The sequence below is a fragment of the Atopobium minutum 10063974 genome (assembly GCF_000364325.1).
Lineage (GTDB): Bacteria > Actinomycetota > Coriobacteriia > Coriobacteriales > Atopobiaceae > Atopobium > Atopobium minutum.
In genome coordinates, this window is sequence record NZ_KB822533.1 from 1,220,614 (window position 1) to 1,451,299 (window position 230,686).

Consider the following 230,686-nt stretch of genomic DNA (forward strand, 5'->3'; position numbering starts at 1 on the left):
GGGTCTTATAAGCTGCTCTTTACTCACTTTGAAACGAGTAAACCGTCCATTGCGATAAGAGCAGCGCGCACAACAGTCGTGCTTATCACACGAGTCGTGTTAATCAATGCCCAAAACTTTCTTACCCATTGCATCGGTGGCGACAATAGCGTCGTAGAGTGCATCGGGGGTTACGTCACCAGCAAGATTGTGAATGGTCTCACCAGGAACACAGGCAGCCTCGGCAATCTGCTTGATTTGCTCGGGAGTGCTTACGCCAAGCTCTGCCAAGGTAACAGGAAGACCAACCTCAAGACAATAGCCTTGAACATCAGAGAACTCATCCTGGTCCACACCCTCAAGTACCAGCTGTACCAAGGTGCCAAAGGCTACGCAGCAGCCGTGAGGAGCACTGTGACCACCCAAGGAAGTAAGACCATTGTAGAAGGAGTGAGCAGCAGCACAGTTAACATTATCGGCACCCACGCCAGACAGATATACACAAGCCTCTATGATGTTCTCGAGAGCAGGCGTTACCACGTTGTTCTCGCAAGCAGTGATTGCCTGTGAGCTGTAATCACGAAGGGTCTCATAGCAAAGCTCGGCCAAGGCCATACCTGCGCGCGTAATGCCAGTGCCCTCAAGGCTGGGAGATTCAGTACGAAGAGAGGCACGACCCTCAAAGTAGGTACCCAAAGCATCTCCCATACCCGCCACCAAGAAACGAACGGGAGCATCTGCTATGACCTGCGTATCCACCATAACTGCTGCGGGATTCTCTGGATAAAACAGGTACTTATCAAAGCTACCATCATCGTTGTAAATGACCGAGAGGCCCGTACAAGGAGCATCTGTTGCAGCAACCGTTGGAATAATAACAACCTTTTTACCAGCGTAATAAGCCGTTGCCTTAGCAGTATCTACCGCAGAGCCACCACCGATTGCCACAACAGCATCAATGTTGTCCTCTTCCACAATGGCCTGCATTTTTGCAATCTCGCCCTTGCTAGAAATGCCGCCAAAGATCTCATAGCGACGATAGCTATCGGAATCACCAAAGCTCTGCTCAATCTGATCATGACAAGCCTTGTAGCCGCTGTTAGAACACACAAACAAAAAGCGTGTTCCCATATAACCCATCTCTTCTTCAAAGTGAAGAAGAGCATTCTTACCTTGAACATACTTAAGGGGCTCACGCATAGCACGCAACAGTTTCATAGCATCCTCTATTCTTCCTTTTTTGCTTTTACTCTCCCTTTTTATGGCAACCAATGCCACTAGGTATAGCTTAGTACACTTAGCTATATAACGTGTATATTTTTATCAAAAAAATGAATAGAATGTAGAAGTTAGCCATGGTTTATACATTAAAGTAAGAGTTATTTACTGCTTTAAGCCTTCAGCTACAATCAAACATTCTGCGGTTTTTTCTCGGTATTTAAACTAAGGTAAAAAACAGCACTCAGTAAATGTAACTTGTTTATAAAATTAGATGATTTGATAGTTACATCGATCTAACTATTTGATAACTTAATAATAAAATAGTTATCTCAAGCTAACTATTTAGTTGTAAAGCTTTTTGATACAAGGTCAAGCTCTATCAAGCTAGGAGGAGACGTTATATCAGAACGAAAGACCTTTAAGATTGCAACATCGGGCGCATTAGCTCTCATGCTTGTTGCAGGTTCTGTTACCCCTGCGCTCGCGCACACCCCCATCGCCCCAGCTGCCTACGCAACAGCGGCAACCCCTGTTGCGGCTCCTAATAGGGATAAGAAATACGAGGGATATACCGTAACTGTTGGAGTCTTTGATGAAGACGGTAAGCAGGTAGGCACTCCTCAAAAATTGCCCTTTAATCAGTTGCAGACACAGGTCACAGGCCTTGAAAGCAATAAGAAGTATACGGTTAAAGTCCTTAGCATCATGGACGATAAGGGCAAGGATGTTACTGCTCAATTTACCCACGATGTCTCTTTTACAGAAGAGGTTATTCCTGGAAAAACGCGTGATGTGTGGGTAAAGAGCCCTAATGGTATCCAGGCAGGACAACAAAAATTGCCCTTGTCTATGAATCTGAAGGCAAAACCTACCTCGTAGGCGTTAACGACGCCAATGGTCTTGTCGGCACACAAACAACCATCGATCAGAACCAAGAGATTGCAACCGTAGATGCAAACAACCTTTGGGACATCAAGAAGGATGACCAAGGAAACCTTAACGTTGGCATCTCCGGTAAAAACTTGTTTATGCACATGAGCTATAACGGACCAAGTATGCGTGCGCTCGACACCTGGATGAATCCAGGCTTTATCTATGAAAATGGTAAACTGCGCGGAAACAATTCTTACAAATACTTTATTGATGCCAAGGCTGGCGCTGTAAGCTTTGGTTACACCGACGGTATTCAGCTCAGCGCTTGGGTACCTACAACGCTTAAAGATACCGACACTAAAACGCTGAATATAACAGCTAAGGTTACTGCAATTCCCGATAAGCCCGTCACGCCTCCTGCAGGCAATAATGACCCTGCCAATAAACCTGGAGCAAACAAGCCTGGTACCACTAATAAACCTGGAGCCAATAAACCAGGGGCTTCTCAGAACAAAAAGCAGGCACTACCACAAACGGGTGACTCTCAACTGGCGGTACTACCCCTTACAGCCGGCACAATCGCAGCAGTAGCAGGTGCTGTTTTAACTGGTAAGTCTCGTGTAAAGGACTTCCTTAACAACAAGTAGTACGTATTGCCATGCCAAAGATGGCTAACGGCAACGATGTTGTGTAGCAGTAACGTAAAGAGCGACAAGGTTATGCGGCCCTGTCGCTCTTGTTGTTGTATCCGCTATGCTTTGCGCAGGACGTGACAAAAGAATCCAAGTAGGTTATATAACGTTTGCCCTAAACCTTACATGAAGGTGTCGCGGCCAAAAGCCTCACGCCAAGCAGCAGAAAACTCATCTACAGCAATTTGAGTACCAGGATGGTCAATCATAGACCAGGCAACTGCAGGAGGAATAGTAACAGCCTGAATACCAGCAACAATCAACTCATGAACCTGATGAGGGTTCTTGAAAGACGCAGCAATAACCTTGGTGCTCATATTGTTAATGGAAAGCATCTCCAGCAAGTCCATAACCTGACCAATGCCGTCCCCATAGCTTTCCATACGGTTTACGTAAGGAGCAAGGTAATCTGCACCATTCATAGCAGCCATAAATGCAGCGTCAGCATTATAAATAGCAGTAGCTAAAACACCAAGACCTTCTGCTTTAGCCGCCTTAATTGCACGCAAACCTGTATGCGTAACAGGAATCTTTACATACATATTCTTAGAGCGAAGAGAACAAATTTTGCGAGCATCTGCCATCATACCCTCAAAATCAGTGGCAACCGTCTGCATAAAGAAAGATTGATCGTCGGAAAGTACATTGAGCATCTCATCTGCAACCTGCTCGGGAGTCTTACCGCTCTTGGTAATAATAGTTGGATTAGTGGTAACGCCCGAGACAGTAAGAACCTCAGAAACTTCCTTAACGGCTTGTGCATCGGCTGTATCGAGTACTAGCTCCATTCCTACTCCATTCATTTAGTACCTTACTATGAAACTTTAACTTATAAACGTAAGTATTCTTACTTCCTTACGTAAGTATACCTACACCGGCCAACTTATTCACCATCAATTACAACAGATAAGCCTACCTTCTCTAAAATTGCTACAATTCCCGCAATTTGTTCAGCGCTTGGTGGCTGTACCTCATGCATGGTATAGGGACGTCCTACGTAACTGTACTTATTTTCTCCCAATTGATGAAACGGAAGTACGTCCGCACGAACAATTCCCAACTCACACAATTTTGCTGCATTGGCACGCACATTATCCAGCCCGTCTGTATAACCAGGTACAATGGGCATACGTGCCACCACAGACGCCCTTCTCGATAAAATCGTCCTAAGATTGGCATCTCTTACGTCAGGGTCAAGCCCCAAAAGGGTTTTACTCGTAGCACGATCCGCAATTTTGAAGTCAACCAAAAAGCTATCCACCACCGCTACCAGCGCTTGAGCATCCTGCAGGGGCAACGCAAGGGTAGTTTCCAAAGCCGTATGTAAGCCCTGTGCCTTTGCTGCAGCAAAAAACGATCGCACAAAGGGTTCGCGCGCAAGGGCTTCTCCACCAGAAAGCGTTACTCCACCGCCACTCTCTTCAAAAAAGATACGATCGCGCAGCACTTCTTCCAACAGATCATCCACGCTACGCTTAGTGCCCATGATAGTCTTGGCACGGGTGGGACATAGGGCAGGTGGAATAGCACACAAAGCACCATCAGGGCGCGGCGAGCAATGGATGCACAGGTTTTCTTTGAGGGATACTTCCGGCTCAAAGGAAAGATTTTCTGGATTACAGCACCAAGGACAGCTAAAAGGACATCCCTTCAGGAAGGCCACGGTGCGGATGCCGCCACCATCATGAAGGGAGTAGCGCTGTACATTGGTAATTATTGCTGACGTAGCCGCCTGCCTAGGGGCTGTAGCAGCGTGCCCGCAGGCTGTAACGTCTTGCCCACAGGATGTGACGTCGTGCCCACAGGATGGAGCAGTATGCCTAGAGGACATGCTCGGTCCTGCTAATGATGTCATCTTGAACAGCCTTTGACAGCTCAACAAACATGGCAGAATACCCCGCCACGCGCACAATCAAATCCTTGTGATTCTCTGGATGGATTTGAGCATCAAGCAGTGTTTTCTTATCGACCACATTAAACTGCACATGTTGAATTCCCAAACGAGAAAAAGCCTTGAGAAATGCCTCAAGCTTAGTCAGCCCACTCTCGCCCGCCAAGGCTGCTGGCGAGAATTTTACATTGAGCAAGCTACCGTTGGAATCCAAAACATTCTTGAGCTTGGACACGCTCTTGAGGCTTGCGGTAGGTCCGTTAGTATCACGACCTGCCATAGGACTCAGGCCACCATCTGCCAGCTGCTCATGTGCAAAACGACCATCGGGCGTGGCACCGCACTTCTCGCCAAGCGGAATATGAGCAGACACGGTATAGCTACCCGGCTGAAAATGGCCGCCACGAGGATTGGTGTACTTTTCCACCTCATGTCCATAGTGCTCCAAGAAATGACGACCCAGCATATCCACTTCATCAATATCATTGCCGTACTTGGGATAGGCGTTAATCAGGCGCTGACGCCATACCTCATCCCCCTCTCCTGCCCAGTTGCGCTCAAGCAGACCCACCAGCTCTTGCCAGCTCAGGAGCTTCTCTTCAAATACGGCGTACTTAATTGCAATGAGGGAATCGGCCAGGTTTGCGGTGCCTACGCCTTGCACGCCAGAGGGATTATACCGCGCTCCACCTGCGGTAATATCCTTGCCATTTGTCATGCAATCCGCTACCAGCGCACTGAGCAAGGGCGTGGGACTGGTTTTTTGATGAGCCACATCGCACGCATTGCAGCCTTCCGCCATAAGGGCAACATAGCTATCGATAACAGCGTCCACCGCATCGAGAAGCTCTTGGAAGCTGCGGTATCCCTCAGGACGGGCCCGCATGGCAATCTCCAGACAGCGCACCATATTGAACATAGAGATGTCATGCAAACCGTACATGCGACCCGGGATGGACAGCTCCACGCAGCCCACAACAGCGTAATCGCGGGCATCCTCAAGACTCACACCACGGTTAACAAATGCTGGAATGTTTACCTCATCGTTGAAGCACTGAGGAATACCATCACCCAAACGAATAACCTCTCCAGCCTTGTGATACAGCGACTCAGGTGTACCAGAAAACACGCGCAAAGACAGGTTGGGCTGAGGCAAGCGCGTGTCCTTCTGAATATCGAGCAAAAGCTCGGACAGCTCATTGGAAGCATCGTTGCCCGCTTCATCAACTCCACCTACCACCAGATTAAAGCCCGAGGGAAAGCCGGCAAATGATTTGGCGCTATCCGTAGATCGCACAAACACAATGGTATTAGTTTTGAGGTAGAAGCACTGTATGAGCTCACGAATATCCTGCTCACACACGCCCGCTGCACGTGTTGCCTGATAGTACGGCCATAAATACTGGTCCATACGACCCAAAGAAATGGAGCTTGCATTGGACTCATGCTCCAACACCAGTTCTGTCAACCACACCAGCTGCAGAGCATCCCGCAAATCACGCGCCGGATTGGTGGCAATATGCGCCAGCACCTCTGCCATATCCAGCAGCTCTTGCGCGCGCTTCTCGCCTGCCGTGGTCGCCATCGTGCGACATACCTGCTCATAGCGCTGTATGTACACAATTGTTGCATCCAAGCACACGGCTGCTGCCGCATAAAACTCGTTGCTCGGATCTTGTGCAGCACGCTGGTGGGCATCCGCAGCAAGAGCTGCAAACCCGCGCGACAGCACAGCGGGAATGTCGGCAATAATGTGCCCCTGGCCCTTATCGGTCTGGGCTACCGAGAAAATCTTGGTCTTTTGCGCATCTGCTGCCTGCTGAGACAGATGTGCCTGATACCAGTCATTGAGCGACTTGCCGCTCCAATAGCTGAGCAGCTCATCCTTAAACCTGCATTTGTCCTGCTCACTCATCTCAAACCTGTCTTGCGGACGAGTGGGAAAAGCATCCAGCTCATCCACAATCCAATACGGAGACATTTCTGGAGACAGCACACCGGCGCGGGGCGTGCGGGTACGATTACCAACAAGCAAGTCATACTCGTCAATCACAATTTCGTGCTGCTCAAGAATGTGACGCAAAGCAAGCGCGCGACTCATTACAACAGGCTGCCCTTTTGTCTGCTTCCAGCTTTGGGTGTATAACAGAGCACGCTCAAGATCAATTTGACGAGGTTGTGCGAACAAAGAATCCTTGATTGCTTGAGTCCGAGCACTGAGCATACGTATCTCCCAACACAGTTTTGAGTGCGAACCATCTGATGAGACCAGTTTATATTGCTATATATTGGTTTACAATTGTTTTTTATTGTTAGTTATTGTTTTATTTCAATACAATACCGATTTTTAACCGCTAATCGATAATCTTGCACATATTTGAATATCTTTGCAAATGTATTGTTTAGTATTGGTGTACTAAAAACAATCCAACTTTAGAGGAGAGTCTATGTTCCTCAAAGAACGACAAAACGCTATTGCCACCATGGTAAAAAATAACGGACGTGTAGCTGTGGCAGATCTTGCCAAACAATTCAATGTAACGGTTGACTGTATCCGCAAGGATTTACGCCAGCTGGAATCGCAAGGCATCCTTAAGCGAGTATACGGTGGCGCAATTAGCATTGCTGAGACCCCCGAACGTACGGTCTACAAGCGCTTAAATACCTATACTGCCGAGAAATACCTTGTGGCAACTAAAGCGTATGATCTTATCGCTGCTGGAGACAGTATCTTTTTGGATATCTCTACCACTAATTTAGAACTGGCTCGCTTGCTTGCTGCAGGTCAAAAGCGTTGTGTGGTTGTCTCTAACATGATGGACAGCCTGCAAATTATGGCAGAAAATCCAGCGCTTTCTGTTATGTGCCCTGGTGGTACGGTAAGCTTGGACCTTAATGGTTTTGTTGGCACGCTCACCATTGCTAACCTTGAGCACTTTACTTTTGACAAAGCTTTTATTGGTGCCATTGGCATCGACCTTCTCACCGGAGCTGTAAGCACCTTTGAGATGGACGATGGTATGGTTAAGCATGCTGTTTTAGAAAATACAAATCAGGCGTATTTGATGGCTGACTCCCATAAATTTGATTCTCGCGGTAATTACAACTTTGCCACCCTCAACGAGTTTAAAGGTCTTATTACTGATTCCCTATCTTCTAAGCAGAGAAAAGCGCTGGATAAGTTTACTGTTGGGCTCGTCTAGCACATCTAACTACATACCACGCTTATTGGCAGAGCTAGCTTAGCCAAGCTCTTTTTGAACCTTAGCTACAATTGCGTCAGAAGACTTGATTACCTGCCCGGCGGTCAGTCTAATCTTAGGAAGCTTCTCAAAACGCTCAGCACCCTTAATAGGCATATCAGTGGTAAGAACAACAGCGGTTGCCTGAGCAATATCTGCTTCAGATAGAGCATCTTCAATACCAATAGAGCCTTGCGTTTCTACACTGCACTTAACACCAGCCTTGGCGCAAGCCTTCTTTAAAGCCTCAGCAGCCATATAGGTATGTGCAACACCAGAGGGACAAGCAGTAACAGCAATGATTTTCATCGATACAATCTCCTTTATTAGATGTCGTTGCGACATATGATTAAGCGTATACAACAGGTGAACGGAGCCTTAGAACTCAATCTGAATATCCAGATCATCTTCTTCTATAGAGCTGACTTCTTCCTCTACGTAATCCTTCTTAAAGAAGAAAATAAGCGCTAGATACAAACCAATGCCTGCAGCTAAAGAAATCAGATACGTGGCGATTGAGGTAACAGGAAGAACTACCAGGCCACCCCATGCAGCATTGCAGTACGTACCCAAAGCACCTGCTACACCGCCGGCAAAGGCACAAGAAACTACATTGATAGGAATCATACGACCGGGATCGGTAGTGGTATAAGAAATTGCACCCTCGGTGATGCCACAAGCACCCATAACAATAGCGCCAATACCAGCATCACGCTCCTCTTGGGAGAACTTATTCTTAAAGATAAAGGAAGCAAGACCAACTGCAATGGGAGGTACACAAATTGCCAAAGCAATGGGGCCAAAGAATGCACAGTTGTTACCAGCCATAACCTCGGTACCCACCACAGCTGCACCTGTAGAATATGCAACCTTGTTTACCGGTCCACCCAGATCAAAACCAATCATAGCGCCGCAGATAATACCTACGATAATTGCACTTGCACCGCTCATTGAGGTGAGCCACTTGGTGAGCGTATCCAACAGCCAAGCACAGGGTGCACCAACAATACAAATCATGATGGTACCCACCACGAGAGAGGTGACAAGAGGAATGATCATAATGGACTTAAGGGAGAGCATGGACTTAGGTAGTTGCACTTTCTTAAGTTGCTCTGCAAGAAGACCGCAAAGAATACCAGAAATAATGCCACCAATAAAACCAGAACCAACAGTTACGGCAAGCTGACCGCAAATAAGACCAGGCGCAATACCAGGGCGATCTGCAAAAGAAGCAGCAATATAAGCGGACAGAACAGGAACCATAAGACCAAGACCTGTTCCGCCAATTTTGCTCAACACATCAATAACAATATTGCTTGCCTGCACAGAACCTGCGGTAGTTACCGAGTTAAGAGAGAGCATTGTTGCGATTGCAAACAGAATACCGCCGGTTACAACGACAGGAATCATGTGCGAAACGCCGTTCATAAGATGCTGCTGAAGTTTTTGTGCCGAAGAAGTAGACTTGCCCATTTTCATCTCCTTTTAAACTTGTTTACTATTTATTTATATTGTTTCTTATTGCTGTGTCCTCAATATATGGAGGTACCTTATTGTTGTCAACATGATTTCTGCTAAAAGGTGGTTAAAAAACTGCTAAGCAGCCGTACTTTAGCAACAACTTTAAGCTGGGCTGTGGTAGCGTATAAGTGCCCAAAGGTTCTATACACAACCATGGGAAACGTCATCCCTAGGAGAAAGGGTCTATATGTCAGAAGAGAAGAACATGCAGCTGGTTGTTGTGCGTCATGGTGAGAGTGAGTGGAATAAGCTCAATCTTTTCACCGGCTGGACCGACGTAGATCTTACCGATACTGGTCGAGCTGAGGCTGCTGCTGGCGGAAAGGCACTCAAGGAGGCAGGTTATGACTTTGACGTCTGCCATACCTCCCTTCTCAAGCGCGCTATCCACACGCTCAATATTATTCTTGACGAGATGGACCGCGCCTGGCTGCCCGTACACAAGACCTATAAACTCAATGAGCGTCATTACGGTGAACTTCAGGGTAAAAACAAGGCCGAAACTCTTGAGCAGTACGGCGAAGAGAAGTTCATGCAGTGGCGTCGTAGCTATGATATTCAACCCCCTGCACTAACCCCTGGTGATCCTAGGGATCCCCACGTACTTGAGCTCTTCCGTGATGTACCTGCCGATGAGCTTCCCTTTACTGAGTGCCTGAAGGACACCGTTGCCCGTGCATGGCCGTACTTTGAGCAGGAGATTAAGCCTGAGCTCGAAGCCGGTAAGCGTGTACTGATTGCCGCTCATGGCAACAGCCTTCGTGCTCTTGTTATGCAGCTTGAAGGTCTTAGTGAAGAAGAAATCATTAAGGTCAACATCCCTACCGGTGTGCCTCTGTCCTATACCTTTGACAAGGACTGGAACATTGTAGATAAGCACTACATCGGTGACGCCGCAACCATTGAGGCAAAGATTAACGCGGTAGCTAACCAGGGTAAGAAGTAAGTTGCTCGAGTAAAGCTAAGATGCACTCATAATCAAAAGCTTGTTGGCTTGCAAAACAGTCAACAAGCTTTTCTTCTTTGCTTACAACAGACCCATCACTATCCAATGCAATTCATATAAAGAAGAGTAACCATGGAAGAAAACGTAAACACACCAACAACTACGCCTACAGAAGAACCGCTATCGCCAATTAAAAAGTATGCCGCAACAGCAAAAAAGGCACTTATGGGATCAATAGTCGCGCTTCTTCTTTGCTCGTTCGGGTTAGCAATGGCTGGTAGCGCTGTAGAAAAAGCACAGCAAGACGTGGTTCAAGCAGAATCTATTTCGTATAAAGGCTATGACGATATGTCTTCCCAAAAAGCAGCGAACGCCGCTAATCTTAAAGTCTTTATGGACGGGCTAGCTAATTTGGCTATCATTTCTACAGGAATTAGTGCAATGGCCTAGATTGGCTCTTCTATGTTAGTAGCATACAAAGAATCATAGTCCAGCTTTTCAAATAAAGGTTCATTGAACGTCACCTATAAAGGGTGGCGTTTTTTGTTGCTCGTGTTGTTCGTAACACGCACAAACAAACCGCAAAGCACTAACTAACCACTTCTCCAGAGTTCTTTTTATGGAAAATTTTTCGCTACCAAATTCGCAACCAATTCGCTACCAAACAAAAAAGGCCAGACGAAAACACCGTCTGACCTGCTATTTTTGGTGGGCGATACAAGATTTGAACTTGTGGCCTCTTCCGTGTCAGGGAAGCGCTCTCCCCCTGAGCTAATCGCCCGAATGCACTACAAAATGTAGCGGAGGTAACTATACGACAATAACAGCTGTCGTGCAAGGTATATTTTGTAATCCTCCACCCATCTTACTTATCTCACAACACCGTGACGCGCTGCAAATTGTTTTATGGCCATCATATACGCTTTACGCTGCTCAGAAGTCCACGTACTAATAGCACCTGAAATAATAAGCGCTTGGGTATTGCCCGTAAACGCATCTATCACTTGGTTACGACGACCCTCTTTTAAAACCGAAGGGTCATTACACACCAGCACACCAGGATCTACACCAAATGCATGCCCGTTGAGGCTTTGACGAGCAGCAATGGTACGAAGAGCATGTTTGGTACTCTTGCGCTCTCGGGTGTTAAGGCGGCCAAACATGCGGCCATCCCAATCACTGCTGGTACCACAAGAAATCTCACAAAACTGTGCACGACCAATCGCACAACAAAGCTGCGCAGCACCCAACGAGATACTGCATTTCTCGCCAGCTGCTGCACGAATGATATCCAAAGCAGCGCAGGTAAGTTGAGCACGATTATGACCGGCATGATCGATAAGGGCGGCGGCATAGGTATAGTCAATCTTAAGATACTCAAACCCCCACTCATGCACTGCCGTATGTACTACTGTGCGGATATAAGCCTGGACTTCCTTATTACACACATCAAGTGCGTACAGACCACCATTGTTGGCACTCACTTTTTGGGGCTTACCCTCAATATCAGTGAGAAGCCAATCCGGATGTTCACGCACTACCACGGACTGCTTCTGGGCAACAAAGGGAGCCAACCATAAAGCTGGACGCAGGCCTGTGTCACGAATTGCTTGTGCAATTTCTGCCATGCCATGAGGGAAGCGTTCAGAATGAGGATTAAGCCAGTCTCCCACCGTGCAATAACCCTCTCCTATCTGAAATACCTTATCAATACCGGCGAAGTGTAACTTTGATTCCGCCAACAGATCGGTAAAAGCAGTAAGACTTTTGTGTACACCAGACTCGTTGACATCTGCCACACGAGCCTGTTCAGAAGCAGCGGTAGGATGCGTTATACCATCGTAGCTCGTAGTATATCCAATAGTAGGTCGGGCATCCAGCGAGTGGATTGCATAGCGACCAAGCCAATGGCGCGTAACGTTTTCCATCGTGCCAGAAAGGATGCACACCGCCAAAATATCATAGTCTACCTTGGGCTCTAAAGCTGCAGCGGAAGGCTCCTTCTCAAATGAAAGCAATTCTTTTGATGCACTCTGACGGATAAGCGTAAGACCGTCATGCTCGTCCAAAGAGCCAAACAGGGTAACGTTAGAACCACGCCGCATATACCCATAGGTGAAGCCATGTTGATGGCCAGCCTGGGAATCCTGTTTTACAAAGCGGTAATCACCAATAACGTCTGCCGCAGTAGCGTTGATAAGAGAACGGGGATAAAACGGTAGCGCTTTAGTCTTACCAGAGACAGATTGTTCATAGCAATCGGTATCCGATTGATAGCCATTAAAAAAGATGGTCTGAGCATCCTTTTGGGGTACCTTGAGCACCATCGTAAGTTGGTCAATAACTATCCATTTGGTTGGCACAACATGTATATGCCACTCGTCCTTCTCGGCCTGGACGTAAAAGCCAATCTCACGAGCATAGGCAACGGGTCTTGCCACGCGGTCGCTACCCAAAAAAAGCTCATAGCGAGCACGTTCTCCTGGAATATGATATGTAAGCTTTACTGATTGCAGCGGATTCATCTATGGCTCCTTTGCTTGCTTTACTTATTTTACGTGTTGCGGCTTTACGGGTGCAAGATGTGCTTTGTTGGTGCTAAGCTTTTTTATGTGACCGTTCAGTTTTTGTAAGTAGACGTCACATAATCCGTGTATGAGACGCATACATTCCATACACAGCACGGTATTGTCTTATTTTGCTTTGGAGGTAGCTGTGGACAGGATTGCAGATTCCCAAAACCTTATTTCGTTTATTCAAAACTCTCCCAGTATGTTTCATACTGCAGCAACTATTTGCAAGACGTTAGACCAAAATGGCTTTATCTATTTGCCTGAGGGTTCGGATTGGTCGGGTTGCATTACAGCAGGTAAAAACTATTACACTACACGCAACGGCTCCAGTGTTATTGCGTGTAAGGTAGGTGCCCACGCGCTAGATGGACTTGCCAGCAAGAGTGCCTCAGATAAGGCCAACCCATCAGATCAGTCTAATCAAACGGCACCGTTCCATTTTCAGATTGTTGCTTCCCACGCTGACTCCCCCAGCTTTAAACTCAAAGCACAGCCCACACTGCAGGGTCCGCACAGCTATGTACGCCTCAGCGTTGAAGGCTACGGCGGCATGATCAACTCAACTTGGCTGGATCGCCCTCTAGGATTAGCTGGTCGTGTGCTGGTACGCACCAAAAGCGGTATTCAAAGCCGCCTATACAATTCCAATGCAGACGTTGCACTGATTCCTCATGTTGCTATCCATCTTAACCGTGAGGCCAATAAGGGCTTTGAATACAATCATGCTGTGGATCTTTGCCCGCTCTTCTCGGCAGGAGAGCTAGAAGAAGCAGATGTCATGCGTATGGTTGCTCGCGGGCTAGAAGTGGATGCGGCCGATATTGTGGCCCATGACCTCTATCTGGTTAATCGTCAACGCGCTTGCGTATGGGGTGCAGCCAACGAGTTTGTATCCTCACCTAAACTGGATGACCTACAGTGCACCTTTGCCAGTCTTAAAGCATTCACTCAATCCAACAACGAGCATACCATTAGTGTGATGAGCTGTTTTGATAACGAGGAAGTGGGATCGTGTACCAAACAGGGCGCGCTCTCCACCCTGCTGCACGACAGCTTGCTGCGCCTATCTTTGAGTATGGGTGCGGATGAACAGGACTATTTACGTGCACTTTCCGCCAGCTTTATGGTGAGCTTTGATAATGCCCATGCCCTGCATCCCAATCATCCCGAACTCTACGATGCCACCAATCAGTGCTTCCTTAACAAGGGTCCCGTTATTAAAGAGTGCGCTAACCAAAGCTATACAACGGATGCCTTTAGTCGTGCCGTTTTTGTTGCGGTATGCGAGAAGGCCGGTGTACCTACACAGCTCTTTTCCAACCGCTCTGACAGAAGAGGCGGCTCTACCTTGGGTAACTTATCAAACATCCAGGTAAGCATCCATGCTGTAGACGTAGGCCTGCCGCAGCTTGCTATGCATTCCAGCTATGAAACGGCTGGTAGTGCCGATACAAGCTATGCTATTGCAGCATTGCAGGAGTTTTACAATACCAACGTCATTATCGACGGTGCCTCTACCATTGAGCTGCGCTGAGAGTCCAGCGCTTACCGCCCGTTATGCAAGTGCTTGGCTGGATCTTCCTGCCAAGCTTGCTTGCTTGTTTCTTTAATCAAATAGACGGGACGGTCTTTTACTTCCAGGTAAATTTTGGATAGGTAAAAGCCAATGATGCCCAAACCGAAGGTGATAAAACCGGTCGCCAGCAAAATCATTGCCATCAAAGAAGGCCAGCCAGAAACAGGATCGCCAAACAGCAGCGCACGAACCACAACAAAAATAAGGGCAAGAAGCGCCAATACGGACATCACAGCACCAATAGCCATAAGCATTTCCAGCGGCTTTACGGTATACGCAACAATACCGTCAAAAGCATAGCGAACCAAAGACCAAAACGACCAGTTAGTCTCCCCTGCCGCACGTTCTACATTAGAGTACTCAATCCAGGTAGTGGGATACCCTACCCAGCCAAACAAGCCCTTGGTAAAGCGGTTGTACTCACCGCAAGAAAGCACTGCCTCAACAAAGCGCTTAGACATAACAGAAAAGTCACGCGCACCATCGCGTAAATCTAAATCTGTCACATGAGACATGAGTCCGTAAAAACGGCGAGCAAACCAAGAACGAATAGGCGGTTCACCCTCGCGAGAAGTGCGACGCACCGCAATGCGGTCATACTCACCGCCAAGCGCTAAGTCGCACATCTGAGGCAATAAGCTGGGAGGATCTTGCAGATCAACATCTATAACCGCAATCAAATCGCCACATTGAACAGCCGCTTGCAAGCCCGCTAATAACGCTGCTTCTTTCCCAAAATTGCGTGAGAAGGATAGGTATGACACTTCTTCATGAGCTGCTGCCAGCTTGCGCAACTTTTCCAAAGTATGGTCCTGAGAGCCATCATCTACAAACACAAAGCGCAATGCCACCCCACGTTGAGCCAGTTCCTTTATCTCGATCGAATGCGCAGTGGCATAGAACAGCTCTACAGTTTGCTCCTCATTGTGGCAAGGAACAACAAGGGATAAACGAGTCATATATGATCTACGGCCTCTCCAAAATAGAAATGGTCCACATATTGGACTTATAAGGACGCCAAAACGTCTTTGATTCTACAACGGATGCACCTATCTTGCGGGCAAACTCTTGTGCTGCTTGATCATCTGAGCCATTGCCTATGTATATCATGCGTCCATGCTGCTCCTTAGCGTGGGCAGCTACATCATCTACCAGTTCAATGGAAGGCGTATAGGCTTCATACGCACGCATTTTGGTGGGAATGAGGATGGTGGACTCAGGTACATAGATAGACAGCGGCGCTGCGGCAACAATATTGCTGCCAATGTTGCCTTCTGAATATACCGGGAGCAAGGACCCACCATCTGTATGCACGACATCGCGATAGTAATCCACCACAGCCCAGTTGCGCCAGTCATAACTTGCTTTGCAAATCTGCAGCTGATTAGCACCACCTAAAATGGCATAACTGAGTATCGCAACACCTAACAATACCTTTTTAGTAAAAAGCCCTTTGCCTAATGGTGCCTTATCCCATGCTGCAGCTGCATCATTAGACACAGCAGTATCTTGAGTAGACCCTGCATGAGCACTAGAAGCGCCATCTTCTATAAGCTTTGCAAATAACACCGCTAGTGCCAAACAGGCAGCGCCTGCGATGCACGATAAATACCGTGCCTGCATGATGGACTGATGAATCGCAAGAGACAAACCTGCAGATAGCAAAATAGTGCCGTACAGCAACAATAAGGGCATGCTCAACGCACCAGAAAGGCTGACGATAGAGCAGCTCCGTTGCAGCTGGGTACTCAGCATATGATGGGTTTTCTTTGCCCTTACTAGGTCTTTAATGTATACAGCTAAGGCGATCACGATAAGAATCATCAAGACAAAAAACGCGATACGTGGAATAAGCACCTCAAGATCAAGGTTTTGACTTTTGATGATGCCATCAATTGCTACCGAACGTATGGGAAACTCTATAAATTCAAGGAGGGTTTGAGGAAAATAAAACTCTATCCAATACTCCTGAGAAACCCCTTTAACCTGCGACATCATAGCATGGATCCAAGGAGCGTAGGCAAGCAAGCACACTACTGCACCAAGCATGAAACTACGCAATGCCTTGCGGGCACCCTGCGATTTTATCGCCAGCTCATACTCAATGGTAATGAGCAACACAGCCATGCAGACAAAGGCACCAATAGCAGAATAGTAGTGCGTATAAGCAGATGCCAAAGCAAACCCAAAAGCAAACAGCCACCAAGAAGTAGGAATACCCTTAAAGCCCTCTTGAGTAAGCAGGCCTAAACAAATTCGCCGGGTATAGATGAGCACAAGCATAGTAAATACTGCAGCCCAAGAATACATGCGCACATCAACGGATTCTTGCATGCCCCAAGGGCTCATCAAGACAAAAAAGGTAAACAGGATGGCGGTGACGTTGTCATAATCCTTACGAATATGTGTCCAGCCCAACAAGCCTAACACCGCAGTTCCCACAAGCGAGAAAAGCCGCATAGCAAGAATGCTTTTACCAAAGATCAAATACACTACATGAAGCATGCAATAATACAAAACAGGATGTACGTCTGCTGCACCAATGCGCCAAATGTCCGGAAAGGATTTGGTAGCAAGCGCCACAGAATAGCTCTCATCAAACCAAATTTGACCATGAGCTACATCAAGTGCATTGATAGCTATGCCAACAACAAACACCGCTACAAAAAGCACTGCAGCACGATGTTGCTTTATCCAAGCAATAAGCTGTTTCATTACAACACCTCGGCGCCAAAGGGAGCAAGGGACAGACGCGCCATTTTAAAAAGCTGCATACCAAAAGGAATGCCAATGATGGTCAAACAGTACACCAGACCAATGAGTGTGTAATATGCGGCCATCAAAATCCCTGCACAGACGCACCAAACAATATTAGCAACGATACTTACACTAGAACCATTCCAAACAATCTGTGCACCAAAGGGCATAAGCGTGAGACGTGCCATCTTAAACGCTTGCAATCCCAGGGGGATACCAATAACGGTACAGCAAAAAAAGATACCGACCACAAGCCACGCGAGAGCCGTCGTAATACCACCTAAAATGATCCAAACAATATTACCCAGCAATTGACCAAAACTCACAGCATTTTCCTTATCTTTACTCGCTCGTTATACGCACGTTATCCATGCTTGCTCGCTACATGCACTCATTGGGTGCACGTACCTACAAGCCCTCACTCTTAATTAAATTTGACAATCTTGCCTGCAATACGATAGCCACCCATGGTGATCTTGGTGCCCAACTTGGTAGGCAGATTAGTGCTCACACCAACAACCCCCCAGCGACAACGACGATACAAGCGGTGGTCATATTCATTCAAATCATTCCACAGTTTTTCCAGCTCATCCATCGCATCTTCGTGGTCAGACAACTTGGAAAAGACAGAACAGATTGCCATCATAATGATGAAGTAATTAACCATATAGCTGCGCAGTTTTATGGATTCAATGTCTTTATACAGGTGATATGACTTCATCATAATGCGTGTTATGCGCACCTGCTGATCAATGCGGCCAGCCATGACGGTCTCATTAACCGACTGATCTTCTCGGCCAATAAAATAGCGGTAGAGATCCACATCCAAATAGTACAAACGCTTGCAGCGAGGCAACGGTACAAAAGCATAGATGTTATCAACGTAAAACGTATGAGGAGGCAACGGCGTACCACCATCCGCTCGCAAAATATCTGAGCGATAACACAGGGAATGCATGAGGAGGTTTTGCCACATGTGGAAATGACCCACCTCGTCCCAGGTAAACACCTTATTGGAAGGCAAGATACTACGATACGAAACATAGTTGCGCGTGTTGTCCGCAGTATGCTCGTATACATAATTAGTAATGACCAGATCAAGCTGCTTGTTGTCCGCCTCAGACTGGCGCAGGGTATCCAACAATGCAGCTAAGGCATCTGCATTCAGCCAGTCATCCGAGTCCACAACTTTATAAAATACGCCCTCTGCTGCTTGCAAACCAGCGAGCACGGCACTACCATGGCCGCCATTAGGCTGATGGATTGCCTTAATAAGCTCAGGATACTTCTGTTCCCACTCATCTGCCTTCTGAGCAGTGTTATCACGCGTAGAACCATCGTCCACAATGATGATCTGAATATCATCCGCATACTGAGCACCCTCTAAAATAGAAGTGATGCAGTGGTCCATATACTCAGCTGAATTAAAGCAAGGAATGCCAAAACTCAAAATCTTTTGTGCCATTGTCTCCCTTTACCGCCGGTTACAGAATGTGACTTTCTTCATTGACTTTCTCGTTAACTTTCTTGCCACCGTGCTTATCGAGAAAATCTTTTGTACTTCATTGTACCTGAAGAGTTTTGCTACGAAATATTTTCATGTGCTGGAACCACCTAGCTATATGACGGATAATAAACAGCACAGAAGTTTCTACCTAAGGCTGGTTAGCATGATTTATACCGTCACATTTAACCCTGCGCTTGACTACGTTGTTCGCCTTGACAAGCTTGTTCCTGGTGAGATTAATCGCATTAACTATGAAAACGTTATGCCTGGTGGCAAGGGTATTAATGTCTCTATTGTGCTGGGTAATCTTGGTCACGCTTCCTGCGCTTTAGGCTTTACTGCTGGGTTTACGGGTAGCGCATTAGAACAGCTTGTTGCCGCCCATGGCTGTAAGACGGACTTTATCCACACACAAACCGGTATGACGCGTATCAATGTTAAGGTTAAAGCGGATGAAGAAACCGAGATAAACGGCATAGGTCCTCGCATCACCACCAATGAGCTGCAACGCTTGTTTGCACAGCTTGATCAGCTAACCGCAAAAGACATGCTTATTATCTCTGGCAGTGTTCCTTCTGTATTACCTTCTGATATGTATGAGCAAATCATGGCTCACCTCTCTGGTCGCGGTATAGAGATTGTGGTGGATGCAGAGCTTGACCTGCTGCTTAACGTCTTGCAGTATCACCCCTTCCTTATCAAGCCCAACAATCATGAGCTGGGTGCTATTTTTAATACCACCCTTACAACCCGCGATGAAGTCATCCCGTATGCCAAAAAGTTGCAGGAAAAGGGTGCACGTAACGTGCTTATTTCTATGGCCGGGGAAGGAGCGGTATTTGTCTCCGAGAAGGGCGAGGTGTTGCAATCCCCTGCTCCCAAAGGCGTGGTAGTCAACTCTGTTGGTGCAGGCGACTCTATGGTTGCTGGTTTTGTCGCCGGTTGGCTCGAGAGCAATAACGATGCGCTTACGGCATTTCGCATGGGTGTCTGCACGGGTTCCGCAAGTGCTTTCTCTGCAGACTTTGCTACCCGTGATGAAGTCAATGCACTACTTGCAACGCTTTAGCCACACACCATGCTACTCAAGCATTCTCTTATATCCACATCCCTATAAGCAAACAACAAGCAATTTTCAGGTGAGTAAGCGGCCGGGTTTTCCTAGCCGCTTTTTCGTGTTTCTCGAGAACTTATATTTGTATCATTGGTACAGAATGTACTTTTTGCATATATTGTATACACGCAATTCACACGCACTTTTTTAAACTTTTGGAAAAGATCGAAGTTACATTGACCGCTCGTGCTACAAAACAACCGCTCAACAATTTAATTGAGCTTAAAATAAACACGTTAAAAATTCTTTTTTATGCACAAACTGGGGTGCTGTAAAATAATTATTCAGATAAACGAATATTTAGCTGATATTCAGCCATAATCGTTCGCAAAAATGCAAAGTTTTTGCTGTGGTATTCATGCTACATATCAATAGTCCGTGTTTTTATCTAATCCTTTTTGAGGAGGTACGATGAACGACCGTTATCGTCTTAAAGTTCTCAACGCTAAAGCCAGCATTCGCGCCTGGTCAAAGCGCCGCACCTTGCATGCCATTGCTGCTGCCGCCTTGGCCATCTTGCTTTCCTCGCCTATGGCTGCTCACGCTTTAGAGTCAGTCTCTACTGAGTCTGTAGCGAGCCATACCGACGCTGTAGCAGTCGAGCGCACCGATGCTGTAGCAGTCGAGCGCACTGACGCTACCGTTGAGGATGAAGATGACAATGAGGCACTCGTAAACGCAGAGGCTGTTGCAGATCCAACACCTGCCACCCCTGCCGCAGATCCCACACCTGCAGCTCCTACCACAGATCCTGCAGCTCCTACCACAGATGAGGTAAGCGATACTTCTGCAGCTGCAGATCCTGCGCCCGCACAGCCTGAACCCGGCGCAAATACCAATGCTGCAACTGCACCCACCGCTCCCCTAACCGCTCCCGTAGTGGACAACACCAACTCCTACGGCACTAAGGTCATTTTTGACTTCAACGGTGACGGCAAGACCGATGCTGAGGACTGGAAGGCATACCTTAAGTGGATGCACGAGTATAAGCCTTTTGACTTTGATCTGGCCACCAGCGATTTGGGCGATTCTCACAACGGTGGCCTTCAGATTACTGGCGCAACCCAGCTGTTGGTTAACGGCCAAGTTCGCAGGCTTGATTCCATTGATACCAACCTCAATATCGAGCAAATCACTCAGTACTACCTGAACAACCTTAAGCAGACTACCCCAGTAAAGAACCAGTCTCCCTTTGGTACCTGCTGGGCATTTGCCTCCATCTCAGCTCTTGAGTCTGCCATCCTTAAGGCACAGGGTGGCGCTGCAGCTCAGGCATACAATCCACAGGATCATATGCACCCCATTCTGTCCAACCTTGAGGACAATGGCGTAGACCTTTCTGAGCTCTACCTTGCTTGGATGGCATACGATCTGCAAAAGGCCGGCAGCCAAAAGGGCGAAGGCCAGGTAGACGTACTTCCTATTGACGAGGAACCCGACCGCATGGATTGCGGCGGCTGGGCAACCATGGCAGAAACGCTCTTTACCGCTTGGAAGGGTGTAGCCACCGAGAAGGCTCAACCTTACTGGCCCAAGGGCGTCGAGATGACCTTTGAGAACTTCCTCAAGATGCGCAATTGGCACGACAACTGGGGTCTTCGTACCGATAAGGACGGCAAGCCAGAAGAGGGTAAGCCCGGCGTACACGTAGATGGTGTGTACTACTTGCCTAACCCCAACAACCTGGTGCCCGATAAGAATGACCACCTTATTTACAAGGGCCATAATGACTATGCCGATAAGCTCATCAAGCAGGCATTGGTAAAGTATGGTGCTGTACAAATTGGTTATGGCGCTGACTCTTACAGGCCTGGACAGCCCTCAAAGAGCGATTACTTCAACGGCGACCACTGGGCACAGTACTGCGACGCTACTGAGGTAGAGATTACCCATGCCGTAACCATCGTTGGCTGGGATGACAACTTTGATCCATCCAAGTTCCAGGCTGGCAAGAACAACGTTACTGGCCTTAAGAAGGGTGCTTGGCTGGTAAAGAACAGCTGGAACTCCGCTGACTGGTTTAAGAAGAACTTCGGTGTGGACGATGCCACTGCAGCCAAGATGGCAAAGTGGGGCATTGTTAACGACAAGGGCGAGCACACTGGTTACTTCTGGCTGTCCTACTATGATCACTCCATTAACACGCCTTCGTACTTCACCGTAGACCTGGAGAAGGACGGCTTTGATTACGACAATAACTACTCCTATGACTTCCTTATCAACCAGTCCCAGTCTCCCTTTGTACTGCGCACTGCCGATAAGGGCACTCAGGTAGCAAACGTCTTCAAGGCCAACGGCGATGAGACCCTGCGCGCTGTTTCTGTACACACCGGTGAGCCTAACTCTAAGGCAACCATACAGGTTTACGTCTACAAGAGCATGGACGCCTTTAAGGACAATGACCCCACCAATGACGGCATGCCCGTTATGGAGTTTACCTACGATGCAACCGTTCCTGGTATGCACACCGTTAAGCTTCCAAGGGCTTTGCAGCTCAAGGCTGGCCAGATCTTTGCTATTGTCCAAAACATTACCGGCGTCAATGATGACGGCACCACCAATTCGTACCTCAATCTCGAAACCGGTATGTCTCAGAACGCTCAGTTCCCCGATAAGACCAACGATGAGACCAAGGGTCGCGCTATGGGCTACGTATGGTCTACGGTTGTTGCCAACGATGGTGAGACCTATGTCAAGCTCTTTACCGAGAATGGCTACAAGTGGGTAACTCCTAAGGAAATCGGCAAGATTCTTGGCAATGACGAGTTCTTTGAGTTTGGTAACGCTCTCATTAAGGCCTTTACCACAAACGGCCATGATGACGCAGACCGCATGGACTACAAGATGGAGAAGGAAACCCCTAAGGTAATCAAGGGTAAAAACGCCATCTTTGTATCCAGCGCACCCTTTACCCTGTTCAAGGAGGTTCGTGTAGATGGTAAGACCGTCGATCCATCCAACTACACCGCTATCGAGGGCTCTACTGATGTTACCCTGTCTGCAGCCTTCATCAAGACTTTAGCTCTGGGTGAGCACACCATCGATATTATCTCTGAAGATGGTATGGCAAGCGCTAAATTTAGTGTTGCCGATCCTGAGTCTGATGAGCCCAAGGTAACTCAGGCTAAGGCAAGCGTTCGGAATAACGCAGCTGCTCTTCCTGCAACAGGCGATGCTTCTACCGTTATTCCTCTCATGCTCATGGGCTTGGGTGTAGCAATTGCCGGTAGTGGTGTTCTTGCTCGTCGTAAGGATCAGTAAGTCCACGCAGCTTTAACAAAAAGCAGTAGTGCGTGTAAGAGCTACGCAGACGTAAGAGCTACGCAGCTTAGTGAGTAAAACGAGGTACGCCCCTTATGGGAAACGGCCTCGATTTTTTATAGAGACTGGCGTAGCTTAAAAGTGCTTACACTAAACATGAACGTAATGCAACCGCCAAATCGGTTTTTGTTACTCACGGAGAACTAGCGGCCGTTCACATATATGCCCCGTTTTTATCAGTCAATACTAGTATTATTTCTAAATTGTTACGGCATATATTTTGTTGACACTTGGGCTGTCAAACAACATGCAACTTTCCTATGAAGAAAGGAACAACTATGGCCGATGAAGCCACGCTTTCAGAGCAAAGTTCTCCACAAGACTCTAAGCGCAAAAAGTTTAAGCTCCATTTCCCCACCGCAATTACGGTGCTGTTTATCGTCATGATTTTTGCGCAGGTTTTAACGTTTTTAGTACCAGCTGGTAGCTATTCTAAACTTCAGTACAATGCAGATGACGATGCATTGATAATTACGCACCCTGACGAGACAACCGAGAAGGTGGAAGCCACCCAAGAGACCCTCACTAAACTGGGTATTTCTGGCAAGATTGAGGATTACACCAGCGGTGCAATCTCCAAACCCGTGGCTATCCCTAACACCTACGAGAAGCTCGATGCTAAGCCTCAGGGCGTTATTGAGTTTCTGCTCGCTCCTATCTCAGGCGTATACGACACCATTGACATCATCTTGTTCGTCTTTATTCTTGGCGGTTGCATTGGTGTTCTCAATAAGATTGGCGCACTTAACTCAGCCGTTTTTGCCCTATCCCGTATTACCAAGGGTAAGGAATTCATTTTAATTATCGTTTTGTCGCTTCTCATGATTGTGGGCGGCACTACCTTTGGTCTGGGTGAGGAAACCATCGCGTTGTATCCCATCCTGATGCCCGTCTTTTTGGTAGCTGGCTACGACGCTATGACCTGCATTGCCGTCATCTTTGTTGGCTCATCCGTCGGTACCATGTACTCTACACTCAACCCCTTTGCCATTGGCGTTGCAACCAAAGCCGCTGGTATTAACATGGCTGACCAGATGAATTGGCGCTTTATTGCTCTGGTTGTTGGCTCTATCATGGCTATTGCTTATGTATTGTGGTATGCACACCAGGTACGTAAAGATCCTTCTAAATCTGTTTGCTATGACATGAAGGAAAGGATCGAAGAGCGTTGGGGTGGCCAGGGTGAATCCTTGGAGTTTACTGGTAGGATGAAGCTTTCCCTTCTGGTGTTCCTCGGTGCCTTCATTGTTTTGGTCTGGGGCATTGTTGCTCAGCAGTGGTGGTTTGATAACATGACTGCGGTCTTTTTGGCTGCTGCTGCCGTTTTGGCCTTTACCTGTGGTCTTACCGAAGAAGACTTTATGGACACCTTCATTGATGGTGCTGCAGACCTTATGAGCGTTGCTCTGGTTTGCGGTGTTGCACGCGCCGTTAATATCCTGCTAGAAAACGGCCTTATCTCCGACTCCATTCTTAATTACTTCTCTGGTGTCGTAAATGGCATGAGCCCCTTCGTCTTTATCGTAGTTATGCTGCTCGTTTATTGCATTCTGGGCTTCTTTATTAACTCTTCTTCTGGCTTGGCAGTTCTGTCCATTCCTATTATGGCTCCCTTGGGCGACGCTGTTGGCGTATCTCGCGCTGCCATCATTGCCGCATATAACTATGGTCAGGGCCTTATTTCCTACATCACGCCTACCGGCTTGATTTTGGCCTCGCTCGCCATGGTTGATGTTCCCTTTAGCCGTTGGCTTAAGTTTGTTAACCCACTGCTCATTGCAACAATCGTGCTTAACGCATTGCTGCTTATCGCACAGGTTGCAATCGGATAAGCATGATTAATGGTTAATACATACGCTCGCTCTTCTAAAAGAGCGCAGGCGTTTTAAAAAAAATCGGCGGCAGAAAACCTGTCGCCGATTTTTATTACGTATGAAACTCATATGCTCGTATTCTCGTTATGGAAGCATATCTTCTCTTGAGGGAAGCTTGCACTCTCTTAAAAGCTTTTCCATGTGTACAACGGTACCGCTGCCGCTTTGCTTTTTTTGAATAGACACCACGTCAACCAACATGCGCATAAGCTTAATGCCGCGCCCACGCTCTTCACTGCCTGTCTCTGATACCGCTTCTTCGCTGTCAGACAGAGCATATCCACAACCACAATCACTCACTTCAACAACAACACGATCTGGATAGGTTGCTAACGTAAGGTAGATACAGCCATCACTACAATGAGCGTGATCCACCGCATTGCCCAAGGCCTCCCCCGCCGCCAGTGTCATATCAAAAATATCATCATGAGAAAGGCTTACGCGCTCCAGCATATGCACAGCCCACCTACGGGCCTCAGCGAGCTTATCGGGATAGACAATCATGGAGCTTTGCCACAGCGGATGCACAGAAGCATCCAGTAGGGGCACTGCAAGCTTTTTGCCTGCTAACGACACGGGAATAACATCCACCACACAGGCAATGCACAGCATGCGATACACTCTGTCGGACACTGACTCCAGCGAAAGTAATCCGCCCGATTTTCTCATCCGACGCATTTCGCAAAATAAGAGGGCCATACCAGCAGAGTCCACATAGCTCACATCTGACATATTGATAATGATGCGCTTACAGCCATCCTCAATCAGATCATCAATGGTTGCACGTACCCGAGGCGTAGATACTACGTCTAAATCTCCAGAAAGGGGCAAAACTACAATGTCGGCTTTGTGTGTCATACTCGTTTTGTTCCCCAACACAAGCAGCTACATACAGTTATTAAGCGCCGATTTGTGTAAACGTAAGCTCTACCATGGCAACGTCATCCTCAAGGCTTCGCGCCGTATAGCGATCAAGCGTTTCCAGCAAGCGACCAAGCATACCCTCACTACCCTGTGCCGCCTCACGAAGCGCGGCCTCACGTAGGTTGCGCTCGCCAAAGAAAACACCCTGAGGATTGCGTGCCTCTGTTACGCCATCGGTGTATAAAAGCAGCGTATCGCCTTGGGTAATAGTCACCTGACCATCCCTATAGCTCATCTCCTCAAAGGCGCCTACCACACCCGATTGCACATCCAGCACATCCAAGGTTTGCTTGTCTGAGCGTACCAACAAAGCAGGTGGATGCCCAGCAGAACAGTACGTCAACTTGCCATGCGCTAAATCAATGACTCCTACAAAGAGGGTTGCAAAGGTCTCCAATCGCGAGAAACCCAGTAAGAAACGATTAAGCGTACGTACCATACGTGCTGGATTAAGCCCTTGCCAGGCATAAGCACCCAATGCTGTTTTTACCGCCGCAGAAACCGATGCGGCCTCTACCCCGTGGCCTGAGACATCACCCAAAATGACACAGGCGCGACGCCCCGGTAGACGAATCAGATCGTAAAAATCGCCGCCCACAAAAGCATCAGCTGTAGCGGACGAGTAGATGCCATCCGCCGCAATACCCTCTACTTGCTGAAGCTCATTGCGCATACCCAACTGGAGTGCCTGAGCAATGCGTTTATCGTTAGTACGAGCTTTTGCGCTGACTAATCCATCCTTAAGCGTCGTGCTCACGGTACGTAAAAACGCAAGCTCAATATCATCCAACGGCTCGGACTCATGGGGGCGCAGAGCCAGATACGCCCAGGTCTTTTGCGCGAGGGTGCCCAAATACACAAAGGCACCTTGGCTTTCTACACCACAAGCTTCCAACCATGCAGACAGCTCACGTCCTGCCACCGTGTTTGCAAGCAGACGCACCAGTACTTCATCCGTGGTACCCAGATCACAAAGCTGCGCCGCATCTACAGGTATATCCTTGCTATGCCTAGAGACGTCACCTGCATGGTAGAACTGTAGCGTTCCATCTTCTGCAACCTTAAGAGGAACAAAACGCGCTTCTAGCTGCTCACAGGCATTTTTGAGCATATCTTCTACATCGGTGGCAGTAAAGTTATCCTGGTTGGATATACGATCATGGAGCTGGGCGACAAAACCATCCAGCTGTGCACGCCGCTGCGTACGAAGGTCTGTAAGCGCTCCCATGAGCTGCACAGACAAGTACTGTGCAACAGAGTCCAAAAGGCGCGCATCGTCACGTCTAAGCGACCGAGAGCGCTCCCAGCCCACAACAATCAAGGCAATAACGCGCTCTGCAAACCATACGGGCACCAAAATGCTACTGGTAAAAGGAAACAGCGCTTTTGCGGGGATGCTAAAGGTCTCATTGGTTTCCTCGTTAAGAACCCGGCGCGTATCAAAACGCTGGGCACGCAAATCCTCTTTTTCTGGAGACAGCAACTGCACGCGGATTGCCTTCCCAGCAGCGATGGCGTGAACTTCCATCCCTTCGCCGAGCGATAAGTACTTGGGGACGCGTGAAATTTCCATAGAAGCAGTAGTGCCACGCAGCACAAGACCGTCAGACTCTGCCAGATACAACAAGGTGCCTGTGGCCTCCATGGTGTCGCGCAGCTGCTCTAGCACGTTGGTAAACAGCGTTGCAACGTCACTCCAGTCCAGTGTCTCAAGCACAATGTTAAGGACGCCAGAAAGTCTCCTGTTGGCTCCGCGCAGCTCACTGACAAGCTCATCGCTTTGCTCGTTAAGAGAGCCGGCAAGCAATGAGGCTGGTTCCATAATGAGCACGTAATTCTCACCAGGAGCGCTAATTTCATCACAGCGAACGCTGAGAAAAACGTCGGTGCCGTTACTGTGACTTGCTACCACAGCACAGGTGGAACCATCGGTAGCAAAGGGCGGCACAAAAGCCGTAGTGGCCACCTGAGACCCCAAAGACTGAGCAGGATAGATAAACTCGTCTATTCTGTGACCAATGAGTGAGCGCACACCCAGCATATGAACCGCACGTTCATTAGAAAAAAGCACAATGCCCGTACTTGAGAAAACAATGACTCCATTGGAGGTAATGTCCAGCAAGCGCGCCAGAGTGGCGGGCGCCGTAATACCCGAACCAACAGAATAGGCGCGTTCAATGCTTGTGGAGGGATAGGAATCGGTCTGGAAATCTTCTGACATACGACCACACCTTCGTATCTTACGCCTAAAGCGATACAAAAAAAGCCCCTGCGGGGCCCTTGTTTGCGTTAACGCTGGTGTCGGAGGCGGGACTTGAACCCGCACGACCGTTGAGTAGTCACTAGCACCTCAAGCTAGCGCGTCTGCCAATTCCGCCACTCCGACGTGCGCTACAGCAAGAAGTAATATAGCACATGCGCTTGCTTATGCAAACAATAATTTTGATAATTTCTGTGATTAACAGCTTTGAATACCCCGACAAAAACACAGCCGCCTATTAAGCAAGGGTGCCAAGCAGGGATGTTAAGAGAGTGCTAGGGTGCCAAGCAGGGACGTTAAGAGAGCACTAGGCTAAAGCACGGATTTCTATATCCAGCTTGTTGATAATTCCAATAATTGATGCTCTCAACGCTCTGAGCTTGCGTAGAGACTCTTTAATTTCTCCCTGCACGCGCAGATCTGTAAAAATGTTGTCAAACCAAACATCAAGCATGTCGTCTGTGAGCGTATCACTAATCTGCTGAGGCATAGACATGTTCACGTCTGTAAGCTCCTTGTTGAGAATACGCAACAGAGCAGATAGACCTCTAATGCTACGATTGGCTTCTTTAATCTTATTGCGCTTTATGAGGCTCGTAAAGGCTTCTCCGCCCATCAGGTCAAACAGGCCCCAAGAAGAAGCGCTGTCCAGTGAAGAAATAGCGCAATCTATTTTTGCAACCACGTTATGTGCTGCCGTACGTGCTTCTTTGAGTTCTTGTAATCTGTCCATGTCTCTTCCCGATGCATCAAGCCTATCGCCGATATATTTATACCAATGATAGCTTATTAGGTCTACGGAGTAAGTGCACGCGGGTGCAGGGATATACACAAGCTAGCCTGCTTTAGTAAAAACCTCGTCGTAGCGTTATTAATAACGCTACGACGCAATACGAGCGCAATTAAAGCCTTTCTTAACGGTATTCAGACTCTCCATACAACAGTAGAGGGACTACGGCAGTTCATATACGCCCGTAGTCCCTCTTTATCTGGCAATTAATGCGGTAACTTCTCTGTGCTAGCTATCAGAATTAGCTAGATGCACTAAGCTTCCTTACGCATTTTTATTGCTGCAACAGCACATACAACTGCTGCAAAACCTACTCCAACAGCATACAATGCACTATTTGAGTCGCTGGTTTTTGGCAGTATTTCCTTCTTGTTATCTACCGTCTTTGGCTTTGGGTTTGGATTTGGAGTTGGATCTGGAATCTTTGCATTTGGAATTGCATCCAAATTTACCATGGTCTTATCGCGAGAAATCTCAAACTCATAAACCTTGTTCTGCAGCTCATAGCCTTGAGGTGCCTTTGTTTCAGTTAAAGAATACTTTGACCAAGCAAGATTGGTTACCTTAAGCTTGCCAACTTCTGGGTCCTCATCATGCTCGCCATTGTCGACAACCTTGGTAGTAGTGCCATCCTGGTCTGTCAACGTCCACTCAGAACCACCAAGCAACTCGCCTGTCTTCTCGTCAGTCTTAGACCAGCTAAGTGTGCCAGGAATAGAGGTATTGGTAAACGTGCCCGCATTGACCGGAGCGGTTGTATCAGCAAAATTGTAGTTTTCATCAATCGTAAAGGTATAGAGCTTACTGCTTATGGTATAGCCTTGAGGTGCCTTGGTCTCTGTAAGTGTGTACGTTCCCCAGGTGTTTCCAGTCTCTATGTTTTGACCCCAATAGAGGTTTGAAACCTTGAACGAACCTACTTCTGGGTCCTCATCAAACTCTCCGTTATCCACAATAGTGCGCTCAAAGCCATCCGCTCCTGTAAGTTTCCATTCAGAGCCAGCCAGAGCTTCACCGGTGGCCTCATCAGTCTTTTTCCAGGTCAAAACGCCAAGCTTACGAACATTGCTAAACGTTACAACAGGATCGCCATCACTATCAGTGATTTGTTTGGTTTTGGTCGACTTAAACCCAGCCATAGGAGCTTCTTCAATGCTATATTCCATTGCATTGCCGCTACCACCGGGCTCATATTTTGGCAGTGAGAAGGAAAACTGCCAAAAATCTCTACTCGAATTTGGATTAACATACGCAACAAATTGCTTACGAACAGAAGCGCCTAGGTGCGCATAAGCAAACATCTCTTTACCGTCTGCATCCGTTGCAAAAACACCTGAGCCAACACGTTTGCCATTGACTTCCTGAACACTGATTTTATAACGGGCCACTAAAGATGTGTATTTTGGTTTGGAGGTATCAGGCTTTGGATTTGTATGATTTGGGCCAGCAGGGCTTGTATCTGACAACAAAGGATACCTGGTTGCATAAATATCAACCAAAATATAATCTGGATGGACAAAATCCGTGCCAACTGGGTTTTGTGTATCTGCTAATGCCGTCTGAAATGGCGTGACAATAAGCGCCAAAGACGTAAGCAGCGTCATAAACCCTTTAGCAAGATAGCCTAGTACGTTTGTTTTTCGTAACATAGACTAAACTTTCTATACAATACGCCTAACTTTATAAAGCTAAAAGTTAGCTTAACATATCTTTAGTCATACGCAGCAGCTAAAGCGCTAACATTTCTGCAAGCGAAAAGTAGAAACGGCAAACAGCAAGCACCTAATAAGCCAGTGCCATCTTAGGCTTGTCCTCAAAAAAGCGAGGTAGCAAAACTACCTCGCTTACGTACAGCTGTAAGAATCTTGAGGACGAGAGTGCAGAGACCCTCTACAATTCAATTGATTTACAGCTCAATCGACGCATCCTTAATGGGATTAACGGATGCAAAGTGGCAGGCACAAAAGTGCTTCTCGCCCACCTCAGAAAACTCAGGCATGGGCTCTTGAGAACAGGCATCCTGAGCAATGGGGCAACGCGTATGGAAGCGACAACCCAAAGGTGGCTCAATAGGAGAAGGTACATCGCCACGCAAAATAATGCGCTCGCGTGTGCGTTGAATATCGGGGTCAGGAATGGGCACTGCCGACAACAGCGACTGTGTATAGGGATGCTGGGGGGCATCATAGAGGGTTTGCCAATCCGCAGTCTCCATCATATTGCCCAGATACATAACAGCAACGCGATCGGAAATATGCTGAACAACCGAAAGGTCGTGGGCAATAAACAGATACGCCGTACCGTATTCCTTTTGCAAGTCCGTAAGCAGATTGAGCACCTGTGCCTGGATGGAAACGTCCAACGCGGAAACAGGCTCATCGCAGATAATAAGCTTAGGCTTAAGGGCAAACGCACGAGCAATACCAATGCGCTGGCGCTGACCACCAGAGAACTCATGAGGGTAGCGATTGATGTGCTCGGGGTTAAGACCTACCACATCAAGCAGGCTACGGACGTAATCAATACGCTCTTCTCGCGATGGCATAGTCCCATGAATAAGCAAAGGCTCAGAAATAAGCTCGCCAATGGTCATACGAGGGTTGAGCGATGCATACGGATCCTGGAAAATGAACTGCATATTGCGGCGCATTTCCTTAAGACCAGCCTTGTTAAGCTTACTTACATCCTTGCCATCAAACACAACTTTACCGCTGGTAGGCTGGATCAAGCGCATGATGCAACGACCGGTGGTTGACTTACCGCAGCCAGACTCGCCGACAAGACCGAAGGTCTCGCCAGGCCAGATATCAAAAGAAACGTCATTGACCGCATGGACGCGTTTTTTGTTCATACGGCTTGCAAGCACACCGGACTCTACAGGGAACTCCTTGGTGAGGTGCTCTACATGCAGGAGAGGCTCGCCAACGTGTTTATCTACAAGGGCCATTACTTCTCCCCTCCTGTCTTGACGCTCCGAGAAGTCTCGGGCGCATTCTTGGCAACAAACGCAGCGTCACCAGCAAAATGACAACGAGAATAGTGCCCAGTCTTAGTTACATGCAGCTCAGGCTTTGTTGTACGGCACACATCCGTTGCATACGGACAACGTGGTGAGAAGGCACAACCTTCTGGCACATGAACCAATGAAGGAGGATTGCCACTAATAGGCGTAAGCTCGCTCTTCTCGTCAATTGCAGGCTTGGGAATGGAACGAACAAGACCCCAGGTATAGGGATGCATTGCCTCGTAGAAAATCTCATCCGCCGTACCAAACTCTACCGGAGAGCCGGCATACATGACCATGATCTTATCAGCCACATCTGCTACAACGCCCAAATCATGCGTAATCATGATGATGGCATTGCCGTTTTCTTCCTGCATACGCTTCATGAGCTCAACAATCTGAGCCTGAATGGTTACGTCCAATGCCGTGGTAGGCTCGTCCGCAATCAAAATATCAGGGTCACATGCCAGCGCCATGGCGATCATAACACGCTGACGCATGCCACCAGAAAACTCGTGGGGATAGCTCTTAATACGCTCACGAGCATTAGGAATACCAACAAGCTCCAAAAGCTCAATAGCACGCTCATTGGCCTGCTGCTTTGTGTATCCACGATGCAAGCGAAGACCCTCACCCAGCTGGCGACCAATCGTATACACCGGATTAAGCGAGGTCATAGGATCCTGGAAAATCATTGCAATGTCGTTGCCACGAATATGCTCCATTTCGTGCTCAGACATCTTAAGCAAGGACTTACCACGATAGCGAACGTCTCCCCCTTCAATCTTTCCCGGGGGCATATCGATGAGACCCATGATGGTAAGACTGGTAACCGACTTACCAGAACCAGACTCTCCTACTACACCCAGGGTCTCTCCACGATCAAGCGTGTAACTCACCCCATTAACAGCCTTTACAACGCCATCTTGGGTATGAAAGTACATCTTTAGGTCATCTACCTCAAGAAGGTGATGTCCTTCGGGTACCGGCTGCGTTTTAAGATCAACCCAGTTATCATTTCTTTTTGCCATCTTATGCATCCTTCATCTTGACATCAAGTGCATCACGCAGACCATCACCAAGCAAGGTGAAGGACAGCACGGTGGTAAGAATTGCAATACCAGGCATAATCATAAGCCAAGGCTGCGTTGCCAAATAAACCTGACCATCCTGAATCATAATGCCCCAGGAAGGATCTGGTGGAACAACACCCATGCCCAAGAAGGACAGCGCGGCTTCGGTAAGGATGGCGCCACCGATATTCATGGTTGCATACACAACAATGGTTGCTACCGAATTAGGGAAAATGTGGCGTGCAACAATACGAAAATCAGAAGCTCCCATAGCACGAGCTGCGTCTACGTAGTCGTTTTCTTTAACCGTGAGAATTGCCGAGCGGAATACACGAGCAATGGACGGCCAACCCAAAACACCAATTGCAACAAAGACGTTTTGAATACCCGGTCCAATAACCGCAAGCAAGGTAATAACAAACAAAATATAAGGGAAGGCGAGAAACACGTCCGCAAGACGCATGATAATCGTGTCCCAAATACCGCCATAGTATGCAGCCATGGCACCCATAAACAAACCGATGATGGTTGAAATAGCGGTTGCCAATAGTCCAACGGAAAGTGAAATACGAGCACCATAAATAACGCGGCTTAATACATCACGACCCAAGGTATCCGTACCAAACGGATGCTCTAAAGAAGGCGCAAGCCTAGAAACTGCAGCCATGTTAGAAGAGTCAGATTGTGTTGGACTACCCAATACCTGAGGAACCCATAAGTCTGCACTCAGGGTGATAACAACCATGAGGATAATCCAGATAAGACCACCCATTGCCAGCTTATTCCTACGAAGACGCTTCCAAGCATCACCCCAAAGCGTACGAGTAGGTGCTGCAGCGGACGCAGTAGATGCCGTATCAGTAGTTGCTGTAGTGGTTTGATTTTTTTCTTCTGCCATCTAAAACACCTCCTACCCTTGGTCCTTAGGTGCGCCATACCTAATGCGAGGATCAAGGAAGGCGTAGCTCACATCTACCAGCAAGTTAATAACCATTACTAACACAACAATGATCGTTACCGAACCCAAAACAATGGGCCAGTCACGCTGCGTAATGGCGCGATAGGTTTCAAAACCAACACCAGGCCAGTTAAAAACGGTCTCGGTAAGAATAGCGCCAGCCATCATGCCACCAAAATCCATACCAATATAGGTAATAACAGGAATAAGCGCATTCTTAAGCGCATGGTGCCAAATGACATTACGCCGAGAAAGACCTTTAGCACGTGCCGTACGAATATAATCCTGATTCATAACCTCAAGAAGCTGAGAGCGCATGATACGTGCGGTATAAGCCGTAGATACTGCTGCCAAGGTAAGTGCGGGAAGAATATAGTAGACCCAACCCTGGAAATCAGCACCAGGGCCACCTGTACCAGAGATGGGCAGATATACTGCTCCACCGGTCAGGTTCTTGAGCGCAACACCAAAGGTAAGCTGCAATAACATACCAAACCAGAATGCTGGCATAGCAACCAAAATGGAAGTGACCAAGGTCACTAAAATATCCCAAAATGAATATCGTTTAATTGCGGAAATCATACCGGCACCAATACCAATTGCTGCCTCTAACAAGATGGCCACAATAGATAAACGGATGGTATAGGGATATTTAGCAAGCAAAATATTTGCCACACTCTGACCACTGCGCTGATAAGAGGTACCCAAATCACCGTGGAGCAAATTATTTAAGTACGTTACATAACGCTTCCACATAGGCGTAGGAATTGCATTGCCAGCCTCGTCTTTAAGGGCCTGACCATTTGCATCAGTTTCTACCAACCCATATGAAACGCGTAAGTTTAATTCGGTGACAGGATCAAGCTTTTTTTCTCCAGCCATAAGCTTGATGGGATCACCGGGGACGATATTCTCCATCGCAAATAAAATAAGCGTCACACCAAGAAATACTGGTATGAATTGGAGAATTCGCTTAAGAATGTACTTCCCCATACTTAGAATCCTTTTTTTCATTATTGGGACACTTACGAACACAGACCAATAAGTATAGATGCTTATCTATGCAAAATTATAGACATATCTATGACAAAACATCATACATTAGAAAGGAGGCAGGATACCTGCTCTATGGTACCCTGCCTTACACAATAAAAGCAGTCTAAATACTAGGCCTGCATCTCCGCGTTAGCGAAGTCACCCTTATTAGTAGGATCAAAGTAGAAGTTCGCAAGCTTAGAAGAACCAACGTGCATGTGAGAATAGAACATAATAGGAACAATGGGAACAGATTCACCAATCTTCTTATTGATCTCACGATAGGCTTGACGACGCTTTTCCTCATCAGTCTCTTGACGAGCAGCAAGAATGGCAGCATCAATCTCTGGATCATTGAACTTGGAGTAGTTATTCTCTGCCGTAGAGTAGAAGTTAGGATAGATGAAGTTATCCATGGTTGGATAGTCAGCATTCCAACCAAGACGACCAAACTGAATATTACCGCTGGACAAAGAGCTCAAGTATGTTGCCCACTCCATACCATCCTGAACTACCTTAAAGCCGACCTTCTCAAGATCACTCTGGACAATAGTCATGAGATCCTCATGACCGGCGCCCGTATTATAAGAGAGCTTAATCTCGGTGCCAGCAAGGTTATTATCATCCACAATCTTCTTAGCAGCATCAGGATCATACTTGGAATAGGCCCACTTATTCTCATCACTCTCGTCAATCAGAGCGGGGAACAGGCTGTCTGCAGGAGTACGAGTACCCTCATACAAGGTATCGATAATGTTTTGACGGTTAATTGCCAAAGAAATAGCACGACGTACATTTATATCCGCCATGGTCTTGTCTTCAAGGTTCATGACCAAATAATACAGAGAAGCATTGGTGCCTGTAAGTGCCTGCTTACCAGGAGTTACGGTATAGCCATCGTCAGACTTACCATACTGACTCTCTACATCCTTGACACGACCGGAAGGAATCTGGCAGAAGTCCATATTACCAGCAGTAAACTCATTAAATGCGGTATTAAGATCCTTTTGGATAGAGAAATTAACGCCATCAAGCTTGGCCTTCTCGCCATAGTAATCATCAAAACGCTTAAGATTGATGTACTGGCCGGACTCCCACTTACCGTCCATCATTAAAGGACCATTACCAATAGGTGCCAGCAAGAAGGCATCAGGATCATCTAGGGCTGCCTGAGGAACAGGTGCCAGACCTGGGTGAGATACGATATAGGGGAAGTCTGCCGTAGAAGAAACAAGCTTAACAACCAGAGTGTTCTCATCGGGGCACGTTACGCCAGAAAGCTCAGTTGCAGTACCAGCCTTCATCTCTGCTGCACCAACAACAGGATCAAGGTGATAGGCAATCTCAGAAGGAGTCTTCATCTTGGTGTTGCAGATACGCTCCCAACCACGCTTAAAGGATTGCGCATCCACCTTGTCTCCATTGTGGAACTTGGCACCCTTTACCAAGTGGAAGGTAAACTCGGTAGCGTCATCATTGGCTTCCCAAGACTCTGCGGCCTTAGGTACCAGCTCTTTTTTCTTCCAATCAAAATAAGTAAGGGAATCAAACAAATTGTGCTCGACATGGGTACCCTCAGTCTCTTGGACATTATAAGGGTCAATCGCAACAGGCTCGTTAATGTAGAACTTCATGGTTCCACCAGTCTTGCCGGATGCACCACCACTGTTCGAGTTATTCTTGCATGCTGCGAGTGCTGCAAGAGCACTAGCTGCAAGGCCGCCCTTAACAAAGGTACGACGCCCAATCATGAGGTTGTCAGCCATGTGTCCTCCTTATAGCCCAGTATAAGCGGGGCAACCGGTTTGCCCTCAGAAACATATAGTGGGTGCTTTTACACTATACGGAATATCCGGCTATTTATGAAGTATTTGGAGTCTCCTGTAGCAAAATAGTAACAAACCGCCCTCTTTCGAGAGCGGTTTAGGGGGCTACAAAGATCATAGAGATAGCTCATATGACTAGCATGAACCTATGAAGGTAGAGGTTTTATCGGAAATAAAAAACCTTAAAACGTGCCGTGAGGGAACGTGATTACAAAAATAAGGATGGTTGCTACAAACACAATCGAAGCAATAACCGTTAAACGATCCAGGTTTTTCTCCCACACACCGGAAGCAGCAGAAGAGTTATACAAAGAACTTGCGATCATGTCAGAAACGCCCGTTCCTTTACCAGAGTGCATGAGCACCAGAATAACTACTGCAAGAGCGGAAATTGCCCAAATTACCAGCAACACAATGTTTAATGGACTCACGACTTGTTCTCCTCAAATACCAATTTCATTAAAAAGCCGGCACTGCGTGAGCGGCACCGACTTTATAAAGTTTTGCTCAACAAGTGAGTAGCATAGCACAGGAACTGTGGAAAGACCACTCTTTCACAAGCACTCTACCTGTTATTTTTACAGGACAGTACCTTTGCAAAGCTCTCTTACATAACTGCCTTAACCATCGAGGCAAAGGAATCTGCCTTGAGAGAAGCGCCACCAACCAAAGCGCCGTCTACGTCATCCTTCTCCAAGAACCCGGCAACGTTTTCAGGCTTTGCGGAGCCACCATACAAAATGCGGATACCATCTGCAATTGTTTGACCAAAAATATCGACAAGAGCTGCACGAATAGCACCGCATACTTCCTGTGCGTCATCTGCAGTGGCAGTCTTGCCCGTACCAATGGCCCAGATAGGCTCGTATGCAATAACATACTTGGAAGGATCAGTAATGGTAAGACCCTTGGTATCCTTCTTGATTTGATCAACGACAAACTCTACCTGCTTGCCAGCCTCACGGACCTCAAGAGACTCGCCACAACAACTGATGGGAACAATATCATGCTCCATCAAAGCCTGAGCCTTCTTATTGACATCTTCATCAGTCTCGCCAAAGTACTCGCGACGCTCGGAGTGACCAATGATGCAGTACTGTGCGCCAATAGTTGTAAGCATGGTGGGAGCGGTCTCACCGGTATAGGCTCCAGATTCTTCCCAATACACGTTTTGCGCGCCGAGGCCAAAATGAGCACTTTGCTGGTTAATAACTGTTGAAACACCCTTAAGGTCTACGGTTGGAGGACACACAACAACGTCTACCTCGCCCGTGCCATCCTTTAGTTCTTCGGAAAGTTCAGAAGCAAGAACAACGGCCTCGGTATAGGTCTTATTCATTTTCCAGTTGCCTGCAATCATACGTTTACGCATCAAGCAGCGCCTCCACTCCAGGAAGAGCCTTGCCCTCTACGAGCTCCATGGATGCGCCACCACCGGTGGAGATCCAGCTCATCTTATCTGCAAGGTTAAATTTATTAATAGCAGCTACAGAATCACCGCCACCAATAATGGAGGTGCAATCAGAGTCTGCAATAGCACGTGCAACTGCCTCGGTACCACCGGCAAATTGGTCAAACTCAAATACGCCCATAGGACCATTCCAAAATACGGTCTTTGCACCCTTAACGGCATCGGTATACAGTGCAATGGTCTTAGGACCAATGTCCATACCCATACGATCCTCAGGGATGGCGTCAGAAGCAACTACCTCGCCAACAGCATCCTCACCAAAGTGGTCGGTCACTACGTTGTCGATAGGAAGCAAAATCTTGCAACCCTTTTCCTGCGCCTTAGCAAGCATCTTGGCAGCAGGCTCAATCCAGTCGGGTTCTTTCAAAGACGTACCAACGGTCTTATATCCCATAGCCAAGAAGAAGGTGTAGGCCATGCCGCCACCAATAATCAAGGTATCAGCAGAATCGATCAGATGGTCAAGAACGCCAATTTTGCTGGAAACCTTAGAGCCGCCGACAATAGCAACAAAGGGACGCTCGGGCTCAGCAAAAATAGACGTCAGTGTGTCTACTTCCTTCTCCAACAAAAGGCCTGCAACAGCAGGGATATATTGAGCCGGTCCAACTACGGAACCCTGAGCACGGTGAGCAGTGCCAAACGCATCAAGTACAAAGACGTCACCATAAGAAGCAAGCTTCTTAGCAACCTCAGGATCATTCTTCTTCTCTGCCTTAAGGAAGCGAACATTTTCCAAAACCAGAATATCACCAGGCTTGACTGCAGCTACAGCAGCGGCGGCCTTATCGCCATAGGTATCATCACAAAACGTTACTTCATAGCCGGTGAGCTCAGCGAGTTTATCGGCAGCAGGCTTGAGAGAAAGCTCGGGCTCAAAGCCAGTGCCTGCGGGACGACCAAGATGGCTCATCAAAACAATACCAGCACCATGCTCTTTGAGGTAGCTAATGGTAGGGATGGCTGCACGAACACGCGTGTCATCGGTCACAACGCCATCCTTCAAAGGCACGTTGAAGTCCACACGCATCAAAACGCGCTTACCATCCACATCAATATCGCGGACGGTCTTTTTTGTAAAGGCCATAGTTCCTCCTTATGGGAAAGAAAAACGCGGTCGCGGCTAAAAAGCTGCAACCGCGTCCAACTGAATTACCTAGTAGCGAGAAAACCGGTGCACTTAAGCAACAAACTTCTCAAAGTACTTAATGGTGCGGACCATCTGAGAGGTGTAAGAATTCTCATTGTCATACCAAGAAGTAACCTGTACAAGGCTCTGACCATTACCAAGGTCCTGAGCCATGGTCTGAGTAGCATCAAAGATAGAACCGTGGGTCTCACCAATGATGTCACGAGATACGATGTCATCCTCGGTGTAGCCGAAGGTCTCAGGAATGGTCTGGGCATATGCCTTCATAGCTGCATTGACCTCATCTACAGTAACCTTTTTGTCTACTACTGCGTAGAGGTTGGTAAGGGAGCCAGTGGGCGTAGGAACGCGCTGAGCAGCACCGATAAGCTTGCCGTTAAGCTCAGGAAGTACCAGACCAATAGCCTTAGCAGCACCCGTAGAATTAGGAACAATGTTTTCTGCTGCAGCACGAGAGCGACGGAAGTTGCCCTTACGCTGAGGACCATCAAGGGTCATCTGATCACCAGTGTAAGCATGAATGGTGGTCATAATACCAGATACGATAGGTGCAAAGTCATTGAGACCCTTTGCCATAGGAGCAAGGCAGTTGGTAGTGCAGGAAGCTGCAGAGATGATGTTGTCATCTGCAGTAAGCTGCTCATGGTTAACGTTAAATACAACGGTGGGAAGATCATTGCCTGCAGGAGCAGAGATAACGACCTTCTTGGCACCAGCATTGATGTGAGCCTGTGCCTTGTCCTTAGAGGTGTAAAATCCGGTGCACTCAAGAACTACGTCTACGCCGAGCTCACCCCAAGGCAGGTTGTTAGCGTCAGCCTCCTTGTAAATGGTGATTTCCTTACCATCTACAATGATGGAATTCTCGGTTGCCTCAATCTTGTGATCGCGGGAGTAATTGCCCTGAGTAGAGTCATACTTAAGAAGATATGCGAGCATCTCAGGGGATGTGAGGTCATTGATTGCAACAATCTCAGAACCCTCGTGACCAAACATCTGACGAAATGCCAAACGACCAATACGGCCAAAACCGTTAATAGCAACCTTAACTGCCATGCTTTCTCCTTTCGAGGGACCTCAGCACGCTCCATTTGCGGCCGACCGGTCTCAACAATGGACTGTCTTAATAGTACCCTTATTGGGCGAGCGCTTTCTCCACAACGCATAAATTTATGCAAAAATATGCTATCTACCTGCAACTTGACTAGCATATTATGGTCAAATTTACTAACACAGCCTATTGTTTTGTCGTAAGCTGTCGCTCAAGCTCCTGCAGACGCAGCAAGCGATGATACAGCGCAGACTTAGACAAGGGTGGTGTGCACTGCTGCCCCAAATCGCGCAAAGAAAGCTCGGGGAAATCACGACGCAGCTCACAAAACAGGCGAAGTGAGGCTGGCAGATTTTGAATACCGCACTTTTTATCAATGGAGTCGATAAGGGCTAACTGAGCCGCTGCGGCATCAGTTGAGCGCGCTTGGTTAGCAATTTCTGCATTAACCCGACGGTTCACATCATTTTTGAGGGATTTCATTTGCCGCACCTTAATAAGGGTACGACTCATACGCCGTGCGCCCAACATAAGCAACAGGGCCACGATGTCATCGTAACTCTTAAGGTACAGGGCATAGGCACCGCGACGATGGTTAAGTCTGGCGTGTACTCCCCTCTTATTTACCAGTTCTACCAGCTGATTTGCAAACTGATCACCCATAACAGCAATTTCTAGATGAAAATCCCCACGAGGATCTGCAATAAAGCCACCTGCTAAAAATGTGCCTCGGATAAAGGCATCGCAGCAGGTGGTATTGACCAACAGCTCCTGGTTAATGCCTTGCGCAAGACTGCCTGTCGGCGTAAGAATCCCCATCTTAACCAGTGCATCCTGTAAATTGTTTTGCTCGGGGATCTCTATAAGGTAGTTACGGGTCTTATGCAAGATAGACTGACGAAACGTAAGCTTGGTCTTGAGGTTAAACACGTCGTGCGTAAGCCCCAAAACCATGCGCGCCACCGCGCCCGTCTCGGTAGAAACACGAATGGAATACCGACCCGGTCCCCTAAAGGACAGGGTACCGCAAATGCGAATAAGCGCCGCAAGCTCAGCCATATCGGCTGCAGTGGATTTGCGCTTTACGCGAGAAAGCTCATCTTTAACTTCGGCAGTAAATGACACGTGTCACCTTTTTTCTAGGGGGATGGGGCACACACCACAAAGAGCATCCGCCAGTTTATCTGGATCATGCACGCAAGGCATGCCGGGCATATCAAAATCACGCACAACAACCGTAGGCACCTGTGCTTCTATTCGTTCTACAATGGCTGCATCAACACAAACGGGCTTGTAATCCATGGAAGAAGCCACTCTATATGCGCTATCCTCCTGTAAGTGCTGTGCCGATAAGCCCACTGCGTGAGCTGTGATTTGTTCCTGTGTCAGGGCCCTAAAACTAACGGTAGCCGCACCAACGCGCTCCTTGGTTTTATGCAAAAGTACCGCATCTATACAACCGGCCAGCCCATGAGAAGCCAGCGCTTGTACGTATTCATCCGCAGCAAGACCCCAGGATTCATACTGCTCATCTGCCTTAGGACAAACAAACAGCTTAAATGCAGTTGTGGTGCGCAGAGCCTCCAAAATACCCGGTACTAATAGGTTTGGAATAATAGATGTAAACAAAGACCCTGGTCCCAACACCACAAGATCAGCCTGCTTAATAGCTTTAATCGCCTCAAAACACGCCATCGGAGCTGCCGGTTCTAGCCACACGCGTCCCAGGGTACAGGGTCCATGGCCGATAAGATCTTCTCCGCAAATAATGCGTCCGTCGAGTGTCTTACCACGAAGCACCACTTTATCCAAGGTAGAAGGCACTACCCTACCCACACACGCAAGGATGCGCTCACAAACCTCAATGGCCTCCATAAAGGAGCCTGCCTCATCCGCCAAACTTGTTAAAAACAAATTGCCAAGCGCATGGTTGGAGGCAAAGGGCAAGCGTTTTTGAAAGGTGCGTGCTACAGCACCGGTAGGATCTTGTGCCAGAGCAACCAAGCAATTGCGCACGTCCCCAGGAGGAACGGACCCCATTTGCTGACGAAGCAAGCCCGTGGAACCGCCATCATCTGCCATAGCCACAACAGCAGTAAGCTCACAGTTTAAGCGTCTGAGTGCACGGATAACTTGGGTTTGACCACTACCTCCGCCTAAACTTACAACGCGGGGGACCCGCACCGGATGTATAGAAGATACAGTGTTCATTGTCATGCACTCATCGTAGTGGTTTTTCGCTAGTTTGAGCACGCGATAAATCACGATGTGAAAGATTTACCTGGTAGCCATGCTCCTTGAGGTATTGAGCGGTCTGCGTTGCCAAGGTAACGGAGCGATGCTGGCCACCCGTGCAGCCCACCGCAATAGAAAGCTGGGGTTTGCCCTCCGACACATATCCAGGCATAACCGAATCTAACAAGTTTTCCCACGCTGCTAAAAACTTCTTTGTCTCTGGGCGCTCCAGTACAAAGTCGGACACCATTTTGTCCTGACCGGTAAGCGTACGCATGATTGGATCATAGTAAGGATTGGGCAAAAAGCGCACATCAATAAGGATGTCTGCCTCTATTGGCATGCCGTATTTAAAGCCAAACGAGAAAACATGCACTTCCATCAGTTGGGTATCCGTAAGCTCAGAATAACGAGCACGAATCCTATTACGCAAAGTAGACGTACGCATCTTAGAAGTATCTAGCACCATATCTGCACGATTGCGCACCTGCGCCAGCTGTTCTCGCTCGCGCCTAATAGCATGTATGGTATCCTCACCCTCATTGGCAATGGGATGTCTGCGGCGACGCTCAGAAAAACGCCGGCGTAAGACTTCGTCAGAAGAGTCTAAAAACATGAGACTGTAGCTCATCTCATGATCTGCCAAGCTATCCAACTCATCCAAAAGCTCATCAAATAGACCTTGACTGCGCAGATCACACACTATGGCCAAGTGACGACCAACGCCGCTGTTGATGCCTACAATTTTGGCGAGTGTACGTATGAGTTTAGGCGGCAGGTTATCAATGACGTAATAGCCAAGATCTTCAAAAATATGCATGGCTTCCGTGCGACCTGCACCGCTCATGCCGGTAATAACAACGATATCGGGGACTTCGGTTTTACTTACATGAGCCATATGCCCTCCAACTATGTCCTCCAACCACGCCCTCATATGCGGGTACGTATACCGTCCAGTATAGGCTACTCAGTGCCCGCTGCACGGGTACGTGTTTGCGCCAGCTCTGCATCCCAAGCACGTAAGGTGTCATAGACGTTTTGCGCTACTGCTTTTGGAATGCCTGGAACAGCAGCGATGTCTTCTGGCGAGGCGGCTCGCAGTTTTTTGAGGCTGCCAAATGCTTTTTTGAGTGCGGCTTTACGCGTAGGCCCAACGCCTTCAATCTCATCCAAGATAGAGATGGTCATGGCCTTACCGCGCAGCTCACGATGGAAGGTAATAGCAAAACGGTGAGCCTCATCACGTAGCTGCTTAACCAGATACAAGGATGCAGAACCCGAGGGCAACACCACGGGTGCATCATCCCACAAAACAAATAATTCCTCATCAGACTTGGCAAGGCCAGCCATGGGGATATCCACACCCAACTCCGTGAGCTGCTTGTATGCAGCATTGAGCTGGGGCTTACCACCATCCAAGATGAGAAGATCGGGTTTTTTGCCAAAGCGCTCGTCTTCCATACGCTGTGGCCCATAGCGACGATCCATAACCTCTGCCATAGACAGCACATCATTTGCCTCGGTAAGAGGCGTTTTGATCTTAAATCGGCGATACTGAGACGTATCTGGCTTACCTGCAGTAAAGACCACCATAGAAGCAACCGTATGCTTACCATGAATGGTTGAGATGTCAAAGCACTCAATACGCAGGGGTGGACCGTCCAGTGCCAAGGCACTTTCCAGCTGTATAAGAGCATCGTTGGTGCGCTTATCGTCATAACCACTGCGCAGCTCATAACGCATAAGCGCATGACGGGCATTTGTGGAAGCCATCGCTGCAAGATGGGCCTTCTCGCCACGCCGAGGAACATGCAGCACAACCTTACGGGTGCGCTTGGCGCTCAGCCACTGCTCTATGGCAGTGGTGTCCAGCAGCTCAACAGGGATGTTTACCTCCAGCGGTATATCTGCCGTCTGCTCGTAGTAGCGCTTTATAAAACCGGAAACAAGCTCTTGTTCGGGCACATCATTGCCCTTGTCCAAAATAAACTCACAGCTGCGAATAACGCGCCCTTCTCGGACGAGAAAAACACAGACACCGGCGATGGTCTCTTCACGCCAAAAGCCGATAAAATCCGCGTCTATGGGTGTGGGAAATACCACACGCTGCTTATCATCCAAGCCCTTAATAACGTCTAGACGACGCTTGATACGACCAGCTTTTTCAAAATCCAGCTCTGCAGCAGCATCTTGCATCTGCTCCGTGAGCTGGGCGATGAAACCACCACGATGTCCTGATAAAAAATCCTCTACCAGACGCGTGTTTTGTGCATACTCTTCTGGCGTAATTTCTCCTGCACACACGCCAGGACCCTTACCCACATGAAAGTCAAAACACGGACGTCCCTGTTGCGCACAGATAAGCTGGATGATGTCCTTGTCATCTGGATGTGCTTGAATCAAACGCATCACGCGACGCCACTGGGCGCAGCTGCCCACACAAAAAGGAGTGACTTTGCGCACAATGTCTATCATTTCACGCGCAGATTTTGCATCTGTATAGGGACCAAAGTAACGCGTACCAGGCTTATGCTTCTCGCGCGTGTATTTAAGCGCCGGAAACACATCACCTTTGGTAAGGGCAATGTAGGGGTAGCTTTTATCGTCCCTCAGATCTACGTTATACGGCGGATGATACTGCTGGATAAGATTGATTTCCAGCACTAACGCCTCATGCTCAGAGCCAACCACCACGTAGTCAAAACTGGCAGTCTCCTCCATGAGGAAGGGGATTTTGATGCGCTCATCCGTACCATGTACATACTGACGCATGCGAGCACGCAAGTTTTTTGCCTTGCCAACGTAGAGCACCTTACCCGCAGCATTCTTCCACATATAGCAGCCAGGTTCTGTGGGCACCTGATTTACCAACTCTATGAGCGTATGGTCCACCAAATCGTGAGACGTCTGCGATATGTTATGAAAATCTGACATAGCCTCATACTACCCAACTTTGAGCACCTCGCGCGCTTGCCAAAGCACCCGTATCCATCTTTTTACCAAATCCCACATGATATAATTCATACATTTGCTGCTCAGATGCGCAAGGCGTCCCTTTTATACGACAGCTTGGCATGCTTGCTACGCTTGGTGTGCTTGGCATGCTTGCTGCCAGCGCTTGCGCTTATCACAAGGAGATTTTATGGTTGCTTCTACGCACCGTACCGATATCTTGCCCGTTGTTATTGGTGGCGACATTGGAGCCTATGCCTTGGCTCGCGAGTTTCACGAAGCTCTAGGCACAAAGCCTATGCTTATCAACACGGGTTTTATCGGTGCAATCTCTCACTCCAAAATACTTGACACCCATGCCGTCAAAGCGCTGGATGACAAACAGCTGTTAGAAGCAATAACTCAGATATGTGCCACTGCTGGCGAGAAAACCATCCTCTTGGTAGCAAACACAGATCAGCTCATTGAACTGCTCGAACGCGTACATGACCAGCTGCCTTGTGGTGTAGTGTGCCCTATTCCATCCTTAGAGGCTTTCAATGCCGTTTGCGATAAAGCCAGCTTTGCAAAGCTCTGCGAGGCACATGGCTTAGCGGTCCCCCAAACTGAAGTGGTTCACCTTGCAGGTACCGACCCCATCGCCCCCACTGCTTTAAGCTTTCCTGTTATTGCCAAGCCTGCAGAATCTGCTGGGTATTACACCACACTTATCAAGGGATTTAAAAAGGTCTACTGCATGCACCAGCAGTCCGAACTGGATGCACTCTGGGCTAAGCTGCGCGCCAGTGGCTTTAGTGGAGACTTCCTTGTCCAGCATCTCATTGCGGGCGATGATAGCTACATGGACTCCATCACAATATACATGGGAGCAGATGGCAAGGCGCGCATGCTGGGAGCGGCGCAGGTGTTGCTAGAAGACCATGCCCCCACCATGCTGGGTAACCCTGTTGCTATGGTTATTCGCGAGAAACCCGAACAGTGGACAAAGGTAGAGCATATGCTGCAAAGCATTCAGTATCGTGGCTTTGCTAACTTTGACATCAAGCGAGATCCCTTGGACGGTACAGAATACTTCCTTGACTGCAATCCGCGCATTGGACGTAACTCCTACTATAATTGCGCGGGCGGTGTTAATCCCATGCAGGTTTTAATTAACGAGGCCATTGATCAGACATCTGAAGAGGTCCACATTGCCAACAGCCCCGCTTTATACACGCTGGTACCCCTCTCGCTCATGCGCAAATACATCCAAGATCCCCAGCTTATGGACGAGGTTAACCATTTGATCTCCACAAATAGAGTGGTTAATCCTCAGCATAATCCTGCCGATAAGGGCATAAAAAGGCTGCTGGATGTCTTTTTGACCGAGAGCAACCAAATCCGCAAATTTGCAAAGCACTATCCCAGGGCTACGGATACCTCGTTCTAGCTTTGCATTGCTGTTGACCTTACAGTGCCGTTAGCTTTGCGGTGTTGTTGATCCTGCAGTGCGGTTAGCTTTGCGGCGTTGTTGATCCTGCAGTACTGTTAGCTTTGCATTGCTGCAACAAACCAGCTGGTAAGAGAGGTTGGATGGGTAATGCCCGTGCCTACCACCACAGACCACGCACCGGCCTCAAGAGCTGCCTTGGCATCTGCAGGGGTATGTACGTGACCTTCACATACTACGGGGAAGTCAGGAAATTCTTTTGTTGCTTGGGCAAGCAAGGCAATATCTGGTCCTTCATCCATCGTGGTATCAATTGCAGCCTTGTTGTGAGACAACGTGGTAGACACAAGGTCACAGCCACAGGCAACACCACGACGAATATCCTCTATCGTCATGCAATCAGCCATGATAAGGACGTCGGACTGGCTTTTAAGCGCAGCTACGGTTTGCTCAAAGCTTCGGCCATCAGGACGAGGACGATCAGTGGCATCAAGTGCAACAATATCACAGCCTGCATGCACACACGCCAGCGCATGACGCAGGGTAGGTGTGATATACACGCCTTCATGACCTTCTTTCCAAAGCCCAATCACAGGAACTTCTACCTGACCTTTAATGGCAGATATATCAGCCAAACCCTGGCATCTGATTGCTGCAGCGCCGCCTTTCTCGACAGCTAAAGACATAGCAGCCATGATGTCTGGCCTGCGCAAAGGCTCACCGGGATATGCTTGGACGCTTACGATCAGTTTGCCACGAAGTACCTCTAACATGGGATTCATACCTATCTCCAAAACTATAGAACGTAGCCAAAGCTTAGGAAGTTTTCCGCCGCGCCAATCAGTGGCGCATCTCCGCCGAGCTCGCCTGCCAAGATGGGCGTCTGCACCACAGGATCCATGGCTTGAGATGCAAAGCCCTCCGCCAAAGCATCATGCCAATAGTTGGTGCATTGAGCAACCGAACCAGAAAGCACAATGGACTGAGGATCAAGCATGTTGCACATGCTGCCCAACACCATACCAAGGGCATAGCCCGACTGTGCTTCTGCACGCTGTGCCGCTGTATCTCCAGCCTGCGCGCGTTTATCGATAAGAGCGCCGTTGATGGGCGTGCCATCTTCTAAAGTAGCTGAACCACCGAATTCGATATACGCATTGATAATCCCAGGACCAGCCGCTATGGTTTCCAGATGAGAGCCGCGGCCACAGGCACAGGGCTTATCGGCAGCCTGAATGCATAATACGTGACCAATATTACCTGCCACATCATGGGCGCCACGCAAAATGTGATTATCACAAATGAACGCACCGCCAATACCGGTTCCAACCGCTACAACCAAACAACTACTGCTCCCCTTGCCCGCACCATGGCGAGTTTCACCCAGTGCGTGGGCGTGAACATCATTCAGTGCTTTTGTAGGAAGGCCGCACTGCGTCTGCACGTCACGCGCAAGCTGCGTGCCTATCCAACCAGGCATAATATCATTGGCAAAGGTAACCTCACCCGTAAGAGGGTTGATAACACCAGCACTAGAAATGCCGATGCCGCTCAGCACAATGCCGTGCTCCTGAGCTGCTTTCTGGACACGCTCTACCTGCTGTATAACGGTGGACAAAACCTGAGAACCACCAGCAGCTGCATTGGTCGGCACCTTGTTTGTGTGCACTACTTGAGGTACACCTTCACCAAACAGCACGATGCCGGATGCAATTTTTGTTCCACCAATATCTACTGCTACAACAGCACTTTTTTCTGCCATGGTTTATCCTTCGTACCGTGTATTTCTTACAGAGCTGCTACGGCTACGCTCTTCACAGCCCTGTAAGAAATAGTTGCTTGATCCAACGTGTAGCAAGCCGCTGGCTTTACAGCAAGCCGCTGACCCTACAGCAGACCGCTGGCTGTAAGCACCGCGCGGATTTTCTCGACATTCTCGCCTGTCATGGCCTTAACGGGACGAGGCATCTGATTGGTAGAAAAGATGCCCATCAGCCACAAAGCGGTCTTGAAAGAACCCACACCGCCAGCATACCCCTGCAAGCCAGAAGTGACATCAAAGATGTGAGAAAGCTCGTTGAGCTTGTCCTGCTCGGCCTTGACGGCAGTCCAGTCCCCAGCCTGAAACGCCTTCCACATACGAACATAGCCGTCAGGATCCACATTTGCCAAGCCTGGAACAGAGCCGTCTGCACCGGACAAATAGGCACCATCTACAACAATTTCATGACCGGTAAGTAAGCTCATGGGGTGTCCGGCCTTCTCGTTTTCCTGACACAGATAACGGAAGTTAACGTCGTCACCGGACGAGTCCTTAACTCCGGCAAGCACTCCTTCTTTGCCCAGTTCAAGAGCAAGCTTCCAAGGAATTTTGCTATGAACACAAACGGGAATATTATATGCAAACACGGGCAAAGAAAGCTCACGTGCCAAAATGCGGAAGTGCTCTGCCATCTCGGTCAAGCCACCCAAAGCATAAAATGGTGCCGTGGCAACAACTGCATCGGCACCCAAGCGCTCGGCCTGGCGACCATGCTCAAGCACCCGCTCGGTTTCTGTGTCGATAATACCCACCAAGACAGGAACGCGATGATCCACAATGCGGACAGCCTCACGAATGACCTGCTCACGCACGGCATCAGTAGAAAAAACTACTTCGCCAGAGGAGCCCAGGAAGAACAAGCCATCGACACCAGCCGTAATCATCTTATTGATGAGTTTCTCAAAAGAAGCAACATCCAAAGAGTGATCCTCAAGTTCAGGAACAACTACGGGAGGTACTACGCCAGAAATCTTAAAATCACTCATGAATGTGTCCTTTCAAAGTGCATGAATTGCAAAATCTCATCCTCAAAATCATTGATGCGCTCGTAGCCCCATTTTGGATACGAGACAAGTTGCTTATGAGTAGAGCCTACCAGGTTATAGAGCTTTTCAAGAGAAGAAACTTGATCTTCTTGACCAAGCTGACCAATACCAAACAATGTTTCTGCTGTAACCTGTGGCGCATAGGTCATACAATCAAGCGGTGCCAGCTGCTTAAAGAGGGTATCTGCCTGTGTTGCCTGTGGATCTGTGTACCTAAAATGCCTATGAATACCTGCATACACAGGAATAGTGGCACAGGTTTGCCACGCTGTTTGTAGGTCAGTTGGACAAGGATTAAGCACGGCAAGCTTGGCTACTCGGCTGCCCATAATTCCCGCAAGATCAAGTGCCAGCCCTGCCCCGGTACCTTCACCTACCAAAGCAAGCTGCGTTGTTTTGGTTTGAGGCAAACGACACACAAGCTCAAAGGTCAATATCGCATCTTGGATAAGGGTCCAAAACTGCGCTCCCCCATCAAAGGCAATATCGTGTGACCACAGGCGCTGCTCCAACATAACAACACGATACCCCAGCGCTATCCAGCGAGTAAGATGGGTCCAACCTCGAGGACCCTGGTTCATGTCATGAAAATACAGGACGGTCGGGTAATTGGTATGAAGCGAATCTGCTTGAGGAGAACCTGCATGCAGGGCAGTCTTTGGTGTAAGCATACGTACCACCAGCTCAACACCATCCAAAGCCTTGAACCTAAGCTGCTCGTAGTGTGCCAAGGGTGACTGAGAGCCAACAGAAACAGTGCAACAACTGTAATCACACTTGGCTGCATAGTCTGCCAGTTCTTGTAAGCTCTGCTCGCGCACTTTGCCCTGATCAGGCATCCTATGCGCGCTCTTCTCGTCTACTGACCGCATATGTCCAAACCCCCTTTGCAAAAGAAGTTGATAACCATGTCATCAAAAGCAGGGATTTCCTCGTGCCCAAACTCAGGAAAGAGCACATGCTGTTTAGGACAGGTCATAGTGTTATACACCGCATACTGTGTAGGAAGCGGGCATACCTCATCGGCAAGACCGGTACCAAAAAGCACTTCTGCTTTAACTAAATGGGCAAAGGACAGCGAATCAATATATCCGAGCCGAGTAAATTTCTCTTGAACATGGGTTGCGGTAGCATCGAACCAACGAGCATAATAGCGCAAGCCCTCATAGGCAATTTGGTCTGCTCCGAGCTCGCACACTTTTTGGAAATCAGACAAAAATGGATAGAGAATGGCCGCTCGCTTAATGAGATCCGCATTGAGTGCACAGGTTGCAATCCCTACGCCTCCCCCCTGTGAATCACCATATACCTGCACATTGCTGGCATCCAAGCCCTCAAGCTCTTTGACAATGCGACAAAGGATGCGAATGTTTTGATGTAGGCGTACGTAATACATATCTTTTGCAGGGCCATCAAGCCCAGCCACTAAATGGCCAGCAACCGTTGTACCTGTGTAGCCGCCCAAATCTTGACTGCGGCCACCCTGACCAGGATTGTCCATAGTAATGGTTGCAAAACCCATTCCTGCAAATGAGCAGTTTTCTAACCAACTGCGCGTACGCCCCGGATAGCCATGAAAACGCAGTACCACGGGCAGAGGGTTCTGAGAGTGCGGCCGCAAAAAACGCGCATACAGGCGCGCGCCACCCATGCCCTCAAACCACAAGTTATAAAACTCACAGCTTGGATAGGAATCTACCTCGGCGGGGTCAAGCGTATAGTGCAAGCTCACAGCATCTGCCTCATCCATACGCTTTGCCCAAAACTCATCAAAATCTGCTGGAATGGGATTAGTCCCTGTATATGCTTCAAGAGCATGTTGTTGTTCTAAAAAGGTAGGCATTACCAAAACTTCCATATGATGTTCTAGAAAGATGCCCCGCATATACACGGGGCATCAAAGGTATTATCGCTTGCTGTAACTACTGACCAAGTTTGGGATGAAGCAGTGAAGGAGCAGCACCCAACAAAAGCTTGGTGTAATCATCTTGCGGTTTCTCAAAGATGTCCTTTGCAGGACCGTGCTCTACAACCTTGCCGCCATTCATAACCATGATCTCATCAGAGATATACCGAACGGTCTGGATGTCATGGCTGATAAAGACCATGGCAAGACCCAGGTCACGCTTAAGATCCGTAAGCAGATTCAAAATCTGAGCACGAACAGAAACGTCCAGTGCAGACGTAGGCTCATCTGCAATGATAGCGTCAGGACCAATGGCCAAAGCACGAGCAATAGCAACGCGCTGGCGCTGTCCACCAGACAGCTGACCTGGCAAAGCTTCCAAAGAGCTGGAAGGCAAACCAACCATGCCGATAAGATCTCTAATACGACGCTCACGCTCAACCGGTGTGAGCACACTGTGCACCAGCATAGGATCGAGCAGCTGATCATGCACGGACATGCGTGCATTGAGCGCCGTTGCTGGGTCTTGGAACACAACCGAGATAACGCGACCAATCTTAAGACGATCCGCAGCAGTGCGCTTGGTTACATCGTTTCCTTTAAAGAAAACATGACCAGAGGTAGGTGCTTGCAAACCGCACATAACGTTTGCAGTCGTAGACTTACCGCAGCCAGACTCACCTACAATTCCCAAGGTCTTGCCAGGCATAAGGCGCAAGGTTACGCCCTGCACTGCATGAACCAGATTGGGATGCAAAAGAGAGCCCGTACGGGTACGGAACGTAACGTGTACATCATCCAAGTAAATGATGGGGGTCACACCGTTAATGGTGCCGTCATCAATAGTTACTGGCATGTTTTTCTGGACAGTTGTACCACTCATGCCGCACCTCCTGCAAGAAACGAAGTAAGTCCTGCCTCTGCAAGAGCCTCGTCAGGCAGCTCGGCAACTACGTGATGCGTACCAGGAATCTCTTTCAGAACTGGATGGGTATCAATACCAACCTCAGGATGGCTTGAACGGGGAGCAAAGCGATCGCCCGGAGCAAAATCTTGAGGACTGGGTACGGTACCAGGAACCTGGTGCAAACGACCGGCACCGCCTTCGATAGAAATAACCGAACCCAAAAGACCGCGCGTATACTCGTGAATGGGGTTGGTGAGAAGTTCCTTAGTGGGAGCCTGCTCAATCACCTGTCCGGCATACATAACGGTAATATCGCATGCCACCTCAGCTACCAGCGCTAAATCGTGCGATACAAAGATCATGGCAAAGCCAAGTTTAGCCTGCAGCTCATTGAGGAGCTTAATAACCTGCTTTTGAACGGTTACATCCAAAGCGGTAGTGGGCTCGTCGCAGATAACCAACTTAGGATCGCGCGTTAGTGCCATAGCAATCAAAACACGCTGACGCTGACCACCGGATAGCTCATGAGGATAGCTTTCCAAGACACGCTTAGGATCCAGACCTACCAACGTAAGCAGTTCCTCAGCAGAGCGCGTACCACCACGATCGGTAAGCTGCTTCATCTGAGACTTAATGAGCATGGAGGGGTTAAGGGAGCTCAAAGCATCCTGATATACCATTGCAATCTCATGCCCACGAAGGTCATTGCGCTGCTTATCGGACATCTTGAGCAAGTCCTTGCCCTCATACAGCACCTCACCCGAAAGTTGGGCACGGCTGTCGATAAGCCCCATGATGGTAAGAGAGGTAATAGACTTACCGCAGCCAGACTCGCCTACCAAACCCATGGTCTGACCAGGACGTACGTTAAAGCTTACATGGTCCACGACGTTAACATCACCATGACGTGGGAACTTAATGCACAAATCCTTTACTTGCAGCAAGGGTGCAACCGTATAGTCAGGTACATGACGATCCGTACGTGCCCCTTCTACTGCAGCAAGCGCTGTGAGGGATTTGTTGAGAGACTCAGCTTGGGCAGCATAGGCCGCTACTGGATCTGCAACCAGACGGTCTGCCTCACGTACTGCCTCGGGATCATGATCCTCCACTGGCGCAGAAGGAGCGGCTACTAAGGCATCCGTAATACCCTCAGACAGGATATTGAGGCACAGGCAGGTAATCATGATTGCCAGGCCAGGATACATTGCCTGCCACCAGCGACCGGCCAAAACACCAGCACGAGCATCTGCAATGATATTACCCCAGGTGGGAGTAGGCTCCTGGATACCAGCAGAAATGAAGGTAAGAGAAGCCTCAAAGATAATGGCATCCGCAACCAGGGTTACGGCATATACCATAATGGGAGCAATGCAATTACGCATAACGTGGCGCCACAAAATCCAAGGTGCACGCGCACCGGATACCACAACGGCACGAACGTAATCTTCACCATACTCGCTCACGATATTTGCACGCACCAAGCGAGCAATCTGAGGAATATACATAAAGCCAATAGAAAAAATGATGCCAGGCATGCTGTTGCCCAAAATGGATACAAAAACGGCTGCCAATGCAATACCGGGGAACGACATAACGACGTCCAAGATACGCATGATGAACTCAGAGATCCACTTACGAGAAACAGCTGCAAGAGAACCAAGGATGGAACCAATTATCAGAGCAACACCGGTTGCACTAAAGCCAATAACCAACGAGAAACGACCGCCGTACAAAATACGAGACAAAACATCACGGCCCTTATCGTCAGTACCAAACAAGAAGCTTGGAGAAGGAGCTTGGCGTGCTATAAAGATCTCAAAGGGATCATGAGGTGCAATGACCGAAGCAAAGATCGCGCTCAGAGCAACCAGAACAAGTACTGCCAAAGAAATCTTAGAGGCGGTACTCATACGCTTAAAGCCAGCAAACTTTGCTTTCTTATGGACTGCCTCTTCCACTGCAGCGGCTTGATTTTTACGCATGATTACACCGTCCTTATCCTGGGGTTGATAAGGATGTAGAGCATGTCAACCACAATGTTAATGATGATAAACGACAGGGCAACAACAATAACAACACCCTGTACCAAATTGGGCTCGTTACCCTGAATACCTGTAGTAATTGCCGTACCCATGCCAGGAAGGGCAAAAATAACCTCAATGACTACGGCGCCACCAAGCAGATAACCAATCTTCATGCCAAGGGTGGTTACCGGAGTGATAAGGGCATTGCGCAAAACATTTTTTGCAACAACAACGCGTTTAGGAATACCGGCACCAATAGCGGTACGTACATAATCTTTATCCAGCTCTTCTACCATTGCCGTACGAATAACACGCGTGAGCTGACCAGATAAAGGAGTGCCCAGAGCAAGAGCGGGCATAATCATGCGACGCCACCAACCAAAGCTAAACAGCGCGGGCAAAGGACCAGATGCAGGCAATGTATGCAGATTGGCAGAGAACAGCAAAATGAGCAGGACGGCAAGCCAGAACGAAGGTGTAGCCAGTGACAGAATCGAAATGACACGAATGAGTTGATCCGGCCAACGATCTCTATACAAAGCAGCAATAATGCCCAAAATAAATGCCCAAACAGCACCAATGGTAAGACCCAAAAACGTGAGCTGCATGGTAATGGGCAAGGCATCGGAAATCTTAGCATTAACCGAAGCATTGTTTATGCCATAGGTACCAAGATCTCCCTGTAAAAAACCTCCCATATAGCGAACGTACCGAATGGGCAGCGGATCATCGAGACCATGCACTGCATGATACTGGGCCACCGCGTCAGGTGTAACGTTTTCTCCTAACTGCGAATACGCAGGATCTATTGGAGAGAACGACATGAGAACAAACACCAGAAACGTTGCCCCGAGAACCATAAAGGGCAAAGCTACAATCCTTCGCCCAATGAGTCTCAGAAGATTACTCACTGTGCTGCTCCTCTCTCTTTTCGTGCCTTTCATAAAAAGGTCTCGAGTACCTCGTGGTTCTCGAGACCTCCTTTTATCAAAAAACTTTACGACAAGCTAGGCGCCTGTAACCATATACCTTTGGTTGACTATTTAGCCTTGGCACCAACTGCATAGACACCCGTGGTACCAATACCCTTGAAGTCCGCGATCTTATCCTCGTAGTATGCAGTATTAACCTGCTTGTGTACCACAGGATACAAAGGAGCGTACTCAGCGATAAGGTCAAAGCACTGGTTCCAAATATCTTGCTGCTCAGAGCCTTCCTTGGTAACAGCCTGAGCCATAAGCTCCTGAAGCTCCTTGCACTTAGGATCGCCAGCCCACTCGGTGCGCTTCTGGGTCCAGGTGTTGTCGCCATAGAACCAGTTCATAAGCAGGTCTGGGTCATTACCGAAGCAGGAAGGATCGCCAGGGGCAAGAACAACGTCGTAGCTCTTAGGATCCTGGTCGATTGCAGAGTACATAGCAGCAGACTGGTTCTTCTGGATCTCTACGGTAAAGCCAATGGCCTCAAGATCCTGCTGTACCTGTGCAGACATGGAAACTACGAAGTCTGCATCCGTGGTGGAAAGGGTAATCTTGCCAGGAGTATAACCAGCCTCGGAAAGCAATGCCTTTGCCTTGTCCACATCATGCGTATAGACCGTAGCTGACTTGTGATAGTTAGCGTGATTCTCGGGCAAATAGCTGGTTACTGCTGCTGCTTGACCAGAGAAGGTATTGGCAATCATCTTGTCTACGTCAAGAGCATAGCGGCAAGCCTGACGTACCTTTACGTTGTCAAAGGGAGCCTTGGTTGCATTAAGCATCATAAATACCAGACCGAAGCCCTGTACGGTATCAATCTTAGCGCCAGCGGATTTAAGGCTGTCTACGTCCTCTGCAGGTACGGACTCCATGATCATGTCGGTACCCTCATTAAAGGCGGTCTTACGAGCAGTAGCGTCTACCTGGACATCCCACTGCATCATACCAGCGCCAGCCTTGAGGTCACCGTTGTAATACTCATTGGGCTTAGCGGTAACCTGTACCTCACCGTCGACCTTATCGTATGCCCAAGGACCAGAACCAATGGGCTTGTTGGTAAGGGTGTCATCATCCATAGAAGCAGGAACGATACGAATAATGGTCAGGCGCTGCTTAAGCAAAGAGAAGGGATAGGCCGTCTTTACGGTTACGGTCGTATCATCCTTTTTCTCAATAGAAGCAATGGGAGACAGCATGGGGATATAGATGTTGCCCTCAGCAGTGCAACGCTCAAAGGACTTCACAACATCATCTGCGGTTACAGCGGTGCCATCGGAGAATTTAGCATCCTTACGAAGAGAAATCTCAAAGGTGGTATCGTCTACCTTGGTAGGCTCATCCTCGGCAGCAAGCTCCTTATGAACAGAGTAATCACTGTAATCAAAGCCATACAGGCCCTCTACAACATGCCAGTTAGTACCACAGGCCAATGCAGAAGAGGTATTGGATGGATGGAAGTTCTTGGTCTTGTAAGCGTTAGCAATAGCAATAGTGGCATCGGTATTTGCCTTGACCTCTTCCGAGGACTTCTTCTCGCCACCGCAACCTACCAAGCCCAAGCCCAAGAAGGCAGCAGCCGTAGAAGTTGCGCCAATAAACGAACGACGAGTCATACCAGCGTTGTGAAGCATCTCTCGATCTCCAATCTCGAGTACGACGCGCGAGGCGTTGTGCCACGCGCATAGGTAAACCTTGCAACGTGCCATACACTTTCTTACTAGCATCTTTACTAGTACTTGCGTTAATAGTATTGAGAAATGCCAACTGATACACCAACTGTTAGATGAATAATCGCTGAACGGGCTAAATCATTCGATACATGGCATAAAAAATAAAAATTCTTGACTAAACGGCGAAAATATCGTTCTTTTTTCCGGTCAAACTGGCATATCACTTTATCTCAAATTTATTGCTTATAAAAAAGTTGTCTACAAACTAGTGCTCATTGTTTGCAATAATTCTTACAAATAGATAATTTTTTTGCACATATCTCCTGAGTTTGCTCAAAACAAACGATAACTGGTATATCGCTAGCACAATAGCACATTGTTATAGTGGCATATCACTGCTCTTGTCACTACTACAACAAAGCGGTGTTTCAATACTGCATTACACTATACCTTGGTTACCAAATAGATAAAGGATACTTTATGCCCACAGATATAGCCCCTGTTGTTTATTATGATGTTGTAGTTATTGGGTCAGGCATTGCCGGCTGTACCGCTGCTGTACGTGCCGCCCAAACAGGTGCGCAGGTAGCACTTGCCTGCTGCGGACCCCTTTTTTCTGGCTCCAGCTTTTACCGGGGCACCTGGGGCCTAGGCTTAATTGGTCCGACCGATGAGGCTGACGAGAAAGACTTAGAGCACACCATCCGTTCCGTTGGCTGTGGGGTTGTCAACCACAAACTGGTACACCGCTTTGTACATGCCATTAACCCCACTCTTGACTGGTTAGAGCATGACTGTCACACCTCTGTGCGTCGCGCAAGCGCTGCTGCCGCACAGCAACGCGATTACCTGCCATGCTTTGACCATAAGCATCGCAACTGGCAAGGTCTTGAACATGAGGCGCTTATACAATCCTTTAGCAAGCTGTTTGACCAGCTACACATTACAACTCTTCCCTACCACAGCTTACTCGACCTCATAGAGGTCCAAAACCACATTACCGGAGCTCTACTCTACGATCAGGCCTCCCACAAGCCTGTGGTTATCCATGCACCTTCCGTCCTGCTTGCAACAGGCGGCTTTGGCGGACTGTTTAACCCCACGCTTACCCAGCCAGAAGTACTATCTTCTGCTCATGCAATTGCACTGAACCATGGTTGTTCGCTCGTAAACGCCGAGTTTATCCAGCTTATGCCCACCATCGTATCCCCCATCCGCGGTGCAATCTTTAACGAGAAAAGCTTTAAGTATGCACGGGTGTACAGCAAAGAAGGACGCGCTCTTGTACACGCAACCCCTACCTGTCTGGATGCCCGATCCGAACATGGACCTTTTTCCAGCAGACTTGCCGATGCCGCATTGGATTTAGAAATTGCAGCCCAGCCCTCAGGAACTGTGAAGGTGCAGTATGACCTCCCTGAACAAATCCCCGAATTTATGAAAACCTATTTTGACTGGCTTGCGGCTGCAGCTGCTGTTACACCCCAAGATACGTTGGAGATAGCCCTCTGGCCCCATGCTTCTAATGGCGGCCTCTATATAGATGAAAATGGTAGCTGTATTGGTGGTCCAGCAGGGTTATACGCTGCAGGAGAAAGCTGTGGTGGGATGCATGGGGCTGATCGCTTAGGAGGCCTCTCGAGTGCAAACGCACTGGTATTTGGTCATATCGCAGGCAGCAATGCAGGCTTATACGCACAAAACAACAAACACACCGGCAGGTCCTCTGCAGTATATATAAATGCGATAAGAGCGTGTCAAAACGCCTATACACAATTTACAGAGGGCACTGCCTGCGCACGGGCGCAAGAGTTTATCGATAGTATACGGGAGCACATGCAACAATCATGCGTGCTTAATCGTAGCGAAGAGACCCTTGCTGCTACGGCACAAAAACTCGCCTGGCTCCAAGAAACCGCGAACAGTAAATCTTGCAGCTACGCCGAACTCAGCGACTATGAACAAGCACGGCTGAGTCCTCAGAAGTGGAATGATCGCCGAGCACTGAGCGCTTTACAGCAAAATCTTTTGCTGGAAGCTCAAGCGCTCGTGGCTGCCATGCGCATACGCACAGAAAGTCGTGGCAGCCATTATCGAACAGATTTTCCGCAGCAATCAAAGGACCACGATATCATGTATCGTGTCTTTTTGGACAAAGATGGCTTACCGAGAGCAGCGCCGCTTAATGAAGGCGCCAGCCACGTCAGATAACAACATCCGTGCCATATACCTGCAGATTACAACAAACTACTTATCCACTGTATGCACGGCGATAAATATTGATTAAGTCCTGCTGCGATACATACCTCAGATTAGTGGGCGTGCAACGATCGTGCTGAGCAGCTTCGGCCATTGCAACCAGCTCATTCTCAAATGCCGTCGCATCAATACAACTGAGCTGAGAAAGCGATGTTTCAACATCCAGCTCACGAAGGAACAGCATGATTTTTTCTAAGAGCGCATGCGCATCTACCAGCCCAAGTTCATGAGCAAGCTGATTGTAGGACTCAGCATATTTTGAATCGCTCATATGAAAGGCTATAACATAGGGCATGAGAATAGCAATCAACCTACCATGTGCTACATGAAAGCGCCCACCCAAGGCATGTGCTAAGGAATGATTGATGCCCAGGCCCGCATTGGTAAAGGCAATACCGGCTGCGCAAGCTGCTTCCATCATGCGTTCACGACTGCGCATAGCCATACCATCGCGATACACAACAGGCAAATCCTCAAATATGATACGCAATACCTTTACCGAAAATGCTTGCGAGAAAGTCGTTGCCTCAAGGCTCACATAGGATTCCAGAGCATGAGATAGCGCATCAAGGCCGGTATCGACGGTTATGCGCGCTGGAACAGAGCGGGTAAACTCTGCTTCGAGCAAAGCTCCGTCAGGGGCTAAGAAATCATCGATAAGCGCCACTTTATTAGGACCACGGGTAATAACCGCAAAATTAGTAACCTCTGAACCCGTGCCTGCAGTAGTAGGAATGGCCAAGAAGTACGGCTTTTGTAGTCCACGCTCATGCGCAAAATACAAAATGGCTTTTGTGGCATCAATGCAGGAACCACCACCAAAGGAAATAACCAGATCAGGCTTGATGTCGCAAATCATATCTACGCCTTCATCCACCAATTCCTGGCTCGGATCTGGTTTAACATTTGAATAGATGTGGCATGATGCTTTTTGCGGTAGGTGCTGAATCATCTTATTTACCATGCCAGACTTTGCTAAAAAGTCATCGGTAATGACAAGCACTTGGGAGCAGTCATAGGTTCCAAGGTGCTGTATGGCCTGCATACCAAAGAAGAGCTCTGTTTTAAGTTTAAATTCTTTCATCACGTATCTTCTTTCCAGAGAGTATCACCGTATGTGCAAGACGCTTAGTTCTCATCAGTCTTAATGGGCACAAGGATTTCTGCTACAAATAGGTTTGGATCATAGGTAGTCCAATAATCGGTTACAAAGCGCATATAGCACCCATCTTGCAGGCAATATCCAGCACGTTTGGCAAAAGCAATGATGCGATTGTATGACTCATAAAACTTATTAAATGAACCGATATGATAGACGGATAAGTACATACCACTATGTATGTGATAGGTATTTTCAGGATCAATGGGACGCATAGCTTTTTGGAGCAGCTGCACATCACAAGGGACCGCATTACATGACGCGTCCCGTGCTTGGCTTAACGAATTAAAGCGAATTATCACAGGACCCGTGATAACGTTATCGCATTTCTCAACAAACGCTGCAAAGTCCAAGCTTACAATTGCTTCTGCATAATTGCCGTTAAAGCGAGAGGGCATGCCGATAAGATCTGCGGAGTTTACATATTTCACGCCAACACTAACGGACCTTACACTGAGTACAAAATTTGCCTCACTTACCAGGCGATTCCAATCATCCAGTACTTCTCGCTGCTCAGCAAGCCTACGAGCCTCTTGATCATAGGTGTCAAGACGCTTTTCAAAGCTGCGCATAACTTGATTGAGATTTTTGCTTCTGAGCATGGGAGCGATCTCCTTAAGAGAAAAGCCCAGCATCCTCAGATAACGAATAACCGGCAGTTTGAGCATGGTTTGCAGCGAATAATACCGATAGTTATTATCGTCCACAAGGTCTGGCTCTAATAACTTTAGCTTATTATAGTGACGTAGGGTCCGCTGAGAAATACCTCCCATCCGACTAACCTCACCAATTTGATATAGCTTTTCTTTCTTTGTAGTATCACGACTCATTGCTCAACCTCCCCCTTCACTGCCTGCATTACACGCAACGTAAAAACATAGGTTCTAACAATGGGGTTGTGACCTTGCTTAGTCATGTCAGTAAGCGCTGCTACCAAATCAAATAACGCAGCTAGACGAAATGGAACAAGCTCGGCGACAAAATAATCTAAAGAAGAAATGTGATCGGTAAGGGTGGTATCAGGGCGGGCATGCTGATGTGTGACGGGAAGGACTTGTCCCGCAAGAATCAGCTGGTCAGCCAAAATCTGATATATCTCATCTAAAACTTGTTGTTTTACTGGTGAGGGCTGCTCGAGATTGTTTTTTACAAGATGCCTATATTCTTCTGGATTGCTCAGACGCATCATACGTGCATATTTTTCTGCAATCAGATTTTTACCCTCTTGCTGCGCATGCTCAAGCGCATAAACAGCACCGTTAAGTAAGGCTTCTGGAAATGCTAAATACTGTGCTGTCCTGTGTACAAAAAATGAGCGAGCATCATCCTGGCATGCAGCTCTGCCATCAATATGCTTTACCAGATCAAACTGTTCCCATTCCAGCAAAACGGCTTTTTTGAGCAGTACATAAAATGACCCACTCTTACCAAGTTCATCCAATAAAGCAATAACTTCTGGTAATGCGAAATAATCATGCATGCCACAGCGGCACACAGAACAAGCCTCGTTGTGCTTATCGCTGTTTTGCATAACAGCTGCTGTCATAGTCGATACGCCCCCTCACCAAGTGGGCGTAAACGCAAGTCCTCAGTATCAAGCGTTTGCCATATGTCATATGCCGCATCGAGCAAAAAATCTCCTGGTATGGAAGTCCAGCCTAATTTTTGTACCGAACCAAGTACAACAGCACACACAGAAGAAATCTCCTGTGTGTTAAGGCTATCTATGGGAAGCTGTGCCATGCGTTGCAATGACATACACAGTGAGTTTGGAACCTGTGCACGCTCCACCAATGAACGGAAAGCCCACTTATAATAAGGCATATAACAACGATATAAAAGATGTAGCACCGCCATAGTAGACCAGATAAATTCTGTACGCGCCGCATTTGCCGCAACAAAATCAGATCGCTTAAGACAACGTGAAAGATTGTATTGGCCTGTCTGAGCCATCAAAGCCATATTGGCAGCAACCTTTTTACGAAGCACCATCTCTGGATAAAAGCATAAGAGTCCCTGACGAATGGAGCTAAATTCTTCTGAGGGGTCAAAAAATACTTCCCCATTAACCGCCATAGCCAAGAGCTGTTCAGGAATTGCTAACCATTCAAGCTCGGTTTGAGGAGCTCGGTCAAGACCGGTATATGAGCGATAAAAAGCCTGTATCTCAAAGACGCCTACACGCTGCTCTGCATACGGGCTTTCCTTGCGCTGCATACCCATAAACGTAGACGGAAGGGCCACATAGCGACGCATAAATTCATCTTTCCAAGCAGCATACATGCTGTGAGGAAGCCATATGCAAAACCCTGGACCAAAATCATGATCGTGAGAAATCTCGTCATCAAAACCTAAACATTCAGAACCAGCGCCCACAAGACCGACAGCAACACGATTAGTAATCTCATGAGGAAGCCCGTTGAAAAGAGTGGATTTATACGCAGAAAAATACTGCCTTGAAAGATCAAGTCCTTTCATATCACACTCCTCTCACTATCAACACCATGCCGTTCTTGCGGTATTTCTCGCTATCTATACGTGTATTCAAGTTCTTTCATACGCTGTGCTTCACGCACAAGTGCATCAACCGCTGGTGAATCACCCAGTTTTTCCTTTAAGAGCTGGGCGGCCCATTGATAACAGGCCCACGCATGTTTATAACGTTTTTGCAAACCAGCAATTTGGCCTGCTACCGCCAGAGCATAGGGGCGGTGAATGTCTCTTCCTTGCTGTAAGGTTTCAAACGCAATCAGTGCTGGTGCAAGCACTTGGCCTGCTTCAACAAGACGCCCCTCATCGACAAGAGCTTGAGCCAGATTGATAGCATTCACTGCACGTTTACCCTCAGAATTGGGCACGGACTCTAAAAGTTGGGCAGCGCGTTTAAGCTCTTGACGTGCTTGATCCAACTGTCCGAGCCCTCGATACGCAGCGCTGCGATTATTACAAAGAGCACTCAGCTCATATGCCGCATCTGGTCCATGAACAAGGTGCTGTTCTGCCTTATCAAAAACCTGAAGTGCCTGGCTATACTTTCCCCATGCGACGTAAACATCTCCCAAATTTATGAGCACACGAGCATAGGAAAGATCATCTGCATCTTTTGCATCAAGAAGCAACAAGGCCTTTTTATAGAGCTGCTCTGCCTCTGCAAATTCTCCTCGAACACGTAAAAGACTGCCAAGTTCATTTTCCGCGGCTATCTCCAGAGCAGTGTAGCCCCCAAGCTGAGCCAGGTGCAAGTGATTGCGCAAATACCCAACCACATCTGCACCCGGCTCGCCAAAAAGACGAGTAAGTTCTTGATAGAAATGTCCCGTTTCCATACATAACCCCGTACGTCTTAGTGAGGAACGCTTTACTTACTGCCTCTAAATGCCGCTACTAATTCATCAACCATATTCTTAAGATCGTCTACGCCAATCTCACCATCGGATGAGGCTGTGCTCGTTACTGGTTGGCTCGTAGAAGAGCAGCTATTGCAGCCGAGCGAATAGCTAATGGGAGACTGATGTCCCACAGGCATCTCAATACCAAGATCATGATGTGTGCCATCAACGGCTGAGGTATGAGAAACCTGTGCCTGAGATGCTTGGTAGCTTGAGTGATCCCCAGAATTCTTTATAAGCTCAGGGTGATACTTAGCAAAAATCTTATCATGTGCGATAAGCTCATCAGGCTCTATAAGCCCATTTACTACACGCTTTACATTAATAAGATGCTGTGGCCCAACGTTTTCAGAGATGGAACTTCCACCCCAGGTTCCACAACCTAGAGTAAGAGCTACTTCAAGACCAGTGGAAAGGCCTGTACCACCTTGGGTGCCACCCGTATTGATAAGAATGCGTGAGGCAGGCTTAACAGAGAACTTACGCACAATCGTTTTGTCCTCTGTATGGATGCTCATGGTGTGACCAATACCATTTTGCAACAGGGCAATTGAAAGATCACACGCTTCTTCCCAATTTTCCACCGTATAAAATGCCAATACACAGGTGAGCTTCTCAAAGGAAAGCGGCCATTTATCACCAACACCGCCCTGCTCGCCAATGAGTACCTTGGTATCTTTAGGAACCTCAATACCTGCAGCGTGTGCAATGGCTTGAGCATCCCTACCCACAAACTTTGGACACATAGCGTGGCCATTACGGAAGAGTAAGGAGCACACGCGCGCGCACTCTTCTTCGGTCAAGAAATATCCGCCCTGGCTCTTGAACTCAGCAACAACGGCATCACGGTTGCAGCTTTCGCAGATAATACTTTGCTCAGAAGCGCAAATCGTACCATTATCAAACGTTTTAGAGGCAATTATGCGCTTTACCGCTGCATGAACGTCAGCCGAACGCTCAATGTACGCAGGAGAATTTCCAGCGCCTACACCCAATGCTGGCTTACCAGAGCTATAGGCAGCCTTCACCATGGCGGGACCACCTGTAGCAATAATCATGTCTATCTCTGGTGCATGCATCAGTGTTTCTGCAGCCGCCATGCTGGAAAGCGTAATGCCCTGAATGCAGTTTTGAGGAGCACCAGCGCTCACGGCCGCATCGCTCATAATTTGGATGGCCAAATTGGTGCATTTAGCAGCCTGAGGATGAGGAGAAAAGACAATTGCATTACGGGACTTAAGTGCAATTATTGACTTATACAGTACCGTTGAGGTGGGGTTGGTAGACGGAGTAATGCCCATAAGCAAACCGACTGGCTCTGCAATGGTAATAACTTCGTTTTTCTCGTCTACGTCGATAACACCAATGGTCTTCTTATCTTTGATTTGCTCGTAAAGCAAACCAGAGGCCATATGATTTTTATAAATTTTATCGTGAACGTTACCAAAGCCCGTTTCGTCTACAGCCATTTGCGCAAGTGCCTCGGCATTTTGCTCTGCAGCCTCAACCATGGCACGCAAAATAGCATCGATCTGCTCGCAGGTATATGATGCAAGCTGAGTTGCTGCAACTTTACCTTTTCGAGCCAGGTCACGCGCTGCCTGGATGCTTTGGAGATCGTAATCGAATTCTTGCATCATAACTCTTTTCATGTTGACGTCCTACGCAAAAGAAAGTCGAATGCAATCTGATGTGCAGACTTCTTACGCTGTCTTTTTACTTTGCCGCAGGCAAAATGGACTCAACCATGCCATCAGGACGTGGGATAACATGTACGGAGAGAAGCTCGCCTACACGCTGAGCTGCTGCAGCACCAGCATCGGTAGCTGCCTTAACAGCACCCACATCACCGCGTACAAAAACGGTTACCAAACCGCCGCCTACAAGCTCTTTGCCTACCAGGCTTACGTTCACCAGCATCGGTAGCTGCCTTAACAGCACCCACATCACCGCGTACAAAAACGGTTACCAAACCGCCGCCTACAAGCTCTTTGCCTACCAGGCTTACGTTGGCAGCCTTAACCATGGCATCTGCTGCTTCTACAGCTCCAACCAAACCCTTAGTCTCTACCATGCCGAGTGCCTGTGTAATGTTGGACATCTTATCCTCCTGTTATCTGCGTACCTTTGTACGTTGTTGCACTACTTAATAATCTGCACCACAGAACCATTAGCTATATGCAAGGCATTTGCTTCTTCGGTGTCGATATGACAATCCAATGCCGAGTTCTCTGTGGCACGTATAACCACGTTGTCAAGTTGCCCCGCACGCTCGCCACCAAAGCGTATGGAAACTATTTGGCCATCGCTCAAGCCACGCTCAGCCGCTTCGGCAGGAGACATATGAATATGGCGTGCGGCAACAATAACGCCTTCAGAAAGAACTACTGTTCCTTGAGGGCCAACTATCGTAATACCGGGGGTGCCCTTAAGATGACCGGAGAGACGAACCACCTGCGGTATGCCAAGCTTAAACGTGTCCCCCGCAAGCACTTCAACCTGTGTCTGTTTACGGGTGGGACCCAAAACACGAACCTTTTGAATAACACCCTTAGGGCCTACAAGTGTTACGCACTCTTTAGCTGCATATTGTCCCGGCTGAGAGAGCTCTTTTATGGCGTTTAACTCGTATCCTTTACCAAACAATCTATCGAGATGCTCACGGGATAGATGAATATGGCGACCGGATACTCCCACGGTCACGCTGTTCAAATCTGCCTGAGGCTTTTTATCCAAAAGCTGATGCAGGGTCTCCTCATTCCAAATACCCCGATCAAAGGCAGCTGTTATGATGCGCTCTATTTCCGCAGGAGATATTGCAGCCTCATGGTTTGTATCGCCCGACACAGTCTGCGTATCATCATGACCAGCACAGCCAGCTTGGCAAGCAGCTACCAAAGCTACGCCACACTCTTTAGCAACATCTGCAGCCTGAGGTGTGACTATCGTGTTTGAATCCACCACGAGACTCTCGTGCCGTTGAGCGGCAGCAAGTACATCCTGAGCGCAAATCAACTTCCTCATCTCACTCTCCTTTCTACAGAGTCACATCTTCGTCAATAATGCCGACAATAACCGCATCTACCGGTGCGTTTTTATCAAAAGCCTTGTTTATAAAGTGGTAAGCGGCGCTACCCGTGGTTACTAAAACCCTGTCCCCGCATCCCGCACTTATGGTGTCTACGCAGATAAGCTGCTGACCTTTTTTGTTTTCGTCCAGGATTTCTACACGCATGAGCTTCATACCATCAAGCTCGTCATACTTGCGCGTGGCCCAAATGGAGCCAATGAGCTTACCTACAATCATGAGTGTCGTCACCACCATTCTTAATGCTTGCAAGACAAGCCATAACCTCTGCAGTGTTACCAGCAATAGCAAGCATCACCATGTTTTGAGGACAAGAGCCACGAATATCAGTGACCACCACACCCGCTGTTTTTTCAGCAATATCACTAGCCACTATCATTTCTATAAGTTTTCCCTGAACAAGACCGAGTGCAGCAGGCTTAAAATCCTCAGTCCAGCGTGCGCCACTTCTTTGACGGACGATTGCCATAGTTCCAGCGGAGGGAGCTTTGATTATCTTGACATCAAGCATGCTGACCCTCCTCAAGCATGTGCAAACGACACCCTAAGGCAATGCCCAGAGGTGTTACGAACATGGGATTATTGGGCTTATGTACGGGTATATGCAGGATTTTCTCGATACGATCCTCAATACCCTCAAGCTCACAGGTGCCGCCAACTAAGATAATTTCAGAAACCGTATGGCCAAGGCAGGCGTTTTGGATAATGGAGCTTATCTTGTCGATAGTAGGGGCAACAATGGGCAAAAGCTCTCGGGCGTGAGCAGCATCTCTTTTATAGAGTTCGGCGTCATCAAACGAGATATTCTTAGCACCTGCAAGAACAAGCGAAAGGTGGGTGCCTCCCGTAGACTCATCCTCACATGCAACAACCTTGCCCTTCTCAAAGAGCGCTATGCCGGTTGTGCCACCACCGATATCTACCACAGCACCTTCTTGAACGTTCATAACAAGATTGGCAGCTGTAGGCTCATCAAACACGGCTACAACGTTCATGCCCGTGCTTTCGGCAACGTTTTTAACGGCACCTCCATCCAGCTGTTCAGTTTTTGGAGGAATGGCAACTGCACAGTGAATAAGCTCACAACCCAGCGTTTTTTCTAGCTTTTCCTTTAACGTAGCTGCAATATCACACGCACCTACGTAATCAACAACCAGACCATCGCGCACAACATTGGCAAACTGGTAGGCACATGCCACCGGCTCACCCTGGGCATTTATCACACTGAGCACGATAAAGGCAGTACCCAAATCCAAACCACAGTACAGCTCACCGTCAGTATTGGTACGAGGGGTATCCACCGTTTTGATGAGGGCATCCAGCAAGGTATTTGCTTGCGTAGTATCAATCACGGGATGTCTCCTCCTTTGCCTGCTCCATATAGCTTGTAAGTGCAGATAAAACGGTGCGCATTTGAGCTATCCAAGAATCATCGGAGCTTTTATGCTCATCACAACACGCGCTGTTCCAAAAGCAGATAAACCGTAGCAACTCACCACACATAACAGCCATCTCAAAGTACAGCGGATGAACGCAGGCGCTCAGAGGAAGCGAGGGAATAGTTTCACAAGCAGATTTTGTCTGTGGTTCTCCAGAGCAGTCCTGCTCAGCAGGGCAACACGCTGTGTCTGCAAGCTTACCCTCCTGCCAAGCGCTGCCCACACGCTCTAAAAGCTGTGCCGCTTCATTATTAACACCCAAGGCCTTACGTGCTAAAAGCCTCAGACGAGCTCCCAAGATGCGCATATCATCAATACGCGCCTGCGTTTGCGCAGAAACCTCGTCTGCAGAGCACGGTTTTGTATTCGTTTTTGTACTCATAGGTGCAGCACTCTTTTTGTGATACAGCGATTCAAACTCAATCCTAAAATCAATAAGAAATTGACGAGCGCTCGGCGTAAGACGTGCACCAGCAGGAAGTTGAAACGTATCAAATTGTTTTTGCGCATACTGCCTGCGCAGCTCCCCTTCTGTTATATAGTGCATGGTTGCCTCCTCTCGTTTTCTCTCTGTTCCATGGGTAGATGCAAAGCTCGTTTTTGTTTTGCCACCCATTGCTTAAATTCACGTACGCCTTCCCCGGTTTTAGTAGAAAGGAAGAGCAGTTCATGACAACCAACATCGGCCAAGCGCATCCGTGCTTCTTCTCGCTGAGCCTCATCCAACACATCGCACTTTGTAACCACAGCCAGGCCAGGTTTTCTCGTTGCCTTAGCAAAACCGCTCGAATAGTATGAGAGTCGTGTGGTTCCATCCAAAAGTAAGACAAAAGCACAGGCCTGATTGTGTAAGAGCATGAGAATGACGTTGTGCATCCAGTGGTTCTCTACGTAATGCCCCGGGATCTCCAGGGTCTGTGGACGGTAATAGCAATCTTCTCTATGCCGGTGATCAGATGAACAACCCTCCACCATATCGGCAAGCGTACTTTTACCTGATCCATCAAGACCTATAAAAACAAAGCGGTCAGACATTAGGATTTTGTCACCTCCACAACACAGAAACCAAGCTGGTCATGGAGCATGTCACACACAACATGCAGTGATTCCTCAACGCTTTGGACATCACCCATAATGACAACTGAACCGGTAAAACGATCCAAAAAACCGATTTCAACGGGAGCTGCCTTAGCAGCAGCATCCGCTGCAATAATGGCTGTCTCGGACGGGCTAAGCGTAAGAATGCCAATGGCGTCGCCTGCGGCAACACCGATTCGCTCATTAACACTCGGTCCCGGCGAAGCAATAACATGAGCAAGCGTTACTTGCTTTCCTGGAACAGACTCCTGAATTATGCGGTCGAGTTTTTCCATAGCGTTAGTGCCTCACAAGATTGACTTTGAAATCCGCGCTTTCAATCCACGTTTCAATGCGATTTAAATCGTCATTTGTAAGCGATGGATCTCCCTCAATCTCATAATCTCGACCAAGGGACTTATACTTACCGACTCCCAATTTGTGGTAGGGCAGCAAATCAACGCCATCAAAGTTTTTTTGATAGCGATAAGGATGAAAGAAGGCAATAACGGCGTCTATCTCTTCTTTGGAATCATTGACTCCCTTTAAAAGCGGCATACGCACGCGCACGTTATATCCGTTTTCAAGCAGCCACTTGATGTTAGAAAGAATGAGCTCATTGTTTACGCCTGTCCAAAACTTATGTTTGACAGGATCCATCTGTTTGATGTCGTACAAAAACAAGTTAACGTATGGAGCCACCTTCATAAGGGTCTTGAGCGGCGTATATCCACAAGTCTCAACCGCCGTGTGGTATCCCTTTGCTTGGCTTGCCATGCATATGGCCAATACAGCTTCACTTTGTGCCAGGGCTTCTCCGCCAGAAAGCGTAATGCCGCCATCAGACATCCGATAAAAGTCTTCATCCTGCTCAAAGAAGCAGACAAGATCATCAACCGAATAATCTTCTCCCATAATTTGCAGGGCATTATACAGGCATGCTTCTTCACACTGACGACAGCCCGTGCAGCGAACACTACGGTCTACCACATGCTTGCCATCCACCATCTTATGAAGAGCTACGGGACACACCGCAGCACAGGCACCACAATTTACGCAGTTATCAGCCTTGAACATAACTTCATGTTCCCGCAGCTGACTTTCTGGATTAGAGCACCACTTACAACGCAGGGGGCAACCTTTGAGAAAAGCCATAGAGCGAACGCCCGGTCCATCATACATGTTGTACTTCTGTAGATTGAAAATACGTGCGGTACGCTCAATCTTTCCCTGCTGAGATTCCATCTGTCCGTTGCCCCCTTCCTTTTACCTCATCGTTTACCAAGTTACTGACAACTATTAAATCCTGGTAAGCATGGTGCGGCTAATAATCTCGTCCTGAACGTCCTTGCACAGCTCGTTGAAGAATGCGCTGTAGCCAGCAACGCGTACCACGAGGTCACGATGCTTTTCTGGATGGGCCTGTGCATCAATAAGCGTTTCATTGTCGAGATAGTTAAACTGCATCTCGCCATTGCCGAACATCGAAGCCGTGCGCAAAAGGGTAATAAGGCCACGCTCTCCTTCTGGCGTATCGAGAATACCGCTCATAAGCTTAAAGTTATGAACCATACCGATGTTCATAGAGTCATTAGGCAACTTACCAACCGATTTAATAATGGCGGTAGGACCATTGTGGTCGGCACCCTGGCTGGGGCTAATGCCGTCTGACAAGGGCGTCCAGGCCTTACGACCATTTGCAGAAGCACCGGTCATCTCGCCAAAAGGCGTATTGTTAGAGATGGAAAGCGTACCCATGGACATGTGAGAGTACAGCGTCTTATATTTCACATGGATGTGCTCGGTGTAATGCAGAATATCCGCTGCGATATTGTCCGCATAATCGTCATCATTGCCATACTTAGGCGCATTGATGCAATCCTGCTGGATTTTCTCGTAGCCCACAAAGTCTGCCTTCAGAGCCTCATTAAGCTCATCGAGCGTATATTTGTGATCATCAAAAACAAGCTTTTTGATAGCTGCCATAGAGTCGGTATAGGTGCCCAAACCAGTCCATACAACACCTGGACCATAGTTGTACATGGCGCCACCAGAAGAAACATCCCTGCCGCTTTCCATGCAGCCTTCAAACATGATGGACATCAAAGGCTTAGGCGCAACCTCGCGAGCAACACGCTGAGAGATAACAGTGGCAACATCGGTCCACTTCGTGACGTATTGAATGGTCTTTTTAACCGCTGCATCAAACTCTTCGAAGGTCTTGTATTGAGAAAGATCGCCAAGGTCTGGAGTAACCTGCTTGCCATACCACAGGTCAACGCCGTGGTTAAGGGTAAGCTCAATGCACACAGGCCATTGCGTATAAGAGGTGGAGGTCCACTGATACAGGCGGCCAGACTTCTGAGGCTCAACGCAACCCATCATGCAGTAGTCACGAGAGTCTTCAACAGAAATACCCTTAGCAAGCATCATCTTGATGTGGGTGTCATCAAAGTGGCAAGCGGGGAAGCCCATGCCCGAACGAACAAGATCAACGATCTTGCGCATGTAGCGCTCGGGTGACTTGTTGTGAATACGGCACGCAATGGTAGGCTGATAAATCTTTACATGACGGGCAGCATCCATAAGCAGGTAGGTCAAATCGTTGGTAGCGTCAGTGCCCCTGCGAGTCACACCACCTAAAGTCATGTTAATAAAGGGCTGGTATCCTGCAAAGAATTCAGACTGTCCGCGCGAGGTAACCCACATGACCTCACTCAGTTTGATGAGCATACAACCGGCGATATCAAAAGCCTCATACGGAGTGATACGGCCAGCCTTAATGTCTGCCTCATAGAAGGGATACATGTACTGGTCAACACGACCGATAGACATACCGGTTTGGTTTTCCTCTACAGGCAAGAGGGACTCAATCGTAAAGACTGCCTGCATAGCCTCATGGAACGTCCTTGGCTTGTGTGCAGGTACATAGGCAAGAATTTCTGCGATCTTCTCGAGCTCGCTCTTGCGCTTGGGATCATGCTCAGCAGCAGCCTTTTGCAAAGCATACTCACTGAGGCGCTTTGAATAAATCATGACGCCTTCAGTGGTATCAATGACGGACTTGTAGAAGTAGATCTTATCCAAGTCCTCTGGATTGGCGTAATCAAGTTGGGCAAGGTGCTCTTTTGCCTCAGCCTGGATATCGAGCATACCCTTGCGCATGAGGATAACGTCATAACCAGGGTTAGAATCGCCGCCACCACTCATAGCATGGTAGGAGCAGTCAGATACATAGGACTCACCGGAAAGCTCCCAGACACCAGCCTCACGATACTGGTCCTCACAGATCTCATCCTGTGACTTGCCCTCCCAAAATGGGAACAGTACCTCACGACAATAGCGCTTATCCTCATCAGAGATGTAAAAAGGATCCTGAGGACGATCCCCAATGGTATCAAGCTCTTCTTTAAGCCAACGCCACGCAAGATCGGGAGAAAATGCACCAGCACGGGGAGCACCACAGGGAGCACCTACGATAAGCTCGTCATCTTGGATGACCAAGGGAGCCGTTTCGCAGCAGTGACGGAACGCCTTAGCACGCAACTCAATCTTAGGCATGCCTGGGTTTTCCTTCATAATCTCGGTAACCGCACGAGCACGAAACGTAGTAATACTAGGAACTTGCTTGAGGTAGTTATCCTTCAGACGAACATGGCGCTGAGTAGGACCTTCGGGGATCTCGGTAGGTCCGTCTGCTACACAGGGTGTACTGTGCAGTGGTGCGTCCAGCTGATCGGAAACTTTCGCAAACATCTCTCGCACAGCATGCTTTTCCTCAGCACTCATGGTTTTGGTTGCCTCGGAAAGTTCCTTTGCAAACTCCTTAATATCCATCCTTTACTCCTTTTTACTTATCTCTCATGGACTCTAGAAGACCAGAGAACCAATCGATCGATTCCGTGCACTGTTCTTGTGTCACATCAGCCGTGTTACTCAGTGGCTGTACTTCTGTTTTTGTGTTTGGCGTTGTCAGAGTAGGGTGAGTATGTGAACTGATTTGCTTCACCAAGTCCTGCTGGTGCGTATTGCCAGCAACACCTACCTGGCGCTTTCTTACAAAATCACTGTAAGTAACACCCAAACTCGAGGTAGTAGCGTGGTCCCAGCCGGTAATAGTGAGCGTCTTAGGAAGCTCTGTATGACTGCCTATACTGCCCAGAGCAGTACTAACATTTACCAGCACACGGCCAACGGGCTTCTTGAGAATAAATTGCTGAATCACTTCGGGACTATTAGAGAAAATCGACAAGGCATTCCCGTGTCCGCTGTTCAAAATGAGCTCTATGCACTTCTCGCAAGCATCGCGCCAGCTTTCTTCCACATAGTAAGAAAGCACAGGACCATACTTAGCTTTAGAGAAAAAGCTCCGCTCACTCACGTACGGCTTGCGGACGATAAGCACCTTTGTCTGTGCTGGTACCGCAATATTTGCCCTACGAGCAAGGTCTTCGGCAGACTTGGCGATAAGCTCTGGATAGGTCTTACCGTCTGACATAAAAAGCAAGTCACCAAGACGATCGGTTTCACTTTCGTCCAAAAAGTAACAACCCATTTGCCTGAGCGCAGCTTGGAGTTGGCTATCTACCGCCGCTTCTACCACAATAGATTGCTCGACTCCTGGAAGCATGCCATGGCAAAATGATTTACCCCGTACTATCTCTTGAGCACAAGCTGCTATATCAGCCGTTGATTCAACAAAAACAGGATTGTTGCCCAGCGACGCATAATAGACATCCTTGCCATAGGCAGCATAAGGGTGTTCATTGGCATTCTCACGGGAATCTATAATGACACTCACGCAGGGTTGCGAGCACATCCACTGCTCGCCTTCGGGACAACAGACCCGCAAAAATCCCAACGCCTCTTCTGGATAATGGCATGAGCGGGCAATGGAAAGTACATCTTCCATTACACGACAGCAGCTCTCATGTACACGAGCACCAGCCGAAAAAACAATGGGGCTTTTTGAGCGGAGTGCATAAAACAGCTGCGATAGCAGAGTTGGTACGGCAAGCCAATCTGGAAGCAGTGATACAACCACTCCTTTAGACAGATACACCGCCGCAGACTTTGTATCCCAAACAATTTCTTGCACGGGGGTTTGAGCACATACATCATCGAGTACATCCGTAAGGACCCACTCTATGAGCTGAGCTTCTTCTTGGGGATTACCATAGTCGCTCTCATCAAAAGCAAGGTCAGCATACGTACGAGCATTCTGATAAAGACCTTCACGCAAGTGCGTAAGAAAGTCTTCAACCAAAGACAGCGGCAAGCTCTCTAAAGCCTCAACAGACCCGGCAGCATGCTCAAGGAGGATACGCGCCTCCTGAACGGATAGAAGATCATTATCGATAAGAGACACGTGACACCTCCTTTAATACGGCAAGAGCTTCTCGACGGTGTATTTATCAGTGATTTTCTTAAGGCTTGGATGAGGACGAGGGATGACAACAGAGCTGTAAACCTCTGCGCCCAAAGCCTCTACGGCTTTAACGCCTGCAGCTACCGCTGCTTTACAAGCGGCAACATCTCCCTCTACCAAAATGGAGATGTAGCCTGAAGCAGTGTTTTCATAGCCGATGAGCACAACGTCGCCCGCTTTGCACATGGCATCGCCTGCTTCAAGAACCCAAACCAAACCAAAGGTCTCTATAGCGCCCAGTGCATTCATGCCTTCGTTAGCCATAGCTGCCTCCTAGTTGTAATCCACGTCATGAACAGAAACAACGTCACCAACAGGCGGAACAGGACGGCGCATAACGTTATGTGCCGTAAGCGTGCCAATGCTCGATGCGGCTTCACAGCCTGCTTTCACTGCTGCTTCACAGGCAGCTACATCACCTTTAACAATGATGGTTACCAGCGTTGAGCCAATATTCTCGTAGCTGACAAGCTCTGTATTACCTGCTTTAAGCATTGCATCTGCTGCATACAGTGCAGGCACCATACCCGTGGTCTCTATGAGGCCTATGGCCTCTTCTCCCTTATAGCGCATACGTACTCCTCACTACTTGATGTAGGAATTAATGGTGTCTCGCTGCTCGGAGTCTGCAGCATAAAAGACATGCAACTCGCCCTTATCGTCAAGGTCAACACGCGACTCAGCAATCAAGCCGTTTTTCTCGGCAGTCATCAGCGCTTCCTGGACCTTTGTATGCGTGAAGGCAGAAAAACCCGAGTAATCATCTTTGAGTGCCATAAGTACATCGTCGGCACTTGCTTCTGGTACCTCAGTAAAATATTTGAGAATTGCATAGTTAAGTGGACGCATTATGCCTCCTCCTTCTTTCCTAGATACTCAAGAGGATTGATAGCAATAATGACAATGCCAATGATCATGACCAGCGCCGCCGCCCACGCAATTGGCGCCAAGGCATAGCCATCAATGTGCATGATGACGCCTACAATAATCCATGTGGTAAGCGGAGCTACAAAGGTATAGGTACCGTTGCACGCCATACCAAGCGCAGTACCGCACATAGAATTGCCGCGATACCAGCTAGCAAAAGACTTATATGCTGCAAAGCCGGCAACAACAAAGCACAAAATTGTGGGCAAATCGCTCAGGACGCTTCCGATATAGGTAATAGCCTCGGCTATGGGTACGCCACCGATAAGTGCCAACGCTGGAAGCAATACAAACAGCTCTACAAAACCTGATACACACTGGCGAATCGTGATACCAATTTGCGTATCAATCATGCAGCTTGCATATCCCGCAATGCAGCCCTCGGCACCCCAGCCCAAGGCAGCAATAAATGCCAACATAAGGCCAAATCCCAAGTTGTTGGATGCATCGCCCGTAAGACTTGTGGAACCAATCATAAGGCCCGCAAAGACGCAGATAGCAATACCTATGATCTTGCGGGGACCCAGCTCCTGCTTAAAAAGAATGCGAGAAAGAATTGATCCAATTGCAGGGTTAAGCGCCGCAATAGGAACCACAATGGTTCCTGCCTGAGACAGCGCAATGATATAAGCAACCGTTGCAATAGGGCCGCCGACAAGGGCACTTACCACCATAATAATGCCGGGCTTGGTGCGGATGGTACGACCAAAATCCGCAAGCTTGCCCTGCTTTGCCGTGATACCAAGGGCCCAAAGAGCGCTACAGCAATCGTTTATGGCACTTGCCACCGTAGGAAGTATAAAAACCGCCAAAAACCCTGTTGGGTTGACAGTATCTAACCATCCAAGCCATAAACTTGTACTTTCACCTGCTGTAATGAAAGCAGTATAGATGCCATACATAAGGCTTGAGAACAGAGCGATTAAAATACCTTTTCGAAAAAATTCTTGATCAAGACTGCGTTTCTTTTGCTCAGCAGTGCTACTCGCCACCGCAGCTGTAGTTGATGCCATGTGCTACCTCCTACGTGTGATACGACAAATACATGAGCTATTAGCAATGAATAATGACTAGGAAAATTGTCGAGATTAACGCGACGTGAAAGTAAATGAATTCCTCAATTTTGTTTTGTAAATGGCTTTTTTAGAACGGCGAGCGGATAAATTACGCCATTTGCCGATTTATTACTACCATATAACCGCTCTTACGCGAGTAGTACTGTACGAAAGCGGGTGAAATGTTATCTCCACACTATTATTTCCTATACAAATTTTTGAATAAATATCCTAAATATATGTATATAGGAAATCTGGGTATTTTAGAAAAAAAGAATTTTGTTCTGCAAACCCTAAGGTATTACATCTGCTGTATAGTATTTGAAATTTAGCTTAGAAAAAACAGTTGTATAAGCCAAACATTCACGTAATGTCACAGTCATGTATGGGCACCCACATACTAAAAGATGCAGGAAAATAGCCTTCTGGCTCATTTCCCTGCATCTTTTTAGATTCTTTAGTACGTAGCTTTTTGAGCTTTTTGGACTCTTTGACTTTTTTTAGGATCTTTGCTTACATAAGCGTTTATAGCCTTATTCCCATCCATAGCGAGAACAGACAGGCATGAATTCCCCGTATCCTTCTGCTTCCATACGCTCATAAGGGATAAACTTTAGCGCCAAGCTGTCAATACAATACCTCAGACCACCCTGCTCTTGAGGACCATCGGTAAATACATGCCCAAGGTGAGAATCCCCTACACGACTGCGCACTTCTGTTCTTATCATGCCATGGCTGCTGTCCTTATATTCCTTGATAACATCCGGGTCGATCGGACGAACAAAGCTTGGCCAACCACAGCCTGAATTAAATTTGTCTTTGGAGGAGAACAAGGGCTCACCTGTAACCACGTCCACGTAAATACCAGCCTGATGATTATCGTGATACGCTCCAGAAAATGCGGGCTCTGTGCCAGCTTTTTGTGTAACGTCATATTGCTCAGACGTAAGCATGCGCTTGATCTCATCGTCAGAAGGTTTGTAATACCGTGACGCGTCCACCTTAGGTGCAGAAGATGTCTTATCGCCCTTCTCGAGCTTTACATCTTTAAGCGAACTAAAGTCTATGTGGCAGTAACCACGAGGGTTTTTCTTGAGGTAATCCTGATGGTATTCCTCAGCTTGATAAAAGCTCGTAAGCTTTGTAAGCTCTACCGCTAGTTTTGTGCCGTACTTCTTTTCCTCCTCATCAAACACCGGGCGCAGCACAGACTCATCTGCTGCATCCACAAAGTACACGCCTGTTCTATACTGGCTTCCTCTATCATTGCCCTGCTGATTAACACTGAGCGGATTGATAATCTTAAAATACTGTTTAGCAAGGCTTTCCAAACTTACTATCGAAGGGTCATAGCGCACCTTTACGGTCTCAGCATGCCCTGTTTTACCAGTACACACTTCCTCATACGTGGGATTTTCAGTGGTGCCGTTTGCGTATCCTGACACAGCATCATACACGCCTGGAATGCGAGAAAAATACTCTTCCACTCCCCAAAAGCATCCCCCTGCAAAATAAATCTCATGCAAATTATTGGTATCAATGTTTGCCATTGCAGCCTCCTGCTTCTTCTCCAACTCATCATCCTGTGTCTGAGGTGGTTTATGCATCTTGTATAGCACAACACCAAGTACAACCATCGCAGTCACGAGCGCCACCATTATGGAAGCATGTTTGTTCATACCCATACCCCTTATGTCAAGCTACTAAGGATTTTTTCCAGCTCATCCGTAGGGACATCGCCAATGCGTTTATCGACAACCTCGCCCTGAGAGTTAATAAAGACAGAGGTTGGATACGCTTGTATGTCAAAGGCCTTGAGTAAGGTGCCAGAGCTATCCATCAAAATAGGAGCCGTAAGCTTTTGCTTGGTAGCCCAGTTCACAATTTGATCTTCAGAAAGTTCCGATCCAATTTCTGGCGAAAGCACCGAGGTAACCGTTACATCACCTTTCTTTTCATGCTCGGCAGCCAGGCGAGAAAACTCATCAAGACCGTTGAGACAAGCGGGACACCAGGTGGCCCACATCTTTACATACGCCGGCTTTCCCTTAAGGGACGCAAGCGTAAGAGTCTTGTTATCCAAGGTTTTAAGCGCCGTTTGCTTCCAGCTGTCCGTAGCTGGCATGGTTGTATCGTCATTCATAGCATCACCTTGCTGGTTTGTAGCATCACTGCGCTGCTCAGTTTGAGAACTCTGAGTAGAGCTTGCAGAGCTGTTCGTATTTTTTAGAGACATACCAAGACCGGTTGCTTGTGAAACCAGCAGCCATGCACCGACAAGGGCAATGCACACGCCGCCAATCTTTTTGAGAAGCTCACTGTACTTGTTAAGCTGACGCACTTTTTCCATAAGCACAGAAGAACCCAATGCAAGCAGAGCAAAAGGTAGTGATAGGCCCAAAGCGTACACCACCAAAAGCAGACCTCCCCACACCGCATTACCCTGTTGAGCTGCAAAGGCCAGCACCGATGCAAGGATAGGACCAATGCACGGCGTCCAACCAAATGAAAACGCAAGACCCAGCAAAAAGGCGCCACCCGCATGCCTGGCATCAATGTGCTGCATATCCATGCGCTTCTCGGTATCAAGCGCTGGAATAACGAGAACCCCTGCAAGATGCAGGCCAAACAAGCAAATAACAAAGCCCAAGCTCAGTGAAAAAAGTGGATTTGCCAGTATGCCACCTAAAAACCCTGCTCCAAAGCCCAGGGCAAAAAAGCTTATCGAGATACCCATGATAAAAGCAAGGGTATTTGCAATACGTCGCTGAACCACCAAGGCGGTTTTGCCATCCTCAGTAAGCAACAGCCCAATATATACGGGGAGCACGGGCAGGATGCAGGGTGAAAAAAATGAAAGTACTCCCGCTATCAATGTTGATGCAATCATTCCAATGTCAGCCATACAAGCCCTTTCTCAATACCCTTCTTGCAGACGATCGTTTGCGGTGCCTGTGAAACTAGGCTTTATTGTGCCGTTTTAATCCAGCAAGTCTGCGCTCATAAAAGACTCTTCAGGATTCTTCAGAAATAGCTGGGTAGAAAACGGACCTCTTTTAGAAAGGGCGCTTTTAGGAAGCACTACTTGTAGAAAAACTACTTGGAACAAAAAGCTCTAAAAAGGGATAGTAATCGTGGCACGGTAGTGTTGGGTATCCTGGGTAGTAGCAAGCTTCCAACCACAGGACGAGAAAAGCTGGGCAGTACTCGCGACACCCAAGCCGGTTCCTGCTGTTGTTTCAATCTCAGGTGCAGGGGTATTGACTATGGACACCACTGCAGAGGCATCCGAGCACGAACAGCGTATATATACGGGTTCTGTCCTCAGCGCATGCTGTACCACATTTGAGAAAAGATTAGAAAATGCCCGCTGCAGCACACTTTGATTTACCGTAACCTGTTTTGTACAATTTGCAGGCAGACCCTCATACACAACATTAAACTGTGCACTCTCAAGTTCAAGGATGCCTTCATTCAAAATCTCGGTAAGCACCGCTTGGCAGGACTGCAGGGTTTTTTGACTTTTCTCGGCAGGCATGGTATCAGGAGCGCAAGTATCCGCATCACCCGCATGCTGTTTTAAGACATAGTCAAACAAATCGTCGGAGAGTTCCTTAAGTTGGTAGGCCTTCTCACGGCTGCTTTGCAAATAGCGCTGAGCATCCTGTTTGTGAGCATACTTTCCCAGCACCAAGATATCGAGATACCCAATGAGTGCGGTAAGCGGTGAGCGCAAGTCGTGGGACATTTCGGTTACCAACTTATACTCCCGATTGCGCATACGCTGCTCTTCTAAAAGGCGCTGACGTATTGCCAGCCGCATGTCATCGATGCTTTGCGCTAAACTTCCCAGCTCATCATTGCCTTTAACACTGATTGCGTGGTCAAGCTCTCCCCCTTCAAGAAGGCTGAGCTCATGATCGAGTAGTCGAATGTAGTTGACAATGCGGCGCATGAGCAAAAGCAAGCTAAGGATACACACCACAAAGCCCAGCACTATCGCAAGAATCGTAGCAATAAAGCGCCCCTGCGCACTGGCGTTGTAATAAAACACTGCCGATGCTTCCCCATCAGAAAAAGTGATGGGATAGGTCTTTTGCCACTTTTCCATATCTCCACCCGAAACCTTGAGTGACGATATATCCGTGCTCATGTTTGAGTCGTATACGGTCATGCCTTCTCGATAGATCTGCAAAGCCACATACCCCGCATTTTTAACCCATGTGTCCAAGGCCTGCTTATCAGAGATGGAAATGTTTTTCTCGGTTACGTAGCTTTGGAGTGCCTGGGCATCTTGCTCAAGCCGCTGGCAATAGACGCACTCACGTGAAAAATAGTCATTAAGCACAGAGGAAGCACCAACGTACACCGCAAAAGAGGAACAGATGCCACAGAGCAGCGCTATGGTTACATATCCCACCAAACGCCAGCCCAGTTTACTGCCGGTGTGGGGCACAAAGCGCTTAGACTGTTTGGCAAAAGGGTGACGGTGCGACGTTGTGTTTGTATCGTTAGCCAATGGTATAACCTCTTCCCCAAACCGTACGGATATAGCGAGGATTCTGAGGGTTATCGCCCAACTTTCGCCGCAGATTTCTAATGTGCACCATAACGGTATTAGCAGATTGCTCTAAAAATGGCTCGTCCCACACTGCCTCATAGATCTCGCGTGCCGAGAAAATCGTGCCTCTATGTTGTGCCAGCAACAACAAAACGGAAAACTCAAAATCCGTCAGCGCAATGGCGCCCGCAGGACCAAAAACATGACGACCACTTACATCAATCGTTATATCTCCTACCGTAAGTTTTGTTCGCTGCGTCTGCGCCGGAGAGCCACCGTAGCGATGGTAGCGACGCAACAGCGCATTAACGCGTGCCAGCATCTCAATTGCCGAGAAGGGCTTTGGCAGGTAATCATCCCCACCTGCAACAAATCCACGTACTTTATCGGCATCCTGCGAGCGAGCGGTGAGAAAAAGCACCGGAGTATTTGACTGTTCTCGTATACGCTTACACACGTCAAGGCCGGACAAACCCGGCATAAGAACGTCAAGAATAATGAGGTCAAAGCCCATATTTGTCTCAAAGAGCTGCAGTGCTTCCACACCATCTACCGCCGTATGCACGGCATAGCCTTCACTCTCAAGCAAAACACACACAACCTCGCGTATGTGCGCGTCATCATCGGCTAATAAGATATGTGCTTGCATGGCTAAACCTTCAGTGAGCAAATAACGAGCAAACAGGATGAGAAAACCATCTTGGTAAACAACTGTTCATAGTATAGCGTGCCTTATAGCACAAACCTCGCCTTCAGTTGAGCAAACAAGACTCACATGAAGACGAGGTTGACGGTAACAAAAGTAAAGATTGGTATAACGTATAAGACGGCTAGGAGACGCAGCGTATTAAGCGCCCAGATATGCCTGTTGAACGCGCTTGTCATGCAAAAGCTCATCCGCATCGCCGCTCATAGAAACACGACCGGTCTCCAAGACATAGGCGCGATTGGCAATAGACAGCGCCATTTGAGCATTTTGTTCTACCAGCAAGATGGTTGTACCTTGCTCGTTGAGACTCTTAATAATGTCAAAGATCTCCTTAACCAACAGTGGTGCCAGACCCATGGAGGGCTCATCGAGCATAAGCAATTTAGGCTTTGACATGAGTGCACGACCCATAGCCAGCATCTGTTGCTCACCACCAGAAAGTGTACCTGCAGATTGATGCAAGCGCTCGCGCAAGCGAGGAAAACGTTCGTAAATCATGGTAAGGGTATCGTGCGTTTCTGCTTCATCACGCGTAAAGGCGCCCATCTCGAGGTTTTCTTTCACACTCATCTGTGTAAATACATGACGACCTTCTGGGCATAAGGCCATGCCCCGCGACGTAAGTTTATGGGTAGGGATACCAACTAAAGACTCGCCCTCAAATTCAATAGAACCACAGCGAGGATGGAGCAGGCCTGCCACCGTATTAAGGGTAGTGGATTTACCTGCGCCATTAGCGCCAATAAGGGTTACGGTCTCCCCTTCTTGGACTTCAAATGAGATACCTTTTACCGCATGGATGGAGCCATAATACACGTGCAAATCGTTTACCGTAAGCATTGCCATAGTGCTTACACCTCCTCCTGCTTGCCCAAATAGGCCTCAATAACCTGAGGATTATTTTGGATCTCTTCCGGCGTTCCCTTAGCAATAACCTTGCCGTAGCTCAAGACCACAATGCCTTCGCAAATGCCCATGACCAGATCCATGTCATGCTCAATGAGCATAACGGCAATCTGAAAACGCTCACGAATAGCCAAAATATTATCCATGAGTTCAGAGGTCTCAGAAGGGTTCATACCAGCGGCAGGTTCATCTAGCAGCAGCACTTTAGGGTTGGTTGCTAAAGCGCGTACAATCTCTAAGCGTCGCTGAGCACCGTAGGGCAAAGAGCCTGCGGGAGTATCCGACAGAGCCTGCATATCAAAAATCCCCAGCAGCTCCTGAGCCTTGGTGTGAAAATCACGCTCAGACAACCAGTGTCGCGGAAGACGAAAAATACCAGAAAACATGCCGCTCTTAACCTGATTATGCAGACCAACCATAACGTTTTCCTCAACCGTCATGGTTGAGAACAAGCGGATATTCTGAAACGTACGAGCAATGCCCAGCTGAGAAGCCTTTGCGGGACCCATACCAGCCGTATCGGTACCATCCAGCATAACGGTGCCGCGCGTAGGCTGATACACCTTGGTAAGCAGATTAAAAACTGTGGTTTTACCAGCACCATTAGGACCAATTAAACCAGCAATCTCTGTCTTGCCAACGGTAAGATTAAAGTCATCTACCGCATGCAGGCCACCAAAATCAATGCCCAGATGACGGCACTCCAGCGCAGGCGTTTCATACAAATCACGCTCAGGAACAATACTATCCGACGGAAACGGAACCATCTTAGTCTTTACACGGCGCTTACTAACCACGTGTATCGCCCCCTTCCACACCGGATACAACGAGCTCATCTTCACCCTTATGCAGCACTTTATCCCGTATCTGATACAGCCAACTCTTCAGGCGCTCATTGTTACCAATAAGCATGGTGGCGATAAGCACAACGGCATACATCAACAAACGATAATCGGACAAGGAGCGCAGAGCTTCGGGCAAGACGGTAAGCAAAGTAGCAGCGATAATAGAACCGCGTACCTTGCCCATGCCACCCAAAACAACAAAGACCAAAATCATAATGGAGAGGTTAAAATCAAACTTCTTTGGCACAATGGACGAGAAGTTCATGGCATACAAAGCTCCTGCCATACCAGCCAAGGCAGCAGAAACAACAAATGCCATCAAACGATATTTAGTTACGTTAATACCAACGGACTCTGCAGCAATGCGGTTATCGCGCACGGACATAATGGCACGTCCCGAGCGAGAATTCTTAAGATTAAGCACAACCATCAAACAAAACAGCACCAGTAAAAAGCCCATCATAAAGGTGGATGCCTTGGGAATGCCGGCAGCTCCCTGCGGACCATTGATCAAAATGGTACCGCCTTCCATGCCTAAAGCCTTGGTAGACTGCAATGAGAAGTGCAAGCCAGCCTTATCCATACCTACATACAAATTATTGAGCACATTTTTGATAATCTCGCCAAATGCAAGCGTTACAATGGCCAGATAATCACCGTGCAAGCGCATAACGGGAATACCGATAAGAACACCCGTAAGGGCCGCTAACATACCAGCCACGATGATGGCAATGACCAGACGTACCACAGGACTTGCCACCACAGCAGACAGAGACGTCATAACAGCAACGCCACTAAAAGCGCCTACACTCATAAAGCCTGCATGCCCCAAGCTGAGCTCCCCAGAAATACCAACCACCAAGTTGAGAGAGACCGCCATAACAATGTAGGCACAAATGGGCACCATCATGCCTGCCAGTGAGTGAGATATTGCCTTTGAAGAAATCAAACCCTGTACTATAAAAAAGGCGATAATAACGAGCGCATAGGTCAGCAGGTTATCTTTACCCGTACGGGACATCTTTTTAAAGAAATTCATGCGCTACACCTTCTCGTGAATTGTCTTGCCCAGAAGGCCGGCGGGTTTAACAAGCAGAACAATAATCAAGACAGCAAAGACAATGGCATCGGAAAGCTGTGTGGAGATATACGCCTTAGCAAAAATCTCAATGATACCCAAAAGGATGCCGCCCAACATAGCGCCTGGTATGGAACCAATCCCACCTAAAACAGCAGCAACAAAAGCCTTGATGCCCGGCATCTGACCGGTGGTGGGCATGAGCGTGGGATAGGCAGAACACAGCAATACGCCCGCAATAGCAGCCAAACCAGAACCAATGGCAAATACCATAGAGATGGTTGAGTTAACGTTAATGCCCATAAGCTGTGCCGCTGCTTTGTCCTCAGACACCGCACGTATAGCCTTGCCCATCTTGGTACGTGTAGTAAAAAAGGTAAGACCTACCATGATTAAAATGTTGGCCAAAACGGTAACCAGAGAAACAGCACTGATAACCAGCTGACCACCAAAGAGCGTAACGGAAGGCAAGGTAATGACCGATACAAAGGACTTAGGATCAGACTTCCAGATGATCAATGCCAAGTTCTGGAGCAAATAGCTCACGCCAATAGCCGTGATAAGAACATCCAAAGACGGTGCATTACGCAAAGGTTTATAAGCAAGTTTTTCTACCACGATACCCAACAGGGTACACACGACAATAGAAATGAGTACCGCAATAAGTGGATTAAGACCTAGGTATGCCATAGTGCAATAACAGGTATATCCGCCCACCATGATCACATCGCCATGTGCAAAGTTAAGCATTTTAGCAATGCCATAAACCATGGTGTAACCCAGCGCGATGATGGCGTAAATACTACCCAACGAGATTCCATTTACCAGGTTGGAGATAAATCCCATCCCGCACTCCTCTCTACATATATGCTGCTCTACTCATGCAGCGAGGTATTTACGTTTTATCTTATGAAGCAAGCATGTAACAAATTTGTTGCACAGTATGAGAAGCGGAGACTGCAAAGAGGCAATCTCCGCTGTTCAAAAGGCTCTTACGTGAAACTACATTCCCACGTAAGCGCCGTTTTTAATAACCATACCCTTGGGCTGCTTGGAAACTTCGCCGGTATCAGACCAGGTCATACCAGTACCCGTCAAGCCATCATAGGTAAAATCGGATGAGGTAATGGCTTCAATCAGCTTGTCGCACATATCCGAGTAGGGCATATCTGCAGTAACGCCGCTCTTCTCGATAGCCTGCTTGATTACGTACAGACAATCGTACGCGTCGGCAGCAAACTGATTAGGCGTTCCACCATACTGCTCTTTGTAGGTCTTTACAAAGGTTTGGGTCTTCTCGTCCGTTGCATCTGCCGTAAAAGGAGTAAGCAACATAACGCCCTCTGCTAAAGAGGTATCAAATCCCTCAAGGGTGAGCAGACCATCTAAGCCGTCAACACCAAAGAACTTGGGAGCATAGCCCATCTGGTTTGCCTGCGTCAGGATCAGGGAAGCAGGCTGGTAATAGATGGGCAAAAATACGAGATCTGCCTCGGCGGACTTAGCCTTGTTGAGCTGTACCGAGAAGTCCGTTGCGGAGTCATCCGTAAACGTAGACTCTGCCACTACGGTCAGGCCAATCTCCTTAGCTTGAGACATAAACTTCTTATACACGCCTGTGGAATAGGCATCGGAATTGTTGTAGATAACAGCGATCTTGGTACCCAGCTGCTGGTCACTCACATATTTTGCCGCAGCGGTTCCCTGGTTAGGATCGGTAAAGCACATCTGGAAGACGTTCTTTTTGCGCTGTACGGACACGTTGCCGTCTACATCTGGCTGACCACCAATAACGTCTACCGCAGAAGCGGACGGCGTCAGCTGAAACAAATTGTCTGAGCTTGATTCTGAGGTAACAGCAATGGTGGGAGCTGTGGTAGTACAGCCTGCCAAGATTTGCATACCCCAGTCCTTGAGGTTGTTATAGGCGTTGACGGACTTCTCAGAGTCGTTCTCGTCATCCTGATAGTTAAAATCAAATTTTACGCCGTCACCCTTATTGATCTCATCGATAGCAATCTGAGCACCGGCTTTGGTAGCATTACCATAAATAGCGGCTGCACCAGTAACGGGACCGATAGAGCCAACCTTAAATGCACCGCTAGTATCTGCAGCAGAGCCACCCTGAGAAGAGCAACCAGCCAAACCCGTAATGCTAATGACGCTCGAAGCCCCAACTAGTTTGACGAAATTCCTTCTTGATATAGTACTAAAATCCATCTCTTCCTCCTTCGAACGTCGAGTACACTCCTTATAAGTGCGCAGCTGACATTTTTAAGCCAAAACAGCTTGAAGTCATTAACAATACGGATTTTGAAACAATCACGTAACCAATACGATACATACGCTGTAATAAAACCCGTCAAATGCAGCTTATAAGGTCTTTTGTGCTATCAACTGATGCGTAAAGAGGGGATGTACCTGCCTAAAAGTGTACGAATCATGTGCGCTTCTGGGAACTTACATGCCAGTGCAATACCAAAGCTGATCAAAAGTGAAGGCAAGCCGCCCACCAATATGACGAGCAGAGCATGGAGGGTGCTGGTGAGAAACCCTGTTTGAATAGCCGCGACCACCACAAGGACACCTACCAACGAGCCTGCTAACCCCACGAGTATGGAACGAATGCAGGAGGTAAAAATACCTACCAAACCAATGCCGTGCAACTGCTTGCGCAGACTCCAAAACGTAACCACATCCACCACTATAAAAAATACCAGTGAGCTCAGAGCAACGTTCATAAGACCAAAGCGCTCGGTAAACAACAGGCACTGTGCTACTTGGATGCCACTGGCCACAATAGAAGACCATGCCAAGACGCCCATCTTACGCAAAGACGAACACACCTTTTGTAGATAGGTGCACACACCATAAAGGGGCAACGCCACGGATAATGCCGCCAAGTATTCTGCCACGTACCTAAGATCCTGCGCATCAAATCGCCCTGAACCAAAAAGCATGGATAAAGGACGGGCAAACACTATCAGATACATGGCAAAGGGAATGAGGAAAAACAAAATCTGCCTCGTACCACCGGACACACCGCGCTTATACTCATCCATATTATTGTGAGCCACGGCTTCCGAAAGCTCTGTAAACATGGCGGTAGTAATGGGGATTGCCAAAATGGCATAGGGCAAGGTATACCACAGACGTGCATAATACGCGATAGAAGCACCGGTTGCCATAACGGACAAGACACTCGACGTTTGTACGGAATAGGTAACAAAGTTGCAGCCCGTTAGCACCAGCGAAGGGATACCAATAGAAAGGGTTTCCTTAATGCCGGGATCTTTGAGATCTACATAAGGACGGATGCGTACACCCATCTTGCGCAATGCTGGAATTTGAATGACTACCTGGACAGCCACACCTAAAGGATTGCCAATTGCCAAGCACAGCAGTGCCAGAGTAGGATTGGTCTTTTGCAGCACGGCATACAGCACAAAGGAAGCCGTGCAGATAAAGTTATTAAAAATAGGAGCCGCATTACTCCAAAAGTATTCTCGTTCTGCGTTGAGAATACCTGACAAAATGGACGATAGAGCGTACAGTACAACCTCAATAACAAAGAACCTAAAGAACAGCGTTGTAAGGTTCACATCAAAATCTGCTTTAGCACTAAAAGACTGCGTCCAAATAACTTGACCTGCGCCTATGAACCCCAAAAGTGCAACGGCGCCCATAAGCAGCACGACTAGCGATGTTAAATTGGAAGCATAGGCATTAGCGCCCTCACGTCCAGCTTTCTCTTTAATAGACATATATACGGGCAGAAATGCGGTAATAAGCATGCCTCCCATAACCAATTCGTACAGTTGGTTGGGCAGATTATTTGCTACGGTATACGCACTTGAAATAATGGTTACACCCAACGCATATGCCTGCCCCCAGGTACGGAAAAACCCTGTAATACGACTTACGATAACCAAGCCACTCATCAAGGCTGCAGATCTACCAATTCCAGCAGTTGAATCAAGCGTGGAGCTAGAAGTGGTGGAGTCCTCAGAAGCAGCAGCAGCGTTCTGGGAATTTGATGCGTCCATCATGTGCTTGGGAGCCTGCATGTTACTCTCCGTCTCGTGTAATATCTGCAAAGCAAGCGTTAAGGAAGTGTGCAAGCTCCTCGGGATTTACTTGCAAAGAAAGCCCACGCTTACCGCCCGAGATCCCAATTTCATCAAAGAGCTGTGCCGTTTCATCCAACAAGGTAGGAAACTGCTTCTTCATACCTACGGGCGAACAGCCGCCCCGCACATATCCGGTAGTTGCTTCCAAATCCTTCATGGGCAACATGGACAAGCTCTTCTCGCCTATGGCATGAGCAGCCTTTTTGAGATCAAGCTCACAGGCAACAGGAATGCAGCATACCACTACGCCTGCTGAAGGAGTGGTAGTCACCAAGGTTTTAAAAGCAGCATCTTTGTTCTCGCCTAAAACCTCGGCAATGCGTACTCCAACACCAGAAGAAAGGTCCTCATTGTTGGCATCATAGCTCAGACTGCGATACGCAATGCCACCCTGCTCCAATGCGCGCATGGCATTTGTCTTAGAAAGCTTTTGCTTGCGTGCCACCAACTACTCCTTTGCCAGAAGGCGTGCTCGTGCTCTATCGCGCTCCAAAATGGGCGCGAGATACTTTGCGGTTTGGCTTTGCTCGATGGTAACCAACTGCTCGGGCGTGCCATACCCAACAATAGTACCGCCACCGGCACCACCTTCGGGACCGAGATCCAAAATACGATCCGCCATCTTGATAACATCCAGATTATGTTCAATTACCAACACGGTATTGCCGGCATCCACCAACTTTTGCAACACGTTTACCAACTGACGAACATCCTCAAAATGTAGGCCCGTGGTAGGCTCGTCCAAAATATAGAAGGTTTTGCCTGTTTGCTGACGGTGAAGCTCTTTGGCAAGCTTGACTCGCTGAGCTTCTCCACCAGAAAGAGTCGTAGCGCTCTGACCCAAATGCACATAACCCAAACCCACGTCATACAAGGTTTGCAGCTTATTTTTAATACGCGGAATATTGGCAAAAAACACCAAGGCCTCGTGGACCGTCATTTCGAGCACATCAGAAATAGACTTGCCATGATACAAAACTTCAAGGGTTTCTCGGTTATAACGCTTGCCCTGACATACCTCACAAGGGACGTATACATCGGGCAAAAAGTTCATCTCTATCTTGATCTGTCCATCGCCCTTGCAGGCCTCACACCGGCCACCGGACACATTAAATGAAAAACGTCCAGGACTGTAGCCGCGAGCACGTGATTCAGGCGTGGAAGCAAAAAGAGCACGCAGGTCATCCCACAAACCAATATAGGTTGCAGGATTAGAGCGCGGTGTGCGACCAATGGGAGACTGATCAATATCAATGACCTTATCAATACACTTTTTGCCCTCAGCATCCACAAGACCGCTGAGCTTTTTGTAGGGACCCACAGCGCGCTTGGAATGCTGTATCTCATTGGTAAGCGCAGGAGCAATGGTGTCGGTTACCAGGGAAGACTTACCTGACCCCGATACACCGGTTACCACCGTCAGGGTGCCATACTCAATTTTTGCCGAAATATTCTTGAGGTTGTTAGCCGAAGCTCCTGTAATTTTGAGCGCACCACGACGAGGATTGCGTCGTTTGGCCGGCAGAGCAATCATGCGCTGACCTGTAAGATACTGACCTGTAAGTGACTTCTGACTATCCATAATTTGTTGCGGCGTACCGCATGCTACAAGCTTGCCGCCCAGCTCGCCTGCCCCGGGCCCCATGTCTATAACATAGTCTGCTGCGCGAATGGTGTCCTCATCGTGCTCGACCACAATGACCGTATTGCCCATATCGCGCAAACGTTGCAGGGTTTCAATAAGGCGATCATTATCACGCTGATGCAAGCCAATGGATGGCTCGTCCAAAATGTACAACACACCCATTAGACCAGCGCCGATTTGTGTAGCTAGGCGAATGCGCTGGGCTTCTCCACCAGAAAGCGTAGCCGCCGCTCGACTTAAGGTGAGATAATCCAAGCCAACGTTCACCATAAAACGCAGGCGTGCCACAATCTCACGAACAATCGCAGCACCAATGCGCTGCTGGCGCTCGGTAAGGGTCAAAGCCTCAAAAAAGTTCAAGGCATCCGCACAAGAAAAATCGCAGACCTGCTGGATGTTCTTATCGCCAACCGTAACTGCCAGATACTCAGGCTTCAAACGAGCTCCGTAACAGCTAGGACAAAGATCCTCGGTAATGTACTTTTCCAGGTGCGTTTTCATGGTTTCAGACGTCGTTTGCTGGTACTTCTCAAACACAATGTGACGTACGCCAGAAAATTCAGTAAACCAATGGGTATCACGGCCATCACGCGTGTGATAATCCACGCGAATCTTGGTCTTCCCCAAGCCATCAAGCAGCGCCTGCTGAGTTTTTGCCTTCAGTTTATTCCAGGGTGTAGTGTCCTTCTCGCCCATATGCGCGCATACTGCCGAGAAAATCTGCGGATAGTAGTTGGAATGATCAAAAATGGAGCCAAACACTCCCTCTGAAACCGACAGCGTAGGATCCTGGATAAGCGCTTCTATATCCACCACGCGCCTGGTACCCAAGCCGTCGCAATCGGGGCAGGCACCATACGGAGCGTTAAATGAAAAATCACGCGGTTGTAGATCATCAATGGAATGCCCATGCTCAGGACAAGCCAACGCCAAAGAATAGCTGAGCAGCTCCCCCGCTGCACCAGAAGCATCCTGGGCGTCCTGTGCGCCTGGGACATCCTGTGCAGCTGGAGCGTCCTTTTGAGCACTGCGATCCGGAAGCAGATAAAAACTGACACGACCAGCAGCCAAACGTGTGGCGTTTTCTACCGCCTCTGCAATGCGCCGCAGCGACTGTTCACGGATAACAATGCGATCCACCACAACCTCAATGGTGTGCTTGAACTTTTTGTCCAATTTGATCTGCTCTTCAAGCTCGCGCACTTCTCCATCAATACGTACACGAGAAAAGCCTTCTGCCCTCAGATCCTCAAACAGCTTGGTGTACTCACCCTTACGACCCAAAACGACGGGTGCCAATACCAAAGCACGACGTCCTTGGCCAACTTCAAAGACCTTATCGGCCACCTGGTCGGTGGTTTGACGTTCAATAACGCGTCCGCACTCAGGACAATGTGGCACACCGATACGCGCATACAGCAAGCGCAGGTAGTCATAAATTTCTGTAACCGTACCCACGGTGGAGCGCGGATTACGACTGGTTGTTTTTTGATCAATGGAAACTGCCGGAGAAAGGCCATCAATGGAATCCAGATCAGGCTTGTCCATCTGGCCTAAAAACATGCGGGCATAGCTCGATAAAGACTCTACATAGCGACGTTGACCCTCGGCGTAGATAGTATCAAAGGCAAGGCTCGACTTACCAGAGCCTGACAAGCCAGTAATAACCACCAACTTATCACGTGGAATAGTAACATCCACATTACGCAAATTATGCTCTCGAGCACCACGAATAACAATAGAATCTGACGACATGCTTTCCCTTACTAACCTATATCGAACCACCCATGCACACATACGCACAGATGGCATGCATACCCACTAAGCTAGTTTTTTGTACCCAACAAGCAGGAGGGCCTTACAAGCACCCAACGCTCATAAGAAGCTTTACACATTTCTCAAGAGCTCCATAAAAAAGGTGCTGACTTACGCCAACACCTTTTACAACAGCCTTTACAGCGGTCTATAGCCTATCACGTACAAAATCTCGTACAGAAGCGCTCAAGGCGCAGTTTGTAGGCTCGGCAGACCCAACTGCCTTACGCAAGAGCCTCATTGATGGCAACTGCGCAGGCAACGGTAGCACCAACCATAGGATTGTTGCCCATGCCAATAAGACCCATCATATCTACATGCGCAGGAACAGAACTAGAACCAGCAAACTGCGCATCGGAGTGCATACGACCCATGGTATCGGTCATGCCATAGGATGCAGGACCAGCAGCCATGTTATCAGGATGCAAAGTGCGACCAGTACCGCCACCGGAAGCTACCGAGAAGTACTTCTTGCCAGCAGCCAAACGCTCCTTCTTATATGTACCAGCAACGGGGTGCTGGAAGCGCGTAGGATTGGTGGAATTGCCCGTAATGGAAATGTCCACGTTCTCATACCACATAATGGCAACACCTTCGCGCACGTCATCGGATCCATAGCAGTTTACTGCAGCACGAGGACCTTCAGAATAGGCGATCTTCTCTACAACAGTCAGCTCACCTGTGTAGTAGTCAAACTGGGTTTTTACGTAGGTAAAACCATTGATGCGAGCAATGATTTGTGCAGCATCCTTACCAAGACCGTTCAAGATAACGCGCAGAGGCTTCTTACGAGCCTTGTTTGCGTTGTTTGCAATACCAATTGCGCCCTCTGCAGCGGCAAAAGACTCATGACCAGCCAAGAATGCAAAGCACTCGGTGTCTTCACCCAAAAGCATGGCACCAAGATTGCCGTGACCTAAACCAACCTTACGATCATCGGCAACAGAACCTGGTACGCAAAATGCCTGAAGACCAATACCGATGGCAGAAGCTGCCTGCGATGCGTTAGTTACCTCGCCCTTCTCGGCCTTTTTAAGAGCAATCGCACAGCCAAGGGTATACGCCCACGCAGCATTCTCAAAGGCAATGGACTGAACGCCCATGACAATCTCACGTGGATTAAACCCCTTCTGTACGCAAAGCTGTTCTGCCTCTTCTAAGGAAGCAATGCCGTACTCGGCCAAGGCTTTATTGATGGTGTCAATACGACGCTCATAGCCTTCAAATGTAATTGCCATATTCTTGCTCCCTTCTTACTCTTCGCGAGGATCGATAACCTTGGCAGGATTGTCCCACTGACCATAACGACCCATAGCATCGTCTACAGCCTTTTTGGGATCCACACCCTTTTTTAGAGCATCGGTAAATTTGCCCAGGTTAAGGTACTCAAAACCAATAATCTCGTTCTTCTCGTTAAGAGCCAGATGGGTTACATAACCCTGAGTAAGCTCAAGATACCGTGCGCCCTTTTCCTTGGTGCCATAGGTGGTACCAACCATGGAGCGCAAGCCTTTACCCAGATCATCAAGACCGGTACCCACAGGAAGTCCGCCCTCAGAAAATGCGGTCTGAGTACGACCATACACAATCTGCAAGAACAACTCACGCATAGCGACGTTGATGGCATCGCATACCAGGTCGGTGTTGAGTGCCTCAAGAATGGTCTTACCAGGCAAAATCTCTGCTGCCATAGCAGCGGAATGGGTCATGCCTGAGCATCCGATCGTCTCGACAAGTGCCTCCTCAATTACACCGTCTTTGACGTTAAGGCTCAACTTACAAGCACCCTGCTGAGGTGCGCACCAACCAACACCGTGCGTATAACCTGAGATGTCACCGATTTGCTTGGCCTGAACCCACTTACCCTCTTCGGGGATGGGCGCGGGACCGTGGTATGCACCCTTAGCAACGGGGCACATATGCTCCACTTCCACTGAATATTGCATGGAACTCCTCTCGTTCGTTCAAGATAGCGTTATCGCTATCCCCCTCCTTCGAACTTTCTCTATCATAACCAAAAAACACCCCCATTTATAAAAACAACCATGATTAGTTGACAAATTTATGCATGTAAACTGCATAGTTGCACAGTATTTCCTAGTCAATCAAATCACGGTATTTTGGTAGGAAATAGCCCTTTTGGGAAAATGAGCACGCCAAGAAACGGTGCTCATTATTAAGACAACGTAAGTTGTTAGTAGGAAAGAGCCCCTGATGAGAAAACATGCCACGAGAGGGTAGAATGCAAGATACCGATAAAAGCTATGCGCACGAACAGAGCTTTATGGCGTGCGCTTATATAGGAGGACTCTATGGATACGTGCTCAGATGATCGTCCGATCACTATGACCGATAGCAAGGGCAACCCATCTGATAGGTATGCTCAAAATGACCTCTCAAAGGTCAAGCACGTCATTGGCGTGGTGTCGGGCAAGGGTGGTGTTGGCAAGTCCCTCGTTACGGGCATTTTGGCAACCAACCTTATGCGCGCAGGATACCGCGTAGGTATTTTGGATGCCGATATTACCGGCCCTTCCATTCCCAAAATGTTTGGTATGTCTGGAAAGCATGCCACCGGTATTGGCAACCTGCTCCTACCCAACATATCCAAACATGCCATCAAGGTTATGAGCGCTAACTTGGTACTCAAAGATGAGTCTGACCCCGTTATCTGGCGTGGACCTGTTTTGGCAGGTGCCATCCGTCAATTTTGGAGTGAGACCAGCTGGGGCAGCATAGATTACCTGCTGGTGGACATGCCTCCCGGAACAGGTGATGTGGCTCTTACCGTATTTAAGTCTCTTCCCCTTGAAGGCGTGGTTATTGTGAGCTCGCCCCAAGATTTAGCACGCATGATTGTGGGTAAGGCTGTTCGTATGGCGCAACTCATGAACATTCCCATATTGGGTCTTGTAGAAAACATGAGCTATGCTACCTGCCCTGACTGTGGCAAAAAGATTGAGCTTTTTGGTGCAAGCCACGTGGATGAAACCGCAGCCGAATATCACATTCCTGTTTTGGGTCGCCTGCCCCTTGACCCAACCATTGCTGCCGCTGTAGATGCAGGCACCTTTGAAGAAAGCCTCCCAGAAGACCTGCTTCCTCATGCCGTGGAGCTGCTCACCAAGCTGCCCGATGGCGCTACTCCCCCTGTATCCTCAGAATCTCAGGAGTAAGTGTGGCTATCTCTAAAGCATCCGCCCGCAAAAAACAACGTGCCCAGGCACGTGCTGCTGCTCGCCACGTACAGCTTTTGCCCGTATATGACGTGATCGTCCTTGGCGGTGGCGCCGCTGGTCTTGTCTGCGCCATTACTGCTGCAGAGGCTGGTGCCGCTACCCTGCTTATCGAGAAGGACTACGAATGTGGCCGCACTATCTTAGCCACCGGCAATGGCCGCTGTAACTTTACCAACCTCTACCTCGAAGCCAAGTACTTTAACAAGCCCGACTTTGTTGAACCCGTCCTTGGCGCCACGCCGCTCAAAGATATTCTCGATTTCTTCCGCGAGAGTGGCCTTATGTGGACGCAAAAGGAGGGTCGCCTGTATCCGCGCAGTTTATCCGCTGCATCCGTGCGTGCTGTCCTGCTCCATCGTGCGCAGCGTGCTGGTGTTGTTGTAGCGTGCTGCCGAGAAGTTCAAACAACATGCTACGATCGTACAAGCGGTCTCTATCAGCTCAGCGTACAAGAAATCTTTGATGAGCACAGTCCTGGCAAACAAATCCAGCTCGGTGCGCCCAAGCTCATTGTGGCAAGCGGTGGCGGCAGCTGTGGTTTTCTCGATAGCTTGGGGCTATCCCGCATTGATACGCGCCCTGGCCTGTGTGCCTTAAGCTGCAAGCCCAGTTTGCTCAATCAACTGGATGGTAAACGCAGCCAAGCAAGCCTAGCGCTGTTTAAAGGACCTTTTCCTCATATGATCGAGAAGGGCGAGGTGCTGTTTCGTAGCTATGGACTTTCTGGCATTGCAGTGTTTAACCTCTCACGGACAGCAGAGCCTGGTGACGTAATAGAGATTGACCTGGTGCCCGAGTATTCCGAGGGTGAGATTGGTCAGCGCATCTTTGAGCTTGGCACGCAGGATACCAGCTACGACGGTATTTTAGACCCCGCTATCGCACAAGTTGTCTTACGCATGGCACACGATGCTTCTGAGCAAAACCTTGCACACTTTATTAAGCACGTGCCAACGGTGGTCAGCAGCCTGGCAGACACAGCACATGCGCAGGTAACACGCGGTGGTTTTGCCTGCAGCTCTTTTGATCCCACAAATCTTGAGGCACGGGACTACCCCGGACTGTATTGTGTTGGTGAAGCACTGGATATTGATGGAGCCTGCGGTGGCTTCAATCTATCCTGGGCATGGAAGTCCGGCATGGTTGCAGGTGCCCATGCGGCCAGCAGTCCAGCCAGCAAGCCGGATAGTCACCAGTAACAGCACGGTCCACCTAACGTACTCCCTTTTCCTTATGGTCCTCTTTTGTCTCTAGCTACGAGGAGCGTCATGATTCAAGTTTCTAACCTGCGTGTAGACCCCCGCAGTGAAGACGGTACCCAACAGTCTGAAGTGCGAGCAGCAACACAAGCACTGCTCAGACGCCTACATCTGCATCAAGAAGATATCCAAAGCGTAGAGTTGGTCCGCCGCTCCATTGATGCACGCAAGCGTAACAACGTACAGCTGCTCTACACGGTGCGTGCTGCGCTTGTTGGAGGCACCAATGCCGAACGCGCGCTTCTTAGCAAATTAACCGCGCGTCATGACGAGAAAAACGTCAGCTTTCCAAACCTCGCACATCCCAGCCACCCTGTACGTAAGACCAATCCGCTTGAACAGCGTGTGGTTGTCGTAGGCGCTGGTTGTGCCGGTTTGTTTTGTGCACTGTCTTTAGCTAAAGCTGGCTTAGAGCCCCTACTCATCGAACGCGGAGATAGTGCTGCACGCCGCACACAGGTGGTGGATCACTTTAACAAGACCGGTGCACTTGATCAGGAGTCAAACATTCAATTTGGCGTGGGTGGCGCCGGAACATTTTCTGATGGCAAACTTGCTACCGGCACTAAAAGCCCTCTGCACCGCCTCATCATGGAAACCTTAGTGGACAAAGGTGCTTCTCAAACCATTTTGTGGGATGCACATCCCCATGTAGGAAGCGATGTCCTTCCACAGGTAGTAGATGGTATTTGTGAGCAGATTACCGCTTTAGGCGGAGAGGTTCGTTGCCGCACAAAGCTCGTAGACCTTATGCTGCAGCAGGGCAAGCTCTGTGGTGTGCGTGTGCTTAACACAGATCCTCTCACGGGCATAGCTACCGAGCAAACCATCCCCACTCAACAGCTTGTACTTGCCAGTGGTCATTCTGCTCGTGATGTCTTTGAACTGCTGTACTGCAAGCAGATCTTCTTGGAGCGCAAGACCTTTGCGATGGGCGTTCGCATTGAACATTTGCAAACAGCAATTGACCGCGCTCAGTATGGTTCAGCTGCTGGTTTGCCAAGTTTAGGTGCCGCGCCTTACAAGCTGGTTTCACACCTCAAAAATGGCCGTAGCGCTTTTTCCTTTTGCATGTGTCCCGGCGGCTTTGTGGTTGCTGGCGCAAGTGAGCCCGAAGGCGTGGTTACTAACGGCATGAGCTTAGCTGCGCGCGCAGGCAAAAACGCTAATGCCGGACTGCTGGCTAATGTCTTTGCCCAAGATCTTGCAGGCGATAACCCCTTGGAGGGCCTCAAACTGCAGCGTAGCTGTGAGCACAAGGCCTTTGAGATGGGTGGTGGAAACTTTGTAGCTCCCGCTCAACTGGTGGAAGACTTTTTGAAAAACCAAACCTCAAGTTCCCAGGGCAGTGTAGCGCCAAGCTATCCACGTGGGGTAAGCTGGGGTAAGGTTGACGATTGTTTGCCCAACTATATCACGGATACTTTGCGCGCTTGTATCCCAAAAATGGATATGCAGCTGCATGGGTTTGCTACAGCAGATGCTGTGCTTACCGGCGTGGAATCTCGCTCCAGCTCCCCGGTTCGCATCACACGCAATGATCAGTTCCAAAGCATCAGCTGTGCTGGCCTGTATCCCTGCGGTGAAGGCGCTGGCTATGCGGGAGGTATTATGAGTGCAGCTACTGATGGCCTACGCGTAGCACAGGCCCTTATCGACAACATACGTGGTCAAAGCCGCTAGCCACTAGCTACTAGCCGCTAAATCAACTCATCCTCATCATTCTCGGCACCCACCGCTTCACGGAATGAAATATTGCGGTTAAGGAAAAACTGGCAGGCTCCTACCAGCGCTACAGCAATAAGCTTCAAATACACGGGGATAATCCAGGGAAGCTGCGCCTGACCAAAGCCAATAATGCACTCGGACACCATAAGACCCAGGGCACCTATCGAGAAAAACGCAAGGTAGCGGCGGAGCATCTTATCCGATACCTTGAAGGTGTACCGACAATTGATAAAGAAACTCATGGTTACACCCACCAGCGTAGATGCAGCATTGGCCACCAAAGGCATAATGTTAAAACCGCTGGTCATTAGCCAAAAGAGCAGTGTGTCCGTTGCAGAACATAAAGCGCCAAAGGCGCCATAGCGCACAAACTGCCTCAAAAGCCCCACGTGTGGCTTAGTGTTTGCCGTGTCTGTTGTATCGACGCCGCGTTGCATGTGTGCTACCCTTTCGAGCTCCCGCCTTTAAGCGACGCATAATCTCATCTTCTGAGGTGCCCTCCACCAAAGCCTTAAGCTCCACTAACTGGTCTCGAAGTGTTGCAGCACGCTCAAAGTCCATACTACCTGAAGCGCTTACCATTTCTTCCTCTAAAGATGCAATAATTTTATGCACCTCATCAAGAGAAAGCTCGCTCATCTCATCTGCAAGCTGCTCAGCCGTGGTAGTGCTGGGCGTAAAGAACGTTCCATCCTTACGGGAACGCTTATCCAAGTTTTGGTGAGCATCCTCAATAAAACTGGATACATCGGTCAGAGATTTTTTAACGGTTTGCGGTGTAATGCCATGCTGCTCATTAAAGGCTTCTTGCAGTGCACGACGGCGGCGTGTCTCGGAAATAGCACTGCGCATGGAATCTGTCATGGTATCCGCATACATGATGACCTTGCCCTGCGCGTTGCGCGCAGCGCGCCCTATGGTCTGAATCAGAGAGCGACGATTGCGCAAGAAGCCTTCCTTATCGGCATCCAAAATGGCTACCAAAGACACTTCGGGTATATCAAGTCCCTCACGCAGCAGGTTAATTCCCACCAACACATCAATCGTCCCGCGGCGCAAATCACCAATGATTTCTACGCGATCCAAGGTATCGGTATCTGAATGCATGTAATTTACTTTGATGCCAGCATCCAACAGGTGATCCGTCAAATCCTCAGCCATACGCTTGGTAAGCGTGGTAACCAGCACGCGCTCTGATCGAGCCACCCGGCTGCGGATCTCTTCTTCCAAATCATCTATCTGACCGCGAATAGGACGTACATCAATCATAGGATCGAGCAAACCTGTGGGTCGGATGATCTGCTCTACCTCTTGTTGTGTAACTGCCTGTTCGTAATCTCCCGGAGTAGCGGAAACGTAAATGAATTGCGGAATGCGCTGTTCAAATTCATCAAAACGAAGGGGACGATTATCCAAAGCAGAGGGCAGACGAAAACCATGCTCCACCAGCGTGACCTTACGAGAACGATCGCCCTCGTGCATGCCGCGAATTTGCGGCAGTGTCACGTGGCTCTCATCAATAATGCACAGCATATCTTCTGGGAAGTAATCAATGAGCGTAAAGGGAGGCTCTCCAGGGGCGCGACCATCAAGATGTCTTGAATAGTTCTCAATGCCATTGCAATAGCCCATGTTCTCAAGCATCTCAAGGTCGTAGGCGGTACGCTGCTGAAGGCGCTGTGCCTCCAACAAGCGATCGGATGCTTTAAGCTCGCTCAAACGCTGCTCAAGCTCATCATTAATCGTGGTAAGCGCTTGATTGACCTTAGGGCGCTCGGTTACATAATGCGAGGCAGGCCAAATAGGCACCGCATCAAACTCACACAGCACTTCACCCGTTGTGTTAGAAATCTCAGCGATACGCTCGATCTCATCGCCAAAAAACTCTACACGCAAAGGATTTTCCGCATAGGGCGGATACACATCCACCAGACCTCCGCGCACACGAAAGGTACCGCGCGATAAATCATAGTCATTGCGATCGTACTGCACATCAATAAGCTCACGGATAAATTCATCGCGCTCAAGAGGGGTACTTTTGTCCACAGTTGGAGCCAATCCAGCATAATCTTCAGGACTACCAATACCGTAAATGCAAGAAACGGATGCCACAACAATCACATCACGGCGCGAGAGCAGACTCGCTGTTGCCTGGTGACGCAGCTTCTCAACCTCCTCATTGATGGAGGAATCTTTTTCTATATAGGTATCAGAAGACGGAACATAGGCCTCAGGCTGGTAATAGTCATAGTACGAGACAAAATACACCACGGCATTATGAGGAAACAGTTCCTTCATCTCACTTGCTACTTGAGCGGCAAGCGTTTTATTGGGCTCCATAATAAGCGTAGGGCGATTGAGCTTCTCGATAGTTTTTGCCATCGTAAACGTCTTGCCAGAACCCGTAACACCTAAGAGGGTTTGATAGCGCAGACCTTCCTGTATGCCTTGAGCAAGCTTCTCAATGGCTTGCGGTTGATCTCCAGCAGGATTATAGGGCGAGACAACCTGGAGCTGTGCATCGGAATGAGTCACGCCAAAACGACGCAACTGTCCACCAAACTGATGATGCGCCTTAGCATGCATAACTTGCGCTTGCAGTTGCTGTTGTGACTGTGTCATTGATGTAAATCCCCTTTATGCACCTATGCCTCCCGGCCACAGGCGCTGATAGTCCGCGTAAGCTAAATGCACCCGCTCCAAATACAGTGCTGTCTCTGGATACGAGATTGCCGTCTTAAAGTCTGCATTTGCATTCGCCTGTGATGACCACTGACGTACTGTTCCTATACCCGCATTGTAGGCTGCAATTACTTTGTCGGTACTCCCCAGCTGTTTTTGCAAATATGCTAAATAGGCACAGCCATACTCGATATTTGTTGCAGGATCTTGCAGGTTTGTGGCCTTGTATTTTGAAGCATCTACCAGACCGAATTCCGACAACTCTTGCGCGGTTGCAGGCATGAGCTGCATCAGGCCCTGCGCTCCTGCCGGACTGCTTGCTTTTTCATTCCAGCCGGACTCACAGCGGATAACCGCACACACCAAATAGGGGTCCACCCCATGGCGCCCCGCCGACTCCAGTACCTGTTGAGGCCAGGGAACCGGAGCTATGACCTTACGAGTAATGCTTGCTGGAAGCGCTTCAAACCCTGCAGAAAAAACCGCTAAGACCATCATAATCAGAAGTGGCACCACACGAAACCAGCGCAAGAAGCGCAGACGACTACGAAACACCATGTACGCGCTCCTTCCACCACAACGCTATTGCCCCTGCCAGAGCATCCTCATCCAAGCTGTTATCCACTATCGTATCAGCATGTGCACGCAACCATTGGTCAGATGCTTGCTTGCTCGCACGTGCCCAAAAGTCCGCCTCAGTCATACCACGCTCACCTGCTCGCTTGCAGCGCAGCTCAATGGGTGCATCTATCAACACCACTTCGTCCGCCAGATCCAACCACTCAGGCACACGATCCGGCAGGGGCACCTCAATTACACAAATACGTTCTGCCTTAGGGGCGGACACTGCATTTACACCTACCGTATGGCTTTGCGCATTCCCCGCTACTGCCCGCTTTTGAGCTGCCGCTAAGCGCAACAACAGCTCATGCTTGATTGCAGGAAGTTCAAGTTTTTCCAGAAGTGCCGTGGAGGCTGCACTCTTAAATGCGCGTTGCGCCAAAAGTGCCCTATCAACCCGACCGCTTTTCTTATCCAGCACGTCTGTGCCAAACGTCTGCGCAAGAACCTGCTTGAGCTGCTCATCTGTATCCAAAACATAACGAGACAGCTCATCTAAATCTATGACCTGCGCCCCTAAAGACGCAAGTTGCCTCGAGACGCGAGATTTTCCCGAGGCAATTCCACCAGTTAAAACTACTATGTATAACGGTTCATACACCTGTTTGTGTTACTCCATAGCGGTCCTGACAGCTGCAATATATCCATCCCAGAGCAACTTATCTGTTGCCAAAGCTTGCCATGTATACTCAGGATGCCATTGTACGCCCAAACAAAAGTGCTTGGTAGGCACTTCAATGGCCTCAGGAATGCCGTCCGTTGCTTCGGCAACCAAAACAGCTTCTTCTCCCAGCAGCTCAAGTGCACAATGATGGCAGGAATTAACCTGTAACTGGGTGGTTTGCACACAGTGATACAGCAAGGAATCCTCATCAACGCGCACGGGATGTGCCACCTGTTTGAGCGCTGCAGTATGACGCCAATGCACCATATCCTGTGGTGTATCAAGCTCAAGGTAATTCATACTCAGGGTGCCGCCCAAGGCAACATTAAGAAGCTGAGCGCCACGGCAAATCGCAAACAAGGGCTTGTCTTCATCAAGAGCAAGCCTCATCAAAGCCAGCTCATACGCATCGCGCTCGGGACACAAAAGGCTGGTATCATAATTGGGATCTCCACCCCACAAGCTGGGATTTACATCCTGCCCTCCCTGAAACGCTAAGCCATCACACATATCAAAATAGCTGCGTATAAGCACGGGATCTGTCGTGATAGGCAGCAGCAACGGAAGACCCCCGGCAGCAAAAATAGCTTCTGCAAACACCTGGTCTATATACTCACGCTGAGAGATGTACTCCCCTGTTTCTTGATCAAAACCAGGATCGATATATCGAGGAGGAACACCAATAATGGGGCGCTTCTCATAAGCTTGAGCAGACACAGTATCTGTAAGCCCACGGTCCGTTGTATCAGTATGCATAGACAAAATCCTCTTTAATGACCTTTAATGGAGTTGAGAAACTCACGAGCGCGCTCAGACTGGGGGTGCTCAAAGAACTCGTCAGGAGTACCCTGCTCAACAATGCGGCCATCTGCCATAAATACCACGCGATTAGCCACACGACGAGCAAAGTTCATTTCATGAGTAACCACCACCATGGTCATGCCCTCATTAGCCAGCTCTACCATGACTTCCAACACCTCATTGATCATCTCTGGATCAAGGGCGCTTGTTGGCTCATCAAACAACATAGCCTTTGGGTGCATGGCAAGAGAGCGTGCAATAGCCACACGCTGCTGCTGACCACCGGAAAGCATGGCAGGGACCTTGGAGGCCTGAGCCTGAACGCCAACGCGCTTAAGCAGATCCATGGCTTCCTTTTGGGCCTGCGCCTTATCGCGCTTCAAAACCTCAATGGGACCCATCGTAACGTTTTCCAAAATGGTCTTATGGGCAAAGAGATTAAAGGACTGAAACACCATACCCACCTCAGCACGAAGTCGTGCCAGCTCCTTTCCCTCTTGAGGAAGGGGCACGCCATCAATAAGGATTTCTCCCCCATCGATGGTTTCAAGGCGGTTGATGGTGCGGCATAAGGTAGATTTACCGGAACCCGAAGGTCCAATAATCACAACTACCTCGCCTTTCTCGACAGACAAATTGATGTCTTGCAGCACGTGCAAGTCGCCATAATGTTTATGTACACCGCGCAGTTCAATGATGGGATGCGCTTGAGAAGTCTGCTCTGTCATAATTCTCCGATCGCTACTTATACGGGCTCTTCATTGGAGCGACCCAAAACTTGTGTACCGCTACGACGTGCCAAATAGACGGACAGTTGATTGATGATGTAGTTAAGCACAATGTAGATCAGCGCCACCACAAAATACGTGGATACCAAGGCATCATAATTGGTGACAAGCACGCGCGCGTTTTGCAACAGATCCGGATAGCTCACAATGTACGCAACCGTCGTGTCTTTTACCACAACAACCAACTGCGAAATAAGCGAGGGAATAACAAACTTAATCGCTTGTGGAAGCACAATCTTAAAGGTGGTTTGCATGCGGCTCATACCTAAAGAGATGGCCGCCTCGCGCTGGCCCTTGGGAACGGCATTCATGCCCGCGCGCAACACCTCTGCCAACACACCCGATGCCGCAAAGGCAATGGGCAAGGTAAGCATCCAAAACGCTGGAAGCCTCAGGCCGTACTGCGGAATTACTAAGAAAAAGAAGTAGATTAGCAACAGGCTAGGAACCCCGCGAAAAAAGTTTATGACCACGCGAGAAATAGTGCTGAGCACACGGATCTTGGAACGACGGCCCAACATGAGCACCAAGCCCAAAATCAAGGCGAGAATACCTGCAGTAATGGAAACCTCAAGCGTGCCCACAAATCCCTCTCCCAAAAAGCGCCAGGTAGTCCAATATGTAAAGAAGCGCCAGTATTTGGCAGACAGCTGTCCAGTTACATAAAAACGCTGCACGATTGCCGCTATGCCCACAGCAAGCACAAGAGATGCAATGATGGTACCAATTAAAATCTTACGCTGCGTTTTTGGTCCGGGCTGCTCATAGAGGACGTCGCGCATGGATGTAGTATCGCGTTGTGCATTCATCGCTTGATCCTCACTTTCTTATCGAGCTTATCGCCAGCAAAACCAATGACAAATGCCGTAAGTGCATAGGCTAAAGCGGAGACCATAAAGGGCATAATACCGCCCACAGAGCGTGTGTTGATAAAGGAAACCAAACCCGTAAGCTCATTGGGCGACAAGGGAACTTGCGAGCCCAAAGCCGTGGTAAGCATGACCGCAATAAACAGATTGGTCATGGGCAAAATGGCTGAACGCAAGGCCTGAGGAATTACAACAAGTCGCAGCATCTGCATGAAGGATAAACCCAAAGAACGTGCCGCCTCAATTTGGCCCACACCTATGGTATTGATGCCACTCATAAAGTTTGCAGATCCAAAGGCAGAGGCGATAAGTACCGTGGTTACGATCACGCACTCACGATAATCGAGCACTACCTTGAGATTCGGCAGCGCATACACACAGATAACCAGCAAAGAAATGCCTGGAATGTTACGGAAGATTTGCACATAAAAATCCCCTACTTTGCGCAAGGGTGCAATGGGACTTACGCGCAGCACGGTAATAACTATGGACACAACCATGACACAGGCAAACGAAACCAACGTCATTGACCAAGTGGTTAACAAGGCCTGGATATACATGGTGCCATATAGAGAAATAAGCTCCGAAAAACTCAAGGTACACCTCCCTAAAGATGCAATAACGGCTCTTCGTGTAGCACACTCACGAAGAGCCATTTATAAGCTACAGAAGTTCTTGAAGCTATAGAACCGTCGTCTTAGCCCTCAATAGTAGGAGCATCGGGAGTCTGAGAAATGCCTGCACGATCGCCAATGCAAATCTTCCAAAGCTTAGCCCAGGTGCCATCCTCTACAACCTTTTTCAAAAATGCGTTAACAAAGGCAACGCCATCGGAATTAAGGGGCAGGCCAACACCATAGTTGTCTTTAGGACCAAAGGCATCGCCAGCAAGACGATACTTACCAGGATTCTTTACCATTGCACCGGTTTGCATGGTGATGTCAATAACGTAAGCATCTACACGACCCTGCTCAAGAGCGGTACGTGCTTCTTCATCGGTACTAAACTCTTGCACCTTTGCCTTGGGAGCATACTGCTCCAAAATGGAAGGACCGGTAGAACCAGACTGAGCAGCCACCGTCTTGTCTGCCAAATCATCAATGCTATTGATGTCTTTGTTGTCTGCCTTTACCAAAATACCCTGCTGGGAGGTGTAGTAAGGACCAGCAAAAGAGATGACCTTCTTACGATCATCATTGATGGTATAGGTAGCAAATACAGCATCTACCTGATCATTCTGAAGTACGGACTCACGGGTATCAGAGGTTACTTGGGTTACCTCATTCTTGGTCTCATCGCCCAAGATGTAACGGGTAAGCAGCATGTACAAACCGGCATCAAAACCACGAACCGTATTGTCCTTCTCGTTGAGCAAGGCAAACAAGGTAGAGGTTTTTACACCACCAACACGAAGGGTGCCGGCATTCTTAACCTTCTTTGCCCACTCAGAAGCATCAATATCAGCATCAGATGCGGTTGAACCCTGAGAGACAAGCTCATCAAAAGCCTTGGCATCAAGCTCTGGAGTAGCCGTCTGTGCCGTGGAATCCTTTTTGATCTCTTCACCCTCACTGCAGCCCACAAGCGTAAAAACAGCAGCGGTTGCAACACCACCAAGACCAAGGGCAATAGCCTGGCGCCTATTCATCATTGTGCTCGTAAATTTCTCCATAAGGTCTTCCTCTCAAAGTAAAGACTGGATTTACCAGCTCTTTTGTGGCATGCCTAAACGTAGGGAATATATTCCCCAAATTTGGGTGTATTTATACAGTATAGAAAGGAGACCAAATAAAATTGATCTCCTTCACGCTTTATAGCACTTAGATACAAAAATTACATGTAATAGTTACAGCTATTATTTGTAATATGAGATTCCACCCTTATGCAAGGTGCTCCCCTACCACATAGGCACGAGTAAGCTTTGCGGTCTGTACCAGAGCATCCGCATGGCAGCGCTCGCGGCCATGTGTATTAAGGCAAGCCATACCAAACGCGGCGCTCTTCATATTATTGCCCAAGCAATATGCAGCGGAAGCATCTGTAGAATAGTGGAAGCACACCTGTGTGTTCCACTTCCCCTCATCACATACCTTTTGAGCAGCACCGATAAGCTGGTTAGAAAGCTCCCAATCATAGGGTCCACGAGCATCAGAAACAATAATGCCTACAGAGTGCTCATCACCATCGTAGTCAGGGCCAAGCAAGGTAATGTCTAAGGCTACATACTCGCTTATCTCGGCAGGAACATAAGAGCCACCATGACCAATTTCCTCAAAGATAGGAAATGCAAACACGGTGTCAAACGCCGGCTTTGTACCCGTAGCCTTCATCCATTGCAGGGTGTCTAACAACACCGCTACCGCAGCTTTATCGTCAATATAACGACCAACCAGATAGCCATTGTCATACGACACAAAATGCGGATCAACCGCCACGATGGCACCAGGCGTTATGCCTAACAAACGAGTATCCTCAGCAGTTTTGACGTCACCAATAATGGAAATGGACATATGGTCTTCATCACGAGGGGTTTCTCGGCAGTCTGCAAACACGTGAACGGAGTGCTTGTTGCAAATAAGCTGACCATCCACCACATTGCCATTACGACAATGAATGCGAACGGTCTCCCCCTCAATAGAGTGATAGTTAATCCCGCCAAGCTGGCGCACACGCAGGGTACCATCATCATTAAAGCCGCGGACGATAAGACCAATAGTATCTAGATGGGCTCCCAAACAGACGGTTTTGCTGGAGTCTTTACCAGCAACATGTACGTAGGCAGTGGATTTGTTGTCCGTGTACATGCTATAGCCCATATTTGCGAGCAGCTGCTTAAGATACGCATGAATCTCTGGGTAATAACCCACGGGGCTGTCCACTTCAATAAGCTTGCGTGTGGTTTCCACCAGATATTGAGCGTCAATGTCATAGGTCATGTATGGTTCTTCTTTCTGTTTGCTTAACAGGTGCTTGGCAGGTGCTTTCCAAAAACTGAGATGCGTGGGCACTGATTGCTGCAGAACAAGAATCAGGCTACTTTGCAACTACCTGGGGCTTTGCATATTGAGCAACCAACTCTTGGAGCATGTCTACCATGGCCTCAAGCTCAGGAACGGGCACAAATTCGCGTACACCATGAGCATTGTAGTAGCAGGCGGACAGATTGGCACACGCAAAACCACGGAAAGAAAGCTGGCTGCCATCTGTACCACCGCGCATGGGAATACAGGTCATCTCTGTGTTAATGCTGGCATACGCACGACGGGCATTATCGATTAAGTGCTTATACTCGGGCCTGGTGACCACATCTGCAAGGTTGTGATACTGGTCATGCACATCAACCGTTATGACTTCTTGACCAAACTGCAGATTGATAAAAGCAGCAGCGTCACGCATGGTTTGCTTACGTTTTTCTACCAGTGCTTGATCATGATCACGAATGATATAGTCTGCCGCAGCCTGCTCACAGTCACCACTCATACGCTCAAGATAGTAAAAACCGTCGTAGCCCTCCGTGTACTCAGGGCGCTCTTGGACAGGAATCATCTGATGGAATTTCATAATGGCCTCTGCCGCATTAATCATAACGCCCTTAGCGGTACCGGTATGGACGGACAGGCCCTTGGCACGCACGTTTACCTCGGCAGCGTTAAAGGTCTCATAGCAAAACTCACCCAGAGGACCACCGTCAATGGTGTAGCCAAAGCTTGCGCCAAACTTCTCTATATCCAACAGGGCGGCACCGTGACCGATCTCCTCGTCAGGCACAAACGCGATTGAGAGGCGTGGGTGAGGCAATGAAGGATTGTCTTTTAAGCGCGCCAGCAATGAAACGATCATGGCTACGCCGGCCTTATCGTCACCGCCAAGCAAAGAGGTACCGTCTGAGGTAATCAGATCCCACCCCACCATGTTGGTCAGATGCTCATTGGTTTGGGGAGAAACAAAGACCTCTTTACCATCACGATCATTGCCAATGACCAACGTTCCGCCCTCATAGTGCTTGATTTGAGGACGAACTACATCACCGTAGCTTTGCCAAGCTGTGTCTAGATGGCAGCACAGTCCCAAGGCTGGAAGGTCTTGCGCACCCTCAGACGCGGGCCAATGGGCGGTAAGATATGCATGTTCATCTACCTCTACCTCTTGAGCGCCAAGCTCTTTTAAATCCGCAGCAACTACACGGGCCATCTCAAACTGACTGGGCGTAGAAGGAACCGTATCTGCAGTTAGTGGATTGGACTGTGAGGCCACTTCACAATACTTTATAAAACGCTCAACAACATCACTCATAACATACCTTTCATAGAGGTAGGGCCCGCCGTTTGTGCGAGCCCTATACGTTTCATCTGCTTTGTGTTATTGCATGGCTGTGTTGCCATTCATGGCTGCCACTAACGCCGCGTTAAGTGCAGGCGTACGCTGATCTTCCGATAAGGTCTTATCATACAAATGACAAGCACACATATGTCCACCCTCTACCTCCGTGAGCTCGGGAGCACGCTGAGTGCAGACCTTCATACACTTGGTGCAACGCGTGTGAAACACACAACCCTGTGGAGGATTGGTAGGGCTAGGAACGTCACCTTGCAAGATTCTTTTATCTTGAATGCGCTCATGTGCAATGCGAGGAATAACATCCAAAAGTGCTTGGGTGTACGGATGGAGGGGCTTCTCGAAAAGATCGTCCTTGCGTGCTAGCTCCATCTCATGACCCAAGTACATAACCATAACCGTATCGGAAATGTGCTTTACCACCGAGAGATCATGGCTGATAAAAATATACGAAAGCCCCAGCTTTTCCTGCAGCTCTTCGAGCAGATTAATAACCTTTGCTTGCACAGAAACGTCCAAGGCAGACACAGGCTCATCGCACACAACAATATCTGGAACAAGCGCAATGGCGCGAGCAATACCTATGCGCTGACGCTGACCACCAGAAAACTCGTGGGGATAGCGATACTTGTACGAAAGGTCTAGGTTTACTGCATCCATGACCTCCTCAATACGGCGGTCACGCTCTTTCTTGGTTTTGCAAACGCCTGCAATATCAAGCGGCTCTGCAATGATATCCGCAACCGTCATACGAGGATTAAGTGAGCTATAGGGATCCTGGAAGATCAGTTTGAGCTTTTGGCGTGCAGCCGTAAGCTCGTTGCCGCTCAAGCTCGTAAAGTCCGTATCACCCACCTGCACCGTACCGCTCGTAGGTTCTGTTAAGCGTAAGATGCACTTGCCTGTGGTGGATTTACCACAGCCAGATTCTCCTACTATGGCAAAGGTCTCTCCACGATGCAGCTCAAAGGATACATCCTCAAGCGCATGCACCATCTGATGAGACTTGCTAAACAAACCTTTTTTAATGGGGTAATGCTTGGTGAGGTGTTCTACCTTAAGCACCACATCGGTGGTATCAAAACTTTTACCCATGCTTACTCACCCCAGCTTTCGGTATACATCCAGCAGGCAACCCTATGGTTCTTATCGCCCTTAACCTTCTCAAACTGAGGCGTGTGCTTACGACAGATACTCTTTGCAAAGGGGCAGCGTGGATGGAAGGGACAACCATCGGGCATATCTGCCAACATAGGAACATTACCAGGAATGGCATAGAGGGTATCCACCGCGGAATCCAAAGAAGGAATAGAGTTGATAAGACCCTTGGAATACGGATGTAGCGGATTGGTAAACAGCTCTGGCGCCACGGTGTACTCCACCTTGTGGCCCGCATACATAACCAGCACCCAATCTGCCATTTCGGATACCACACCCATATCATGCGTGATAAGCATAACGGCTGTGTTGAGCTCTTCTCGCATTCGGTCTATGAGCTGCAGGATCTGAGCTTGAATGGTTACATCCAAAGCAGTGGTTGGCTCATCACAAATAAGCAGCTCGGGCTGACAAGCCAAAGCTATAGCAATCATGATACGTTGGCGCATACCACCAGAAAGCTCATGTGGATAGCTCTTAAAGACCTTCTCGGGAGCAGGGATACCAACCAGCTTAATCATCCTCAAAGCACGGGCATCCGCCTCTTTTTTATCCATTTTAGGATTGTGCGCTAGGATGCCTTCACGGATTTGCTTACCCGCTGTCATAACAGGATTAAGCGAGGTCATGGGCTCCTGGAAAATCATGCCGAGCTTGTTACCACGATATTGACGCATTTCATCCGCAGTAAGCTTAGTCATATCTACGCCCGAAAGCTCAATGGAGCCGTTGGTAATCTTTGCAGGAGGCGTAGGCAAAAGGCCCATAACGGATAGCGCCGTCATAGACTTACCGCAGCCAGACTCGCCTACCACAGCAAGGGTTTCTCCCTTACGCATGATAAACGAAAGGTCGGTAATTGCCGGAAGAGCGCCATCCTCGGTAAACAACGTGACGCTTAAATCTTTAACGCGCAAAAGCACTTCTCGACGACCGCCTTCTTTAAGGCGCTCGCATACCAGATCTTCTGCCACCTCGGCATATTCCTGAGCTACCGCATCGGAGTTGGTAACATGTTTGGTCTGTTCTTGGGTCATGGTTCCTCCTCCCCTATGAACGCATCTTGGGATCGAGTGCATCGCGCAGCGCATCACCCAACAGATTAAAGGCCATAACGGTAATGATGACAGCCAAACCAGGGACGACAGAATAATTGGTATTAGACTGAATATACGGCTGCGATGCAGAAATCATCTGACCCCACGAGGACATGGGTGGTTGTACACCCAAACCCAAAAATGACAGCGAAGCCTCAGACAAAATAGCATTAGGAATACCCAGCGTAGAGACAATAATCAGCGTAGAGACACAGTTGGGAAGCAGGTGCTTCATAATAATGCGCCAGCTCTTACCACCGCTTAAAATGCAGGACTGAATATACTCAGAGCCCTTAAGGCGCATAACGTCACCTCTAACCAAACGCGCGGTACTGGTCCACATAAGCAAACCTAAAGCTACATACAGATTGGTAAGTCCAGGTCCCATAACAAACATGACGACAATGGCAAACAGCAAGAATGGGAAGGACGAGAAAACCTGGATGATAAAAGAGATGACTGCATCTACCCAGCCACCAAAGTAGCCAGCACAAACACCTGCAAAAAAGCCAATAAACAGTGCCAGCAACTGAGAAACCACTCCTACAGAAAGTGACACTCGGCAACCATAAATGACGCGCGACAAAATATCGCGACCAAACTCATCGGTGCCAAACAGGTGCGCCGCAGAAGGTTTTTGCAGCATATCCGCCAACGATTGGGTATCTGGATTGTAAGGTGTGAGCAGGGGCGCAAAAATTGCCACCACTACCAGCACCAAAACAACAAACAGACAAACCATACCCAGCTTGTTCTTCTTAAAGATGTTCCAACTAACCGCCCAGTAACTCTCTGCACGCTTTTTGCTTGGAGAAGTACGCTCATCTTGTTGAGCCTGAGCAGCGGATGTAGCAACCCGTTCGGCCTCTTGCACCTTTTGGGATTTTTTATCACTCGTTAACAGTGCCATTATTCTGCTGCCTCCCCTCCGAGTCGGATGCGTGGATCTACTACGGCGTAAAGCACATCTACGAGCAGGTACACAACTACGCAGATAAATGCAATGTACATAACGCCGCCCTCAATAAGAGGCAGATCACGTGCATTGATTGCATCGAGCAAAAGCTTGCCCACACCAGGAATGCCAAACACGGACTCAATGAGCAACGAACCCGTAAGGATGTTTCCTAACTGCGTACCCGCAATAGTAATAATGGGAATCAGGGCATTGCGCAAACCATGACCCAAAATAATGACACCAGGCTTTAAGCCTTTTGCTTCTGCAGTACGCATAAAATCTTGGTTAAGCACGTCCAGCATAGACGTACGCGTTACGCGAGCAATGGATGCAGCATATTGCGTGCCTAAAGCAATAACCGGCAGCACATAGCTGGCGGGTGTCTTTACACCAGATAAGGGGAACCACTTAAGGGTAAGCGCAAAAATAATCTGGACGATAATAGCCACCCAGAATGAAGGTGCAGAGATACCTAAGATCGAAAGTGCCATAAGGGTGCGGTCAATCCACTTACCATGGAAAACGGCAGCGACAACCCCAATAACCAGGCCAAAAACTAAAGCAAACAGATAGGCAAAGCCTGCAAGCACTCCCGTGATAGCAATAGCCTTAGCGATAAGGAATACGACCGGCTTCTTTTGGGTGTATGACACACCAAAATCACCCTGAATCATCCCGGTAAACCAGTTCACATACTGTTCCGGAATGGGCTTATCAAGACCCATATTGTGTCGTACTTGAGCAATGGTTTGCTCGTCTGCCATATCGCCCATCATGATGCGAACAGGATCTCCGGGAACGATATTAAGTACAAAAAATGTAATAAGCGAAATGCAAAAAATAACGCCTAGTGCCTGCAAAATCCTCTTTGTGAGGAAACTCCTCATCTGGCTCCTCCTATCATGCACGTGACATGCCTTACAGAAGCTACCACTCCTAACCTCCTGGCAACTGCTGTGGTATGTCTTGCAAAAGATACACAAAGGCGCCGCTTTGTACTGCAGCGCCTTTGTGCATTATACCCTGCGCGTTACAGAAGAACTAACCCGTGTAGTCTTCCTTTGAGGTGTCGATATCAATATCGAAGGCGTGGTAAATAAGGTTTCCAACCTTAGCGTTCAAAACATAGTCTTTGGCTACGAAAGAACCTTGAGGCCAGTACAGAGGAATGGTTGCATAGTCCTCACGGGTAAGCAGGTTATCTGCCTGCTTGTAGTTATCGGCACGCTTGGTCTCATCTTGATCAACACGTGCTTCAGAAACCAGCTTGTCAAACTCATCATTCTTGTAGAACGAAGACTTCTTCTCGGCATTTTTGCTGTAGAAGTAGGTATACATGTGGTTGTCTGCATCAGCAAACAGAGGGAACCAACCAAGAGAAGTGATCTGCAGGTTACCGTCCGCCCAGTCACTTGCCCAAACACCATTATCCTCAGCCTGAATGCTCAGCTCTACGCCAACTTTTTGCCAGTAAGCCTGCACGGCAGTAAGCAGCTTCTCGGACAGACCGGAACGAACCTTAGCAGAAAGCTTCAAGTTGCTTACGCCAGCCTCTTTCAAAAGTGCCTGAGCCTTATCCGTATCGTACTCAAAAGCAGCAGCATCCTTATCATAACCAGGAGTTGCAGGGGCCAACCAGCCAGAACAGGCGGTACCCTTGCCGGAAAGCATAGTGTCAATCATCTCTTGGCGGTTGATGGCCAAAGAAAGTGCCTGACGAATGCGCTTATCGGTAAGGCCCATATCCTCTTTAAGGTTGAGGTTGATAAACTGCACGCCCAGCTGATCATAGCTGGTGATAAGGTCTTTGAGCTCTGGATCCTTAACAGCCTGAGCTATCTGAGTGGCATCCAAGTCGCACATGTCAATGTCGCCATTTTTGAAGGCCTTGAGCTTGGTATTGACGTCATCGTAATACACGTAGTGGACCTCGTCCAAAGCAGGCGTGCCGTCATGGTAATCCTCGAACTTCTCGAGAATAACCTCATTGGTATCATCATTGGACTTAACCTTGTACTTACCTGTACCAACTACGTCGGTGCCAGTGCCCCACTTGTCACCAGCCTTTTCACAGGCATCCTTGGGGAAGATGTGGGCATAGGAAATGCCAAGATTGCTTACGAAAGAAACCATGGGAAAAGAAAGCGTAAAGGTGAAGTGTGTATCATCATCAACCGTAAGACCCTCAAGCTCCGTAGCGCTGCCCGCAAGCATTTCAGGAGCGCCCTTGATGACGTCATACATATAGGCAGACTTAGCGCCGGTAGCAGGCGTAAACATACGCTCAAAAGAATACTTTACGTCGTTTGCAGTAAGGGTAGTACCGTCGTGGAACTTGACGCCCTCCTTGAGCTCACACTTAAGCGTGACACCATCAGACTCAAAGGTAGGAACTTCCTTGAGCAAGCAAGGAACAAGCTCGTTATCCTCAGTCCAACGCAAGGGTGCCTCAAAGATGGAGTCTGCAATGGAGGAGCTACCGGAAGACGTGGACTTCTGCATGTCTAGACCCAGCTTCGCATTTGCCTGACCAAACTTAAAAATCTTCTTCTTGGAATCAGAGTTTGAGCCAGCACCCGCACAACCAGCAAGACTTGTAGTTGCAACAGCGCCAGCGGCAACAGCAGAACCCTTGAGGAAGCTGCGGCGGCTAAAGGAATTTCCCAACATGCGCCCACCCTTTCATAATCAACAATAGTCCCCACTACCAAGATAAGGAATCTCGACTAGTGTTGCAAATATACTATGAATCATACTGGCCTGCACAACAAGCGTGTTTATCAATTGGAAATAGGACTGTTACCAAGATGATAAACAAAAAACCCGCCTTCCTATAAGAAGACGGGCTTACGATACAAGTTTGCTATAGAGCAGCTATAGGTATCAGACGAGAATACTACTCCTCGACAGGCTTCTCAGCAGTCTGCTGTGCCTCAGCCTCTACTGCCTCGGGTGCTGCCTCAGTTTCTGCCTCTGCCTCGGTCTGTGCCTCAGCTACAGGAGCAGCTTCGCCCTCAAGAGGCTCTACATCAATATCAATACCCAAGGTCTCAGCAGCTGCCTTCATGGACAGAGAAATGCGACGACGATCAAGGTCGATCTCCATTACCTTAACCTGTACGGTATCGCCAACCTTGCATACCTGTGCAGGGGCGTCAACGTGCTGCTTGGCCATCTCGGAGATGTGAACAAGGCCCTCAATGCCATCGCCAAGGTCAACAAAGGCGCCAAAGGTAACAAGCTTGGTTACCGCACCCTCAACGATTGCGCCAACGGGATACTTCTTAACAAGCGTGTGCCAAGGATCCTCGGTGGTCTGCTTCAAACCAAGGGAGATGCGCTCACGGCTCAGGTCAACGTCGAGTACCTGAACCTCAACCTCCTGACCAACCTTAACAACCTCAGACGGGTGGTTAACGTGGTTCCAAGAAAGCTCAGAGATGTGAATAAGACCATCAATGCCGCCAAGGTCAACAAAGGCGCCAAAGTCAACGATGGAGGATACGTTGCCCTTAAGACGCATACCAGACTGAAGCTTGGTAAGAATCTCGGAGCGCTCTGCCTTACGAGCCTCCTCAAGCACAACACGACGAGACAGAACAACATTGTTGCGGTTGCGGTCCATCTCAATGACACGAGCCTCAATACGCGTGCCCATGTATGCAGCCAAGTCCTTAACGCGACGAAGGTCAACCAAGGAAGCGGGCAAGAAGCCACGAAGGCCAATGTCAAGGATCAAGCCGCCCTTAACAACCTCGATAACCTCACCCTCAACGTTCTCGCCAGCATTGAACTTCTCTTCAATGCGGTTCCAAGCGCGCTCATACTCAGCACGCTTCTTGGAAAGGATCAGACGACCGTCCTTGTCCTCCTTCTGGAGAACCAAAGCCTCAATCTCATCACCCATGTTTACGATGTCAGCAGGGTTGGCATCCTTGCGAATGGACAGCTCGCGAACAGGAATTACACCCTCAGACTTAAAGCCGATGTCCAGCAGGACCTCATCGCGCTCGATCTTGACGATAGTACCAGTTACCAAGTCATTCTCGTCAAAGTCGGTAATAGTACCGTCGATAAGGTTGTTCATCTCCTCGTCAGAAATGTCGTCGAGAGAGAAGATGGACGAGTTCTGAATCTCACTCAAAGGTGGACCCCTTTCAAAAGCGGGGCCCCGATTGCCATGGTCATCGCCTGTAGTGTAGAAAGATTTCCTGACACCAGCTACGGAAAATTACATGCTCGGGGGCCAACAGATACGGATGTATGTCCGTCCCAGACATACGTTTGACAGAATAACCGTTTTATGCTGGTGATTTCAAGCTAAAAGCGCACTTTAGTAAGGAAATATTGAGGAAAAATCATTATTGCCGGCCACAACGTGCACTGTCCGCGCTCAAAACCATCAAATTTCCAATGATAGAAAAGGTATTTTACCACCTTTTAACTGCAAGAAAAGTTTGTCGGTGTCCTACAGCCTCACAAGAGCACAGCCTTTTTATGAAGCTCTGCCCTTTTTGCAAAGGGGAGTGCAACAAACAAAATAAACGATACAATGCAGTTATATTTGCAAAAAGATGAACAAGCACAACTACTATGCAGGGGGAATAGTGGACACAACAAGCTATGCTAATCATTTAGCCATTCTGGAAGACGAGCTGGTATGTGCCCTTGGATGCACCGAGCCTATTGCCGTTGCCTTTGCCGCAGCGCTTGCTCAAGGTGCGCTTCCCTGCCGCGCCGAAAAGCTCACCGTAGTGTGCAGCGGTAACATTATTAAGAATGTAAAAAGTGTGACGGTTCCCAATTCTGACGGTATGCGTGGCATTGAAGCCGCAGCTATTTTGGGCTGTGTGGGTGGCGATCCTACGCGGGTGCTCGAAGTGTTACAAGCCGTTACTCCCGATGATATTGCACTCACCCACACCCTGCTTAAGCAAAACTTTTGTACGGTAGAGCTCGCAGAAGCTGTTCCCAATCTGTATGTACATATAACGGCAGAGGGTAAAGGCCACACCTCAGTTGCTTGTTTGGTAGAGCGCCACACCAACGTAGTACAACTGAACTTGGATGATGTGCCCGTTGAAGTAGCTGGATTTGGAGCGGGGATCTCTAACTGTAATGACACCAACACAGCCGGAGACATCCGCGCGCACTTATCGCTACGCTCTATTTGGAACTTTGCCCATAAGGTTGCCCTTTCCGATATTGAGCAGCGTATCAATGAGCAAATTGAACGCAATTGCGCCATTTCCAACGAAGGCTTAACAAACTCCTGGGGTGCCAACATTGGTTCCACGCTTCTTGCAAGCCGCCCGCATGATATTTCCTGTCGCGCACGTGCAGCGGCTGCCGCTGGTTCTGATGCACGCATGAGCGGCTGCCCCATGCCTGTGGTCATTAACTGCGGTAGTGGCAATCAAGGCATTACCTGTTCTCAGCCTGTTGTGGAATATGCCAAAGAATTGGGTGTGGATCACGAGAAGCTCATTCGTGCTGTTGCCATGTCAGATTTGGTGGCAGTCCACGTTAAGCACTATATTGGCGAGCTGTCTGCCTTTTGTGGTGCGGTCTCTGCGGCGTGTGGTGCAGGAGCAGCCATTACATACTTGCGCGGTGGCTCTTTGGCTCAGTTTGAAGCAACGGTAGTAAACACGCTTGCCAACGTTGGCGGCATCGTATGTGATGGCGCCAAGCCCAGCTGTGCCGCTAAAGTTTCTGCTTCTGTTGACGCCGCTATTCTCGGCTGTGACATGGCTTTATCGGACCATAACTTTAAAGCAGGTGACGGCCTGGTTGGAGAAAATGCCGAGGAAACCATTCGCTCTATGGGCTATGTTGGGCGCGTGGGTATGCATCCAACTGATGTAGAAATTCTCAACATCATGATTGGTAAAACGGACGTCAATTCCCCAGCCTAAGCTTCTGTAAAGCCCTCATCCTCAATAAGGTCCACACCATCAGCCGCTGTTGTTGCAAGTTCATCGCAGCGCTCGTTAAGCGCATGACCAGCATGTCCCTTAACCCATACCCAACGCACCGCATGCTTGCTGGCGGCGGCAAGCAAACGCTGCCAGAGATCCGTGTTTTTGACGGGCTGTTTATTGGCGGTCTTCCAACCCCGCTTTATCCAGCCGGCTATCCATTGCTGGTTAAAAGCATTGACCACATACTGAGAATCGCTGTGAAGCTCCACCTTACACGGGCGTTTGAGCGCTTCGAGCGCCACAATCGCAGCTAAAAGTTCCATCCGATTGTTGGTGGTTTTGTAATAGCCTTGACTCAGCTCAAGCGTTTTAACATCTCCCGTAGAGGTGGTATACAGCAGCACGGCACCATAGCCACCCCGTCCAGGATTACTGCGAGAAGCCCCGTCGGTATAGATACATACCTGCGGTCCTTGAACTGTCTTAGCAGAACCTTCTTCAGGCCGAGAGGAGAAGTCATCAAAACTTGCCATGTCCACTACCTTATTTTGCTTCTGCCCAGTTATTGCCATAGGAAGGCTCGGCAATCAGAGGCACCTGTAGGTGGCACACACCCTCCATCTGCTCTTTAACCAGACGAGAAACCATCTTGAGCTCATTGGTGGGAACCTCAAGATCCAGTTCGTCGTGGATCTGTAACACAAGCTTTGAGCGCAAGTTTTTCTCGACGAGTGCGTTTTGAACGCGCACCATAGCAATCTTGATGATGTCCGCCGCACTTCCCTGCATGGGATGGTTCATGGCTACGCGCTCGGCAAACGAGCGAAGCTGGAAGTTCCTATTATTAATGTCTGCGGTATAACGCCGACGACCATACATAGTGCTTACGTAGCCCTGCTCATGAGCAAGCTTGATTTGCTGTTTAAGGTACGCACTCACACCAGGATACGCCTCAAAGTAGCGATCGATCATCTGCTGCGCTTCAGCGCGTGCAATGCCTAAAGAAGTAGCCAGCCCATAGGCCTGCTGACCATACACAATGCCAAAATTAACGGCTTTAGCACGACTGCGCAAAGCTGGGGTTACTTCTTCTACGGGTACTCCAAACACGCGAGCGGCTGTTGCCGCATGAAAATCTTTGCCGCTGTTAAATGCAGCAATCAGATGCTCATCACCAGAGAGGTGCGCCAAGAGACGCAGCTCAATCTGAGAATAGTCACACGCCAAAAACACGCTATCTTGCGGTACCGAGAAGGCCCTGCGCACTCGATGGCCCAGCTCAGAGCGGGTAGGAATATTTTGCAAGTTTGGATCAGAGCTGGACAGACGGCCCGTTGCGGCAACCGTCTGATTAAAGCTTGTGTGAATACGACCATCACCACAAATAAGCTCGGGCAGTGCATCTAAATAAGTGGACTTGATCTTGGTACGCTCACGATACTCCAGCACCTCTGCTACGCGCTTGTCCTGAACCGCTAGTTCACTGAGCACCTTTGCGTTAGTGGAATAAAATCCCTTCTTAGTCTTTTTAAGTCCAAAGGTTGGCAAACCCCACACATCAAAGAGCACATGTGACAGCTGCTCGGGAGAATTGACCTTGAACTTCTCGCCAGCTTCGTTTTGGATATGCTCCACCATGCGATCAATTTCTGCACCCAACTCTTGGGATTGATTGCGAAGTTCTGCCTCATCCGCATGCAGGCCAGTGCGCTCCATCGCCGCCAATACCACAAGCAGCGGCATTTCCACTGTCTCAAAAAGCTCATCCGAGCCTGTCTGCTTAAGCTGTGTGGTTAAAGCCTCTTGTAGCGTGCGAGCAACCCACGCATCAATTGCCTGCTCAGAGCACCCCTTATGTGCTTCGGGCAAGGTGGTCTTAAGGTAGTGCTGGGCTAGAACTGCTGTGGAAAAACTTGCCTTATCGGAATCCAGTAAATAGCCTGCAACACCCAGATCAAAAATACGGGTAGGGTCAATGCAATCGTATGACAGCAAAGCTGGTTGTGAAGAGTCGGATGGCATCACACTGTGGATGAGATGCTTGACATCAGAGGACACAATCTTGCCAGCCTCAAATAACTGACACAGGGTATCTTGTGCAGCGGTGCCCTCAAAGCGTGCCAAGCTTTCATCGGTAGCCACCCAAAGGACACAGGGGTTATCGCCCAAATCCAACGTCAGCTGACCGGTAGCACTTCCCTGTTCAAGCGCCACGCCTGCCCATGTTTGCTGCTGTACAGCTAAGGACACAAGCGCTTGTGCATCAGCACCCTCTAAGGGCTTAGGAAGCTCGGAAAGCATGGATTTGGGAGCTTGTACACTCCCGCCGGCTATGGCCACAATACGCTGTAACACGCCGGTAAAGCCAAGATCAGAAAAAGCCTGAGAAACCTGAGCGAGCGCCTCATCAGAGGTAAATGCAGGAAATTGAGCATCACTAAGCTCTAACTCAATGGGAGCATCGGTACGAATGGTTGCCACTTTGCGACTCACAAGAGCATCCTCTTTGTGAGCACGCAGATTCTCGCCCATTTTACCCTTTACCTCATCTGCATGAGCAAGCACTTCATCTAGGCTGCCATACTGCATGATAAGCGCAGCAGCCTTTTTGGGCCCAATACCAGGAACACCAGGGATGTTATCTGAACTATCTCCTTTAAGACCATAAAAATCAGGAACCAACTGAGGAGTAATCCCGTTATATAGATCACTCACGGAATCTGGTGTCATGATGGAGACATCCGTAATACCTTTACGTGTAGAGACAATGTGCACCAAGTCTGTAGAGAGCTGATACATATCGCGATCCCCTGTAACCAGCAGCATGGTATAGCCAGCCTGTTCTCCACGACGGGCCAAGGTGCCTAAAATGTCATCACCTTCCCAACCCTCACACTCCATCACAGGCACGCGCATAGCGCGAAGCAGCTCTTTGACCATGGGAAACTGCAGGCGCAGGTCTGGATCCATGGGAGGACGCTGGGCCTTATATTGTGCAAGCATCTCCATGCGTATCTGGGGACGACCCTTATCAAAGGCACAGATTATGCCATCAGGCGAGAAACTCTCATAAAATTTGACAAACATATTAAAGAAGCCGAAAAGTGCATTGGTTGGACGACCATCCGGTGCCTGCATGGGTTGAGAAATGGCATGAAAAGCACGGTGCATGAGTGAATTACCGTCAATAACAGCAATGGTTTTTCCATTGGGAGCAACTTGTGGCATAGGATCCTCTTCAACCTATCTAACTATCTAACCAACGTAATAAAAGGTATTGAGTTACCGCATGTCTTCCGACAAAAGCTGTAACGTATCTTGCAACTACTAGCTTCATTGTACCCGTCGCTCAGATAGGACACAGTTCAGAAGAAGAACGAAACAAAACACACGTAGACATCTTAGATACCATCTCAGATACACTGTCTGGTCTTATTTTTTCATGTATATATCATAAAAATGCACTTTTTTGTTACAAATTAAATTTAATGCTTCAAAGTAGGTTATTTAATGCTTCAGAGTAGGTTATAAATCCTTTATCACAAATCCTGTGATAGGTTCATAGCCTAATAGCTATGGTATGTAAGAGAGGCATTTGCATGGCTAACCAAGAAAAAGTAATCATTTCCGACGCTCTGCGATCCATCATTTCCGCTAAGGGAACAACTCAGTCCAAGCTTGCTCAGGAACTTGGCGTAAGCCAGCCTGCAATTGCATCTGTTCTGGCTGTTGGTAATCCTCAGACTCGTGTCCTCAGCAAGATTTTAGATGTGCTGGGATATCGTCTGCTCATCCAGCCTAAGGATGCCACCCTTCCTGAAGATGCAATTGAGGTTATTCCTCGTTCTGACAAGAACTAATGTTTTAGAAACGTCAGTGTTACTAAACCTGACGTTTTACTCAAACGCAACGCAGAGGATACCGCTACTCAGGCATGTGATACAGCAGCTTAGCTATGTGTCCTTGCACATTATGATGGATGTAAAAATATAACAAAGATATATGATGTATGAAGGAGCTCGGCGCGTGGTTTAGACCACATAACGTCGAGCTCCTGCGTTGCAATTGTGAACCCACCTCTCAGAAGGTGGGTGCCCTACTTGCCTGTTCCGGCTTCCTCAACAACGAAGGATCCTCGTACTAAGAACAAGAACCAGGCTCCCTGAAAAAACTTGTCGGTTCACCCAGTTAGCTCGCAGGAGCTCGACACCTTTACTATACAAAAGAGATAAATTAATACCAGTCTTGACTTAGTTGAAGTTATGACGTGTACTTAAACTTACCGTGTAAACATGCGAATGCACTCAGCTGTTCGCCCCATCAGGAGAGTAGTACCACGTGAGTTCCTATATCCCGTACATGTGCTTATACCTTGTTGCACTTATCGCGACCGTTATCACTACCCCTGTGGCTAAGTTCATTGCGCACAAAGTTGGAGCTATCGATAAACCCGGCAAGCGCCGTATTAATAAAACAGCCATCCCACGCATGGGTGGCATTGCTGTCTTTATTGGTCTGATTGCTGCAGCTGTAACACAATATATTGGAACAACGCAGTATCTATGGCCCATAGTTTTGGTGCCTCACCCCGGGATGACGGTTAACTATTACTTTCTTGCTGCCTCTATTGCCTGCATCTTTTTTGTAGGTGTGTTGGATGACATCTTTTCACTCAAGCCACTTGTAAAGCTTATGGGACAAATTGCGGCAGCTATTCTTGCCGTATGTGGCGGCTTGGTCATTGGCAATATTTACAATCCGCTTACCGAAAGTGAAATTGTTCTTGGCTTTTTAACCTACCCCATAACCATTATTTACTTGGTTGCCTACTGCAACATTATTAACCTCATTGATGGTTTAGACGGTCTTGCTTCTGGCATTACCTGCATAGCAAGTCTTACCATGTTTGTGCTAGCCTGTGCTGCAGGACGTCTGGATGCCGCCGCACTTTCTATTGCTCTTGCTGGCTCAACGCTTGGATTTTTGCGCTTTAACTTCAATCCTGCGAGTATCTTTTTAGGTGATTCGGGCTCTTTGTTGTTAGGCTTTACTTTAGGTGCTATTTCTTTGCTTAACGTTACCCGTGTTGCTGGTCTTACTACCATCATTATTCCTCTGCTGGTAGCAAGCATCCCCATCATTGACACCCTATCCGCTATCGTGCGCCGTAAGCGTGCCCATGTAAGCATTGGACAGGCCGATAAAGGCCACATTCACCACAGACTTATCCAAAGTGGCTTTGATCAACGACAAGCAGTGCTGCTTATTTATGCCTGGACCGCTATGCTCTGCATTGGCTCCTTTGTTATGACTAAGGTTCCTGTATGGCCTCGTATGATCATCTTTATCATTTTGGTTCTTGCTTCTGGAAGTTTTGCTTCCAAACTTCACCTATTTGAACCAGTACTGCTTCACCACTATGATCCAGAAGCAGATAATGATGTACTTATCACACCCGACAATCCCGCTTTTGAAGAGGAAGTAGAGGCTCAAAAGCTTGAGAGCACCACCTTGCAAAAGCGACTCAAAAAGCGCAAGCATAAAAACAAGCGTTCGTAGTGCTGGTATCTCAGGCATATATATCGAAATACAGCTGTTCAAGATTCATAGCCTTTGAATCAAGCTCAACTGTCTGTACTTCTCTATTTTTGATATAAAGTACCCGCGTACAAATTCTCTCTAAATTAACGAGCAGATGTGAAGACAGCACTATAGATCCACCGCGTTGCACAAACTGTTTGAGTATATGTTCATCCATCCGCACCACCGAAGGGTCAAGTGCATTCATAGGCTCATCAAGCAATAAAAACTGTGCAGACGTCATAAAAGCTGCTGCTAACGATGCCTGCTGCTTCATGCCTTGCGATAGTGTTCTTACCTGTTTTTCTCTATATGAACCAATCCCAAATACTGATATTGTGTGTTCCATTTGAGCTACAGTACCCCAGAGCACTCCTACGAGCTTTAAGTTTTCCTCAACAGTAAGATGGGGGTATAAGAGTTGACCTTCACTCGGTACATATACAAGGTATTTTTTGTATCTATAGTCTGCTGGAGAGATGGGAGACTCTTCTTCTTTTAGCCCTAGGGCAATACTTGCCCGAACAGTATGAAGTGATGTACTTCCACTCAAAGCATCAAGTAAGGTCGATTTTCCACAACCATTTGGAGCAATGAGTCCCTGTATCTCACCTGGATATAGCTTAAGCTGTACGTGCTGTAACACTACATTTTTTGTGTATGAAACACTTACATCATCAACAACTAAACTCTGTATTTTTGAGTGGTCCCTCGCGCTCTTATAACGTTTATTCTGAGCAACGCGATTAATAACACAGCCCAACATGGATATGCCAACAATATATACGAGCAAAATCATAACGCCCCAAAAAGGTGTCATACCCTCAAAGGGAACTATATTATACTGCCCGAATGTATCTGGAAAACCTGACAAACGAGCAAACGAGAGATATGTTGAAGGGAGATATTTAAATAAAAACGGAAGCGAAGTAGACAGCGAATCATAATTTGGAAGATATGGAAGCAAAAATAAAATGATATAGCCAACACAAAGCTCAATACGTTTATAGTGCAGAGCTAGATATGCAATTGACCCCAGACAAAAACTCAACACCAACAAAGCTATCGTAATAAGCCCAATTGAATGCGCAGCTGTTTGAACAATAATCTGATTGCCATACCAATAACAAATTGGGTATTGCACATCACCCAGACCATTTTTAATAAGGCATACAAAGAACCCAGGTGCAAATAGGATTATGAATGAAAAGAAACAATAAAATATCGAGAAGAGCATCAGCCCTATCAGCTGCTCAAAAGAAGAAATTGGGGCTTGTAACATAATTCTTTGCTTTTGCATTTCTTATACAAACTGGATAAGAAAAATAAAGGAGAAGCCCAACAAAATAATGGTGGGAATTTTTGCCACCCAATAAATAAGAAAATATAAAGCACTAAACAGGGCGGTATTCTCATAAAAAATAGGGTTAGACAGCTGAGAAAGGCTGACTTCACGTGTATGTTGAAATTCTAGACCCTGATCAATAGCTGGATCATCATCTGTGCCCTCTAATGAGTAGGTATACAGCTCATACTGTAATTTAAGTTTGGTCTGTTTTTGAATATCTTGTTCATGAATAATTTTATTAAGCAAGTCATACTGGAAAAGCAGGTCAGAATCCGATTCTCCCTCAGCAAGTGCCTGAGAAAGAATACTATAGTTGTCCTCGTAATTGCGTAATCCGTACTTAAAGTAATCATCAGTTGCTATTGGTATAAAAGCTGTAACGAGAAGAAACAAAGATAGAACAAGGATGAATGCCTTAGCAGCTTTTCTTTTAAAAACAATGATGCAAAGCCCACAGATATATCGATAAACATTACTAAAAAATTGACGAGATTTCATTCTCTTCTCCTTTTTAATAACTTCAATACATCTAAAAATATGGTAAAAGTATACTATTTATACGCAGAGAAAATATCAAAGCCCCAGTGGACAGTTTAAAACTATCTACTGGGGCTTTATAAAAAGCTTTTGATGCAAACGGTAAAAACTACTGAGCAGCCTCTACTGCCTTCTTAGCAATGGCTGCAAGATCTGCAAATGCAGCGGAATCCTCATAGGCAATCTGAGCAAGAACCTTACGGTCAAGCTCTACGCCTGCAAGCTTAAGACCATGCATAAACACAGAGTAGCTCATATCGTTAATACGAGCAGCTGCGTTGATACGCTGGATCCAAAGACGACGAATATCACGCTTCTTGTTGCGACGGTCACGATACTGATACTGCAAAGAGTGCTGCATCTGCTCCTTCATACCACGAAGGGTACGAGAAGAGGTTCCGTAATAACCCTTGGTGCGCTCTTGGAGGGTGTGACGCTTCTTTTTGGCGTTAACTGCGCGCTTTACACGTGCCATATGTAATCAACTCCTTGTGAGTGAAATGCTCTTACTGACGCTTAAGCGCCTACTTACCCATACGTACCGATACGTTCTTTGCGTCGGCTGCGGAAACAACAGCTTCTTGACGGAAGCCACGGATACGCTTCTGAGACTTCTTGGTAAGAATGTGGCTCTTAAATGCCTTAGCGCGCATAATCTTGCCGGTACCAGTTTTACGGAAACGCTTAGCGGTTCCCTTGTGAGTCTTCATCTTTGGCATACTAGTTCTCCTTCTTGTTTGCAGAATTGTCGTTCGCCACGGGCTTCTCATCAAAAGCGCCCTTAATAGGAGCGACGAGCATGTGCATGTTGCGACCCTCCATCTTGGGCTGAGCTTCTACATTTGCAAAAGGCTTCAAATCCTCTGCGAGACGCTCAAGAACATTGAGACCCTGTTCAGGATGGGCCATCTCACGACCACGGAACATGATCGTGATCTTGACGCGCGCGCCCTTCTTAAGAAAACGAAGAACGTGGCTCTTTTTAGTCTCGTAATCACCCACGTCAATCTTGGGGCGGAACTTCATTTCTTTGACCTCGACCTTGGCCTGGTTCTTGCGGGCGGCCTTAGCCTTACGGTCTTGCTCATACTTGAACTTGCGATAGTCCATCACCTTGCATACGGGTGGCTCTGCATTGGGTGCAATCTCAACAAGGTCAAGACCGCGCTCGTCAGCAAGACGCAATGCGTCAGAAACGCCGAACAAGCCCAACTGAGCACCATCTTCGCCAATAAGGCGGCAGGTACGAGCGGTGATTTCCTCGTTTACACGAGGACCCTGGGGTTTGGCTATCTTCCTACACCTTCCTCTCTGTGCGGCACAGCCGCATAAAAATACCCAGACGACGCAGGTGCATCCATCTGGGACTTACGGCTCGCACACATACGGGCGAGAAAAACTATCCGTTTGCCTACCAGACAGCTGCCAAGAGGGCGCCGTACAGGTGGGAATCCACGTGCATGATTCCGCTTCTCCAACGCGCGTATGCGCGAACTTGTTAAATATTAGAGATACTTGCTGCCAAATGCAAGAAAAGATCCGCATCTATCTCCATAATAATGAACAAACACACACTCAATGCATATTTTTAAACTGTAATTGCGCTAGAGTAGGTATGACTCAATTCCATCAAAGGAGCGTTATGTCAAACTTTGTTTTAAGCTGTTGTTCTCCAGTAGACGTTTCTGAGGAATTCTTGGCTCCTCGCCATATTCCCTACCTCACATTTAACTACATGTTGGATAACGCTTGGTACAAGGATGATTTTGGCAGATCAAATACGCCTCATAGCTTATTTGAAAAAATGCTTGCCGGAGCACAGGCCACCACTTCTCAAGTGAGCGTTGGAGCCTATTTAGATTTTTGGCGTCCTTTGCTCGCTGCTGGCAATGATGTTTTGCACGTTACCCTGTCTTCGGGTATTTCTGGAACCTACCAATCCGCGGTCAATGCTGCCAAAATTTTGGCAGAAGAGTTTCCTCAACAAAAACTATATGTCGTAGACTCGCTGTGCGCGAGTGCAGGCTATGGTCTGTTGGTAAGCAAGCTCGCTGAACTGCGCGACAAAAACACGCCTATCGATGAGGTACGTGATTGGGCGGAAACGCATAACCGTGAAGTACAAAGCTGGTTCTTCTCGTCAGACTTACGCTTTTTTATTAAGGGAGGCCGTATTTCTAAAACGGCTGGAGTTGTGGGAGGCATGCTCCATATTTGCCCTCTGATGCATGTTGCCCCCAATGGTTCGCTTGCTATTAAAGAGAAGATTCGCACCAAGAAGCGCGCTATGAAACGTGTGGTCTCTATCATGGAAGAAACCTGTAACGATGGCCTTGAGTATACAGGTGAGCTTTTTATTAGCCATTCGGATTGTTTGGAAGATGCACAGGCTACAGCAGAACTGCTTTCCCAAGCGTTTCCCAAGGCTCAGCCCATACAAATCTTTGAAATTGGTGCCACTATTGGCGTACATACTGGCCCCGGAACAGTGGCGGTGTTTTGGTGGGGCGAGCCGCGCAAGGAGTAGGACCTTTTGGCAAAAAATATTTTTATGACGTCTTGTATCGCTTGCTCATGTTTTCTGCTATAGTTTGTAACGCGTGATACACGCCTGAGTGGTGGAATTGGCAGACGCGACGGATTCAAAATCCGTTGTCCGCAAGGACGTGTGAGTTCGAGTCTCACCTCAGGCACCATAAAAAATCAAGAGCCCCATTTGGGGCTCTTTTACTGTGTATAACTTCAGAAACTTACTGATAAAAACGATTTGTGGCAAGCTCTTCTTGCATAGAGCTGACCGTCCCATGTCCAGGAAGCACCAGGCAGTCTGGAGCAAGCTCTTCTTTTAGCTTGGTAAGTGAATGCATCAGCTCATCCAGATTGCCACCAGGTAAATCCACCCTACCAGCACTTCCAGCAAATAGGGTGTCTCCAGTAAAGCAAAGGCCTTCTGCTGTGCCCTGCCCCACTAAACAGATACCGCCACGGCTATGCCCCGGTGTCTCAATAATGCGAAAGCTTGCGGTACCAACATGCACCACGTCGCCCTCAGACAGCGTTCTCGTGGGGTCAGGGGGCAAAGACTCGCCAGGCCTGTGACCAGGAGCTGTAGCGGATTGAGCCATCGCCACGTCCTTCTCGTTAATAAGAAACGCGGTCGAGGGACGCATAAGCTCTGCCACACCGCCCACATGATCCCCATGGCCATGTGTGGCAACGATGGTGGTAATGTTTTGGTCTGCGAGCTGCTGCGCCAAAGCAGCACCGTCAAAGCCGGGATCAACAACCAGACACTCGCCGTCCGATACATAGGCATAGCAGTTGGTAGAGATGGGGCCAACTACAAACCAATGAATGGTGTCGGTGCCGTACGACACCGTGTTCATAACGCTAATAGCCATGTTTTATCCTTAATCGTATAAAGGTGGAGAAGGCTATGGGGGTAAACCAGCTTGCTATAAACGACGCTTAAGCTGCTTGCTTCCTTCTCCTGGCAGGATGCGGCGCGCATCATAAACGCCCGAAACGCGACCCACCGCTGTGAGCAAGGGATTAAGAATGCTTGCATCAGAGATAGAAAGCAGAAAACGCAAGCGTGCTGCACCGGTTTTGCTGGTTTGTGTAGCTGCAGACAAAATATTGGCGCCCACAGCATCCAGCACAATGGTCACATCCTTGAGCAAACCTATGCGATCGGTTGCAGCAACTACGATCTCTACCTGGAATTCAGTAGCGCCCGAGGTGTCCCACTCAACGTCAATCATACGCTCAGGATGACGCATAAGATCGCTCACATTGGGGCAGTTAGCACGGTGTACCGAGACACCACGACCGCGTGTAATAAAGCCAATGATTTGATCTCCTGCAACGGGGTTGCAGCACTTAGACAAATGAACGAGAAGATCGGAGTCTCCTTTAACTACAACGCCGCAGTTAGCACGCTTTTTGCGCTGTTCACGCGTCTGTGGCTTAGCAAGCTTAAGGGGTTTATCGTCCTCCATGGCCTCTTTTTTACGGGCCTGTTCCTTTGCGGCTTTTGCAGCCTCAGCCAACTGCTCGGGGCTACCCTCCTTGAGGACGGCTTCCACGCGATTAGCCACTGACTTTGCAGTAAGCTTGCTGGTGCCGATTGCAGCAAAAAGATCATCCGCCGTATGCAAATCATATTGAGGATATACACGATTGATTGCTTTAGTAGTACGTGCATTGGAGATACCAAAACCACGTTTGCGCAGCTCTCGGGCGAGTTCAGACCGACCAGCTTCCGCGTCATCGGACTTGCTGGCTGTGGAAAAATACTTACGAATTTTAGCGCGGGCCGAAGGTGTGCGCACCAATGCAATCCAGTCACGCGATGGCTTAGAGTTCTTGTTGGTAAGAATCTCTACACGATCCCCAATCTCCAATGAATACGTAAGGGGAACCACAGAGCCATTGACCTTGGCACCAACGCAGTGGTTGCCCACCTCGGTGTGAACCGCATAGGCAAAATCCAAAGGCGTAGCCCCTGCACGCAAGCTCATGACCTCGCCTTTAGGAGTAAAGACAAAGATCTCATCCTCGTACAGATCTACACGCAAGCTGTCCAAATACTCGTGAGCATCATCAATATCTGCCTCTGCAGCCCAATCCAAACTGCGGCGAATCCATGAGATTTGAGAGTCCACGCTTTTATCGACATGGGAACGATCGCCCAAAGAGTTGCCCGAGCGCTTATACAGCCAGTGCGCAGCAATACCGTATTCTGCCTGTTCGTGCATCTCGTAGGTGCGAATTTGAATCTCAATGGGGCGCGCGTCAGGACCTACAACCGTTGTATGCAGCGAGCTATAGCCATTGGGTTTAGGCGTTGCAATGTAGTCCTTAAAACGGCCTGGTAGAGGGTGCCATAAAGAATGCACCGAGCCCAAAATGGAATAGCAATCGCTTACCGATTGAGCAATAACACGCAAAGCAATCAAGTCGTAAATATCCGAGAACTGCTTGTCCTTGCGCTTCATTTTTTGATAGATAGACCATAGGTGTTTGGGGCGTCCCGTGATTTGCAAGCCTGTAATGCCCGTTTTTGCAATCTCATCTGACAGCACCTTGATGGTGGCGTTTGTCTCGCGCTCACGCGCCTCATGAGAGTCTTGCACCATGCGGGCAATGCGGGTGTACTCATCGGTATACAGGTAGAAAAACGAGAGATCCTCAAGCTCCCACTTAAAGGAACTAATGCCCAAGCGGTCTGCCAAGGGCGCATACACGTCCATAGTCTCTTTAGCTTTAAAGATACGACGATGCGGCGGCAATGAGGCTAGGGTGCGCATGTTGTGCAAACGGTCAGCCAGCTTGATGATAACCACGCGAATATCTTTGGACATGGCCAAAAACATCTTACGCAGATTGAGCGCCTGCTTCTCATCCATGGAGTCTACCTCGATGGAGGTAAGCTTTGTGACACCATCTACCAGCTCTGCGACCGTCTCGCCAAATTGGAAGGCAATGTCGTTAAGCGTTGCCGTGGTATCTTCCACCGTATCATGCAAAAGCGCCGTACAAATGACGTCTTTATCCATATGCAGCTTATCTGCCAAGATAAAAGCTACTTCAACAGGATGGTTAATATAGGGCTCTCCGCTGCGGCGGCGCTGATTGCCATGAAAGCGCGCGGCAAAGGTGTAGGCATCCTTTACGAGCTGCAAATCTTCCTCATTCAAATACTGCCCACAGGTGCGGAGCAACAGGCTGTAATTGTCTGCTTCCGGAATCTCATCCGTTACAGGAACAAACAAACCCTCTTCCGTTATGCCTTTACCAGCACTTGTTTCTTGTGTCATCCGCTTGGCCTCCTTTAGACCTCATACCCAAAATCTGGGGTAAGAGGTCTGTTAATGCGAGCCAAAAGCTCGTCGGTCGAGGCAGTCAGAACCCAATTCCTAAACTGCTCGAACGCTTCACGCGCATACTGACCTTCCAAGTAGCGAATGGACTTTTCCAAATCTACGCGCGCGGGCGATACCTTCATACTAATTTTACGCGACGTCCCATATCCGGTGGTACGCAACAGCCCGAGCTCTCTAAAAATAGTTATGCCGCACGAAACCATACGTTCATCGAGCTCTGTATGGGCATCGCGCTCTCTGGCAGCCTCGGCCAACTCTGAGTTGGAGAGCGAGAAGCCCGGTGCATACGCAGTATCTGATGTTGCTGGCTGTGCAGAAACACCGGTCTGTTCCTCTGGCTGTGCCTCTGATTGTGCCTTTGCCTGCGCCATGAACGTGCGATATAGTGCCACCAAGGCGCTGCGCTTGGGAGCAGCTGCCTCAAGCAAGCGCTCATTGATGCGTGCGTCACGGTCACCAAACAGCAGGTAAATCTGGGCAGGTTTTCCATCGCGACCCGCACGACCAGACATTTGATTAAACTCCACTGCTCCAAAAGGCATGTGATACAACACAACGGCACGAACATCGGGCAAGTTAACACCCTCACCAAAGGCGCTGGTAGAAACAATGCAACACAGCTCCCCACGCCTAAAAGCGTTTTCTACCTTCAAGCGCTCCTTGCGCGTAAGTCCTGCATTGTAAAAAGAAATCTTATGTCCCAAATCCGGTACAGCACGCCGCAGCATTCGTGCCAACATCACGGATTGTTCGCGTGAATTGACATACACGATGACCTTCTCGCCAGAAGCAACAAGATGGATAAGGACAGCATCACGATCCCGAGAATCGCGCTCGTCGCACAGGGCAAGGTTGCTTCTCACGGAAGTATCAACCACCACATGACTTGCCTCAATACCAAGAAGCGAGCAGATTTCTTGTGCGCTCTCATTTTGCGCAGTGGCACTTACGGCTAAACACACCGGATTGTGCAGCTCTGACAAGACGCGCGGCAGCTCGGTATAGGCGCCACGGTTACCACCCTTTGCTACACCAGCATGATGAGCCTCATCCACTACGACAAAGCCCACGCGATTGAGCGCCGCAAAGCGTGCGGAGTGAATAGCCAAAAACTCTGGCGTAGTAAGCAAAACGTCTATTGCACCAGAGCGCGCACCAAGGAAGATGTCATCGCGCTCACCAAGGGCTGTTTCTCCGGTAAGCACTCGGACGCTCATACCAAGCGTCTCGAACATCTGGGTAAGATGGTAGGCTTGATCTGCCACCAGCGCGCGTAAAGGAAATACAAAAACGCTCATGTGCTTGTGCAAAAGCGCTTCACGAGCAGCATGGATATGGAAGATGAGTGACTTGCCTCTGCCGGTTGCCATAACACATAGCGTAGAGTGTCCACGGGCAAGCTGTTGCAGAGCCGCTGCTTGTGCAGGCAACAGGGCATGAGAGCCGATCATGCGCTCACGTAAAGCTTCTGTCATCTCCTCGGGCGGGAGCGCCTCAAGAGAATGGCGTAGCTGGGCACTATCTGCTTTGCTGCTGTCCTCTTTCTGCGCCGCAGCATCACCAGAACAGCACCGCTCCACCATGATATTAAGCCCGTACCCTTTTTGCTCGCTATGCGTAAGTGCTACTACCCTTGCACGATACTGCACGCCCTTCGCAACAAGAGGGGCAAGAGCGGCGTTAATGGCAGTGCGCAGCTCTCCTAGCACTTCACCCTGCTCTGTAGCTAACACTAAGGTTTTTTGCTCGTGAGCAGCAGTGGGATCAAAGATGATGTCTATAGTTTGTCCAACAAAAAGCTGTGCAATAGCCGCCTGCCTTGCAGGAGTTTGGACCTGCCGTGCAATAGTAGGAAAGCTCGATGCCTCCGCAATGCCCTCATATTCCTTCCGCGCCAAAATAGAATGAGCACGCAAGAAAAGGGTATCGGCAAGAGAAGGCGTACTTTGGTCTGGCTGCAGCGCTTCTCGATAGATAATATCGCGCACCATAAGCTTAGGTTTAGTACGCCCCTGCCAGGTTTCATTGACCGCTTCAAAGACCAGATTGACCGCGCCCTCAAAATCCACCGCCTGCTCCACATTAGGAGCTCTAAACATGATTGCTGGCAGGGCATGCACGCCGTCCGTTGCATTAAAACGAAGGTGCTCACCCGCACCACCTACACGACAGCAGTCGCGCATACATACGCCTGTGGTAGCCAAGAGAGGCTTTTTGTTTCCTTGTCCAAAGGGCTGCAGCGCCTCAAGTGAGTTAATGGATTCCACATCCAGCTCGGGTAAGCCCACCAGCGCAGTTACTTCTCCTGTAGAAACAAAGTCATCCTCGGGGAGCTTGGAGAGTTCTTCCTCCATGCGCACTCTAAACGCATCAATATTAGCAGCGTCTAAGGTAACCCCTACCGCACCGGAATGGCCACCAAAACGCACCAATAAATCAGAGCACTTACTGACCGCACTAAACAGGTCTACCGAGCCAACACTGCGCCCACTACCCCGCGCGATACCATCAGATACGGTAAACAAAAGCGATGGAACATGATAGCGCCCAACAATACGGCTGGCGACAATACCCTTTACTCCTTCATGCCAGCCTTCACCTGCAATAACAATCACACGGCTACCAGGCTCATAGGTTGCTTCAACCATGGCCATAGCCTCTTGTGCCAGGCTGGACTCAATCTCACGTCGTGTTTGATTGATGCCCTCAAGCTCGCCTGCCAAATATGCAGCTTCTTGGGGGTCTTGGGTAAGCAACAATTCAAGCGCTATATCCGTCTTGCCCATACGTCCTGCAGCATTCAAGCGTGGAATGAGCGAGAACGGCAGGGAGTCTGCTGTGACGGATGCCAAGTCCACGTGACTCATAGCACTCAAGGCCACAATGCCTGGACGCGAAGTAGTACGCAGGCGACGAATACCGTCATACACCAGCGATCGGTTCTCGCCCACCAAAAGCATCATGTCAGAAATGGTGCCTAAGCAGGCAATCTCTGTATACTCACGCCAGAGATGCGGCATGCCCAGTGCTTGTCCCACCGCACAGACCATCTTAAGCGCAACACCAGCTCCCGCCAACTCACGAGAGCCATTAGACGCTTGCAGCTTAGGATCAACCACAGGTACACCCTGGGGCACCAAATCCGCAGGCTCATGATGGTCGGTAACGACAACATCAATGCCCTGCTCCAGCAGCCAAGCAACCTCATGTGCAGCAGAAATGCCATTATCAACCGTAATGATAAGATCGGGCTTGCCATCTGCCATAACACGATCAAGAGCTGCAGCAGACAGGCCATAGCCCTCATCAAAACGGTGCGGAATATAGGCGCGCACATGATTGGCACCCATGCGACGAAGCGCCAAGGTGAGCAGACAGGTGGATGTTATGCCATCCACGTCAAAATCCCCAAACACCGAAATGGTTTTATCGGCAGTAATGGCCTCAGCTATCTGAGAGGCGCCTTGCTCCATATTGGGAATGATATAGGGATCAAGCCAATCCCGATCAAGGTCAGGCTGCAAAAAGTGCTGCGCTTCCGTGTTGGCATCAAAACCGCGTGCTGCCATGATGCGAGCAACCAGCGGAGAAACGTGAAGCTGTGATTGAAGGCGCTGCTCGGCATCAGCATGAGGCGTCAAAACTTCCCAGCGCTTGCTTCCGTCGAGCCTTGTCATTATTGCACCTCGACTGGCGTTTTAGTCTGAGCACCAGACCCATACTTTGCCTCAAGCTTTTTCCATTTGGGTTCTTGGCTTTTCCAAACGCAGAGCAGCGGAGAAGCCACACCAAAGGAGGAGTAGCCGCCCAGCACCAAACCAATGAGCATAGCAAAGGCAAAGTCTTTGAGCGTCGCCCCACCAAAGCCAAGCATGGCACATACGGGTACCAGTGATGTAATGGTGGTGTTAATGGTACGAACCAAAACCTCATTTATAGAGAAGTTTGCAATCTGGTTGTAACTGCGATGAATGCCATCGTTAAGACGCTTGGCATTCTCATTGATGCGGTGGAACTCAACAACGGTGTCATAGAGCGAATACCCCATGATGGTAAGCAGAGCTGCCACTACATTGGGCGTAATCGCCGTTTGGGTCCACGCATAAATACCCACCGTAATAATGAGGTCGTGCACCAAAGAGGCCACCGCACACAAAGCCATTTTGTACTCATACCTAATAGCAATGTAGGCAATGATCGCCACAAGAGCAAGGCCAAATGCCAGTGCAGAAGAGTGCGTTACATTGGAGCCCCAATCAGGTCCGATGGTGGTTACCTGATAAGAAGTATCGGGTAACGATAAGGTCTTGGCAGCTTGCTGTGCATGCTCGGTTGCAACCTTGGGATCCGTGGTATCCGAACGAACCAAGAAACCAGCTGAGCCATCCGTCAGAGTAGTTTGAACGGTGGCGCTACCCTCCTGAGCCTCTGACAGGGCGTTGCGCATCTGATCAATGGAAATGCTGCCGGTATTGTAAAAATCAATCTCGGTACCGCCACTAAATTCAATGCCAAACACCAGGCCACGTACCAGCAAGCCCGCAAGAGATAAAACAATAAATACAGCAGAGAGTCCCAAAAAGACATGACGATACTTGATAATGGGCAACTCATGAGAAAAATGACTACGCATGAGCCACACCCCCCTTCGTGGCAGGGGCAGGCTGCTTTTTGTTTGCCTCAGCTACATCGGATGAAACGCCCCAAAATCCAGGATGCTTTGCAATGGGACCACGCGCCAAAAGACGCAAGGCAGGCGCCTTAAACATAAACATGGTAATAACGTCGCACACAATGCCTAGGCCTAGGGTAAGACCAAAGCCCTTTACGGGACCAACTGCAAAGAAGAACAAGGCGAGTGCAGAAACCATGGTGACCATATCTGCATCGAGCGAGGTTCCAATACCATGCTTAACACCAGAAAGCGAGGCGGTACGGATGCTCTTGCCCATCCTAATTTCTTCTCGGAAGCGTTCCAAAACCAAAATGGAAGAGTCTGCTGCCATACCAATGGTTAAAACAATACCTGCTAAACCAGGAAGCGATAGGGCAAAGGCACCAAAATGGGACAGTACCGCTAAAAGGCCTAGATACATTATGGCAAAGCTAGCCAAAGAACCCAGCGTCAAAATACCCAAGCCCTTGTAGAACACAAACAAATATAAGATAACGATTGCCATACCAAGTGCAATGGCAAAAAGGCCTTGGTGTAGCGAGTCCTGGCCAAGGGTAGGACCAACAACACGGCTTTCAGAATAATTAAGCGTAACCGGCAAAGAGCCCGAGTCGAGTACGGTCTTAAGGGCACGGGCAGAATCTGCAGTAAAGTTGCCAGAAATGCTGACGTTGCCATCCGTGATCTCATTTTGAACAGAAGGAGCAGACTTAACCACACCATCCAAAACAATGGCGATACGACCCTTGGTTGGCGCAAGCTCGCTGGTTACCTCTGCAAATTTCTTGGCTCCCTCAGCTGTCAAAGACAGGTTGACCACGTAGGCGCCGGTTGCAGAGTTTGACTGCTGTGCTATTTGTACCGACGCAATGGAAGATCCATCCATAAAAGCAGAGTAAGAACCTTTTTTGAGCGTAACATCTTCCTTATAGGAGCTGAGCTGGCTCAATGCGTCTGCATCACTAATGGTATCCAAGCGAACAAACTCAAGGTAACCGGTTTTGCCAATGGTCTCTACTGCTTGTTGAGCATCGGTCGCACCCGGAATTTGAATGAGAATAGCGTTGTTACCCTGCTTCTGAACGGTAGCCTCAGAAGCACCAAGGGAATTGACACGATTCTGAACGATGGATGTTGCCGCCTGCATATCATCATCGCTGGGCGCAGAGCCGTCGGCTTTGCTTGCAGTCATAATGACAGAAACGCCACCTTGAATATCCAAGCCCTGTGTAATGCGCTCATTAAGAGGCGTAAACCCGATAACACAGGCAACACAGATAACAAGCAGCGCTATAAGTGTTGCTGTCCACTTACGCAGCTCTGTTGAGCTTGAAAACTTAGAGGAACTCCTGCGGTTTTTGGGCGCTGCGCTAGTATCCCAGCGATTGATCCCCGTCCTTGAGGAGCCCTGTGACTTTTTGTGAGCCATACGACAGTCTCTTTTCAGGTTGGTACGATATACAGCAGAGCTGCTCTATACCGACAGCTATTTTTCAATCATTCATTATAGCCACATGATTGGACAGAAAAGAGACTGATCGGCTTTAAAAGTCGTCAGCTGCAGGACTATTCATCCAGCTCTCGACAAAATCGCCGTAGCTGCCCGCAATAATAGCAGTGCGCGCCTTTCTCATAAGATTAAGCAAGAAGTAAAGGTTGTGCGTAGAGAGCAAAATGGAACCAAGCATCTCTTTTTGGCGTACCAGGTGGTTGAGATAGGCACGTGTATACCCACCTGTGCAAACAGGGCAATCACAGGCATGATCAAGGGGCGTATCGTCAGCACTAAAGCGAGCATTCTTAAGATTGAGGCGTCCTTCAGATGAAAATGCCGTGCCCATACGAGCAGTACGAGTAGGCAGTACGCAATCAAACATATCCACACCACAGGCAACACCGCGCACCAGGGTGGTGGGATTTCCTACGCCCATTAGATAGCGAGGCTTGTATTTGGGCATGTGTTCAGATACCAAAGGCTCCAGCGTTTGGAACATGGTCTCATGGTCCTCACCTACTGAGTAGCCACCAATACCATATCCCGGGAAATTAGAAACGTTTTCCAAATGGTTGAGAGAGCGCAAGCGCAAGTCCAAATCCATACCGCCTTGCACAATGCCAAACAAAGCCTGATCGGGACGTGTATGTGCCTTCCAGCAACGCTCTGCCCACATACTGGACAGCTCTACCGCACGCTCCACAAATGGACGTGGAGAAGGATAACCAGGACATTGATCGAGCTGCATACAAATATCTGAACCTAAACGCTGAGCAATGGCCATATTATCTTCAGGCGTCCAACTAACCCAACGCCCATCGTAATCCACTGCTCTAAAACGCACGCCCTCATCGGACAACTTAAAAAACTCACCGTGACTAAACACTTGGAATCCACCGGAGTCGGTCAAAATGGGATGATGCCACTGCATAAAATCGTGCAGACCGCCAAGAGCATCGATTCTCTCGGAACCCGGACGCATCTCACAGTGATAGGTATTAGCTAAAACAACCTGCGCACCAATCTGCTCCAGCGTTTGGGGCAAAATGCCCTTAACCGTACCCTTAGTGCCCACCGGCATAAACAAAGGAGTTTCCACATCACCATGAGCGGTATGAAACACGCCAGCGCGAGCGTGTGTTTTTGGATCTTCTGCAATAATTTCGTAGCCAAACAAATCTGCCATGTGATGTGCTCTTTCGTTTCTCGTTAGCTAAAACTTTTTGATAGGTAAAGCTTCTTGTAGGTAGTCTGTGCCCTTTTGCTGCCTGTAGGTAAACCCTCAGACATAAAAAATGCCTGACGTGCAACAGCCGCCAGGCATCAGTATATTATAGTTTTGTTATCTTACTCGCCAAAACCACTATCGATAAGAGCGATCAGTGCGTCACAAGCCTCCTGCTCATCAGGACCGTCACAGGATACCTCTACCGTAGTGCCTGTGCCAAGACCAGCAGCAAGAATCATCATGATGGACTTTGCATTTGCAGGAGCAGTGCCCTTGTCTACATCCGCAATAGTGATGTTGGACTGGTACTTCTTTGCTTCCATAACAAAGGCGGATGCAGGACGAGCATGAAGACCCGTTGCATTCTTAATAGTGGTCTGCTTAGAAACCATCTTTATCTCCTTTTATCCGTATATACGAAAAAAGACTAACTTCAGTTCTTATCCTAGCAGAATTATGCAGTAAACACGTGTAGGGATTGATGAGGTATGCATAAAGTTTTTTATAGTGCGGGTATTCTTTAATACATTCCTTATATATTCAGTAACAATTGATAAAACTCGTACCTCTTACAGAACTTTAGCTCATCTCCTGGGTAAACCTACAGTATTCGACTACTCTATGAATAGAAGAATTTGTACAAAGGACACATAATGACCGACGATCTTGTCAACACTTCCAATACCGCCTCTCCAGATGATGCCGCTGGTACCTTTGATGCTTTAGCTGATAAGTCCCATGAGGCTGATACAGCCATAGCCAAGCCAGATACCAATCCTGGTACTAACCTTGATGCCGAGTCTGCCACACCAATGGCAATCGAGCCTGCACCTAAGCCTGAACCACCAACAGCACTTGAGCCTGAGCCTGAGTCTGAGCCAGCAACGACAGCAGAGTCAGCAGCAATGCAGGTTAAGCCTACCGAGAAACCCTTGGACGATGTAGCAGCCACTATCAATAAAACTATTTCTAGCGTTGCCAACTCAATCAACAAAGACGACCTTACCAAGTTTGCTGGTAAAGCACGTGAGACCATCTCAAGCGGTGCAAGCCAAGGCGCCAACACCGTCATGGAAGGCTTTGAGGCGGTGCGCGATGTACGACGTGCCGTTAAGCAAACCAATGCTGCACGCACACGGCTGAAGCAAGTTCAAGATGAACTTGCCGAGAACTCCGCTCTTCTCGCCCACCGCGAAGAGGTGGCTCAAAATTACACAGACATTATCGACAATCAAACTACCCTGCGCATTGAAGCGCAGAACCACATGAAGAAGCTTTCGCAAATCATTGCAGACAAACAAGCTGAGGAAGAAAAATTACGGCAGAAACTCGCAACATTACGTGAGACCCATAGACAGGACTTACGCCCCCATAAGGCAAAACTCGAGCAGGCACAGGACAAGGTGGATGAGGCCACCAAGGCCGTAGCAGATGCCAAACGTGCTCTTAAGCTGGCTGAGTCGCAGCACAAGGACGTGGTAGGCCGTCGTGATGAGGAGATTAACTACGTCAAGCAGTCTATAGAAAAGTCTACGGCGCATATTGAAGAACTGAACGATGAATTGGCGACACTCACTGCCTCGGATTCAGCCGATAAAAACGCCCTCAAACACACGCGCAAGGCAATTGCTAAGGAAGAGCGTGCTCTTGATCGTTTCCACAACGACATTGCTGACATTACAGAACAGCATCGTCGTGCCATAGAAAATGCGCTGACGCACCTTTACACGCAACGTAATTCTCTTGATTTTGCACAAGAAACGCTTGAGGATGCCAAGCGTGAAGCGGATGAGCGCAAGGCAAACTATGACAAGCTTTTCAAGGATGCTCATGGGCGCGAATCTGAAGTAGATAAGCAAATAGCTGCGCTAACCAAGGCCATTACCGATACGCAAAAGCAACTTGATGATGCCACGGCTAGGCGCGATAATGCGCAGTCCCTTATCGATGAGGCAAAAGAGATTCATGCAACACCCGAGCTTACGGAAGAGCTACGCAATACCATAAGCGATACACAAGCAGCTATTGAGGTGCAACAACGCCAGGTACAAAACCTAGAAAAGCGTGAAGCAAAACTGCGCGAGAAAACAAAACAGCAGCGCTATATCTTTATTGGTGTGCTCTGTGCTGCTGGTTTTATCATTCTGCTGGTATTGCTGTCCCTTGCACACGTGTTGTAATACAAAGTATACGATCGATTTTTATCCTATAAGCCACTTTTTGTATGCAGGCATAAACACCCGTCTGTCGCTTATTACGATAGACGGGTGTTGTATTGAGGCATATGCTACAACCAGAAGTCAAAACCAATAAAGGTATCAAAACCAGCTATTTTTAAGAGTGCCATAGCGAGATTATAAAGAGCTATTGCAATTATCAGCACATAATTAGATACATCTGAGTCTTTGCATGTAATTAGCCTAAATGTTGTGACAATAATAACCGCTAGATGAAGCAGGATAATGACAAAAGCATAGTACGGTTTCAGCACTGGAACAAATAAGAAAAGTAGTATAACCAGAACAAGCAAGAGTGCAATACCAACTCTAAGGCGTTTACCGCAACTGCTGTCCCAAGAAAAATTTCTCAATAATCTCATGAGCAAACCTTCTACTCTATGAACATAGCGTCACCAAAACTGAGCATCCTATATCGTTGAACAATGGCTTGCTCATAGGCATCCATAATCTGATCACGGTTAGCAAAGGCAGAAACGAGCATCATAAGGGTAGAGCGCGGAACATGGAAGTTTGTAATCATTGCATCTACCACATGGAAAGTAGACCCAGGCATCAAAAACAGGTTCGTGCTTGCATCGTGGCGTGCCACCACATCCCCGGTACCTGTTACCGCAGCAGACTCAGCTGCCTTCTCAAAATGAAGCGCAGTAACAGCGGGATCTGACACGTCGATGTTCCTTTCCCAGGCAGACTCAAGCGAGCGCACGGCCGTAGTACCAACAGCAATAACCCTATGACCAGCAGCCTTAGTAGCATGCACTGCATCAATCACATCCTGCGGCACATGATAGCGCTCCGTGTGCATAGCATGCTGGGTAGGATCATCCTCGGTAACCAGTCTAAAGGTATCTATACCTACCTCAAGCTCTACCGTTGCCCACCTACAACCTTTGGCTTTGATCTTATCGATAAGCTCGGGCGTAAAGTGCAAACCAGCCGTAGGGGCTGCAGCGGAATGCTCTTCCTTCATGGCATACACCGTCTGGTACTTCTCGGGATCTCCGTCATACTCGGTAATATAGGGAGGCAGGGGCACATGACCCGCCCGATGGATGGCCTCATCCAAACTCAAGTCTGCCGCCGGCACAAACTTAACAAGACGACCACCGCGGTTGTCATCCACAAAGTCCATGATCTCGCCGGTTAAAACCACCGGACTGATCTGAGGAGCGTGCAAACCACCCGCACGATATTCAATAATCGCACCGGGCTTTAAGCGCTTGCCGGGGTTAACCAAGCATTCCCACACGCTACCCAAGGCATCCACATCCTCACGGCGACGAAGCAGCAAGGTCTCTGACACACCACCGGTATGTTGCTTACGACCTACCAAACGAGCAGGCATAACGCGTGTTTTGTTTGCCACCAGCAAATCACCAGGCTGGAGCAGGTCCACAATATCCCTAAAAATCTTATGCTCTACCCTGCCATCACTGCGATGCAGCACCAGCAAGCGACAAGAATCGCGTGGCTCAACAGGTGCCTGAGCAATGAGCTCATCGGGCAGGTTGTAATCAAAATCATCGGTACGCATTACATAACTCCTAGCAAGCCCTTCGCTTCACCTAAGAAACGTGGGCTTTCGATTGCCTCTTTGCGCGCTCAGCTGCTTTAGCTGCCTTGCGCTCATCTCGTATCTCATGCCTGTCAAAGGCCGCTTCCGCAGCAGAAAATCGACAGCCACAGTAATTTTGCCTATACATACCTGCCTCGCGAGACAAGCGTGTAGCTTCAGGGTAATACGGGCGAAAATCGCGCCACACCATAGTAAGACCTTGTGCATCGCACAGTTTTTTGAGCACATCATGGCAGACATCAAACAGCTGATAAGGAGACACTACAAGCGTGGTGGACACAAAAGAAAAATCTCGTTGTTTTGCCACACGACACAGCTCGGCAAGGCGCTGCGCATAACATGCCCGACACCTCCGCTCACGATCAAAGCCCAAACCAGCAACCCGGCGTTCCCAGCCAGCTCGATCATCGGACGCCACAATGAGATCAAGGCCCAAATCCTTTGCATACATACGCATAGTCTCTAGGCGTAGATCATGTTCTTCTATCGGCTGGATATTAGGATTAGTCCAGCAGATAGTAGGCTCAAAGCCCTCTTCACGCAAATGAAGGATGGGCTCTATAGAACAGGGTGCGCAACAGGCATGAAGAAGGAGCGGTGTACGCTCATATTGTTGGAATGCCATCTAACGGGTCATCCAGCTCTCATCAGAGGGATTGTCACGAAATGCCAACAGGCGTGCCTTATCCTCAGGCTTGATATAACCCTCCTCCACAGCAACTTCTACCAGGGTATCCAGATCACACAAGCTGGTGTTTTCTACCGCGTCTGCGGCAAGACGATCCAAGCCCTTTTGCATACCATAGGTAAAGATGGATACAACACCCAGCACGTTTGCTCCCACCTCACGCAAAGGACGCACACAGTCCAAAACAGAACCGCCTGTAGAGATGAGGTCTTCAATCACTACAATTTTTTCGCCCTCAGACACACGGCCTTCAATCTGATTCTTGCGGCCATGATCCTTGGCAAAACCACGCACATAACCCATGGGAATGCCCAGTCTATCTGCAGCAATGGCAGCGTGAGCAATACCTGCAGTAGACGTACCCATAAGCATTTCTACCTCGGGATACAGCTCACGGCTTTTATCGGCAAGAGCCTCATCTATGAGGGTGCGAACCTCAGGGTAGCTTAGCGTAAGACGATTGTCGCAATAGATAGGACTCTTGATACCGCTTGCCCAAGTAAAGGGGTCATCGGGCTTTAAAAACACTGCCTTAATAGACAAAAGAGCATGTGCAATGGTGGCTTTAGTTGCCATGACCTACCTCTTTCGTAGAGTTGCTCTCACCTGCAGGTAAAATCACTTGCCTGTGTTTGCATTTTTTGTACGGATACATTCTAGCGGTGTATCTGATTGTAATATGCATTGTTGAACCTTTAACCGAGAAGCTACGCACACATATATAAGGGACGCATAAGGGACGCTATTCTTAAAGAGCAAATATACTTTATACACATATAATTTTGTACACATCCAGATATGATAGGGCTTTATATGTCAGAGAACACTCCTACAAAGTTGCCACAAACCGCGGTACCGCAAACCACTCCTACCAAACGCCGTGCTCACATTGCATTGATTGTGTTTATCATTTGCTTGCTACTGAGCTTAGGTATTAATATCGCACGCAAGATTCTTGTTTTTGACTATCTGCCCTGCAAATCAACGGTGGTCTCCAAAGAGGTAGATCCCTCAACCTTTAAGTACAAAGTGGTTGTATCTTACAAAAATAGGCAATTTCGCTTGGTAGATACTGACATGAGGTTCAAGCCAGAGGTGGGAGAGATTACCACTACCTATCTGCAAAATGGTCATATGTTCTTTAACCAAGAAAGCGTTTTGCGCACCTCTCCTCTTACCACCGTGCGTTTGATTGCTATTGGCATTACTGCTGCTTCTGGTCTTGTTTTAGTCGTTTTATTCCGAAAGGTCCAAAAAGAGGCAAAGCTTTTGGAAAACGCCGATAAGAAACCTAAGGCTAAAAGGCCAACCAAGTCCAGTAAATCCAGCAAGAAGAACAAGTAGAAAGCCTGTTATGTCCTACGATATTGTTTTGTTTGACCTGGATGGAACACTGCTTGACACCACCACAGACCTTGCTATCTCACTCAACCATGCCATGCACGCGCTTGGTCACCAGAGCTGCTTTACTCCAAACGACGCTGCACATTTTTTTGGCAGTGGTTCAACAATTGCCTGCGCACGTGCCTTTGCAGCACTTGAAGGTGCATCTCTTAATACCCTGCTAGCCTTGGGAGACAGCACAACTGCACAGGATTTAGGTCTTGACATGCACAAGATCGAGCAGCTCAATAAGGCTTTTAGCGCACATTATCAGCTGCATAGTAATGATCACACGCTGCCTTATCCCGGCATCTGTGACATGCTTGCTGCCCTCCAAGGCGCCAACATACCTTGTGCTGTGGTTTCTAACAAAATGGATAGTGAGGTCAAGCGCCTGTCAAAGCTACACTTTGGGGACATCATGGCATCTGCTACGGGCTTGAGTCCCACTATTGCTCGTAAACCCGCAGCAGATACAACTCTGATTGCGCTTCATGAGCTACAAGCAAAAATAAATAACCCGAATGCCCAGGCTGTCTATATTGGAGACACAGAAATTGATCTTCTCACCGCTCATAATGCGAGTCTGGACTGCATTGCTGTAGACTGGGGCTTTAGAGAGCACAGCTATCTGGAGCACTGTGGTGCAAAGCATATTGTAAGCAGTGCGTCTGAGCTTACGCGCGCAATTCTGGAGACCAAATAAGCACCTTAGTTGTGCGATACTAAATAGATTAGAGCAACTATCTATGGGCGCATGCGCGCTTATATAACAACATGAAAGGTTTCTCATGGCAGTCGATAGCACCAATCGTCCCGTGTTTCCTGCGCGTGCCGTTATTACTGCTGGCATGCCTTACGGCAACAAAAACCTGCATTTTGGGCATATTGCTGGTGTTTTTGTACCAGCAGACTTCTTTGCTCGTTTTTTGCGTGACCGCCTAGGAAAACAAAACGTGTTGTTTGTTTCTGGTACAGACTGCTATGGCTCCCCCATTATGGAGGGCTACCGCAAGCGCAAGGAAGATGAGGGCTACACCGGCACGATTATTGATTACGTTACCGAGAATCATAACGCGCAGAAGTCGGCACTTGCTGCCTACGGTGTTTCTTTAGATCTGTATGCTGGTTCTGGTTTAGAGCCAGCTGCAAGCTTTCACAATAAGCTTACCGCCGCTGTTATACAGCGTTTGTATGAGCGAGGCTACTTACATAAGCAAAGCACCCGCCAGTTCTATGACCCACAAGCTGGTCAGTTCCTGAATGGTCGCCAGGTTCGTGGGCACTGTCCAGTGCGCGGCTGCAAATCAGAAAAAGCCTATGCAGACGAGTGTGACCTTGGCCATCAATTTAACCCCGAGGAGCTCATTGCTCCGGTATCTCAGCTCACAGGCGCTACACCCGAGCTACGCCCCGTGGATAACTGGTACTTTGATCTGCCCGCATTTCGCCACGAGCTTGAACAGCTTATGGATGAGTGGGATGTAGATCCGCAGGTACGTGCCGTGGTTACTAAGACGGTACGCGAGTCTTTGGTTGATCCCATTGTATACATCCAGAATAAATTCCGTGAGCAGTATGACGCCGTTAAAGATCAGCTTCCTGCGCACGGCCTTACCGAAGCTGTAGGCAATCAATCTTCCTTCTCGCTCACGTTTGCCACCTGGTCTGATCGTGACAAAGCTCGCGAGACGTTCGAGGCGGCTGGAATCCGTTTTCGTACCGGAAAAACCCTGCTACCCTTCCGTATTACAGGCAATATTAGCTGGGGTGTTCCCGCTCCAGTTATCGAAGAAACATCTGATCTGACCGTATGGTGCTGGCCCGAAAGTCTGTGGGCTCCCATCAGCTTTACGCAAACCGCCTTAGCAACAGCATCAGAAGGTTGTTATTCCACCACTGACTGGCGCGATTGGTGGACTTCTGAAGATGCCCAGGTATTCCAGTTTATTGGTCAAGACAACATCTACTTTTATTGCGTAGCACAACCTGCTCTCTGGGAAGCTCTGGATTGGGGTCTTAAGCAAGACACGCCTCTTGCCAACTATCACATCTTGTTTATGAACAAGAAGGCTTCAAGTTCTGGGGAAATCAAACCTCCTATGGCAGCAGAACTGCTGGAGCATTACACGCCAGAACAGCTGCGTTGTCACTGGCTTAGCCTGGCTTTGGATCAAAAGGCGGTAAGTTTTTCTCCTAAACCGTATGATACAAGCGTAAGCCATAAGGACAAAAAGACTGGTACCGATGTCCTTGTAAAAGATGACCCTCGTGTGGCAGATCCCGCCCTTAAGGAAAGCGCTTTTCTTACTAACATCTTTAATCGCTTGGCTCGTAGTTGCTTTTATGGCGCACAAAATGCACTGGGCGGAAAGCTCCCTTGCGTTGCAGCACACTCTGAGGTTGTGGATGAGTGCACTCAGGCCATTTTAGCGTTTGAGAAATCTGCATATATCTTTGATGCCCACTCTGCCTTGTCTACCGTGGAAGATTTTGCACGTGCTGCAAACAAGCGCTGGGGAGATGCATCCAAAGCAAGCCAAGGAGACCCCGCAGCATATGAACAAGCCTTAGCAGATGCGTTTGCTGCTTTGCGTACCACTACCTTGCTTATGCATGCTGCAGCACCCTTTGGCTGTGAGACCATTTGTGACTATCTCAACTTTGATCCTGACTTCTTCTTTAGCTGGGAGCATGCGTTTGATACTCCCGCTCAACTTGCAGAGAAGCTCGGTGAAGCTGCGGGTACTCACATACTCAAAGTCCTCCCACCCCGTTTTGACTTCTTTACTAAGCATGAGAGCCAGGGCAAGTAGCTTACAACTTACAATGGTTATGCACCATAAAAAGCCTGCTAAGCATAGGATATGAATATCCTGATATATGCAGCGCCTTCTTCTTGTCTCTCTGGAAATGTGAAGATTGCTAGGTTCCTTGTAATTATTTAGAAGGGACCTAGCAATCACGTTTTCTGGGGTATAAAATTACGCGACAATAAAAAAGGAAGGTAGCTATGAATACGGATAAACCGCTTTGGGTTCCTCCTTCAGATTGGGAAACTACGCGTAAGATTCTTGCTTGTATTGGCTCACTTGGTCACTATATGTATTTCTCTCGTGGTGGACGCGCTGGTAGAGATCATGTACTTACCAAGCTCTATCGTCATGACAATCATATGGCACAAAGAGATCTGCAGGAAGCCATGAGTATTACCTCTGCCTCACTTTCAGAGGTGCTTGGCAAGATAGAGGATGAGGGCTATATACGGCGCTCTAAATCTGAGACCGATAAACGCCAGTTTGAAGTCTTTCTCACCCAACAGGGAATACAACGAGCAACCCAACTCATGGAAGATCGTAAGCAATTTGAACAACAGGCTCTCTCGTTCCTATCCCAAGAAGAACAAGAAGAGCTCCTTAATACCCTTATGACGATCATTACCAACTGGAATAGAAAGGAGAGCTAATGGCAGAAAACACCCTTGGCAGTACAGCAAAAAATCTGAGCTTTCGCGATATTGTGTCCATTATCGGCAAGAGCCTTCGCGAATTTAAAACGGTCTCTCTTGTTACTCCGCTACTCGTTCTGGGCGAAGTTGTAGTAGAAGTCTCTATTCCTTTTGTGACGGCCCAGCTCATTAACATCATTTCTACCGGTGCAGATTTAAGCGTTATTGCCCACTATGCTGGTATTCTTATTGGCATGGCCCTGGTTTCTTTGACCTTTGGCGGTGCTGCTGGCTACACGGGTTCTGTAGCATCGGCTGGCATGGCACGCAATCTACGTCATGATATCTTTGCACGAATCCAGAAATTCTCATTTTCCAATATCGATCGCTTCTCTACAAACTCATTGGTAACCCGTCTTACAACAGACGTTACCAATGTGCAGCTGTCGTTCATGATGATGATCCGCCTGGCAGTACGCAGTCCTTTAATGGGCATCTTTGCCATTATCATGGCATTTTTAACGGGTGGTCCCATGGCTGCCCTGTACATAGTAGTGGCGTTTGTGCTGGGATTTATTATCTTCCGCATTACCCTTTACGTCATGCCCATCTTCCATAAGATTTTTAAGAAATACGATGCCCTCAATGAGTCGGTGGAAGAAAACGTTTCTGGTATCCGCGTAGTTAAGTCGTATGTGCGTGAAGACTTTGAAAAACAGAAGTTCAATACCGCCTCGGGCAATCTCTTCCATGACTTTATGCATGTAGAGCGTATCTTGGCATGGACCTCTCCTCTCTTTAACTTCTCGATCGACGTCATTTACTTGTTTGTTGTATACGTTGGCTCTCAGATTGTTGTAAGCTCGCAGGGGCAAAATCTTGGTGTTGGCCAGATGAGCGCTCTTATCACCTATGGTTTCTCTATGCTCATGGCACTCATGATGCTATCCATGGTGTTTGTCATGATTACCATGTCCGAAGAAAGCGCACGCCGCATCTGCGAGGTTCTTATCGAGAAGAGCGACCTCACCAACCCCGCACATCCCTTGTTTGAGATTCCAGACGGTTCCATTGACTTTAATAACGTGGACTTTGAGTATTCTAAAACAGCAGAGCGCATGGCTCTTAAGGGAATTAACCTGCACATCAAGTCGGGTGAAGTCATTGGCATTTTGGGTGGTACCGGTTCTTCAAAATCCACGCTCATCCAGCTTATTAGCCGCTTGTATGACGTTACCTGCGGTTCCGTCTTTGTTGGCGGACACGATGTGCGCGAGTATGACCTGGACACCCTACGCAACCAGGTAGCCGTTGTATTGCAGCGCAACGTTTTGTTCTCTGGCACCATTGCAGAAAACCTGCGCTGGGGCAACCCCGATGCCACCGATGAACAACTTGTTGCCGCCTGCAAGCTTGCCCAAGCGGACGAGTTTATTCAGCAGTTCCCCGACACGTACAACACCTACATCGAACAGGGCGGTAGCAATGTTTCTGGCGGTCAGAAGCAACGTCTGTGCATTGCTCGTGCCTTGCTCAAGAATCCAAAGATTTTGATTTTGGATGACTCCACCAGTGCTGTAGATACCAAAACCGACAAGCTTATTCGAGCAGGCTTCCGCAGTTTTATCCCACAAACCACCAAGATCATTATCGCTCAGCGCACCAGTTCCATTGAGGATGCGGATCGCATTATTGTTATGCGTGATGGCCAGATTGATGCCATCGGCACCCACGATGAGCTGCTCAAATCCAATGACATTTACCGCGAGACCTATACCTCACAAAATAAGGAATCGCACGACAAGAGGATGAGCACCGCGCAAACACACGACGATGCTTCTGGAAAGGAGGATGAGATCCATGGCTAACGAGAAAACCCAGCAGACTGCTGAAGCTCCTACCAAACACACAGCTCCAAAAAAGGGTAGCTTTGGTCGCGTTATCAAGATGCTCTTTGAGTTTTATCCCACCAAGTCCAGCATCATCCTTCTCTGTATTATTGTTTCTGCAATAACAGCTGCAATTCCTGCTGTCTTTATGCAGCAAGCCATTGCTGTTGTTGCTCGCTACTTCCCCAGTGGGAATTGGGAGGCAGCACAACCAGAAGTTGCAAAGATTGCCCTCACGCTATTGGCTGTCTATGCCACAGGTTTGATTGCTGCAAGCATTCAAGCACAGCTGCTCGCTACCCTTACCCAGGGTACGTTGATGAACATCCGTAATAAGATGTTCAACCACATGGAAGACCTGCCCATTCGCTTCTTTGACACCAACAAGCATGGCGACATCATGTCGTACTACACCAACGATGTAGATGCACTGCGCCAGCTTATTAGTCAGTCTTTGCCCAGCATGATCACCACAGCCATTAGCATGGGTGCTGTGTTGTTTATTATGCTGTGGTACTCCATTCCCCTTACGCTTATTGTGCTGGTTATTATCGTGATCATGGTGGGAGTAGTTAAAGCGCTGGGTACGCGTTCAGCACGCTTCTTCCTAACTCAGCAAAAATCCCTTGCAAAGGTAGAGGGCTTTGCTCAAGAAGCCATGACGGGACAGAAGGTCATCAAGGTCTTTACGCACGAGCAGGCCACACAGGCAGATTTTGATGCGGTTAACGAGAAGCTCTATCAGGCTTCCCGCTCTGCAAACATTTTTTCTAATATGCTGCTGCCTATCTTGTTTAACCTGGGCAATCTCGCCTATGCACTGGTAGCATTGGCAGGAGGCTTCTTTATTGTCAATGGCCTACCCTCTCCATCCATCTCTGGAGCAGCACTGACCATTGACATTGCCGTGTCCTTCCTGTCGCTTACCAAAAACTTTACCTCCTCTATAGGACAGGTCTCTGGTCAGATTAACTCTATTGTTATGGGCCTTGCAGGTGCAGCACGTATCTTTGACCTTCTCGATCAAACAACCGAGGAGGACGAAGGCTATGTAACACTGGTCAATGTCAGCAAAAACGAGAAGGGCGAGCTGGTAGAGTACCCCGAGCGCACCGATATGTGGGCCTGGAAGCACCCTCATCACGATGGCACACTGAGCTATACCCCCCTTGCTGGCGACATTGTCTTGGACCACGTAGACTTTGGCTACAGCCCCAACCACACGGTTTTGCATGACGTATCTTTGTATGCCAAACCGGGTCAGAAGGTTGCGTTTGTTGGTGCTACAGGTGCGGGTAAAACCACCATTACCAACCTCATTAACCGTTTTTATGACATTGCTGACGGTCGTATTCGCTATGACGGCATTAACATCAATAAGATTAAAAAGGCAGATTTGCGCCGTTCTTTGGGCATGGTCCTGCAGGATACCAACCTGTTTACCGGTACCGTTCTGGACAATATCCGCTATGGCCGTCTTAACGCAAGCGACGATGAGTGCATTGGTGCTGCTAAGCTTGCAGGCGCGGACTCCTTTATCCGTCGTCTGCCCGATGGCTATAACACTATGCTTACCGATAATGCCGCTCAGCTTTCCCAAGGTCAGCGTCAGCTCTTGTCCATCGCTCGCGCGGCAGTGGCAGATCCACCTGCCATGATTTTGGATGAAGCCACCAGCTCCATTGACACGCGTACAGAGTTTATTGTGCAGCGCGGTATGGATGCTTTGATGGCAGGGCGTACCACCTTTGTTATTGCACACCGTCTATCCACGGTACGCAATTCCGATGTCATCATTGTTTTGGACCACGGTCGCATTATCGAACGTGGTACGCACGATGATCTTATCGCAGCTCACGGTACGTATTACCAGCTGTATACCGGTGCTTTTGAGCTTGAATAAGCTCCATGCGCTTCTGGTAACTACGGCATAGTCCCGTTAGATCCTCATGCACCCGTTGGCTTGTGCTAACGAGTGCATTTTTATGGAGAAATACCCGTATTACAAGGTATCCGCTAAAATAGTAGCTCTGCACTTGTTTGTCTTTGTGCCTTGAGCATGCGATACCAAGCACAAAGCTACAGGTACACAGCATCTGTCCCCGTTGTTTTGGAGGAGCATGAAGGGATATACGAGCAAGCGCGTAGCACGCAGTTTTTTCTCAGTACTGATGTGCACTACCCTCATCTGCGCCATGGTACCCCAGGTAGCACGGGCAGAAGAGAGTCTCGAAACCCTAGAAAATGCTGCTATTGAGGCAAACGAGAAATATGCTCAAGCCCAGCAGGAGTTGGACAATCTTAATCAAAAGATAGAAACCAATCAGTCTAAACTCAAAGAGCTCGAAGATGCCCTACCTCAGGTTCGCCAGAATACCGCACAGGCAGTGCGTCTTAATTACAAGCTCTTGCAAAACCAGCCCAACCTCATTGGCTTGATTTTATCGTCACATGACTTTAGTGATTTCTTAAGCACCATCTCATATATCAATGCCATTAATGATTCCAATTACGAAAAAATCCAAGCCTTGGTACAAATGGAATCGCAGCTTACGCAAACACGCAATGCACTTCAAACACAGCAAAGTTCGGTAGCAGCTAAGACTAAAGAAGCTGCCGCAGCTCAAAGTGCAGCTCAGGAAGCCATTAAAGTTGCAAAACAGCGTGCGATGGAGCGTGCGGCACAGGCCAAGGCGCAATGGGAAGCGCAGCAAGCCGCCGCAGCTCAAAGTGCTGCTGCAACTGCTGCCACCAGCACTCAAAATAGCTCCAGCACCAATGCTTCTTCCAATAGCTCAAACAACTCAAGCAGCTCTGGCAGTGCCTCAAACTCCACTGATCCTACCCCCTCTACCAGCGCTTCGACCGCTAGTAGTGATTGGAAATCTGTTGTTGCCTCTGTCTATGGCAATGACGATGGCTTTATGTGGGGAACCACTGCTTCTGGCGATATAGTAACTCCTACCTCTATGGGCGTTGCTATGAAGCGCCCCATGCCCTTGGGAACCACTATTGAGATTAGCTATAACGGACGCACGGTTCGAGCCGTTGTAAATGACCGTGGCCCCTTTGTTGCTGGTCGTGAAATTGACTTACAGCCTGCTGTTGCCAGCGCCCTTGGGTTTGATGGCGTAGGTACCGTAAGCTACCGCGTGGTGTAACTTACACGACGCCTTGCCCGCTTAGGTACCAAGTAACAACTCAGTCAAGGCTTTATTAGAATGTACCAAGGCATCTACCTTGGCATCAAGAAGTTCTTGTTCGGGCGCTGTGCCAAATAACACACAGACGCACGGAATGCCAAACTTATGAGCGCCCTCTACATCGTATTTACGATCTCCAACCATCACGGTATTGTCGGCAGAAGCACCAAGCTTTTCTAAAGCACGAGCAATGACAAAGGGCTTTGCGCCCTGGTTGTCATCCTGTTTACCTGCAATGGCATCAAACAGATGAAAAACGCCCTGTTGGTGCAGCATATGTACCACCTGTGTTTCTCGCTTGGAGCTTGCAATGCTCAGTTTTTTGCCAGCAGCTTTAAGAGCTTGCAGCATGTCTTCTCCACCAGGAAACAGAGGAAAATCCTGCGGACCAACCGTGTCATACAACTCACGAAACGCCTTGGTTATTCGTGCAGCATCTGAAGCACTTAAGCCATATACCAATGAAAATGCCTCTGGAAAGGGAGGTCCTACCAAACGAGAGGCATCGCCAATTTCTGCATCAGACATGCCAAAATCGGATAGAACCTGACGTGCCACGCGAACCAAACCGGCCTTGGTATCTGCAAGCGTGCCATCAAAATCAAAAAGGACAAAACTGCGCTGAGCAAAGGTATGGGTTGAATACACAGTCACGGGTACTCCTTAGTAATTGTTTGTAGTATGACCCTAACACACATCATGCGTGTATGCTTAAGAAGCTATGAAATAAAGGAGTTACCCATGCACCTAAGCCCTTTGAGCTGTTTGCGCCCTTCCCCGGAGCTCGTAAAAGATTTTGTAACGCCACCCTATGATGTGTTTACGCACAAAACAGCACGTGAGTGGGCACAAAAGCATCTCCGTTCTTTTATTACCATTGACCGGCCTGAAGTAAATTTTCCTGAACAGTACACACGTTATGCCCCTGAGGTATATGCTAAGGCAAACGATATCATTGAACAGCGCTTGCATGACTCCACACTTTTGGTAGACGCTACCCCCTGTTTGTATGTCTGGCGCTTGAGCGTACAGGGCCATAGTCAAGTTGGTCTTGTGGGTGCAGTATCTGTGGATGAGTACGTCAAGGGCAGCATTAAACAGCATGAAGCTGTCCGTCCAGAAAAGATGCAAGACCGTCTTGAGCTTATGAAAGCTACCTCACTGCAAACCAGCCCTGTTTTGATGATGCATCGCGCAAACCCATCCCTTACACACAGCATACATGCAGCTCTTACCGATAAGCCTTTGTATGACTTTATCGATACAACCGGCGTGCACCATAGCATATGGCGCATTGACCACCCCGATACCATAGCCAAGCTTTGCGCGCTGTATGAACAGATTGACACCGCCTATATTGCCGATGGCCATCATAGAGCCGCAGCTGCCGTAGCACTGAATAGGGCTATCGATACACCCCAGCGCACAGATGCGCTCTCCAGCAAGTTTTTAGCGGTGCTCTTTTCTGCTGAGGATCTGACTATCCTGCCGTACCATCGTCTGATACATGACACAAACGGCATGTCGACCTCTACACTCCGAGAAAAAATTAGACAGGCTGGCATTCCTGTTGTAGCCAAAACCGCTGATAGCATCAAAGCTGCTGCTACCGCCAAAAGCACTGGTGCCGCCAAAACCGGCATCCAATCACAAACTACGCAAGATTTACGGGTGCCCATGTTTGTGGACAACAACTGGTATGAGCTTGATTTACGTCAGTTTAACAACACGTACACACCCACCTGCACCGCACAAGACTTGCTTCAGCGCTTGGTGCTTGCACCCATCTTGGGTATACACGATCCCACCAAAGATCCGCGCATTTCTTTTATCGGAGGGATGGTAAGCACTCAAGAACTACAAGAAGCAGCACAAACAACCAAGGGTGTGGTTTTCTCGCCCGCGGCAGTATGTGCACAGCAAATCATGTCCATAGCGGATGCGGGAACGATCATGTCTCCCAAATCGACCTGGTTTGAGCCAAAATTGCTCAGCGGTCTGTTTATGCGACACATCTAGCTAAGCGCACGATTAAGCACTGGGCTCCTCAAGCTGGCCATCAGGCATAATGTCTTCTGCTGCGTGCTCCAAACCAACGCGCAAAAGTGTAACCACATGTTCATCGGCAATCGAATACATCATGCGCTGGCCATCGCGACGAGCCACCACCACCCCACGATCACGTAACAGGCGCAACTGATGGGAAATGGCAGACTGCGTTACATGTGCTGCTTCTTGCAGCTCGGATACCGAACGCTCCTGTGTTCCCAGGGCAGACAAAATCTGAAACCGTGTAAAGTCCGACAAGGCATCAAAAATCTGCGTAGCTGCATAGACCACATCATCGTTTGCGCAGTAGTCAGACAGCTCATACGTGATGCTGTCATTAGTAGTATTGGTATCATTAGTAGATGTGTGGTTGGTCATGATGTCATCCTCAAATTGATTTCTCGCTCGTCTTTCCAAAGTACCTGTTGTCTGGTGCCCATCACATAAAACCGATGAATTATGTCCGTCTGATAGGGTACTCTAAAAGACAGGAGGTTATGTGGAACACAGGAAAAACGGCTCTGAGCCACAACACAACAAACAAACTTCTTCACAGGCAAACATAGCGGCAGCACACAAAAATGCGTTTGAGCGCGGTCGCGATGTACTGTCTGGTTTGTCTCATGCGTTTGGACTTACAAGCAAACCATCCGCCAGCAAAAAGCAGACAGAGGTTCCTACAGATACCACCTCGCAAAAGAGCGCCACCGTTGATACCAGCTTTAACATTTATGCGCTCTACCGCGGATTTAACGCTGCACCCAACTTCATTGATGCGCTTAAACTCTACTATACAGGCGTGCTCGATCGTACGCAAAAGGCCAGTTCAGACCCTGCAAACAACCTTATGCCCTGTGCAGCAGAACAGCTGCTTGCTCGTTGGCTCGAAGAGGCTGATCTAACAAAAGAGCTTCCCGCAAACACCCCTGAATCTGGCGAGCAACCCCGCTGGCCACACATGCGGCTTATCATGTTGCACCATACTGGCATGGTCTACCTGCGCATTGAGGAGTTTCCTGTTCCTTACCTCATACGGCAGCGCATCATCCGCATTGAAGCAGCGCTGAATCGCATGCTTATGGCAACCACCAAAGCAGATGCACAGTTAACGGCTCTAACCGAGCAAGAAATTTACAGCTATACACAGGCCATTACGGACGCCATTTGCCAGCAGCGTGTTGATAACAGCTATCCCAAGAAGGATACCAAGGCCCCTCTCAACCCCAACCTCGCACACGAATGGGCTGTACGTGAAGCTGTCTCTTACGGGTTTGAAACCTGGATTTTGCCCTATCGCTTTGTTGGCTTGATGCGCAGTAATGTTGCTCGTGGCGCAGTGGCCTTGGAAATTGAGCTCACGCCACCTGCTGCCATGCCGCAAAGCTACTGGTCTGTTGACCTTAATAAGATCCTGCCCACATCCCAATATATGCGCAATGCCGCTGCCAGTGCCTATGCATTACGCCTGGGTATCTTAGCCGCTGGCGCTGCCTTTGATGCCGATCCTGCGGTGCAACAGGTATATGTTGCAGGCATTATTAACAGCGCTACCACAAGAAGCTGCCGCTACAGCGTGTGTTTTACCCGCGCTGCATTTGCTAGCGTTAACACGCACTCTCTTGCCCAGCTACAAGAAAGCTACCAGCAATGTGGTGCCTCCATCACGCTCAAAGATGGCTGGCTTGCTTCTTGTAAGCAAAGCTTTGCTATCGAAGATACCCTCTTCTGCCCTGTAGAACGCTATGATTCCATCGAGCTTTCCACCCGTTTGCTGGACGAGAAAAGCGCAGAGCTTTTAGGTGCTCCAGCGGTGGCAGATTTTGGTATTAACGAACACGCCGCCTTGGAACAAAAAGCAGACCAGCTGGGCATACAGCTGGGTAGCACGGTAACTGAACACGTACACGCACTTATGGAACTCGCGTCTTCCACAAACAAAGACGAGCTTACAAGTAGCTCCAACGACGCAGCGACCCAGGCCGCTAAACGCACCGCCTCAAAACTTATTGATGGAGCGCTTGAAGCTCAAGACTATCATGCCATTTTGGAAGAATTTACCTATGGTGATGAGCCGTCCCGTACACGAGAAAAAGCATTTGCCTTATTTACGCAGGGTTCCTATGAAAAAACCTGCCAACTCTTAGGACCACTTCTTAGCTCTATCAAGGCTGCTCAGAGCTATGAATCTAGCTCTGAGGTAGTGTGGCGCCACTTTGAAACCTATACCGAGCGTGCCTTGTTTAATCGTAGTGCCACCACACACAACAACGGTCCTGTAGTGCGTCTTGTTCCCATGGCCTATTACAGCTGCCTGCTCATGTATGCCAGCGCATCCGTGCATCTGGGTCAGCTTGAACAGGGCATTGGGTTTGCTCGCAGCTGTCTTGAACTCAATCCCTATGATGTCCGTGCACGACTCCTGCTTGCGGGTGCACTGGAACAAGGAGGAGATCAGCCCGGAGCCTTTACTGAACTGCTAAATCTTTTGCACTATGCATATTCGGGCGATAGTATGGGTATTGGCTTATACCGCTTAGGCTCCTATATGTGGAAACGCAATAAGCCACGGGTAGCAGATGCCTGTTACTCCAAAGCACTACAGTTTGCCTCTACCGCTCATGATATGGCAGCCGCTGAACTCAAAGCACTTATGGAAGAGTACAAGGATAGCTATGAGCCCGTACAGCTCAATGACATTGACTTACTACTGCAGGAAAACAACATCCCCACAGACGTTGACGAGCAAATCCACGCATCACTGCGCATTATTGCACGTATAGCCGTGGATGAACAGCTCTTTGAACTGGCAAGTGATGTCATGAACAACCTTACCAACCTGGAAAGCGACGAGGTTCTCTTTGATATTGACCGCTCGCTTGAGCATGCTCCAGATGCGCAGCGCTCCTAATACCAAGCTACCTGCTTAGTCCCTCTCATAGCAAAGCCATCATAACAAACCGGGCTGCCCTTTGAAGGACAACCCGGTTTTATCGCTCGCTATACTGCAAAGCACGCTTGAGCCGTGCCTCACGTTTGAGCTACATCTGAACAAGCAGAAGCTCGATAAGACAAAACCTTAAGCGATACGATCAACTTAAGCGGTAAGGTCAAGCTTCATCAAGCGCGTCAGGGCAAGAATATAGATACCCAAGGACTGCTTCATAAGCTCCTCAGACACACCTTCGTCTGCGCTGTGCTCACCGTGTACCCACTCAGGATACTCCCAATCAGGATCATTAGGACCAAAGCTTGCGGCACGAGCAAAGTGACGTGCATAGGTGCCGCCACCCATGGTAAAGGGCTTAGCCTGCTTGCCGGTTACCTCGTTATAGGTATTGATAAGCGTCTGAATAGCATCGGACTCAGGATCGGTTACAAAAGGAACCATATCCAGGTAGCACTCTACCGTAGCATGGTGCTTCTCGGCCAGCTCGGAAACCTTGGCAGTAATTTCTGCACTGGTAATAGAGGTGGGATAGCGAGAGTCAATGGTCTGCTCAAAGCGACCATCAATGGTGCGCATGGTGCCGCCGATGCAGGTCAGAGGATCAAAGTACTTATCGGCAGAGGCAAAGCCCATGGAAGAACCGTCGGTGGAGGACAGAACAATGCGGTCCAGCTCCAAGAACTCACGCTCGCCCTCATCGCACAGATCATTGTCCAAAAGGTAGTCCACAAGCAGGCCAATGGCGTTAATGGTGCCAGCAGGCTTGGAAGCGTGGCCACCAATGCCATGAGCGGTGAGCTTGGCCAGGCCATCCCCTGCGTCCTCTACACTTACGCGATCAGTGGGCGCAAGATCCGCTACGTTAGCGCGCACAACAGCAGTTGCCAGGTTAGGAATTGCGTTATCTGCAATACCACCGTTAAAGTCAACAATCTTGCCGCCAGCTACCTTGTCAGACAGAATGCGTGCGGAGTATCCGCCCTTCTCGCCATAGCACAGAGGGAAGTCTGCATCGGGCGTGAAGAGGAATGCGGGCTGAGGGAAGTTCTCTACATACCACTCAACGTCGCGCATAGCGGTTTCCTCATTGCAGCCAATGATGACGCGTAGGGTGTACGGAAGCTCCTCGCCCTTCTCGATAAAGTACTTGGCAGCATACATGGCCAAAACCAGAGGACCCTTATCATCCAAAACACCGCGGCCCAGCAGGTAACCGTCCTTGCGAGTTACGTGCAGAGGATCAAAGGTCCAACCCGTGCCCAGAGGAACAATATCTGCATGGCTGATCATGCCAATGTAGTCCTCACGTGCGCCCTTAAGATCTGCATAGCCAATGTAGCCTTCACAGTCATGAGCCTCAAGGCCAAGATCACTTGCAATCTCGCAGGCCTTTGCCAATGCCTCATGGGGAGCGTGGCCCCAAGGCTCACCAGGTTTTGCTTCGTCCATATTCTCGACACTTTCAATCTGGACGAGCTTATCAATATCTACAACAACATCTTCCCAAACACGATCCACGTATTCGGCAATTTCTTGCTTAAGCTGTTCGTCTGCCATGATGCCCCTTTCAAAAGACTGGCTAAACAATGTATACCGTACTGATTGTATTCAATACACTCTGTCTATGCTTAAACGAGTCTATAAGCGGCATAAATTTTTACTCCATAGGCACGAAGCAGCTCAAATTATGAAGTTAATCGAGGCTAATCTCCATAAGTCGCATGATTGCCACAATGTATATTTTGAGAGCCCGCTTAAACTCTTGTTCATTTACTCCCTCATTGGGACCGTGTTCCGGACCCACCCAAGCAGGAAGCTGTGCATTATGCTCAAAGGGACCAAATGCCGCCGCCTTGCTAAAATGACGCGCATAGGTGCCGCCGCCAATGGTAAACGCACGGCCGTTCTTGCCCGTATATTCATTGTAGGTTGCTACAAGGGTTTGAATTTCGGGAGATTCTGGATCGGTTAAAAAGGGCACCATGTTTTGCTGGACTTCAAAGCTTGCCTCATGTGCCAATGCCAGCGGTTCTAACACTTGGCGCATGGTATCCACATCCGTGCTGGTTGGATAGCGCACGTCAATGGTCTGCTCAAAGCGGCCATCATGAGTGCGCAGCGTACCACCAATGCAGGTGAGAGGCTCAAAGAACCTGTCTGTAGCGTCAATGCCTAGAGAAGAGCCATCGGTGGAAGCCATAATTTTTTGCTCAAGTTCCAAAAAATGTTGCTGAGAAGGACTGCAGAGCTTGTTTTTGAGCAGATACTCTACTAAAACACCAATGGCGTTGCGCGTACCCTGTGGCATGGAAGCATGACCACCAATGCCATGGGCTACAATGCGCACTAGGCCATTCCCAAGCTCTTCAAGCTCAATGTCTTGCGCAGTGGGCAGCTCTGATACTTTTGCACGCACACATGCCTCTGCAAGGCTGCAAACCGCGTTGGGCACGGTGCCACCATCCAAACTTACCAGCACATTTCCGCTGTCCGGTCCTGCAATATTCTGGCTGAAAAACGCGCCTTGTACGCGGCCCTTCTCGCCACAAATAAGCGGGAACTCAGCATCGGGCGTAAACAGAAAATCTGGCTCACAATACTGCTGTAAATACCACTCAACATCGCCCATCGAGGTCTCCTCGTTGGTACCAATGAGCGCACGCAAGGTATGCCTAGGAGCAATGCCTGTACGCTGGGCCTCACGCTGCACAAACGCTGCTGCATACAAAGACAAAACGAGCGGACCCTTATCGTCTGCTACTCCACGACCAATCAGATAGCCATCCTTGCGTGTTACGTGCAGCGGATCAAAATCCCAGCCTGTGCCCAGAGGAACAATGTCTGCATGAGCAATGGTGGCAATCTGTTTGTCGCCCTGACCATCAACCTGTGCATACCCCAGATAGCCCTTGCAGTTAACCGTGCCCAAACCAAGGCGCTGAGCAATATGAAGCGCTGTGTCCAATGCTTTGCGAGGAGCAGGGCCAAACGGAGCATCGGGAGTTGCGTGAGCTAAATCCTCTACGCTTTCAATTTGAACCAACGTATCAATATCAGAAACAACGCTGTCCCAAACTTCATCCACATACGCGTCTACACGCGCTTTAAGCTGTTGATCTGCCATGGCTTCTCCCATCGTATAAGCATGCATCGTATGTAAATTCGTTTTACCACAAGGACTCACACAAATTGTTGTCCCCACGAGATTATTTATAGCTTAGACTCATTTATATTCTCGCTTGGAAGCGCTTGACAGTACTTGCTAACGCCTGATGGCGCTTGATGGCGCTTGCCGCACCACCACTACTCATCATTGTTTTGGAGAGACTATGACCGCTGCTGCTCAATTTCTTGCCACTCATCACTTTGAGACTGCCATCTTTGATTTTGATGGCACCATTGCGCTGTCTGGCAAAATTTGGCATGAGATCGATTCCATCTTTTGCAAGCGTCGTGGTCTTACCTGGACCCCTGAGCTGGCAAACCATATTGCAGCACTTGGCCTTAACAAAGGCGCTATCTACATGGTTGAGCGCTTTAATCTTAACGAGAAGCCCGCGGATATTGTAGCTGAGTGGACTGAGCAAGCCACACAGATGTATACCAGCCGGCTTACCCTTAGAAAAGGGGTGGAGTCCTACCTTGCTCAATTGCATAGTGCCGGCATACACACAGCACTTGCAACCAGTAACAACCCTGAAGTGATTGAATCCTTAGAGCCTCGTGTAGCTATACACAGCCTCTTTGACCAGATAGTTTATACACAACAGGTGGGTAAATCAAAGCATTATCCAGATATTTACGTACATACTGCGCAAGCGTGCGATACAGACCCCAACAACTGCATTGTATTTGAGGACATCGTGCCTGCTCTCAATTCTGCCAAGCAGGCTGGATGTACAACAGTGGGAGTCTTTTCTGATGACCCCATCCAAGATGTTAAAGAAATTCAAGATGCGAGTGACTGTTTCTTATACGACTGGCAGGATTTACTGATCTAGCACGCAACAACCACTCCCCCAATGACTTACCTTGTGCGAGAAAACACGTGCACAATTGAGGTACGCATGTATCCTCTGACTCTGATTGTCCTGACTTGTTAACATAAAGCCTTCGCACGATATCATGCGAAGGCTTTGCCATACCACTTTGTTGTAAGGCTTTTCCACTAAAGCTTCCTTAGGCCTTACCAACTCAAAATCTAAGTCCTTACATAGGCATATTGGGAGCAGTAAAGGTACGAGCCTGGTACTCACGATCAAGCTCAAACAGACCCTTAGGATCGCCACCAAAAAGCTTCATATTGGTGATCATGTCAGAAGCATTGGTCTCCTCTTCACCCTGCTCCTTTACAAACCAATCCAGCAGCTGCATGGTACGGAAGTCATGGAACTCATGGGCAACAAAATAGCACTCATTAATAGAGGCGGTAATATAGCGCTCGTGCTCAAGAGCAGCAAGCAGAGGATCCATATCATCAGTAAAGGTTTTATCAGGCTGAGCAAGCGCAAGCATCTTTACCTGGTAATCATTGTCCAAAAGATAGCGACGGAGAATCTTTGCGTGTGAAAGCTCTTCTTCCACCTGAATCATATACCAGTTTGCAAAGCCTTTAAGACCGCGACCCTCATAGTAATCTGCAAAGGTGAGGTACAGGTAAGCAGAATAAATCTCTTTATTGATCTGCTCGTTTAGCGCGTCACCAATTTTTTTCTCAATAGCCATATGTCCCCTCCTATTGATACGTTAAAGAAAACGTCTGGTCTTTGCGTTTTCAGCTTTGTTTATGCCCATTAGAAAGGTGGCTAACATACTTCACGCAAGCTGCATGTCATCCCAAGCTAACAAAAGCGCAGTACTGCAGCACAAAAAAGCTCGCACCCAAAAGATGCGAGCTTAACAAGACTATGTAAGACTAACTATGCCTTGCGAACGTTGGAAGCCTGCTGCTTACCATTCTGACCAGTGGTGATGTCAAACTCGACAGCCTGGCCCTCATCAAGAGTCTTAAAACCGTCCATCTGAATCTCGGAGAAGTGTACGAACAAATCGTCGCCGTCTTCGCGAGAGATGAATCCGTAACCCTTGTCTGGATTGAACCACTTAACAGTACCCTGAGCCATGACGTGCCTTTCTTTCTTTGCCCCTCTCATGGAGCATAAACCATACGTTTTCACGCGCTACAAATGGCCGTTTATGGCCACAAGAATTAGTGTACTCTATATCGACTCATAAATGAGTGCAAAAAGGCTAACGGTCGATTATGCCGTTAGCCGAAAATAATGCTGCAATGTTGTGTTTTATATGCCTAGTCCTTCAAATCTGCATCGATAAGTTCCATGCCTTTGGGAACATCAGAGAGCTGCCAGCCAAAGGCAACAGCAACGGCACGTGCTTGCGCACGACGGATCTCCCCTTTATCTTTCTCACCCATACGCTCATAGGCATCCGCAAGTTTTCCCAGCGTATAGCTTACATAGCTAGCCGTAGCATCACCAATGCCAGACAGGTGCATCATAGTGACCAAGGATTCTGGAGAAAGAGAGAGTGCTGTTTTTGCATCCAAATCCATAAGCTCTGCTACTGCCCGCTCTGTTTGCAGTGCTTCCTGAGGATTGTGCCGAATAAAGGCGCCGCGCAAACTAAAAGCCACAGTATCCACAAAGGTTTCTATAACTTCCAGAATATAATCATGCTCCAGCATGCTATCCCCTTTCTGGAGGAAGTTCCATAGATAGGTGCTCAAATGCTGCATAGGTTGCTTTACGACCCTGAGGTGTACGTACGAGCAAACCACGCTGTAGTAAGTATGGCTCATACACGTCTTCTAGGGTAGAAGCATCCTCGCCAACGGCACTTGCAATGGTAGAAAGCCCTACAGGACGGCCACGGAAAGTACTACACAAAGCTGTCAGAATCTTAACGTCCATCCAATCCAAGCCCATCTCATCAATTTCAAAGAAGCTGAGGGCCTGAGCTGCTACCTCCCAGGTAATCATGCCATCTGCACGCACCTGTGCATAATCACGTACCCGTTTGAGCAGCCTGTTTGCCAAGCGTGGTGTACCACGACTACGGCTTGCGATTTCTGCTGCCCCCTGGCTATCTATGGTCACTCCAAGAATAGCTGCAGAGCGACTTACAATGTCTGCAAGCTCATCTGGCGTGTAATAGTCCAAGCGAAAAGAAATGCCAAAGCGATCACGCAGTGGACCGGTAAGCAAACCGGTACGGGTAGTAGCTCCTACCAAGGTAAATTTAGGAATGTCGAGCCTAATAGAACGAGCAGCTGGACCTTTGCCAATAACAATATCCAAAAAGAAGTCTTCCATAGCTGGATACAAAACTTCTTCCACCATATGATTAAGACGATGAATCTCATCTATAAACAGGACATCTCCAGCTTCCAGATTGGTAAGAATAGCTGCTAAATCTCCCGTGCGCTCAATAGCAGGACCGCTGGTGGTATGCAGTTTTGAACCCATCTCATTTGCAAGAACATTTGCAAGAGTAGTTTTGCCAAGTCCTGGAGGGCCAGAAAAAAGCACATGATCCAAAGGTTCTTCTCGTGTTTTAGCTGCCTCAATAAGGACACGCAAATTATCGCGCACGCGCTCTTGTCCCACATATTGGTCAAGCGTTTTAGGACGAAGTGTGCGGTCTACTTCCAGATCATCCTCGGTAAGCTCTGCGGTAACCGGACGAGCTTTTCCAAGCTGCTGGGACTTATCGCCAAACAAGTCCTGCAAAGGATTTGCTTCCCACATTTATGCCTTACCTCCCAGCTTGCGCAATGCATAGGCCACTACTTGCTCTACCGTAGCAGCAGCTGCTTGTTCATAGCCCTCTAATGAAAGCGCCACTTCTTGGGGTGTAAAGCCCATGGCGAGTAATGCGGCTTGTGCATCAGCTTCTGTGGACGAATCTGTGCGAGGCAAAGCAGCTTGAACATCCGTACTATCAGAAGATCTCAACAGGCCGCACAATTCTTTATTGGACGCAAAGACATTTTGGAGCTCCATGAGCAAACGATGCGCTGTTTTTTTACCCACACCCGGAATGGTAGCCATGCGCGTGGCATCATTTGTAATTACCACATCAGCAAAGGTAGAGGGGGTAAAGGTAGATAAAATAGACAGCGCCAAAGAGGGCCCTACGCCAGACACTGCTAAAAGGCAATCAAACAAAGCGCGCTCTTCTCGTGAGGCAAAGCCAAACAAGGTCATAGAATTTTCTCTGACGATAAGACGGGCAAGTACGCTTACCCCAGCAGTTCCTACTGCTGGCAGTGACGCGGCTGTCAGAGTAGAACAGCGCAGCTCATATCCCATACCGTTAACATCAAGCACGAATGCCTGAGGACTTGCCTCTATAAGCGAGCCAGTTAGTTGAACTATCACAGATTTGCCTTTCGCAGGGTTTGTTGAGCACAAAACAAGGTACGCTCAGAATGCGCATGGCACACGGCTGCCGCAAGTGCGTCTGCACAGTGATCAGGCTTTGGATCATGATCCAAAGCAAGCATATTACGAACCATATACGTAACCTGGTGTTTATCCGCAGCACCAGTACCTACAACAGCTTGCTTGATTTGCATGGGTGTATATTCTCCCACCGTAATGCCCGCATAAGCACAGGCAGCAATAGCAGAGCCACGCGCATGAGCGGTCCAGATAGCAGCACTAGTATTGTTACCAAAATAAATAGACTCAATAGCCACGGCATCCGGATTATACTCACGGATTGCAAAGCCAATACGATTAAAGATGAGCCCCAAACGATGGTCTAAGCTATCTTTTGCATCTGTATGCACACAATCATACGCACGAGCACGCATAAGCGAACCCCGCGTTTCTATAACGCCCCAACCGGTGTTTGCCAGCCCAGGGTCAATTCCTAAAATAACCATGTGCACTCCTCAAACTAGAACATGCGTTCTATGATAGCACACTAGTTGTTAGAAAAGGGACCAGTCCCCCAGCGATTCTCATCGTTTGCATCAGGCGTAACAGAAGAGATAACATCACGTAGCATCTCAAAGGCTTCATTGATCTTGGCATTCTGATCTGTATCGCCCGTCAACTCAATGAGCCTCTCGTTGATCTGCTTATAGAAGTCTTCTACCTGCTTAATCTCATCTTTTGTAAGATACCTATCTTCCCAAACAGCGTCGGTGGGACGCGAGCACTGCATAATGGTTCGAGAAGAAACACAGGCAAGCGCAGGCAAAGCACGACGAGCAAGTTCTTGAGCGTTCATACATGCAAGCAGTGCAGCCACAAGCTGGGGATCCGTACCTGAATCTACCATGCTATTTACACTCATGTCCAGCTCAATATAGGAGCGCAACAGCGAATCTATCAGATTGATCTGTGCTTCTCTTCCCATTGATACGGACAAATCTTCAAAGTCTTCAAAATGACAGGTATGCAAAGATGGCTCCACAAACCGCTTGAGCAGCGCTTCTGGAAATGCCGCGGACTGCGCCTGACGATAGCGCGCAAGCTCTAACAGCTGAGAGCGATACACATCACCAAACGGCATATAGTTTGCAACACTCAAATACGCATGTGCGCCCTGTTGTACCTCCAATGCCAAACCGGTTTTATCGGCTGGCGATAAAACCAACGCAGAATGCTCGGTGGCCAAACTTTGCAAACGAGCACATACCAGCAGGTCTACCATGCTAGGATCATCAGCATCAAGCTGGAGGGCGCGCAGAGCAATGCTTGCATCCTTTACGCTCAGCTCATCGGTGGAGAGACGCAAATTGCGGGCAAGCTGCTTGGCGTCACGAAAAGCTGCATCATCTAGGCTGTGCACCAATAAAGCATGTACCCGTGTAGGACCTACGGCATCTATCGCTAGAGCAGCCAAAACAGCAGATGCCACACTGCCATCCAAAGCTACAACAGCGTCGTGTCTGCGCTTATCAAACTGCAAAAAGTCGCGAAGAGACAGCGTAAGCGCGTCCCACAACAAGGCTTGTTTGTTGTACGGTGCAAGGGGCTTGGGATGTGCAAGAGGGCCCTCAAAAGCAGGGTCAATGTCTACCAAGCAGAAGTCTTCCTCAAAACAGGGCAGTTGTGCTGCTACTTCTCCCCAAGGAGCCATCACAAAACTACCGCCCGCAAAGACCACATCATCGTATCCGCCAACGCCACCCACAGCTACCAGCCAGGCATTAAGTGTGGACAGCTCTTGCATAAACAAACCCTGAGAAAGGGCAGGCGCCAAAACGCTACTCTCATCATCCACCGTAAAGCAGCCGCCCTGCAGATAAAACAAGATATCAATATCGGTGTGGGAATCCACTAATGCATGAAGTTGTTCCTGATTAAAAACCACTGCGCAATTGAGATCATCCAGTGCAAAGCCCATGATCTCTTGTCCAGCAGTAAGCGCCCATCCACCTGGGCCTTCGTGCGCCATTAGCGCATGAGAAGCATAGCGCAGGGGCATGCATTTACCCTCTTTAATACACACAACTTCTTGAAAGGTTCCAAATGATGCAGGAACCAGTACGGGAACCACCGCAGAAATCTGTATCTTTTCCAGCTCACGAGCAAGCGCCATCTGCGCCAGAGCAAAGGATTGAGAAAAAGAATCGATCGTACCCATACCGCCAAAATCAGGTCCTGTTAATGCTGGAAAAGGAAAGACAATAAGCTCTGCGCCCTGGCTTTTAGCCAAACGTGCTTGGGCAATCATACGGATAGTGGTGGTATCAAAATCTGCTGAGTGGGTGCTCATCTGGGAGATGGCAATCTTCATCTAAAACTCCTGCTTACCTGAGTTGTACTCATCATATCCGTGCATAGTATTACCTAAACACCACAGTCTTAAACAAAACGGCTCGCACCCACAGGTACGAGCCGCAAACCCTATCCCAGTGAAAACTGCTTATTCAACGTCTGCAGCCCACAGACCATGAAGATTGCAGTATGCATACACCGTTGCACCCTCTAGGCCATGTGCACAGAACTTAGCGCAGGGCTTATCGCCAGCCTTAAGATGCTTGATGATGGTGTCTCCGTTAGCCTTTACCAGAGCAATAAACTCAATATAATGCTTCTCAATCATGGGATGTTCTACAGAACCAATGGTTACAACAAGCTTGCCGTCCTCCTTGGTTAGGGTAGGAACGTGCTTTTCCGTGGCAGCATCAGTGGTATTGGGAACCAAAAGCTCCATAGCGTCGCCATCGGTGCAGCACTTAAGAGTGCCGCCACCTGCATGCAAAAGTGTCACAACATTGCCACAATGATTACAGTGATAAAAACGTGCCTCTGCCATATTTTTTCCTTCCCGTAGTGTACGCGCAGCTGTCTGCGCTTCTCCTTATTCAACACTATTCCCTAAAGACTGATGCTGTATCTGAACATTGTAAAATAAATTGTTACTACACAACTAACATAATAAACTATGTCCTTATCGGCGTGACTGTTGCTTTGCAAACACAGTAGCTCAGCATACAAAAAAGGTTTTGCCGTGCTACCGACAAAGCCTTTATAGCTATCTATACGAGCTAGTTTTATGGCCTTTTTAGCCTACTCACTGACCGACAAAACAGCTCTTGAGCACTCACTACAAGAGACTCCAAATTTGACCCGTCTTTTTCCAGTTGTCAAAATTATTGGCGTCTCCCCTAATTTCATACTCTTGTATTTCAATGTCTACCTTATCGCTTGCGTTATGAATGGTTTCAAAGTACGTACGAACGCGCGGTTCAGGTCCAACCATCCAGGTAGGCGTACCATACTTTGAATAGTCGCCACCTACAGAATCGATAACGGTTGCTGCATAGTCCTCATGTCCTGTAGGCACATCAGAAGTCTTGCAAGGAAGTGCATCTTCTTGAGCAGACTGGGCTGGCTTGACAAGCCATATAGGACACGTAGTCCTGCCTATATCTTTACCACCATTAGTAAGACCTGCACTCGCCAACGCTTTGGGATTAAAGTCCTTACACCAGCTAGCAGTGAAGTCAAAACGACCATGATCAGCAGTCACAATAATGGTTGTATTATCGTATACACCCAAATCCTTTAGCTGCTGAATGTAGTCGGCAACAATCTTGAGAGAACCGCGCGCCTGGGCATCAATGTCAGACTTACCTGTTTGGAAGCCCTTGTCGTTTAAGACATATGGTGCGTGAGTACCCAAAAGGTGAATGAATCTAAAGGCACCATTTTGACCTTCATCGCTGGCCGAAAGCTTCCTTTCCACAAGCTTCTCATGGAAAGCGCCATCCTTTTCTACATAGGGAACATTGGCGGGATCTACACGAGATTGATCAACGATATTTTCATTAAGCTCATCTTGATAAAACCAGAAGAATGGCTTTATCATCCAGGGCGCACTTTTGTAAATACCGCATTTTGTAAGAACCTTAATGGCACCCTTTGGATTAATATCAGCGCCCTCAATTTTATGTATATTCACAGTCTTATCGGCGAGCTTCTCTGGAAAATGAACCGAACCATCATCGGAGTAAACGCCAATGGAATAGCCCGCATTCTTGATATCAGACAAAAATGAACTGCGATCATACATAGTGCGACACCAATTGCTAAACGTCTCATCCTTTGTAGGTTGCACACCAGAAAGCAAATACGGAATAGCATAACGCGTAGGAATCATCTTGCCGCTTGAGTTGTTATAGAAGGTAAAGCCGTCAAAAGCTGCAAGCGTATTTTTTTGCTCGCTTTGTAAGCACAACATATCCTCAGTGTCAAAGGTATCCAAGATAAACACGATGGTGTTCTTCTTTTTAGAAACAGTAAAGAGCCCCTCTTCGGTCATGCGTACACGCCCGGAATCATTGTTGCTGTTAGCTGCCACAACACCAGCCACCAAGCTCACGGTCTGTACCAGCACTAATACCACGCATAGAGCGAGCTGAAGTACTGAGGACAAGTTTTTAAATTTGTGGGCAACCACAAAGAATGCTGCAATAATAAGTGCCCATATCACAGCATTAATAAGCATTTGGAACCTGAATGAACCCCATAACACAGCAATACCTGTTGCTTCGGGCAATCCAGTATTAAGAAGCAAGGACTGCAAAAACATGCCAAACGTACAGGCGGAAACGAGAGTAAGCAAAGCAGCATACCCCTTACCCCAAAAGACAGAGAGCATGAGCGCAAGCACGAGTCCACAGCCAAGCGCAATAAGAAACATAATGCCCCACACGCTGGCAGTCTTAAACGCAAGCTGAGATTCCGCACCAACAATCATTTCCAACGGCGAGAAAAACAGTAGGGACAGCGAGCATGCAAACGATGGGATCAACGCAAGTAACAACCTTTTTATCCAGCTCATACGTGGTTGCTTTGATGTCTGAGATAGATTGGCAGCAACGTTTGCAGCCTCAATTTGAGCTGCTGCTGGTACTACACCATCTGCATAGTAGTGAACCTCAGCTTCTTTCTCGCGCTTATCGTCAATCTTGAGAAGCCTGATCGCATGGCGTCTTAAGCGGCGCCACATAACACCGATAACTGCAGATAAAGCTACGGCTACACCAGCCAATGCCTGAATGGTGTAGGTCATGACCGAAGGATCAACATAGGCCTGAGCTGGCGTAGGTATCGCCAGCGTCCAAACCAAAAACAGACTGAGGACAAACACTGCGTCATACGCAAGGAGAGCTACCCTAGCTACGACGTCATGAACTGTAGCGATGTCTTGTTTTACGTTCATTGAAGTTCCATATTTTATTTCCTAGTAGTTTCGCTCTAGCCAACCGTACGAGAACCGCGGTCCTCCCACCAGGATGCCTCATTACGCGGATAGTGCATAACCCAGCCAGTGGGCTTCCAGGTAGTAAAGTCGTTGGCATCACCAATGATACTGTACTCTACAACGCCATACTCAAATCCGCTGCTATTTCTACTTAACATCTCAAAGATTCTTGGACGGTTGGGATCAGTAACATCAAACGCATTCATACCATCGCCTTGACGTGTCATCGGAACATCCGAAGCAGTAAGCGCAGTAGGCATAACATCCAACAAACTCAGAGGCGCCTGGGAAATCTTGCAAGGTTCTGCATCGGCTTGAGCCGATTGAGCAGGCTTGACCAAGAAGATGGGATTAGCGGCAAAGGTTGTAAGATCCAGGTTGCCCGTACCAGACATATAGCCATGATCCGAAATGATCATGATGGTTGTCTGGTCATACACACCAAGCTCTTTGAGCTGACGAATGTACTCACTCACGATATTCATAGAACCCGTAGCTTGCTGAGCGCGCGTGGATTCACCAATATCCACACCATTCTCGTCCATAGTATTGGGCCAGTGTGGACCAAGCAGGTGAATAAAGCGGAAGCTACCTTCCTTGGTGGTGTCACCATAAGAAAGCCTGACATTCTTGAGTTTTTGGAAATAGAGTGGGTCATTGGTGGTGTACGGAACCGTATCATCATAGGTGTTGCTCTGCGTGGTATCCGCACGCTTAATCATGGCATTGTTAACGTCATCTGTATAGAACCAGAAGAAGGGCTTGAAGGGCCATGGTAAATCACGGAACAAAGCACACTCATAAATAGCCTTGAGGGTCCCCTTCACATTGAGTTTAGGAGCATTGCTCGCAGCCTCGTCATTGGGCAAGAAGTTCATAGCACGCTTGCTGACTTGCTCCACCTGAGGACTCACGTTCTCAGAATAAATACCAATATCGTATCCAGCCTTGGTAAGATCACCCATAAAGTCAGTATAGTCCCACCTATCCCATGCCATCTTGTCAAAGTTAGCATCATGATTAGGCTGATAGCTTGTAAGTATTGCAGGTACAGCATCACGCGTAGGCGTAATAACAGAGGTAACGTTTTGGAACCAGGTAAAGCCTGTCATTTCCTTGAGCAGGTCTGGATTAGATTTGGTAAGCGGAATTAAATCCATGGGCGTATCGTACATATCAAGTACGAAGATAACCGTATTCTTCTTTGGAGAGACGGTAAACATGCCCTTCTCGGTAACCGTGTACTCTTCTTGAGGGGCATCTGAATTGCTCAGGTGACTCTTTGCAAATATGCTACCCACGCCTACAAGCTGCACCAAGATTAATGCTAACGAAACAATGCTTACAATCTTACGGGACAGATTGCGATTAAGCTGTGAGAGGGTAAAGGGCGCGATAAAAATAAGTGCCCAAACTACAAAAGTAAAGCAAGAAATCTTAGTGTAGTCAGACCAAGCAATGGTCGCACCGGTAGAGGTTGGCAGGCCAATGTTGAGGAAGAGAACCTGGATATAGCAGGCTAAGGTAAAGCCAAAGACCAGCATAAGACCCAGGTTAAAGACACGCTTGCGCAGCAGCGTTAAAACCGCTGTAGATACCGCAGCTACGAGCAGTGCTGGGAGAATAAAGACCCACCATACCTGAGAGATACCAAAAACCAAACTTGCCGAATTACCAGCAATAATCTCGTAAGGTGCCACAATAAGCAGGGTAAATGCAAAGAATAGCGAAACGCACAGTGCAGCCAGCAAGCGGGTTGTCCACTTGATGGACTCGCCCTCATTATGAGACCCCAAGCTGGTGTTTTGTGCAATCACACTCGATGCAAGTGCTTGCTTTGCAACAGCATCAACAGATGCTTTTTGATCGGGCGTAATGGTTGAGACCTGAGCCTCTACCTCACGCCTTTCTTCAATGTGTAAAAGCTTAAGAATAACCTTGCGAGAACGCCTAAAGGCAATACCAGCAACAGCGGATAGCGCTACCGCTACACCAGCCAATGCTTGAATGGTGTAAGTCATAACTGAAGGATCAACATAGGCCCAAGCTGGCGTAGGTACAGCAAGAGCCCAAATGAGCAGCAAACTTGCAGCAAATACTACATCACAGACAAGAAGGGCACGTTTCAGATGCCTCACGTGCTTGTTATTAGTTTGCATTACTTATCCCCCTGCTTTGCCTTTTGGTGAGCAAGTACCTCATCGAGGATGAACTTACCTGCTGCCTCGCCACCATGACCCAAATTGCTAATCATGTTGCTGCGAATGTCTTCAATCTGAGAGGCCCAGGTCTGGGGATTTTTTACCATGTCGTCGATGGTCTCGCATAGCCCGCTCAGGTTCTTGGGATCCACCGAACGACCAATCTCATTGCGAATGCTGATGTCAGAGGGAGTCCACTCAGTAATCTGCTTCCAATCAGGATTTAATTCCTTCATGGTTGTATCCACAAACAAGCAGGGCTTAAGCGTAGTGAAGGAGAACTCGGCAGAAATAGAAGACCAGTCGGTAATCAAAATATCAGCTTCCAAGATAGAGCTATGACCAGAGAAGTCACATTCAAAGGTCAGCTCTTCTGCAGGAGTGGAAGCATAGCGCTCCATCAATGCATCCAATTTGGACTTATAGCGCTTAATGTACTCTGGGTGAGGACGCAGCGTAATGTGATATCCATGACCCAGCAGGTTATCAAGCAGGTCATTGATGCAAGAATCCAAGATGTTGTCATAGTTCCACGTAGGAGCAATCAAAATCTCGGGACGCTCATGAACGGTCTTTTCCATGGCAGCATAGTCTGCAATTTCACGATCGAGAAGATCGTAGCCGACCAGCGGCAATTTCTTTTCACGCGTGCCATAGAACTTCTCGACAGCACGGGCATCCTTTTGCTGATGAGGACCAACGCACAACACGCCATCATAGTTGGTGTATTCACCGCGTGTAGAGGTTACCGTCATAGATGTCATGTGATGGCACATGTACAGATACTCGGTATCCTTGCTTACATAGGAACGCTTGATATAGTAGTTATCCAAATCACCCAAAGAAGTAACTACGACGTCCGCATCCATCTTCATCATAAGCGTGATCAGACGACGCTGTCCCAAATAATAAGGAAGAATGCGAGGCTCAGACTTTGCAAGATCAAAGATCTGATCGTTAGGGTCACTGGTTACATAGTGAATACGAATGTCGGAATGAGAGAGCAGCCACTCGATGGCGCCGCGGAAGTACTTGTAAAAGCCGGAGCCCTCGGAGTAAAACACCAAGTGCTTGTTATCAATCTTAAAGAAACGCTTGTAGTCTGCACGCTCACGAGCTGCGTGAGGGTCACGCTGCCACCATTTATGCTCAGACTTAGTAGCATTAACCATGGCCTCGTAAGAAGAACGAGTTTGCTCAAGGCGCTCATAGTCAATGGACTTTGCAGGTGGAATGATAACATTGCACAGAAGCTGTACCACAATAGAAAGCAAGTTGGAGCATACCCAGTAAAAAGCCATGCCACAGGCAACATAAAATGCCAGGAACAGTGAAAGTGCAATGGAAAGGCCGTTAGTGGTGTTTTTCTCGGCCGTAGACTGTTCACGCTGGAGCGGGTTGATGACATTAGAGGCAAAGCCCATAGCTACCGCAGAAAGCGTAGCTGCAACAACCATGATAAGGGAGGCACCGCCATTGACAGCGGGGACCAAGCCCAAAAACTCTGTGCCAGCAGCTCCACTCTCTGTAATAGCATGAATAACGTCCACCAAGGCAAATAGGATAAAGATCTGCACCGCCAGAGGGATTAAGCTCAGTAGTGGGTGATAGTGATGCTTCTTATACAGTTCACTTTGCATCTCACCGATGGTTTCCTTATCGCCAAAGTACTTTTCCTTGAGCTGGAAAAGGTCTGGCATAACTTGAACCATAACGATGGAATTCTTCTGACACCACAAAGAGAGTGGCATGAGTACAATCTTTGAAACGAGGGTAAATACAAAGATTGCTACCCAATAGCTTCCGGTTAAACCATGTGCCCAATCGACAATGGCAAGGAAGAGGTTAGTTAATGGCTGCAGCATGAAATAATCCTTAAATAATTTTGTTTTACTATGCCGCGCAGTATTCTAACACCATTCTCTTATGAACCTAAATGTCAGCCAGGTCTTACTCTTCTTTTTTACGTGAACTGACTAAAAATTCCCCCCAATCGGGCGTTGCAGATAAGACTGTTCCCACAATAATGACTATGCAGCACACAATTTCAAGAGTGCTGGGGATTACGTGAAGTATGAGGGCGCTGATCAAAACTGCCCAAGCAGAATAAGAAATGTTAAGAGCCATACCGCGTGCAGCACCAATGCTGTCAATGGCCTTGTAGTAGAACAGATACGATCCAACACCAGCTAAGGCAGCAAGGGCAACAACGGCATTTTCTGGTGTAAAAGCAAGCTGTGTAAAGGATCCCAGAGAGCCTGAAAGCGGCATAACCACTGCTACATAGGCAAGTGCAGAGGTTGTCTCGCGAATTTGTAAGGCGGTCTCATTATCTACCGCTTCTCCACTCATGCCCCAAGCGAGAATAACTGCCTCGGATCCCCAGCCAGCTACGCAAAGCAAGGCACCAAAAATACCAGCCAAAGGATTGTCCATGGTACCACCAGTTGTGGAAGACCAACCAATGCACACGATGGCAAACAGAGCCAACAGCAGCATGCCTACCTGCTTGACTTGCATACGCTCCTTGAGAACAAGCACGGCAAGCAAGGTTCCCACCGCGGGATAAAACGCAGAAATTGCAGCGGTATAACCAGGACCGATGTGCTCAATAGCAGCAAGATACCCACTCATGCCAATGGGACCACCAAGCAGTGCGGCAAGCATAATAACTTGCCCATTGCGCGTTTTAATGGCCGCAAGGGTATCACTCAAACGGCCGCGAGCTCCCATCCACACCAACAAAATAAGCGCTGCAAAAATATCATGCATGCAAGCAGATACAAACGAAGCATGAGCATTTCCTACATACAGCCCCATGCCCAGGGCAATACCAAGCACAACCGTATCAATGCCCCACAGTATGCCACTCAACAACCCGTACTTCATAATGCTTCTCCCCTGCCTTATTTCTGCTCGGTTTCGTACCAGTCCAGGACCTTGCCGATATAATCAGTTGCGGCGCGATAGTAAATAAAGAGCCACTCACCTACGTTGTCGCCCTCTGCCTCTTTGGCCAAAGACCACAAATACCAGCACCAACCAGCAAAGACGACATATGACCAAAAGTGACGGCGCTCTTCAAACGTAGCGGGACGACCAAAATAGTAATCAAGTGCCTGATCAGCGCGTTGTTCACTCAGCTCGCTACATACCACAAAGGTACCAAAATCATTGGCCACATCGGACATGCCAGCGTATTCCCAGTCAATAAGGCTCATCTGACCGTTTGCCTCTACCAAGAAATTCAAGGGGAAGAAGTCATTGTGGCAAACACAGGTGGGGTACCCGTCAGCAGTTGCATGCGCCTTAAGACGGGTGACCTTATCACGCAGCTCATAATAGCCAGGAACCTCAATGGGGCCATGCTCTAATAAAAGCTGCTCATATGCCAAACTTTCTTCATAGAAGTCAAAATGACGCTCCAGTTGTACCTCGGAATCATGAAGCAGGCGGCACATCTCCATAGTGCGCTTGAGCTGGGCATCATTATTGGTATCCAGCGATTGAGCCTGAGGGATAAAACGTGAAAGCTTCCAGCCACGCTTTTCATCCTCATAGATAAACGTACTGTCCAAACCAAGCTCACGTGCAAGCCTTAAACCCGCCGCCTCACTGGCACGGCTAATCATTTTTTCTGTACCAACGCCGGGATGACGGTAAACATATTCTTTCTTTTGCTCACCTTCGCCCACCGAGAAATGGCAGGAAAGGTTGGTAAGTCCCTGCTTAAGTGGCCAAAACTCATGAATGTCGGTCTTTTGACAGCCGAGAATTTCTACGATATTGTCAAAAATCTCTGAATCGACGTTCTCCATAAAGTACTGATCAAAATTGCGCAGCTCATCCAGCGAATCAAACTCATTAATGATACCCTCTTCATAAGGACGAGCAACCATAGCAAGCTCGGAAATATGATCTACGTAAATCTCTTCCCAGAGCTTATCGGCAGTCTCTGGCTTGTCATACACCGCTTCCAAAATTTGCCTATAGCGCTCGGAAAATGCCTTGTCAAAATAGACATGGCCCAACATAACATACGAATCAGCGCCGCCTACACTAACCTGCGTAATGCGATTGTTTGCACCGGTAGTAATGCACCATTCCTGAGTTGGCCCCTCGACCTTGGTGCAGGCATAATACGCTTCGTATACATAGGGTTCAAAAGGATTGATTGTAAAGTAATCATCCGAGGAACAGACATAGGTATTGGAAAGCCTCTCGCGCACCAACCACAGTGTGCTGTTGTTGTTTCTGGCGGCATAGTCATGATTGACCACAATGCGTACCTTGTACTTGCTGCGCAGATACAAGAAGTACTCCTTTTTATACCCCACCACAACGGTGATATCAGAAATACCGGCTTCAAGCAACTGCTCAATCTGACGCTCAATAAGAATTTCACCACGTACGCGGAGCAAGCCCTTAGGACGCTCGTAGGAAATGGGTGCAAAGCGAGAAGACAGTCCTGCTGCCATAATGATTGCATTGTGTACCTTGTACGGTTCAAGCGCATCAACGCCGCTTTGTGTAAGTATGCCATCTGCTATATATCCCGTAGCTTCGCAGCTTTTAAGTGCCGCATTCACAGAACCGAGAGAAAGCCCTGTTAGCTGGCTGAGTGTGCGCTGACTGGGTGTTTTGTCAGCTGATTTGAGCTCGCGTAAAACCAGAAACTCATTCTTTGTGATAGCCATAGTCGCTCCAAATACCGTGCTCTACCGTCATGTATCGTTATGTACTGTTGTGTGCCGTTGTGTGCTTCATCTACCTGATGTTCAACTTTAACGACTAATTGATTGTAACTGAACGTTCAATTATTTTCATCTTAAAAATATTTTGAACACAAACAAACACAAAGGGGAGACAGATCTGTCTCCCCTCTATCTGCAAGTTAAATTTTAGGTATGAGATTATTCGTTTAGAGTAACACGCCGCTGCGAGAAACTCTCGTCATCACAAGAAGCCTAAAGCACAGCTTATGCACTAGTCGTCACAAGAAACGAGCTCGATCTCAAAAATGAGCGCCTTACCTGCGAGCTCATGATTTGCATCCACATAAACCTCGTCATCGGTAAGCTGTGTAATAACCGCAGGGATAGGTATGCCGCCAGGGCCAGATAAAGAAACATGATCACCCTCACGCAGCTGCTCAACCTGAGGAATGTTGCCCTTAGGAAAGGCAATCACCAGATCCTCATTGCGCTCTCCATATGCCTCAGAGGGCTGGAGCAAAACTTTTTTCTTTTCTCCTACCTGCATATCCTCGACAGCTTTATCAAAACCAGCAATCATCTGACCAGCGCCGCAGGTAAACTGCAGGGTTTGGCCGCGATCATAGGAACTATCAAACTGAGTGCCGTCCTCAAGCGTGCCGCGATAATGCACAGAAAGTTTTTTGCCCTTGTTAGACATGTATTCTCCCTACAATAGAGTGTATAGCTGTATATATGGCTGCGTATCAAGCCCCTGTAAAGGTACCCTAAGCAACCATAGTCTTTCCCACGCCGCGCAATAAATCATCAAGTTCTGCGCGAAGCACAAAGTTTCCTGCGTCTACCCTACAGGGCAGTTCCATGCACATGGTCTCGCCGCTGGTCATCTCCATGCGAATTTCTACTCGATCAAAACCAGCATACTTGCAGATAATTGCCTTGATTCTTTCCATAAGCTGCCGAGAAAAACTGCTAGAAGGCAGCAAAATCTCTAACGACTTGGGCTGATTGCTTTTCTCGTCCAGCTGGAGTGCCTCAATTTCAGAAGCAATAATCTGTACACCACGATCACCACGCTCAAGCTTGCCGTTGATCCGAACAAACGCCTCGCCTGCTGTTTCTCCGGTTTGCTCGTTAACTGCAGGCATGAGGGCGGCACCAGACTTTTTATACAGCTTAGGAAAGACCACAACAGGAACTTCCCCTTCCATATCCTCCACCGTAATCACAGCCATGGGATCACCTTTTTTGGTGGACTTACGCTGCAAACTGGAAACCATACCTGCAATCCAAATAGTTTTGCCATCAGGAATGAGGTAGCGCGTGGTTGTTCCGCCGGTTTCGTAGTCCTCTACATCCTGCGCGGACTCAATAGCATCAAGCGTGTAGTCACGTGCTTTGGACAAAGCATATTCATACGGTGCCAGAGGATGATCGGAAACATAAATGCCCAAAACATCTTTTTCAAGTGCCAGCTTCATCAAACGATCCCACTCAATGCCATCGGGCTTTGGCACCTCTGAGGTAAACCCTTCGGTCTGCGCAAACATATCAAACATAGAAACCTGACCGGAGGCACGGTCCTTTTGGTGGCGCGTTGCTGCATCAATGATATTCTCAGAGTTGTTCTTATCGATAAAAGACATGCACTGCATGCGCGTATACCCGGTGGAGTCAAAAGCTCCTGCCTTTACCAGGGCTTCTACAACGCGGCGATTTGCTTGGCTTGCATCTACCCTATCGACAAAATCATGGATGTTCTTAAATGGACCGTTGGCTTGACGCTCTGCAATGATGCAATCTGCAGCACCATCACCTACACCGCGGATGCCGGCAAAGCCAAAGCGAATACCTCCCTCAACAGCGGTAAACTCACGACCTGATTCATTGATGTCTGGAGGCAGGATCTGAATACCTTCGCGGCGGCAAGAATTAACATAATGCACAATCTTGTCGGTCTTGCCCATATACGAAGTAAGAACGGAAGCCATGTACTCAAGGGGGAAATGCGCCTTGATCCACGCGGTTTGCATAACCAAAATGGCATAACCGGCGGAGTGGGACTTATTAAACGCATAGGATGCAAACTCAAGGACATCGTCCCAGATCTTTTGTGCGGTTGCTCGTTCATAGCCGTTGTCCAAAGCACCGTTCATCCAGTGGTCATAGGTGGTCTCATCCTTGCCGTTATCCCAATGGAACACCGTGCTGGTAAGCAACTTGATTTTCTTTTTTGCCACCGGCTTACGAATACGAGAATCAGATTCACCAGCGCTAAAGTTGGACATCTTAACAGAGATCTGCATGACCTGCTCTTGGTACACAATGGTGCCATAGGTCTCATTAAGAATTTCTCCCAACCTGTCATCGTAAAAGACAACGGGTTCTTTGCCATTCATGCGGTTGATATAGCTGGTAACCATACCTGCACCCAAGGGACCTGGGCGATACAGGGCGATAAGAGCAACGATCTGGCTATACTTTTTGGGCTGCATGTTCTTAATGGTTGCCGTCATACCCGCGGACTCAACTTGGAAAATACCAGCCGTATGACCGGAGCCCAGCAGTTCATAAATTTTAGGATCAGAAAAATCGATCTTATCGACATCAATATCTACACTGGTAGCGCCTGGCTTGAGCGTATCTTGCACCGCCTGAGACATCTTTTGAATATCTGCAGCCGTGGGATACGCTGCCTTAATATTGCGCAAGGCCTTATTGATAACCGTAAGGGTACGTAAGCCCAAAAAGTCCATCTTGAGCAGGCCCATATCTGCTACCGAATGGCCCTCATACTGAGTAATGGTAACGTCACCCTTGGTATCCAACTTGGTGGGCACATGGTCCGTTACCGGCGTAGGAGCAATGAGCGTAGCACAGGCATGAACACCCTCACCACGAGTAAGACCTTCTATGGAAAGAGCTGCGTCAATAACCGCACGCGCCTCGGCATCCTCATTGTAGACTTGCTCAAAGTCTGGCGAGAATTGCTCGGGGTGTTTTTCACTCCTATGCAAGGCATAAGAAAGTTCAAGTTTAGGATCACTGGATAGCATTTTGGACAAACGCTGAGCTGCGTAGACGGGCTGTCCCAACACACGCGCTGCATCGTTAATGGCCTGCTTAGCCTTGATGGTTGAGTAGGTGATTACCTTACAAACGTGATCTTCTCCATAGACCTCACGCACATGAGCCAAAACATCCTGTAGGTGCTCGTCCTCAAAGTCCATATCAATATCGGGCATCTCGGAGCGCTCGGGCGACAAAAAGCGCTCGAACATCAGACCGTTTTCCAAAGGATCAAAGGTTGTGATGTTCATAGCGTACGCAACAATAGCACCGGCAGCAGAACCACGACCTGGACCTACACCAATACCCTGATCCTTAGCCCATTGCACGTAGTCTTGAACGATAAGAAAGTAATTAGCAAAGCCCTTATCGCAAATGACCTTGTACTCGTATTCAAAACGCTCTTGTACGTTGATACCATTGATCACAACATCGCGCCAATTTTGACCATAGCGAATGGCAAGGCCCTTCTCGCACTCCTCGCGAAAACGGGCTTCTGCGGTTTCTCCCTCGCGCAAACCAGGGTACTGAGGAAGATACATGCTGGACCAGTCCAGCTCATACTTACACTTTTGAGCAACCTCAAGTGTATTGTCGAGCGCCTGAGGACACCAATCAAAAATGGAGCGCATCTCTGCTTCTGTTTTCATGTAAAACTCGGTGCCATCCATCTTTTTACGATTGGTATCATCAATACGAGAAGCGGTACCGATACAGCTCACGATATCCTGCACATCTGCATCTTCACGCCTGAGGTAATGCACATCGTTTGTGGCAACTACCTTAATGCCTAAACGATCCCCCATCTTTACCAGATGCTCAGAAAGGCTACGGTCACTCCAGCCGTTCCACTCTGGTGGCTGAAGTCCATGGTCTTGGATCTCCAGGTAGAAGTCATCACCAAAAATTTCTTTATAGGTGAGTGCCCACTGCTCTGCCTCTTCAAAATTACCATTGCGTACATTCCAGGGAATAATGCCCTGCACACAAGCGCTCAAGCACACGATACCCTCATGGTAGGTACGCAACATATCCAAGCTCACGCGAGGCTTGTAATACATCATCTCGTGACCAGCAGCTTGGGACATGCACTTAATAAGGTTTACATAGCCTGTCTCATTTTTTGCCAACAAAATAAGGTGAAAACGCTGCTGTTTGGTGCCGCGCGGAATGCACTCATCCTTAATGAAGTACGCCTCACATCCAAAAATAGGTTGAATAAGCAGCTCAGGCTTATTAGCTTTGACCGCCTCAAGATCATGGGTTTGATTCCAAATGGCAACATCTGCCTCCCACTGTGCATGAGCACGGTCATGCGACAGGGCATCTAAGCCATCAGCAGCAGGCTCTTTGAGCTCAAAGCCTTTTTGAAAGCACTCAATATCATGACGCCACTGCACCATATCCGCAGCATTGTCATTGTACTTACGACACTCCAAGTCAAAGTTGGGGATACCAAACATGTAGCCATGATCGGTAAGAGCAAGCGCGGGCATATGCTCGTCTACCGCTTTCTTTACCATTTCTGAAATGCGTGTTGCAGCATCCAAAATAGAAAAGTCAGAGTGGTTATGTAGGTGGACAAATGCCATCCGAGTGACCCCCATACAATCTAGAACATGTGTTTGCTCTTGCATAAGCATAGCTCAAACACAAGCGTTGTGCTTGGTACTACTCTTTGATTCCTGCGGCTTTAGAAAATGTATATCGAACTACCACAGGTTGTCCTTCACCATCGTCACGCTCAACACAGACAAAGGCACACGCAATAGACTCAAAACCCTGGCGTAACAGCACGTCTGCATAGATTTGTGCCTGCAGTTTATGGCTTTCATACAACTGTTCTGCCGTCTTATGGGCATCACCGGTTTTGTAGTCCACCACCAGTGCGCTTTTATCGCCTGGATTGGTGCACAAAAGATCAATCGCACCCTCTATATACTGCCCAAACTCAGACTTACGCTCACAGAAGAAGGGAACCTCGGGCTGCACCTGTGCATAGGACAGCACTTCTGCGCGTATATCCGAATGCTCCCAACGCTGTAGCGCTGCCTGCAAACGCCGTAGCTGCAAACGACTACAGTCCCAGCTTAGCGCAAGACGTTGGATCTGTTCTTGCGAGACAGACGTGTGTGTTTGTGCCATTATCTGCGCAAGCTCATGGAAGGCAGAACCTAAGTTTGTAGCTTTAGGTTGGGTGTCATCAGGGTTATCTTCATGAGCGAACAGAGTTAAGGAGCTGGGGTTTAGTCCCGTATCTTGATCCAGTGTTTCCTGTGAACCCCGTGCGTTTTGGCCCACATCCATACTTGCTGCAAGACCAAACTGCACATATGCATGGGTATCCTGCGGAAGGCTCTCTTGATGGGCGTCCTTCTCGGCAAGCTGAGGTGCAATAGCGGAATAACTATAAATGCCGTCATGTGCACCTGCGCTACGCTGTTGCAGTGGTTTTGTAGCGGCAGCTGTGTACAGCACAAAATCCTGCGAGCTGTCCTGCTGCTTGTCCTGCACAGCATCCGACCCGTCCTCAGACGAACACAGCTCCGCAAGCTTTTGAACAACTCCGCAGTTAGTAGGATCATCTACCACTACAGTCTTGTGGCCCTCTTCATCTTTGCGGACACCCAAACTGACCACGCGTGCACACCCCTGCGCCCCTGCATCGCAATTCAGCTCATGCACACCAGCGGCAAGCTCACGCACATCACCAAATAATAGTGTCCCCACCTGTGCTCCCAGTACAGGAGTAATGCTCTTAGAGCTAAGCATGAGGGGCACATGCAAAATAACAGCTTCTTTGGCACGGGTCAGCGCTACGTATAGCAAGCGGATCTTCTCGGCTGCCTCGGCTGCAGCATCCTGTTCTTCTAAAAACAGGCGTACATCCGCAGCAGAGCAGAACGCGTCCAGCTGCTCGGGCAGCTCATAGTTTGCGGCAGGAGCAGAACCAGACGGTCGCAGACCACAGATAATGGCATTATCCTGATAACTTGCCAACAGGCCACTTGAACTGGGCTTAAACGCGGGGTCATCCAATGCATCTACAACCGCTACCAGAGGAAACTCAAGGCCCTTAGATGCATGAATGGTCATAACGGACACCGCATTGAGCTCGCTGCCCACCAAAGTAGCAGGAGAAATTTTTGAGCGGGCAAGCCAAGTATCAAACATGCTGCAGATCTGACGGGCACCCAAACAATAGGTCTCACACAGCTGTTTAAGATAGCGTACACAGGCCAAGATATTTGCAGCCTTTGCAGTATTGGCAGCACTGGTATGTTCCAGACGTGCCAACCAACCAGAGGCATGAAGGACCTGCTTAACCACCTCATAGAGGGGCTTGGACGGCAGCTGATCCCACGCTTGATTAAGCACCGTCATAGCAGTTTGCAAGCGCGCCGATGGTTTATGCTCAAAAGGCAGAGCATCTGACCAAAGGCCGTATTCCAAAGGTTGCTTACAGGGGGTATTGGTTTGCTCGTCAAGCGTTGTGGCCAAAAGTAAAATATCGTCTGCATCAAGGCCAAACATATCGCTTGTGAGCAGCTCAAACAAACGACTTGAGTTGTATGGGTTGGACAGGGCACTTACCAAATGAGCCACCGTTAACACCTCTGGCGCTGTCGAGAAGCCCGACCCTCCCGTAACCACACTATCTATGCCACGCGCACGCAGAGCCTCTACATATACCGGCGCATATTTAAGCTTGCTCATAAGCAGCGCAACATCACCAGCTTTGACGTGCTTCTCGTTAACAAAGTACGCAATGCGATCTGCCATTTGCTCTGCCGCAGCACGCACTGCGCAGTCTTTATTCACGCCATAGCTGCGCTTGGTCACCTCAGCATAGATGCGCGGCACATCAGCTGCACTCCAGCTGTGATCTTCTTTTCGCTTGGCGACAAGGTCCATGAAGTTGGGCAACATACCCGGCGCTCCGCATACCGTAGCCACAAAACGCAAAATATCATCGTGACTGCGGAAGTTTTCACTCAGCTGTGGCTTGTTTGCCTCAGGCAACTCTTGTGCTCTGCGCAAAAACACATCAACATCAGCACCGCGGAAGCGATAAATAGACTGCTGGGCATCGCCCACCGTTGTAAGATGGCAGGCATCCACACCAGAAAGCAGCTTAATCATCCGTACCTGCTGCTCACTGGTATCCTGGAACTCATCCACCATGACCAATTTAAAGCGATCAGAATACTGTGCAGCCAACTCTGGATGGTCTTGCAGTGCATCTGCTGCCATAGTCAGAAGATCGTCATTATCTAAGGCACTTTGACTTTGCTTAAGAAAGCGATAGTGCTCCCAAACGCGACGTGCCAACGACATAAGAAGCGAGCTGAGCTCTTGTTCATGAGCACTGGTAGCTTCAAACAAAACCTCATCATAAGCAAACTGCACTTCTTTACACAGCGGACTCAATACCTTACCCCGCCAAACCTTGCCATTAGGTCTGTGCAAAGCCGATACCACATCGAACACGGCAGAGGGTGTTTGCAGACAAGAATCTTGTATGACAAATGCATTAAGTGTAGCAATAGCATGACTAAGTGGTTCTGTAAGATCCGAAGATTTTTGTGCATCAAGCGCCGCATCCAACAGCTCTTTATAACAAGCAGAAAGCCCTTGTACTTGCTCGGATGCCACAAAAGGAGCACCTGGGAAACTCACCGCATCAAATCCAACGGGAGAATTGGTCACCTTTTGCATAAGGTCAAAAATCATGCCAGCAACCGACTGCTTAGACTCCTCATTACTCAGAGTCTTAGCTCGTGCACGATGCAACGTAAACAAGGGGGCATACTGAGTGTCTCCCTCAATGAGCCTGAGCACTTCTTCGATTGCGGTATTCATAAGCTGGGTTTGTGCTACCGAATCCAGCATTGTAAACTCAGGATCAATACCCAAAGCAAGCGCATGAGCACGCAAAATACGACCACACATGCCATGAATGGTAGAAATCCATGCCCCATCTACCTCAAGAGCGGCCTGAGTCAGTCCTTCCTTTTTGAGGGTGGTACGTACGCGCTCTTTGATTTCCTCTGCCGCCGCGTGCGTAAAAGTAATAACCAGTAACTGATCAATAGAATCTAAATACGGTTTACCGTCCTTACCCGAACCAGGCATAAGGGCCCACGCTACACGCTGGGTAAGCGTAAACGTTTTACCCGAACCCGCACCAGCTGCAACAAACAAGGTTTTATCGAGGGTCGTAACGGTTTTCTTTTGTCCCTCCATGAAGGTTGAGAAGTCCATTAGGCACGCCTCTTTTCACAGTTGGTGACAGGGCAGTAATTACAGGCATGGGCATCCAGAGGATTTGCTTCGATATGACCAGCCTTGAGCAGCTCAATATACTCAGCAATGCGCTGCTCGCAAGCATCAAGATATGCATAAAAATCTTCTATGGTCTGCCCGGCACAAACGCTCTTAAAGCGATCCGACCATTGCTGACCCCATATCCGCTCGACAAACGAGGCGGGCATGGCACCGGACAGATCATAGGGACGCTTGATGCCAAGATATACCGCGCCAACCGAGGTGAGATTTTGCTCAGCCAAATACTTGCGAACTACCTGCGCATATATCAGTGACTGCACATGGCGAGGCAACACCGTAGGATCAAACTCATCATCTTTATTGAAGAGCTTGTACTCACCACCTATGGCGCTTCTATACTTATAGTCAATGATGAGTGCATGGCCCGCCTCGTCCACATCAATGCGGTCGATGCTACCAATAAAGTTGACTCCCGCATACGTTACAGGAACCCCCTGCTTTCCGCCAAAACGCAATTCAAAATAGCGCGGCTCAAACCCAAGCAGCTTGTCCTTTTGAAAGGACAAGGACTCCAGCAAGTCTTCCTTAAAATACCGCAGCTCTTCTTTTTGAGAAGCCACATGAGGAATAAGTGCTTGATCACTGAGCTTCTCGGCACGCTGGAGCTGATGTACATAGTGAGCATCAAACTCAGTCGATAAAAGCTCGCGTGCATGCTCGATGGTCTGATCCGTAATGCGCGAACCAACAATGCGCTCCCGTGGATCTGTAAAGGCGACCTCGCTCATATCACCAAAGGGAGCAACGCCAGCAGCCTCACGCAGTAAAGCACGATGGGTAACCTCAAGCACCCGATGAGCAAATGAACCTTTTTCCAAGTTAGAGAAACCCGCATCTATGCTACTTAAGCCAAGACGGCGCAAGCTGAACCACTTATACGGACATTCCAAATAGGACTCAATCTGCGAGGCAGAAAGAACAAGCTCCTCACCCGGCAGTGCCCCTCTACGAGAAGCAACAACCAAAGGAGTGAGCTTAGCACTTACCTTACCCGCTGGTAAGGGCGCGCACGACTGACCTTTTACATCACGCTTACTTGCAGCAGAAATATTTTGTGTAATGTTGTCCTCACCTGCTGAGTAAATAGGAAAAGGCACAATATTTTTGTTGGACGGCTTATCCGAATCACAGCCATATTCCTGCATAAATTCAGACAACATAACCGCTGGGAAAGTGGGTTTTGCATCCTCATCCGTCAACGAACGCTCAAGTAATACAGCAACGGTGGGCGCCTCAAGCGCACGCAAAAATTGCATACGAACGGATGCCAAATCCCTCGTAGGACGATACAGCTGCAAGGCATCTTCCAGCTGCATGAGCGCTCCATCATCAACCACAATACGCATTTCTGCAGTGGTCATACCGGTGTAGATAAGTGCTTCTATACTACGCGGCTCCAATAAGGCAGCCTCCTGCGAAGACATAAGGCGCACGCAAGCAGCTGTAGACTCACCTTTGTGGGAGGAGCTAGCAGACGCACCACTTTGATCAGTAGCAAGCACGCCGCTTTGCTCGGTGGCAGGCACGCCGCCTTGCTCGACAGCAGGCTCTTTATCGCAATCCGTCTCCTGGCTTGTAAAAGCCATGGTTTTGGTAACAAAGTTCCCGCGTTCCATAAGGACTTTAAGGAGCGCAACAACGTTTTGCAAATATGCACCCAGCGATTGGGTTTTTTGCGGATACAGAGCGGTAATTTGGCGCAGTATTGCTGCAATATTTGACATCAGAGCAATCTGGTCTTGCAGCTGTGCTGATGGAGCAGCTTTATGTTGCGCCTCAAGTGCCAAACAGATTTTGTGAGCCGCAGCAGCAATCTTGCCATGCTGTAAATCACGGGTTGCCTGAGCTACCCGCGCAGAGGTAAGCGAGGTTTTACCTAAGTCTGCAAGCACCTTGGTAGGAGTAAGAATACGATTACCACGCCACCTACGATCCAGTTGCCAGATTTGTTTGGTATCGGTTCCTGCGCTATCGGAGAGTAAAAAATCTATAAGCGGAGCGGGAGGCCACCAGTCCATGGATCCCAGCGTACGCTCTTCTCCCCACGGACCTTCTGACGGCGCAGGCCATGTCTCTTCAAGCTCAAGTAAACGCGCGACACAAGAAACAAAGTTAAAAAACCCAACGCCAGTAACCGTAGAAAACAGAGGTGTAGCTACAGCAGCCTGTACCTGTATCCCCTGCTGAGCCAGCTTAGGCATCAACTGATTCCATGCTTCATTTGTCTTGTTAGTACATACCACAATATTGCGCACACCACGAGACACCAACTGTGTCACCTGTGAAGCAACAAGCTCCCACTGCGCAGAAGGACCGGCTGCATGCAGCAGCTCTACGGCTATATCACTGCGCGCAGGCTGAGTATCCAGCTGCCTTTCATAGCTTACAACCACAACCTCATGCAAGTTGCCCAAGCCTTCAATCAACTTTTCTTGAGCTGCCGAGAAAGACAAGAAGCCTGCAAACACCACAGATGGCATGGATTGATTGGCTGGCAACAACTGTCCCAAACGAACATATACCTCACATGGCTCAATAAACTGATGCTGGGCAATCACCTGCTTGTAGAGCGCAAGGCAGCCTAACATGTCCAACTCACCAGCGCTATAAGAACCTTGTGAGCTGCGGGCACTGACGGGTAGTTGTTCTGGTAGAAGCTGACCATCCTTATTAGGAACTGCAAAAAGTCCATCTTGAGCCAGCTGGGCAAGCATACGCAAGCTACCCTCACCAGTATGCAAACAGCTTTCTTCATGCTGGTTGGTATAGGTATCCAAAGCACTGCGAGCCAGTATTACGCGAGAAACTGGATCAATGCAGCGCTCGCCCGAACCATACAAACGCCACTGTTCTTCCACCCAGATAGGCGGGGTGCTCACCGTTGCCCCAAGCGTAAGCCCCTCATGAGTGGCAAGTGCTTTTTGTACCTCGAGCACCTTTTCATAGCTTGGTACTAACAACACGGCGCGACCACAGCGCTCAAGAGAAGCACGCAGCTGATCCAAGACAGGCTGAGATAACAGCGCAGTGGTTTGTATAGAGATGTAAGTCACAGCCATAGCAATCCCGTTCCGGAGATGTATACAACCCTATGGTAGCGGGTTGCTCAGACACTATTTGTCAGAAACCTCGCAACGAGACACGCCAATCTCAAAAGGAAAGGTCCCAGCTTTATTAAATGCCGAGATAAACATCCTAATTGCATTAGAGGGTGTAGTACCAATTTGTTCTGTAGCAGCAAAAAATTTGTCCTTCTCCGATGGAAGAATTTTGGCTACTACGGGTGTCATCTTATCTTGCATGTGCGACTCTACTTTGTTTTTAGTATGACTTAGTATAATTTAGTTATACCCTCTGTGTTAAATAATAACACGACCAGTCGTACAAATGGCCGTGTTATTTCATTTTCTTATTTTATTTTTTAAAAATCGGCATTACCAACCGTACGAGGATGCGGCAACACATCGCGAATGTTATCAACGCCGGTCAGATACATGACAAGGCGTTCAAATCCCAAACCAAACCCCGCATGACGACAGCTGCCATACCTGCGCAGATCACAGTAGTAACGATACTCCTCTGGATCCATATTCAAATCACGAATACGCTGCTCAAGCACCTCAAGACGCTCTTCACGCTGAGAGCCACCAATGATCTCACCAATACCAGGGACCAGGCAATCCGCGGCAGCTACCGTTTTGCCATCATCGTTCAAGCGCATATAAAACGCTTTAATAGCTGCAGGGTAGTCGGTTACAAAGGTGGGCTTACCAAAGTGCTTCTCGGTCAAGAAACGCTCGTGCTCGGTCTGGAGATCCACGCCCCAAGAAACGGGATATTCAAAGTGTTGACCATCCTGCACGGCCTTCTCGAGAATCTGAATGGCCTCGGTATAGCTCACACGTGCAAAGTCAGAAGTGGCCACATGCTTTAAGCGCTCCAGCAAACCCTTATCAACAAACTTGGTAAGCATGTCGAGCTCATCCGGACATGTGGTCATAACAGAAGAAATAACATACTTGAGCAGCTCTTCTGCGCATACCATATCATCATTGAGATCAGCAAAGGCCATCTCTGGCTCCACCATCCAAAACTCCGCAGCATGTCGGCGGGTATTGGAGTCCTCTGCGCGAAACGTGGGACCAAAGGTATAGACATCACCAAAGCTCAGGGCAAAGTTTTCTGCCTGCAGTTGACCAGAAACCGTAAGGTTGGTAGCTTTGCCAAAGAAATCCTGAGACCAATCCACACTACCGTCTTCAAGCCTGGGAGGATTGCTTACGTCAAGCGTGGTTACGCGAAACATTTCTCCCGCACCCTCGGCGTCAGACGCAGTAATGATGGGCGTATGCACATACACAAAGCCGCGCGTTTGAAAAAACTCATGGATGGCAAAGGCAGCTACAGAACGAACGCGAAATACGGCACGAAACAGATTGGTACGGCTCCGTAAATGCTGCTGCGTACGTAAAAACTCTCGAGAAGCGCGCTTCTTTTGCATGGGATAATCAGGGCTTGACTCCCCCTTCACCTCAATCGAAAGCGCCTGTAGCTCAAACGGCTGGGGACGATCAGGGGTTAGCTCAAGCTTACCCACCACAATCAGTGCGGCACCCACATTCTGAGCTGCAATCTGATCATAACAAGCAAGCTGGTCACGGTTCATAACCACCTGCAGATCCTTAAAGCAGCTTCCGTCATTAAGCGTGACAAAGCCAAAATTTTTCATGTCACGTACAGAGCGAATCCAACCTGCACAGGTTACTTCAACGCCACTAAATGCCTCAGGCGTTGCATATAAAGAAGCAATTCTTGTACGATCCAAAAGGGACCTCCTTATAGCAGCTCTCCATTACGGTGTTTCCTCTCGTTACAATACCACGCAACGAGTGTACTTATAGGTGCTCATACAACCAACGGGGATGAATGGTTTTCTCGTTCAGATGAAGCTCGTCCAAGTCACTAAAGTCAGGCTCCAGAACTTCTTGTGCACTAAACTGACCATCCTCGTAGCTGTAGTGAATAATGGACGCATTGCCTGGCATGGCTATAGCGGCCTTGTCCGAACCATCAGGTAGTGCCAGCTTGATCTTACTGTTGGCGAGAAACGCATCGTAAAAAGCCAATGAGGACGACCCGTGACTGACCGCCAACACGTTTTGATGATCAGGCTTGTCCATAATACGTGTAAGCGCAGTTACCATACGCCTGGTTACCTGATAGGTGGACTCGCCACCATACTGCACAAGTGCAGCGCCAAAAGGCACCGGTGGAGCCAGCCTGGTGCTTTCTCCCTCAAGTAAGCCAAACCCATACTCACGCAGCTCATCCAAACGCTCAAAAGGCAGGTTATTGCGGGTAGCAAGCATAAGCGTTTGGGCTGTACGACTAGAAGTAGAACAATAGGCATGATCAAACTGAATGCCACGCTCATCCAGCATATCTGCAACGCGCTTTGCCTGTGCTTCTCCATAGGGAGACAGCGGAGAGTCGCACCAGCCTTGAATCTTTTTGCGCTCATTAAATACGGTCACTGCATGACGCATCAGATACAGATGTTTTGTCATCAAACTCCTTCCAGAGTTGCTTGCGCTCTTGTGCGCTCACCACTTCAAACATCCCTGTTTGTTTTTGTGCAGCTTGTGCCAGATCATGCACCTGCTGTGGCGCTTGCAAAAGCATATCCTTTTGTGAGCGCGTCAAATGTTTTATACGCCATTCAAGCCATGAGGCCGCCGCTTTATCCTGTGTTTTCCACAGACCTTCCAGAGCAATGGGCTTATGAGAGCGCGTATACTTTGCTCCCTTAGAACCACCGCTCACATGCTCTGCTATACGTCGAGCTACATCCACCGTTATGCCCGTGTATAAACTATTGTCCTCACAGCGCAGCATGTATATGAAATAGCTCATTACAGCGCGCTACCCTATTCAGATTCAGAAAGACTTTTAACCAAAAGCTGATTAAAGAGTTTGGGGTTACCGCTACCCTTGCTGGCCTTCATGCACTGACCAACCAAAAACCCAACCACCTTGGTATTGCCCTCCCGATACTGCTGCACCTGAGCGGTACAGCGACTCAGCACCTCATCAACCACGCTCTGAAGCTGGACCACATCGGTGGTTTGACGCATGCCTCGCTCATCCACTACCTTAGCAGGATCATCAGCGGTGCCGTTGATAATGTCCAGCACCTCTCGTGCTTGAGCAAAGCTAATGGCATCGCTAAAAAGAAGCTCAGCTAGGGTAGCAAGCTGTTGAGGACTGTGCACCTCATGACCAGGCAACAAATTTACCAGCACGTTAGCCACCGTAGAGACAACCGGAGCAGCCACCAGTGCCACGCAGTTCTCAAACAATGATGCCGTGGCAGGATCTGCTGCAATCTGCGCTGCATCTGTCTGTTTAAGAGCATACTGCGTCATATACCTCGTGCGCTTTTGCCGGGGCAGCTCTGGGATGCGCGCAGCACAAGCGGCGATAAAGTCATCGGACAGGTCAAACGGTGCCAAATCTGGATCAGGGAACAGACGGTAGTCATCTGCGGTTTCCTTCACGCGCATGACAACCGTACGTTTGTGCACGGGTTCCCAATGGCGCGTCTCCTGATAAATGCAGCCTCCTTCTTCCAGCACTTCCGCCTGCCGACAAATCTCGTACTCCAGGGCATCGTGCAAGCTCTTAAAGGAGTTGATGTTTTTCATCTCTGTCTTGGTACCAAGCTCGGTAGTGCCACGGCGACGCAAGCTAATGTTGCCATCGCAGCGCATAGAGCCCTTCTCAAGAGAGCAATCAGAGATGCCCAGTGTACGGAAGGTCTGCTGGAGTGTTTCCATAAACAGGCGCGCCTCTTCGGGCGTACGCAAATCAGGCTCGGTAACCAGCTCAATAAGGGGGGTACCACAGCGGTTGTAATCAATCAAAGACCGGGTTGCAGCTGTAATGCGCCCCTCTGCGCCACCCACATGCACCATCTTTGCAGCATCCTCTTCCATATGGATACGCAAAATACGGATAGGCACCGTATAGGAGCCATCTGCTGCACGCTCGATGGTTTGACCGGTAGCTGTTGTATCAGCAAAACTAGGGCGCTCAGCAGCGCCTGCGCTGCCTACTTCCAGTCCAAGGTTGCCATGCATGCAAAAAGCCACAGGACCCTGCGTAGTTTGAAAATTCTTAGCCATGTCGGGATAAAAATAATGCTTGCGATAAAACATGGACCGGCGCATGATCTGACACTGCGTTGCAAGACCTGCCATCACTATGCACTCAATGGCCTTTTTATTGGGCACGGGCAATGCGCCGGGCATGCCCAAGCATACCGGACATACATTAGCATTGGGCTTATCGTCATGACTTAAGCGACAATTACAAAACATCTTGGTTTCAAGTGTTGTGAGCTCGGTATGCACTTCCAAGCCAATAACAGCTTCCCAGTCTTGCAACACCTCAGCTAAGCTCTTCATGCAAGCTCACCTCCCCTACCAGCAAAGGCAGGTGCCACGCGCAACGGTACCTTTACTTCTTGCTCCAATGCGCAGGCTATCTGCAAAAGTTGCTGATCCGCAAAAGCAGGACCTTGCAGCTGAACCGATACCGGCAAACCAGTCTGCTCGCCCAGCCCCATTGGCACAGAAATGCCGGCATTACCCACAATATTATTGGAAATAGTAAACAGATCCGAAGCGTACATCTGCGTAGGATCTTCCATCTGGCCAAACGAGAAGGCCGTTGTGGGTGAAGTGGGCAGCAGCAAGGCATCACAGCTGGTAAACGCCTGAGTATAATCCTGTGTAATAAGCGTACGAACCTGCTGAGCAGGATAGTAGTACTTGTTGTAAGCTTCACTGGAAAGCAAATACGCACCAAGCAACTGCCTGCGGCGAGCCTCTTGGCCAAACCCTACTGCACGACTCTGAGAGGTTTGCTCTGCCAACGAGCTGCATCCAGGCTTCGTAAAGCCATAGCGTACGCCATCAAAGCGCGCCAGATTAGAAAAGGCTTCACAGGGTGCTATGACATAATATGCTGCAATAGCGGCATCAATATGAGGTAAATCCACATCTACCAGCACGGCGCCAACGCGCTCAAAAGCATCCATTGCCTGCTGCATGGCCGTACGTACCTCACAAGAAACACCATCCATATCCAGCATGGAGCGCACAATGCCAATTCGCTTGCCTTCAATAGGATTGTGTAGGCTGCGCATAAAATCTACCGGGTATGCTTGATTGGTGGAATCCAACGAATCAACACCTGCACCAACTAAGGCATTCATTGCCAGGGCAACATCTTCTACACTATGACCAAAGGGACCAACCTGATCCAAAGATGAGCCAAAGGCCACAACACCATACCGAGAAACCACACCATAGCTTGGTTTAAATCCCACCACACCGCAAAAAGATGCCGGCTGGCGGATGGATCCACCCGTATCAGAACCCAAGCTCAACGGCACTTCTCCTGCAGCAACGCAAGCAGCAGACCCACCTGAAGAGCCACCGGGAACGCGTGTCACATCCCAGGGATTTGCCGTAGGATGAAAATAGCTGGACTCCGTAGAAGAGCCAAAGGCAAATTCATCCATATTGGTCTTGCCCATAGGGGTAGCCCCTGCATCCAGCATGCGAGAAACACAGGTAGCAGTAAATACACTCTCATAGTTCTCGAGCATTTTTGAGGCACAAGTGGTACGAGTGCCAACCAGATGAAGATTGTCCTTAAAGGCAACAGGAACGCCCGCCAATGCGCCCAGCTGCTTTCCAGCTGCGCGGTTTTTATCGGTAGCTGCTGCAGCCGCAAGTGCTAAATCGGCGGATACCTGCAAAAACGCTTGCACTTCTGCATCACGCTGCTCGATGGCATCAAGGGATGCTTGGACAACCTCGGTGGCAGAAAACTCAGCGTTGGCAACACCCGCAGCAATCTGTGCAGCAGAAAGCTCGTCTATGGTAGCCACTAGCGATCGCTCTCCTCATCACCCAAGATGGAGGGTACGCAAAAAAAGCGCTCACTGGTAACGGATGCGTTAGATAAGGCCGTGTCCACATCAAGCGCGCGGACATCACGGTCCACCTCATCCGCTCCCATTACATTAGATAAGTCTCCAATGGGGTGATAGGTAGGCTCAACCCCCTCAAGCTCATAGTGACAAATGGGATCCAAAAGCCCTATTGCCTCATTGAGATAGTTTGTCATTTGCGCCAACTCATCTTCAGATAACGCTATGCGTGCATAGTCGGCAATGCCGGCCACATCTAGCTGGGAAAGCATCATGCGCAGCTCCTGTGTAACGTCTTTTTTGGAGGTCCAAGTAAAACTCGGCGGGACTCCCATCATACATAATTCATACCATTTTACGGCACTTGGCTGCACAGATGCCGGAGGTATTGTTATGTTGCTGTGAATATACCTTGTGATTCCTAAAATACCCTAAAACTCGTAGGAATAAAGCATATGTATTGAGGAATAATATCCTAGTACTGAAGTAGGTTTTTATTTGCCAGGGTTAACTTTTGCAAACAGATGCATGAGCACTCCAACGCGCAACCATTCCCTACTTCATGTAAGGAGGAGTGCCCATACGGGCGTAAGGAGAACAACAATGACACAATCTCTGCTTCGCGTAAGCGAGCTTGATGCTGGCACGGAGGATAAAACTATCCTTCATGGTATCAATTTAGAAGTGGGCGCTGGTCAAACCCACGTGTTGATGGGTCATAATGGCGCCGGTAAATCTACTCTCGGCCACGTAATTATGGGCGACCCCGCATATCAGGTAAACAGTGGCTCCATCATATTTGATGATCAAGACATCACCGAGCTTTCTTCCGATAAGCGCTCGCTAGCCGGCATTTTCTTGTCTTACCAGGCACCTGTTGAAATTCCTGGCGTACCTCTTAACAGCTATTTGCGCACCATTGTTGATAAGCGCCCCGAGCTCAAAATGAAGTCCAAGCAATTCCGCGCACGGGTTGCCGAGCTTGCGGCTCAACTTGATATGGATCCAGCTAACTTGGACCGTGAACTTAACGTAGGTTTCTCCGGTGGCGAGAAGAAAAAGGTAGAGATGCTGCAACTGTTGCTGCTGCAACCTAAGCTCGCCATTCTCGATGAGACCGACTCTGGCCTGGATGTAGACGCGTTGGGCGTGGTTTCGCGCGGCATTGAGGCCTATCGTGAGTCCTGTAACGGCGCTCTTATCGTCATTACGCATAACACACGCATTCTTGAGCGTCTTGATGTTGATAGGACCCACGTGATGATGCGCGGTCACATGGTTGCCGAGGGTGGCGCAGATCTTATCAATGAGATTGACCGCGAAGGCTTTGAACAGTTTGAGTCCTACTTTACTCAGAAAGACGGCAAGTAATGACAGAGCAAGTAAACGATATTGATCGCAGTCTTTACGACTTTGTTAAGTCCGAAGAAGGCTACGAGCGGTATGCCGATGGACTCACACCAGAAATTGTAGAGTCCATCTCCAAGAAAAAAGATGAACCCGCGTGGATGCTCGATTTACGCATGCATTCACTCGAACTCTATCAAAAAATGAAGATGCCCGCTAACTGGGGCCCTGCAATTGATGGTTTGGATATGGACCACATCTCCACCTATGTTGCGCCCAAAACCAAGCAGGCTACCACCTGGGAAGAGGTGCCAGAAGAAGTACGTGATACCTTTGAGCGTCTTGGCATCCCTCAAGCAGAGCGTGCCTATTTGGCAGGCGTTGGTGCCCAGTATGACTCCGAGCTGGTATATCACAATATGCAGAGCAGCGCATCTAAGATGGGCGTTGTCTATTCTGGTATTGAAGAAGCGCTGCACGGTGAGTATGAAGAGCTCATCAAAGAGCACTTTATGAAGCTCATTCCTCCCCATGATCACAAGTTTGCTGCACTTCATGGCGCAGTGTGGTCTGGTGGCTCATTTGTATATGTGCCAGAAGGAGTTGAGGTTGCCTTCCCTCTCCAGAGCTACTTCCGTCTTAATGCAGCAGGTGCTGGCCAGTTTGAACATACGCTTATTATTGTTGAACCCGGTGCTAAGTTGCACTTTATTGAGGGTTGCTCGGCACCTAAATACAACGTAGCCAATCTTCACGCTGGTGCCGTAGAACTCTTTGTAGGCAAAAATGCAAGCCTGCGCTACTCCACCATCGAGAACTGGTCAAAAAACATGTACAACCTCAATACCAAGCGTGCTCAGGTGGCAGAGGGTGGCAACATGGAGTGGGTTTCTGGCAGTTTTGGTAGCCACGTGGGCTACCTCTATCCTTCTACCTTCCTTACCGGTGCAGGCTCTACCTGTGAGTTTACGGGTATTACTTTTGCTGGCGCCACACAAAACTTGGACACCGGTTGCAAGGTCATCATGTCTGCCCCCGATACCAAGACCTCTATCTCAACCAAATCCATCTCCAAGGGCGGCGGCATCTCCACCTTCCGCAGCTCCATTGTGGTAACGCCCGCGGCAGATCGCGCAAAGGCCACGGTAAGCTGCGCTTCCCTCATGCTCGATGACATCAGCCGTTCTGACACCATTCCTGCTATGGACGTACGCTGTGCCACAGCATCCGTTGGACACGAAGCAACCATTGGTCGCATCTCTGACGACACCATTTTGTACCTCATGAGCCGTGGCATCTCTGAAGAAGAAGCACGTACTTTGGTTGTCAACGGCTTTGCTAACCCCGTCTCAAAGGAGCTTCCTTTAGAGTACGCCATTGAGATGAACAACCTCATTAAGCTAGAAATGGAAGGGGCAATTGGATAATGGCAGTTCAAACGCTCACAGGCGTCAACACTCCCGTTGCTCAGACCTGGAATTACTTACATATAAATGACATCACGCTGCAGGTTCCTGCTGCCGATAAACCCCTTGAGCCTGCGGCTGTTCCTGCGCGCACAGCAGAGCTGGACGCGCTGGAAATGGGATCGGGCATGCAGGCAGCTACCTGGATTGACCAGATAGCTGGTGCGCGCAACACCATATCGGTTCCCGCAAGTACTACGCAAGACGTGGATATTCTCGTTTCCGATACAAACCCCTACCTTGCCACCGATATTGTGGTAGAAGAGAACGCTACTGCAACCATCACCATCGTAGAGACGCGCGAAGGCTCTGAGGCAGGAACTGACCGCGCCGGTACCGCTACCAATGCTGCTAATGCCGCTACCACTGCAGACGCCTCCGATACGCCTATCGCTGCAGCTCAAGGTCTGCGCGTTATTGCACGCCCCGGTGCGCATGTTATTCTCACCAGCTTTACCTGCGGAAATAATCGTAGCTACCTCAACAATATAGGTATAGAGCTACAGGACAGCGCAATGCTTGAATCCAAGCAGTTTGTACTTTCTGGCGCAACCACGGCAAGTGGCATGGCCGTTAATCTAGCTGGCGATAACTCGCGCGCCGATCTATACGTGCGCTACCTTGTACGCAACAAAGAAACGCTCGATATGAACTACACCGCTCGCATGCGCGGCTGCAATACACGCTGCGACATTGCTATTTCTGGTGTACTGGAAGACGGCGGATCAAAAACCCTGCGTGACACCATTGACCTTATCCACGGCGCTAAAGGTGCCGCGGGTCTTGAAAATGAAACCGTGGTATTGGCTGGCAAAAATGTAATCAACAAGAGCCTGCCCACTATTTTGTGCGGTGAGGACGACGTAGCGGGAGATCACGGAGCTACTGTAGGCGCTGTTTCGCCCGAGCAGCTTGAGTACCTGAACGCCCGCGGACTCACAGAACAGCAGGCTATTGAGCTTATCTCACATGCCGTGTGTGATGATGCCTACGTACACGCACACACGCCCGAAGCTCGTCGCAGCGTTATTGCGGCAACCGAGCGTATCTATGGCACGCAAGATGCCCAAGAACTGGAACAGAGGTAAGTTGTATATGAACCACAATACCCATCAGATCACCAGCAGCGCGACTACCGACATTACAAGCAATCCGTTTAAGCAAGATTTTCCTCTGTTGGTCAACAACCCTCAGCTTGCTTTTTTGGATAGTGCCGCCACAGCTCAGCGTCCTGCGGTCGTGCTGGAGGCTCAAAAATCCTTCTATGAGACCATGAACGCCAACCCTCTGCGTGGTTTGTACACCCTCTCGGTCCAAGCAACTCAGGCTATCGAGAAGGCCCGTGCGCATGTAGCTGCCCACATTGGAGCCGCACGTCCAGAAGAAATTGTGTTTACTCGCAATGCTTCTGAGTCTCTTAATTTGATTGCACAAACCCTTGGCAAGCAGCTTATTCATGAGGGTGATGAGGTGGTTATTTCCATTATGGAACACCACTCCAACCTCATTCCTTGGCAGCAGCTCTGTGCTCAGGTAGGCGCAAAGCTTATCTATTTACGCCCTCGTAAGGATGGCACTATCACACAAGAGCAAATTGATGCCGCTATTGGCCCCAAGACCAAGCTTGTCTCGGTAACGCAGGTTTCCAATGTCTTGGGTGTAGAAACCCCTGCCAAGGATATTATTGCCCGCGCGCACCAAATGGGTGCCGTCGCCATCATAGATGGTGCACAAAGTGTTCCGCATCTTACGGTTGATGTACAGGATCTGGATTGCGACCTCATGGCCTTCTCGGCACACAAGGCGCTTGGTCCTATGGGCATTGGCGTGCTATGGGGCAAGCTCGACATCCTTAACGCCATGCCTCCCTTCCTGACGGGTGGAGAAATGATCGATTCCGTCACAGAAACCCAGGCCAGCTGGGCACCTGTGCCCATGAAGTTTGAAGCCGGCACCCAAGACGCTGCTGGTATTTATGCTTTTGACGCAGCACTTACGTATATCGAGCAGATCGGCATGGATGTAATAGAGCAGCGCGAGCGCAAGCTTGCAGCATATCTGTGTGAGCAGCTCAATACCCTGGACTTTATTGATGTCCATGGCCCTCAACAGCCAGATGCACATATCGGTTCTGTAGCCTTTAGCATGCACAACGTACATCCCCATGATGTGGCGTCCATTCTCGACATGTCTGGTGTGGCTATTCGCGCCGGCCACCACTGTGCTCAGCCTCTGCTCGCATGGCTTGGCGTGGACAGCACCTGCCGTGCATCCATTGCGCTGTACAACGATAAGAACGACATAGACCAGCTCATTGATGGCCTGCACAACGTAAGGAAGATTTTTCATGCCTAATAGCACTATTTATTCGCAGGCTCTGATGGACCATGTTTCCCATCCGGACTATAACTATGAGCTTGAAGACGCTACCTGTTCACATGAAGGCATCAACCCCTCTTGTGGTGACGACCTTACCCTGCACATTCGCCTTGCCAGTGATGGCACGATTGACGAGACAAGCTGGACGGGTAGCGGTTGTGCCATTAGCCAAGCCTCCGCAGATATGATGAGTGAGCTGGTAGAAGGCAAAACTATTGCTCAAGCCCGTGATGCCTGTGCCCTTTTTGAACGCATGATTCGTGGCGAGGAAACCGATCCTGCCGTACTGGCTCAGCTTGAAGATGCAAGCTGCTTTGAAAGCATTTCACGCATGCCTGCACGCGTAAAATGTGCAGAGCTTGCGTGGCGTACACTTGACGAGATGCTCGCACAATCCGGCAATCAATCCGCTAACGAGGTGAGCAGCTAATGGCTGGCATGTTTTCCACTAAAGGTCGCTATGCCCTACGCGTCATGTCCGATCTGGCAGTACATGAGGGATGGGTTTCTTTAGGCGATATTTCCAAGCGTCAAGGTATTTCTCGCAAGTATCTTGAGCAGGTTACTTCCTTGTTGCTTAAGGGTGGTCTGGTGGATAGCCAACGCGGTAAAGGCGGCGGCTACAAGCTGTCTCGTAAGCCTGAGGAGTATACGCTCGGAGAAATTCTACGCGTTGCAGAAGGGGGAACCTTGGCTCCCGTTACCTGTCTTGACTGCAGCTCTGGCGAAATCTGTGAGCATATCAAAACCTGCACCACGCTGCCTATTTGGCGTGATTTGGGGATGGTTACCAGTCAATTTTTGGACAGCAAGCGCCTCACCGATTTAATTCCCGACGATCAAAAAGGTGATATGCCTAGCTTCAGTGCACTGTAACTAAGCCCACAGGCGCACCCTTGGTGCTGCTGCGTTCGGTAGTGTTACACTGTAACTGCGTTATTAAATGCGCATGAGAAGGGAGCCCCATGGAACTCAGTGAGCTTCTTGCTGTTTTACAAACACGTTTTGAAAGGCATACAGAGCGCCATCCCACCATCTCTTGGGACCTTGTTTCTCATGCAATTGCTGCCAGCAAGGATGCTCAAACAGCACTGTACGCCATGGAGTCTACAGGCGGTGAACCCGACGTTATTGAAGCACTGGCCACCCCTGAGTATGCGATTTTATTTGTAGATTGCTATGCCAAACCCACCAAAGACCGTACCAGCCTATGTTACGACCATGAGGTATTAATCAATCGTAAAAAGAACCCTCCTCGCTCCAGCGTTGAAGATGTCATTGCAGCTTGGGGCAGCTCTGCTTGCCTCCTTACAGAAGCTGAGTATCATCTTATCCAGCAGGTTGTAGAGCTTGATACCAAAGTATCTTGTTGGGTGGCCACACCACAAGACCTACGCTCCCATGGCGGTGCACTCTTTTGCGAGAAACGCTATGGCCGTGTTTTTACCTTTCATAATGGAGCAGATTCGTACTATGGAAGCCGTGGTTTCCGTACCATGGTATGCCTCTAGCTCGTAACTTTATAAGAGGTAACTGTGGGGGGGTAACAGAGATATGCTTGTAGACGTTTGCTTTGATAGTACAAGTGAAAGCACGCTTAAACTTGCGGCACGAGAAGACTACTCACTAGGAGAAATAGCGGTTTTTCCAGATAGTGTATGTTTTGGTGCTATCAACACCATGACTCCTAAAGAGAGGAAGTCAGAGTTACTGCGTCTGGGATATAGCATCGATCAAGATTTTGAACAACGATACAAAGCCTTTCTCACCATCGTTGCACAGGCAGAAGCACTAAGAGTCTGGATGCTTCCCTACCCTTATGCGGCGCTTGGTTTGTTATATATAAGCTCACTAGTAGATCCACAGACAAAGCTGCAGGGTATCAAAGGTATAGAGCTTGTTACTCCATCAATACTATGGCTTGATGACAAGCATGTTAATACCGCATTTTTAACCGAGCTTATCGATGCAGGCTTTGATCTGGACCAAAAAACCTGTGCACAGCAGTGGCAAAAGTTAGTAAAGGAAAATGCTCCTTTGCGCCTTGCGCCAAATGGTGTTCCAATAAGTTGTAATGAGGATGTACTTGATGAAGATATCATTGCCTTTTGCAAAGCCTATGACGCAGCCAACCCATACAAATCGATGAGCGAAGAAGAAAAACAACAGTACCTACTACCAAATATCGCGTGGAGGCTTATGGAGTCTCTCTCACAAAAAACAGGTGGCATGCTTAATCCAGATTTTTATCAGTTCCGCATTACAAAACTTATGCAAAAAGGCATTATTACTTTTAAAGTCTGAATACCTGTCTAGCCCGTTACCAAGCCAACAGCGCCTGATACAATCTGAAACAAAAATCCGACCACTCAAATGCGATCGGATTTTTAGATTGAATGTACTAGCTTTGACTGCGACTTTATACTTATACTGCCCTTACACGGGTGAACCAGCACGACTAAAGCTGCTCAAAGAACCATAGGTGATTCCTTGACTGGGGCTCATTGCCTCAATGGTAGTGCCACCGCCAATGTAAATACCTACATGGCCGGGGCGCCAGACAAGATCGCCAGGCTGAGCCTGAGAAGCGGGCTTATTGCAATACGCAGCCTGAGAAGCAGAGCTGTGAGGAATATATATGCCAATAGTGCTATAGGCATACTGCGTCAAGCCAGAGCAATCGTAAATGCTAGGACCACTGGCACCCAAGCGATAACCGCCACCTATCTTAGAGGTAGCAGCTGCAATAACCTGGTTGCGCCAGTTACTGCTTACCTGAGAGCTGCCTGAGCTCCTCTTGCCACTGTTGCCACCGTTATTGACAGAAGAGGGATCATAATAGTTGCCGTTGTTAGCTTCTGCTGCCTTCTTAGCAGCCTCTGCCTTGGCGCGAGCCTCGGCCTCTGCAGCCTTGCGCTCCTCTTCCATTTTGTCCTTAACCTGCTGGTCAAGATTATTTACGTACTCCTCAGCCTTCTTGGACTGCTCGTTAAGCTCTGCCTGCTGGGATTTTTGAGTAGCAAGCAAATTTTCTTGCTGCTGTTTTTGCTCAGTAAGCTGAGACTGCTTTGCGTCAAGTTCGGCCTGAACAGTCTTTACCTGACCAATGACCTTCTCGTCAGACTCATTGGCCTTCTGAGCGTAGTACAGATTATTGGCCAGCTCTTCAAAATTGGACGAGCTCAAAATAATCTCGAGCATTGAGGTGCCGCCGCTTTTATAGTTAGCAGATACACGGCCTGAAAGCGTTTTCTGAGCCTCTGCCAGCTCTGCCTTCTTGGCTTCAATGTCCTTATTGGTTTGCTCAATGTCCTTATTGGTGGAATCAAGCTGGACCTGTGTCTCATTGAGAGCCTCGCCCACTTGCTCAGCTTGCTCATACAGCTTATTCAATTGAGTCTTGGCATCATTAAGCTTTGCCTGAAGCGCAGCAGAAGACTCGTCTGCAACAGCAACCTGAGGAAGCGCCAGGCCAACGGTACATACCGATAAAGAAGTTGTGAGCATGGCAGCAACAACTTTTTGATACATCTTTCGAGTCATAGGGCCTCTTCCTGATCGGGTACAAATAAGCAGCAGGCCTGCTGCCGAAAGAATCTCCTTAATTTTACTCAGCATTGTCAAGCTGTTCCACCTATTTTTACTCGTGTACATATACCCAGGTGAACAGCTATATATTTATGAATTTATATGTTTTATCTTTTTGTAGGGTTACTTGAACTAGAGGGTTAGTTGAGACCCAAAATATGTTAAAAATGCCCCCTTTACCGAGTATTGGCAAAGAGGGCATTTGTATGCATTAAAGCAAAAATAACGCTATGCTACGCGCAGATGAACTTAGTTCCAACCCTTACCGTCAGAACCAAACTCAACCATGAGCTCCTTGGTGCGGGTAACAATAGCATCGCGACCAGGCTTAAGAAGCTTACGAGGATCGTAGCCCTTGCCCTGCTTATCAGCACCAGACTCAATATAGGCACGTGTTGCAGCGGCAAAGGCAACCTGAAGATCCGTGTTTACATTGATCTTAGAAATACCCAACTCAATAGCCTTCTTAATCTGGTCTACTGGAATACCAGTGCCACCATGAAGTACCAAAGGCAAATCCTTTGTCAGAGCCTTAATCTCGCTCAGGCGCTCAAAGGACAGGCCAGCCCAGTTAGCGGGATACAGACCATGGATGTTACCAATACCACAAGCCAAGAAATCTACACCAAGGTCTGCAATCTGCTTGCACTGATTAGGATCAGCAAGTTCGCCGTTGGAGGTTACGCCATCCTCGGTACCACCAATGCCACCAACTTCAGCTTCAACAGAAATACCCTTGGCATGAGCAAGCTTTACGATCTCCTCGGTACGAGACAAGTTAATGTCAAAGGTCTCCTCATGGGAGCCATCGTACATAATGGACGTAAAGCCAGCAGCAATGCACTCCAAAGACTGCTCATAGGTACCATGATCAAGGTGCAGAGCAACAGGAACGGTAATGTTCTTGTCCTCAACCAGCTGATGAACCATTAAAGAAACAATCTTGAAGCTCGTTTGCCACTTAGCAGCACCACCGGTGCACTGAATGATGAGTGGAGATTGAAGTTCCTCGGCTGCATCCAAAATGGCAGATGCCCACTCAAGGTTGTTGGTGTTAAATGCACCAATACCATAGTGGCCGCGCTCTGCGCTCTGAAGCATTGCTGTTGCATTAACAAGCATGTAAGCCTCCATCTATATAGGATTAAAACCGTACCAATTCAATAATACCTTTATCGCATCTGTATACATGCCACAAACTGCAACAAATAAAAACTGGTGGACATGTCTTATTTCTTTCTATCAAGTGAACACTGCATTTATCGACCAACTTGTTGGCAGAGCGACGTATGATGTAGAGGTGTAAACACACAACTCAACAAGCAGCACTTGTAACCCACAGAAGGGCAGGACAGATGGTCTTACGTGTTTTTGTCGAGAAGCGCTCCGAGTTTGCTGGAGAGGCTCACGCCTTATGCACTGAGCTTCGTGACACACTTGGTATTTCCTCGCTGAGTGATGTGCGCATTATCAATCGCTACGATACCGAGGGCATTTCGCAGGAACTCTTTGAGAAGTGCATTCCAACCGTATTTAGTGAGCCGCAGGTAGATACCGTGTCTTTGGACATGCCTGCTGCAGACGATGCCATCCTGTTTGCTGTTGAGTTTTTGCCTGGTCAGTTTGATCAGCGTGCGGATTCTGCCAGTGAGTGTATCCAACTCATCGGTCAAGGCGAGCGCCCAACCGTTCGTTCTGCAAAAGTCTACTTACTGTATGGCAATCTGAGTGATGCAGATGTTGCTGCTATTAAACATTATGTTATCAATCCGGTTGAAGCACGCGAAGCCTCCCTTGAGCTGCCTTCAACCCTACAGATGCAACTTGCAGTCCCCAAGGCTGTAGAAATTCTCGATGACTTCCTCACGCTTTCTACAGACGAACTCGCAGCGTTTATCGCCAAGCAGGGTCTGGCAATGGACTTAGCTGATATTCAATTTTGCCAGCGCTACTTTGCCCAAGAAGGTCGCTGCCCCACCATTACAGAGATTAAAGTGATTGACACGTATTGGTCGGATCACTGCCGTCACACCACGTTTGGCACAGAACTGGACAGCATCACATTTGATGACGCCGTTGTCCAAGAGGCTTTCCAGAAGTACCTTGCCATGCGCCATGAGCTGGGACGTGATCACAAGCCCATTTGCCTTATGGACATGGGTACCATTGGTGCAAAATATCTCAAACACCAGGGGATTCTCACCAATCTGGACGAGTCCGATGAAATCAATGCCTGCACCGTTAAGGTCAAAGTAGATGTTAACGGCGTGGATGAAGACTGGCTCTTCCTCTTTAAAAATGAGACGCACAATCATCCTACAGAGATCGAGCCGTTTGGCGGCGCAGCAACCTGTATTGGCGGCGCTATTCGCGACCCGCTTTCCGGCCGTAGTTATGTATACCAAGCCATGCGTGTTACGGGTGCAGGCGATCCCAGGGTTCCCATTTCTCAAACGCTTGAGGGTAAGCTGCCTCAACGCAAGCTTGTAACCACAGCTGCTGCAGGCTACTCTTCTTATGGCAATCAGATTGGCTTGGCAACTGGCCAGGTAAATGAGCTGTACCATCCAGGATATATAGCCAAGCGCATGGAGATTGGTGCTGTTGTAGCTGCTACTCCTGCTCAACATGTCCGCCGAGAAGAACCTGCCGCTGGTGACGTTATCGTCTTGCTGGGTGGCCGTACGGGCCGTGACGGTATTGGTGGTGCAACGGGCTCATCCAAGGCACATAACATGGATTCTTTGGAAGACTGTGGTGCAGAGGTTCAAAAGGGTAATGCCCCTGTTGAGCGTAAACTCCAACGCTTGTTCCGCCGCAAAGATGCATGCCAGCTTATTAAACGTTGCAACGATTTTGGCGCAGGCGGGGTAAGCGTAGCCATTGGTGAGCTTGCCGATGGGCTTTTAATTGACCTTAATGCTCTGCCCAAAAAATACGAAGGCCTTGACGGCACAGAACTCGCTTTGAGTGAATCTCAAGAACGCATGGCTGTAGCTCTTGCCTCTACAGATGTAGAGACCTTCTTAGGCTATGCACATGAGGAAAACCTGGAAGCTACGCCCGTCGCAACAGTTACCGAGGCAAAACGCTTGGTCATGCACTGGAATGACAACACTATCGTAGATATTTCTCGAGAATTTCTCGCGTCTAACGGTGCTCCCAAACATCAAAATGCACACGTCACTGCCAGTGAACCCTTCGTACCCAAGTGGGATGGAACAAGCTTTGCACAACAGATGAACTCGCTGGTATCTGATAGTAACGTTGCTTCTAACAAGGGTCTGTCTGAGCGTTTTGACTCCACCATTGGCGCAGCAACGGTACTCATGCCCTTTGGTGGCACCCACCAACTCACACCAGCTCTTTCCATGGTAGCTAAGCTTCCTGTAGACGGCACTACCACTACCTGCTCTGGTATGGCCTGGGGCTTTAACCCCTATCTCTGTGAGAAAAATCAATACGCCGGCGCCTATTGCGCGGTAGTAGAGTCACTTTCCAAACTGATTGCCACTGGCTTTAAGCGCAAAGATGCATATCTAAGCTTCCAAGAGTATTTTGAGTGTCTACGCACAGAGGACACGCGTTGGGGTAAGCCCGTCGCCAGCGTACTTGGTGCCCTCATGGCTCAAGTTGATTTGGGCGTTGGTGCCATTGGTGGTAAGGACTCCATGTCTGGCTCCTTTGAGAAGCTCGATGTCCCTCCCACCCTGGTCTCATTTGCAACCGCTTGTGGCAAGACAGATACGGTTGTTTCCCCTGAGTTTAAGGCCGCCAATCACCAGCTTATTTCAGTGGTTCCTCACTATACTGCTGACGGCATCATGCCCGAGGCTTCTTCACTTATCGCTGCTCTGAACTTTATAGAACAGCTCATCCAGTCCAAGATAGCCGTTAGTGTAACCACTCCTGGCTATGGTGGTGTAGCAGAGGCACTGTTTAAATCCTGCCTTGGCAACCGTATTGGCGTCAAGCTTGATGAGCACTTCTCGGCAGAAAGCCTGCTGAGCCTAGCCTACGGCAGCTTTGTTGTTGAGCTTGCCCCAAATGTGGACCTGCCCCAAATTCCTGCAAACCTCACCGTCTCTTACCTTGGCACAACCACCGCAGAGTACCGCTTTGTTGCCTGCAATGAAACGCTTGACCTTGCCAAGCTGCAGGAAACCTGGGAATCCGCGCTGGAAGGTGTATATCCTTACCGCAGCTCAGCTCAGACCACCCACAAGGTGAGCTTTGTAGCATCCAGCAGGGCCCACGCACATGCCGCTATTGCCAAACCACGAGTAATCATCCCCGTGTTCCCTGGAAACAACTGTGAGTATGACTCCGCGCGCGCATTTGAGCGTGCAGGAGCACTTCCCACAACCTTTGTCATCAACAACCTCAGCCCTCAGGCGGTTGCCGAGTCAACCAAACAGCTTGCCCAGTATATCCGCTCATCTCAGATTGTTATGATTCCTGGCGGCTTTTCTGGTGGCGATGAACCCGATGGATCTGCCAAATTTATTACCGCGTTCTTCCGCGCACCTGAGGTTACCGAAGCAGTCCGCGATCTTTTAAACAACCGAGATGGACTGATGCTTGGTATCTGCAATGGCTTCCAGGCACTCATTAAATTGGGTCTGGTTCCTTATGGCGACATTGTTCCCATGGATGAACACTGCCCCACCCTCACCTTTAATACCATTGGCCGCCATCAAAGCCGACTTGTGCGCACGCGCATAGCTTCCAATGCGTCCCCATGGCTTTCCCAGTGTTCAGTGGATGACATTCACACCATTGCCATCAGCCATGGTGAAGGCCGTTTTGTTGCTTCTTCAGAGTTGCTCTCTTCTCTTGAGAAAAACGGTCAAATTGCCACGCAATATTGCGATGAAAACGGTATCCCCGCCATGGGCTTGGACGTCAATCCTAATGGCTCTGCATGGGCTATTGAAGGCATTACCAGCCCTGATGGACGCGTTCTGGGTAAGATGGGCCATACGGAGCGTTACGATAAGGACCTCTACAAAAACGTTGCTGGTACCACCTTCCAGCCCCTTTTTGAAAGCGGAGTTGCCTACTTTAGCTGATGAGAAACGCGCACAAAAGCCAGCATAGTAAGACGGCTAGCCTGCCCGATAGCTAGATTGCATGCCGATACCCTGCAAAAAAGGACGCCTGCCAGATGACAGGCGTCCTTCTCGTTTGTTTCTTATTTCCCTTCCCGGTTTTATCGGCACCTGCTTTTCTCGGCACTCGCTTTTCTCGCTTACCTTTGATCCCGATATAAACCCTATGGCAGATACCTCTCAATCTGACTACGTGCAAATTCAGAAGCATGGACAAGATCTTCTTCCCACTCAGCCGAACCAAGATACCATTGCTCACACACAAAGCGCCGTACGCCCTGGGGAATCAATTGACTCAGCGCGCCGACATAATCCGTAGTACCCTCACCAAAAAACATATCGCGATACTGCCCAGCTCTCGTCTCTTTAAGGTGCGCCGCAAAGATATGACCAGTACCTGTGGCGATATCATCCGATACGGACGTACCATACAAAAAAGAAGCATTGGTAAGATTTCCCACATCGGGATATACCCCTAAGAAGGGGCTGTGTATGTGGCTTACATAGCGCATGGCCTTAGTAACCGTGTCCATAAAGGGCGTTTCCATAGTTTCAAAACCCAAAACAACACCAGCGGTAGCCGCCATCTCGGTAGCCCGAGCTAAATTCTCTGCAAAATATGCCTCGGAACCATCCCAAGCATCCTCATCGTAATACGCATCATATCCCGCTAGCTGAATGATGTGCAGCCCAAGATCACAGGCAAGATCAAGAGCCTTATCCATCATTACCAAACTATAGGAACGTTTTTGAGGATCTTTTGCTCCAAAAGGCCATTTACGCAGGCCAGAAAGACACATAGAACCAAGTGACACACCGGTGTTGCGCATGGCCTGAATGACGGCCTGACGTTCTTGCGCCGTCCAATCAAGGCGAGCCTGCCGTGTACTGGATTCATCAACAGAAATCTCCAGGTAGTCAAAGCCGCACGCTGCTGCAGTACTCAGACGCTCCTCCCAGTCAAGCGTATCTGGTATAGCTTTCTCATAGAGTCCCAGTTGGTATGTTTTACTCATACCTACTCCTTTTACTAAAAGGGCATCAAACGACTTACCTGTGCGTCTGATGCCCTTGTTATTCTCATAGTACGCAATACGCAGTGCATGCCCTGTAAGCAGCCACTATCGCGTATCCGCTAGTTTTGTCCATAATACGCATGGGGCCCATGTTTGCGCTGGTAGTGCTTATCGAGCAAATATTGAGGAGCTTGGGCTTTTGCACAAGGCCGACCTATAGACCCACAAAGTAGCTCCGTATTAAGAGACATCTTTGCCACTTCTTCCACAACCACGGCATGGTACACCGCGGCTGCAGCATCCTTACCCCACGAGAAGGGCCCGTGATTGCGCACTAAACAACCGGGTTGCGCAAGAGGATCGCATCCTTCAAAACCCTCGACGATTACCTTGCCGGTGTTGTACTCGTAGGCTTCTTCTATCTCTTCTTGCGTAAGCCCCCGCATACAAGGTATCTCGCCGTAGAAATAATCAGCCTGTGTGGTGCCATAGCAAGGAATAGACCGACCAGCCTGTGCCCAAGAGGTTGCGGATGCAGAATGCGTATGAACGATTCCGCCAACCGCATCCCACGCACGATACAAATAGGCATGTGTTGCTGTGTCAGATGAGGGATTGAGACTGCCTTCAACCACGGCGCCATCCATATCGCACACAACCATAGACTCAGGGCTGAGCTCATCATAGGAAACACCAGAAGGTTTGATGACAAAAAGCTCCTTATCACGATCAATCTCTGAAGCATTACCCCAGGTAAAAACTACCAAGCCATGCTTGGGGAGATTCATGTTGGCTTCATAGACCTTCTCACGCAATTCTTTGAGCATCATGCGTGTTGCCCCCTAAAGAACCGAGCGGAATGGAACATTGGGTTCATGGTCAAAGCAGTCATGGAAGCCACGATCATACATATACTCTTTCTTGTCCTTATCGAGAGGATAGGTGTATTCGCCGCCCACCTTCCAGTAGTACGGCTTAAAGCGATAATCCAGACGATCCTTGCGCATCTGATACAGGACTTCTATCTCATTGAGATCAGCCGCAAAGTTGGTCCACACGTCCCAGTGAATGGGAATAACCACCTTGGCCAGCAGGTCTTCAGCCATGCGCAAAATATCAGAGGCTTCCATCTTGTCCTGCATACCCAGCGGATTGCAGCCATAAGAGCCAAAGGCAACGTCTACACCGCCGTATTGCTTCATGATGTCCTTACCATGCTTGGCAAAATAGATAGAATAATGCGAGTCACCGGAGTGATAAATATTGCCACCAGGGGTGATAAGCAGGTAATTAACGGCCTTCTCATCCATATCCATGGGGCACTTACCCCATAGGTCCTCACGGTCAGGACCGGTGGAATCGGTTGTGGTGATGCAGGTACGATCAAAGGAATCCATGCAGACAATTTTCATGTCCTTAATGGTGATGATATCGCCAGGCTTTACCACCCTGATGCGATCCTCGGGCACACCCCATTTGCGCCAAAAATCAGCGGACTTCTCCGGGCCAATAAAGGGTACGGGAATCTCATTGCCATTCTCGTCAATGGTGGTCATGCCGGACTGGATTACGTGGGCAGCCCACTCCTTTGACATGTGGTCCTGGTGATAATGCGTTGCAAGTACCGCATCAACCTTTTTGAAACCAAAGGGATCAAAAACGTAAGGAATATTGCGCAAATTGGGCTGCATAGCACGACATCCTGCCATATTAGCCATCTGATGGCCAACCTTCATCTTGCCGTCACCATGAGTACGCTTACCGTTGCCTGTCCAAAGATCAATGGTGATGTTGGCGTCGCCCGGGGTTTTTACCCACAGACCGGTGCAGCCAAGCCACCACATCTTGACGTTACCCTCGGGAACAACCGCGCTCTCAATATCCTCATTGAGCCAGGTGCCCCACTCGGGGAATGTGCTCATGATCCAACCCTCACGGGTGACTTCATCAATAGCGGACATATATATCTCCTTATACATACCTAGCGTAACGACAAAGCGCTGCGCGTAAGAATACCTACTCTGCGATTACCTGGTACAAGGCCGCTTCATCGACCTCTCGATTGGCCGAGATGATAAAATCGCTTCCCTCTTTTTTAAACACCCAGACATTTGCAGGTCCACAGTCACGGTCAATTACTTCAAGACCATACGAGCCATCCTGGAAATACAGGCGCATGAGGGCACGCTCTTCTTTTCGATTGCCCAAAAGAGCGCAGGCGTGATTTGCAAGGCTGCCAGACCATATGGCATGTAAAAACGCATGTTTTTGAGGGTCTTCCCAAACCATGTGATAGTTGTCTGGCTGCTGCGTTGCATGCCAGACCCGCAGCGTATCACCGTGAAATGCTGAGATGGTAACCAGCTCATCTATACCATCACCATCAAGATCTACCAGGCACATATCACTGGTGGGCTGAACCACCAAGCAGTCAATCTGCCAGCTGTCACCATCGTTTGCAGGCGGCGTATACCTAAACACTCCCGCCGCTGTACCAATCAGAGCAAAGCTGCGGTCAGGCGCCACATAGAAGCCATGATTTTGCAACTGTATTGGAGCAATCTGTGTGAGCGGAAGCTGTTCGGTCTGGTTGTAGCGCTCAAGTTTTCCCTCAAGCTTTGCCGCATAGACTGCACCCGGTGTCTTCCAATCTTCCTTGAATGACCGGCATGCCGACTTGATGGTACATGCCAAAAGCCATTCTTGTCCATCGGCAGCCTTAAGCACGCCAAAGCGGTGCACATAGGGTAAATCACATACAACAGAGCGCGTCCAACTGCCATCATCGGTGTGCGTATAGCTCACGATCTTGGCATCGTCTGCCCCAAAGTTGGGCGAGAAAAACTTATAGGTACTCAGAAGCTGATCATCACGACCCGGTGTTTGCATAACGGTCATAACGCCACCGGGGCCATCACAGACATTTTCTAGTACGGTCCCATCAAGTGAAAACCTACGAATGGGGCCTTCCTTCTCGGTAGCAATCACAAAGCTAGGGCTATCAGCACCGTCAAACATTCCAATGGCGTAGCACTTGGCCATGTCGGTCGCAATAACTTTCTTCTGATACTTCATAAACGCATCTCCTCAATAAGCAAGCTGTGTGACGTATGGAGCGCGCTATTTCGCGAACTTCTTGTCCAATCCGGCCTCAATAAACTTCTCTTCGATTTCTTTATCGGAAAGCACATTCTTTAAAGGAATGCAGATGACGGTTCCAGAATCAGCTGCGGACTTAAACATGTTTTCAAAGTTGCGGGGGAAGCAGGCAATATCAAACTTGGTTGCTGTAGAGGTGCCTTCTGCAAGGGCACAGTGGTGCACTTCCGAGACATCCATATTGAGCTTCTTTACCACACGCTCCACCGTTAGTTGCATCATCAGAGAGGTGCCGGAACCATTTGCGCAGGCACAAAGAATTTTTGCAGACATACTATTCCTTTCCATAGGGGGCAAACGTGTAACCATGCTGTTGTATCGCTCAAAACAACGTGTATGTTGAGACAGACAAGCAAGACAACAATCCAGCCAAGAAGGTCGGTCCCGTGTCAATAAGGACAGGACCGACCTGAGGGGCTACAATTACTGCGTTTCTGTGGCTTCTTTCTTGTGAGCGTCACGATACTCAACGTACTTCTCGTAATCCTCTACCTCGAGGAAGTAGGCGCTGTTGCCGTTCTCATCCTTAGGAGCGGCTTTGTACTGCAGCTGTGGAATAACCAGAAGGAACAGAGCCACAACCGCAATGCCGGCCCAACCGAGGAACTTCATAACAACCGTAAAGAGTGGCCAGACGGTAACCCAGTCAAACATACCCAGGTAGCCGCCGAAGGCATACATCTGAACCCACGAGGCAATAAGAGCAGAGCCAAAGACCTGCAGCAGGCCACAGATAAAGGGCAAAACCAGAACGGCCTTAAGCCCACCCTTGTTATTGGCGTATACACCGATAACAGCGTTGTCAAAGAACAGGGGGATAAAGCCTGCGACAACAAGAACCGGGCTGTGCATGGCAATGAGGATGCCAATGGCAATAAACTGTCCTACTGCACCTGCCATGAAGCCAAGGGTTACTGCATTGGTTGAACCAAAACCAAAGGTAACAGCGCAGTCTACGCCAGGTACCGAACCCTTAAGAAGCTTGCTAGAAATACCGGTAAACGACACGGTGAGCTCTGCAACAAAGGTGCGTACGCCAAGCTGAAGAATCGTCAGATATACGGCAAACTGGAAGCAGTTATACAAGATGTAAAATACAAAACTTTGTCCAGGCTTGAGAGCAGCAGAACCGCTCAGAGCACCATCTTTGGTGAGCTGCATAAGATAGTCAGGACCAATAACAAGGTAGATGATGCCAAAGAATACGGTCATGAGCAGCGCTGTGGAAACCATATTCTCATTAAACATAGACAGCCAGCCTGGAAGTTCAATATCTTCCAGTTTCTTATCAAAGATGGAAGTCCTCTCAGGATTCTTTGCACGACGGGCCTCATCGCGACGAGCCATCCAACCAGCAGCCTTGGAAGCCAAGAAGATACCAAACATCTGCTGATGCCCGATGGCAAAACCAGCACCATCGGTAAGCTCTTGGGTGGGTGAGATGGTAAGGTTGGAACCAACGGCCCAATACAGACCCAAAAGAATGGTCATAACAACAAGGGCAGGAACACTCACCAAATTGGGGAAGCAGAACATGATGAGCCAAAGCGCGGTGGCTGCCTGCTGTACTTGCACATTGCCCGTTGTAAAAATGGAGCGCAACTTAGTGTGCTTTTTAGCTGCAACCAGTGCGATGTTAAGAATGTAGGCAAAAAGCAGAAGGAGCATGTACTGCGAGATATTTGCACCCTGCAAAAATGAAACATCAGCCAGAGAAAAGTCACCAGCAGCGGCGGCCTTAACGCCCGCATCAACAGCATTGTTACCAAAATAAGGGTCAATAACCATTGCCGCTAAATCAAAGCGTCCTTTAAGACCAACAATGATGGGGCGGAAGACGCTTACCAAACCACCAGAGCCAACCGACAAGATCATGTAGCCAACCGAGGCCTTAATAAAGCCGGCCAATACCTCATACCACTTCTTACCGAGAAGAGCATAGCCGATCACGACAATAAAGCCGATAATCCATGCGGGCTGCGACAAGATGGTAGTGGCAAGCCACTTGACCACTGTCATAATAATGTCCATTTCCTCTCCTTCATATCTGTTGTTCTAGGAACCCTGTTTACAGACAGCATTCCACCCATTCTTATACTTTGTGGGACGTACTACTCATTTTTAAGCGGGTACCGGTACGTATTGCAGCTGCTAAAAAGAGCTATTCGTCCCCAACAAGCGCATCTATTTCGAGCAACTCTTCTGCACGCGTAAGTTTTGCGAGTCGCTCAACAACCTCTGGATTTGAGAGAACCATGGCAAGTCGTTGCATAGTTTGAAGATGAGACTGTGCATCGACATCACTGAGAGTGAAAAAGACCGTTGCAGTAGTGTCAGGATCATCCTTCTCACCAAAATACACGGGATGTTTGCTGATCATAAGACTTATAGCCTCACGATTAGTACCCACAGCACCTTCCACCGCATGAGGCATTGCAACACCTGGTAAAAGTACAATATAGGGACCGTGCTTCTCGACATTCTTTATAAGACAATCCGCATACTCAGGCTCGACGCATTTATCGACCAGTAAAGGTTCAATGCCTTTGCGCAAGGCCTCGCGCCAATCCATGGGGGTATCAACAATATTGAAGTGGTTAAGCTCATACAACTGACGAAGCAACATAGTATCCTCTATCCTTCTCTATCTGTCTTCCTCAAAACGCTTCATGCTTCTTGCGAGAAGCGCCCTGGGCATTACGCAAACCTCTCCTCTGCGTTCCCATAGAAAGACAAACGCTTAGCCATCCCCTATATAAAAATCTTACACTGATTTTGTTTGATGCGAACGTTATAAATTATCGTATCTATCGTTTATAATGTATTTATTGAACGTTTTTTGTTTCTATTCGTTCATATAAAGTAAATATCTTATGAGCACTGATGCTTTGTTCTTTGAGATTGCGAACAATCGAACGTAGAATATTTTTATTCTCGATCGTTGTGGCCTAGGGTAAACGGTATGTTTTTCTCGCTCAACGGTACTATACCAAGGAGGAACAGAAGTGGGCACCTCAAAAACACTTGTTGAAAGAAGACGAGAAGATATTGTTGCTACGCTCAGTGAACGTCCCCGTATGCGCGTGCTTGATTTAGCCCAACTCTTTGAGGTTTCGCCGCTTACCATCCGACGTGATCTTGATTATCTGTCTGAGAAGGGCATTGTCAAGCGCTCACATGGGTTTGTAGAAATCATAGATCCACTTGGCAGTCCTCTAAGCTCATCCGCTGTTTTGATAAAGCGCAATATTGCAGCAGAGGCAGCACGCTTTGTGGAAGATGGCGATACCATCTTTATCAACACAAGTTCCACGGCGCTTTCCGTCATTGAGCACATAACCGCTCTTAATGTAACTGTCGTAACAAACAGCGGAAAAGCACTGCAAATTACTCCTCCGCCAACCCTGTCTATTATTTTGACGGGCGGAGAAATCCGTCAGCCCAAGTGGTCTATGTCGGGCGAGTTTAGTTTATCAACGGTGGGCCACATCAATGCAGCAAAAGCAATCTTGGGTTGTTCTGGACTTTCTGCAGATAGAGGCCTTACAACGCTCGTCTCACATGAAACCAGCGTAAACTCCCTTATGCTTGAACATTCGGATATGCATATTATCGTGGCTGACCATACAAAGATTGGAACTAATGCAAGCTTTAGATATGGTAGCCCGGAACAAGTGCATATTCTTGTCACGGATAGCGATACAAACAAAGAAGAAATTTCTCATTTGGAACGAGCGGGCGTGCGTGCAGTAGTATATCCATCTGAAACTACAGCAGCACGAGCATAAGCTAGATTAGGAGCTCCATGAACATCATCTCTCAACTTGCCAGCGAGCTTAATCTTACAGAAACCAAGGTAGAAGCCGCCGTAACACTCATTGACGAAGGCAATACTATTCCTTTTATTGCCCGCTATCGTAAAGAGGTAACCGGCGCTATGGATGATGTGGCGCTGCGCAAACTGGATGAGCGTCTTGGTTACCTGCGCAATCTTGAGGATCGTAAGCATGATGTACTGCTCTTGATTGATGCACAGGGCAAGCTGACCGTTGAGCTCAAAACTCAGATAGAAGAGGCAACCCAACTACAACGTGTGGAGGACCTTTACAAGCCCTATCGCAAACGCAGGCTTACCCGTGCGCAAAAAGCTCGTGAGGCTGGACTTGAGCCGTTAGCCAACATGATTATCATGCAGGTTACAACCACAGGCTCTGCCCTTGATGCCGCCGCGCCCTACATCAATGTAGATGCAGGATTTGATACTGCCCAAAAAGCTCTTATAGGAGCTCAAGATATTGTGGCAGAGACCATTGCAGAAGATCCCGATAACGTAGACGAATTAAGAGCCTATACGCAACACACGGCCGAGCTAATAGTTCGGGCAACCGACGCAAGCGAGGTTACCCCCTATGAGCCTTACTACGACTACACTGAACCTTATCGCAAAATTCCCAATCATAGAATCCTTGCTATAGACCGCGGTGAGCGCGAGGAAAAACTCAAAGTGCAGCTGAGCGTGGATACAGATGAGGCCATTGCGCGCCTAGGTGCTCACTGGCCGAGAAGACAGGGCGTGTTTGCTCCTGTGCTTGATGCAGCAATCGCTGACGCCTATAAGCGCCTGATGGCTCCTTCACTTGAGCGAGAAGCCCGAGCAAAACTTACCGTACGTGCCCAAACGGAAGCCATTGCCGTCTTTGCTAAAAATCTGGAAGGCTTGCTTTCTGCGCGCCCTGTTCGCGGGGCTCGTGTGCTCGCACTTGATCCTGGATATCGTACGGGCTGCAAGGTTGCGGTTTTAGATGAGACCGGAAAGCTTTTGGACCACAGTGTGGTGTATCCCACCAAGCCCAAACATGACGTAGTAGGCTGCAAACGAGAGCTTGCTCGTCTTATCAAAAAAGATAAGGTCAATACCATAGTTATTGGAAATGGCACGGCAAGCAGAGAAACAGAAGAGGTAGTTTCAGACTTTATCTCTGAAGAAGCGCCAGAACTGCGCTACACCATAGTAAATGAGGCAGGCGCATCGGTTTACTCGGCATCCGAACTTGCCAGTAAGGAATACCCCAACTTGGACGTCACCGTGCGCGGTGCCATGAGTTTGGGTCGACGTCTACAGGACCCCTTGGCTGAGCTGGTAAAAATTCCTCCCCAATCCATTGGCGTGGGTCAATACCAGCATGACCTTGATCAAACCGAGCTCTCTCGCACGCTGGGTTACGTGGTAGAGGACGTGGTAAACCGGGTGGGCGTAAACGTAAACACCGCAAGTGCCAGCCTGCTCTCCTACGTTTCGGGCATCACGCCTACCGTAGCCAACAATATCGTGGCATACCGAGAAGAGCATGGCGCTTTTACCGACCGCGCAGAGCTCAAACAGGTGTCAAAGCTGGGACCAAAGGCCTTTCTCAACGCTGCAGGTTTTTTGCGCATTACCAAGGGAAGCAACCCGCTTGATGCAACCAGTGTTCACCCTGAAAGCTACGCTATTGCAAGCGAGCTGCTCAAACGCGCAGGTGTCTCCAGTTCAGAGCTTGAGCGCGGCGGTATCCCCACTATTGAGCGCCGTTTAGGCAATGTTGCAGAGCTTGCAGCGGAGCTCAACTGCGGTTTTCTCACCCTTATGGATATTATTGACGAGCTTAAAAAGCCTGGCAGAGATCCCCGAGATGATGCACCTGAGGTGATTTTTAGCCGCGCCGCTCTCTCAATTGATGATTTAGAGCCCGGCATGGAGCTTAAGGGTACTGTGAGAAACGTCGTGGACTTTGGCGCCTTTGTAGATGTGGGCGTCCATCAAGACGGTTTGGTGCACATCTCAAAATTAGCCAATCGCTTTGTGAAACACCCCTCTGACGTGGTTAGGGTTGGAGATACCGTCACGGTATGGGTTGAGAAGGTAGACCGAGATCGCAAGAAGATTTCTCTTACCATGGTAAAGCAAAGCTAGGCTAGGCTAGGCTAAACTAGGCAGAACGGTACGCTAAATCAGTATCCCTTGGAAAAGAGAAGCCAGCAAAGAAGCGTGAGTACAGCAAAGCTCAGCACAAAACTCAGCACAAAGCCACGACAAAAGCCACGAGATGAGTCAATAAAGTAGCGCGTACAAGCAAGGGCTGCTGCTGTCAATATGGGAAGAGAAGCAGTGGTAGAGATGCCGATGCCCACACCATACAGTGAGGCACCATAAGGGATCAAAATTGTTCCCAGCAAAATTGCTCCCGCAATAATAAAGGCACTTTTAAAGGTAAAGGGAACTACCCCGGTATGCTCAACCTCTTTTGCCATCTGCTCAGGCATAACGCCAACTAACTTGGAAGACGCCGCAACACTCCTTTTTGCTTCTCCTCTAAGCAGCTCAGCGGCCTCAGTTGAAGAATGCTTTATCGTCTGCTTATAAGAATGATGTCCGCGGTTCTTGTTGCGTTTTTTCTTGCTCATGACGCACTCCTCGGTGGATTGATAATGCTCCCTAGGATAACAGGCTCAGACGCACCTGTTGCGGTAGGGATATTTGAAGGCCTACCCTGTAAGGTCTGATTGCCCAACAGTGCAAAGGCTATGGCTTCCTTAGCATCTGCAGAATAGCCAAGCTCATCTTGGGTGCATACTTGAGTATCGGGAAGAAGCGCTGCTATACGCGATACCAAGGTATCATTATGCGCACCTCCACCACCAATAATGAGCTCATCAAACACGCCGTCAAATGCCGGTGCTACAAAGCGCTGGCAGCAGACCGCTATACTAGCTGCAGTAAATTCCGTCAATGTAGCAACTACATCCACAGGGTTCATCTCACTATGAGCTGCTATAAACCTGTCTACAAACTGTGCACCAAATAGCTCCCTTCCCGTCGATTTGGGCGGTGCCATAGTAAGGTATTCGCAAGACATAAGTTCAGCAAGAGCTGCTTGGTGCACTCGTCCTTGTGCGGCAATGTGTCCACCGGCATCCATATTGGTCCCAAAAAGCCTTCTGGTAGCTTCATCGATTGCCATGTTGCCCGGACCGGTATCAAAAGCAAATACATCAGCTGATGTGTACGATTTTGGTAATACCGTAATATTTCCTATGCCTCCAATATTGAGAAGCGCTCGATTCTTGCTCTGCGAACCATACAGCACGAGCTCCGAAAACGGTACCAGCGGAGCACCCTGCCCACCTGCCGTAACGTCCATTGCCCTAAAATCATAGACAGTACGGACATTGTGTTCCCATGCGATAATAGAAGCATCTCCAATTTGTAAAGTACCAGCATGAAAGGGTTTGTCGTCAAAGTAATCTCTGGACCCCTCAGGCTCATGCCAGATGGTTTGTCCGTGACAGGCTACAAATGAAATCTCGCTGTCCGTAATACCCGCCTTTTCACAGAGTGCCGAAACTGCGCGTGAAAATAAATGACCCAGCTCCGCATTAAGCGAACATATCAAGCGCGCATCTGCATCGCCAGGCTTACACGCATCTAAGATACGCTGACGTATACAAGAAGGCGTGGGATAGGTTAAAAATTCTTTGAGCTCTACCTTTGTAGAACTGTCCACTCCATCAATAGCGACAAGGGCGCAATCGACTCCATCCAAACTCGTACCAGACATTATGCCAATAGCTAACATAACAACATACCTCGCTCAGTACGGCGCTGATTAAGACGCTGCTTAAGAAGTAAACAGGGGCCAAGCGCTGGTTTATGTAGAGGAGGTTGCAATACAAACGTATGAGGAAGCGCAGCTTGAAGTGCATCTGTAAGCAATTGCCCAGCTCCCACAAATACGCCTCCCATATACACTACTGGTACTGCACTGCGCTCATTAAACAAACCATGAGCTGCAGCAACAACAATATCGGAAAGCTCTAAAGCAGCGCGAGAAAATAGTGCTTGTGCAGCTGGATCTCCCGCAAGCGCTGCGTCCTTGGCAAGTACCGTAAGAGCAGCAACGCTGGTTCTGTTGTTGTGTGACTCCTGTTGCATATACGCAATAAGCTCAGATGCATCCCTAAGCTGCAAGCGCTCTTGTATCAGGGTAAATAAGGGTCCCCGAGCATCTCTTCCATCCGCTTGGCGGCTAAAGAGTCGCAAGGTTTCTTTGCCAATCCACCAGCCACTACCCTCGTCACCAATATGGCAGCCCCAGCCACCTGCACGCTGCTTAATTGCACCTTCTACGGCATATGCAATAGAACCAGTACCACAAATGACACAAACACCATCTTGTAGATTAAGACCTGCAGCCCAGGCAGCACGAACATCACTCACCAGTTCATAGGGATGCCCCGCTGCCACCGTTCTCACTACATCGTCAATGTGAGCTCTGATTGAAGCATCTTGCCCATATCCCGCAAGACCAAAGCCTAAGCCTACTTCAGTCCCACTCTTTTTGAGCAGGACAGAAATGCCGTTACTCAGTATTTCGTGCATGCCATCATAACCAACCTGTGCAGCATGGCAGCTGGGTAAGCAGATGCTATCAAGAGCGGTAAACTGCTCGTCAAAGAGCGTAAACTGAGTTTTGGTTCCGCCTCCGTCTACACCTATCCACTGCATTATCAGCGCGCCTCTCGAAAGCGGAATTTTTGCCAGGGGCGAATGGTATCCAAAAGAAACTGTTCTCTCTCAGGAATATGTCCAACCACATTACTCAGGCCACTATTCTGCATATCTGTTAGGGCTATTTGCAGCTCACCTGCATAGTGGCCATATTCACTGCTTTCTATAATCACGTCTCCCCTATGAATCAGAGCCGGAGCATTAAACAGTCTAAAATTGTGACCCTTATATTTCACGCGGCTTTGCGTTGACCGCAAGAAATGCGCTGAGACATCTCCCCTGTTAAAGTGCAGCTCATCCAAGACAATACTGCGCTCTGTGTCCGGCACATTGCTCACAAGCTCAACACTAAAGCTCACCAGATTGCGGGGAAGCTGCTTGAGGCTCTCCAGCTCTTCATCAGTTGGATGGCAATTTGAAATGATAATATCGTCTATGCTGCCCATAGAGATGTAGTGCTCAACCTGCAGATACAAAGGCAAATGACGATGCATCTCTAAGGTTGGCAGTCCATCTGTTACTGGCCAATTTGCAAAGCTCTGCTCAGCCTGAGAAGTAACAAATGCCGCGGTCTGCAAACCAAAACGCTTGAAGCTGTTGGTACAAGTCGTAAAGTGCTCAAGCGTGAGGCCAGAATAGTTATGAGGGTAAAAATTGTGACAACCAACCAGGTGATTGGTATCTGGACAATAGTCCATGATGGTCTCAAGGTAGTGCGTATTATTGCTCATGTTAATCTCAATGAGCAACCCTTCGGGATTATAGGTCATAAGCGCTTCTTCATTTCCGGTAAATCCCATATCAAGACGGATTCCGTCAGCGCCAAGTTCTTTAAAAAAGGAAAGATTGTTATAGGAGACACCCAGCTCATCAAAAACTCGCGGATTACAATCGAGCATAACCTCAAAGCCCAGCTCATGGGCCCTAGTATTGAGCTCAAGATACTCACGCTTCAGTGAATCCCTATCATCTTTTACGGACAATAAGCAGCTAAAAATTCGAGAAAACCCAGCTTTTGCAGCACGCTCTAAATAGGCAAAGCTCTCTTCTTTTGTGGTCTTCTCTGGATACATTGAAATACCAAGGCGCTGCATACCACTCCATCCTTTAAATCCTTTTTAGGATCTCTACATACCAAGGCTGAACAGCTCAAATAGAGCATAGCTCAAAGTTAAAAGAGCGCGAACCCCGAGCAGAGGGTGCCCGAGATCCGCGCAGGTACTACAAATAAACCTCTTACTTTACTGCATATGGCAGGCAGTGCTTAGGCCTCAGAAGAGCCTTCCTCTTGTACTTGCTGTTTATCGTACATCTTGACAAAGGGTAGGTAGCAAAGCACCGAAACCGCAATCAGAACAATACAAAGTACGGATGCGCGCCAATCGCCGCCGGTTGCCAAATAAGCACCAATAGGTCCAGGCAAGGTCCAAGGAGCAGTAACAATTACCTGGTTAACCCATCCCAAAGAGGTTACAATCCACGCAATCACAGCGCAAATCATGGGCGTAAATACAAAGGGAATTGCCAGCACGGGATTCAATACGATAGGCGTACCAAAAATCAAAGGCTCGTTAATATTAAAGATGGCTGGGAAGAAGGCAAGGCGACCAAGATCCTTAAGGTACTTAGAACGGCACACCGTTACAAGCAGCAAGGCAAGGCCAATGCTGGTACCTGAGCCACCAATAAAAATGAACCACTGATAAAATGGCTCAGCGGAAATTGCTGGAAGCGCAGTTGCTGCTGCTCCTGCTGCTACCGCATTGGCGTTCTGCTCAAGCAGCGTCAGCCAAAGCGGGCGTGCAATCGAGCCGACAATAGAGGCGCCATGAATACCAAAGAACCAGAAGAAGTCAGTTAAGAAGACGATAAGTAAAACGCCTGGTAGCGTATCCGTTGCACTCACAAGAGGTGCTACAACGGTGGCTACCGCCTTGTGCCAATTGAAGCCCACGAAGTAGGTTAATGATCCAATAACCAAAATCACAATAAGCGTTGGAGTAAGTGCCTCAAACGAGCGTGCTACTGATGGTGGCACCTGCTCAGGCATGGTGATTTTGAACTTGGAATTATTGGTAAGACGAAATACGTTGATGGCAAAGAAGGTTACGATAATGCCAACAAAAAGACCGCCGCCACCAAGACTGGCCATAGGAAGTACAAAGCCCGCAACGCCAGCATTTACATCTGCCGCTACATTCACGGGAACTATGGTAAGCAAGAAAGCCATTGTCGAAAGAATTCCGCCGGATACGCCATCAAGGTCGTATGAGCGTGCAAGGCTGTTGCCCATGCCAAAAACAGCATAGAGCGCCATGATATACATGGTCACGCGGTATGGGAGAAGAATTGTTGCTGAATGAGAGGTCAAAAGGTATAAATTCCCCAGCTCTCTGGAAGAGGTGGATTGGCCACAATCAGGAAGAACGACCCGACAATAATGAGTGGCAATGCAGATACCACACCATCGCGCACCGCTAAGAGATAGCGATTGGTGCCGAGCTTGCTCATGATAGGATCGAGTGTTCTATCAAGAAACGCTTGGAACTTTTCCATTTTTTCGCATCCTTTCTTTACCTACCGTCTTATCTGCGAACAGACAGCCTTGCCTGTAATTTCTACGATAAAATCTCGTCTACCTGCTTAAAGATATGCTCACAGCGTGCCATTGCATAATCTTGCGGCTGCATAGCCACAACAGGAATCGAAACTTTTGCAATAATACTGCTCTTTTGATACGCAATCTGAGGCCCCAGTAAAATGATGTCATACTCAGAAGCCTTATCCTGACAAGCACTTGCGGCACAGGCATCTACCTTGAGATTCATCCCTTTTTCTTCCGCATACTTCTGCATCTTTGACATCAAAATAGTGGTAGACATGCCGCCAGAACATACGAGCAAAATCTTATAATCCTTCATGCTAGCCACCTTTCACTGGTGCTTTCGGATTTGGTTTTGTTCCAAAATTTCCGAAAAGCGCTCGTAATTGCGATTTACAAATGAGCGAAACAATATGTCAATAACGCCAAGCTGCCCAATACGTGAAGCCATGGCTGCCGAGCGCATAAGCGGTTCTGTAGAGCCCACAAACAAAACTTCATCAGCTTGATGTGCAAGCTTTGAGTCAAAACCAGAGCCGGTAATTGCAATTATCTTTCCGCCCCGCTCACGTGCCCTTGCCACACAAGCATTAACTTCTTCCGTCGAACCCGAATAGCTGATTGCTATAGACACATCTTCGGGCCCGCTATTTGAGGCATAGAGCAATTGACCATGCCAATCATCAATAAGGTTGCAGTTCACCCCTATCCTTAATAATTTGTAGTGCAAGTCCCGAGCCGATAAAAGCGATGCACCCATGCTAAATAAATTAATAGCCCGAGCGCGTGCCATCATATCTACGCAGGTGTCATAGACACTTGAATCATTAAGCTTTGCAACAAACTTCAACGAGTCAATATTGCCCTGCGTTATCTTCTCTATGGTTTGGGCAGTGGTATCCGTTGGAGCAAGATCCTCGATTTTTGCTAACTCACTCTCTCTGAGGACCGCAAGATCATATACGAGCAAGCGTTGAAACTCTTTGTAACCCTTTAGGCCCAATTTTTTGCAAAGCCTGGTAATGGTTGAAGGAGATGCAAAGGTATGAGCTGCTAGTTCATGAATACTCATGCTTGAGGCCGCTTCAGGATTTGCAAGCAAACGATCAATAAGCTCTCGCTCAGCTGGACTTGCGCTATTCATATGCTGTTTTAAACGTACTAATAGGCTTACCATGGGTTTTCCTAACGTATACACACATTCTAGAATGTGAAAATTATTTGTCATTAAATTCTAGATAACAAGAAATTAAATTTCAATTTTTGACATAAATACGCGGCGAACGGTAGATAATTGACTCTGACCATACCGGTCCTTGAAATATTTACTCAAGGTTTATTTGAGTCTCAACCCACATTGCATGCAACTTTGCTTACTGTTTTAGATATACACCTAGTATGAACTGGTCTTTTATAAAATTTTATAGATATAGTCCCTGTGGTAAATCAAAAAATAAAATGCAGGGGTATTCAAATTTCTCAAGCTTGTCGCCCCATTTATCATGAGCTATCTTCAACACAAAGAGGTTTACAGCGGTGGAGGATAGAGCTATGAATGACCAAAATACCTTGAATGAGTCCGAAGACCAGGATCCTGAGATGGTTTCATTTGGCCTCATTGCACAAGCCGGCGCTGCCAGAAGCATGGCCTTTGAGGCACTTAAAGCTGCAAAACAAGGTGATTTTATTCATGCAGAAGAACTTTTAAAACAGGCGGATAGCTCAATTCTTGAAGCGCACCATATACAAACATCACTGCTGAGTAAGGAAGCTCGTGGCGAACACACCAAGGTTGATGTCATTCTTGTCCATGCTCAAGATCACTTAATGACGGCAATTCTCGCCAAAGAACTCATTGCCGAGATGGTTGAACTTTACAAAAAACTTGATGCATCAGCGTAAACGCTTTTGGATTAACCGGTAAGGACCAACGTTATGATAGAGCTTTCACAATTAAGCACCGAGCAGCGCAATCCAAATACAACAGAGCTCGACACGTTTTCTGCTCTACAAATTGCCAAAGCAATGAATCATGAAGATGCATGCGCTGTTCAGGCGGTAGAACAGGTGTTACCTCAAGTTGCTACCGCAATTACCTGGGCAGCTGACTGTTTGGCGCAAAATGGTCGCATTATTTACATGGGAGCAGGAACAAGTGGCCGCTTAGGAGTTCTTGATGCCGTTGAATGCCCACCAACCTTTGGTGTTGATCCAAATGTTGTCATAGGTTTAATTGCCGGCGGAACAGAAGCTTTTGTGCAGGCGCATGAAGGAGTTGAGGACAATACCGCTCAAGGCGAGACAGACCTGCGTGATAGCGAGCTTACTAAACGTGATTTTGTGATAGGCCTAGCTGCAAGTGGACGCACCCCGTATGTAATTGGTGGCCTTACGTTTGCAAAAAAACTCGGTTGCAAAACTGCAGCCATTGCCTGTGTACCTGGCTCACAAATTGGGAAAGTAGCTGAGCTTGCAATTGAACCTGATACTGGTGCAGAAGTTCTTACCGGCTCTACCCGACTTAAAGCTGGCACCGCGCAAAAGCTCATCCTTAATATGATCTCTACTGGTGCCATGACTCTTACGGGCAAGGTTTACAAAAATCTGATGGTAGATGTAAGGCAGACCAATGAGAAACTCCACGCACGAGCGCAAAACATTGTCATGCAAGCCTGTGACTGTGAAAAGGATCGTGCAACAAAGGTGCTTGCGGAGGCTCATGGAAGCGTAAAGCTTGCTGTAGCAAGCATATTGCTCGATTTGCCCGCAGATGAAGCCACACAAGCACTTGAGAAAGCACACGGCAAAATACGGCATGCCCTTGAAACGAGAGTCTGATGTTAGAAGCCACTTCATCGAGTCTCTACGCCTACCCAAGGAGATAGTTACACCAAACGACTGATCACATTCACAAAGCTCTGCACGTCATGCGTGGGCTCAAGTGGATAATGCAGATATACAGGCACTTCTCGCCCACATCTGAAGGGTAACCCTACAAAGGCAGGATGCACGCCCGACCATGAGCCACAGGTTAAAACCGCATCTCCCTTAGCCTCAGCCGTGTTAAAAAGTGCAAAGTCAAAACTGTCCACATCGATGATGTCCACACCTCCGTCTGCGATAAGTTCTTCACGAAGGCTGTCCATAGCATCATTTCCATGACGAAGCACTCTGAGGCGCATGCCCTCCAAGTCAGAAATGACTATTTCATCATGTCCTGCTAGCGGGTTGGTACGAGGCAAATCAATATAAAAAGGGACATCCAAAAGGTGCTGGATCTGGCAGCTATCCCCCCAGCGTACATCCGAAAAACTCGATTGCACAACATCTACCTCTCGGCCCAAATTTTGCATAATACATGCCTGCATATCATAGAGATCGCCCACCGGGACAATTTCAAATCTCAGATTAGGCTCAAGCTCATGCACCTTAGGCCAAAGCTCCAATGTTTTTCTGCCAGGACACATCAAGGACACGCCCAGACGCACAGCACCTCCGTCCTTCATGGCACGTGTAGCACGGCGAAGACTCTCTTCTGACTGCAGCATGATTGACCGAGCATCCTCTACCAAGAGCGCTCCAGCACGAGTAAGCGAAACTCCCGTGTGTGAGCGAGAAAAAAGCTCAAGTCCAAACTCAGCCTCAAAGCAAGACACCTGCTTGACAAGAGCTGGTGTTGAAATCCTCAGTTGTGCAGCTGCTTTTGAAAAACTGCCACATTCTGCAGAGGCTACTATTGCCTCAAGTCTTCTGTCGTACACGCTCTACTCCACCCCATTTTGTTCTAGAGTCCTGAAACAGCTATAAACCAATGGTTAACACCAACCTAACAAAGAAGAAATTCACAAATCGTTAAACCACTCCTAGACTGAGCAGCATACAGTACGCAAGGTGCATGGTTCACACCACACACAGCACCTTTATCGACCATACGAAGGGGTAATTTCTATGAGCAATTGGCTAAAGCTTGAGGGTGAGGTGTGTGCGGTTACTGGGGCACTTGGCGGCATGGGAACTGGATTTGTCGCGAGTTTGCCAAAAACGGTGCAAGCGTAGTCCTCCTTGATCTTGACGAAGCAAAGCTAAAGGCTGCCGCCTCAGATCTCTCAGCAGAATTTGGCATAAAAGCAGCAGGGTATCGCATGAACGCTATCGACGAAACCGAGGTTCAGGCAGCCGTAGACGCCACCATGGCAGAATTTGGCAAGGTAGACGTACTCGTCAATACTGCAGGCATCCTTCGTTTCTCCCCCATGGAGGACCTTCCGCTGTCTGATTGGGAAGAAGTTATCAAGGTTAATCTAACGGGTACCTTTATTGCTTCTCAACGCTTTGGTCGCGAGATGATAAAGGCTGGGTCCGGTCGCCTGGTGCACATTTCTACCGCTGCTTCCTATCAGCCTGAAACTTTCTCGGGCGTGTATAGCTCCACCAAGGCCGGCGTCAACATGCTCTCTAAAATGCTTGCAGCAGAGTGGGGCCCTTACGGTGTTCGCTCCAACTGTGTGTGCCCCTGCTTTGTAAAGACGCCTATGTCTGCCAGCTTTTATGCCGATCCTGAGGTAGAAAAGAGCCGAAGCCGTCTTATTGCTACGCGCCGCATAGGTGAGGTCACCGATATTGCAAACGCGGTTATGTACCTAGCATCCACGCGCTCTAATTTCACTACTGGTGCCGAAATCATGGTTGACGGTGGCTTTTCCAACATGATGGGCGAGATGACCGCAAAACCCGGTGGTCGTCGCGCATTTGCCGAGAACTACCTCAAGAAACAGGGCATTGAGCTGTGGACCGACCAGGCTGGCGTCAAAACCCCAACTGATCAGTAACCCCAACTGGCCCATAGTCAAACTGACTCATACCCTGGCCAACCAACAATCCCATCAACCTCAAACAGAAAGAATTTCATGGCTAAGCAAAACTCAAACCAAGGGCGCTCAGTAGTGCTGGGCGCCGCCTGTGTTACCATGTTCTT

196 protein-coding genes, 3 tRNA genes and 1 pseudogene (1 of these 200 cut by a window edge) are annotated in these 230,686 nt (G+C 48.6%); 45 read left to right on the plus strand and 155 right to left on the minus strand.

Annotated features, from left to right (window positions below; all coding sequences use genetic code 11):
• Positions 1-99: 99 nt before the first annotated feature.
• Entirely contained in the window at positions 100-1,197 is a 1,098-nt protein-coding gene (locus HMPREF1091_RS05685) for a glycerol dehydrogenase (RefSeq protein WP_002563853.1), read from the minus strand.
• Between the two features lie 453 nt (positions 1,198-1,650).
• Between HMPREF1091_RS05685 and HMPREF1091_RS05690 the strand changes: the two genes are divergently transcribed.
• Positions 1,651-2,079 (plus strand): hypothetical protein, encoded by a 429-nt coding sequence (locus HMPREF1091_RS05690; protein ID WP_002563854.1) that lies wholly within the window; start codon positions 1,651-1,653, stop codon positions 2,077-2,079.
• 176 nt (positions 2,080-2,255) lie between these two features.
• Complete coding sequence (locus tag HMPREF1091_RS05695; RefSeq protein ID WP_002563855.1) at positions 2,256-2,720, plus strand: LPXTG cell wall anchor domain-containing protein; 465 nt, start codon at positions 2,256-2,258, stop codon at positions 2,718-2,720.
• A gap of 167 nt (positions 2,721-2,887) precedes the next feature.
• On the opposite strand, the gene HMPREF1091_RS05700 is transcribed toward HMPREF1091_RS05695, so the two are convergent.
• The 3 genes from HMPREF1091_RS05700 to HMPREF1091_RS05710 form a co-directional block, all read right to left on the minus strand.
• The gene (locus tag HMPREF1091_RS05700) at positions 2,888-3,553 is read right to left on the minus strand and encodes a transaldolase family protein (RefSeq protein ID WP_002563856.1); all 666 of its coding nucleotides are present in this window, start codon (positions 3,551-3,553) and stop codon (positions 2,888-2,890) included.
• Between the two features lie 95 nt (positions 3,554-3,648).
• On the minus strand, positions 3,649-4,596 hold the full coding sequence (locus tag HMPREF1091_RS05705) for a radical SAM protein (RefSeq protein ID WP_002563857.1): 948 nt from the start codon (positions 4,594-4,596) through the stop codon (positions 3,649-3,651).
• On the minus strand, positions 4,586-6,880 hold the full coding sequence (locus HMPREF1091_RS05710; RefSeq protein WP_002563858.1) for a formate C-acetyltransferase/glycerol dehydratase family glycyl radical enzyme: 2,295 nt from the start codon (positions 6,878-6,880) through the stop codon (positions 4,586-4,588). The genes HMPREF1091_RS05705 and HMPREF1091_RS05710 overlap by 11 nt, the downstream gene beginning before the upstream one ends.
• 223 nt (positions 6,881-7,103) lie before the next feature.
• Here HMPREF1091_RS05710 and HMPREF1091_RS05715 point away from each other — a divergent pair, with 223 nt between their 5' ends.
• The gene (locus HMPREF1091_RS05715; protein ID WP_002563859.1) at positions 7,104-7,859 is read left to right on the plus strand and encodes a DeoR/GlpR family DNA-binding transcription regulator; all 756 of its coding nucleotides are present in this window, start codon (positions 7,104-7,106) and stop codon (positions 7,857-7,859) included.
• Between the two features lie 39 nt (positions 7,860-7,898).
• Here the strand turns inward: HMPREF1091_RS05715 and HMPREF1091_RS05720 are convergent, their stop codons facing one another.
• Together HMPREF1091_RS05720 and HMPREF1091_RS05725 are read right to left on the minus strand one after the other, a co-directional pair.
• On the minus strand, positions 7,899-8,207 hold the full coding sequence (locus HMPREF1091_RS05720) for a PTS fructose transporter subunit IIB (protein ID WP_002563860.1): 309 nt from the start codon (positions 8,205-8,207) through the stop codon (positions 7,899-7,901).
• A 69-nt stretch (positions 8,208-8,276) separates the two neighbouring features.
• Positions 8,277-9,371, minus strand: coding sequence for a PTS fructose transporter subunit IIC (locus tag HMPREF1091_RS05725; protein WP_002563861.1), 1,095 nt, complete (start codon positions 9,369-9,371; stop codon positions 8,277-8,279).
• Positions 9,372-9,606: 235 nt separating this feature from the next.
• Here HMPREF1091_RS05725 and gpmA point away from each other — a divergent pair, with 235 nt between their 5' ends.
• Entirely contained in the window at positions 9,607-10,365 is a 759-nt protein-coding gene (gpmA, locus tag HMPREF1091_RS05730; RefSeq protein ID WP_002563862.1) for a 2,3-diphosphoglycerate-dependent phosphoglycerate mutase, read from the plus strand.
• A 132-nt stretch (positions 10,366-10,497) separates the two neighbouring features.
• Positions 10,498-10,815, plus strand: coding sequence for a hypothetical protein (locus HMPREF1091_RS05735; protein ID WP_002563863.1), 318 nt, complete (start codon positions 10,498-10,500; stop codon positions 10,813-10,815).
• A 256-nt stretch (positions 10,816-11,071) separates the two neighbouring features.
• Here the strand turns inward: HMPREF1091_RS05735 and HMPREF1091_RS05740 are convergent.
• Positions 11,072-11,146, minus strand: a tRNA-Val gene (locus tag HMPREF1091_RS05740).
• A gap of 88 nt (positions 11,147-11,234) precedes the next feature.
• Positions 11,235-12,890 (minus strand): glycoside hydrolase family 36 protein, encoded by a 1,656-nt coding sequence (locus HMPREF1091_RS05745; RefSeq protein ID WP_002563864.1) that lies wholly within the window; start codon positions 12,888-12,890, stop codon positions 11,235-11,237.
• Between the two features lie 190 nt (positions 12,891-13,080).
• On the opposite strand from HMPREF1091_RS05745, the gene HMPREF1091_RS05750 reads away from it, so the two are divergent.
• The gene (locus HMPREF1091_RS05750; RefSeq protein WP_002563865.1) at positions 13,081-14,472 is read left to right on the plus strand and encodes a M18 family aminopeptidase; all 1,392 of its coding nucleotides are present in this window, start codon (positions 13,081-13,083) and stop codon (positions 14,470-14,472) included.
• Positions 14,473-14,483: 11 nt separating this feature from the next.
• Here HMPREF1091_RS05750 and HMPREF1091_RS05755 read toward each other — a convergent pair whose 3' ends face one another.
• The 4 genes from HMPREF1091_RS05755 to HMPREF1091_RS05770 all read right to left on the minus strand — a co-directional run bounded on the left by HMPREF1091_RS05755 (position 14,484) and on the right by HMPREF1091_RS05770 (position 18,736).
• Positions 14,484-15,473, minus strand: a complete 990-nt coding sequence (locus HMPREF1091_RS05755) for a glycosyltransferase family 2 protein (RefSeq protein ID WP_002563866.1) — start codon at positions 15,471-15,473, stop codon at positions 14,484-14,486.
• 7 nt (positions 15,474-15,480) lie between these two features.
• The gene (locus HMPREF1091_RS05760) at positions 15,481-17,229 is read right to left on the minus strand and encodes a glycosyltransferase family 39 protein (protein ID WP_002563867.1); all 1,749 of its coding nucleotides are present in this window, start codon (positions 17,227-17,229) and stop codon (positions 15,481-15,483) included.
• Complete coding sequence (locus tag HMPREF1091_RS05765; RefSeq protein ID WP_002563868.1) at positions 17,229-17,597, minus strand: YccF domain-containing protein; 369 nt, start codon at positions 17,595-17,597, stop codon at positions 17,229-17,231. The genes HMPREF1091_RS05760 and HMPREF1091_RS05765 overlap by 1 nt, the downstream gene beginning before the upstream one ends.
• A gap of 98 nt (positions 17,598-17,695) precedes the next feature.
• Positions 17,696-18,736: a glycosyltransferase family 2 protein gene (locus HMPREF1091_RS05770; protein ID WP_002563869.1), complete on the minus strand. Its 1,041-nt coding sequence runs from the start codon at positions 18,734-18,736 to the stop codon at positions 17,696-17,698.
• 205 nt (positions 18,737-18,941) lie between these two features.
• Here HMPREF1091_RS05770 and pfkB point away from each other — a divergent pair, with 205 nt between their 5' ends.
• From pfkB to HMPREF1091_RS05790, 3 genes are all read left to right on the plus strand, one after another.
• A complete protein-coding gene (gene pfkB, locus HMPREF1091_RS05775) occupies positions 18,942-19,847 on the plus strand; it encodes a 1-phosphofructokinase (protein WP_002563870.1) in 906 nt (301 codons plus the stop codon).
• 456 nt (positions 19,848-20,303) lie between these two features.
• Complete coding sequence (locus tag HMPREF1091_RS05785) at positions 20,304-23,153, plus strand: lectin like domain-containing protein (protein ID WP_002563871.1); 2,850 nt, start codon at positions 20,304-20,306, stop codon at positions 23,151-23,153.
• 338 nt (positions 23,154-23,491) lie between these two features.
• Positions 23,492-25,045 (plus strand): YfcC family protein, encoded by a 1,554-nt coding sequence (locus HMPREF1091_RS05790; RefSeq protein WP_002563872.1) that lies wholly within the window; start codon positions 23,492-23,494, stop codon positions 25,043-25,045.
• A gap of 126 nt (positions 25,046-25,171) precedes the next feature.
• Here HMPREF1091_RS05790 and HMPREF1091_RS05795 read toward each other — a convergent pair whose 3' ends face one another.
• The 18 genes from HMPREF1091_RS05795 to uvrC form a co-directional block, all read right to left on the minus strand.
• Positions 25,172-25,945 carry an anti-sigma factor antagonist gene (locus tag HMPREF1091_RS05795; RefSeq protein WP_002563873.1) on the minus strand — a complete coding sequence of 258 codons (774 nt, stop codon included), beginning with the start codon at positions 25,943-25,945 and terminating at the stop codon, positions 25,172-25,174.
• A gap of 40 nt (positions 25,946-25,985) precedes the next feature.
• On the minus strand, positions 25,986-28,232 hold the full coding sequence (locus HMPREF1091_RS05800) for a SpoIIE family protein phosphatase (RefSeq protein WP_002563874.1): 2,247 nt from the start codon (positions 28,230-28,232) through the stop codon (positions 25,986-25,988).
• A 75-nt stretch (positions 28,233-28,307) separates the two neighbouring features.
• Positions 28,308-28,397: transfer RNA gene (locus tag HMPREF1091_RS05805), tRNA-Leu, on the minus strand.
• A 181-nt stretch (positions 28,398-28,578) separates the two neighbouring features.
• Positions 28,579-29,004 carry a hypothetical protein gene (locus HMPREF1091_RS05810; RefSeq protein ID WP_021736189.1) on the minus strand — a complete coding sequence of 142 codons (426 nt, stop codon included), beginning with the start codon at positions 29,002-29,004 and terminating at the stop codon, positions 28,579-28,581.
• 311 nt (positions 29,005-29,315) lie between these two features.
• Positions 29,316-30,710, minus strand: coding sequence for an MSCRAMM family protein (locus HMPREF1091_RS05815; protein ID WP_002563876.1), 1,395 nt, complete (start codon positions 30,708-30,710; stop codon positions 29,316-29,318).
• A 257-nt stretch (positions 30,711-30,967) separates the two neighbouring features.
• Positions 30,968-32,008 carry an ABC transporter ATP-binding protein gene (locus tag HMPREF1091_RS05820; protein ID WP_002563877.1) on the minus strand — a complete coding sequence of 347 codons (1,041 nt, stop codon included), beginning with the start codon at positions 32,006-32,008 and terminating at the stop codon, positions 30,968-30,970.
• A complete protein-coding gene (locus HMPREF1091_RS05825) occupies positions 32,008-33,096 on the minus strand; it encodes an ABC transporter ATP-binding protein (protein WP_002563878.1) in 1,089 nt (362 codons plus the stop codon). The genes HMPREF1091_RS05820 and HMPREF1091_RS05825 overlap by 1 nt, the downstream gene beginning before the upstream one ends.
• 1 nt (position 33,097) lies before the next feature.
• Positions 33,098-34,036, minus strand: a complete 939-nt coding sequence (locus tag HMPREF1091_RS05830; RefSeq protein ID WP_002563879.1) for an ABC transporter permease — start codon at positions 34,034-34,036, stop codon at positions 33,098-33,100.
• Positions 34,037-34,048: 12 nt separating this feature from the next.
• Positions 34,049-35,089, minus strand: a complete 1,041-nt coding sequence (locus tag HMPREF1091_RS05835) for an ABC transporter permease (RefSeq protein ID WP_002563880.1) — start codon at positions 35,087-35,089, stop codon at positions 34,049-34,051.
• Between the two features lie 173 nt (positions 35,090-35,262).
• The gene (locus tag HMPREF1091_RS05840) at positions 35,263-36,897 is read right to left on the minus strand and encodes an ABC transporter substrate-binding protein (RefSeq protein WP_002563881.1); all 1,635 of its coding nucleotides are present in this window, start codon (positions 36,895-36,897) and stop codon (positions 35,263-35,265) included.
• 242 nt (positions 36,898-37,139) lie between these two features.
• Positions 37,140-37,388 (minus strand): preprotein translocase subunit SecG, encoded by a 249-nt coding sequence (secG, locus tag HMPREF1091_RS05845; protein WP_002563882.1) that lies wholly within the window; start codon positions 37,386-37,388, stop codon positions 37,140-37,142.
• Positions 37,389-37,564: 176 nt separating this feature from the next.
• The gene (gene tpiA / locus HMPREF1091_RS05850; protein ID WP_002563883.1) at positions 37,565-38,329 is read right to left on the minus strand and encodes a triose-phosphate isomerase; all 765 of its coding nucleotides are present in this window, start codon (positions 38,327-38,329) and stop codon (positions 37,565-37,567) included.
• Entirely contained in the window at positions 38,322-39,515 is a 1,194-nt protein-coding gene (locus tag HMPREF1091_RS05855) for a phosphoglycerate kinase (protein WP_002563884.1), read from the minus strand. The genes tpiA and HMPREF1091_RS05855 overlap by 8 nt, the downstream gene beginning before the upstream one ends.
• Positions 39,516-39,608: 93 nt before the next feature.
• The gene (gap, locus tag HMPREF1091_RS05860; protein ID WP_002563885.1) at positions 39,609-40,634 is read right to left on the minus strand and encodes a type I glyceraldehyde-3-phosphate dehydrogenase; all 1,026 of its coding nucleotides are present in this window, start codon (positions 40,632-40,634) and stop codon (positions 39,609-39,611) included.
• 181 nt (positions 40,635-40,815) lie between these two features.
• Positions 40,816-41,754 (minus strand): DNA-binding protein WhiA, encoded by a 939-nt coding sequence (gene whiA, locus HMPREF1091_RS05865; RefSeq protein WP_002563886.1) that lies wholly within the window; start codon positions 41,752-41,754, stop codon positions 40,816-40,818.
• A gap of 3 nt (positions 41,755-41,757) precedes the next feature.
• Positions 41,758-42,840, minus strand: coding sequence for a gluconeogenesis factor YvcK family protein (locus HMPREF1091_RS05870; protein WP_002563887.1), 1,083 nt, complete (start codon positions 42,838-42,840; stop codon positions 41,758-41,760).
• Positions 42,841-42,850: 10 nt separating this feature from the next.
• A complete protein-coding gene (gene rapZ / locus HMPREF1091_RS05875; RefSeq protein WP_002563888.1) occupies positions 42,851-43,762 on the minus strand; it encodes an RNase adapter RapZ in 912 nt (303 codons plus the stop codon).
• Between the two features lie 65 nt (positions 43,763-43,827).
• Positions 43,828-45,798, minus strand: coding sequence for an excinuclease ABC subunit UvrC (gene uvrC, locus HMPREF1091_RS05880; RefSeq protein WP_002563889.1), 1,971 nt, complete (start codon positions 45,796-45,798; stop codon positions 43,828-43,830).
• 208 nt (positions 45,799-46,006) lie between these two features.
• On the opposite strand from uvrC, the gene HMPREF1091_RS05885 reads away from it, so the two are divergent.
• Positions 46,007-47,245 (plus strand): carboxylate--amine ligase, encoded by a 1,239-nt coding sequence (locus HMPREF1091_RS05885; protein ID WP_002563890.1) that lies wholly within the window; start codon positions 46,007-46,009, stop codon positions 47,243-47,245.
• A 98-nt stretch (positions 47,246-47,343) separates the two neighbouring features.
• Here HMPREF1091_RS05885 and HMPREF1091_RS05890 read toward each other — a convergent pair whose 3' ends face one another.
• From HMPREF1091_RS05890 to HMPREF1091_RS05930, 9 genes are all read right to left on the minus strand, one after another.
• On the minus strand, positions 47,344-48,027 hold the full coding sequence (locus HMPREF1091_RS05890) for an N-acetylmannosamine-6-phosphate 2-epimerase (RefSeq protein WP_002563891.1): 684 nt from the start codon (positions 48,025-48,027) through the stop codon (positions 47,344-47,346).
• A 14-nt stretch (positions 48,028-48,041) separates the two neighbouring features.
• Positions 48,042-49,007 (minus strand): ROK family protein, encoded by a 966-nt coding sequence (locus tag HMPREF1091_RS05895; RefSeq protein ID WP_002563892.1) that lies wholly within the window; start codon positions 49,005-49,007, stop codon positions 48,042-48,044.
• A 125-nt stretch (positions 49,008-49,132) separates the two neighbouring features.
• On the minus strand, positions 49,133-50,053 hold the full coding sequence (locus HMPREF1091_RS05900) for a dihydrodipicolinate synthase family protein (RefSeq protein ID WP_002563893.1): 921 nt from the start codon (positions 50,051-50,053) through the stop codon (positions 49,133-49,135).
• Complete coding sequence (locus HMPREF1091_RS05905) at positions 50,050-50,985, minus strand: acetylxylan esterase (protein WP_002563894.1); 936 nt, start codon at positions 50,983-50,985, stop codon at positions 50,050-50,052. The genes HMPREF1091_RS05900 and HMPREF1091_RS05905 overlap by 4 nt, the downstream gene beginning before the upstream one ends.
• Positions 50,973-51,971, minus strand: coding sequence for an acetylxylan esterase (locus tag HMPREF1091_RS05910; protein ID WP_035424568.1), 999 nt, complete (start codon positions 51,969-51,971; stop codon positions 50,973-50,975). Before HMPREF1091_RS05910 ends, HMPREF1091_RS05905 begins: the two co-directional genes overlap by 13 nt.
• Before the next feature lie 64 nt (positions 51,972-52,035).
• Complete coding sequence (locus HMPREF1091_RS05915; protein WP_051058353.1) at positions 52,036-52,875, minus strand: ABC transporter ATP-binding protein; 840 nt, start codon at positions 52,873-52,875, stop codon at positions 52,036-52,038.
• Between the two features lie 23 nt (positions 52,876-52,898).
• Entirely contained in the window at positions 52,899-54,911 is a 2,013-nt protein-coding gene (locus tag HMPREF1091_RS05920) for a dipeptide/oligopeptide/nickel ABC transporter permease/ATP-binding protein (RefSeq protein WP_002563897.1), read from the minus strand.
• 2 nt (positions 54,912-54,913) lie between these two features.
• Entirely contained in the window at positions 54,914-55,864 is a 951-nt protein-coding gene (locus HMPREF1091_RS05925; protein WP_002563898.1) for an ABC transporter permease, read from the minus strand.
• Positions 55,865-55,992: 128 nt separating this feature from the next.
• Entirely contained in the window at positions 55,993-57,639 is a 1,647-nt protein-coding gene (locus HMPREF1091_RS05930) for an ABC transporter substrate-binding protein (protein WP_231289321.1), read from the minus strand.
• Positions 57,640-58,083: 444 nt separating this feature from the next.
• Here HMPREF1091_RS05930 and HMPREF1091_RS05935 point away from each other — a divergent pair, with 444 nt between their 5' ends.
• Positions 58,084-59,814 carry an FAD-dependent oxidoreductase gene (locus HMPREF1091_RS05935; RefSeq protein WP_002563900.1) on the plus strand — a complete coding sequence of 577 codons (1,731 nt, stop codon included), beginning with the start codon at positions 58,084-58,086 and terminating at the stop codon, positions 59,812-59,814.
• A 40-nt stretch (positions 59,815-59,854) separates the two neighbouring features.
• On the opposite strand, the gene HMPREF1091_RS05940 is transcribed toward HMPREF1091_RS05935, so the two are convergent.
• The 35 genes and pseudogenes from HMPREF1091_RS05940 to HMPREF1091_RS06115 form a co-directional block, all read right to left on the minus strand.
• Positions 59,855-60,946, minus strand: a complete 1,092-nt coding sequence (locus tag HMPREF1091_RS05940) for a 1-propanol dehydrogenase PduQ (RefSeq protein WP_002563901.1) — start codon at positions 60,944-60,946, stop codon at positions 59,855-59,857.
• A gap of 44 nt (positions 60,947-60,990) precedes the next feature.
• Positions 60,991-61,851, minus strand: a complete 861-nt coding sequence (locus HMPREF1091_RS05945; RefSeq protein WP_002563902.1) for a MerR family transcriptional regulator — start codon at positions 61,849-61,851, stop codon at positions 60,991-60,993.
• Positions 61,848-62,567: a DUF4125 family protein gene (locus tag HMPREF1091_RS08100; protein ID WP_002563903.1), complete on the minus strand. Its 720-nt coding sequence runs from the start codon at positions 62,565-62,567 to the stop codon at positions 61,848-61,850. The genes HMPREF1091_RS05945 and HMPREF1091_RS08100 overlap by 4 nt, the downstream gene beginning before the upstream one ends.
• Complete coding sequence (locus HMPREF1091_RS05955) at positions 62,564-63,499, minus strand: DUF4037 domain-containing protein (RefSeq protein ID WP_002563904.1); 936 nt, start codon at positions 63,497-63,499, stop codon at positions 62,564-62,566. Before HMPREF1091_RS05955 ends, HMPREF1091_RS08100 begins: the two co-directional genes overlap by 4 nt.
• 50 nt (positions 63,500-63,549) lie before the next feature.
• Entirely contained in the window at positions 63,550-64,347 is a 798-nt protein-coding gene (locus tag HMPREF1091_RS05960; protein ID WP_002563905.1) for a tetratricopeptide repeat protein, read from the minus strand.
• Between the two features lie 32 nt (positions 64,348-64,379).
• Positions 64,380-66,047, minus strand: coding sequence for an acetaldehyde dehydrogenase (acetylating) (locus tag HMPREF1091_RS05965; protein ID WP_021736273.1), 1,668 nt, complete (start codon positions 66,045-66,047; stop codon positions 64,380-64,382).
• A 79-nt stretch (positions 66,048-66,126) separates the two neighbouring features.
• Positions 66,127-66,511, minus strand: a pseudogene (locus HMPREF1091_RS05975) (BMC domain-containing protein).
• Between the two features lie 41 nt (positions 66,512-66,552).
• The gene (gene pduL / locus HMPREF1091_RS05980; RefSeq protein ID WP_002563909.1) at positions 66,553-67,434 is read right to left on the minus strand and encodes a phosphate propanoyltransferase; all 882 of its coding nucleotides are present in this window, start codon (positions 67,432-67,434) and stop codon (positions 66,553-66,555) included.
• Positions 67,435-67,447: 13 nt separating this feature from the next.
• Positions 67,448-67,717 (minus strand): EutN/CcmL family microcompartment protein, encoded by a 270-nt coding sequence (locus HMPREF1091_RS05985; protein WP_002563910.1) that lies wholly within the window; start codon positions 67,715-67,717, stop codon positions 67,448-67,450.
• Positions 67,704-68,009, minus strand: coding sequence for a BMC domain-containing protein (locus HMPREF1091_RS05990; protein WP_002563911.1), 306 nt, complete (start codon positions 68,007-68,009; stop codon positions 67,704-67,706). Before HMPREF1091_RS05990 ends, HMPREF1091_RS05985 begins: the two co-directional genes overlap by 14 nt.
• Positions 68,002-68,850, minus strand: coding sequence for an ethanolamine utilization protein EutJ (gene eutJ / locus HMPREF1091_RS05995; protein ID WP_002563912.1), 849 nt, complete (start codon positions 68,848-68,850; stop codon positions 68,002-68,004). The genes HMPREF1091_RS05990 and eutJ overlap by 8 nt, the downstream gene beginning before the upstream one ends.
• On the minus strand, positions 68,843-69,484 hold the full coding sequence (locus HMPREF1091_RS06000; protein ID WP_002563913.1) for a hypothetical protein: 642 nt from the start codon (positions 69,482-69,484) through the stop codon (positions 68,843-68,845). Before HMPREF1091_RS06000 ends, eutJ begins: the two co-directional genes overlap by 8 nt.
• A complete protein-coding gene (locus HMPREF1091_RS06005; protein ID WP_002563914.1) occupies positions 69,472-69,972 on the minus strand; it encodes a EutP/PduV family microcompartment system protein in 501 nt (166 codons plus the stop codon). Before HMPREF1091_RS06005 ends, HMPREF1091_RS06000 begins: the two co-directional genes overlap by 13 nt.
• A complete protein-coding gene (gene eutS / locus HMPREF1091_RS06010; RefSeq protein ID WP_002563915.1) occupies positions 69,972-70,310 on the minus strand; it encodes an ethanolamine utilization microcompartment protein EutS in 339 nt (112 codons plus the stop codon). The genes HMPREF1091_RS06005 and eutS overlap by 1 nt, the downstream gene beginning before the upstream one ends.
• Positions 70,311-70,314: 4 nt before the next feature.
• Positions 70,315-71,259 carry a choline TMA-lyase-activating enzyme gene (gene cutD, locus HMPREF1091_RS06015; RefSeq protein WP_002563916.1) on the minus strand — a complete coding sequence of 315 codons (945 nt, stop codon included), beginning with the start codon at positions 71,257-71,259 and terminating at the stop codon, positions 70,315-70,317.
• Positions 71,260-71,313: 54 nt separating this feature from the next.
• Positions 71,314-73,851: a choline trimethylamine-lyase gene (cutC, locus tag HMPREF1091_RS06020; protein WP_002563917.1), complete on the minus strand. Its 2,538-nt coding sequence runs from the start codon at positions 73,849-73,851 to the stop codon at positions 71,314-71,316.
• A gap of 13 nt (positions 73,852-73,864) precedes the next feature.
• Positions 73,865-75,382 (minus strand): aldehyde dehydrogenase family protein, encoded by a 1,518-nt coding sequence (locus HMPREF1091_RS06025; RefSeq protein ID WP_002563918.1) that lies wholly within the window; start codon positions 75,380-75,382, stop codon positions 73,865-73,867.
• 12 nt (positions 75,383-75,394) lie between these two features.
• Positions 75,395-75,706: a BMC domain-containing protein gene (locus HMPREF1091_RS06030; RefSeq protein WP_002563919.1), complete on the minus strand. Its 312-nt coding sequence runs from the start codon at positions 75,704-75,706 to the stop codon at positions 75,395-75,397.
• A 9-nt stretch (positions 75,707-75,715) separates the two neighbouring features.
• The gene (locus HMPREF1091_RS06035) at positions 75,716-76,015 is read right to left on the minus strand and encodes a BMC domain-containing protein (RefSeq protein WP_002563920.1); all 300 of its coding nucleotides are present in this window, start codon (positions 76,013-76,015) and stop codon (positions 75,716-75,718) included.
• A gap of 12 nt (positions 76,016-76,027) precedes the next feature.
• A complete protein-coding gene (locus tag HMPREF1091_RS06040) occupies positions 76,028-76,291 on the minus strand; it encodes a hypothetical protein (RefSeq protein ID WP_002563921.1) in 264 nt (87 codons plus the stop codon).
• Positions 76,291-77,382, minus strand: a complete 1,092-nt coding sequence (locus HMPREF1091_RS06045) for a hypothetical protein (protein ID WP_002563922.1) — start codon at positions 77,380-77,382, stop codon at positions 76,291-76,293. The genes HMPREF1091_RS06040 and HMPREF1091_RS06045 overlap by 1 nt, the downstream gene beginning before the upstream one ends.
• A 575-nt stretch (positions 77,383-77,957) precedes the next feature.
• Positions 77,958-79,103, minus strand: a complete 1,146-nt coding sequence (gene msrB, locus HMPREF1091_RS08620) for a peptide-methionine (R)-S-oxide reductase MsrB (RefSeq protein ID WP_002563923.1) — start codon at positions 79,101-79,103, stop codon at positions 77,958-77,960.
• 11 nt (positions 79,104-79,114) lie between these two features.
• Complete coding sequence (locus HMPREF1091_RS06055) at positions 79,115-80,329, minus strand: cytochrome c biogenesis protein/redoxin (RefSeq protein WP_002563924.1); 1,215 nt, start codon at positions 80,327-80,329, stop codon at positions 79,115-79,117.
• A gap of 210 nt (positions 80,330-80,539) precedes the next feature.
• Positions 80,540-81,943, minus strand: coding sequence for a HAMP domain-containing sensor histidine kinase (locus HMPREF1091_RS06060; protein WP_002563925.1), 1,404 nt, complete (start codon positions 81,941-81,943; stop codon positions 80,540-80,542).
• Entirely contained in the window at positions 81,936-82,634 is a 699-nt protein-coding gene (locus HMPREF1091_RS06065) for a response regulator transcription factor (RefSeq protein ID WP_002563926.1), read from the minus strand. The genes HMPREF1091_RS06060 and HMPREF1091_RS06065 overlap by 8 nt, the downstream gene beginning before the upstream one ends.
• 198 nt (positions 82,635-82,832) lie before the next feature.
• On the minus strand, positions 82,833-83,540 hold the full coding sequence (locus HMPREF1091_RS06070; RefSeq protein WP_002563927.1) for an ABC transporter ATP-binding protein: 708 nt from the start codon (positions 83,538-83,540) through the stop codon (positions 82,833-82,835).
• Positions 83,541-83,545: 5 nt separating this feature from the next.
• The gene (locus HMPREF1091_RS06075) at positions 83,546-84,367 is read right to left on the minus strand and encodes an ABC transporter ATP-binding protein (RefSeq protein ID WP_231289404.1); all 822 of its coding nucleotides are present in this window, start codon (positions 84,365-84,367) and stop codon (positions 83,546-83,548) included.
• Positions 84,368-84,389: 22 nt separating this feature from the next.
• Complete coding sequence (locus tag HMPREF1091_RS06080) at positions 84,390-85,484, minus strand: branched-chain amino acid ABC transporter permease (protein ID WP_002563929.1); 1,095 nt, start codon at positions 85,482-85,484, stop codon at positions 84,390-84,392.
• A gap of 3 nt (positions 85,485-85,487) precedes the next feature.
• On the minus strand, positions 85,488-86,369 hold the full coding sequence (locus HMPREF1091_RS06085) for a branched-chain amino acid ABC transporter permease (RefSeq protein ID WP_002563930.1): 882 nt from the start codon (positions 86,367-86,369) through the stop codon (positions 85,488-85,490).
• Positions 86,370-86,525: 156 nt separating this feature from the next.
• Entirely contained in the window at positions 86,526-87,743 is a 1,218-nt protein-coding gene (locus HMPREF1091_RS06090; RefSeq protein ID WP_002563931.1) for an ABC transporter substrate-binding protein, read from the minus strand.
• A 173-nt stretch (positions 87,744-87,916) separates the two neighbouring features.
• On the minus strand, positions 87,917-89,590 hold the full coding sequence (murJ, locus tag HMPREF1091_RS06095; protein ID WP_002563932.1) for a murein biosynthesis integral membrane protein MurJ: 1,674 nt from the start codon (positions 89,588-89,590) through the stop codon (positions 87,917-87,919).
• Between the two features lies 1 nt (position 89,591).
• On the minus strand, positions 89,592-90,098 hold the full coding sequence (gene ybaK, locus HMPREF1091_RS06100) for a Cys-tRNA(Pro) deacylase (protein ID WP_002563933.1): 507 nt from the start codon (positions 90,096-90,098) through the stop codon (positions 89,592-89,594).
• A gap of 3 nt (positions 90,099-90,101) precedes the next feature.
• Positions 90,102-93,053, minus strand: coding sequence for an excinuclease ABC subunit UvrA (uvrA, locus tag HMPREF1091_RS06105; RefSeq protein ID WP_002563934.1), 2,952 nt, complete (start codon positions 93,051-93,053; stop codon positions 90,102-90,104).
• A gap of 284 nt (positions 93,054-93,337) precedes the next feature.
• Complete coding sequence (locus tag HMPREF1091_RS06110; protein ID WP_002563935.1) at positions 93,338-94,351, minus strand: GGGtGRT protein; 1,014 nt, start codon at positions 94,349-94,351, stop codon at positions 93,338-93,340.
• Positions 94,352-94,366: 15 nt separating this feature from the next.
• Positions 94,367-95,059 (minus strand): iron-sulfur cluster assembly scaffold protein, encoded by a 693-nt coding sequence (locus HMPREF1091_RS06115; protein ID WP_002563936.1) that lies wholly within the window; start codon positions 95,057-95,059, stop codon positions 94,367-94,369.
• A 399-nt stretch (positions 95,060-95,458) separates the two neighbouring features.
• Here HMPREF1091_RS06115 and HMPREF1091_RS06120 point away from each other — a divergent pair, with 399 nt between their 5' ends.
• From HMPREF1091_RS06120 to HMPREF1091_RS06130, 3 genes are all read left to right on the plus strand, one after another.
• Positions 95,459-96,289, plus strand: coding sequence for an Mrp/NBP35 family ATP-binding protein (locus HMPREF1091_RS06120; RefSeq protein ID WP_040324393.1), 831 nt, complete (start codon positions 95,459-95,461; stop codon positions 96,287-96,289).
• Between the two features lie 2 nt (positions 96,290-96,291).
• The gene (locus HMPREF1091_RS06125; protein WP_002563938.1) at positions 96,292-97,551 is read left to right on the plus strand and encodes an aminoacetone oxidase family FAD-binding enzyme; all 1,260 of its coding nucleotides are present in this window, start codon (positions 96,292-96,294) and stop codon (positions 97,549-97,551) included.
• 69 nt (positions 97,552-97,620) lie between these two features.
• Positions 97,621-99,294: an NAD(P)/FAD-dependent oxidoreductase gene (locus HMPREF1091_RS06130; RefSeq protein ID WP_002563939.1), complete on the plus strand. Its 1,674-nt coding sequence runs from the start codon at positions 97,621-97,623 to the stop codon at positions 99,292-99,294.
• Between the two features lie 17 nt (positions 99,295-99,311).
• Here the strand turns inward: HMPREF1091_RS06130 and HMPREF1091_RS06135 are convergent, their stop codons facing one another.
• The 17 genes from HMPREF1091_RS06135 to rpsA form a co-directional block, all read right to left on the minus strand.
• On the minus strand, positions 99,312-99,776 hold the full coding sequence (locus HMPREF1091_RS06135; protein ID WP_002563940.1) for a GtrA family protein: 465 nt from the start codon (positions 99,774-99,776) through the stop codon (positions 99,312-99,314).
• Positions 99,736-101,925, minus strand: a complete 2,190-nt coding sequence (gene uvrB / locus HMPREF1091_RS06140) for an excinuclease ABC subunit UvrB (protein ID WP_035424968.1) — start codon at positions 101,923-101,925, stop codon at positions 99,736-99,738. The genes HMPREF1091_RS06135 and uvrB overlap by 41 nt, the downstream gene beginning before the upstream one ends.
• Positions 101,926-101,976: 51 nt before the next feature.
• On the minus strand, positions 101,977-102,579 hold the full coding sequence (locus tag HMPREF1091_RS06145) for a lytic transglycosylase domain-containing protein (protein ID WP_002563942.1): 603 nt from the start codon (positions 102,577-102,579) through the stop codon (positions 101,977-101,979).
• Entirely contained in the window at positions 102,566-103,243 is a 678-nt protein-coding gene (locus HMPREF1091_RS06150; protein ID WP_002563943.1) for a dephospho-CoA kinase, read from the minus strand. Before HMPREF1091_RS06150 ends, HMPREF1091_RS06145 begins: the two co-directional genes overlap by 14 nt.
• A gap of 9 nt (positions 103,244-103,252) precedes the next feature.
• Positions 103,253-104,062, minus strand: a complete 810-nt coding sequence (locus tag HMPREF1091_RS06155) for a gamma-glutamyl-gamma-aminobutyrate hydrolase family protein (RefSeq protein ID WP_002563944.1) — start codon at positions 104,060-104,062, stop codon at positions 103,253-103,255.
• A gap of 14 nt (positions 104,063-104,076) precedes the next feature.
• Entirely contained in the window at positions 104,077-104,835 is a 759-nt protein-coding gene (locus HMPREF1091_RS06160) for an amino acid ABC transporter ATP-binding protein (RefSeq protein ID WP_002563945.1), read from the minus strand.
• A gap of 17 nt (positions 104,836-104,852) precedes the next feature.
• The gene (locus tag HMPREF1091_RS06165; protein ID WP_002563946.1) at positions 104,853-105,704 is read right to left on the minus strand and encodes an amino acid ABC transporter permease; all 852 of its coding nucleotides are present in this window, start codon (positions 105,702-105,704) and stop codon (positions 104,853-104,855) included.
• Positions 105,701-106,360 carry an amino acid ABC transporter permease gene (locus tag HMPREF1091_RS06170; RefSeq protein ID WP_002563947.1) on the minus strand — a complete coding sequence of 220 codons (660 nt, stop codon included), beginning with the start codon at positions 106,358-106,360 and terminating at the stop codon, positions 105,701-105,703. The genes HMPREF1091_RS06165 and HMPREF1091_RS06170 overlap by 4 nt, the downstream gene beginning before the upstream one ends.
• Positions 106,361-106,461: 101 nt before the next feature.
• Positions 106,462-107,436, minus strand: a complete 975-nt coding sequence (locus HMPREF1091_RS06175; RefSeq protein ID WP_002563948.1) for a glutamate ABC transporter substrate-binding protein — start codon at positions 107,434-107,436, stop codon at positions 106,462-106,464.
• Positions 107,437-107,644: 208 nt separating this feature from the next.
• A complete protein-coding gene (locus HMPREF1091_RS06180; RefSeq protein ID WP_002563949.1) occupies positions 107,645-108,700 on the minus strand; it encodes a M20/M25/M40 family metallo-hydrolase in 1,056 nt (351 codons plus the stop codon).
• 97 nt (positions 108,701-108,797) lie between these two features.
• The gene (pepT, locus tag HMPREF1091_RS06185) at positions 108,798-110,057 is read right to left on the minus strand and encodes a peptidase T (RefSeq protein WP_002563950.1); all 1,260 of its coding nucleotides are present in this window, start codon (positions 110,055-110,057) and stop codon (positions 108,798-108,800) included.
• Between the two features lie 66 nt (positions 110,058-110,123).
• Positions 110,124-111,194 carry an ABC transporter ATP-binding protein gene (locus HMPREF1091_RS06190; protein ID WP_002563951.1) on the minus strand — a complete coding sequence of 357 codons (1,071 nt, stop codon included), beginning with the start codon at positions 111,192-111,194 and terminating at the stop codon, positions 110,124-110,126.
• Positions 111,195-111,196: 2 nt separating this feature from the next.
• On the minus strand, positions 111,197-112,294 hold the full coding sequence (locus tag HMPREF1091_RS06195; protein ID WP_002563952.1) for an ABC transporter ATP-binding protein: 1,098 nt from the start codon (positions 112,292-112,294) through the stop codon (positions 111,197-111,199).
• Positions 112,295-112,307: 13 nt separating this feature from the next.
• The gene (locus HMPREF1091_RS06200; protein ID WP_002563953.1) at positions 112,308-113,264 is read right to left on the minus strand and encodes an ABC transporter permease; all 957 of its coding nucleotides are present in this window, start codon (positions 113,262-113,264) and stop codon (positions 112,308-112,310) included.
• Positions 113,264-114,199 (minus strand): ABC transporter permease, encoded by a 936-nt coding sequence (locus tag HMPREF1091_RS06205; protein ID WP_002563954.1) that lies wholly within the window; start codon positions 114,197-114,199, stop codon positions 113,264-113,266. The genes HMPREF1091_RS06200 and HMPREF1091_RS06205 overlap by 1 nt, the downstream gene beginning before the upstream one ends.
• Positions 114,200-114,353: 154 nt before the next feature.
• Entirely contained in the window at positions 114,354-115,982 is a 1,629-nt protein-coding gene (locus tag HMPREF1091_RS06210; protein ID WP_002563955.1) for an ABC transporter substrate-binding protein, read from the minus strand.
• 226 nt (positions 115,983-116,208) lie between these two features.
• Positions 116,209-117,456 (minus strand): 30S ribosomal protein S1, encoded by a 1,248-nt coding sequence (gene rpsA, locus HMPREF1091_RS06215; protein ID WP_002563956.1) that lies wholly within the window; start codon positions 117,454-117,456, stop codon positions 116,209-116,211.
• A gap of 463 nt (positions 117,457-117,919) precedes the next feature.
• Between rpsA and HMPREF1091_RS06220 the strand changes: the two genes are divergently transcribed.
• Positions 117,920-119,230 (plus strand): L-cysteine desulfidase family protein, encoded by a 1,311-nt coding sequence (locus HMPREF1091_RS06220; protein WP_002563957.1) that lies wholly within the window; start codon positions 117,920-117,922, stop codon positions 119,228-119,230.
• On the opposite strand, the gene rnhA is transcribed toward HMPREF1091_RS06220, so the two are convergent.
• Positions 119,227-119,769 (minus strand): ribonuclease HI, encoded by a 543-nt coding sequence (gene rnhA, locus HMPREF1091_RS06225; protein ID WP_021736303.1) that lies wholly within the window; start codon positions 119,767-119,769, stop codon positions 119,227-119,229. The genes HMPREF1091_RS06220 and rnhA overlap by 4 nt on opposite strands.
• A 10-nt stretch (positions 119,770-119,779) precedes the next feature.
• Positions 119,780-122,464 (minus strand): DNA polymerase I, encoded by a 2,685-nt coding sequence (gene polA, locus HMPREF1091_RS06230; RefSeq protein WP_002563959.1) that lies wholly within the window; start codon positions 122,462-122,464, stop codon positions 119,780-119,782.
• Positions 122,465-122,835: 371 nt separating this feature from the next.
• On the opposite strand from polA, the gene HMPREF1091_RS06235 reads away from it, so the two are divergent.
• A complete protein-coding gene (locus tag HMPREF1091_RS06235) occupies positions 122,836-123,096 on the plus strand; it encodes a helix-turn-helix domain-containing protein (protein WP_002563960.1) in 261 nt (86 codons plus the stop codon).
• A gap of 478 nt (positions 123,097-123,574) precedes the next feature.
• Positions 123,575-124,795: a glycosyltransferase family 4 protein gene (locus tag HMPREF1091_RS06240; protein ID WP_002563961.1), complete on the plus strand. Its 1,221-nt coding sequence runs from the start codon at positions 123,575-123,577 to the stop codon at positions 124,793-124,795.
• 10 nt (positions 124,796-124,805) lie between these two features.
• Here the strand turns inward: HMPREF1091_RS06240 and HMPREF1091_RS06245 are convergent, their stop codons facing one another.
• From HMPREF1091_RS06245 to infC, 5 genes are all read right to left on the minus strand, one after another.
• The gene (locus tag HMPREF1091_RS06245) at positions 124,806-126,098 is read right to left on the minus strand and encodes an ATP-binding cassette domain-containing protein (RefSeq protein WP_021736311.1); all 1,293 of its coding nucleotides are present in this window, start codon (positions 126,096-126,098) and stop codon (positions 124,806-124,808) included.
• A 21-nt stretch (positions 126,099-126,119) separates the two neighbouring features.
• Positions 126,120-126,662, minus strand: a complete 543-nt coding sequence (locus HMPREF1091_RS06250) for a hypothetical protein (RefSeq protein WP_002563963.1) — start codon at positions 126,660-126,662, stop codon at positions 126,120-126,122.
• Between the two features lie 148 nt (positions 126,663-126,810).
• A complete protein-coding gene (gene rplT, locus HMPREF1091_RS06255; RefSeq protein ID WP_002563964.1) occupies positions 126,811-127,176 on the minus strand; it encodes a 50S ribosomal protein L20 in 366 nt (121 codons plus the stop codon).
• Positions 127,177-127,225: 49 nt separating this feature from the next.
• Entirely contained in the window at positions 127,226-127,420 is a 195-nt protein-coding gene (gene rpmI, locus HMPREF1091_RS06260) for a 50S ribosomal protein L35 (protein ID WP_002563965.1), read from the minus strand.
• 1 nt (position 127,421) lies between these two features.
• Complete coding sequence (infC, locus tag HMPREF1091_RS06265; protein ID WP_051058337.1) at positions 127,422-127,994, minus strand: translation initiation factor IF-3; 573 nt, start codon at positions 127,992-127,994, stop codon at positions 127,422-127,424.
• A gap of 349 nt (positions 127,995-128,343) precedes the next feature.
• Between infC and HMPREF1091_RS06270 the strand changes: the two genes are divergently transcribed.
• Both HMPREF1091_RS06270 and HMPREF1091_RS06275 read left to right on the plus strand, forming a co-directional pair.
• Positions 128,344-129,228 carry a DegV family protein gene (locus HMPREF1091_RS06270; protein ID WP_002563967.1) on the plus strand — a complete coding sequence of 295 codons (885 nt, stop codon included), beginning with the start codon at positions 128,344-128,346 and terminating at the stop codon, positions 129,226-129,228.
• An 82-nt stretch (positions 129,229-129,310) separates the two neighbouring features.
• Positions 129,311-129,397, plus strand: a tRNA-Leu gene (locus HMPREF1091_RS06275).
• A 54-nt stretch (positions 129,398-129,451) separates the two neighbouring features.
• Here the strand turns inward: HMPREF1091_RS06275 and HMPREF1091_RS06280 are convergent.
• The 7 genes from HMPREF1091_RS06280 to HMPREF1091_RS06310 all read right to left on the minus strand — a co-directional run bounded on the left by HMPREF1091_RS06280 (position 129,452) and on the right by HMPREF1091_RS06310 (position 140,379).
• Entirely contained in the window at positions 129,452-130,102 is a 651-nt protein-coding gene (locus tag HMPREF1091_RS06280; RefSeq protein ID WP_002563968.1) for an MBL fold metallo-hydrolase, read from the minus strand.
• Between the two features lie 54 nt (positions 130,103-130,156).
• Positions 130,157-132,523 carry a RelA/SpoT family protein gene (locus HMPREF1091_RS06285; protein WP_002563969.1) on the minus strand — a complete coding sequence of 789 codons (2,367 nt, stop codon included), beginning with the start codon at positions 132,521-132,523 and terminating at the stop codon, positions 130,157-130,159.
• 14 nt (positions 132,524-132,537) lie between these two features.
• Entirely contained in the window at positions 132,538-136,266 is a 3,729-nt protein-coding gene (recJ, locus tag HMPREF1091_RS06290; RefSeq protein WP_002563970.1) for a single-stranded-DNA-specific exonuclease RecJ, read from the minus strand.
• Complete coding sequence (secF, locus tag HMPREF1091_RS06295) at positions 136,266-137,222, minus strand: protein translocase subunit SecF (protein WP_002563971.1); 957 nt, start codon at positions 137,220-137,222, stop codon at positions 136,266-136,268. Before secF ends, recJ begins: the two co-directional genes overlap by 1 nt.
• Entirely contained in the window at positions 137,215-138,693 is a 1,479-nt protein-coding gene (gene secD, locus HMPREF1091_RS06300; protein ID WP_002563972.1) for a protein translocase subunit SecD, read from the minus strand. The genes secF and secD overlap by 8 nt, the downstream gene beginning before the upstream one ends.
• A 115-nt stretch (positions 138,694-138,808) precedes the next feature.
• Positions 138,809-139,945 (minus strand): tRNA guanosine(34) transglycosylase Tgt, encoded by a 1,137-nt coding sequence (gene tgt, locus HMPREF1091_RS06305; RefSeq protein ID WP_002563973.1) that lies wholly within the window; start codon positions 139,943-139,945, stop codon positions 138,809-138,811.
• Between the two features lie 161 nt (positions 139,946-140,106).
• The gene (locus tag HMPREF1091_RS06310) at positions 140,107-140,379 is read right to left on the minus strand and encodes an HPr family phosphocarrier protein (RefSeq protein ID WP_002563974.1); all 273 of its coding nucleotides are present in this window, start codon (positions 140,377-140,379) and stop codon (positions 140,107-140,109) included.
• 261 nt (positions 140,380-140,640) lie between these two features.
• Here HMPREF1091_RS06310 and HMPREF1091_RS06315 point away from each other — a divergent pair, with 261 nt between their 5' ends.
• The gene (locus HMPREF1091_RS06315; protein ID WP_002563975.1) at positions 140,641-142,167 is read left to right on the plus strand and encodes a hypothetical protein; all 1,527 of its coding nucleotides are present in this window, start codon (positions 140,641-140,643) and stop codon (positions 142,165-142,167) included.
• 107 nt (positions 142,168-142,274) lie between these two features.
• On the opposite strand, the gene HMPREF1091_RS06320 is transcribed toward HMPREF1091_RS06315, so the two are convergent.
• The 4 genes from HMPREF1091_RS06320 to pyrE are packed head-to-tail and all read right to left on the minus strand — an operon-like array spanning position 142,275 to position 145,067.
• Positions 142,275-142,586, minus strand: a complete 312-nt coding sequence (locus tag HMPREF1091_RS06320) for a hypothetical protein (RefSeq protein WP_002563976.1) — start codon at positions 142,584-142,586, stop codon at positions 142,275-142,277.
• Between the two features lie 11 nt (positions 142,587-142,597).
• The gene (queA, locus tag HMPREF1091_RS06325) at positions 142,598-143,761 is read right to left on the minus strand and encodes a tRNA preQ1(34) S-adenosylmethionine ribosyltransferase-isomerase QueA (RefSeq protein WP_002563977.1); all 1,164 of its coding nucleotides are present in this window, start codon (positions 143,759-143,761) and stop codon (positions 142,598-142,600) included.
• A gap of 31 nt (positions 143,762-143,792) precedes the next feature.
• Positions 143,793-144,428, minus strand: coding sequence for an epoxyqueuosine reductase QueH (locus HMPREF1091_RS06330; protein ID WP_002563978.1), 636 nt, complete (start codon positions 144,426-144,428; stop codon positions 143,793-143,795).
• Complete coding sequence (gene pyrE, locus HMPREF1091_RS06335; RefSeq protein ID WP_002563979.1) at positions 144,429-145,067, minus strand: orotate phosphoribosyltransferase; 639 nt, start codon at positions 145,065-145,067, stop codon at positions 144,429-144,431.
• 237 nt (positions 145,068-145,304) lie between these two features.
• Between pyrE and HMPREF1091_RS06340 the strand changes: the two genes are divergently transcribed.
• The 7 genes from HMPREF1091_RS06340 (at position 145,305) to HMPREF1091_RS06370 (ending at position 154,372) form a co-directional block, all read left to right on the plus strand.
• Positions 145,305-145,835, plus strand: a complete 531-nt coding sequence (locus HMPREF1091_RS06340) for a hypothetical protein (RefSeq protein WP_002563980.1) — start codon at positions 145,305-145,307, stop codon at positions 145,833-145,835.
• 10 nt (positions 145,836-145,845) lie between these two features.
• Positions 145,846-146,580: an HAD family hydrolase gene (locus tag HMPREF1091_RS06345; protein ID WP_002563981.1), complete on the plus strand. Its 735-nt coding sequence runs from the start codon at positions 145,846-145,848 to the stop codon at positions 146,578-146,580.
• Positions 146,581-146,665: 85 nt separating this feature from the next.
• Positions 146,666-148,690, plus strand: coding sequence for a class I tRNA ligase family protein (locus HMPREF1091_RS06350; protein WP_002563982.1), 2,025 nt, complete (start codon positions 146,666-146,668; stop codon positions 148,688-148,690).
• Between the two features lie 197 nt (positions 148,691-148,887).
• A complete protein-coding gene (locus HMPREF1091_RS06355) occupies positions 148,888-149,340 on the plus strand; it encodes a MarR family winged helix-turn-helix transcriptional regulator (protein WP_002563983.1) in 453 nt (150 codons plus the stop codon).
• Positions 149,340-151,190, plus strand: coding sequence for an ABC transporter ATP-binding protein (locus HMPREF1091_RS06360; RefSeq protein ID WP_002563984.1), 1,851 nt, complete (start codon positions 149,340-149,342; stop codon positions 151,188-151,190). Before HMPREF1091_RS06355 ends, HMPREF1091_RS06360 begins: the two co-directional genes overlap by 1 nt.
• Positions 151,183-153,114 carry an ABC transporter ATP-binding protein gene (locus HMPREF1091_RS06365; RefSeq protein WP_002563985.1) on the plus strand — a complete coding sequence of 644 codons (1,932 nt, stop codon included), beginning with the start codon at positions 151,183-151,185 and terminating at the stop codon, positions 153,112-153,114. Before HMPREF1091_RS06360 ends, HMPREF1091_RS06365 begins: the two co-directional genes overlap by 8 nt.
• A gap of 217 nt (positions 153,115-153,331) precedes the next feature.
• Entirely contained in the window at positions 153,332-154,372 is a 1,041-nt protein-coding gene (locus HMPREF1091_RS06370; protein WP_002563986.1) for an RlpA-like double-psi beta-barrel domain-containing protein, read from the plus strand.
• Positions 154,373-154,393: 21 nt separating this feature from the next.
• Here HMPREF1091_RS06370 and HMPREF1091_RS06375 read toward each other — a convergent pair whose 3' ends face one another.
• Positions 154,394-155,068: an HAD family hydrolase gene (locus tag HMPREF1091_RS06375; RefSeq protein ID WP_002563987.1), complete on the minus strand. Its 675-nt coding sequence runs from the start codon at positions 155,066-155,068 to the stop codon at positions 154,394-154,396.
• Between the two features lie 87 nt (positions 155,069-155,155).
• Between HMPREF1091_RS06375 and HMPREF1091_RS06380 the strand changes: the two genes are divergently transcribed.
• Positions 155,156-156,433 (plus strand): DUF1015 domain-containing protein, encoded by a 1,278-nt coding sequence (locus HMPREF1091_RS06380; RefSeq protein WP_002563988.1) that lies wholly within the window; start codon positions 155,156-155,158, stop codon positions 156,431-156,433.
• Between the two features lie 12 nt (positions 156,434-156,445).
• On the opposite strand, the gene HMPREF1091_RS06385 is transcribed toward HMPREF1091_RS06380, so the two are convergent.
• A complete protein-coding gene (locus tag HMPREF1091_RS06385; RefSeq protein WP_002563989.1) occupies positions 156,446-156,841 on the minus strand; it encodes an ArsR/SmtB family transcription factor in 396 nt (131 codons plus the stop codon).
• 121 nt (positions 156,842-156,962) lie between these two features.
• On the opposite strand from HMPREF1091_RS06385, the gene HMPREF1091_RS06390 reads away from it, so the two are divergent.
• Positions 156,963-159,371, plus strand: coding sequence for a tetratricopeptide repeat protein (locus HMPREF1091_RS06390; RefSeq protein WP_002563990.1), 2,409 nt, complete (start codon positions 156,963-156,965; stop codon positions 159,369-159,371).
• A gap of 186 nt (positions 159,372-159,557) precedes the next feature.
• Here HMPREF1091_RS06390 and HMPREF1091_RS06395 read toward each other — a convergent pair whose 3' ends face one another.
• Both HMPREF1091_RS06395 and HMPREF1091_RS06400 read right to left on the minus strand, forming a co-directional pair.
• On the minus strand, positions 159,558-160,967 hold the full coding sequence (locus HMPREF1091_RS06395; RefSeq protein ID WP_002563991.1) for a Sapep family Mn(2+)-dependent dipeptidase: 1,410 nt from the start codon (positions 160,965-160,967) through the stop codon (positions 159,558-159,560).
• Positions 160,968-161,103: 136 nt separating this feature from the next.
• Positions 161,104-162,534: a Sapep family Mn(2+)-dependent dipeptidase gene (locus HMPREF1091_RS06400; protein ID WP_002563992.1), complete on the minus strand. Its 1,431-nt coding sequence runs from the start codon at positions 162,532-162,534 to the stop codon at positions 161,104-161,106.
• A 205-nt stretch (positions 162,535-162,739) separates the two neighbouring features.
• Here HMPREF1091_RS06400 and HMPREF1091_RS06405 point away from each other — a divergent pair, with 205 nt between their 5' ends.
• Entirely contained in the window at positions 162,740-163,411 is a 672-nt protein-coding gene (locus tag HMPREF1091_RS06405) for an HAD family hydrolase (protein ID WP_002563993.1), read from the plus strand.
• 208 nt (positions 163,412-163,619) lie between these two features.
• Here the strand turns inward: HMPREF1091_RS06405 and HMPREF1091_RS06410 are convergent, their stop codons facing one another.
• The 24 genes from HMPREF1091_RS06410 to gatC all read right to left on the minus strand — a co-directional run bounded on the left by HMPREF1091_RS06410 (position 163,620) and on the right by gatC (position 196,770).
• A complete protein-coding gene (locus HMPREF1091_RS06410; RefSeq protein ID WP_002563994.1) occupies positions 163,620-164,135 on the minus strand; it encodes a ferritin in 516 nt (171 codons plus the stop codon).
• A 194-nt stretch (positions 164,136-164,329) separates the two neighbouring features.
• The gene (locus HMPREF1091_RS06415; RefSeq protein ID WP_002563995.1) at positions 164,330-164,533 is read right to left on the minus strand and encodes a cold-shock protein; all 204 of its coding nucleotides are present in this window, start codon (positions 164,531-164,533) and stop codon (positions 164,330-164,332) included.
• 185 nt (positions 164,534-164,718) lie between these two features.
• Complete coding sequence (locus tag HMPREF1091_RS06420; protein WP_002563996.1) at positions 164,719-165,114, minus strand: hypothetical protein; 396 nt, start codon at positions 165,112-165,114, stop codon at positions 164,719-164,721.
• 1 nt (position 165,115) lies between these two features.
• Positions 165,116-166,177 (minus strand): Holliday junction branch migration DNA helicase RuvB, encoded by a 1,062-nt coding sequence (gene ruvB, locus HMPREF1091_RS06425; protein WP_002563997.1) that lies wholly within the window; start codon positions 166,175-166,177, stop codon positions 165,116-165,118.
• Positions 166,178-166,810 (minus strand): Holliday junction branch migration protein RuvA, encoded by a 633-nt coding sequence (gene ruvA, locus HMPREF1091_RS06430; RefSeq protein WP_002563998.1) that lies wholly within the window; start codon positions 166,808-166,810, stop codon positions 166,178-166,180.
• The gene (gene ruvC / locus HMPREF1091_RS06435; protein WP_002563999.1) at positions 166,807-167,319 is read right to left on the minus strand and encodes a crossover junction endodeoxyribonuclease RuvC; all 513 of its coding nucleotides are present in this window, start codon (positions 167,317-167,319) and stop codon (positions 166,807-166,809) included. Before ruvC ends, ruvA begins: the two co-directional genes overlap by 4 nt.
• A 41-nt stretch (positions 167,320-167,360) precedes the next feature.
• Positions 167,361-169,184: a nitrilase-related carbon-nitrogen hydrolase gene (locus HMPREF1091_RS06440; RefSeq protein ID WP_002564000.1), complete on the minus strand. Its 1,824-nt coding sequence runs from the start codon at positions 169,182-169,184 to the stop codon at positions 167,361-167,363.
• A gap of 129 nt (positions 169,185-169,313) precedes the next feature.
• Positions 169,314-169,706, minus strand: coding sequence for a desulfoferrodoxin family protein (locus tag HMPREF1091_RS06445; RefSeq protein ID WP_002564001.1), 393 nt, complete (start codon positions 169,704-169,706; stop codon positions 169,314-169,316).
• Positions 169,707-169,997: 291 nt separating this feature from the next.
• Entirely contained in the window at positions 169,998-172,118 is a 2,121-nt protein-coding gene (locus tag HMPREF1091_RS06450; RefSeq protein ID WP_002564002.1) for a sulfatase-like hydrolase/transferase, read from the minus strand.
• 35 nt (positions 172,119-172,153) lie between these two features.
• Positions 172,154-174,319 carry a sulfatase-like hydrolase/transferase gene (locus HMPREF1091_RS06455; RefSeq protein WP_002564003.1) on the minus strand — a complete coding sequence of 722 codons (2,166 nt, stop codon included), beginning with the start codon at positions 174,317-174,319 and terminating at the stop codon, positions 172,154-172,156.
• Positions 174,319-176,226 carry a YidC/Oxa1 family membrane protein insertase gene (locus HMPREF1091_RS06460; RefSeq protein WP_002564004.1) on the minus strand — a complete coding sequence of 636 codons (1,908 nt, stop codon included), beginning with the start codon at positions 176,224-176,226 and terminating at the stop codon, positions 174,319-174,321. Before HMPREF1091_RS06460 ends, HMPREF1091_RS06455 begins: the two co-directional genes overlap by 1 nt.
• 85 nt (positions 176,227-176,311) lie before the next feature.
• Positions 176,312-177,250 carry a DMT family transporter gene (locus HMPREF1091_RS06465; RefSeq protein ID WP_002564005.1) on the minus strand — a complete coding sequence of 313 codons (939 nt, stop codon included), beginning with the start codon at positions 177,248-177,250 and terminating at the stop codon, positions 176,312-176,314.
• A 17-nt stretch (positions 177,251-177,267) separates the two neighbouring features.
• Positions 177,268-179,058: a phosphotransferase gene (locus HMPREF1091_RS06470; protein ID WP_002564006.1), complete on the minus strand. Its 1,791-nt coding sequence runs from the start codon at positions 179,056-179,058 to the stop codon at positions 177,268-177,270.
• Positions 179,059-179,347: 289 nt separating this feature from the next.
• Complete coding sequence (locus tag HMPREF1091_RS06475) at positions 179,348-179,776, minus strand: FKBP-type peptidyl-prolyl cis-trans isomerase (protein WP_002564007.1); 429 nt, start codon at positions 179,774-179,776, stop codon at positions 179,348-179,350.
• A 67-nt stretch (positions 179,777-179,843) separates the two neighbouring features.
• Positions 179,844-183,737 (minus strand): DNA polymerase III subunit alpha, encoded by a 3,894-nt coding sequence (gene dnaE, locus HMPREF1091_RS06480; RefSeq protein WP_021736295.1) that lies wholly within the window; start codon positions 183,735-183,737, stop codon positions 179,844-179,846.
• A 79-nt stretch (positions 183,738-183,816) separates the two neighbouring features.
• Positions 183,817-187,410, minus strand: a complete 3,594-nt coding sequence (locus tag HMPREF1091_RS06485) for a UvrD-helicase domain-containing protein (protein WP_002564009.1) — start codon at positions 187,408-187,410, stop codon at positions 183,817-183,819.
• Positions 187,410-190,553 carry a PD-(D/E)XK nuclease family protein gene (locus HMPREF1091_RS06490; RefSeq protein WP_002564010.1) on the minus strand — a complete coding sequence of 1,048 codons (3,144 nt, stop codon included), beginning with the start codon at positions 190,551-190,553 and terminating at the stop codon, positions 187,410-187,412. The genes HMPREF1091_RS06485 and HMPREF1091_RS06490 overlap by 1 nt, the downstream gene beginning before the upstream one ends.
• A 54-nt stretch (positions 190,554-190,607) precedes the next feature.
• Positions 190,608-190,796 (minus strand): type II toxin-antitoxin system RelB/DinJ family antitoxin, encoded by a 189-nt coding sequence (locus tag HMPREF1091_RS06495; RefSeq protein ID WP_002564011.1) that lies wholly within the window; start codon positions 190,794-190,796, stop codon positions 190,608-190,610.
• Positions 190,797-190,915: 119 nt separating this feature from the next.
• On the minus strand, positions 190,916-192,319 hold the full coding sequence (gene asnS / locus HMPREF1091_RS06500; protein ID WP_002564012.1) for an asparagine--tRNA ligase: 1,404 nt from the start codon (positions 192,317-192,319) through the stop codon (positions 190,916-190,918).
• A 70-nt stretch (positions 192,320-192,389) separates the two neighbouring features.
• Positions 192,390-193,061, minus strand: a complete 672-nt coding sequence (locus HMPREF1091_RS06505; protein WP_002564013.1) for a histidine phosphatase family protein — start codon at positions 193,059-193,061, stop codon at positions 192,390-192,392.
• Positions 193,015-193,407, minus strand: a complete 393-nt coding sequence (locus HMPREF1091_RS08105) for a GIY-YIG nuclease family protein (RefSeq protein WP_002564014.1) — start codon at positions 193,405-193,407, stop codon at positions 193,015-193,017. Before HMPREF1091_RS08105 ends, HMPREF1091_RS06505 begins: the two co-directional genes overlap by 47 nt.
• Before the next feature lie 14 nt (positions 193,408-193,421).
• A complete protein-coding gene (gene gatB / locus HMPREF1091_RS06515; RefSeq protein WP_002564015.1) occupies positions 193,422-194,960 on the minus strand; it encodes an Asp-tRNA(Asn)/Glu-tRNA(Gln) amidotransferase subunit GatB in 1,539 nt (512 codons plus the stop codon).
• A complete protein-coding gene (gene gatA, locus HMPREF1091_RS06520) occupies positions 194,957-196,453 on the minus strand; it encodes an Asp-tRNA(Asn)/Glu-tRNA(Gln) amidotransferase subunit GatA (RefSeq protein ID WP_002564016.1) in 1,497 nt (498 codons plus the stop codon). The genes gatB and gatA overlap by 4 nt, the downstream gene beginning before the upstream one ends.
• Complete coding sequence (gatC, locus tag HMPREF1091_RS06525) at positions 196,453-196,770, minus strand: Asp-tRNA(Asn)/Glu-tRNA(Gln) amidotransferase subunit GatC (protein ID WP_002564017.1); 318 nt, start codon at positions 196,768-196,770, stop codon at positions 196,453-196,455. Before gatC ends, gatA begins: the two co-directional genes overlap by 1 nt.
• Before the next feature lie 328 nt (positions 196,771-197,098).
• Here gatC and sufC point away from each other — a divergent pair, with 328 nt between their 5' ends.
• From sufC to HMPREF1091_RS06565, 8 genes are all read left to right on the plus strand, one after another.
• Positions 197,099-197,866 carry a Fe-S cluster assembly ATPase SufC gene (sufC, locus tag HMPREF1091_RS06530; protein ID WP_002564018.1) on the plus strand — a complete coding sequence of 256 codons (768 nt, stop codon included), beginning with the start codon at positions 197,099-197,101 and terminating at the stop codon, positions 197,864-197,866.
• A complete protein-coding gene (gene sufB / locus HMPREF1091_RS06535; RefSeq protein WP_002564019.1) occupies positions 197,866-199,269 on the plus strand; it encodes a Fe-S cluster assembly protein SufB in 1,404 nt (467 codons plus the stop codon). Before sufC ends, sufB begins: the two co-directional genes overlap by 1 nt.
• Entirely contained in the window at positions 199,269-200,396 is a 1,128-nt protein-coding gene (locus HMPREF1091_RS06540) for a SufB/SufD family protein (RefSeq protein WP_002564020.1), read from the plus strand. The genes sufB and HMPREF1091_RS06540 overlap by 1 nt, the downstream gene beginning before the upstream one ends.
• A 7-nt stretch (positions 200,397-200,403) precedes the next feature.
• The gene (locus HMPREF1091_RS06545; RefSeq protein ID WP_002564021.1) at positions 200,404-201,663 is read left to right on the plus strand and encodes an aminotransferase class V-fold PLP-dependent enzyme; all 1,260 of its coding nucleotides are present in this window, start codon (positions 200,404-200,406) and stop codon (positions 201,661-201,663) included.
• Positions 201,656-202,117 (plus strand): Fe-S cluster assembly sulfur transfer protein SufU, encoded by a 462-nt coding sequence (sufU, locus tag HMPREF1091_RS06550; protein ID WP_002564022.1) that lies wholly within the window; start codon positions 201,656-201,658, stop codon positions 202,115-202,117. The genes HMPREF1091_RS06545 and sufU overlap by 8 nt, the downstream gene beginning before the upstream one ends.
• Complete coding sequence (locus HMPREF1091_RS06555; RefSeq protein ID WP_002564023.1) at positions 202,117-202,563, plus strand: RrF2 family transcriptional regulator; 447 nt, start codon at positions 202,117-202,119, stop codon at positions 202,561-202,563. The genes sufU and HMPREF1091_RS06555 overlap by 1 nt, the downstream gene beginning before the upstream one ends.
• A gap of 89 nt (positions 202,564-202,652) precedes the next feature.
• Positions 202,653-203,198, plus strand: coding sequence for a DUF4256 domain-containing protein (locus HMPREF1091_RS06560; RefSeq protein WP_002564024.1), 546 nt, complete (start codon positions 202,653-202,655; stop codon positions 203,196-203,198).
• Positions 203,199-203,241: 43 nt separating this feature from the next.
• Positions 203,242-203,991, plus strand: coding sequence for a DUF3658 domain-containing protein (locus HMPREF1091_RS06565; RefSeq protein ID WP_002564025.1), 750 nt, complete (start codon positions 203,242-203,244; stop codon positions 203,989-203,991).
• 132 nt (positions 203,992-204,123) lie between these two features.
• Here the strand turns inward: HMPREF1091_RS06565 and HMPREF1091_RS08110 are convergent, their stop codons facing one another.
• Positions 204,124-205,230 (minus strand): C40 family peptidase, encoded by a 1,107-nt coding sequence (locus HMPREF1091_RS08110; protein WP_021736307.1) that lies wholly within the window; start codon positions 205,228-205,230, stop codon positions 204,124-204,126.
• A 294-nt stretch (positions 205,231-205,524) separates the two neighbouring features.
• Positions 205,525-206,397 carry a class II fructose-1,6-bisphosphate aldolase gene (gene fba, locus HMPREF1091_RS06575; RefSeq protein WP_002564027.1) on the minus strand — a complete coding sequence of 291 codons (873 nt, stop codon included), beginning with the start codon at positions 206,395-206,397 and terminating at the stop codon, positions 205,525-205,527.
• 233 nt (positions 206,398-206,630) lie between these two features.
• On the opposite strand from fba, the gene HMPREF1091_RS06580 reads away from it, so the two are divergent.
• A complete protein-coding gene (locus tag HMPREF1091_RS06580; protein ID WP_002564028.1) occupies positions 206,631-210,347 on the plus strand; it encodes a phosphoribosylformylglycinamidine synthase in 3,717 nt (1,238 codons plus the stop codon).
• Between the two features lie 203 nt (positions 210,348-210,550).
• On the opposite strand, the gene HMPREF1091_RS06585 is transcribed toward HMPREF1091_RS06580, so the two are convergent.
• From HMPREF1091_RS06585 to HMPREF1091_RS06615, 7 genes are all read right to left on the minus strand, one after another.
• A complete protein-coding gene (locus HMPREF1091_RS06585; RefSeq protein WP_002564029.1) occupies positions 210,551-211,402 on the minus strand; it encodes an L-ribulose-5-phosphate 3-epimerase in 852 nt (283 codons plus the stop codon).
• Positions 211,403-211,521: 119 nt separating this feature from the next.
• Positions 211,522-212,232, minus strand: a complete 711-nt coding sequence (locus HMPREF1091_RS06590) for an L-ribulose-5-phosphate 4-epimerase (protein WP_002564030.1) — start codon at positions 212,230-212,232, stop codon at positions 211,522-211,524.
• A gap of 12 nt (positions 212,233-212,244) precedes the next feature.
• On the minus strand, positions 212,245-213,363 hold the full coding sequence (gene ulaG / locus HMPREF1091_RS06595) for an L-ascorbate 6-phosphate lactonase (protein ID WP_002564031.1): 1,119 nt from the start codon (positions 213,361-213,363) through the stop codon (positions 212,245-212,247).
• A 55-nt stretch (positions 213,364-213,418) separates the two neighbouring features.
• Positions 213,419-214,477 carry a hypothetical protein gene (locus HMPREF1091_RS06600; RefSeq protein WP_002564032.1) on the minus strand — a complete coding sequence of 353 codons (1,059 nt, stop codon included), beginning with the start codon at positions 214,475-214,477 and terminating at the stop codon, positions 213,419-213,421.
• Positions 214,478-214,522: 45 nt separating this feature from the next.
• On the minus strand, positions 214,523-214,834 hold the full coding sequence (locus HMPREF1091_RS06605; protein ID WP_002564033.1) for a PTS sugar transporter subunit IIB: 312 nt from the start codon (positions 214,832-214,834) through the stop codon (positions 214,523-214,525).
• Positions 214,835-214,984: 150 nt separating this feature from the next.
• The gene (locus HMPREF1091_RS06610) at positions 214,985-216,592 is read right to left on the minus strand and encodes a PTS ascorbate transporter subunit IIC (RefSeq protein ID WP_002564034.1); all 1,608 of its coding nucleotides are present in this window, start codon (positions 216,590-216,592) and stop codon (positions 214,985-214,987) included.
• 130 nt (positions 216,593-216,722) lie between these two features.
• Positions 216,723-217,187 carry a PTS sugar transporter subunit IIA gene (locus HMPREF1091_RS06615; RefSeq protein ID WP_002564035.1) on the minus strand — a complete coding sequence of 155 codons (465 nt, stop codon included), beginning with the start codon at positions 217,185-217,187 and terminating at the stop codon, positions 216,723-216,725.
• A gap of 379 nt (positions 217,188-217,566) precedes the next feature.
• Between HMPREF1091_RS06615 and HMPREF1091_RS06620 the strand changes: the two genes are divergently transcribed.
• Positions 217,567-218,349, plus strand: coding sequence for a DeoR/GlpR family DNA-binding transcription regulator (locus HMPREF1091_RS06620; protein ID WP_002564036.1), 783 nt, complete (start codon positions 217,567-217,569; stop codon positions 218,347-218,349).
• Between the two features lie 17 nt (positions 218,350-218,366).
• A complete protein-coding gene (locus HMPREF1091_RS06625; protein WP_002564037.1) occupies positions 218,367-220,514 on the plus strand; it encodes a Tex family protein in 2,148 nt (715 codons plus the stop codon).
• Positions 220,515-220,552: 38 nt separating this feature from the next.
• On the opposite strand, the gene HMPREF1091_RS06630 is transcribed toward HMPREF1091_RS06625, so the two are convergent.
• The 8 genes from HMPREF1091_RS06630 to HMPREF1091_RS06660 all read right to left on the minus strand — a co-directional run bounded on the left by HMPREF1091_RS06630 (position 220,553) and on the right by HMPREF1091_RS06660 (position 226,939).
• Complete coding sequence (locus HMPREF1091_RS06630; RefSeq protein WP_002564038.1) at positions 220,553-221,005, minus strand: hypothetical protein; 453 nt, start codon at positions 221,003-221,005, stop codon at positions 220,553-220,555.
• Entirely contained in the window at positions 221,002-222,177 is a 1,176-nt protein-coding gene (locus HMPREF1091_RS06635) for an anhydro-N-acetylmuramic acid kinase (RefSeq protein ID WP_002564039.1), read from the minus strand. The genes HMPREF1091_RS06630 and HMPREF1091_RS06635 overlap by 4 nt, the downstream gene beginning before the upstream one ends.
• A complete protein-coding gene (locus tag HMPREF1091_RS06640; protein ID WP_002564040.1) occupies positions 222,171-223,106 on the minus strand; it encodes an N-acetylglucosamine kinase in 936 nt (311 codons plus the stop codon). Before HMPREF1091_RS06640 ends, HMPREF1091_RS06635 begins: the two co-directional genes overlap by 7 nt.
• Before the next feature lie 2 nt (positions 223,107-223,108).
• A complete protein-coding gene (locus HMPREF1091_RS06645) occupies positions 223,109-224,203 on the minus strand; it encodes a DUF871 domain-containing protein (RefSeq protein WP_002564041.1) in 1,095 nt (364 codons plus the stop codon).
• Positions 224,204-224,373: 170 nt separating this feature from the next.
• A complete protein-coding gene (locus HMPREF1091_RS06650; RefSeq protein WP_002564042.1) occupies positions 224,374-225,480 on the minus strand; it encodes a PTS sugar transporter subunit IIC in 1,107 nt (368 codons plus the stop codon).
• Positions 225,477-225,665: a hypothetical protein gene (locus tag HMPREF1091_RS08475; protein WP_002564043.1), complete on the minus strand. Its 189-nt coding sequence runs from the start codon at positions 225,663-225,665 to the stop codon at positions 225,477-225,479. The genes HMPREF1091_RS06650 and HMPREF1091_RS08475 overlap by 4 nt, the downstream gene beginning before the upstream one ends.
• A 62-nt stretch (positions 225,666-225,727) precedes the next feature.
• The gene (locus HMPREF1091_RS06655) at positions 225,728-226,030 is read right to left on the minus strand and encodes a PTS sugar transporter subunit IIB (RefSeq protein WP_002564044.1); all 303 of its coding nucleotides are present in this window, start codon (positions 226,028-226,030) and stop codon (positions 225,728-225,730) included.
• Between the two features lie 12 nt (positions 226,031-226,042).
• On the minus strand, positions 226,043-226,939 hold the full coding sequence (locus HMPREF1091_RS06660) for a MurR/RpiR family transcriptional regulator (protein ID WP_331270866.1): 897 nt from the start codon (positions 226,937-226,939) through the stop codon (positions 226,043-226,045).
• A 323-nt stretch (positions 226,940-227,262) separates the two neighbouring features.
• Between HMPREF1091_RS06660 and HMPREF1091_RS06665 the strand changes: the two genes are divergently transcribed.
• Together HMPREF1091_RS06665 and murQ are read left to right on the plus strand one after the other, a co-directional pair.
• Positions 227,263-227,613 (plus strand): PTS lactose/cellobiose transporter subunit IIA, encoded by a 351-nt coding sequence (locus tag HMPREF1091_RS06665; protein WP_002564046.1) that lies wholly within the window; start codon positions 227,263-227,265, stop codon positions 227,611-227,613.
• 33 nt (positions 227,614-227,646) lie between these two features.
• Positions 227,647-228,549, plus strand: a complete 903-nt coding sequence (murQ, locus tag HMPREF1091_RS06670) for an N-acetylmuramic acid 6-phosphate etherase (RefSeq protein WP_002564047.1) — start codon at positions 227,647-227,649, stop codon at positions 228,547-228,549.
• Positions 228,550-228,596: 47 nt separating this feature from the next.
• On the opposite strand, the gene HMPREF1091_RS06675 is transcribed toward murQ, so the two are convergent.
• Entirely contained in the window at positions 228,597-229,472 is an 876-nt protein-coding gene (locus tag HMPREF1091_RS06675; RefSeq protein WP_002564048.1) for a LysR family transcriptional regulator, read from the minus strand.
• Positions 229,473-229,691: 219 nt separating this feature from the next.
• On the opposite strand from HMPREF1091_RS06675, the gene HMPREF1091_RS06680 reads away from it, so the two are divergent.
• Positions 229,692-230,540 (plus strand): SDR family NAD(P)-dependent oxidoreductase, encoded by an 849-nt coding sequence (locus HMPREF1091_RS06680; protein ID WP_002564049.1) that lies wholly within the window; start codon positions 229,692-229,694, stop codon positions 230,538-230,540.
• A gap of 78 nt (positions 230,541-230,618) precedes the next feature.
• Positions 230,619-230,686, plus strand: partial view of an MFS transporter gene (locus HMPREF1091_RS06685; RefSeq protein ID WP_021736310.1) — the beginning only. 1,192 nt of this gene lie beyond the right edge of the window; only the first 68 of its 1,260 coding nucleotides appear in the window; its start codon is at positions 230,619-230,621; its stop codon lies off the right edge, out of view.

Excerpts from the sequence above, each read along its gene's own strand:
- HMPREF1091_RS06655 (WP_002564044.1), bottom strand. The coding sequence starts at position 226,030 with ATGAAGGATTATAAGATTTTGCTCGTATGTTCTGGCGGCATGTCTACC.
- HMPREF1091_RS06350 (WP_002563982.1), top strand. The coding sequence starts at position 146,666 with ATGGCAGTCGATAGCACCAATCGTCCCGTGTTTCCTGCGCGTGCCGTT.
- HMPREF1091_RS06370 (WP_002563986.1), top strand. The coding sequence starts at position 153,332 with ATGAAGGGATATACGAGCAAGCGCGTAGCACGCAGTTTTTTCTCAGTA.
- HMPREF1091_RS06490 (WP_002564010.1), bottom strand. The coding sequence starts at position 190,553 with ATGGCTGTGACTTACATCTCTATACAAACCACTGCGCTGTTATCTCAG.
- gatB (WP_002564015.1), bottom strand. The coding sequence starts at position 194,960 with ATGAAGAGCTTAGCTGAGGTGTTGCAAGACTGGGAAGCTGTTATTGGC.
- HMPREF1091_RS06085 (WP_002563930.1), bottom strand. The coding sequence starts at position 86,369 with ATGGGATTTATCTCCAACCTGGTAAATGGAATCTCGTTGGGTAGTATT.
- HMPREF1091_RS06120 (WP_040324393.1), top strand. The coding sequence starts at position 95,459 with ATGACCGATAGCAAGGGCAACCCATCTGATAGGTATGCTCAAAATGAC.
- sufB (WP_002564019.1), top strand. The coding sequence starts at position 197,866 with ATGACAGAGCAAGTAAACGATATTGATCGCAGTCTTTACGACTTTGTT.
- murJ (WP_002563932.1), bottom strand. The coding sequence starts at position 89,590 with ATGCAGGCTCCCAAGCACATGATGGACGCATCAAATTCCCAGAACGCT.
- HMPREF1091_RS06585 (WP_002564029.1), bottom strand. The coding sequence starts at position 211,402 with ATGAGTAAAACATACCAACTGGGACTCTATGAGAAAGCTATACCAGAT.
- HMPREF1091_RS06000 (WP_002563913.1), bottom strand. The coding sequence starts at position 69,484 with ATGCACTATATAACAGAAGGGGAGCTGCGCAGGCAGTATGCGCAAAAA.
- pduL (WP_002563909.1), bottom strand. The coding sequence starts at position 67,434 with ATGAGGAAGTTGATTTGCGCTCAGGATGTACTTGCTGCCGCTCAACGG.
- HMPREF1091_RS06030 (WP_002563919.1), bottom strand. The coding sequence starts at position 75,706 with ATGGCTAACGAAGGCATGAATGCACTGGGCGCTATAGAGACCTTTGGT.
- HMPREF1091_RS06340 (WP_002563980.1), top strand. The coding sequence starts at position 145,305 with ATGTCAGAGAACACTCCTACAAAGTTGCCACAAACCGCGGTACCGCAA.
- HMPREF1091_RS06110 (WP_002563935.1), bottom strand. The coding sequence starts at position 94,351 with ATGGCAATTACATTTGAAGGCTATGAGCGTCGTATTGACACCATCAAT.
- HMPREF1091_RS06590 (WP_002564030.1), bottom strand. The coding sequence starts at position 212,232 with ATGATGCTCAAAGAATTGCGTGAGAAGGTCTATGAAGCCAACATGAAT.
- HMPREF1091_RS06160 (WP_002563945.1), bottom strand. The coding sequence starts at position 104,835 with ATGACAGAGCAGACTTCTCAAGCGCATCCCATCATTGAACTGCGCGGT.
- pfkB (WP_002563870.1), top strand. The coding sequence starts at position 18,942 with ATGATTTATACCGTCACATTTAACCCTGCGCTTGACTACGTTGTTCGC.
- HMPREF1091_RS06005 (WP_002563914.1), bottom strand. The coding sequence starts at position 69,972 with ATGTCTGACCGCTTTGTTTTTATAGGTCTTGATGGATCAGGTAAAAGT.
- HMPREF1091_RS06545 (WP_002564021.1), top strand. The coding sequence starts at position 200,404 with ATGAACCACAATACCCATCAGATCACCAGCAGCGCGACTACCGACATT.
- HMPREF1091_RS05945 (WP_002563902.1), bottom strand. The coding sequence starts at position 61,851 with ATGAGTCGTGATACTACAAAGAAAGAAAAGCTATATCAAATTGGTGAG.
- HMPREF1091_RS05725 (WP_002563861.1), bottom strand. The coding sequence starts at position 9,371 with ATGGGCAAGTCTACTTCTTCGGCACAAAAACTTCAGCAGCATCTTATG.
- HMPREF1091_RS05840 (WP_002563881.1), bottom strand. The coding sequence starts at position 36,897 with ATGGCTGACAACCTCATGATTGGGCGTCGTACCTTTGTTAAGGGCGGC.
- HMPREF1091_RS06090 (WP_002563931.1), bottom strand. The coding sequence starts at position 87,743 with ATGGATTTTAGTACTATATCAAGAAGGAATTTCGTCAAACTAGTTGGG.
- HMPREF1091_RS06285 (WP_002563969.1), bottom strand. The coding sequence starts at position 132,523 with ATGACACAAGAAACAAGTGCTGGTAAAGGCATAACGGAAGAGGGTTTG.
- HMPREF1091_RS06200 (WP_002563953.1), bottom strand. The coding sequence starts at position 113,264 with ATGGCACTGTTAACGAGTGATAAAAAATCCCAAAAGGTGCAAGAGGCC.
- rnhA (WP_021736303.1), bottom strand. The coding sequence starts at position 119,769 with ATGGCAAGTTTTGATGACTTCTCCTCTCGGCCTGAAGAAGGTTCTGCT.
- HMPREF1091_RS06475 (WP_002564007.1), bottom strand. The coding sequence starts at position 179,776 with ATGTCTAACAAGGGCAAAAAACTTTCTGTGCATTATCGCGGCACGCTT.
- HMPREF1091_RS05905 (WP_002563894.1), bottom strand. The coding sequence starts at position 50,985 with ATGCGGTCAGTAGACGAGAAGAGCGCGCATAGGATGCCTGATCAGGGC.
- HMPREF1091_RS05900 (WP_002563893.1), bottom strand. The coding sequence starts at position 50,053 with ATGAGTGATTTTAAGATTTCTGGCGTAGTACCTCCCGTAGTTGTTCCT.
- HMPREF1091_RS06070 (WP_002563927.1), bottom strand. The coding sequence starts at position 83,540 with ATGGCAATGCTTACGGTAAACGATTTGCACGTGTATTATGGCTCCATC.
- HMPREF1091_RS06245 (WP_021736311.1), bottom strand. The coding sequence starts at position 126,098 with ATGTTACAAGCCCCAATTTCTTCTTTTGAGCAGCTGATAGGGCTGATG.
- HMPREF1091_RS05755 (WP_002563866.1), bottom strand. The coding sequence starts at position 15,473 with ATGACTCGTTTATCCCTTGTTGTTCCTTGCCACAATGAGGAGCAAACT.
- HMPREF1091_RS06495 (WP_002564011.1), bottom strand. The coding sequence starts at position 190,796 with ATGCAAGATAAGATGACACCCGTAGTAGCCAAAATTCTTCCATCGGAG.
- ulaG (WP_002564031.1), bottom strand. The coding sequence starts at position 213,363 with ATGTCCGCTATTGATGAAGTCACCCGTGAGGGTTGGATCATGAGCACA.
- cutC (WP_002563917.1), bottom strand. The coding sequence starts at position 73,851 with ATGGATATTAAGGAGTTTGCAAAGGAACTTTCCGAGGCAACCAAAACC.
- HMPREF1091_RS06565 (WP_002564025.1), top strand. The coding sequence starts at position 203,242 with ATGCTTGTAGACGTTTGCTTTGATAGTACAAGTGAAAGCACGCTTAAA.
- HMPREF1091_RS05935 (WP_002563900.1), top strand. The coding sequence starts at position 58,084 with ATGCCCACAGATATAGCCCCTGTTGTTTATTATGATGTTGTAGTTATT.
- HMPREF1091_RS05685 (WP_002563853.1), bottom strand. The coding sequence starts at position 1,197 with ATGAAACTGTTGCGTGCTATGCGTGAGCCCCTTAAGTATGTTCAAGGT.
- gap (WP_002563885.1), bottom strand. The coding sequence starts at position 40,634 with ATGGCAGTTAAGGTTGCTATTAACGGTTTTGGCCGTATTGGTCGTTTG.
- HMPREF1091_RS06365 (WP_002563985.1), top strand. The coding sequence starts at position 151,183 with ATGGCTAACGAGAAAACCCAGCAGACTGCTGAAGCTCCTACCAAACAC.
- queA (WP_002563977.1), bottom strand. The coding sequence starts at position 143,761 with ATGCGTACCGATGATTTTGATTACAACCTGCCCGATGAGCTCATTGCT.
- HMPREF1091_RS06445 (WP_002564001.1), bottom strand. The coding sequence starts at position 169,706 with ATGGCAGAGGCACGTTTTTATCACTGTAATCATTGTGGCAATGTTGTG.
- HMPREF1091_RS06610 (WP_002564034.1), bottom strand. The coding sequence starts at position 216,592 with ATGGACATTATTATGACAGTGGTCAAGTGGCTTGCCACTACCATCTTG.
- HMPREF1091_RS06250 (WP_002563963.1), bottom strand. The coding sequence starts at position 126,662 with ATGAAATCTCGTCAATTTTTTAGTAATGTTTATCGATATATCTGTGGG.
- HMPREF1091_RS05885 (WP_002563890.1), top strand. The coding sequence starts at position 46,007 with ATGGTTGCTTCTACGCACCGTACCGATATCTTGCCCGTTGTTATTGGT.
- HMPREF1091_RS06315 (WP_002563975.1), top strand. The coding sequence starts at position 140,641 with ATGACCGACGATCTTGTCAACACTTCCAATACCGCCTCTCCAGATGAT.
- HMPREF1091_RS06615 (WP_002564035.1), bottom strand. The coding sequence starts at position 217,187 with ATGTTGCTTCGTCAGTTGTATGAGCTTAACCACTTCAATATTGTTGAT.
- HMPREF1091_RS08100 (WP_002563903.1), bottom strand. The coding sequence starts at position 62,567 with ATGACAGCAGCTGTTATGCAAAACAGCGATAAGCACAACGAGGCTTGT.
- HMPREF1091_RS06205 (WP_002563954.1), bottom strand. The coding sequence starts at position 114,199 with ATGAGGAGTTTCCTCACAAAGAGGATTTTGCAGGCACTAGGCGTTATT.
- HMPREF1091_RS06625 (WP_002564037.1), top strand. The coding sequence starts at position 218,367 with ATGAACATCATCTCTCAACTTGCCAGCGAGCTTAATCTTACAGAAACC.
- HMPREF1091_RS06235 (WP_002563960.1), top strand. The coding sequence starts at position 122,836 with ATGGCTAACCAAGAAAAAGTAATCATTTCCGACGCTCTGCGATCCATC.
- pepT (WP_002563950.1), bottom strand. The coding sequence starts at position 110,057 with ATGAGTGATGTTGTTGAGCGTTTTATAAAGTATTGTGAAGTGGCCTCA.
- HMPREF1091_RS06360 (WP_002563984.1), top strand. The coding sequence starts at position 149,340 with ATGGCAGAAAACACCCTTGGCAGTACAGCAAAAAATCTGAGCTTTCGC.
- HMPREF1091_RS06415 (WP_002563995.1), bottom strand. The coding sequence starts at position 164,533 with ATGGCTCAGGGTACTGTTAAGTGGTTCAATCCAGACAAGGGTTACGGA.
- HMPREF1091_RS05910 (WP_035424568.1), bottom strand. The coding sequence starts at position 51,971 with ATGGAAGTTTTGGTAATGCCTACCTTTTTAGAACAACAACATGCTCTT.
- HMPREF1091_RS05705 (WP_002563857.1), bottom strand. The coding sequence starts at position 4,596 with ATGTCCTCTAGGCATACTGCTCCATCCTGTGGGCACGACGTCACATCC.
- HMPREF1091_RS06195 (WP_002563952.1), bottom strand. The coding sequence starts at position 112,294 with ATGACCCAAGAACAGACCAAACATGTTACCAACTCCGATGCGGTAGCT.
- HMPREF1091_RS06270 (WP_002563967.1), top strand. The coding sequence starts at position 128,344 with ATGTCAAACTTTGTTTTAAGCTGTTGTTCTCCAGTAGACGTTTCTGAG.
- HMPREF1091_RS05985 (WP_002563910.1), bottom strand. The coding sequence starts at position 67,717 with ATGATTGTAGGTAAGCTCATTGGCTCCATTTGGGCCACGCGCAAGTAT.
- HMPREF1091_RS06080 (WP_002563929.1), bottom strand. The coding sequence starts at position 85,484 with ATGAATTTCTTTAAAAAGATGTCCCGTACGGGTAAAGATAACCTGCTG.
- HMPREF1091_RS06035 (WP_002563920.1), bottom strand. The coding sequence starts at position 76,015 with ATGCGCTATAAGGGAGAAGAGGCCATAGGCCTCATAGAGACCACGGGT.
- HMPREF1091_RS06465 (WP_002564005.1), bottom strand. The coding sequence starts at position 177,250 with ATGAAGTACGGGTTGTTGAGTGGCATACTGTGGGGCATTGATACGGTT.
- HMPREF1091_RS05795 (WP_002563873.1), bottom strand. The coding sequence starts at position 25,945 with ATGACACACAAAGCCGACATTGTAGTTTTGCCCCTTTCTGGAGATTTA.
- HMPREF1091_RS05760 (WP_002563867.1), bottom strand. The coding sequence starts at position 17,229 with ATGAAACAGCTTATTGCTTGGATAAAGCAACATCGTGCTGCAGTGCTT.
- pyrE (WP_002563979.1), bottom strand. The coding sequence starts at position 145,067 with ATGGCAACTAAAGCCACCATTGCACATGCTCTTTTGTCTATTAAGGCA.
- HMPREF1091_RS06460 (WP_002564004.1), bottom strand. The coding sequence starts at position 176,226 with ATGCTGCAGCCATTAACTAACCTCTTCCTTGCCATTGTCGATTGGGCA.
- HMPREF1091_RS06410 (WP_002563994.1), bottom strand. The coding sequence starts at position 164,135 with ATGGCTATTGAGAAAAAAATTGGTGACGCGCTAAACGAGCAGATCAAT.
- HMPREF1091_RS05770 (WP_002563869.1), bottom strand. The coding sequence starts at position 18,736 with ATGGCACAAAAGATTTTGAGTTTTGGCATTCCTTGCTTTAATTCAGCT.
- HMPREF1091_RS06555 (WP_002564023.1), top strand. The coding sequence starts at position 202,117 with ATGGCTGGCATGTTTTCCACTAAAGGTCGCTATGCCCTACGCGTCATG.
- HMPREF1091_RS06130 (WP_002563939.1), top strand. The coding sequence starts at position 97,621 with ATGATTCAAGTTTCTAACCTGCGTGTAGACCCCCGCAGTGAAGACGGT.
- msrB (WP_002563923.1), bottom strand. The coding sequence starts at position 79,103 with ATGAACAAACATGCTTCCATAATGGTGGCGCTCGTGACTGCGATGGTT.
- HMPREF1091_RS05890 (WP_002563891.1), bottom strand. The coding sequence starts at position 48,027 with ATGAATCCCATGTTAGAGGTACTTCGTGGCAAACTGATCGTAAGCGTC.
- HMPREF1091_RS05810 (WP_021736189.1), bottom strand. The coding sequence starts at position 29,004 with ATGGACAGATTACAAGAACTCAAAGAAGCACGTACGGCAGCACATAAC.
- HMPREF1091_RS05800 (WP_002563874.1), bottom strand. The coding sequence starts at position 28,232 with ATGTCAGAAGATTTCCAGACCGATTCCTATCCCTCCACAAGCATTGAA.
- uvrB (WP_035424968.1), bottom strand. The coding sequence starts at position 101,925 with ATGCATGCTAAGGCGCATCATCAGTTTGGTGGACAGTTGCGTCGTTTT.
- HMPREF1091_RS05715 (WP_002563859.1), top strand. The coding sequence starts at position 7,104 with ATGTTCCTCAAAGAACGACAAAACGCTATTGCCACCATGGTAAAAAAT.
- HMPREF1091_RS06280 (WP_002563968.1), bottom strand. The coding sequence starts at position 130,102 with ATGGCTATTAGCGTTATGAACACGGTGTCGTACGGCACCGACACCATT.
- gatC (WP_002564017.1), bottom strand. The coding sequence starts at position 196,770 with ATGATGCTTTCCCAGCTAGATGTGGCCGGCATTGCCGACTATGCACGC.
- HMPREF1091_RS05690 (WP_002563854.1), top strand. The coding sequence starts at position 1,651 with ATGCTTGTTGCAGGTTCTGTTACCCCTGCGCTCGCGCACACCCCCATC.
- HMPREF1091_RS06420 (WP_002563996.1), bottom strand. The coding sequence starts at position 165,114 with ATGCTGGAGCATGATTATATTCTGGAAGTTATAGAAACCTTTGTGGAT.
- fba (WP_002564027.1), bottom strand. The coding sequence starts at position 206,397 with ATGCTTGTTAATGCAACAGCAATGCTTCAGAGCGCAGAGCGCGGCCAC.
- HMPREF1091_RS08475 (WP_002564043.1), bottom strand. The coding sequence starts at position 225,665 with ATGGAAAAGTTCCAAGCGTTTCTTGATAGAACACTCGATCCTATCATG.
- HMPREF1091_RS06380 (WP_002563988.1), top strand. The coding sequence starts at position 155,156 with ATGCACCTAAGCCCTTTGAGCTGTTTGCGCCCTTCCCCGGAGCTCGTA.
- HMPREF1091_RS06470 (WP_002564006.1), bottom strand. The coding sequence starts at position 179,058 with ATGGCTATCACAAAGAATGAGTTTCTGGTTTTACGCGAGCTCAAATCA.
- HMPREF1091_RS06310 (WP_002563974.1), bottom strand. The coding sequence starts at position 140,379 with ATGGTTTCTAAGCAGACCACTATTAAGAATGCAACGGGTCTTCATGCT.
- HMPREF1091_RS05870 (WP_002563887.1), bottom strand. The coding sequence starts at position 42,840 with ATGAACACTGTATCTTCTATACATCCGGTGCGGGTCCCCCGCGTTGTA.
- secF (WP_002563971.1), bottom strand. The coding sequence starts at position 137,222 with ATGCGTAGTCATTTTTCTCATGAGTTGCCCATTATCAAGTATCGTCAT.
- HMPREF1091_RS06665 (WP_002564046.1), top strand. The coding sequence starts at position 227,263 with ATGAATGACCAAAATACCTTGAATGAGTCCGAAGACCAGGATCCTGAG.
- HMPREF1091_RS06605 (WP_002564033.1), bottom strand. The coding sequence starts at position 214,834 with ATGTCTGCAAAAATTCTTTGTGCCTGCGCAAATGGTTCCGGCACCTCT.
- rpmI (WP_002563965.1), bottom strand. The coding sequence starts at position 127,420 with ATGCCAAAGATGAAGACTCACAAGGGAACCGCTAAGCGTTTCCGTAAA.
- HMPREF1091_RS05745 (WP_002563864.1), bottom strand. The coding sequence starts at position 12,890 with ATGAATCCGCTGCAATCAGTAAAGCTTACATATCATATTCCAGGAGAA.
- HMPREF1091_RS06330 (WP_002563978.1), bottom strand. The coding sequence starts at position 144,428 with ATGGCATTCCAACAATATGAGCGTACACCGCTCCTTCTTCATGCCTGT.
- HMPREF1091_RS06065 (WP_002563926.1), bottom strand. The coding sequence starts at position 82,634 with ATGCAAGCACATATCTTATTAGCCGATGATGACGCGCACATACGCGAG.
- HMPREF1091_RS06400 (WP_002563992.1), bottom strand. The coding sequence starts at position 162,534 with ATGGCAGATCAACAGCTTAAAGCGCGTGTAGACGCGTATGTGGATGAA.
- HMPREF1091_RS06640 (WP_002564040.1), bottom strand. The coding sequence starts at position 223,106 with ATGCAGTGGATAGGTGTAGACGGAGGCGGAACCAAAACTCAGTTTACG.
- murQ (WP_002564047.1), top strand. The coding sequence starts at position 227,647 with ATGATAGAGCTTTCACAATTAAGCACCGAGCAGCGCAATCCAAATACA.
- sufC (WP_002564018.1), top strand. The coding sequence starts at position 197,099 with ATGACACAATCTCTGCTTCGCGTAAGCGAGCTTGATGCTGGCACGGAG.
- HMPREF1091_RS05815 (WP_002563876.1), bottom strand. The coding sequence starts at position 30,710 with ATGTTACGAAAAACAAACGTACTAGGCTATCTTGCTAAAGGGTTTATG.
- ruvC (WP_002563999.1), bottom strand. The coding sequence starts at position 167,319 with ATGGTTATTTTAGGAATTGACCCTGGGCTGGCAAACACCGGTTGGGGC.
- HMPREF1091_RS06560 (WP_002564024.1), top strand. The coding sequence starts at position 202,653 with ATGGAACTCAGTGAGCTTCTTGCTGTTTTACAAACACGTTTTGAAAGG.
- HMPREF1091_RS08110 (WP_021736307.1), bottom strand. The coding sequence starts at position 205,230 with ATGACTCGAAAGATGTATCAAAAAGTTGTTGCTGCCATGCTCACAACT.
- HMPREF1091_RS05915 (WP_051058353.1), bottom strand. The coding sequence starts at position 52,875 with ATGCCAGTAACTATTGATGACGGCACCATTAACGGTGTGACCCCCATC.
- HMPREF1091_RS05955 (WP_002563904.1), bottom strand. The coding sequence starts at position 63,499 with ATGAAAGGACTTGATCTTTCAAGGCAGTATTTTTCTGCGTATAAATCC.
- HMPREF1091_RS06210 (WP_002563955.1), bottom strand. The coding sequence starts at position 115,982 with ATGTTGGGAAATTCCTTTAGCCGCCGCAGCTTCCTCAAGGGTTCTGCT.
- cutD (WP_002563916.1), bottom strand. The coding sequence starts at position 71,259 with ATGGAATCTCAGCAGGGAAAGATTGAGCGTACCGCACGTATTTTCAAT.
- HMPREF1091_RS06600 (WP_002564032.1), bottom strand. The coding sequence starts at position 214,477 with ATGAAGTATCAGAAGAAAGTTATTGCGACCGACATGGCCAAGTGCTAC.
- HMPREF1091_RS06660 (WP_331270866.1), bottom strand. The coding sequence starts at position 226,939 with ATGACAAATAATTTTCACATTCTAGAATGTGTGTATACGTTAGGAAAA.
- HMPREF1091_RS08105 (WP_002564014.1), bottom strand. The coding sequence starts at position 193,407 with ATGAGCTATTTCATATACATGCTGCGCTGTGAGGACAATAGTTTATAC.
- HMPREF1091_RS06635 (WP_002564039.1), bottom strand. The coding sequence starts at position 222,177 with ATGTTAGCTATTGGCATAATGTCTGGTACGAGTTTGGATGGAGTCGAT.
- HMPREF1091_RS06190 (WP_002563951.1), bottom strand. The coding sequence starts at position 111,194 with ATGGGTAAAAGTTTTGATACCACCGATGTGGTGCTTAAGGTAGAACAC.
- uvrC (WP_002563889.1), bottom strand. The coding sequence starts at position 45,798 with ATGTCAGATTTTCATAACATATCGCAGACGTCTCACGATTTGGTGGAC.
- HMPREF1091_RS06405 (WP_002563993.1), top strand. The coding sequence starts at position 162,740 with ATGACCGCTGCTGCTCAATTTCTTGCCACTCATCACTTTGAGACTGCC.
- ruvB (WP_002563997.1), bottom strand. The coding sequence starts at position 166,177 with ATGTGGGAAGCAAATCCTTTGCAGGACTTGTTTGGCGATAAGTCCCAG.
- HMPREF1091_RS06345 (WP_002563981.1), top strand. The coding sequence starts at position 145,846 with ATGTCCTACGATATTGTTTTGTTTGACCTGGATGGAACACTGCTTGAC.
- HMPREF1091_RS05940 (WP_002563901.1), bottom strand. The coding sequence starts at position 60,946 with ATGAAAGAATTTAAACTTAAAACAGAGCTCTTCTTTGGTATGCAGGCC.
- HMPREF1091_RS05720 (WP_002563860.1), bottom strand. The coding sequence starts at position 8,207 with ATGAAAATCATTGCTGTTACTGCTTGTCCCTCTGGTGTTGCACATACC.
- HMPREF1091_RS05710 (WP_002563858.1), bottom strand. The coding sequence starts at position 6,880 with ATGCTCAGTGCTCGGACTCAAGCAATCAAGGATTCTTTGTTCGCACAA.
- HMPREF1091_RS05855 (WP_002563884.1), bottom strand. The coding sequence starts at position 39,515 with ATGGCCTTTACAAAAAAGACCGTCCGCGATATTGATGTGGATGGTAAG.
- HMPREF1091_RS05830 (WP_002563879.1), bottom strand. The coding sequence starts at position 34,036 with ATGGCAGAAGAAAAAAATCAAACCACTACAGCAACTACTGATACGGCA.
- HMPREF1091_RS06645 (WP_002564041.1), bottom strand. The coding sequence starts at position 224,203 with ATGCAGCGCCTTGGTATTTCAATGTATCCAGAGAAGACCACAAAAGAA.
- HMPREF1091_RS06505 (WP_002564013.1), bottom strand. The coding sequence starts at position 193,061 with ATGACAAAACATCTGTATCTGATGCGTCATGCAGTGACCGTATTTAAT.
- rapZ (WP_002563888.1), bottom strand. The coding sequence starts at position 43,762 with ATGGCTCATGTAAGTAAAACCGAAGTCCCCGATATCGTTGTTATTACC.
- HMPREF1091_RS06115 (WP_002563936.1), bottom strand. The coding sequence starts at position 95,059 with ATGCAATATTCAGTGGAAGTGGAGCATATGTGCCCCGTTGCTAAGGGT.
- HMPREF1091_RS05990 (WP_002563911.1), bottom strand. The coding sequence starts at position 68,009 with ATGCTTGATGTCAAGATAATCAAAGCTCCCTCCGCTGGAACTATGGCA.
- uvrA (WP_002563934.1), bottom strand. The coding sequence starts at position 93,053 with ATGTCGTCAGATTCTATTGTTATTCGTGGTGCTCGAGAGCATAATTTG.
- secD (WP_002563972.1), bottom strand. The coding sequence starts at position 138,693 with ATGGCTCACAAAAAGTCACAGGGCTCCTCAAGGACGGGGATCAATCGC.
- HMPREF1091_RS06395 (WP_002563991.1), bottom strand. The coding sequence starts at position 160,967 with ATGGCAGACGAACAGCTTAAGCAAGAAATTGCCGAATACGTGGATCGT.
- HMPREF1091_RS06355 (WP_002563983.1), top strand. The coding sequence starts at position 148,888 with ATGAATACGGATAAACCGCTTTGGGTTCCTCCTTCAGATTGGGAAACT.
- tgt (WP_002563973.1), bottom strand. The coding sequence starts at position 139,945 with ATGGCAGATTTGTTTGGCTACGAAATTATTGCAGAAGATCCAAAAACA.
- HMPREF1091_RS05695 (WP_002563855.1), top strand. The coding sequence starts at position 2,256 with ATGCGTGCGCTCGACACCTGGATGAATCCAGGCTTTATCTATGAAAAT.
- recJ (WP_002563970.1), bottom strand. The coding sequence starts at position 136,266 with ATGACAAGGCTCGACGGAAGCAAGCGCTGGGAAGTTTTGACGCCTCAT.
- HMPREF1091_RS06455 (WP_002564003.1), bottom strand. The coding sequence starts at position 174,319 with ATGCAAACTAATAACAAGCACGTGAGGCATCTGAAACGTGCCCTTCTT.
- tpiA (WP_002563883.1), bottom strand. The coding sequence starts at position 38,329 with ATGCGTAAACGTATGATTGCAGGCAACTGGAAAATGAATAAGACCTAT.
- HMPREF1091_RS06320 (WP_002563976.1), bottom strand. The coding sequence starts at position 142,586 with ATGAGATTATTGAGAAATTTTTCTTGGGACAGCAGTTGCGGTAAACGC.
- rplT (WP_002563964.1), bottom strand. The coding sequence starts at position 127,176 with ATGGCACGTGTAAAGCGCGCAGTTAACGCCAAAAAGAAGCGTCACACC.
- HMPREF1091_RS05920 (WP_002563897.1), bottom strand. The coding sequence starts at position 54,911 with ATGCGTAAAAATCAAGCCGCTGCAGTGGAAGAGGCAGTCCATAAGAAA.
- HMPREF1091_RS06450 (WP_002564002.1), bottom strand. The coding sequence starts at position 172,118 with ATGAACGTAAAACAAGACATCGCTACAGTTCATGACGTCGTAGCTAGG.
- HMPREF1091_RS05835 (WP_002563880.1), bottom strand. The coding sequence starts at position 35,089 with ATGGGGAAGTACATTCTTAAGCGAATTCTCCAATTCATACCAGTATTT.
- HMPREF1091_RS05825 (WP_002563878.1), bottom strand. The coding sequence starts at position 33,096 with ATGGCAAAAAGAAATGATAACTGGGTTGATCTTAAAACGCAGCCGGTA.
- HMPREF1091_RS05820 (WP_002563877.1), bottom strand. The coding sequence starts at position 32,008 with ATGGCCCTTGTAGATAAACACGTTGGCGAGCCTCTCCTGCATGTAGAG.
- HMPREF1091_RS06055 (WP_002563924.1), bottom strand. The coding sequence starts at position 80,329 with ATGGCTGACATTGGAATGATTGCATCAACATTGATAGCGGGAGTACTT.
- HMPREF1091_RS05965 (WP_021736273.1), bottom strand. The coding sequence starts at position 66,047 with ATGCAAGAATTCGATTACGATCTCCAAAGCATCCAGGCAGCGCGTGAC.
- dnaE (WP_021736295.1), bottom strand. The coding sequence starts at position 183,737 with ATGGCATTTGTCCACCTACATAACCACTCTGACTTTTCTATTTTGGAT.
- HMPREF1091_RS06440 (WP_002564000.1), bottom strand. The coding sequence starts at position 169,184 with ATGAAGATTGCCATCTCCCAGATGAGCACCCACTCAGCAGATTTTGAT.
- HMPREF1091_RS06165 (WP_002563946.1), bottom strand. The coding sequence starts at position 105,704 with ATGAATGCACAACGCGATACTACATCCATGCGCGACGTCCTCTATGAG.
- HMPREF1091_RS05895 (WP_002563892.1), bottom strand. The coding sequence starts at position 49,007 with ATGGCAGAAAAAAGTGCTGTTGTAGCAGTAGATATTGGTGGAACAAAA.
- HMPREF1091_RS05785 (WP_002563871.1), top strand. The coding sequence starts at position 20,304 with ATGAACGACCGTTATCGTCTTAAAGTTCTCAACGCTAAAGCCAGCATT.
- HMPREF1091_RS06485 (WP_002564009.1), bottom strand. The coding sequence starts at position 187,410 with ATGGACTTCTCAACCTTCATGGAGGGACAAAAGAAAACCGTTACGACC.
- HMPREF1091_RS06155 (WP_002563944.1), bottom strand. The coding sequence starts at position 104,062 with ATGCATACTGATACAACGGACCGTGGGCTTACAGATACTGTGTCTGCT.
- HMPREF1091_RS06135 (WP_002563940.1), bottom strand. The coding sequence starts at position 99,776 with ATGCAACGCGGCGTCGATACAACAGACACGGCAAACACTAAGCCACAC.
- HMPREF1091_RS05960 (WP_002563905.1), bottom strand. The coding sequence starts at position 64,347 with ATGGAAACGGGACATTTCTATCAAGAACTTACTCGTCTTTTTGGCGAG.
- HMPREF1091_RS05790 (WP_002563872.1), top strand. The coding sequence starts at position 23,492 with ATGGCCGATGAAGCCACGCTTTCAGAGCAAAGTTCTCCACAAGACTCT.
- HMPREF1091_RS06580 (WP_002564028.1), top strand. The coding sequence starts at position 206,631 with ATGGTCTTACGTGTTTTTGTCGAGAAGCGCTCCGAGTTTGCTGGAGAG.
- HMPREF1091_RS06145 (WP_002563942.1), bottom strand. The coding sequence starts at position 102,579 with ATGGTGTTTCGTAGTCGTCTGCGCTTCTTGCGCTGGTTTCGTGTGGTG.
- HMPREF1091_RS05930 (WP_231289321.1), bottom strand. The coding sequence starts at position 57,639 with ATGGCACGTTGCAAGGTTTACCTATGCGCGTGGCACAACGCCTCGCGC.
- HMPREF1091_RS06075 (WP_231289404.1), bottom strand. The coding sequence starts at position 84,367 with ATGGTTCCGTTTCCGTCGGATAGTATTGTTCCTGAGCGTGATTTGTAT.
- eutS (WP_002563915.1), bottom strand. The coding sequence starts at position 70,310 with ATGGAAAAACTCGACCGCATAATTCAGGAGTCTGTTCCAGGAAAGCAA.
- HMPREF1091_RS05700 (WP_002563856.1), bottom strand. The coding sequence starts at position 3,553 with ATGGAGCTAGTACTCGATACAGCCGATGCACAAGCCGTTAAGGAAGTT.
- gpmA (WP_002563862.1), top strand. The coding sequence starts at position 9,607 with ATGTCAGAAGAGAAGAACATGCAGCTGGTTGTTGTGCGTCATGGTGAG.
- HMPREF1091_RS06040 (WP_002563921.1), bottom strand. The coding sequence starts at position 76,291 with ATGCGTCCACTTAACTATGCAATTCTCAAATATTTTACTGAGGTACCA.
- HMPREF1091_RS06180 (WP_002563949.1), bottom strand. The coding sequence starts at position 108,700 with ATGACCTATGACATTGACGCTCAATATCTGGTGGAAACCACACGCAAG.
- HMPREF1091_RS06045 (WP_002563922.1), bottom strand. The coding sequence starts at position 77,382 with ATGGCATCAACTACAGCTGCGGTGGCGAGTAGCACTGCTGAGCAAAAG.
- polA (WP_002563959.1), bottom strand. The coding sequence starts at position 122,464 with ATGCCACAAGTTGCTCCCAATGGAAAAACCATTGCTGTTATTGACGGT.
- HMPREF1091_RS06630 (WP_002564038.1), bottom strand. The coding sequence starts at position 221,005 with ATGAGCAAGAAAAAACGCAACAAGAACCGCGGACATCATTCTTATAAG.
- sufU (WP_002564022.1), top strand. The coding sequence starts at position 201,656 with ATGCCTAATAGCACTATTTATTCGCAGGCTCTGATGGACCATGTTTCC.
- HMPREF1091_RS05735 (WP_002563863.1), top strand. The coding sequence starts at position 10,498 with ATGGAAGAAAACGTAAACACACCAACAACTACGCCTACAGAAGAACCG.
- HMPREF1091_RS06540 (WP_002564020.1), top strand. The coding sequence starts at position 199,269 with ATGGCAGTTCAAACGCTCACAGGCGTCAACACTCCCGTTGCTCAGACC.
- HMPREF1091_RS06385 (WP_002563989.1), bottom strand. The coding sequence starts at position 156,841 with ATGACCAACCACACATCTACTAATGATACCAATACTACTAATGACAGC.
- HMPREF1091_RS06175 (WP_002563948.1), bottom strand. The coding sequence starts at position 107,436 with ATGGAGAAATTTACGAGCACAATGATGAATAGGCGCCAGGCTATTGCC.